The 229,436-nt window shown below is 59.9% G+C and carries 196 protein-coding genes, 2 tRNA genes and 4 pseudogenes (2 of these 202 only partly in view); 103 read left to right on the forward strand and 99 right to left on the reverse strand.

Annotated features, from left to right (window positions below; translation table 11 throughout):
- The 3 genes from AB9L16_RS12485 to glgB form a co-directional block, all read left to right on the forward strand.
- Positions 1 to 1,937, forward strand: the 3' portion of a protein-coding gene (locus AB9L16_RS12485) for an alpha-1,4-glucan--maltose-1-phosphate maltosyltransferase (RefSeq protein ID WP_252883770.1). It extends 61 nt beyond the left edge of the window; the window shows 1,937 of its 1,998 coding nt (coding positions 62–1,998); the start codon falls outside the window, past its left edge; the stop codon is at positions 1,935 to 1,937.
- A gap of 186 nt (positions 1,938 to 2,123) precedes the next feature.
- Positions 2,124 to 5,465: a maltose alpha-D-glucosyltransferase gene (gene treS / locus AB9L16_RS12490; protein ID WP_375123670.1), complete on the forward strand. Its 3,342-nt coding sequence runs from the start codon at positions 2,124 to 2,126 to the stop codon at positions 5,463 to 5,465.
- Between the two features lie 2 nt (positions 5,466 to 5,467).
- Complete coding sequence (gene glgB / locus AB9L16_RS12495) at positions 5,468 to 7,699, forward strand: 1,4-alpha-glucan branching protein GlgB (RefSeq protein ID WP_095179941.1); 2,232 nt, start codon at positions 5,468 to 5,470, stop codon at positions 7,697 to 7,699.
- 129 nt (positions 7,700 to 7,828) lie between these two features.
- On the opposite strand, the gene AB9L16_RS12500 is transcribed toward glgB, so the two are convergent.
- The 19 genes and pseudogenes from AB9L16_RS12500 to AB9L16_RS12590 form a co-directional block, all read right to left on the reverse strand.
- Positions 7,829 to 8,881, reverse strand: a complete 1,053-nt coding sequence (locus AB9L16_RS12500) for an autotransporter outer membrane beta-barrel domain-containing protein (protein WP_375123671.1) — start codon at positions 8,879 to 8,881, stop codon at positions 7,829 to 7,831.
- 379 nt (positions 8,882 to 9,260) lie between these two features.
- On the reverse strand, positions 9,261 to 10,043 hold the full coding sequence (locus tag AB9L16_RS12505) for an endonuclease/exonuclease/phosphatase family protein (protein ID WP_056786852.1): 783 nt from the start codon (positions 10,041 to 10,043) through the stop codon (positions 9,261 to 9,263).
- Positions 10,044 to 10,257: 214 nt separating this feature from the next.
- On the reverse strand, positions 10,258 to 11,016 hold the full coding sequence (locus tag AB9L16_RS12510) for a PIG-L deacetylase family protein (RefSeq protein ID WP_375123672.1): 759 nt from the start codon (positions 11,014 to 11,016) through the stop codon (positions 10,258 to 10,260).
- 178 nt (positions 11,017 to 11,194) lie between these two features.
- Positions 11,195 to 11,854 carry a glycosyltransferase family 2 protein gene (locus tag AB9L16_RS12515; protein ID WP_041480987.1) on the reverse strand — a complete coding sequence of 220 codons (660 nt, stop codon included), beginning with the start codon at positions 11,852 to 11,854 and terminating at the stop codon, positions 11,195 to 11,197.
- Entirely contained in the window at positions 11,851 to 12,450 is a 600-nt protein-coding gene (locus AB9L16_RS12520) for an SAM-dependent methyltransferase (protein WP_056785814.1), read from the reverse strand. The genes AB9L16_RS12515 and AB9L16_RS12520 overlap by 4 nt, the downstream gene beginning before the upstream one ends.
- Entirely contained in the window at positions 12,447 to 13,205 is a 759-nt protein-coding gene (locus tag AB9L16_RS12525) for a PIG-L deacetylase family protein (RefSeq protein WP_150635385.1), read from the reverse strand. The genes AB9L16_RS12520 and AB9L16_RS12525 overlap by 4 nt, the downstream gene beginning before the upstream one ends.
- Positions 13,202 to 14,200 carry an acyl-CoA dehydrogenase gene (locus AB9L16_RS12530; RefSeq protein WP_150635384.1) on the reverse strand — a complete coding sequence of 333 codons (999 nt, stop codon included), beginning with the start codon at positions 14,198 to 14,200 and terminating at the stop codon, positions 13,202 to 13,204. Before AB9L16_RS12530 ends, AB9L16_RS12525 begins: the two co-directional genes overlap by 4 nt.
- A 1-nt stretch (position 14,201) precedes the next feature.
- Complete coding sequence (gene glgX / locus AB9L16_RS12535) at positions 14,202 to 16,361, reverse strand: glycogen debranching protein GlgX (RefSeq protein WP_041480983.1); 2,160 nt, start codon at positions 16,359 to 16,361, stop codon at positions 14,202 to 14,204.
- A gap of 239 nt (positions 16,362 to 16,600) precedes the next feature.
- Positions 16,601 to 16,939, reverse strand: a complete 339-nt coding sequence (locus tag AB9L16_RS12540) for a DUF2934 domain-containing protein (RefSeq protein WP_095179950.1) — start codon at positions 16,937 to 16,939, stop codon at positions 16,601 to 16,603.
- A gap of 21 nt (positions 16,940 to 16,960) precedes the next feature.
- A complete protein-coding gene (locus AB9L16_RS12545) occupies positions 16,961 to 19,735 on the reverse strand; it encodes a malto-oligosyltrehalose synthase (protein ID WP_375123673.1) in 2,775 nt (924 codons plus the stop codon).
- Entirely contained in the window at positions 19,732 to 21,810 is a 2,079-nt protein-coding gene (gene malQ / locus AB9L16_RS12550; RefSeq protein WP_095179954.1) for a 4-alpha-glucanotransferase, read from the reverse strand. Before malQ ends, AB9L16_RS12545 begins: the two co-directional genes overlap by 4 nt.
- Positions 21,807 to 23,609, reverse strand: coding sequence for a malto-oligosyltrehalose trehalohydrolase (treZ, locus tag AB9L16_RS12555; RefSeq protein WP_375123674.1), 1,803 nt, complete (start codon positions 23,607 to 23,609; stop codon positions 21,807 to 21,809). The genes malQ and treZ overlap by 4 nt, the downstream gene beginning before the upstream one ends.
- A 17-nt stretch (positions 23,610 to 23,626) precedes the next feature.
- Positions 23,627 to 25,213 carry a glycogen synthase GlgA gene (glgA, locus tag AB9L16_RS12560; protein WP_016774645.1) on the reverse strand — a complete coding sequence of 529 codons (1,587 nt, stop codon included), beginning with the start codon at positions 25,211 to 25,213 and terminating at the stop codon, positions 23,627 to 23,629.
- A 590-nt stretch (positions 25,214 to 25,803) separates the two neighbouring features.
- Positions 25,804 to 26,757 carry a D-2-hydroxyacid dehydrogenase family protein gene (locus tag AB9L16_RS12565; RefSeq protein WP_150742082.1) on the reverse strand — a complete coding sequence of 318 codons (954 nt, stop codon included), beginning with the start codon at positions 26,755 to 26,757 and terminating at the stop codon, positions 25,804 to 25,806.
- 12 nt (positions 26,758 to 26,769) lie between these two features.
- Positions 26,770 to 27,816, reverse strand: coding sequence for an alpha/beta fold hydrolase (locus AB9L16_RS12570; protein WP_375123675.1), 1,047 nt, complete (start codon positions 27,814 to 27,816; stop codon positions 26,770 to 26,772).
- A gap of 86 nt (positions 27,817 to 27,902) precedes the next feature.
- On the reverse strand, positions 27,903 to 28,337 hold the full coding sequence (locus AB9L16_RS12575; protein ID WP_150742084.1) for a YqaA family protein: 435 nt from the start codon (positions 28,335 to 28,337) through the stop codon (positions 27,903 to 27,905).
- Positions 28,337 to 28,783 carry a DUF411 domain-containing protein gene (locus tag AB9L16_RS12580; RefSeq protein ID WP_041480975.1) on the reverse strand — a complete coding sequence of 149 codons (447 nt, stop codon included), beginning with the start codon at positions 28,781 to 28,783 and terminating at the stop codon, positions 28,337 to 28,339. The genes AB9L16_RS12575 and AB9L16_RS12580 overlap by 1 nt, the downstream gene beginning before the upstream one ends.
- A 241-nt stretch (positions 28,784 to 29,024) precedes the next feature.
- A pseudogene (locus AB9L16_RS12585) lies at positions 29,025 to 29,552 on the reverse strand (methyl-accepting chemotaxis protein); the annotation flags it as partial.
- Positions 29,553 to 29,885: 333 nt separating this feature from the next.
- Positions 29,886 to 31,016 (reverse strand): annotated as a pseudogene (locus AB9L16_RS12590) (cache and HAMP domain-containing protein); the annotation flags it as partial.
- 354 nt (positions 31,017 to 31,370) lie between these two features.
- Here AB9L16_RS12590 and AB9L16_RS12595 point away from each other — a divergent pair.
- On the forward strand, positions 31,371 to 31,898 hold the full coding sequence (locus AB9L16_RS12595) for a hypothetical protein (RefSeq protein WP_310215854.1): 528 nt from the start codon (positions 31,371 to 31,373) through the stop codon (positions 31,896 to 31,898).
- 45 nt (positions 31,899 to 31,943) lie between these two features.
- Here AB9L16_RS12595 and AB9L16_RS12600 read toward each other — a convergent pair whose 3' ends face one another.
- From AB9L16_RS12600 to AB9L16_RS12620, 5 genes are read right to left on the reverse strand one after another with little or no spacing between them, the layout of a single operon-like run.
- Positions 31,944 to 32,879: a GNAT family N-acetyltransferase gene (locus AB9L16_RS12600; RefSeq protein ID WP_375123676.1), complete on the reverse strand. Its 936-nt coding sequence runs from the start codon at positions 32,877 to 32,879 to the stop codon at positions 31,944 to 31,946.
- The gene (locus AB9L16_RS12605) at positions 32,848 to 34,158 is read right to left on the reverse strand and encodes a phenylacetate--CoA ligase family protein (protein WP_375123677.1); all 1,311 of its coding nucleotides are present in this window, start codon (positions 34,156 to 34,158) and stop codon (positions 32,848 to 32,850) included. Before AB9L16_RS12605 ends, AB9L16_RS12600 begins: the two co-directional genes overlap by 32 nt.
- A 43-nt stretch (positions 34,159 to 34,201) precedes the next feature.
- Entirely contained in the window at positions 34,202 to 36,604 is a 2,403-nt protein-coding gene (locus tag AB9L16_RS12610; protein WP_375123678.1) for an aldehyde dehydrogenase family protein, read from the reverse strand.
- A 1-nt stretch (position 36,605) separates the two neighbouring features.
- On the reverse strand, positions 36,606 to 37,736 hold the full coding sequence (locus tag AB9L16_RS12615) for an acyl-protein synthase (RefSeq protein WP_375123679.1): 1,131 nt from the start codon (positions 37,734 to 37,736) through the stop codon (positions 36,606 to 36,608).
- A 9-nt stretch (positions 37,737 to 37,745) separates the two neighbouring features.
- On the reverse strand, positions 37,746 to 38,993 hold the full coding sequence (locus AB9L16_RS12620; protein ID WP_375123680.1) for an MFS transporter: 1,248 nt from the start codon (positions 38,991 to 38,993) through the stop codon (positions 37,746 to 37,748).
- Positions 38,994 to 39,348: 355 nt separating this feature from the next.
- On the opposite strand from AB9L16_RS12620, the gene AB9L16_RS12625 reads away from it, so the two are divergent.
- Positions 39,349 to 39,537: a hypothetical protein gene (locus AB9L16_RS12625; RefSeq protein ID WP_041480969.1), complete on the forward strand. Its 189-nt coding sequence runs from the start codon at positions 39,349 to 39,351 to the stop codon at positions 39,535 to 39,537.
- A gap of 9 nt (positions 39,538 to 39,546) precedes the next feature.
- On the opposite strand, the gene AB9L16_RS12630 is transcribed toward AB9L16_RS12625, so the two are convergent.
- The gene (locus tag AB9L16_RS12630) at positions 39,547 to 39,924 is read right to left on the reverse strand and encodes a fe2+ zn2+ uptake regulation protein (RefSeq protein ID WP_024012892.1); all 378 of its coding nucleotides are present in this window, start codon (positions 39,922 to 39,924) and stop codon (positions 39,547 to 39,549) included.
- A 243-nt stretch (positions 39,925 to 40,167) separates the two neighbouring features.
- On the opposite strand from AB9L16_RS12630, the gene AB9L16_RS12635 reads away from it, so the two are divergent.
- Positions 40,168 to 42,507 (forward strand): acylase, encoded by a 2,340-nt coding sequence (locus tag AB9L16_RS12635; protein ID WP_375123681.1) that lies wholly within the window; start codon positions 40,168 to 40,170, stop codon positions 42,505 to 42,507.
- Between the two features lie 53 nt (positions 42,508 to 42,560).
- Here AB9L16_RS12635 and AB9L16_RS12640 read toward each other — a convergent pair whose 3' ends face one another.
- On the reverse strand, positions 42,561 to 43,562 hold the full coding sequence (locus AB9L16_RS12640) for a FecR family protein (RefSeq protein WP_236168862.1): 1,002 nt from the start codon (positions 43,560 to 43,562) through the stop codon (positions 42,561 to 42,563).
- Positions 43,563 to 43,715: 153 nt separating this feature from the next.
- Between AB9L16_RS12640 and AB9L16_RS12645 the strand changes: the two genes are divergently transcribed.
- The gene (locus AB9L16_RS12645; protein WP_252869499.1) at positions 43,716 to 43,985 is read left to right on the forward strand and encodes a PepSY domain-containing protein; all 270 of its coding nucleotides are present in this window, start codon (positions 43,716 to 43,718) and stop codon (positions 43,983 to 43,985) included.
- A 71-nt stretch (positions 43,986 to 44,056) separates the two neighbouring features.
- Here the strand turns inward: AB9L16_RS12645 and AB9L16_RS12650 are convergent, their stop codons facing one another.
- A complete protein-coding gene (locus AB9L16_RS12650) occupies positions 44,057 to 48,904 on the reverse strand; it encodes a dermonecrotic toxin domain-containing protein (protein ID WP_375123682.1) in 4,848 nt (1,615 codons plus the stop codon).
- A gap of 233 nt (positions 48,905 to 49,137) precedes the next feature.
- Between AB9L16_RS12650 and AB9L16_RS12655 the strand changes: the two genes are divergently transcribed.
- On the forward strand, positions 49,138 to 50,166 hold the full coding sequence (locus AB9L16_RS12655; protein WP_150635369.1) for an Ldh family oxidoreductase: 1,029 nt from the start codon (positions 49,138 to 49,140) through the stop codon (positions 50,164 to 50,166).
- Between the two features lie 203 nt (positions 50,167 to 50,369).
- On the opposite strand, the gene AB9L16_RS12660 is transcribed toward AB9L16_RS12655, so the two are convergent.
- Positions 50,370 to 50,687 carry a YqjD family protein gene (locus tag AB9L16_RS12660; protein WP_016774661.1) on the reverse strand — a complete coding sequence of 106 codons (318 nt, stop codon included), beginning with the start codon at positions 50,685 to 50,687 and terminating at the stop codon, positions 50,370 to 50,372.
- Positions 50,688 to 50,841: 154 nt separating this feature from the next.
- On the opposite strand from AB9L16_RS12660, the gene AB9L16_RS12665 reads away from it, so the two are divergent.
- Positions 50,842 to 51,096 (forward strand): hypothetical protein, encoded by a 255-nt coding sequence (locus AB9L16_RS12665; protein WP_003224595.1) that lies wholly within the window; start codon positions 50,842 to 50,844, stop codon positions 51,094 to 51,096.
- A 6-nt stretch (positions 51,097 to 51,102) separates the two neighbouring features.
- Here the strand turns inward: AB9L16_RS12665 and AB9L16_RS12670 are convergent, their stop codons facing one another.
- Positions 51,103 to 52,017 carry a LysR family transcriptional regulator gene (locus tag AB9L16_RS12670; RefSeq protein ID WP_375123683.1) on the reverse strand — a complete coding sequence of 305 codons (915 nt, stop codon included), beginning with the start codon at positions 52,015 to 52,017 and terminating at the stop codon, positions 51,103 to 51,105.
- Positions 52,018 to 52,101: 84 nt separating this feature from the next.
- Here AB9L16_RS12670 and AB9L16_RS12675 point away from each other — a divergent pair, with 84 nt between their 5' ends.
- A complete protein-coding gene (locus tag AB9L16_RS12675) occupies positions 52,102 to 53,025 on the forward strand; it encodes a carbon-nitrogen hydrolase family protein (RefSeq protein WP_375123684.1) in 924 nt (307 codons plus the stop codon).
- A 147-nt stretch (positions 53,026 to 53,172) separates the two neighbouring features.
- On the opposite strand, the gene AB9L16_RS12680 is transcribed toward AB9L16_RS12675, so the two are convergent.
- Positions 53,173 to 53,646, reverse strand: coding sequence for an LEA type 2 family protein (locus AB9L16_RS12680; protein ID WP_024012900.1), 474 nt, complete (start codon positions 53,644 to 53,646; stop codon positions 53,173 to 53,175).
- Positions 53,647 to 53,711: 65 nt separating this feature from the next.
- The gene (locus AB9L16_RS12685; RefSeq protein WP_016774665.1) at positions 53,712 to 55,178 is read right to left on the reverse strand and encodes a nucleobase:cation symporter-2 family protein; all 1,467 of its coding nucleotides are present in this window, start codon (positions 55,176 to 55,178) and stop codon (positions 53,712 to 53,714) included.
- Positions 55,179 to 55,441: 263 nt separating this feature from the next.
- On the opposite strand from AB9L16_RS12685, the gene zapE reads away from it, so the two are divergent.
- From zapE to AB9L16_RS12700, 3 genes are all read left to right on the forward strand, one after another.
- The gene (gene zapE, locus AB9L16_RS12690; protein ID WP_375123685.1) at positions 55,442 to 56,560 is read left to right on the forward strand and encodes a cell division protein ZapE; all 1,119 of its coding nucleotides are present in this window, start codon (positions 55,442 to 55,444) and stop codon (positions 56,558 to 56,560) included.
- Between the two features lie 17 nt (positions 56,561 to 56,577).
- Positions 56,578 to 57,159: a DinB family protein gene (locus tag AB9L16_RS12695; protein WP_056785884.1), complete on the forward strand. Its 582-nt coding sequence runs from the start codon at positions 56,578 to 56,580 to the stop codon at positions 57,157 to 57,159.
- A gap of 201 nt (positions 57,160 to 57,360) precedes the next feature.
- Complete coding sequence (locus AB9L16_RS12700) at positions 57,361 to 57,858, forward strand: GNAT family N-acetyltransferase (RefSeq protein WP_375123686.1); 498 nt, start codon at positions 57,361 to 57,363, stop codon at positions 57,856 to 57,858.
- A gap of 116 nt (positions 57,859 to 57,974) precedes the next feature.
- Here AB9L16_RS12700 and AB9L16_RS12705 read toward each other — a convergent pair whose 3' ends face one another.
- The 3 genes from AB9L16_RS12705 to AB9L16_RS12715 all read right to left on the reverse strand — a co-directional run bounded on the left by AB9L16_RS12705 (position 57,975) and on the right by AB9L16_RS12715 (position 60,498).
- Positions 57,975 to 58,184, reverse strand: a complete 210-nt coding sequence (locus tag AB9L16_RS12705; protein WP_130929900.1) for a hypothetical protein — start codon at positions 58,182 to 58,184, stop codon at positions 57,975 to 57,977.
- A gap of 177 nt (positions 58,185 to 58,361) precedes the next feature.
- Entirely contained in the window at positions 58,362 to 60,104 is a 1,743-nt protein-coding gene (locus AB9L16_RS12710) for a phosphoethanolamine transferase CptA (RefSeq protein WP_375123687.1), read from the reverse strand.
- A 211-nt stretch (positions 60,105 to 60,315) separates the two neighbouring features.
- Positions 60,316 to 60,498, reverse strand: coding sequence for a DUF6026 family protein (locus tag AB9L16_RS12715; RefSeq protein ID WP_375123688.1), 183 nt, complete (start codon positions 60,496 to 60,498; stop codon positions 60,316 to 60,318).
- A 275-nt stretch (positions 60,499 to 60,773) separates the two neighbouring features.
- On the opposite strand from AB9L16_RS12715, the gene gnd reads away from it, so the two are divergent.
- Genes gnd through AB9L16_RS12730 form a run of 3 tightly spaced genes read left to right on the forward strand, consistent with a single transcriptional unit; the run spans position 60,774 to position 64,092 of the window.
- Positions 60,774 to 61,754, forward strand: a complete 981-nt coding sequence (gnd, locus tag AB9L16_RS12720) for a phosphogluconate dehydrogenase (NAD(+)-dependent, decarboxylating) (RefSeq protein ID WP_095179978.1) — start codon at positions 60,774 to 60,776, stop codon at positions 61,752 to 61,754.
- On the forward strand, positions 61,751 to 63,274 hold the full coding sequence (zwf, locus tag AB9L16_RS12725; RefSeq protein ID WP_150742100.1) for a glucose-6-phosphate dehydrogenase: 1,524 nt from the start codon (positions 61,751 to 61,753) through the stop codon (positions 63,272 to 63,274). Before gnd ends, zwf begins: the two co-directional genes overlap by 4 nt.
- Positions 63,271 to 64,092 (forward strand): HAD family hydrolase, encoded by an 822-nt coding sequence (locus AB9L16_RS12730; protein ID WP_375123689.1) that lies wholly within the window; start codon positions 63,271 to 63,273, stop codon positions 64,090 to 64,092. Before zwf ends, AB9L16_RS12730 begins: the two co-directional genes overlap by 4 nt.
- A gap of 160 nt (positions 64,093 to 64,252) precedes the next feature.
- On the opposite strand, the gene nhaB is transcribed toward AB9L16_RS12730, so the two are convergent.
- From nhaB to AB9L16_RS12745, 3 genes are all read right to left on the reverse strand, one after another.
- Complete coding sequence (nhaB, locus tag AB9L16_RS12735) at positions 64,253 to 65,755, reverse strand: sodium/proton antiporter NhaB (RefSeq protein ID WP_056785902.1); 1,503 nt, start codon at positions 65,753 to 65,755, stop codon at positions 64,253 to 64,255.
- An 88-nt stretch (positions 65,756 to 65,843) separates the two neighbouring features.
- Positions 65,844 to 67,133, reverse strand: coding sequence for a hypothetical protein (locus tag AB9L16_RS12740; RefSeq protein WP_375123690.1), 1,290 nt, complete (start codon positions 67,131 to 67,133; stop codon positions 65,844 to 65,846).
- Positions 67,134 to 67,396: 263 nt separating this feature from the next.
- Positions 67,397 to 67,663, reverse strand: a complete 267-nt coding sequence (locus AB9L16_RS12745) for a hypothetical protein (protein WP_095179983.1) — start codon at positions 67,661 to 67,663, stop codon at positions 67,397 to 67,399.
- Positions 67,664 to 68,186: 523 nt separating this feature from the next.
- On the opposite strand from AB9L16_RS12745, the gene AB9L16_RS12750 reads away from it, so the two are divergent.
- Positions 68,187 to 69,512 carry a sigma-54 dependent transcriptional regulator gene (locus tag AB9L16_RS12750; protein ID WP_041479695.1) on the forward strand — a complete coding sequence of 442 codons (1,326 nt, stop codon included), beginning with the start codon at positions 68,187 to 68,189 and terminating at the stop codon, positions 69,510 to 69,512.
- Positions 69,513 to 69,568: 56 nt separating this feature from the next.
- On the opposite strand, the gene AB9L16_RS12755 is transcribed toward AB9L16_RS12750, so the two are convergent.
- The 10 genes from AB9L16_RS12755 to AB9L16_RS12800 form a co-directional block, all read right to left on the reverse strand.
- Complete coding sequence (locus AB9L16_RS12755; protein ID WP_375123691.1) at positions 69,569 to 71,818, reverse strand: hypothetical protein; 2,250 nt, start codon at positions 71,816 to 71,818, stop codon at positions 69,569 to 69,571.
- Between the two features lie 225 nt (positions 71,819 to 72,043).
- Positions 72,044 to 73,360, reverse strand: a complete 1,317-nt coding sequence (locus AB9L16_RS12760; protein WP_056785917.1) for a hypothetical protein — start codon at positions 73,358 to 73,360, stop codon at positions 72,044 to 72,046.
- A 45-nt stretch (positions 73,361 to 73,405) separates the two neighbouring features.
- Complete coding sequence (locus tag AB9L16_RS12765; protein WP_041479693.1) at positions 73,406 to 74,152, reverse strand: hypothetical protein; 747 nt, start codon at positions 74,150 to 74,152, stop codon at positions 73,406 to 73,408.
- 43 nt (positions 74,153 to 74,195) lie between these two features.
- Positions 74,196 to 74,876 (reverse strand): C39 family peptidase, encoded by a 681-nt coding sequence (locus AB9L16_RS12770; RefSeq protein WP_073474518.1) that lies wholly within the window; start codon positions 74,874 to 74,876, stop codon positions 74,196 to 74,198.
- A 64-nt stretch (positions 74,877 to 74,940) separates the two neighbouring features.
- Positions 74,941 to 75,933 (reverse strand): hypothetical protein, encoded by a 993-nt coding sequence (locus tag AB9L16_RS12775; RefSeq protein ID WP_056785920.1) that lies wholly within the window; start codon positions 75,931 to 75,933, stop codon positions 74,941 to 74,943.
- A gap of 73 nt (positions 75,934 to 76,006) precedes the next feature.
- On the reverse strand, positions 76,007 to 76,579 hold the full coding sequence (locus tag AB9L16_RS12780; RefSeq protein WP_041479691.1) for a hypothetical protein: 573 nt from the start codon (positions 76,577 to 76,579) through the stop codon (positions 76,007 to 76,009).
- 1 nt (position 76,580) lies between these two features.
- Positions 76,581 to 77,030, reverse strand: a complete 450-nt coding sequence (locus AB9L16_RS12785) for a hypothetical protein (RefSeq protein ID WP_056785923.1) — start codon at positions 77,028 to 77,030, stop codon at positions 76,581 to 76,583.
- 331 nt (positions 77,031 to 77,361) lie between these two features.
- A complete protein-coding gene (locus tag AB9L16_RS12790; protein ID WP_150635354.1) occupies positions 77,362 to 77,886 on the reverse strand; it encodes an AAA family ATPase in 525 nt (174 codons plus the stop codon).
- On the reverse strand, positions 77,883 to 78,446 hold the full coding sequence (pnuC, locus tag AB9L16_RS12795) for a nicotinamide riboside transporter PnuC (RefSeq protein WP_375123692.1): 564 nt from the start codon (positions 78,444 to 78,446) through the stop codon (positions 77,883 to 77,885). The genes AB9L16_RS12790 and pnuC overlap by 4 nt, the downstream gene beginning before the upstream one ends.
- 352 nt (positions 78,447 to 78,798) lie before the next feature.
- Positions 78,799 to 80,433, reverse strand: a complete 1,635-nt coding sequence (locus tag AB9L16_RS12800; RefSeq protein ID WP_095179989.1) for a methyl-accepting chemotaxis protein — start codon at positions 80,431 to 80,433, stop codon at positions 78,799 to 78,801.
- Positions 80,434 to 80,737: 304 nt separating this feature from the next.
- On the opposite strand from AB9L16_RS12800, the gene AB9L16_RS12805 reads away from it, so the two are divergent.
- Entirely contained in the window at positions 80,738 to 81,568 is an 831-nt protein-coding gene (locus AB9L16_RS12805; RefSeq protein WP_016774688.1) for an undecaprenyl-diphosphate phosphatase, read from the forward strand.
- On the forward strand, positions 81,565 to 81,993 hold the full coding sequence (locus AB9L16_RS12810; protein ID WP_095179990.1) for a DUF1294 domain-containing protein: 429 nt from the start codon (positions 81,565 to 81,567) through the stop codon (positions 81,991 to 81,993). The genes AB9L16_RS12805 and AB9L16_RS12810 overlap by 4 nt, the downstream gene beginning before the upstream one ends.
- A 166-nt stretch (positions 81,994 to 82,159) precedes the next feature.
- Here AB9L16_RS12810 and AB9L16_RS12815 read toward each other — a convergent pair whose 3' ends face one another.
- The gene (locus AB9L16_RS12815) at positions 82,160 to 82,519 is read right to left on the reverse strand and encodes an MmcQ/YjbR family DNA-binding protein (RefSeq protein ID WP_133337837.1); all 360 of its coding nucleotides are present in this window, start codon (positions 82,517 to 82,519) and stop codon (positions 82,160 to 82,162) included.
- Positions 82,516 to 83,424, reverse strand: a complete 909-nt coding sequence (locus tag AB9L16_RS12820; protein WP_110645260.1) for a LysR substrate-binding domain-containing protein — start codon at positions 83,422 to 83,424, stop codon at positions 82,516 to 82,518. Before AB9L16_RS12820 ends, AB9L16_RS12815 begins: the two co-directional genes overlap by 4 nt.
- A 126-nt stretch (positions 83,425 to 83,550) precedes the next feature.
- On the opposite strand from AB9L16_RS12820, the gene AB9L16_RS12825 reads away from it, so the two are divergent.
- Complete coding sequence (locus tag AB9L16_RS12825) at positions 83,551 to 84,162, forward strand: FMN-dependent NADH-azoreductase (RefSeq protein WP_016774691.1); 612 nt, start codon at positions 83,551 to 83,553, stop codon at positions 84,160 to 84,162.
- Between the two features lie 167 nt (positions 84,163 to 84,329).
- The gene (locus AB9L16_RS12830) at positions 84,330 to 85,367 is read left to right on the forward strand and encodes an alpha/beta hydrolase family protein (RefSeq protein ID WP_375123693.1); all 1,038 of its coding nucleotides are present in this window, start codon (positions 84,330 to 84,332) and stop codon (positions 85,365 to 85,367) included.
- A gap of 127 nt (positions 85,368 to 85,494) precedes the next feature.
- Here AB9L16_RS12830 and AB9L16_RS12835 read toward each other — a convergent pair whose 3' ends face one another.
- Positions 85,495 to 86,682: an MFS transporter gene (locus tag AB9L16_RS12835; protein ID WP_071172408.1), complete on the reverse strand. Its 1,188-nt coding sequence runs from the start codon at positions 86,680 to 86,682 to the stop codon at positions 85,495 to 85,497.
- A 327-nt stretch (positions 86,683 to 87,009) separates the two neighbouring features.
- Positions 87,010 to 88,596 (reverse strand): ABC-F family ATPase, encoded by a 1,587-nt coding sequence (locus tag AB9L16_RS12840; protein ID WP_016774693.1) that lies wholly within the window; start codon positions 88,594 to 88,596, stop codon positions 87,010 to 87,012.
- 375 nt (positions 88,597 to 88,971) lie between these two features.
- Between AB9L16_RS12840 and AB9L16_RS12845 the strand changes: the two genes are divergently transcribed.
- From AB9L16_RS12845 to AB9L16_RS12860, 4 genes are all read left to right on the forward strand, one after another.
- Positions 88,972 to 90,198, forward strand: coding sequence for a zinc-dependent alcohol dehydrogenase (locus AB9L16_RS12845; protein ID WP_122611305.1), 1,227 nt, complete (start codon positions 88,972 to 88,974; stop codon positions 90,196 to 90,198).
- A gap of 15 nt (positions 90,199 to 90,213) precedes the next feature.
- Positions 90,214 to 91,143, forward strand: a complete 930-nt coding sequence (locus tag AB9L16_RS12850; RefSeq protein ID WP_151552580.1) for a ZIP family metal transporter — start codon at positions 90,214 to 90,216, stop codon at positions 91,141 to 91,143.
- A 110-nt stretch (positions 91,144 to 91,253) separates the two neighbouring features.
- Entirely contained in the window at positions 91,254 to 92,621 is a 1,368-nt protein-coding gene (locus tag AB9L16_RS12855; RefSeq protein WP_375123694.1) for an iron-containing redox enzyme family protein, read from the forward strand.
- A gap of 14 nt (positions 92,622 to 92,635) precedes the next feature.
- Entirely contained in the window at positions 92,636 to 93,580 is a 945-nt protein-coding gene (locus AB9L16_RS12860) for a methyltransferase (RefSeq protein ID WP_375123695.1), read from the forward strand.
- 33 nt (positions 93,581 to 93,613) lie between these two features.
- On the opposite strand, the gene AB9L16_RS12865 is transcribed toward AB9L16_RS12860, so the two are convergent.
- Positions 93,614 to 94,048 (reverse strand): hypothetical protein, encoded by a 435-nt coding sequence (locus AB9L16_RS12865; RefSeq protein ID WP_056785950.1) that lies wholly within the window; start codon positions 94,046 to 94,048, stop codon positions 93,614 to 93,616.
- A 309-nt stretch (positions 94,049 to 94,357) separates the two neighbouring features.
- Here AB9L16_RS12865 and lpxO point away from each other — a divergent pair, with 309 nt between their 5' ends.
- Complete coding sequence (lpxO, locus tag AB9L16_RS12870; RefSeq protein ID WP_375123696.1) at positions 94,358 to 95,257, forward strand: lipid A hydroxylase LpxO; 900 nt, start codon at positions 94,358 to 94,360, stop codon at positions 95,255 to 95,257.
- Positions 95,258 to 95,388: 131 nt separating this feature from the next.
- Here the strand turns inward: lpxO and AB9L16_RS12875 are convergent, their stop codons facing one another.
- Positions 95,389 to 96,255, reverse strand: a complete 867-nt coding sequence (locus AB9L16_RS12875; protein WP_073474486.1) for a Ku protein — start codon at positions 96,253 to 96,255, stop codon at positions 95,389 to 95,391.
- A 188-nt stretch (positions 96,256 to 96,443) separates the two neighbouring features.
- On the opposite strand from AB9L16_RS12875, the gene AB9L16_RS12880 reads away from it, so the two are divergent.
- The 4 genes from AB9L16_RS12880 (at position 96,444) to nudC (ending at position 99,818) form a co-directional block, all read left to right on the forward strand.
- Entirely contained in the window at positions 96,444 to 96,764 is a 321-nt protein-coding gene (locus AB9L16_RS12880) for a hypothetical protein (RefSeq protein ID WP_095179998.1), read from the forward strand.
- Between the two features lie 52 nt (positions 96,765 to 96,816).
- On the forward strand, positions 96,817 to 97,962 hold the full coding sequence (locus tag AB9L16_RS12885; RefSeq protein WP_041480394.1) for a PQQ-dependent sugar dehydrogenase: 1,146 nt from the start codon (positions 96,817 to 96,819) through the stop codon (positions 97,960 to 97,962).
- Positions 97,963 to 98,167: 205 nt separating this feature from the next.
- A complete protein-coding gene (locus tag AB9L16_RS12890; protein WP_310215941.1) occupies positions 98,168 to 98,980 on the forward strand; it encodes a crotonase/enoyl-CoA hydratase family protein in 813 nt (270 codons plus the stop codon).
- Positions 98,981 to 98,987: 7 nt separating this feature from the next.
- Complete coding sequence (gene nudC / locus AB9L16_RS12895; RefSeq protein ID WP_375123697.1) at positions 98,988 to 99,818, forward strand: NAD(+) diphosphatase; 831 nt, start codon at positions 98,988 to 98,990, stop codon at positions 99,816 to 99,818.
- On the opposite strand, the gene AB9L16_RS12900 is transcribed toward nudC, so the two are convergent.
- From AB9L16_RS12900 to AB9L16_RS12910, 3 genes are all read right to left on the reverse strand, one after another.
- Complete coding sequence (locus AB9L16_RS12900; RefSeq protein WP_016774706.1) at positions 99,786 to 100,565, reverse strand: TSUP family transporter; 780 nt, start codon at positions 100,563 to 100,565, stop codon at positions 99,786 to 99,788. The two genes, nudC and AB9L16_RS12900, sit on opposite strands and share 33 nt — an antisense overlap.
- 252 nt (positions 100,566 to 100,817) lie before the next feature.
- The gene (locus AB9L16_RS12905) at positions 100,818 to 101,297 is read right to left on the reverse strand and encodes a nuclear transport factor 2 family protein (protein ID WP_041480390.1); all 480 of its coding nucleotides are present in this window, start codon (positions 101,295 to 101,297) and stop codon (positions 100,818 to 100,820) included.
- Positions 101,298 to 101,351: 54 nt separating this feature from the next.
- Complete coding sequence (locus tag AB9L16_RS12910; protein ID WP_252876285.1) at positions 101,352 to 101,915, reverse strand: TetR/AcrR family transcriptional regulator; 564 nt, start codon at positions 101,913 to 101,915, stop codon at positions 101,352 to 101,354.
- 215 nt (positions 101,916 to 102,130) lie between these two features.
- Here AB9L16_RS12910 and pssA point away from each other — a divergent pair, with 215 nt between their 5' ends.
- A complete protein-coding gene (gene pssA / locus AB9L16_RS12915; RefSeq protein WP_122507334.1) occupies positions 102,131 to 103,474 on the forward strand; it encodes a CDP-diacylglycerol--serine O-phosphatidyltransferase in 1,344 nt (447 codons plus the stop codon).
- A gap of 105 nt (positions 103,475 to 103,579) precedes the next feature.
- On the opposite strand, the gene efeO (AB9L16_RS12920) is transcribed toward pssA, so the two are convergent.
- The 4 genes from efeO (AB9L16_RS12920) to efeU are packed head-to-tail and all read right to left on the reverse strand — an operon-like array spanning position 103,580 to position 107,779.
- Positions 103,580 to 104,404, reverse strand: coding sequence for an iron uptake system protein EfeO (gene efeO, locus AB9L16_RS12920; RefSeq protein ID WP_375123698.1), 825 nt, complete (start codon positions 104,402 to 104,404; stop codon positions 103,580 to 103,582).
- 26 nt (positions 104,405 to 104,430) lie between these two features.
- Entirely contained in the window at positions 104,431 to 105,729 is a 1,299-nt protein-coding gene (gene efeB / locus AB9L16_RS12925; RefSeq protein WP_375123699.1) for an iron uptake transporter deferrochelatase/peroxidase subunit, read from the reverse strand.
- Positions 105,730 to 105,746: 17 nt separating this feature from the next.
- Positions 105,747 to 106,931 carry an iron uptake system protein EfeO gene (gene efeO / locus AB9L16_RS12930; protein ID WP_375123700.1) on the reverse strand — a complete coding sequence of 395 codons (1,185 nt, stop codon included), beginning with the start codon at positions 106,929 to 106,931 and terminating at the stop codon, positions 105,747 to 105,749.
- Between the two features lie 8 nt (positions 106,932 to 106,939).
- Positions 106,940 to 107,779, reverse strand: a complete 840-nt coding sequence (gene efeU / locus AB9L16_RS12935; protein ID WP_252867594.1) for an iron uptake transporter permease EfeU — start codon at positions 107,777 to 107,779, stop codon at positions 106,940 to 106,942.
- Between the two features lie 273 nt (positions 107,780 to 108,052).
- On the opposite strand from efeU, the gene AB9L16_RS12940 reads away from it, so the two are divergent.
- From AB9L16_RS12940 to AB9L16_RS12965, 6 genes are all read left to right on the forward strand, one after another.
- Positions 108,053 to 109,069, forward strand: a complete 1,017-nt coding sequence (locus AB9L16_RS12940) for an AraC family transcriptional regulator (protein WP_375123701.1) — start codon at positions 108,053 to 108,055, stop codon at positions 109,067 to 109,069.
- 291 nt (positions 109,070 to 109,360) lie between these two features.
- Entirely contained in the window at positions 109,361 to 111,025 is a 1,665-nt protein-coding gene (locus AB9L16_RS12945) for an AMP-binding protein (protein ID WP_375123702.1), read from the forward strand.
- Positions 111,026 to 111,043: 18 nt separating this feature from the next.
- On the forward strand, positions 111,044 to 111,805 hold the full coding sequence (locus AB9L16_RS12950) for an SDR family NAD(P)-dependent oxidoreductase (protein ID WP_041480381.1): 762 nt from the start codon (positions 111,044 to 111,046) through the stop codon (positions 111,803 to 111,805).
- A gap of 12 nt (positions 111,806 to 111,817) precedes the next feature.
- The gene (locus tag AB9L16_RS12955) at positions 111,818 to 113,011 is read left to right on the forward strand and encodes an acetyl-CoA C-acyltransferase (protein WP_375123703.1); all 1,194 of its coding nucleotides are present in this window, start codon (positions 111,818 to 111,820) and stop codon (positions 113,009 to 113,011) included.
- 142 nt (positions 113,012 to 113,153) lie between these two features.
- Positions 113,154 to 114,281, forward strand: coding sequence for an acyl-CoA dehydrogenase (locus AB9L16_RS12960; protein WP_375123704.1), 1,128 nt, complete (start codon positions 113,154 to 113,156; stop codon positions 114,279 to 114,281).
- 15 nt (positions 114,282 to 114,296) lie between these two features.
- On the forward strand, positions 114,297 to 115,070 hold the full coding sequence (locus AB9L16_RS12965) for an enoyl-CoA hydratase (protein ID WP_375123705.1): 774 nt from the start codon (positions 114,297 to 114,299) through the stop codon (positions 115,068 to 115,070).
- A 362-nt stretch (positions 115,071 to 115,432) separates the two neighbouring features.
- On the opposite strand, the gene AB9L16_RS12970 is transcribed toward AB9L16_RS12965, so the two are convergent.
- Together AB9L16_RS12970 and AB9L16_RS12975 are read right to left on the reverse strand one after the other, a co-directional pair.
- Positions 115,433 to 116,584 carry an acyl-CoA dehydrogenase family protein gene (locus tag AB9L16_RS12970; protein ID WP_310215973.1) on the reverse strand — a complete coding sequence of 384 codons (1,152 nt, stop codon included), beginning with the start codon at positions 116,582 to 116,584 and terminating at the stop codon, positions 115,433 to 115,435.
- Between the two features lie 3 nt (positions 116,585 to 116,587).
- Entirely contained in the window at positions 116,588 to 117,694 is a 1,107-nt protein-coding gene (locus tag AB9L16_RS12975) for an enoyl-CoA hydratase/isomerase family protein (RefSeq protein ID WP_375123706.1), read from the reverse strand.
- Between the two features lie 500 nt (positions 117,695 to 118,194).
- Between AB9L16_RS12975 and AB9L16_RS12980 the strand changes: the two genes are divergently transcribed.
- On the forward strand, positions 118,195 to 119,190 hold the full coding sequence (locus AB9L16_RS12980) for an IS110 family transposase (RefSeq protein WP_150638880.1): 996 nt from the start codon (positions 118,195 to 118,197) through the stop codon (positions 119,188 to 119,190).
- Between the two features lie 26 nt (positions 119,191 to 119,216).
- Here AB9L16_RS12980 and AB9L16_RS12985 read toward each other — a convergent pair whose 3' ends face one another.
- The 3 genes from AB9L16_RS12985 to AB9L16_RS12995 form a co-directional block, all read right to left on the reverse strand.
- Positions 119,217 to 119,903: an HPP family protein gene (locus AB9L16_RS12985; protein WP_375123707.1), complete on the reverse strand. Its 687-nt coding sequence runs from the start codon at positions 119,901 to 119,903 to the stop codon at positions 119,217 to 119,219.
- Positions 119,904 to 120,059: 156 nt separating this feature from the next.
- Positions 120,060 to 121,238, reverse strand: coding sequence for an MFS transporter (locus AB9L16_RS12990; RefSeq protein WP_375123768.1), 1,179 nt, complete (start codon positions 121,236 to 121,238; stop codon positions 120,060 to 120,062).
- Positions 121,239 to 121,482: 244 nt separating this feature from the next.
- Complete coding sequence (locus tag AB9L16_RS12995; RefSeq protein WP_375123708.1) at positions 121,483 to 122,862, reverse strand: UDP-glucose 6-dehydrogenase; 1,380 nt, start codon at positions 122,860 to 122,862, stop codon at positions 121,483 to 121,485.
- Between the two features lie 243 nt (positions 122,863 to 123,105).
- Here AB9L16_RS12995 and xerC point away from each other — a divergent pair, with 243 nt between their 5' ends.
- Positions 123,106 to 124,044 (forward strand): tyrosine recombinase XerC, encoded by a 939-nt coding sequence (gene xerC, locus AB9L16_RS13000; RefSeq protein WP_305965242.1) that lies wholly within the window; start codon positions 123,106 to 123,108, stop codon positions 124,042 to 124,044.
- A 6-nt stretch (positions 124,045 to 124,050) separates the two neighbouring features.
- Here xerC and AB9L16_RS13005 read toward each other — a convergent pair whose 3' ends face one another.
- From AB9L16_RS13005 to AB9L16_RS13025, 5 genes are all read right to left on the reverse strand, one after another.
- Positions 124,051 to 124,599 carry a membrane integrity-associated transporter subunit PqiC gene (locus AB9L16_RS13005; RefSeq protein ID WP_236168824.1) on the reverse strand — a complete coding sequence of 183 codons (549 nt, stop codon included), beginning with the start codon at positions 124,597 to 124,599 and terminating at the stop codon, positions 124,051 to 124,053.
- Positions 124,600 to 124,616: 17 nt separating this feature from the next.
- Positions 124,617 to 126,272 (reverse strand): intermembrane transport protein PqiB, encoded by a 1,656-nt coding sequence (locus tag AB9L16_RS13010; RefSeq protein WP_258706684.1) that lies wholly within the window; start codon positions 126,270 to 126,272, stop codon positions 124,617 to 124,619.
- Positions 126,273 to 126,517: 245 nt separating this feature from the next.
- Positions 126,518 to 127,819: an NAD(P)/FAD-dependent oxidoreductase gene (locus AB9L16_RS13015; protein ID WP_375123709.1), complete on the reverse strand. Its 1,302-nt coding sequence runs from the start codon at positions 127,817 to 127,819 to the stop codon at positions 126,518 to 126,520.
- Positions 127,816 to 128,904: a polyamine ABC transporter substrate-binding protein gene (locus AB9L16_RS13020; RefSeq protein ID WP_375123710.1), complete on the reverse strand. Its 1,089-nt coding sequence runs from the start codon at positions 128,902 to 128,904 to the stop codon at positions 127,816 to 127,818. Before AB9L16_RS13020 ends, AB9L16_RS13015 begins: the two co-directional genes overlap by 4 nt.
- Before the next feature lie 154 nt (positions 128,905 to 129,058).
- A complete protein-coding gene (locus AB9L16_RS13025; protein WP_041480368.1) occupies positions 129,059 to 130,417 on the reverse strand; it encodes a glutamine synthetase family protein in 1,359 nt (452 codons plus the stop codon).
- 162 nt (positions 130,418 to 130,579) lie between these two features.
- Here AB9L16_RS13025 and AB9L16_RS13030 point away from each other — a divergent pair, with 162 nt between their 5' ends.
- The 5 genes from AB9L16_RS13030 to AB9L16_RS13050 all read left to right on the forward strand — a co-directional run bounded on the left by AB9L16_RS13030 (position 130,580) and on the right by AB9L16_RS13050 (position 136,106).
- The gene (locus AB9L16_RS13030; protein WP_375123711.1) at positions 130,580 to 131,476 is read left to right on the forward strand and encodes a helix-turn-helix domain-containing protein; all 897 of its coding nucleotides are present in this window, start codon (positions 130,580 to 130,582) and stop codon (positions 131,474 to 131,476) included.
- Between the two features lie 81 nt (positions 131,477 to 131,557).
- Positions 131,558 to 132,067: a sigma-70 family RNA polymerase sigma factor gene (locus AB9L16_RS13035; RefSeq protein ID WP_375123712.1), complete on the forward strand. Its 510-nt coding sequence runs from the start codon at positions 131,558 to 131,560 to the stop codon at positions 132,065 to 132,067.
- The gene (locus AB9L16_RS13040) at positions 132,067 to 133,017 is read left to right on the forward strand and encodes a FecR domain-containing protein (protein ID WP_375123713.1); all 951 of its coding nucleotides are present in this window, start codon (positions 132,067 to 132,069) and stop codon (positions 133,015 to 133,017) included. The genes AB9L16_RS13035 and AB9L16_RS13040 overlap by 1 nt, the downstream gene beginning before the upstream one ends.
- A 67-nt stretch (positions 133,018 to 133,084) precedes the next feature.
- Positions 133,085 to 135,487, forward strand: a complete 2,403-nt coding sequence (locus AB9L16_RS13045; protein WP_375123714.1) for a TonB-dependent siderophore receptor — start codon at positions 133,085 to 133,087, stop codon at positions 135,485 to 135,487.
- Between the two features lie 103 nt (positions 135,488 to 135,590).
- Entirely contained in the window at positions 135,591 to 136,106 is a 516-nt protein-coding gene (locus tag AB9L16_RS13050; protein ID WP_056786019.1) for a cupin domain-containing protein, read from the forward strand.
- A 190-nt stretch (positions 136,107 to 136,296) separates the two neighbouring features.
- Here AB9L16_RS13050 and AB9L16_RS13055 read toward each other — a convergent pair whose 3' ends face one another.
- From AB9L16_RS13055 to AB9L16_RS13070, 4 genes are all read right to left on the reverse strand, one after another.
- Positions 136,297 to 138,618: a hypothetical protein gene (locus AB9L16_RS13055; RefSeq protein ID WP_375123715.1), complete on the reverse strand. Its 2,322-nt coding sequence runs from the start codon at positions 138,616 to 138,618 to the stop codon at positions 136,297 to 136,299.
- A gap of 25 nt (positions 138,619 to 138,643) precedes the next feature.
- Positions 138,644 to 138,718, reverse strand: a tRNA-Lys gene (locus AB9L16_RS13060).
- Positions 138,719 to 138,942: 224 nt separating this feature from the next.
- Entirely contained in the window at positions 138,943 to 139,287 is a 345-nt protein-coding gene (locus tag AB9L16_RS13065; RefSeq protein ID WP_375123716.1) for a hypothetical protein, read from the reverse strand.
- A gap of 260 nt (positions 139,288 to 139,547) precedes the next feature.
- Complete coding sequence (locus AB9L16_RS13070) at positions 139,548 to 139,805, reverse strand: DUF2357 domain-containing protein (protein WP_191636956.1); 258 nt, start codon at positions 139,803 to 139,805, stop codon at positions 139,548 to 139,550.
- Between the two features lie 221 nt (positions 139,806 to 140,026).
- Between AB9L16_RS13070 and AB9L16_RS13075 the strand changes: the two genes are divergently transcribed.
- Both AB9L16_RS13075 and AB9L16_RS13080 read left to right on the forward strand, forming a co-directional pair.
- Positions 140,027 to 140,368: a helix-turn-helix domain-containing protein gene (locus AB9L16_RS13075; RefSeq protein ID WP_159894614.1), complete on the forward strand. Its 342-nt coding sequence runs from the start codon at positions 140,027 to 140,029 to the stop codon at positions 140,366 to 140,368.
- A 126-nt stretch (positions 140,369 to 140,494) separates the two neighbouring features.
- Positions 140,495 to 141,607: a hypothetical protein gene (locus AB9L16_RS13080; protein WP_150742171.1), complete on the forward strand. Its 1,113-nt coding sequence runs from the start codon at positions 140,495 to 140,497 to the stop codon at positions 141,605 to 141,607.
- 74 nt (positions 141,608 to 141,681) lie between these two features.
- Here AB9L16_RS13080 and AB9L16_RS13085 read toward each other — a convergent pair whose 3' ends face one another.
- Both AB9L16_RS13085 and AB9L16_RS13090 read right to left on the reverse strand, forming a co-directional pair.
- A complete protein-coding gene (locus tag AB9L16_RS13085) occupies positions 141,682 to 142,047 on the reverse strand; it encodes a low affinity iron permease family protein (RefSeq protein WP_150742172.1) in 366 nt (121 codons plus the stop codon).
- A gap of 108 nt (positions 142,048 to 142,155) precedes the next feature.
- Positions 142,156 to 142,788 carry a dTMP kinase gene (locus AB9L16_RS13090; RefSeq protein ID WP_375123717.1) on the reverse strand — a complete coding sequence of 211 codons (633 nt, stop codon included), beginning with the start codon at positions 142,786 to 142,788 and terminating at the stop codon, positions 142,156 to 142,158.
- Positions 142,789 to 142,892: 104 nt separating this feature from the next.
- Here AB9L16_RS13090 and AB9L16_RS13095 point away from each other — a divergent pair, with 104 nt between their 5' ends.
- From AB9L16_RS13095 to AB9L16_RS13140, 10 genes are all read left to right on the forward strand, one after another.
- Positions 142,893 to 143,954 (forward strand): SDR family oxidoreductase, encoded by a 1,062-nt coding sequence (locus tag AB9L16_RS13095; RefSeq protein ID WP_375123718.1) that lies wholly within the window; start codon positions 142,893 to 142,895, stop codon positions 143,952 to 143,954.
- Between the two features lie 373 nt (positions 143,955 to 144,327).
- On the forward strand, positions 144,328 to 144,843 hold the full coding sequence (locus AB9L16_RS13100) for a DoxX family protein (RefSeq protein ID WP_095180030.1): 516 nt from the start codon (positions 144,328 to 144,330) through the stop codon (positions 144,841 to 144,843).
- A gap of 59 nt (positions 144,844 to 144,902) precedes the next feature.
- Positions 144,903 to 145,322 (forward strand): organic hydroperoxide resistance protein, encoded by a 420-nt coding sequence (locus tag AB9L16_RS13105; protein ID WP_252876309.1) that lies wholly within the window; start codon positions 144,903 to 144,905, stop codon positions 145,320 to 145,322.
- 113 nt (positions 145,323 to 145,435) lie between these two features.
- Positions 145,436 to 146,320: a DUF692 domain-containing protein gene (locus tag AB9L16_RS13110; RefSeq protein WP_375123719.1), complete on the forward strand. Its 885-nt coding sequence runs from the start codon at positions 145,436 to 145,438 to the stop codon at positions 146,318 to 146,320.
- A complete protein-coding gene (locus AB9L16_RS13115; protein ID WP_375123720.1) occupies positions 146,313 to 147,104 on the forward strand; it encodes a DUF2063 domain-containing protein in 792 nt (263 codons plus the stop codon). The genes AB9L16_RS13110 and AB9L16_RS13115 overlap by 8 nt, the downstream gene beginning before the upstream one ends.
- A 252-nt stretch (positions 147,105 to 147,356) precedes the next feature.
- Positions 147,357 to 147,824, forward strand: a complete 468-nt coding sequence (locus tag AB9L16_RS13120; RefSeq protein ID WP_123442474.1) for a hypothetical protein — start codon at positions 147,357 to 147,359, stop codon at positions 147,822 to 147,824.
- A gap of 210 nt (positions 147,825 to 148,034) precedes the next feature.
- Positions 148,035 to 148,250: a 4-oxalocrotonate tautomerase family protein gene (locus AB9L16_RS13125; RefSeq protein WP_024012974.1), complete on the forward strand. Its 216-nt coding sequence runs from the start codon at positions 148,035 to 148,037 to the stop codon at positions 148,248 to 148,250.
- Positions 148,247 to 148,903: a DsbA family oxidoreductase gene (locus AB9L16_RS13130; RefSeq protein ID WP_375123721.1), complete on the forward strand. Its 657-nt coding sequence runs from the start codon at positions 148,247 to 148,249 to the stop codon at positions 148,901 to 148,903. The genes AB9L16_RS13125 and AB9L16_RS13130 overlap by 4 nt, the downstream gene beginning before the upstream one ends.
- Before the next feature lie 97 nt (positions 148,904 to 149,000).
- Positions 149,001 to 150,029 (forward strand): D-cysteine desulfhydrase family protein, encoded by a 1,029-nt coding sequence (locus tag AB9L16_RS13135; protein ID WP_375123722.1) that lies wholly within the window; start codon positions 149,001 to 149,003, stop codon positions 150,027 to 150,029.
- An 84-nt stretch (positions 150,030 to 150,113) separates the two neighbouring features.
- A complete protein-coding gene (locus tag AB9L16_RS13140) occupies positions 150,114 to 150,743 on the forward strand; it encodes an isochorismatase family cysteine hydrolase (RefSeq protein ID WP_375123723.1) in 630 nt (209 codons plus the stop codon).
- Between the two features lie 78 nt (positions 150,744 to 150,821).
- On the opposite strand, the gene AB9L16_RS13145 is transcribed toward AB9L16_RS13140, so the two are convergent.
- Positions 150,822 to 151,604: an outer membrane protein OmpK gene (locus AB9L16_RS13145; RefSeq protein WP_375123769.1), complete on the reverse strand. Its 783-nt coding sequence runs from the start codon at positions 151,602 to 151,604 to the stop codon at positions 150,822 to 150,824.
- 705 nt (positions 151,605 to 152,309) lie between these two features.
- Here AB9L16_RS13145 and AB9L16_RS13150 point away from each other — a divergent pair.
- The 5 genes from AB9L16_RS13150 (at position 152,310) to AB9L16_RS13170 (ending at position 157,633) form a co-directional block, all read left to right on the forward strand.
- Positions 152,310 to 153,332 (forward strand): ABC transporter substrate-binding protein, encoded by a 1,023-nt coding sequence (locus AB9L16_RS13150; protein ID WP_375123724.1) that lies wholly within the window; start codon positions 152,310 to 152,312, stop codon positions 153,330 to 153,332.
- Between the two features lie 75 nt (positions 153,333 to 153,407).
- Positions 153,408 to 154,433: an aromatic ring-hydroxylating dioxygenase subunit alpha gene (locus tag AB9L16_RS13155; RefSeq protein ID WP_041480351.1), complete on the forward strand. Its 1,026-nt coding sequence runs from the start codon at positions 153,408 to 153,410 to the stop codon at positions 154,431 to 154,433.
- A gap of 60 nt (positions 154,434 to 154,493) precedes the next feature.
- Positions 154,494 to 155,336: an ABC transporter ATP-binding protein gene (locus AB9L16_RS13160; RefSeq protein ID WP_375123725.1), complete on the forward strand. Its 843-nt coding sequence runs from the start codon at positions 154,494 to 154,496 to the stop codon at positions 155,334 to 155,336.
- Positions 155,337 to 155,358: 22 nt separating this feature from the next.
- Entirely contained in the window at positions 155,359 to 156,162 is an 804-nt protein-coding gene (locus AB9L16_RS13165) for an ABC transporter permease (RefSeq protein WP_122610653.1), read from the forward strand.
- 40 nt (positions 156,163 to 156,202) lie between these two features.
- The gene (locus AB9L16_RS13170; protein WP_375123726.1) at positions 156,203 to 157,633 is read left to right on the forward strand and encodes an amidohydrolase family protein; all 1,431 of its coding nucleotides are present in this window, start codon (positions 156,203 to 156,205) and stop codon (positions 157,631 to 157,633) included.
- A gap of 154 nt (positions 157,634 to 157,787) precedes the next feature.
- On the opposite strand, the gene AB9L16_RS13175 is transcribed toward AB9L16_RS13170, so the two are convergent.
- Entirely contained in the window at positions 157,788 to 158,669 is an 882-nt protein-coding gene (locus AB9L16_RS13175; RefSeq protein ID WP_252867624.1) for a LysR family transcriptional regulator, read from the reverse strand.
- Positions 158,670 to 158,777: 108 nt separating this feature from the next.
- Between AB9L16_RS13175 and AB9L16_RS13180 the strand changes: the two genes are divergently transcribed.
- Both AB9L16_RS13180 and AB9L16_RS13185 read left to right on the forward strand, forming a co-directional pair.
- Complete coding sequence (locus AB9L16_RS13180) at positions 158,778 to 159,779, forward strand: zinc-dependent alcohol dehydrogenase family protein (RefSeq protein ID WP_375123727.1); 1,002 nt, start codon at positions 158,778 to 158,780, stop codon at positions 159,777 to 159,779.
- Positions 159,780 to 159,824: 45 nt separating this feature from the next.
- Positions 159,825 to 159,965: pseudogene (locus AB9L16_RS13185) on the forward strand (cysteine hydrolase); the annotation flags it as partial.
- A 46-nt stretch (positions 159,966 to 160,011) separates the two neighbouring features.
- Here AB9L16_RS13185 and AB9L16_RS13190 read toward each other — a convergent pair.
- From AB9L16_RS13190 to AB9L16_RS13210, 5 genes are all read right to left on the reverse strand, one after another.
- Positions 160,012 to 162,012, reverse strand: coding sequence for an amidohydrolase (locus tag AB9L16_RS13190; RefSeq protein WP_375123728.1), 2,001 nt, complete (start codon positions 162,010 to 162,012; stop codon positions 160,012 to 160,014).
- 195 nt (positions 162,013 to 162,207) lie between these two features.
- Positions 162,208 to 162,900 (reverse strand): hydrolase, encoded by a 693-nt coding sequence (locus AB9L16_RS13195; RefSeq protein ID WP_071172469.1) that lies wholly within the window; start codon positions 162,898 to 162,900, stop codon positions 162,208 to 162,210.
- Between the two features lie 233 nt (positions 162,901 to 163,133).
- Complete coding sequence (locus AB9L16_RS13200; protein ID WP_256809818.1) at positions 163,134 to 163,712, reverse strand: nuclear transport factor 2 family protein; 579 nt, start codon at positions 163,710 to 163,712, stop codon at positions 163,134 to 163,136.
- A 298-nt stretch (positions 163,713 to 164,010) separates the two neighbouring features.
- The gene (locus AB9L16_RS13205; RefSeq protein ID WP_256809819.1) at positions 164,011 to 165,723 is read right to left on the reverse strand and encodes a sigma-54-dependent Fis family transcriptional regulator; all 1,713 of its coding nucleotides are present in this window, start codon (positions 165,721 to 165,723) and stop codon (positions 164,011 to 164,013) included.
- Positions 165,724 to 166,105: 382 nt separating this feature from the next.
- The gene (locus AB9L16_RS13210; protein ID WP_071172471.1) at positions 166,106 to 166,756 is read right to left on the reverse strand and encodes a hydrolase; all 651 of its coding nucleotides are present in this window, start codon (positions 166,754 to 166,756) and stop codon (positions 166,106 to 166,108) included.
- Positions 166,757 to 167,259: 503 nt separating this feature from the next.
- Between AB9L16_RS13210 and AB9L16_RS13215 the strand changes: the two genes are divergently transcribed.
- From AB9L16_RS13215 to AB9L16_RS13240, 6 genes are all read left to right on the forward strand, one after another.
- The gene (locus AB9L16_RS13215; protein ID WP_256809820.1) at positions 167,260 to 168,156 is read left to right on the forward strand and encodes a LysR family transcriptional regulator; all 897 of its coding nucleotides are present in this window, start codon (positions 167,260 to 167,262) and stop codon (positions 168,154 to 168,156) included.
- Between the two features lie 323 nt (positions 168,157 to 168,479).
- A complete protein-coding gene (locus AB9L16_RS13220; protein ID WP_125927060.1) occupies positions 168,480 to 169,220 on the forward strand; it encodes an SDR family NAD(P)-dependent oxidoreductase in 741 nt (246 codons plus the stop codon).
- Between the two features lie 95 nt (positions 169,221 to 169,315).
- Positions 169,316 to 170,209: a LysR family transcriptional regulator gene (locus AB9L16_RS13225; protein ID WP_256809821.1), complete on the forward strand. Its 894-nt coding sequence runs from the start codon at positions 169,316 to 169,318 to the stop codon at positions 170,207 to 170,209.
- Between the two features lie 185 nt (positions 170,210 to 170,394).
- Positions 170,395 to 170,913, forward strand: a complete 519-nt coding sequence (locus AB9L16_RS13230; RefSeq protein ID WP_375123729.1) for a sigma-70 family RNA polymerase sigma factor — start codon at positions 170,395 to 170,397, stop codon at positions 170,911 to 170,913.
- Positions 170,900 to 171,880 (forward strand): FecR domain-containing protein, encoded by a 981-nt coding sequence (locus AB9L16_RS13235; protein WP_375123730.1) that lies wholly within the window; start codon positions 170,900 to 170,902, stop codon positions 171,878 to 171,880. The genes AB9L16_RS13230 and AB9L16_RS13235 overlap by 14 nt, the downstream gene beginning before the upstream one ends.
- 121 nt (positions 171,881 to 172,001) lie before the next feature.
- Positions 172,002 to 174,392, forward strand: a complete 2,391-nt coding sequence (locus AB9L16_RS13240) for a TonB-dependent siderophore receptor (RefSeq protein ID WP_375123731.1) — start codon at positions 172,002 to 172,004, stop codon at positions 174,390 to 174,392.
- A 71-nt stretch (positions 174,393 to 174,463) separates the two neighbouring features.
- On the opposite strand, the gene AB9L16_RS13245 is transcribed toward AB9L16_RS13240, so the two are convergent.
- On the reverse strand, positions 174,464 to 174,844 hold the full coding sequence (locus AB9L16_RS13245; RefSeq protein ID WP_122507382.1) for a hypothetical protein: 381 nt from the start codon (positions 174,842 to 174,844) through the stop codon (positions 174,464 to 174,466).
- Between the two features lie 410 nt (positions 174,845 to 175,254).
- On the opposite strand from AB9L16_RS13245, the gene AB9L16_RS13250 reads away from it, so the two are divergent.
- The gene (locus AB9L16_RS13250) at positions 175,255 to 175,740 is read left to right on the forward strand and encodes a DUF6130 family protein (protein ID WP_252867629.1); all 486 of its coding nucleotides are present in this window, start codon (positions 175,255 to 175,257) and stop codon (positions 175,738 to 175,740) included.
- 58 nt (positions 175,741 to 175,798) lie between these two features.
- Here AB9L16_RS13250 and AB9L16_RS13255 read toward each other — a convergent pair whose 3' ends face one another.
- Complete coding sequence (locus AB9L16_RS13255) at positions 175,799 to 177,253, reverse strand: TrkH family potassium uptake protein (RefSeq protein ID WP_217848768.1); 1,455 nt, start codon at positions 177,251 to 177,253, stop codon at positions 175,799 to 175,801.
- A 321-nt stretch (positions 177,254 to 177,574) separates the two neighbouring features.
- On the opposite strand from AB9L16_RS13255, the gene folE reads away from it, so the two are divergent.
- The 5 genes from folE to AB9L16_RS13280 all read left to right on the forward strand — a co-directional run bounded on the left by folE (position 177,575) and on the right by AB9L16_RS13280 (position 180,677).
- Entirely contained in the window at positions 177,575 to 178,132 is a 558-nt protein-coding gene (folE, locus tag AB9L16_RS13260) for a GTP cyclohydrolase I FolE (RefSeq protein ID WP_375123732.1), read from the forward strand.
- Between the two features lie 45 nt (positions 178,133 to 178,177).
- Positions 178,178 to 178,720, forward strand: coding sequence for a DUF3833 domain-containing protein (locus AB9L16_RS13265; RefSeq protein WP_041480338.1), 543 nt, complete (start codon positions 178,178 to 178,180; stop codon positions 178,718 to 178,720).
- Entirely contained in the window at positions 178,717 to 179,427 is a 711-nt protein-coding gene (locus AB9L16_RS13270) for an SDR family oxidoreductase (RefSeq protein WP_375123733.1), read from the forward strand. The genes AB9L16_RS13265 and AB9L16_RS13270 overlap by 4 nt, the downstream gene beginning before the upstream one ends.
- Positions 179,428 to 179,441: 14 nt before the next feature.
- Positions 179,442 to 179,747, forward strand: coding sequence for a DUF6482 family protein (locus AB9L16_RS13275; protein WP_016774774.1), 306 nt, complete (start codon positions 179,442 to 179,444; stop codon positions 179,745 to 179,747).
- Between the two features lie 126 nt (positions 179,748 to 179,873).
- Positions 179,874 to 180,677, forward strand: coding sequence for a DUF1206 domain-containing protein (locus AB9L16_RS13280; RefSeq protein WP_110645324.1), 804 nt, complete (start codon positions 179,874 to 179,876; stop codon positions 180,675 to 180,677).
- A gap of 42 nt (positions 180,678 to 180,719) precedes the next feature.
- On the opposite strand, the gene AB9L16_RS13285 is transcribed toward AB9L16_RS13280, so the two are convergent.
- Positions 180,720 to 182,012, reverse strand: coding sequence for an Nramp family divalent metal transporter (locus AB9L16_RS13285; protein ID WP_371857525.1), 1,293 nt, complete (start codon positions 182,010 to 182,012; stop codon positions 180,720 to 180,722).
- Between the two features lie 274 nt (positions 182,013 to 182,286).
- Between AB9L16_RS13285 and AB9L16_RS13290 the strand changes: the two genes are divergently transcribed.
- Both AB9L16_RS13290 and AB9L16_RS13295 read left to right on the forward strand, forming a co-directional pair.
- The gene (locus AB9L16_RS13290) at positions 182,287 to 183,420 is read left to right on the forward strand and encodes a lactonase family protein (protein ID WP_375123734.1); all 1,134 of its coding nucleotides are present in this window, start codon (positions 182,287 to 182,289) and stop codon (positions 183,418 to 183,420) included.
- 118 nt (positions 183,421 to 183,538) lie between these two features.
- Complete coding sequence (locus AB9L16_RS13295) at positions 183,539 to 184,780, forward strand: MFS transporter (RefSeq protein WP_375123735.1); 1,242 nt, start codon at positions 183,539 to 183,541, stop codon at positions 184,778 to 184,780.
- 1 nt (position 184,781) lies between these two features.
- On the opposite strand, the gene AB9L16_RS13300 is transcribed toward AB9L16_RS13295, so the two are convergent.
- Both AB9L16_RS13300 and rclC read right to left on the reverse strand, forming a co-directional pair.
- Complete coding sequence (locus AB9L16_RS13300; RefSeq protein WP_258706714.1) at positions 184,782 to 185,009, reverse strand: DUF2790 domain-containing protein; 228 nt, start codon at positions 185,007 to 185,009, stop codon at positions 184,782 to 184,784.
- A 30-nt stretch (positions 185,010 to 185,039) separates the two neighbouring features.
- The gene (gene rclC, locus AB9L16_RS13305; protein WP_252886228.1) at positions 185,040 to 185,615 is read right to left on the reverse strand and encodes a reactive chlorine resistance membrane protein RclC; all 576 of its coding nucleotides are present in this window, start codon (positions 185,613 to 185,615) and stop codon (positions 185,040 to 185,042) included.
- Positions 185,616 to 185,740: 125 nt separating this feature from the next.
- Here rclC and AB9L16_RS13310 point away from each other — a divergent pair, with 125 nt between their 5' ends.
- Together AB9L16_RS13310 and AB9L16_RS13315 are read left to right on the forward strand one after the other, a co-directional pair.
- Positions 185,741 to 186,646, forward strand: coding sequence for an AraC family transcriptional regulator (locus tag AB9L16_RS13310; protein WP_375123736.1), 906 nt, complete (start codon positions 185,741 to 185,743; stop codon positions 186,644 to 186,646).
- Between the two features lie 155 nt (positions 186,647 to 186,801).
- On the forward strand, positions 186,802 to 187,578 hold the full coding sequence (locus AB9L16_RS13315) for an alpha/beta fold hydrolase (RefSeq protein WP_071172489.1): 777 nt from the start codon (positions 186,802 to 186,804) through the stop codon (positions 187,576 to 187,578).
- A gap of 27 nt (positions 187,579 to 187,605) precedes the next feature.
- On the opposite strand, the gene AB9L16_RS13320 is transcribed toward AB9L16_RS13315, so the two are convergent.
- Both AB9L16_RS13320 and AB9L16_RS13325 read right to left on the reverse strand, forming a co-directional pair.
- Complete coding sequence (locus tag AB9L16_RS13320; protein ID WP_375123737.1) at positions 187,606 to 188,526, reverse strand: LysR family transcriptional regulator; 921 nt, start codon at positions 188,524 to 188,526, stop codon at positions 187,606 to 187,608.
- A gap of 153 nt (positions 188,527 to 188,679) precedes the next feature.
- A complete protein-coding gene (locus AB9L16_RS13325) occupies positions 188,680 to 189,309 on the reverse strand; it encodes a glutathione S-transferase family protein (protein WP_252886230.1) in 630 nt (209 codons plus the stop codon).
- Positions 189,310 to 189,593: 284 nt separating this feature from the next.
- Here AB9L16_RS13325 and AB9L16_RS13330 point away from each other — a divergent pair, with 284 nt between their 5' ends.
- Complete coding sequence (locus AB9L16_RS13330) at positions 189,594 to 191,645, forward strand: pyridoxamine 5'-phosphate oxidase family protein (RefSeq protein ID WP_375123738.1); 2,052 nt, start codon at positions 189,594 to 189,596, stop codon at positions 191,643 to 191,645.
- Between the two features lie 18 nt (positions 191,646 to 191,663).
- Positions 191,664 to 191,876, forward strand: a complete 213-nt coding sequence (locus tag AB9L16_RS13335; protein ID WP_041480326.1) for a hypothetical protein — start codon at positions 191,664 to 191,666, stop codon at positions 191,874 to 191,876.
- On the opposite strand, the gene gabP is transcribed toward AB9L16_RS13335, so the two are convergent.
- Both gabP and AB9L16_RS13345 read right to left on the reverse strand, forming a co-directional pair.
- Complete coding sequence (gabP, locus tag AB9L16_RS13340; RefSeq protein WP_236168789.1) at positions 191,873 to 193,279, reverse strand: GABA permease; 1,407 nt, start codon at positions 193,277 to 193,279, stop codon at positions 191,873 to 191,875. The genes AB9L16_RS13335 and gabP overlap by 4 nt on opposite strands.
- A gap of 235 nt (positions 193,280 to 193,514) precedes the next feature.
- Positions 193,515 to 195,641, reverse strand: a complete 2,127-nt coding sequence (locus AB9L16_RS13345; protein ID WP_056786113.1) for a TonB-dependent siderophore receptor — start codon at positions 195,639 to 195,641, stop codon at positions 193,515 to 193,517.
- Between the two features lie 266 nt (positions 195,642 to 195,907).
- On the opposite strand from AB9L16_RS13345, the gene paoC reads away from it, so the two are divergent.
- Together paoC and AB9L16_RS13355 are read left to right on the forward strand one after the other, a co-directional pair.
- On the forward strand, positions 195,908 to 198,118 hold the full coding sequence (gene paoC / locus AB9L16_RS13350; RefSeq protein ID WP_375123739.1) for an aldehyde oxidoreductase molybdenum-binding subunit PaoC: 2,211 nt from the start codon (positions 195,908 to 195,910) through the stop codon (positions 198,116 to 198,118).
- A gap of 25 nt (positions 198,119 to 198,143) precedes the next feature.
- A complete protein-coding gene (locus AB9L16_RS13355) occupies positions 198,144 to 198,476 on the forward strand; it encodes a hypothetical protein (RefSeq protein WP_258706720.1) in 333 nt (110 codons plus the stop codon).
- Between the two features lie 207 nt (positions 198,477 to 198,683).
- On the opposite strand, the gene AB9L16_RS13360 is transcribed toward AB9L16_RS13355, so the two are convergent.
- Positions 198,684 to 199,268 (reverse strand): TetR/AcrR family transcriptional regulator, encoded by a 585-nt coding sequence (locus tag AB9L16_RS13360; RefSeq protein WP_056786121.1) that lies wholly within the window; start codon positions 199,266 to 199,268, stop codon positions 198,684 to 198,686.
- Between the two features lie 212 nt (positions 199,269 to 199,480).
- On the opposite strand from AB9L16_RS13360, the gene AB9L16_RS13365 reads away from it, so the two are divergent.
- The 3 genes from AB9L16_RS13365 to AB9L16_RS13375 all read left to right on the forward strand — a co-directional run bounded on the left by AB9L16_RS13365 (position 199,481) and on the right by AB9L16_RS13375 (position 203,116).
- Positions 199,481 to 200,158, forward strand: coding sequence for a type 1 glutamine amidotransferase domain-containing protein (locus AB9L16_RS13365; RefSeq protein ID WP_150635214.1), 678 nt, complete (start codon positions 199,481 to 199,483; stop codon positions 200,156 to 200,158).
- A 102-nt stretch (positions 200,159 to 200,260) separates the two neighbouring features.
- Positions 200,261 to 201,382 (forward strand): alkene reductase, encoded by a 1,122-nt coding sequence (locus tag AB9L16_RS13370; RefSeq protein ID WP_375123740.1) that lies wholly within the window; start codon positions 200,261 to 200,263, stop codon positions 201,380 to 201,382.
- Positions 201,383 to 201,577: 195 nt separating this feature from the next.
- On the forward strand, positions 201,578 to 203,116 hold the full coding sequence (locus AB9L16_RS13375) for a cryptochrome/photolyase family protein (RefSeq protein WP_375123741.1): 1,539 nt from the start codon (positions 201,578 to 201,580) through the stop codon (positions 203,114 to 203,116).
- A gap of 6 nt (positions 203,117 to 203,122) precedes the next feature.
- Here the strand turns inward: AB9L16_RS13375 and AB9L16_RS13380 are convergent, their stop codons facing one another.
- The 3 genes from AB9L16_RS13380 to AB9L16_RS13390 form a co-directional block, all read right to left on the reverse strand.
- Complete coding sequence (locus AB9L16_RS13380; protein ID WP_256809843.1) at positions 203,123 to 204,625, reverse strand: sensor domain-containing diguanylate cyclase; 1,503 nt, start codon at positions 204,623 to 204,625, stop codon at positions 203,123 to 203,125.
- 130 nt (positions 204,626 to 204,755) lie between these two features.
- Positions 204,756 to 205,670: a LysR family transcriptional regulator gene (locus AB9L16_RS13385; RefSeq protein WP_041480316.1), complete on the reverse strand. Its 915-nt coding sequence runs from the start codon at positions 205,668 to 205,670 to the stop codon at positions 204,756 to 204,758.
- Between the two features lie 94 nt (positions 205,671 to 205,764).
- The gene (locus tag AB9L16_RS13390; protein WP_375123742.1) at positions 205,765 to 206,964 is read right to left on the reverse strand and encodes an MFS transporter; all 1,200 of its coding nucleotides are present in this window, start codon (positions 206,962 to 206,964) and stop codon (positions 205,765 to 205,767) included.
- Positions 206,965 to 207,264: 300 nt separating this feature from the next.
- Between AB9L16_RS13390 and AB9L16_RS13395 the strand changes: the two genes are divergently transcribed.
- From AB9L16_RS13395 to AB9L16_RS13410, 4 genes are all read left to right on the forward strand, one after another.
- Entirely contained in the window at positions 207,265 to 208,533 is a 1,269-nt protein-coding gene (locus AB9L16_RS13395; protein ID WP_375123743.1) for a c-type cytochrome, read from the forward strand.
- On the forward strand, positions 208,530 to 209,003 hold the full coding sequence (locus AB9L16_RS13400) for a (2Fe-2S)-binding protein (protein WP_258706726.1): 474 nt from the start codon (positions 208,530 to 208,532) through the stop codon (positions 209,001 to 209,003). Before AB9L16_RS13395 ends, AB9L16_RS13400 begins: the two co-directional genes overlap by 4 nt.
- Positions 209,000 to 211,234 (forward strand): molybdopterin cofactor-binding domain-containing protein, encoded by a 2,235-nt coding sequence (locus AB9L16_RS13405; RefSeq protein WP_375123744.1) that lies wholly within the window; start codon positions 209,000 to 209,002, stop codon positions 211,232 to 211,234. Before AB9L16_RS13400 ends, AB9L16_RS13405 begins: the two co-directional genes overlap by 4 nt.
- 171 nt (positions 211,235 to 211,405) lie before the next feature.
- Positions 211,406 to 212,518, forward strand: coding sequence for an alkene reductase (locus AB9L16_RS13410; protein WP_056786154.1), 1,113 nt, complete (start codon positions 211,406 to 211,408; stop codon positions 212,516 to 212,518).
- Positions 212,519 to 212,698: 180 nt separating this feature from the next.
- Here the strand turns inward: AB9L16_RS13410 and AB9L16_RS13415 are convergent, their stop codons facing one another.
- The gene (locus tag AB9L16_RS13415; RefSeq protein ID WP_095180066.1) at positions 212,699 to 213,286 is read right to left on the reverse strand and encodes a TetR/AcrR family transcriptional regulator; all 588 of its coding nucleotides are present in this window, start codon (positions 213,284 to 213,286) and stop codon (positions 212,699 to 212,701) included.
- A 138-nt stretch (positions 213,287 to 213,424) separates the two neighbouring features.
- Between AB9L16_RS13415 and AB9L16_RS13420 the strand changes: the two genes are divergently transcribed.
- From AB9L16_RS13420 to AB9L16_RS13480, 13 genes and pseudogenes are all read left to right on the forward strand, one after another.
- Complete coding sequence (locus AB9L16_RS13420) at positions 213,425 to 214,213, forward strand: SDR family NAD(P)-dependent oxidoreductase (protein WP_375123745.1); 789 nt, start codon at positions 213,425 to 213,427, stop codon at positions 214,211 to 214,213.
- Positions 214,214 to 214,268: 55 nt separating this feature from the next.
- Positions 214,269 to 215,285 carry an NADP-dependent oxidoreductase gene (locus AB9L16_RS13425; RefSeq protein WP_252867652.1) on the forward strand — a complete coding sequence of 339 codons (1,017 nt, stop codon included), beginning with the start codon at positions 214,269 to 214,271 and terminating at the stop codon, positions 215,283 to 215,285.
- Positions 215,286 to 215,958: 673 nt separating this feature from the next.
- Positions 215,959 to 218,364, forward strand: coding sequence for a glucose/quinate/shikimate family membrane-bound PQQ-dependent dehydrogenase (locus AB9L16_RS13430; RefSeq protein ID WP_041480307.1), 2,406 nt, complete (start codon positions 215,959 to 215,961; stop codon positions 218,362 to 218,364).
- A 97-nt stretch (positions 218,365 to 218,461) separates the two neighbouring features.
- A complete protein-coding gene (locus AB9L16_RS13435; protein ID WP_375123746.1) occupies positions 218,462 to 219,760 on the forward strand; it encodes a carbohydrate porin in 1,299 nt (432 codons plus the stop codon).
- A 300-nt stretch (positions 219,761 to 220,060) separates the two neighbouring features.
- Positions 220,061 to 221,566: a glycine betaine/L-proline transporter ProP gene (gene proP, locus AB9L16_RS13440; RefSeq protein WP_263471027.1), complete on the forward strand. Its 1,506-nt coding sequence runs from the start codon at positions 220,061 to 220,063 to the stop codon at positions 221,564 to 221,566.
- Between the two features lie 165 nt (positions 221,567 to 221,731).
- On the forward strand, positions 221,732 to 223,435 hold the full coding sequence (locus AB9L16_RS13445) for an amidase (RefSeq protein WP_375122213.1): 1,704 nt from the start codon (positions 221,732 to 221,734) through the stop codon (positions 223,433 to 223,435).
- Between the two features lie 288 nt (positions 223,436 to 223,723).
- On the forward strand, positions 223,724 to 225,019 hold the full coding sequence (locus AB9L16_RS13450) for an OprD family porin (protein WP_375122214.1): 1,296 nt from the start codon (positions 223,724 to 223,726) through the stop codon (positions 225,017 to 225,019).
- A 226-nt stretch (positions 225,020 to 225,245) separates the two neighbouring features.
- Positions 225,246 to 225,899, forward strand: a complete 654-nt coding sequence (locus tag AB9L16_RS13455) for a hypothetical protein (RefSeq protein WP_056786867.1) — start codon at positions 225,246 to 225,248, stop codon at positions 225,897 to 225,899.
- A complete protein-coding gene (locus tag AB9L16_RS13460; protein WP_375122215.1) occupies positions 225,896 to 226,411 on the forward strand; it encodes a hypothetical protein in 516 nt (171 codons plus the stop codon). The genes AB9L16_RS13455 and AB9L16_RS13460 overlap by 4 nt, the downstream gene beginning before the upstream one ends.
- An 8-nt stretch (positions 226,412 to 226,419) precedes the next feature.
- Positions 226,420 to 226,929 carry a hypothetical protein gene (locus tag AB9L16_RS13465; protein ID WP_375122216.1) on the forward strand — a complete coding sequence of 170 codons (510 nt, stop codon included), beginning with the start codon at positions 226,420 to 226,422 and terminating at the stop codon, positions 226,927 to 226,929.
- A 464-nt stretch (positions 226,930 to 227,393) separates the two neighbouring features.
- Positions 227,394 to 227,753 (forward strand): DUF6124 family protein, encoded by a 360-nt coding sequence (locus AB9L16_RS13470; RefSeq protein ID WP_150635198.1) that lies wholly within the window; start codon positions 227,394 to 227,396, stop codon positions 227,751 to 227,753.
- Positions 227,754 to 228,095: 342 nt separating this feature from the next.
- On the forward strand, positions 228,096 to 228,341 hold the full coding sequence (locus AB9L16_RS13475; RefSeq protein ID WP_016770738.1) for a type II toxin-antitoxin system ParD family antitoxin: 246 nt from the start codon (positions 228,096 to 228,098) through the stop codon (positions 228,339 to 228,341).
- Positions 228,334 to 228,623 (forward strand): annotated as a pseudogene (locus tag AB9L16_RS13480) (type II toxin-antitoxin system RelE/ParE family toxin). Before AB9L16_RS13475 ends, AB9L16_RS13480 begins: the two are co-directional and overlap by 8 nt.
- Before the next feature lie 100 nt (positions 228,624 to 228,723).
- Here the strand turns inward: AB9L16_RS13480 and AB9L16_RS13485 are convergent.
- Together AB9L16_RS13485 and selB are read right to left on the reverse strand one after the other, a co-directional pair.
- Positions 228,724 to 228,819, reverse strand: a tRNA-Sec gene (locus AB9L16_RS13485).
- A gap of 5 nt (positions 228,820 to 228,824) precedes the next feature.
- Positions 228,825 to 229,436 carry the 3' portion of a selenocysteine-specific translation elongation factor gene (gene selB, locus AB9L16_RS13490; RefSeq protein WP_375122217.1) on the reverse strand. It continues 1,305 nt past the right edge of the window, so the window shows 612 of its 1,917 coding nt (coding positions 1,306–1,917); its start codon lies beyond the right edge, outside the window — the gene reads right to left on this strand; the stop codon is at positions 228,825 to 228,827.

Below are 229,436 nucleotides of genomic sequence, written 5' to 3' on the forward strand. Positions count from 1 at the left end.
TGCTGCTGCCTCGAATCGTTATCGAAAACACCATGCCGACCCTCGACGGCGGCCAGTTTGCCGTCAAGTCGGTTGCCGGACGCGAAGTGGTGGTGACCAGCAAAGTGTTTGCCGACGGCCATGACAAGCTCGCCGTACGCATCCGCTGGCGCGAAGAAGGCCAGGAAACCTGGCAGACCGAGGTCATGTCCGATCAGGGCAACAACACCTGGCAAGGCCAGTTCCGCCCGCAAGAGCAGGGCCGCTATCTGTATTGCATCGAAGCGTGGATCGACCATTTCGCCAGCTTCCAGTACGAACTGGAAAAGAAGCACAACGCTGCTGTGCCGGTTTCCCTGGAGCTGCAGGAAGGCCGAACCATGGTGCAACAGGCCGCAGAACGCAGCGAAGGTCAGCTCAGCGAGCAGCTTGCCGCGCTGCACCATGAATTGTCCGGCCTGCTCGAAACCGAGCAGGTTGCGCTGTTTCTGCACTCGCGCAGTGCAGAGCTGATGGCCCAGGCTGATCACCGCGCCTACCTCAGCATCAGCGCCGAATTCCCCATGGACGTCGAGCGCGAACTCGCCGAGTTCGCCAGTTGGTATGAGCTGTTTCCGCGCTCGATCACCGACGATCCTCAGCGTCACGGCACTTTCAACGACGTGCACTCGCGTCTGCCGATGATTCAGGACATGGGCTTTGACGTGTTGTACTTCACGCCGATTCACCCGATCGGCCGCGCCCACCGCAAGGGCCGCAACAATTCCCTGACTGCTGGCCCGGATGATCCCGGCAGCCCGTATGCGATTGGTAGCGAAGAGGGCGGCCACGAGGCGATTCACTCGCAGCTCGGCACCCGTGAAGATTTCCGCCGGCTGGTGGCTGCCGCCGCCGATCACGGCCTGGAAATCGCTCTCGATTTCGCCATCCAGTGCTCCCAGGACCATCCGTGGCTCAAGGAGCATCCGGGCTGGTTCAACTGGCGCCCGGACGGTACGATCAAATACGCCGAAAACCCGCCGAAGAAGTACCAGGACATCGTCAACGTCGACTTCTATGCGCCGGACGCGATTCCGAGCCTGTGGGTCGAGTTGCGCGATATCGTCGTCGGCTGGGTCAAGGAAGGTGTGAAGATCTTCCGCGTCGACAACCCGCACACCAAACCGCTGCCGTTCTGGCAATGGCTGATCGCCGATGTGCGCACCCTGTATCCGGAAGTGATCTTCCTCGCCGAGGCTTTCACCACGCCGGCGATGATGGCGCGTCTGGGCAAGGTCGGTTACTCGCAGAGCTACACCTATTTCACCTGGCGCAATACCAAGGCCGAACTGGCGGAATATTTCACCGAGCTGAATCAGTCGCCGTGGCGCGAATGCTACCGGCCGAATTTCTTCGTCAATACCCCGGACATCAACCCGGCGTTTTTGCATGAGTCGGGGCGTCCCGGTTTCCTCATCCGCGCTGCCTTGGCAACGATGGGCTCGGGCCTGTGGGGCATGTATTCCGGCTTCGAGTTATGCGAATCGGCACCGGTGCCGGGCAAAGAGGAATACCTGGATTCGGAGAAATACGAAATCCGCGTCCGCGACTTCACCGCGCCGGGCAACATCATTGCCGAGATCGCTCAGCTCAACCGCATCCGCCGACAGAACCCGGCGCTGCATACGCATCTGGGCCTGAAAATCTATAACGCCTGGAACGACAATATTCTGTTCTTCGGCAAGCGCAGCGCCGATGGCAGCAATTTCATTCTGGTCGCAGTCAGCCTCGATCCGCATAACGTGCAGGAAGCGAATTTCGAACTGCCGCTGTGGGAAATGGGCCTGCCGGACGATGCCACCACCCATGGCGAAGATTTGATGAACGGCCATCGCTGGGACTGGCACGGCAAGTATCAGTTCATGCGCATCGATCCGGCGTATCAGCCGTTCGGGATTTGGCGGATCAGCGCTTCGTAACATTTGCACCGCCTCCGTGGCGAGGGGATTTATCCCCGTTGGGGCGCGCAGCGGCCCCTGTTTTCAAGCTGCACCGCGTTAACAATTTGCGACTGCTGCGCAGCCGAACGGGGATAAATCCCCTCGCCACAGGGGCTCACCAATGCTAGCTCCTCGGTGTATCAGAGAATTTTTCAGGAGTTCCACATGGCGAAGAAACCCAAGGCAGCCGCCTTCATCAAAGACCCGCTCTGGTACAAGGACGCGGTGATCTATCAGGTTCACGTCAAATCGTTTTTCGACTCCAACAATGACGGGATCGGCGACTTTCCCGGGCTTATCGCCAAACTCGATTACATTGCCGACCTCGGCGTCAATACCATCTGGCTGCTGCCGTTCTATCCCTCGCCACGTCGCGACGACGGTTACGACATCGCCGAATATCGTGGTGTGCACAGCGACTACGGGACCATGGCCGATGCCAAGCGCTTCATTGCCGAAGCGCACAAGCGCGGGCTGCGGGTGATCACCGAGCTGGTCATCAACCACACCTCCGACCAGCACCCGTGGTTCCAGCGTGCGCGTAAAGCCAAGCCGGGTTCAGCGGCGCGGGATTTCTACGTGTGGTCCGATGACGATCAGAAATACGACGGCACGCGAATCATCTTTCTCGACACCGAAAAGTCCAACTGGACCTGGGATCCGGTCGCTGGCCAATACTTCTGGCACCGCTTCTACTCGCACCAGCCGGATCTGAACTTCGACAACCCGCAAGTGATGAAAGCCGTGTTGTCGGTGATGCGTTACTGGCTCGACATGGGCATCGACGGCCTGCGCCTCGACGCGATTCCGTACCTGATCGAGCGCGACGGCACCAACAACGAAAACCTGCCCGAGACCCACGACGTCCTCAAGCAGATCCGTGCCGAGATCGACGCCAACTATCCCGACCGCATGCTGCTGGCCGAGGCCAATCAGTGGCCGGAAGACACCCAGCTGTATTTCGGTGACACCGACGCTGCTGGCGTCAATGGTGACGAATGCCACATGGCCTTCCACTTCCCGCTGATGCCGCGCATGTACATGGCGCTCGCGCAGGAAGATCGCTTCCCGATTACCGACATTCTCCGGCAGACCCCGGAAATTCCGGCGAATTGCCAGTGGGCAATTTTCCTGCGCAACCACGATGAACTGACCCTGGAAATGGTCACCGACCGTGAGCGCGATTACCTGTGGAACTACTACGCGGCTGACCGTCGCGCGCGGATCAACCTCGGTATCCGTCGTCGTCTCGCACCGTTGATGGAACGCGATCGTCGCCGCATCGAACTGCTCAACAGTCTGCTGCTGTCGATGCCCGGCACGCCGACGCTGTACTACGGCGACGAAATCGGTATGGGCGACAACATCTACCTCGGCGATCGCGATGGCGTGCGTACACCGATGCAGTGGTCGATCGACCGCAACGGCGGTTTCTCCCGCGCCGATCCGGCCAGTCTGGTACTGCCGCCGATCATGGACCCGCAGTATGGCTATCAGTCGGTCAACGTCGAAACCCAGTCCGGCGATCCGCACTCGCTGTTGAACTGGACGCGCCGTCTGCTGGCCGTGCGCAAGCAATCGAAAGCGTTCGGCCGTGGCACGTTGAAAATGCTCTCGCCGGCCAACCGTCGCGTGCTGGCTTATACCCGCGAATACACCGATGCCGACGGCAAGCACGAAATCATTCTGTGCGTGGCCAACGTCTCGCGCAGTGCGCAAGCGGTCGAGCTAGACCTGTCGGCGTATGTCGGCATGGTGCCGGTGGAAATGCTCGGTGGTAACGCGTTCCCGCCGATCGGTCAGTTGAATTTCCTCCTGACCCTGGCGCCGTACGGTTTCTATTGGTTTGCACTGGCGGCAGAAAACCAGATGCCGAGCTGGCACGTCGAACCGGCGCAGAGCCTGCCGGATTTCACCACGCTGGTGCTGAAAAAACGCATGGAAGAACTGCTCGAAGTGCCATCGCGGACGACGCTGGAGCAAAGCATCCTGCCGAGCTGGCTGCAGAACCGTCGCTGGTTTGCCGGCAAGGATGCGGCGATCGAGAAGGTCAATCTGGCTTACGGCGTGCGTTTCGGTGATGCCCAGCATCCGGTGCTGCTCAGCGAAATCGAAGTCACCAGTGGCGGCCAGACCAACCGTTATCAGCTGCCGTTCGGCTTCATTGGCGAAGACCATGTCGGCCCGCCATTGCCGCAGCAATTGGCGCTTTCGCGTGTACGCCGTGTGCGTCAGGTCGGCCTGATCACCGATGCGTTCACCTTGGAAACCTTCGTCCGCGCCGTTCTGCAAGGCATGCAGAACAACACCGTACTGGAGTCGATCGAAGGCGAAATCCGCTTCGAACAGACAGATCATCTGGAAAAACTCGGCCTCGGCGCCGAGTCGGATGTGCGCTACCTGTCGGCCGAGCAATCGAACAGTTCAGTGGTAATCGGCAACAGTCTGGTGCTTAAGCTGATACGCAAAGTCGCTTCTGGCGTACACCCGGAACTGGAGATGAGCGCTTACCTGACCGAGGCCGGGTTTGCCAATATCTCTCCACTGCTTGGTTCGGTGATTCGCCGCGACGCGCAAGGCGAAGACAACTTGCTGATGATCGCCCAAGGCTATCTGAGCAATCAGGGCGACGCATGGGAATGGACGCAGAACAACCTCGAACGGGCGCTGCGCGATGAACTGGCCGACGCCATGTCCGAGCAGGAGCAGCATTACAACGCCCTCGGCGAGCTGAGAGACTTCGCCGGCATGCTTGGTCAGCGTCTGGGCGAGATGCATCAGGTGCTCGCTGCGCCAACCGACAATGCCGACTTCGCGCCGCAAGTGTCGTCGAGCAAGGACATGTCCGCGACGGGCAAGGATGTCACCGCCCAGGTCGAACACGCCTTGAAACTGCTCAAACAGCATCAAGGCGAGTTGAATGCGGCGGATCAGAAACTGGTCAAGCGTCTGCTCGACGAGAAGAAAACCATTCTTGCCCATGTGCAGGATCTGGCGAAGAAAGCCACCGGCGGCTTGCGCATTCGGGTGCATGGCGACTTGCATTTGGGCCAGGTGCTGGTGATCAAGGGCGACGCCTACTTGATCGACTTCGAGGGCGAACCGGCGCGGCCATTGAGCGAGCGTCGCGGTAAACACAGCCCGTACAAGGACGTCAGCGGCGTACTGCGTTCGTTCGATTACGCAGCGGCGATGACCATCAATGTGCATAACGTTGATAACAGCGTCGAAGCCGAAGCGGCGCGCAAACGGGTCGCCGAGCGTTATCTGCGTGAGGCACGCGAGGCATTTGTCCAGGCATACCGCGAGGCAGCAGCTAGTCTTGAGCATGCCTGGCAGGATCCCGAGGGTGCCGACGCCGCGCTGGCGTTGTTCGGCCTGGAAAAAGCCGCTTATGAAGTGGCTTACGAGGCAGAAAACCGCCCAACGTGGCTGCCCGTGCCATTGCACGGCTTGTATGGATTATTGACAGGGCTTAAACCCTTTTCCGATCTTGGTGGAGAGTAGTCATGAGTTTCTCGAACAAGGAACAGGGTGTGGTAAAGGAAGCATTGTTACCCTCGGCGCGCGACATCGATGCTTTGGTGCGCGCTGAACATCAGGACCCGTTTTCCATTCTCGGCCCGCACGGCGATGGCGCCGGCGGGCAGTTCATCCGCGCCTATTTGCCAGGTGCGCTGAGTGTGGCAGTGCTGGACAAGGACAGCGGCGAAGAGCTTGGCCCGCTGGAGATGACCGAAACGCCGGGGCTATTTGTCGGCCATTTCGATCAGGCGCGACCGTATCTGTTGCGCACACGCTGGGCCGGTGGCGAGCAGGTTGCCGAAGACCCTTACAGCTTCGGCCAGTTGCTCGGCGAGATGGATTTGTACCTGTTCGCCGAGGGTAACCACCGCGACCTCAGCGCCTGCCTCGGTGCGCAGCTGAAGACCGTTGATGGCGTGGACGGTGTGCGCTTTGCCGTGTGGGCACCGAATGCCCGCCGTGTATCGGTGGTCGGCGATTTCAACGTCTGGGACGGGCGTCGCCATCCCATGCGGCTGCGTCATCCGTCCGGTGTATGGGAACTGTTCATCCCGCGCCTGCAAGCGGGGGAGTTGTACAAGTACGAAATTCTTGGTGCCCACGGCATTCTGCCGCTCAAGGCCGACCCGATGGCACTGGCCACCAGCCTGCCGCCGGACACCGCTTCGAAAGTTGCCTCGCCCCTGCAGATCGACTGGCAGGATCACGACTGGATGAATTCCCGTCAGGATCGCCAGCAGCGCTCCAAACCTCTGTCGATCTACGAGTTGCACGCCGGTTCCTGGCAGTGCGAGCTGGATGATCTCGGCGAGGTCGCGCGCCAGTACACCTGGCCGGAACTGGCCGAGCGCCTGATTCCTTATGTCAAAGAGCTGGGTTTCACGCACATCGAACTGATGCCGATCATGGAGCACCCGTTCGGCGGTTCCTGGGGCTATCAGTTGCTTTCGCAATTCGCCCCGAGTGCGCGTTATGGCTCGCCGGATCAGTTCGCCGAGTTCGTCAACGCCTGTCACCAGGCCGACATCGGGGTGATTCTTGATTGGGTGCCGGCGCATTTCCCCACCGATACCCACGGCCTGGCCCAGTTCGACGGCACCGCGCTGTACGAGTACGGCAACCCGCTGGAAGGCTTCCATCAGGATTGGGACACGCTGATCTACAACCTTGGTCGCACCGAAGTGCACGGTTACATGCTGGCCTCGGCGCTGCACTGGCTGAAACACTTCCATATCGACGGCCTGCGTGTCGATGCGGTGGCTTCGATGCTGTACCGCGACTATTCGCGCAAGGCGGGCGAATGGGTGCCGAATCGCCACGGCGGTCGGGAGAACCTGGAGGCCATCGACTTCCTGCGGCATTTGAACGACGTGGTTGAGCTGGAAGCGCCGGGTGCGCTGGTGATTGCCGAAGAGTCCACCGCCTGGCCCGGCGTCAGTCAGAGCACCCAGCAGGGCGGTCTCGGGTTTGCCTACAAATGGAACATGGGCTGGATGCACGATTCGCTGCATTACATCCAGCAGGATCCGGTGTACCGCGCCCATCACCACAACGAGTTGAGCTTTGGTCTGGTCTACGCTTGGTCGGAACGATTCATCCTGCCGATTTCCCACGACGAAGTGGTGCACGGCAAGCACTCGTTGATCGACAAGATGCCTGGCGATCGCTGGCAGAAGTTTGCCAATCTGCGCGCCTATCTGAGCTTCATGTGGACGCATCCGGGCAAAAAGCTTTTGTTCATGGGCTGCGAGTTCGGCCAATGGCGCGAGTGGAACCACGATCAGCAGCTGGACTGGTACCTGCTGCAGTATTCCGAGCACAAGGGCGTGCAGAAACTGGTTGGCGATCTCAACCGGCTGTATCGCGAAGAGCCGGCGCTGCACGACCAGGACGATGCGCCGCAGGGCTTCCAGTGGTTGATTGGCGACGATGCGATCAACAGCGTTTACGCGTGGTTGCGCTGGAGCAAGGATGGCTCGCCAGTGCTGGTGGTTGCCAACTTCACCCCGGTACCGCGCCAGGCGTATCGGGTCGGCGTGCCGTTTGCCGGGCGCTGGACCGAGCTGTTCAACAGTGACGCCGACATTTATGCCGGCTCCAACTATGGCAATGGCGGCGGAGCGTTGACCGAAGAAGTGCCAAGCCATGGTCAGTCGTTGTCGCTGGAACTGAACCTGCCACCATTGGCGGTGTTGATTCTCAAGCCGCAGGGCTGATCCAGGTACAGTAAAACTGTGGGAGCGGGCTTGCCCGCGATGAGGCCGTCACATTCAGCATCTTTGTTGACTGACACTCCGCCATCGCTGGCAAGCCAGCTCCCACAGGGTTTTTCACTGATCAGCAGATTACCAACGCATCCGCACTCCAAGGCTGCCGATAATGCCGTTCAGATCATTGTCATCCACATCGCTGCTGTAATCGGCGCTCATGTACAGGCTTACCGCCGGTGTGACCCGCGCCACCAGTCCCAAGCCCAATTCCACTGTTGAAGACTTGCGGCTGCTGCTGATCTTGTCGACCTGATCGAGGGTCACCGTGCTGCCGGTGTACACCGTGTGCCAAAGGTTGGTGCGCACGTAGGGTTCAACAGGCAACCCGTTCAAGTCATAACTGCCTTTCAATCGCGCACCGACACGGCCACTCCACGCGGTCAGGTCGGTCGACGAGGCGTTGCCCGAGCCTGCATAAGGCGCGTCGAGGCTGATGCGCTGGTTGATCAGTTGCGCCTGTGGTTCGACCACCCAGTTGTCACTCAAGCCGATCGGATAACCGCCTTCAACGGAAAAGGTCATCGCGTTGCCTTCGGTGGCTTGCCGATTGCCTTGTGGGCTCCGACTGAAACCGCTGACCCGACCGCCACTGGCCGACAGGTCGACGTGCCAGCCCTGCGCACCGACCAGGCTGTAATAGGCGCCAAGGCTCTGGCCTTGCAGGTTGAGGCTGTCAGTGTTGCGGTCGGCGAGGGCGCGTCGGGTCAGCGCACCACCGGCATTCATCTGAATCTGATTATCGCCGCCGATCAGACCAAGGGTCTGGGTGGCACCACTGCTGCTTTTCAACGTGACCACCGCCGGGCCTTTGAACTCGCCGCCAGGCATCGCGTAACCGGAGGACAATGCATCCGTCTGCGCGCGCCGGGCGCTTTTGCCGTAGAGCTCGTCCCAGGCAGACGGGGCAAGATCTTCGGTGATCAGGCGCGAACTCTGCTGACTCAATGGCAGCGGTCCGGGCGTTATCACGGTCACTGGCAAGGTCATCACAGGGACATCGGCGCGATACCACGCGCGTTCATCCGCCGAAAATTCCGCATGCGCCTCCATGGACGAGCACAGCAACAGCGAACCTGACACTGTGCAAAAGGTGATTTTCAATTCATGTGGGGTCAGTGAAGTTTTCATGGAGGTCTACCTTGCAAGCGCATGCGTCATCTCGAGTTTGGCGTCTCTCCTACCCCGAACGAGGGGCGACCGAATAGAGCGGGGCGAACCGCGGCTGCTCGATTTCGCGAGTGCCGGAAGGTCAGCCCCAGTAGTGATTCCGGGGGTAGTAAGGTAGAGATAAGAAGAGCGATGCTCGCGCGTCAAGAAAATGCACGATGAATGGCGCGCTTAAATCAGCAATCGCAAGCGTTTGTTTTTCTGCACATAACTAAGTGCTTGTTTGCATGGAAAAACGCTTGCGAAGGGTGCATCTGACGGTTTTTTGCCGCCGACGAAAGGTCCTTCCGAGCGGTAATTGCCGGAACGACCTGTCATTAGATGGCTGTCAAAAATGCAGCTAGAGGTGCACTTCAACCGCCAAGGGAAGATGATCCGACAAATGCGTCCACGGCTTGTTGCCGAGAATCCTTGGATCGTGGCTGCTGGCATTGCGCAGGTAAATCCGGTCCAGGCGCAACAGCGGAAAACGCGCCGGATAGGTTTTCGCCGGGCGCCCATGATGACGTTCAAAAGCTTCGTGCAAATAGTCGCGACGGGCGAGGGCGGCGTTGCCCTGCAACTGCCAGTCATTGAAATCACCGGCAATGATCACCGGCGCATCGTCGGGCAGTGATTCAAGCAACTGGCAAAGCAGCTGCAACTGCAATTGCCGATGGCTCTCCAGCAGACTCAAATGCACACAGATCGCGTGCACCTCGGCATGCCCGGGCACATCAAGAATGCAGTGCAACAGCCCGCGACGTTCAGGCCCGGTGATCGACACGTCGAGGTTGCGGTATTCGCGGATCGGGTATTTCGACAGCAGCGCGTTGCCGTGGTGGCCGTCGGGGTAAACGGCGTTGCGGCCGTAGGCAAAATCGCTCCACATACTGTCGGCGAGGAATTCGTATTGCGAGGTCTGCGGCCAGTCGTTGTAGCGACTCGAATGGCGTTCGTGTTCACCCACCACTTCCTGCAGAAACACCAGATCGGCCGAAGTACTGCGCATCGCTTCGCGCAGCTCCGGGAGAACGAACCGCCGATTCAGCGCGGTGAAGCCCTTGTGGGTGTTGACCGTGAGTACCCGCAGGCGATGAATGACTGGCGCGTCGACCACTTGACGCTTGGGATCGCTGGACACGTTCACTCCTCTGATTTGGGCCATGCCTGTTCATGCGACTGGTTTGAGGGGGTGGCAGTTCCTTACAGAAATGTTTGATCGTACACAGGACTCTGTGGGAGCTGGCTTGCCAGCGATGGGGCCAAATCAGCAGTATCTCTACTGCCTGATACACCGCTATCGCTGGCAAGCCAGCTCCCACAGGATTTCACGGTGTCAGAGGGATCTGTGGTGCTTAGACAAAGACGATTTCATACGGCAAGCGCATCCGCTCCAGCAGCACCGGGGGCAGCAGCGGGGCGATGCCGATGGCCGGTTCGCCCTTGAGCTGGCTGGCGTAAGCGTGGGTCGCGTGGCTCTTGCGCGCTACGGTCCAGGTGTCGAGACGCAGCTTGCGCGCGCGTTCCCAGGGAATCATGCGCTGCTCGCGCTCCGGCCAGTGCCAGGCCCACACCGGCACATCGTGATAGGTCGCCCCGGCCTTTTGCGCCGCGTCGAAACTGGCGCGGCCGACCACTTCATGATCCGGCGGGCCATCCTTGCGCCAGGTACTGAACACTACGTCGCCCGGTCGCAGATAACGGCCGATGAACTCGGTGAGCTGGCTTTGCTGATCACTCAGTGCGTTGTCGGTAAAGCCGCCGCGCACCCACTTCAGGCTGTGCATGGGCAGGCCGAGGCGGCGCAGGGCTTCGACGCTTTCCTGCGGGCGGAATACACTCAGGCGTTGTTCCGACCATTGCCGCGAGCCGGGGTGGCTGGCGCTGCCGTCGGTAATCGAGAGCAATTGCAGGGGATGGCCAAGGCTGGAGAGCAATTGCAGCAAACCGCCACAAGTGACCACTTCATCGCCCGGATGCGGGGCGATGACCACGGCGCGGGCGCCGGCGGGAACCAGGCTGTGGGTGTTGATGACGGGAATATTGTCGAGTTGCGGCGCGCTGTTCCAGATCTGTGCTGGCAGGCCGTGTTCGTTGATCAATGACGATTTCATGAGTGCGACGTCCTTGTGGTATCTCGCCCTCAGTCGTGAACAGCCAACGCTGATCGCGGCCCGTGAAGGCAAATGAATAGCAACGGTGCAGTGCTCCAACCCTTGGATTACTGCGAAGCAGAGTATTGCTCAAGACAGCCGATTCGTCGCGTCACAGATCAATCTGATCCGTATTTTTTTATTCCAGCTGTGCCAGATTGCGCAGAAAGTCACCGAATCCGCCCTTGGCCCGACTGTCGAGACGGGCGCTGGTGTGCACTTGCGGGCGATGACTCCAGGCGATATTCGCACCGCTGCGCTCCAGCGCACGCACCAGTTGCACGTCCTCGTCACAGGTCAGCGGTTTGAAACCGCCGGCCAGGCGATAAGCCTCGGCGCTGACACCGAGATTGGCGCCGTGAATGTGCCGATGGCCATCGCGGGCCTGATAATGGCGGTGATAGCGAATCTGCGCCGCTTCATCGATCGATTCGTGCCAGTGCTCGACGGTCACCGTGCCGCACACTGCGTCCGCCTCCAGTCCCAGTTGCGCCGCCAGCCAGTCATCGGCGACGCGGCTGTCGGCGTCGGTGCAGGCGATCCAGCGGGCACCGCGCTCGAGCAGCAGTCGCGCACCGGCGGCTCGGGCTTCGCCGACGTTGCGTGCGTCGATCTGCAGGCTCAGCACCGGATAAGCGCTGACGATCTGCGCCGAGGCGTCGCTGCAACTGTCGAGCACCACCAGGATTTCCACCGGCTCGCCGCCCAGTTGTGCATGCTGGCTGGCCCGCAGGGCGGCGCGCAGGCATTCATCGAGCAGCGCTTCTTCGTTGTGTGCAGGAATCACGATACCGATCAACGCAAGCCCTCCAGTGCCGCCACCGAGCGTGGCTCGCGGCTCCACAGTTCGAGAATGAAATCCGCTTCCTGATGCAGCACCAGACGCGGCAAAGCCAATTGATCGTGGATCTGATCGTGGACCTGACGTGCATTCAACGGGCAGCCCTCGATCGGCGGGCGCCAGTGGCAGGCCAGCAATTGTCCGTCGGCCGTCAGTGACTCACTGATCCGGCGGATCATTTCTGTCAGATCTTTTTCGTCGAGGTAGTAGCCGATTTCGCTGAATACAATCAGGTCGAATTTTTCCTCCGGCCAGTCAGCCGGGAGGCGTCCCTGACGGACTTCGGCATGCTCGAACACGCTCAAGCGCGTACGCGCCAGCTTCACTGCCGCGCTCGCCGTGTCGCAGCACAACAGGCGGTCGCAGCGCGGAGCCAGTTCTGCACTCAGTTCGCCGTTGGCGCAACCCGGTTCGAACACCGACCTGTAGCGCGGACGCGGCAGGGCGGCGAGGGTGATCGCGCGTTTGCGCTGCTCGTACCAGCGCTGGCGGAACGCCCATGGATCGTCGTTGCCAGCGAACAGGCCGTCGAAATAGCGGTCATCGACGCTCACAGGAACACCACTTCAAAAGGTTGCAGCAAACGATCAAGCACATAGGGAGCGAGCACCGGCCCGAGCCCGACGTCGCGGTCGCCTTCCAGCTGGCTGGCGAACGCGTGGGCCGCGTGGCGTTTGCGCGCGATGTGCGTGGGTGACAGAAGAATCTTGCGCGCGCGTTCCCATGGCACCGAGGCGTCTTCCGGGGTTGCCCAGTGCCAGGTCCAGACCGGAAGTTCATGGCAGGTCGCACCGACGCGTCGCGCCGCCTCGACACTGGCGCGGCCGACGGCCTCATGATCGCTGTGGCCGTCCTGGCGCCAGGTAGTGAAAACCACATCATTGGCGTGCAGATAACCGGCGATGAATTCGCTCAACCCGGTTTCCTGAGCCGCCACTTGGGTGTCGGTAAACCCGCCGCGCAGCCATTTCAGGCTGTGCATCGGCAAGCCGAGGCGGCGCAGAGCTTCGGCGGATTCCTGCGGTCGCACCACGCTCAAGCGTTCGACCGTCCAGCGTTGCGAGCCGGGGTGACTGGCGCTGCCATCGGTAACCGAGATCAATTGCAACGGCCGTCCGGCTGCCGCCAGCAACTGCATGATGCCGCCGCAACCGAGCACTTCGTCATCCGGATGCGGCGCGATGATCACCGCCCGCGAACCCAGCGGTACCAGGTCAAGAACGTCGATGGCGGGCAGTTCGGCCAGACGCCGCGAACCCTGCCATTGCTGCAGTGAAGTGCCCTGGCCGACGATCGGGTTGTCCTTCATAACGCCCAGACCTCGCAGGATTGACCGGCAATCCGCTGGCCCAGCGCAGCAAGGTCGCGCTCGGCGTGACTCTGGCGCAGAAACACCGGCAAGTCGGCACTCAGTCGCGCAAAATGCCGATCCTGACAAAACGGCCCGGCACCCAGCGCCCGCCCGACTTCACGCATGACCTGTTCGGCAGACTGTTCGACCACCGCGCGGGCGCGACGGGCCAGCAGTTCAGCGTCAGCCTCAGGCTGCGCATCGATTTGCAACGCGCTGAAGCGCAACACGTCGGCCGCTGCTTGCAGTGCTGTGTCAGTCGCACCGAGATGGGCGAGGGCGTGCGGTTCATCGCGTTGCGCGCAATGCTGACGCAGCCCTTCGGCAATCCGCCGTGAAGCGCCGTACCAGCAAGCCGCGATACCGATCCCGCCCTGCCAGAACCCCGGCCGTTGCAGGTAATCACCGGGGTTGCCAATGGCCTGCGCTTCGGCGTTTTCAAACAGCACTTCGACGCTGCCGGTGGCCGCCATGCCCACGGCTTGCCAGCCCTGATCGGTGATGGTCACGCCAGGTTGATCGAGTGCGACTGCAACCAATTGCTGCTGATCATCAGCGTCCCACGCAGTGAGCAAGGCGTGGCTGAGCACCGCAGCGCCAGAGCACCAGGCCTTGCGCCCGTTCAGCATCACCATATGCCCGGACGGCGTGACTTTCACCCGTGCCTGCGGCGGTTCGGCGGCCCACATGCCCCACGTGCTGCCTGGGGTTGGCGTACCGCCCAATTGCTCGATGATCGCCAGCGCATCCGTGTGGCCTTCATAGAGTTTGCACAGCCCAAGATCGTGTCCGCCCACCTCCGATAGACGCTGGAAGCGCTCCAGCGTGTGACCGCTGCCGGGCAACGGCAAGCGGTCAAGGCCGGCCTCTACCATTGCTCGCAGGCAACGGCCGAGGGCATTGGTGTCGGCGTAATCTGGCGGACGGCGGGCCAGATAATGTTGAAAGTCCATATCAATCTTCTTCGTCACGTTGCAGTTCGAACAACAGCAACGAACGCCCGGTCACCGAATACTCGTGGCCGAATTCGAAGCGTTCCTGGCCGCGAATCGACGGCTGATTGGTATCGATCATGCAAGTCCAGAAGCCACCATCCGGCACTTCCGGCAGGGTGAAGTTGACGATGTCGTGGTGGGCGTTGACCACCAGCAGCAGCGTCGCGTCGGCGCCTTTGCGACGGATGCCGGTTTCCTGCGCGCGACCGTCGAGCAGCATGCCGAGGCAGCGATTGTGCGCATCGTGCCAGTGCTCGGTGGTCATTTCGGTGGCGTCTGGTGCCAGCCAGGTCACGTCCTTGACGCCGATATCTTCGTTGTACTCGCCGACCAGGAAGCGTCCACGACGCAGGATCGGATAAGTCAGGCGCAGCTTGATCAGGCGTTTGACGAACTTGAGCAGGGCCTTGCCGTCCTCGCTCAGGTCCCAGTTGACCCAGCCAATCTCACTGTCCTGGCAATAGGCATTGTTATTGCCGTCCTGCGTGCGGGCGAACTCGTCACCGGCGACGATCATCGGCGTACCTTGGGCCAGCAGCAGGGTGGCGAAGAAATTGCGCATCTGCCGGTGGCGCAGAGCGTTGATTTCCGGATCGTCGGTCGGGCCTTCGACGCCGTGGTTCCACGACAGGTTGTTGTTGCTGCCGTCCTGATTGTTTTCGTCGTTGGCTTCGTTGTGCTTGTCGTTGTACGAGACCAGATCGTTGAGGGTGAAACCGTCGTGCGCGGTGATGAAGTTCACCGACGAATACGGCCGGCGCCCACGCTGGTTGAACATCTCCCCGGAAGCGGTCATGCGGCTGGCGAAATCGGCGAGCTGGGCGTCGTCACCTTTCCAGAACGCACGCACGGTGTCGCGGAACTTGTCGTTCCACTCAACCCAGCCCGGCGGAAAGTTGCCGACCTGATAACCGCCGGGGCCGCAGTCCCAGGGTTCGGCGATCATTTTCACCTGACGCAGCACCGGGTCCTGACGGCAGGCGACGAGGAAGCTGTGGCGCTCGTCGAAACCATCGTGGTAACGGCCAAGAATGGTTGCCAGGTCGAAACGGAAACCGTCGACGTGCATCTCGCTGGCCCAGTAGCGCAGGGAGTCAGTGACCATTTGCAGCACGCATGGGTGACTCAGGTCCAGGGTGTTACCGGTGCCGGAGTCGTTGATGTAGTAGCGCTTGTCGTCGGGCATCAAGCGGTAGTAGGAGGCGTTGTCGATACCGCGCATCGACAGGGTCGGACCTTGCTCGTTACCTTCGGCGGTGTGGTTGTAGACCACGTCGAGAATGACTTCGAGATTGGCATCGTGCAGGTGCGCGACCATTTCCTTGAATTCGGCAATCTTGCCGCTGGCCAGATAACGCGGGTCCGGGGCGAAGAACGCGATGCTGTTATAGCCCCAATAGTTGGTCATGCCCTTTTGCAGCAGATGCTGATCGTTGACGAAGGCGTGAATCGGCAGCAGTTCGACAGACGAAACACCGAGCTTGCGAATGTGCTCAAGCACGTCGTCGACCATCAAGCCGCCAAAGGTGCCGCGCAGGTTTTCCGGCACCGAAGGATGACGCATGCTGATGCCGCGCACGTGGGTTTCGTAAATGATGGTCTTGTCCCACGGCACGCTGACGCGATGGTCATTGCCCCAGGTGTGGGCCGGGTCGATGACCTTGCACTTGGGCACGAATGGCGCGCTGTCACGCTCGTCGAAACTGAGGTCGGCGTCGGGGTGGCCGATGGTGTAGCCGAACAGCGCCTCCGACCATTTCAGCTCGCCGACCAATTGTTTGGCGTAAGGGTCGATCAGCAGTTTGTTGTGGTTGAAACGGTGACCATTGGCCGGGTCATAAGGACCATAAACGCGGTAGCCGTAGATCAAGCCAGGATGCGCATCCGGCAGGTAGCCGTGGTAGATCTCATCGGTGTATTCCGGCAGCTCGATGCGTTCGAGTTCGACTTCGCCGGCATCGTCGAAAATGCACAGCTCGACCTTGGTGGCGTTGGCGGAAAACAGAGCAAAGTTCACCCCCAGACCATCCCAGGTCGCACCCAGCGGGAAGGGCAGGCCTTCACGGATTCTCGACGGCTCGGCGTGCGCAGCGGGTTCGGCTTTCTTTGGACGGGTCATGATTGCTCCTGCAAAAAAACGGGACAGTTCAGGCAATGAGATTTCCTTGTGGGAGCGAGCCTGCTCGCGAAAGCGTCGGTACATTCGACGTTTTCACCAACTGACCTAGCGCTTTCGCGAGCAGGCTCGCTCCCACAGGGTGGTGTGTTTTGCCCCAAGAAGGGCTTTCTTCGGGGCGCAAGAACCCCTTGTGGCGAGCACGCTCGCCACACAGTCATTCAGTTCAAAAATGGATCGGGTCAGTTCGCCGGAGGCTTCTTCGCGGCTCGCGGCTTTTTCTCGGCAGCCTTTTCGCCCGGCGGGACTACTTTGGCCGTGGCCGCAGGCTTGGCTTTCGCCGCTGGTTTGGCTTTGGCGGCTGCCGGTGTCTTGCCGTCGGTGCTTTTCGCTGTTGCCGCTGTAGTCTTGCCAGCCACTTTGCTGCCAGCCGCTTTTGGTGGCTTCTTGGGTGCCAGCGCTTCGGCCTCGGCCAGCTTGCGCGCCATTTCCCAATGACGTTCTTCGTGGCCTTCAGGTTTCCCTTCCGACTCCCAGATCTGATAGGCGAATTCGCGAATGCGTTTATCGTCGGTGCTCATCGCAATGCTCCTGAACTGAACTCATGCTTGTGTTAAGTGTTGGATAAAGAGATTGACCGGGACATCCCCCAGCGCTTCGCTGACATTCAGCTCCCTGTTTTGTGTGACTACGCTGCTTGCAAAAAGTCCCTTCAGGTTTGCATCCGAAGCGGCAGACGGTAAAACCACCCGCGTATCGCCCCAGCGCAGCGCATCGACCTGCGGGATGGCACTGTTTTCCAGCAACGTTGCGCAACGCACCGGCACTACGACAATGGCCCGCACGCCTTCGTGTTCACGCGCGAATGCCAAGACGTTGTGCGCCTGACTGCCCAGTACTTCCAATGGCTGGTAATCGCCACGGCGGAACAGCTCGCCGTGTTCCTTGCGCAGGTTCAACACCTCACTGATCAGCGCCTGTTTGATGCGCCCGTCACGCCAGTCCTTAAGCAGCTCGGTACCCGGCACGGATGCCTGCAACGCTTGCTCGCGTGCGGCGTAATCCACCGGGCGGCGGTTGTCCGGGTCTACCAGACTGAAGTCCCAGTACTCGTTGCCCTGGTACAGATCCGGCACACCCGGCACGGTCATGCGCAGCAAGGTTTGCGCCAGCCCGTTGAGCGCGCCGGCAGCGGCGATGCTGTTGACGGTCTTGCTCAGCGCCGCACGCAGCAACTCGCCTTCTTCACCGGTCAGCAGCTTCTCCGTGAAAGCCTGGGCCGCGTTTTCATAGGCTTCATTCGGCGCGCTCCAGCTGCTTTGCAGCTTGGCTTCGCGCAGGGCTTTCTGTTGCCACTGCCAGATGCGCTTGGCGTAATCGGCGAAACCGGCCTTGTCGTCGTCCTGCAGGTCCAGCGGCCAACTGCCGAGCAATGCCTGATAGAGGATCAGTTCGTCGCCAGCGGAAGGCGCGTCATCTTCGATGCGCACGGGGCGGGCGAGGGCGCGCCACAGTTCGACCTGATCGGCGTACCAATGGCTGCGCTCACTGAGTACGGCCAGCCGGGCGCGAGTGTCTTCACCGCGCTTGTGATCGTGGGTGGCAGTCGCCAGAAGGTTGTCGGGAAACTCCGTCATGCGCTGTTGATTGACTTCGTGGAACTCGCTGACCGGCGCACTGAATTGCTCGGTGTTGTAACCGACATCGTTGCGCGACAACAGCACCGCCGAGCGATACAGCGCAGTATCTTCCACGGCTTTGGCAGCTGCGGGCGAGGTCAGTTGCTGGAACCGCACGCAGGCATGCTTGAGGATCTTGCGCGAGCGCCCCCGTGGCTTGCGGCGCCATGGCGTGCCGCCAAGCCAGCTGGCGACCGAGTCGAGCACTGGCCAGTCAGCTTCGCTGAGGGTCTGCCGCGCACCGTCCATGGCGTGCAGGAAAATCGCTTCGTCCTGCTCGGAACGGCCCATCGCGCTGATGTAGGTGCGATAAACCGGGAAGTGCACGATCAACGCATGCAGCACGCGGCGAATCGCGCCCAGGGTCAGGTCGCGGGTCATCAAGTCATCACGTGCTACCTGATGCAGCGCCTGGGCAACACTTTCGAAGTCGCTGGCCAGCGAACCATTGAGGATTTGCTGACGGGCCAGTTGCGCTTCTTCCATGAACGCTGCCGGGCGCTCGGTGCGGCGCTGCCAGAGTTCGCCGAGGACATGTTCGCCGTCCGGGTCGTGTTGCAGCAGCGACAGCTGATTCATGAACTCGTAACCGGTGGTGCCGTCGACGCTCCAGTCGCGGCGCAGGGTTTCGCCCTCGCCGAGGATCTTCTCGACATAGATCGGCAGATGACGTCCCGGTGCCAAGTGATCCAGACGCCGACGCAACTTGCGGCAGTAGCCACGCGGGTCGGCGAGGCCGTCGATGTGGTCGATGCGCAGGCCGTCGACCAGACCTTCTTCAACCAATTGGAAGATCTTGCCGTGGGTTGCTTCGAACACTGCCGGGCGCTCCACGCGCAGACCGCCAAGCTCGTTGATGTCGAAGAAGCGCCGCCAGTTGATGTCGTCCGCCGCCGTGCGCCAACTGGCCAGGCGATAGCTTTGCCGCTCGAGCAACTCGTGGAGCTTGTGGAAGCCCTCGTCAGTGGTGGAATCGTATTGGGCGACATTGCTTTCGATGGTGGCCAGAACACGCGGATCGCTTGCCAGCTCTCGCAACTCCTGCTTCAGCGGGATCGCCAGCGAGTGAGCATCGGTCTGGTAACTGAGCGTACTGAAGCGATCTGCCAGCGATTTCAGCGTGTCGTCGGACTTGAGCAGCTCGCCATAGTTGTTCGGGCAGATCGGGAAGTGGTGGTCGTAATGCTCGACGTAAAAAGTCCCGGTCTGCGCGTTGAATTTGAGCTTGAGTGTGCCTTCCTGCAACGCCACCCCGTAGTCACTGCCAAGAAACGGCAGCAGCAATTGGCCTTCCATCAACGGGTCCGGCGAGTGCCACTGAATGTCGAAGAATTCGCCGTACGGACTCAGGCGTCCCCATTCCAGCAGGTCGAGCCACCACGGGTTGTCATTGCCGCCCACGGCCATGTGGTTGGACACGATGTCGAGAATCAGCCCCATGTTGTGTTCACGCAGGGTGCTGACCAGTTGGCGCAATGCCGGCTCGCCGCCCAGCTCAGGGTTGACCTGGGTCGGGTCGACCACGTCGTAGCCATGCATGGAACCGGCGCGCGCCGCCAGCAGGGGCGAGGCGTAGATATGGCTGATGCCGAGCCGGGCAAAGTACGGCACCAGTGGCACCGCTTGTTCGAGGGTAAAACCTTTATGAAATTGCAGGCGCAACGTGGCGCGCAGTGGCTGGATTTGCTGTTGATTCATTGGTCACGCTCAGAGGCTTGAAGGCGCGCGCAGGCCAGCAGTTCCAGGCGGCGGGCGGCATCGGGGCCGTCCAGCAACGCTTCGCTGGGACCGGGCAAACGTCGCGACCAGTTCGGATGTGAATCGGTGGTGCCAGGCAGATTCGGCTGTTCATCGATACCCAGGGCATCTTCCAGCGGCAGCAGCACCAGCGGCGCGCGGGTGTGGCCGAGGAAACGCACACTAGCATCGACCACTTGATCGGCTTCGTGGGACTCTTCGCGGAAGTTCTGTGGATCCTGACGCAGCGCATCGCGCAGGCCTTCGCGTTCACGCTCGCGATGCCGGCGCCAGTCGATTTCGCCGTTGGCATCGACCAGACCGAGGCGCGCGTTCCAGTCGATATCGCGGCCATGCCACCAGCCATTGAGTGTCGGCAGGTCATGGGTGCTGGTGGTGGCGAGCGCGTCATCCGGCCAGTCGAGAATCGGTTTGAAGCGGGTATTGTCCTGTTCGAACAACAGCACGCGCATGCCGAGAATCGAGCGCGCGGCGAGTTTTTCCCGCAGGCCTTCCGGCACGGTGCCGAGGTCTTCGCCGAGCACGATGGCTTGATGCCGATGCGACTCGAGGGCCAGCAGACGCAGCATGTCGTCGAACGGATAATACAGATAGGCGCCATCGGCCGGGGCGGCGCCGTTGGGAATCACCCACAGGCGTTGCAGGCCCATGACATGGTCGATGCGCAGGCCTCCGGCGTGGGCGAAGTTGGCGCGCAGCATCTCGATGAAGGCACGGAAACCGTTGCGGATCAGCCCTTCCGGCGAGAACGCGGAAATGCCCCAACCCTGGCCGCTGCGGTTCAGGATGTCCGGCGGCGCGCCGACGGTCAGCGAGGCGAGCAATTCATCCTGAAAACTCCAGGCCTGACTGCCGGCACCGTCAGCACCGACGGCGAGGTCGGCGATCAGGCCAATGCCCATGCCGGCACTGCGCGCGGCAGATTGCACGCGCTCGAGGCAGCGATGGATCAGCCATTGGCAGAAGGCGAAATAACCGATGCGCTCGGCATATTCTTCGGCAAAAGCGCCCAGCGCCGCGCCGCGCGGGTCGTGCCAGTGCTCCGGCCATTCGCGCCAGTCGAGGCTTTCGCCACGGGCGGCGCGCATTTCCTGAATGGCTTCGAAGCGGCAATGGTTCTCCAGCGCTTCGCCACCGGCATGCCGGAAGCTGGCGAAGTCGGCGTGCAGCGGATGCTCGCCAGCGACGAAACCGTCATATAAGGCTTGCAGCAGTTTCTGCTTGGCTTGTGCGGCGGCAGGCCAGTCGATCAGCTTGAGATTTTCCAACTGGTCGAACTGCGCGGCCAGGCCACTGGCATCGATTGCGTCACGCAATGCGCGCTCGCCGAGAATGCTGCCCGGCGCTGCGTACAGTGAATTGAGAAACAAGCGGCTGGACGGCGAATAGGGGCTATAGCGGCCATTATCGGAACTGAACATCGCGTGCATCGGGCTGATCGCCAGTGCATCGGCGCCACGTTCACCCGCTACACGAACCAATTCCTCCAGCGCCTGGGTGTCGCCAAAACCACCGTCACCCGGACGGCGCAGCGAATACAATTGGGCGCTCAGACCCCAGGCGCGCGGGATCGGGCTATCGACCGCATCGCCAACGCTGAAACAACGCTCAGGCGCCACAGCGAGAGTGAAATACTGATCGCCGATGTGCACTTGCTGGTAACCGACCGGAATCAAGCCGGGCAACATGGCTTCGTTGTCCAGCTTGAGGTTCATCTGCGAGCCGTCTTCAAGATGAATCTCGCAGGGCGTCTCCGGTGTGAAGTAGCGACTCAGGTCGAGGGCAACACCAACGTCGCAGGTCAGCAGGGGCGGCAGATGGCGGTCTTGCTGGACTTCTTGCAGTTGCAACAGGCTGGCATCGATTTCTTGCGCGGTGCTGGCGGGGTGGCCGAGTCCGATCAGGACATTGCGCAACACAGCGGGAGCGACTTTTTGCTGACGCCCGTTGGCGTCGATCCAGTCGACGGCAAGGCCGGCTCGACTGGCGAGTATTTCCAGTTGCGCATCGCTCATAGGCGCTCTCCATCCAGGGGGTGCAAAAGGGGTGCGGCCGTGAGGCTGACGAGCGCGGTGTACGCCGGCAGTTGGTTCGGGTCCGACAGTTCGATCGCGGCTGGCTGTTGAAACAGCCACTCGGTATCGGTCTGTGCAGGGTTGACCACTGGCGTGTCACTGAGGTTCAGGTCAATTCGCAGCTCACTGCCGTTGCCCAGCCGCCAGCGCGCGCTGACCGCTCCATAGCCGAGCATTTGCGCGCCCAGAGCCTGGGTCCCGGAGAGATGGGGAATGATGTACTGATGGCGCAACTTCAGCAGTTGCCGGTAGAGCTCTTGGGTCTGCTGTTGCAATGGCGTACCGCTGCCGGACAGTCGCGGCTGCGAAGCGTGGAAAGTGCTTTCGGCATTTGGATCAGGGATCTGTTCGCGCTTGTGCGGATCGGTAAAGGCACTGAATGCGGCGAACTCGTTGCGCCGACCTTCACGCACCAGTTCCGCCAGTTCACCGTGATGGCTAGTGAAAAACAGGAACGGTTGCTCGGCGGCAAACTCGTCGCCCATGAACATCAGCGGAATCATCGGCGACAGCAGCAACAACACCGTAGCCGCCTGCACCGCACGCGGGTCGGCAAGCTGATGCAGACGTTCGCCAAACGCGCGGTTGCCGATCTGGTCATGGTTCTGCAGGAACAACACGAAAGCGGTGGAGGGCAGATGTTCGCTCGGCTCGCCGCGAGGTTCGCCATGGCGAGTGATGTGGCCCTGGAACACGAAGCCCTGACTCAGGCAACGCACCAATTGCTCAGTGGGCTGCGCTGCATAGTCAGCGTAATAGGCGTCGGTTTCGCCTGTCAGCAGCACGTGCAACGCGTTATGACCGTCATCGTTCCATTGCGCGTCGTAATCGTTTTCCAGCAGGCTCGACTGGTTCAGCTCGTTTTCGACGGTCAGCCAGACGTGCCGGGTCGGGTCGATCTGCTGGCGAATGCGCCGGGCCAGATCGCTGAGGAAATCCGGGTCTTCAATTGCGTGCACCGCATCCAGACGCAGGCCGTCGAAACGGTATTCGAGCAGCCACATCAGTGCATTCTCAATGAAGAACTCGCGCACTTCCGGGCGGCGGAAATCGATCGCCGCGCCCCAAGGCGTGTGCTTGTCCTCGCGGAAAAAGCCCTTGGCGTAACGATGCAGATAGTTGCCGTCGGGGCCGAAGTGGTTGTAGACCACGTCGAGAATCACCGCCAGGCCATGGCCGTGGGCGCTGTCGATCAGGTGTTTGAGTTGTTCCGGTGTGCCGTAGGAGGCTTGAGGCGCGTAGGGCAGCACCCCGTCGTAGCCCCAGTTGCGATCACCGGGAAATTGCGCCAGCGGCATCAGTTCGATCGCGGTAATGCCCAGCGCCACCAAGCGCGCCAGATGCTGTTCGACTTCGGCAAATCCACCGAGCGCACCGACGTGCAACTCATAAATTACCGCTTCACTCCACGGCCGACCATTCCAGGTCGTGTGCCGCCATTGATAGGCATGGGGGTCGACCACCACGCTGTGGCGGTCAAGGTCACCATCCTGCGCTCTGGAGGCCGGGTCCGGCACCTCCAGTTCGCCATCGATGCAGTAACGGTAGCGACTGCCCGCCGGGCAATTGGCCTTGATTACAAACCAACCGTCACCCTGAGGCAGCATGGGCAACGATTTTCCATCTTCCAGTTCCACACTGACGTAGAACGCGTCAGGCGCCCACAACGCAAATTGCGTGTGCTCGGCATCCAGCATGATCGCGCCGTGGGGCCAGGTTTCTTGGGTCCTTGACGGCATTTTCTGCAACTCCCTGGTTATTTGTGGCTGGCTTTACCCAACGCCTTGGCGACCAGTTGTTCGTAAAGTTCGGCGTACGGTTCAACCGCTTTGCTCCAGTTGAACGGTGCAGCCATGGCCCGGCAACGCATGGCATTGAGCAATTCCGGGAAGGCGAAGACCTTGAACGCGCGGCTCAGGGCTTCCTTGTAGCTATCAACGGTGGACTCATCGAAGAGGAAACCGGTGACGCCGTTTTCAATGGTGTCGGCCAGACCGCCGGTGTTGCGCGCGACCGGCAGCGAGCCGAAACGCTGGGCGTACATCTGGCTCAGGCCGCAAGGCTCGTAGCGCGACGGCATCAAGAGGAAATCGCTGCCGGCGAACATGCGTCGGGCATCGGTTTCGTTGAAGCCGATCCGCACGCCGATCTGGCCTGGGAAACGCAGGGCCAGTTCACGCATGGCTTGCTCTTCCTCCGGCTCGCCGCGACCGATGATCGCGATCTGGCCACCGTTCTGCACGATGAACTCGGACACCGCTTCGGTGAGGTCGAGGCCTTTCTGATAGACCAGGCGCGATACCACGGCGAACAGCGGGCCGGTGGAGTCATTCAGGCCGAACAGCTCACGGACATGGGCGGCGTTGACCGCTTTGCCTTCCCAGTCGCCGATGGCGAACGGAGCAAACAGGTGCGGGTCGGTCGCCGAATCCCAGCTCTCGTCGATGCCGTTCGGGATACCGCTGAGCAGGCCTTGCTGGGTCTTGGCGGCAAGGAAACCGTCGAGGCCGCAGCCGAAGTCCGGGGTGGTGATTTCTTGCGCATACGTCGCGCTGACGGTGGTGATGTGGCTCGAATAGGCCATGCCGGCCTTGAGGAACGACATCTTGCCGTAGAACTCCATGCCTTCCTGTTGCAGGGCATGGGTGGGAATCCCCAGCTCCGGGCAGGAACCGAGGCTGGTCACGCCCTGGTAGGCAAGGTTGTGAATGGTGAACAGCGTTGGCGTGCGCTGCCCGCGCCAGTGCATGTAAGCGGGCGCGAGGCCAGCCGGCCAGTCATGGGCGTGCACCAGATCCGGGCGCCAGTGGATTTGCGCAAGATTGGCGGCGATGTCGGCAGCAGCCAGGCCGAGACGGGCGAAGCGGATATGGTTGTCCGGCCAGTCGCGACCGTTGTTGGCGCCGTAAGGGCCACCCTCTCGCTCGTAGAGCTCAGGGCAGATCAACACGTAGATCACCAGACCATCGGGCATGTCCATACGACCGATCTTGCAAGGTGGCAGCGCGGCGTGGCCACCCAGCTCGCCGATGATGTGAATCGGGTTTTCGCTGTGCACCACTTGCGGATACCCGGGAATCAACACCCGCACGTCATGCAGGTGGGCCATCGCCCGGGGCAGGGCGGCGGAGACATCACCGAGGCCACCGGTCTTGACCAGATCGGCGATCTCAGAGGTCACGAACAACACTTTTTTCTTGTTGGGATTCTGGCTTGCTACCGGAGCAAGCGTCTTTGTGCCGGGTACGTTGATCTGTCGGCTGCCGGGAACACTGATGGTGCTCGATTCTCCAAGCGACTGGTGAGCACGCTCTCCCTGAATATCCAATGCCGCACTGATCATATGTATCTCCCGTGTGTGATCTGATTCTTGTCTCGAACAAGCTGTTTCGTGGCCAAGTCCTGTGGCCGGGCGCAAAGGCGCCACGCATCGGTGAGCAAATGCTGACCCAACACGCGCAAGCAGAATGGGTGGTGAGGCCGTTGCAAGGATTACACCAGTCGCTTTCGCCCAGTTGTTCTGATGACCTGTGGCGTGAAGCAAAAGTTTCGACTTTTTTTCGTCGGTATGACCGAGTGGTTTGGCCACTGAAAAATGAGTCTAGGCCAGATCCTAGAGCGGGTCGGGGCAAATGGGTAAATTGTTCGACAATCGGTTGTGTCGGGATGTAAGCGAGGGTTCAGGAGGGGAAACGCTCCGACGAAGGGCATGTTTTTCGGTCGGAGTGGACCAAAACAGTGACTGGGCAGTCACGGTTTTGTGCTAAGGGATGGGCGAGTTGCACCGTTGTGGTGCGAGCGTATTGCAGAGTGGAATCTGAGATGACCTCTTCGCGAGCAGGCTCGCTCCCACATTGGACCGCGTACAACCTGTGGGAGCGAGCCTGCTCGCGAAGAGGGCGGTTGAAGCAACTCAACTTTAAAGTGATGGACTCAGTTCAACAGACGCACCGGCTCCCCAGCTGCCCAACCCTGAATATCCTCGATCATCTGCCGGAAGAACTGCTCGTAATTCTGCCGACTGACATAGCCCACATGCGGCGTGGCGAGGACATTGTCCAGCGTGCGAAACGGGTGCAGGGCCGGCAACGGCTCTTGCTCGAATACGTCCAGCGCTGCTCCGGCAATGCGCCGTTTCTGTAGCGCCTTGATCAACGCGGTTTCATCGACGATCGGCCCGCGTGCGGTGTTGACCAGCAATGCGGTCGGTTTCATCCAGTCCAGCGCCTGGGCATCGACCAGACCGCGACTGCGTTCGCTGAGCACCAGATGCACGGACAGCACGTCGGCCTGCTCGAACAGTTGCTGCTTGCTGACGTACGTCACGCCGGCCTGTTCAGCGCGTTCGGCGGTGAGGTTTTCGCTCCAGGCGATCACCCGCATGCCGAACACCTGACCGAATTGCGCGACCCGCTGGCCGATGCTGCCCAAACCGAGAATACCCAGCGTCTTGCCGTGCAGATCGCCGCCGAGGCCCTGCTGCCACTGGCCGGCCCGCAGCGCATTGGCTTCCTTCACCAGATCACGGGTGGCCGCCATGATCAGCGCCCAGGTCAGTTCCGGCGCGGCGTGTTTGTAGCTATCGGTGCCGCAGACCTTGATGCCCAGAGCTGCTGCGGCCGGCATGTCCAGCGCGGCATTGCGCATGCCGCCGGTGGCCAGCAACTTCAGATTGGGCAAGCGCCCTAGCAAATCGGCGTCGAAGCGCGTGCGTTCACGCATCACGCAGATCACCTCGTACTTGCCAAGGCGCTCGGCCAGTGTGGCGTTGTCGGCCGGGTAATCATGCACAAAGGTCACTTCACCGATGCTCTCCAGCACGGACCAGTCGACCACGTCGCGGGCCACGTCTTGCCAGTCATCGATCACTGCAATCTGCACCGTCATCGGCTTGCCTCATCAAGGAACGGAAGGAGTCTTGCCCAGCCAGCCGAGCAGCGCCTGATGGAATTTCTCCGGTTCTTCCATTTGCGGCGCATGACCCATGCCCGGGAATTCAATCAGCGTCGACTGCGGAATCAGCTTGGCGACCTGTTTGCCAAGCACCTCGTAATGACCGATTTTGGCTTTCACTTCCGGCGGCGCGAGGTCCTTGCCGATGGCGGTGGTGTCGGAGGTGCCGATCAGCAGCAGGGTCGGCATCTTCAGATCCTTGAACTCGTAGTACACCGGCTGGGTGAAGATCATGTCGTAGATCAGCGCCGAGTTCCACGCGACCTGGGTCTTGCCCGGACCGTTGCTCAGGCCGGCGAGCATGTCGACCCAACGATCGAATTCCGGCTTCCAGCGGCCGTCGTAATAGGTGGTGCGCTCATAATCGCGAATGCCCTTGGCCGTGACCTTCAATTCACGCTGATACCACTGATCGACGGTGCGATACGGAACGCCGAGGGCTTTCCAGTCTTCCAGACCGATCGGGTTGACCATTGCCAGTTGATCAACCTGCTCAGGGAACAGCAGCGCATAACGGGTGGCGAGCATGCCGCCGGTGGAGTGGCCGAGCACAGTGGCTTTCTGAATGCCCAAAGCCTTGAGCAATTGCTGGGTGTTGGTGGCCAGTTGCTGGAAGCTGTACTGATAATGCTCAGGTTTGCTGGATGTACAGAAACCGATCTGATCCGGCGCAATCACGCGGTAGCCGGCGTCGCTCAGGGCTTTGATCGAACTGTCCCAGGTCGCTGCGCAGAAATTCTTGCCGTGCATCAGCACCACGGTGCGGCCGTTGGCCTTGCCATTGGCGGCGACGTCCATGTAGCCCATTTGCAGCTTCTGGCCTTGGGATTCGAAGGCGAAATGTTTAAGCGTGTAGGGGTATTGGAAACCTTGCAGCTCCGGGCCATAGGCAGGCCCTTCGGCGGGGGCGGTTTCAGTGGCCGCGTGCGCCATTGATGGCAGGGCAGCGCTGAGGACCAGGCCGGGCAGCCAGCGGGAAAGCGTGACGGACATAAGCACAAACTCCTTGAAAATTGACCGACTCTGGAAGGTCGGGATTACGCCGACGTTAAACAAAGGCAATCACACTGAGGGTTGGTTCAACCTAGCCAGCCAAGTGTCAGCAAGGCCAGCACGCCATAGCGCGCGCCTTTGGCCAGCGTCACGATCAACAGAAAGCGCCCGAGCGGTTCGCGCATGACGCCGGCAATCAAGGTCAGCGGATCGCCGATCACCGGCAGCCAACTGAGCAGCAGCGACCAATGTCCATAACGCTCGTAGTGCTTGCGCGCCTTGGCCATATGCCCAGGGCTGACCGGAAACCAGCGTCGATCCTGAAACCGCTCGATGCCACGGCCCAGCCACCAGTTGACCAGCGAGCCGAGTACGTTGCCCAGCGTCGCCACCGCAAGCAAACCCCACAGCCAGTAACGCTCGCTGACGATCAAACCGACCAGCAGCGCCTCGGATTGCAATGGCAACAACGTCGCCGCACCAAACGCAGCAAAGAACAGGCCGAAGTAAGCCGCACCCATCAACGGGCCGGGTAGTCCGCCACCACCACGTCGGCGCCGTCCTTCTTCAGACCGATCACTTGGTACGCATCGCTCATGCCGTCCATTTCCATGCCCGGCGAGCCCATCGGCATGCCTGGCGCTGCCACACCCAGCAGATCGTCGCGCTTGCTCAACGCAAGCACCTGATCGGCCGGCACATGGCCTTCGACGAATTTGCCATTGATGATCGCCGTGTGGCAGGACGCCAGACGCGGTGGTACGCCGTGCTGCTGTTTGAAGCTGCTCATGTCGCTTTCGACGTGATCTTCGACTTTGAAGCCATTGGCTTCGAGATGGCTGATCCACTTTTTGCAGCAGCCGCAATTGGCATCGCGGTGCACTTCGATCGGGATCAGTTCGGCGGCTTGCGCCAGGGAGGAGATGAACAGGGCGCTCAGGGCGAGCAGACGCAGTTGGCTTCGCATGGGAATGGGCTCTCGACTCGGTGAAGGTCAGCAAGAGCGCATTTTGACCGGTTTTTCCATCCCGGCATCAACTGAGTGTTTCCAGTTGCTACAAGACATTCGAACAATGGTGGGAGCGAGCCTGCTCGCGAATGCGCTGGATCAGACGCAAATCCAGGTGACTGAAAAATCGCTTTCGCGAGCAGGCTCGCTCCCACAGGGGATTGGTGTAAAGGCCGAAATCCCCGTGGTCGCGGTTGGCTCAAATAACCTTGAACCGCCCCATGATCGCGCTCACGCGGCTATTGGCTTCGAGCAACTGGCGGGTATTCAGCTCGCTGGCCTGGCCGCTCTGCACCAGTTCATCGACCATGTGACGGATCTGTACCATGCTGCGGTTGATCTCTTCAGTCACTGCGCTTTGTTGTTCGGCGGCGGTGGCGATCTGCGTGCTGAGGCTGTTGATGTGGCTGACCGAACCGGCCATTTCGTCCAGCCCCGAGTTGACTCGGGCGGTGGCGTCAGCAGCGGACTGGCAACTGGCCTGAGTGTTTTCCATGGCGCTGACCGAGGAACTCACGCCTTGCGTCAGACGGGTCAACATTTCGTTGATTTCCGAGGTACTGGCCTGAGTGCGGGCGGCGAGGGCGCGGACTTCATCCGCCACCACCGCAAAGCCGCGACCCTGTTCACCGGCACGTGCCGCCTCAATCGCCGCGTTGAGGGCGAGCAGGTTGGTCTGCCCGGCAATCGCGCCGATGACGCCGAGGATTTCGGTGATGCGCTGGGCGTCCTGCTGCATGTTTTCAACTTTGTGTGTAGCGCTGGCCACTTCGTCGATCAGCGCGACCACGCTGTTGGTCGCTTCACCCACCACGACGCGCGAGCGGTCTGCGTTCTCATTGGCACGCTGGGTGAATGCAGCGGTTTCAGCGGCGTTTTGCGCGACGCTTTCAGCAGTCGAGCTCATTTCGTTGATGGCGGTGACGGTCTGATCGGTTTCCGAAGCGTGACGCAGCAGAATCTGGCCGGTATGTGCCGAGGTGCGCTGCAGGTTGTCGAGGCTGGAAGCCATGGCGCCGGTGGCCTGGGTGACTTCGCCGATCATGTTCTGCAGATAGGCGATGAAGGTGTTGACCGAGTGACCGATGGCGCCCAGTTCGTCTTCGGCGCGAATGGTGATGCGGCGGGTCAGGTCGGCGTCACCGCTGGACAGCGAATCAATGTTGGCCTTCAGCGCTTTCATGCGCAGCACCAGTTTACGAATCGCGTAAACCTGCAACAGCACCAGCAGGATCACCAGCGGAATCTGGATCAGGCTGAGGCTATGGAGCACGTCGTCGCGCTGGGCAGTGAGCATCTTGGTCGGCAGGGCGGTGGCGAGGAACCACGGTGTGCCCTCGATAGGGCGCATGAAGAATGTAGCGTCTTCACCGTTGTTATCGAACTCGACGCGTTGCGCTGTATCGCGATTCTGCAGGCCGGTCTTGATCTGATTGACGAAGGTCGAGCTGGCCGCCAGTTCGCTGATGTTCTTCAGCACGATCGGGCCGCTGATGCGCGAGCTGTTGCTGATGATCTTACCGTCAGCCTCGACGATGAGCATTTCGGCGTTGAGGTCTTTTTCCTTGCGCGCCACCAGGTCGTTGAAGAAGCCCAGGGTCACGTCGATGGTCGAAACGCCCCAGGCGCTGCCGTTCTTGTAGATCGCCATGGCGCAGTTGGTGCGCGGCTCGGCGCTGGCGTCGTCTTTATAGGCAGCGGCCCACGCGCACTGGCCGCGCGGAGTGGCCATGCCGCCCTTGTGCCAGCTCTGGTCGTAATAGTTGGGCGCCGCATCGCTGTTCCAGAACGTATTGACCTTGAGTTGGCCAGAGGCGTCACGGTGCCAGAAAGTGCTGAATTTGTTGCGCCCGGCTTCACGCTGGCCCGGTAACGGCCAGATGCCGCCGCCGAAGACTTTCAGTTCGCGATACTGATCCACCAGCCCTGGCAGCACCACGTCGATGGCGGCGCTGTCGAGCAGCGGGATGGTCTGGGTGATGCTGCGTTGCTGCGCCTGGACCTTGTTCAGTTCGCCCTGAATCTGCACGGCGACTTCGGCGATGCGGTTGAGCACGACCTTCTCTTCGGTATCGCGCAGGGTCGGTGCCACCAGTTGGCTGATGCCGACCACGGTCAGCACGGACAACAGCAGGATGAACAGAATCAGAAACAGCGTGTAGCGAGCCTGAATAGTGCGCAGTGCGGGCATGGAACTGATCCTTGAGCGGCTTTTTTGTTGGAGGGCAGGAATAAAAACAGGGCGGGTATCACAGCGTATCGTCGTTGCGGGCCGAAGCTTTAGGTGCTTGCGCGCCGAAACAACGCTGGGCGATGACCGGTTGGTATCGGGATGGGTACAAACCCCCGGATCGCCACGTTTGTTACATCAAGATGACGGCTCTGAACCAATGTTTACGGGATGCAGGCTTGTGTCGCGAATGTACGAGATTTGTAAAAAAGCGCACAAAAGACTTGGTGCGATCAGGCGCATCGGCCGATACTCGCGCCCATTCAATTGGTTGGAACAAGGACATTTCATGCTCATCGCACAAGGAATCCTCGCATGACGATCGGTTATACCGGCGCCTGGGAAAGCAAGGCAGGCGTAATGGTTCGTGATACCGGCGCGAAAAAGCAGGTTTCGCAGAGCGTCAAAGTGCAGCAGATGCTGACGCTGGTCGGCAATGATCCGAATGCGCTTAACGTCGCGGAGATGGACAAACAGGGTTTGCGCAAGCAGATCAAGGGCTTCGACCCGGCCAACGTTTCCGTCAAGCAGTTGGGCAACCTCAGCGAGTTCCTGCGCGGGCGCGGCCTGATTTCCGAGATCACCTCGATCACTTTGCTCAATGCCGGCGACAAATTCGACCGCTTCGGCGTGCAGAAAGACCCGGAGGCGAAGTTCAACGCGCTGGAATATTTCGCCACTCAGCTCGATGCCATCCAGACCAACAGCCTCAATGGCAATTATTACGGCAAAAGCCTGATTCCCGAATTCAAGAAAGCCATTTACGTCCTGCAGAATCTCAAGACCTATGGCGAAGGCAATGCGCCAGTTCCGTCTGACAAAGGCCTGAAGGCAAAGGCGTAACGTCTGCTGATGATGCCCGCTCATCCGTGTGCGGGCTCATGCTGTTTACGCCGCCGGCACGGCTTGCCGAGTGATGTGACGTTGTGCCTGGTCATGCAACTGCTGCATGTGCGGACAATGCAATGTCAGCCTGCGCGTGCGGTAGCCACGATGAAACAGCGCCAGCCATCCCCCTCGATTATCCTGTGCAGGCGCCAGGCCGGTGAAAGCAAAACCGATGGCGTTGAGGCTGTGCAGATCCACGGCAAACTGTCGCGAAAGCTGTAGACGAATCGAAACCAGCCAATGCCCGGGCAGTGATCGCAACTGGTCGAGCAGTTCCGGATTGAGTTTTTCCAGCCACATTTCATGGCGGCTGCCGTGCTGCTGGACCTGAACCGAAGCTCCGCGCCAGCGTTCTGCATCAGCCCCGACGCCGAACACAGCGCTCAGACGCTCCATCAAGGGGCGGCAACTGGCTGGCCATGCCTGTTCTGGCAATGGCCGTTGATAGCCATCGATAGCACGTACACCCAACACGATCGACTCGGGTTTTTTACAACCAAAGGGTGAGCGGACATAGTCCGGCAACAATCCAGTGTTGTGAAAACCGAGGTTGATAGCCATGCGTTGGGTGTAAGGGTGATGGGTGACCTGTTTGATCGAGACGCTGCGACAACCCAACGCCTGCGCATGAGTCAGCAGTTGTCCGCCCAGCCGCGTGGCAATGTTCTTTCCACGGGTATCGGGATGTACGACGCTCAAGGCCAGTTCGGCATCGTGCGAGCTTTCGCTTTGCCGATACAAAGTGGCATGACCAAGAATCCGCTCACCCTCCACTGCAACCAGTGAATGCCAGCGTTTGTCGGCGTGGTTCTGATTGATCAGGCAGGGCATGTAAACGTCGGTTTGCACGTAATGATCACCGTAGACCTCGCGAAACAGCTGGCTGACGGCCTTGGCGTCGGTGTCACGGTAATTGCGCAGAATCAACGACTCCATCACGCACCTCCCGCTCTTCCTGGTCATAGCAGCGCAAGTCGACGATCCGCAGGCTTTTCCCTGCGCGAGGATGGCGCGCCAAGTCCTCAAACCGGCAACTCTTGATGCGCAGCTCCAATAACCGCTCAGCCCGCAGTTGCGCGATCGGCGGGTACAGTTCGATCAAGCGGGCCTCAAGTTTCTCGTCGATGCGAGCCGATCGTTCGATGACTGCATATTTCAACGTCAACACATCTGCGCTGTTGGCTTGTTCGATCAGCAATTGCCAATCGTCGCTGCCAGTAATGCTCCGTACGCTTTCGCTGATTTCATCGGTCATCAGCGACAGAATGCCGACCCGCACCCGCTGGCTATTGCCGCTGCGTCCCCTCAGGGCGAATTTGCGTTGTGCAGTGCCCGGCGGTTCGCGCCAGCACGCAAGATCTCCGACGGGATAGCGGATCAGCGGCATCAAGCGGCGATGCAGATTGGTCAATACGAGCAGACCGGTTTGATCGCAGGCCTCGATCGTTGCGCCGCTGTGCTGATCGATAATCTCCAACAGGACGTGACCGTCGGGTGTGCGATGTTCTCCTTCGACGCAGTCAGGATGACTGGCGCCAATAAATCCGCCGTCGACGCTGGCGTAGCCGATCGAGGCAATGCGCGCGTTGGGCAGCACTTGCTCAAGGAGCTGGCGTTGTGAGGCAAACAGGCTCTCCCCGCCGTAAAGCACGCTATCAACCAGGGGCAACGTAAGGCCGCGTTGTTTGAGCCAACTGGCGAAGGTCAGTAATTGCGCGGGCACGCCAGCCAGTACATTGATCCGATGCTGGTTGATGGCATCGGCCAACTTCGGTGGATCAACCTCGCCGGTAAACGGAAACTCGCTGACAGCTGTTTGAACATGGGCGAGTGAGTCATGAATAAACAGAAAACTGGCGTAGAGGTCGCCGGCGAAAAACAGGTTGGCGACACGGTCCCCGGGGCTGAACTGCTCGCTCAGACTGCGGCCGAAATCTTCCACCGTGCGCTGCCATTCCGTGCGGGCATACACGGACAACCTGCCACCGCCGGTTGATCCACCGGTCTTGAACACCAAGGCGTGCCCAATGGGGGCCGTCAGGACCGGCCATTGCGCGAGATCCGCGCTGTCTTTCCAGAAGTCTGCCGGATCAAGCAGTGGCAGTTCGCACGGTGAACTTATCGCCTCGGGGGTGTTGGCGAGACTGTTCTTGTAGTAGGGCGAATGCTCACGGGCGAAACCCGTTAATTCGCTAATCGAGTCGGTTGTTTTCACGGTGTGTTCTTCTTGATTCGAATGAGCCAGCTCACTGCAAGCGTCAGCGGCGGGAGTCAATGACCAGCGGCGTCTTGCCGCTGTGTTTGTTTCGAGCGAAGTGTTCGGGCGAGCATTGCTCGATCTGCAGCACCAGCAATCCGCTGTCGATGATGGTCGTCAGGGTCAGGTAATCGGCGAGACGTGTTTCAACGGTGGCGGCTGTAAGTTCGCAATGCAGTTGCATGCGCTCGACGCCCTCGGCGCTGTGGTCCAGATGCAACTGAAACGGCACTTGCAGCCGTGACGCCAATTCGCTCAGGGAGATAAAGTCAGTGCCGATACGCAACAACTTGCCGTGGCGTTGCAACAGTTCAAAGCGGGGCGACTTCAGCCCGCAGGCGCAGACGCCCGGGAGCCAGCGTCCGCTGTCGCCAATCTCATAACGCTGCACGCGCTGACCACCCTCGCGGGCGAGCGAGGTCACCAGCAGCCGGCCCACCTGATCATCCGCCACCGGCACATCCTCATCGAACGCGACAATCTCCAACTGCTGGATCTCGCTCATCAGATGGAAAACCCCATCCGCCGAATCCTCGCAGGCATGCCCAAGCGGACCGGCGTCGACGCTGCCGTAAATCGCCGAGCGAATGGTCGAGACGCCACAACTGCGCAGCAATTCACGGTTCTGCTCGCTCAGGTGCTCGCCACCGAGAAAGACCTTTTCGACTCCGGCATAAGCACGCAGACGCTCCTGTTGATTGAGGAACAGACGATGCAGGGTGCCGGGCATACCGACCAGCACGTTGACCCGTTGGTCGATGATCAATTGGGCAATCTCCCGATAATCGTCATCAGCAGGGGCGGCCATGGGCAGGTGCGTCACCTCGAGCAGTTCCAGCGTTTTGCTGAAGCTGAGAAAGCCGCCGTACAGCCCGCCACAGAAGAACAGGTTCATGACTCGGTCTTGTGCTGGATCCAGACCGGCAGCGAACAGGCCATCAGCGGTCGCGCGCATCTGCCGATCAAAGTCGCGATAGCTGTAGCCGGCCAGAGCAGGGGTGCCGCTGCTGCCTCCAGAGCGGAAATACAACTGCGCCTGATCGTTGATGGGCTGGGTAACGAAGGCTTCTTTGTCCATGATCGCAGCGCACGGCGTCGCCGCTGATGGTGCTGGATCGAGAATGGCCTGATTCGGCAGTTGCGTGGCTGCAAGACTCACCGATACCCGTCGACTCAAACGTTGCAGCGCATAGACGCCATCATGGGGTTCGCCCTCGTACCCGTCGTGAATGTTGCCGATCGGTGCGATCCGCGTGACTCCGGCAGCGATCAACGCATGGGTAAGCTCGACAATTTGCGATTGTGCGCATACCAGCGCACAGCTTTGCAGGACGTTGCGCCACGGCAGCAGAGTGGCGGGCAGCAGCGCCTGCGGCACCGGGTGCAGCAATACGCTGCGAAACAGCGGCGAAGGTGCGAGTTGCCGATCATGGCTCCAGATCACCCGCCAGCCTGGGCCATTCCATACTTGCCCGGTGTGACCGGCAAAACTCTGGCCGAGGCGGGCCATCTGCGTGTGCGTGGTAATTTGCGCAGCTTCCTGGCGTGTCGGCACCAGTGCCGGCCACTGTGCGGCGCGTCGTTGCAGGGCCTGCGCCAGGCGTTCACCGATATCGCGCAAGACTTGCGTGTCGTCGCTGTCCACCAACAGCCATTGCGGGCTGGAGCACGCCTGCTGATCCAGTCGGCAAACTTCGTCGGCGACGGCATCAAGCGCCTCTGGCGTAGCCGATGCAGGAGTGAGATAGACGAAGCTGATGCGATGCCCCCAGTCGATCCAGCGACAACCCGGCGCGAGCTGTTGCCGAATGGCTTGCAAGGCCGCTTCGCCACCCCACGCCGCGACACCATTGGCCGATTTGCATAATTGGCCGATCTGCTCGGTGCTCGCTGGAACCACCGCCACGTGACCGGCCAGTTGTCCGCTCGCATCGCAGTTCACCAACGCGCGCAACAGTCGCGCCGTCAGGCCTTGATCGCTGCGGCTGGGGCGCAACCAGTTGACGTTGCCGGCGAGCAGACTTTCCACCACCGCGCAAAAGGCCAGCAGCGGCGCGTTGGCCGGGGTGATGTGCACCACCAGCCCGAGCGGGCGCCAGGCTTCGAAGCGTGGCAGGCGATAATCGATACGGCGCAGGGAGTCGGCAGCGACGCCGAGTTCGCGCTGGCGTTTGGTCGTCAAGGCTTCAGGTTGGCAGAAATCGATCAAGGCCTGCCGTTGTTCGCTGTCGAGGGGCAGATCCGTGCGCGAGTCACGCAGCAGCTGGGCAAAAACAGTGATCGCCTTGATGACCGTGCTGCTGTCTAGCGACGTCGCCAAACGCTGGGGCAACTTGTGTTGCAGGTCTTGCAGCGCTTGGTCGAGGCTGTAAATGTCGTGCAGTTGTCCATTTATCAAATACATTTCAGTGACTTCCCAGTAATTCGGCGGCGGCCATCGCGCAGCTTCTGCCGGCCGTGGTGCCGGCGCGGCCGTGCAGTTCGAACCAGTCGGTGGTCAATCCACAGCCGCAACTTGCGCCCGGGTGCAGCGTGGCAAGGTCGCTCATCACCACGGCATGCGCCGGGCTGGATGAGATGTAAGGCGAGACGAAGCCGAGCAGGCCTTGTTGGCCATAGGGCAGCAGAGAAAAATCCGCCGCATCGCGAATCAGCACCCGCGAATACACCGGCACATGAAAGCGGTGACGGGCGCATTCGATGTAAGGCACCGCATGCTCGACAGCGCCGTAACCGTCGCGGCAGCGGGCGGGTTCGATGCCCAATTGCCGATGGATATGGGCATAAAACTGTTGTTTAGGAATTTCCTGCGCAGCCAGGGTTTTCCAGCCGCCGCCAAAAAAGGCCAGCGAACCGCCGGGCAATTGCACATCCTGCACAGCGCTAGCCTGCATGCGTTGCAGGGTCTGCCAGAGAAACGCCGGGAAGCCGAAAATCCTCACCGGCAAACCTTCTTCAGCGAATGACTGCAATGCGGCGATGACACCGAATACGTCGAACTGATGGCCGCTACCGGTGTTGCGCAAGGCGTAAACCACGCGATTGACCGGGGCAAACCGACAGAGAAACTGGTCGGTAAACGAAGTGCCGAGCGTAATGTGACCCTCGGGTTCGTAGCTCAGCAGCAGGTAATTGCACGGCGTATCCGGAGTATCCCAACCGTAATGGCGAAAGATCTGCGCAACCATGAACTGCGCCCGCGCCAGGCTGCGTTCGTCGTAACGCATCCGGCTTTTCTGTCCGCTGGTGCCCGACGAGGTCAGTTCCAGGGCGTCCGCCCCCGTGCTGCTGAGCAGCAAGTGTTGCTTGAAGAAACTGGCAAAGATCGGCGGCAGACGCGACCAGTCATCAAGACTGTCGAGGTCTTGCGGCGCCAATCCATGGGCGTTGAGCCAATGGGCGTAACCCGGGGTGTGGTCGCAGTGAAAGCGGCTGATTTCCTTCATCGCCCGATCAAACAGACCGGGCGCGGCTGAATCCGCGCAATAGGGTTGCTTCAACGCGCACAGCGCGTCGGCATAGGGTAGGTGAGTCATCAGTGTTCCTTACTGAGGCGAGGCCACATCAGCTGTGGTGGTTTGCAGGAGCCGGTACACCATGGGCAGGCACATCACCCCGCCGAATGCGGCCCAGAGGGCGAAGTATTCAAGACGGTCGCCGCCACCGATGGCCGCAATCAGCGAACCGCCAAGGCCCATGACGGCGATCGAAATCATGCCGGTCAGCGCCGACACCAGACCTTTGCTGTCGTCGCTGGCAAACAGCGCCAGGCGATACACCGCGGCGTTGCTCATGCCCAGCCCGACGGCGTACAGCGACAAACTCGCCACCACCGGACCAAGCCCCGCGCCGAACAATGCGCACGCGGCCAGAAACAGAAGGCCCAGACAGAACGGCCAGAGCGCCAGTTGAATCAATTGCGTCAGCGAATGAGTCTGCAGCAAGCGGTCGAGAATCAGATTGCCGGCAATCACCGCTGAGAAAACCGGAATCTGCCACAGGCCATATTCCAGCGGCGGCAGTTCCAGCACCCGCACCAGCAGCAACGGTGCCAGGCCTATCCATGTGATCAGGGGCAGACTCATCAGGCCCAGCGCCAGACTGGCGCAGAGAAAACGCGGGTTGCCTAACAACGCGCCATAGCGCCGTGAAGTGCAACGCCAGGAGAAGGGCACACGGGGTGTTCGATGACCATCGCGGCGCTCGACGCCTACGGTTTCCGGCATCCACAGCAACAGACCGAGCCAGACCAGCGCTGCCGTGAATCCCAGCAGCAGAAAGATTTCCCGCCAGCTCAGCCATTCCAGCAACAGGATCCCCAGTAGCGGCCCGAGCAGCGGCGATAACAACGCAACATTGCCGAGCAAGGCCATCAGCCTGACGGCGTCCGCTTCACAGAACACCTCCTGTAGCGCCGGATAGCTGACTGCGACGACAAACCCCAGACCCATGCCTTGCAACAGCCGCAACAGGTTGAACGCCCCAATACTGTCGGTGAAAAAAGCCGCCGCGCACGACAATCCGAACAGCGCGCTGCCCGATAACAACAGTGGTCGTCGGCCGTATTGATCGGACAACGGGCCGAGCAACCATTGCAGGCACACGCCACCCAACAGATACAGGTTGAAGGCATGGGGAACATGCCGTACGTCCGCGTCGAGGTCGGTGGTGACATCCAGCATCGCTGGCATGATCACATCGCTGGCCATGTAAGTGAGCAGTTCGAAAGCGGTCAACGCCAGACAGAAACCCGCAACCTGTCTGGGGCCGATATTGATAAGTGTTCTCTGCATGAACATCCCTGTTTTATGAGTGGTAGGAAGTTCGCAGAGCCTAGGCGCAGGCGCACAGCCGACCTAGCCGTTTGCTGCGTCAGCAGATTTCAAAAACTTACGGCATGTTTAAAGGATTGGCGCGGCGTGAAACCTGTTTACCTGGCTGCCATTGCGGCGCAAACAACGATGCCCGCGTCAGTGCGGGCATTGATTGCGCCAGAGCAGGGAGGGCCATGCCTTAAGGTCGGGTTACCTTGCAGCCAAAAGTCTTCAGGGGCGGTAACATGAGCACCCGTTTGCCCCGGCGCATACCCGTAATCCGGGGAACGCTCGGCGTGCAACCGGCTACATTTCAATGTTTCAGGAAACCGCAATGACCCAGAAGCAACGCTTGATTTATTCGATTCTGATCGCTCTGTCGGTACTGGCGATCATGCTGGGCCTGTCCTGGCTGCAGAATGCCGGCATGATCACCGAGAAGACTTTCCAGTACGTGGCAATCGGCGTGGCGGTCGTGGTGGTCATCATCAACGGCGTGATGCGCCGCAAGGTCAAGCCCTGAAGGCGAGCCTCATTCGTGGTTGAGGACCGCTGCAGCCTGCGGGTGCAGGCTGTAACTCTTGTCGGCGTTGAAGGTGATCACGCCTTCGGCGCACAAGCGTTTAAGCACTTCTCGCACGCTGAGAAACGACAGCGGCACGTCCAGATCGAGCAACTGGCTATGTACGCCACGTACGCCCAGGCGACGATTGCTCTGCGCCGCCACGAGCAGCGCGTCGATGACTTTCAGGCGAATCAGGCTGGTGCGCAGGCCGAAACTCTTCAGTAGCACGCGAATACGCTCATTGCCCGGACGCTCGCCGCGCTGGGTGAAATTGCCGGTGTGCGAACCCATGGAAACGCCCTGTGGCGTCTGGCTACCGTCCGTTGGTAGTTGCGAGTTGTACATGCGATTACTCCTTTTCAGAGCCAGATCGGGAAAGGTTTTGTTGCGCTCTCTAAACAAGACGTTTCAGCACGACAAATCATGAAAGAAAAGATGTAGAAATTTCGTCGCTAATTCGTCTCAGCCTTGTGATGACGGCATTGCCTCAATGGGCTACCCGCTAAATTTTTTCCTTCAGCTTCGTTTCTTCGACAGGCTCATTGCGCGTGGACGCAGGGGCAATCGACCTTTCGATCAGGAGCGAGCGTGATTATTTCCAGGCAACTTACCGGGCTGGCCCTCGCCAGCACCTTGTTCGGGCTGAGCCTGTCAGCCCATGCACTGAGCCCGGCTGCACAAACCAGCGCCGATATTCGCCGCACCAGTTTCGGCGTGCCGCACATTCGCGCTGAAAACGAGCGCGGTCTGGGTTTCGGCATCGGTTACGCCTACGCCCAGGACAATTTGTGCCTCCTGGCCAACGAGATCGTCACGGTCAATGGTCAGCGCTCCCAATATTTCGGCCCGGAGCAGTTCACTGTTGAACAACGGCAAAACCGCGTCAGTGATGTGTTCTTCACCTGGCTCAATACCCCTGAAGCGGTCGGAGCCTTTTGGCAGGCACAACCGGCGCAGGTGCATGATCTGGTTGAAGGCTATGCCGCCGGTTACAACCGCTATCTGGCTGAACGCCGTCAGCAAGGGTTGCCGCAGCAATGCCAGGGCGAGTGGGTACGTGATATCAGCGCCGAGGATCTGGTCAAACTGACGCGGCGCCTGTTGGTTGAAGGTGGGGTGGGGCAGTTCGCCGAAGCCCTTGCTGGCGCGACGCCGCCGCAAGCGACCGCGCAGGTGAAGCACGACACCGTGGCGTTCCAGTTGGCCGACGCGCGCCAGCAACGTTTCGCCCTGGATCGCGGCAGCAACGCCGTGGCGGTCGGCAGCGAGCGCTCGTTCAATGGCCGTGGCATGTTGCTGGCCAACCCGCATTTCCCATGGGTCGGGGGCATGCGCTTCTATCAGATGCACCTGACCATCCCCGGCAAGCTTGATGTGATGGGCGCCGCTTTGCCGGGATTGCCGATGATCAATATCGGTTTCAACCAGCATCTGGCCTGGACCCACACCGTCGATTCGTCGAAACACTTCACCTTGTATCGCCTGCAACTTGATCCAAAGGATCCGACTCGATATTTGCTCGATGGCAAGTCGCTGCCACTGAACAAACAGACGGTTACCGTGCAGGTCAAGCAGGCTGACGGACAGGTCGTAGCGGTTGCGCGCGACATCTACAGCTCGCAGTTCGGCCCGATCGTGCAATGGCCGGGCAAGCTCGACTGGGACAGGCAATATGCCTACAGCTTGCGCGATGCCAACCTCGACAACGACCGCGTGCTCGAACAGTGGTATGCGATGAACCAGGCCAGCAATCTCAAGGATCTGCAAGACGCGGTGCACAAGATCCAGGGCATTCCGTGGGTCAACACCCTGGCAGTGGATGACAAGGGCCAGACGCTGTACATGAACCTGTCGGTGGTACCGAACGTCAGCGCGGAAAAACTGGCCAAGTGCAGCGACCCACGCCTCGGTCTGCGCATGATCGTGCTGGACGGTGCCAACAGCGGCTGTGCCTGGGATGTCGATCCGCACGCGGCGCAGAAGGGCATCTTCGCTTCCAGCCAGTTGCCGCAATTGCTGCGCAAGGATTTCGTTCAGCACTCCAACGACTCGGCATGGCTGGCCAACCCGGCGCAACCGCTCACCGGCTATTCACCGCTGATCAGTCAGGAAGGACAACCGCTGGGCCTGCGCTCACGATTTGCGCTTGATCGTTTGGGTGAACTGAGCAAGAAAGGCCCGCTGGCAGTCAAGGATCTGCAGCACATGGTCATGGACGATCAGGTCTATCTGGCCGCGCAGGTCATGCCCGATCTGCGGAAGTTCTGCGGCGCCGATCTGGGCAGCGATGCCGCGACACTCAAGTCCGCGTGCGCCAGCCTCAAAGCCTGGGACGGCCGCGCCAATCTGGATTCCGGGCTCGGTCTGGTGCATTTTCAGAACATCATGCAGGCGCTGCTTGAATCAGCGGATATCTGGCGTGTTGCATTCAATCCGGCAGATGCGCAACACACTCCTCGCGGCCTGGCAGTCGAACAACCTGCCGTCGCCAAAGCACTGCGTGAAGCGATGCTGGCGTCGGTCGAGCGGGTCGCAAAAATGGGCCTGAAACCTGACACCCGCTGGGGTGATGTCCAGGTGGTCAGCAGCGGCGGGCAGCAAACGCCGATTCATGGCGGGCCGGGGACGCTGGGCATCTACAACGCGATGCAAAGCGTGCCCCGTGAGGATGGCAAACTTGAAGTGGTCAGCGGCACCAGCTATCTGCAAGTGGTGAGCTTCGATGAAAAAGGCCCGCACGCCCAAGGGCTGCTGGCGTTCTCGTTATCCAGTGATCCGATGTCGAAATACTCGCGGGATCAGACTGCTGCATTTTCGAAGAAGCAGTGGAGTGTTCTGCCGTTCACCGAACAGCAGATCCAGGCGGATCCGCAATATCAGGTGCAGACGATCAAGCAGGATCAGGCAGGGAAGGTGGCAGCGCAGTAAAACAGTCACAGCTCGAAACAAACGAAGGCCGCCTCCCGCAAGGGACGCGGCCTTCAGCTTTTCGGCGGGCGTTGCGGCATCGAATTGATTACCGGGTTGCCTTCCTTGTTGCGGGTCAAATAGACCGGCAGCACTTTCGGCAGGCTGTTGGCGAGGTGGTTCATCTCTTTGATGTTGTAGACGCCGCCCACGCGGATCGCGCCGGTATTGGTGTCGGCCAGCATCAACGGCTTGTCGAGGTAACGGTTGATCAGCGGCAGGGCGTCGTGCAGCGCAAGGTTGTCGAGCACCAATCGGCCGCTGCGCCACGCCAGCGAAGTATCGCCAGGGTAGGTCTGACTGATTTGCGGCGCGTAATCGCCATGCCGGTAGCGCGCCTGCATCGAGGGACTGAGGCGCAGACCGTCGCCAGGCAAGTCGCGATTGCTGCTGACCAGCACCGAACCTTCGATCAGATTGACCCGCACCTGATCTTCGTACATCCACACATTGAACCGCGTACCGGTCACGCGGATCTTGCCGTCGCCGGCGCGAACCACGAATGGATGAGACGCGTCATGGCTGACATTAAAAAACGCCTCGCCCTTGTTCAGGGTGACGCGACGTTCATGTTTGTAATTGCTGAAGCTCAGGTCGGTGTGCAGGTTGAGTTCTAGCTGGCTGCCGTCACTCAGGGTGATCTGACGCACACTGTCGGTGGCGGCGTAATGCTGATAACTGTCAGGCACCCAGCCCAGACTCCAGCCGCTGTAGGCCGCGAGTGGCAAGGCGAGGGCGCAGGCGCCAGCAATGACCGCGAACTTGCGCCACGAACGCGAAGGCTTGCGCTGCGCCGCGAGTGCCTCGGGCTCGGTTCGAGGCAGATCTCCGGCGACTTCCCAGATTTCTTGCATGGCTTCGTATTCGAAGGCATGCAAAGGATGTGCAGCGTGCCAGGTCTCAAATGCGCGACGCTCCTCGTCCGTGCAGTCAGCGGCGTGCAGACGCATGCACCAGTGCGCGGCGGCATCGGTGATCGCATCGTATTCGGCTTCCGAGAGAGTGTCTTGGGTCATTGACTCGTCCTGATTTCGCTCATTCTAACCTCGCCGGCAGGCTGCCGAGAACATCCGTCATGGCATTTACCCATCAACGCGGAACTTATTTTTCCCTGTGGCGCCCAAAAAAACAGGAAGCAACTGACTACTATCCATAAATGGAGTGAAAAAATGATCAAAAAGACATTCGCAGCCCTGATCGCCACTGCTGGTTTGCTCGGTGCCGGTGCCGCTCTGGCGGACAAGCCCGGCGCAGGCTGGATCACCATCGAAAAAGCCATCGAGGTCGCCAAGACCAAGGCCGGCTATGTCGAAGTCTATGAGATCGGCGCCGACAATGACGGCTACTGGGAAGGCGAAGGGCGCAAGGCTGACGGCATTGTCTACGAGTTCCGCATCGACGGCGCCTCGGGCAATGTACTGCGCGATCAGAAGGATTAACGCACCGTCTCACTCGTTGATTCTTGGTATGAGCAATGCGCTGGCGTTACGCCGGCGCATTTTTTTTGTCGTCACGCCAGCGCTTGCGAGGATCCCGCCTGATCTGCAACCGGCGCCGATAGCGGTATGGGCGCGGGAAGCGGGTCGAGCTGACGACCCAGTTCGCTGATGAGCAGGGCGATCGAGTCGGCGTTGGCGAGCATCACGTCGACCCGCGCATCTGCTGAAACAGGACTGCGAAACGCTCGGCGCGCGTCTGCAAGGTTTGTGGTTTTGGTAAGGCTGAGGACTTTCAGGTAATCCGCGGCATGCGTCGGCATTTTGTCCAGATCGGTCCAGACGTGGTTATCGGATTTCACCGCAAAAAGGTGCGAGAGATTGCCGTAGCGCGACAATAACCTGCGATAACGTTCAAGCGAGTCCTTGGCCGCTTGCCCCTCTGCCGTCGTCGTGTCGATAAGGTCGAGATAAGGCCCCATGGCCTGGATCGTCACCAGATCTTCGCTGTCGCAAACCAGATGCGAGAGTTCATGGATAATCGTTACCGCGCGTGCGTGTGAATCAACATTGAATCGAGGAGGCAGATGGGCGGTGTATTTGTCCATTCTGGGATTGAAAAAAACCTCGGTGAGATGAATTATTTTTTGTTTGTCCTGTTTGAAAACGAAAGCAACGGTATTGGCGCTGCCAGGCCCATTCAGACCAGTAAAAAAGCGCTCGGTGTAGAGCAAATCATCTTTTGGGTTCGTCAGTTCCTGGCAGACAGGAATGATCACTTTCTCGAGTTTTGTGAGCAGCAAGGGCGTTACCTCATGAACCTCGAAGAACTCCTTCAAAACTGTCTCCAGCCGTGTGCCTGCAGGGTGGCTGCGCTGTGTAACGTAGTTATGCAGGCAGTTGACTGCGTATTCTCTTGCACGGTTTACGGCTTGCTGTATCACGAACGCCCTGGCCGGATAGCGACGGTGGATCTGGGCCATGCCTCTGGCCTGGATATACATTTCTATTGAGCGGTTCTCCTCGACTTCATGTTGAGCAGGGTCACGACGTTTTGATCGGCAGCGATGAACCGGCTGGCTGGCGCTTGCAACAACCAGACGGGCATTTTTCTCTTCGAGTGCCGGCCCCTGACTGCCGTCTTTTTTGCGCAAATACCAGTTTTTTTCGAGCTGGACTGCCGGATACACCTTGCCGGCAATGGCGGCGTATTTTTGCGTCGTTGACGAATCCCCATAGACCAGCTTATTGGCATCAAGCTTGAGGGATTCCAGCGCCGTACTGCTTTCAAAGGGCTGCAAATCAATCCGAGCGGGCGTGACGGGCGACACCTTTGCCCAGCGAGAGGAGACTTGCACCGTTGTGGCTGTACCCGCAGGTGCTTGCGCCTCTGCGGCGAATTCGGAGCCGGCCGTTTCTGCCTCGCTTTCCCATGACAGACGTCCCAGGCTGAAGAGGGTAATCGCCCCTGCGATGAAGCTTTTCAGGGCATTTGCCCAGTGGTGATCCTGAAGGCCTTCGGCGGACGCCTTGAAGTCCTGGTAGCTTCGCCACAGAAAAAAACCGGACGCGAGTTTGCCCGGTAGCAAATGTGGCACCAGGCGCACGCCGTGGCTGAAGAGAAACTTCACCGCTTCCCAATCCGCTTGGCCATTGATCTGTGGCTGGCTGCGCAACAGTTGCGGCAGAAGACGCAGAGTGTCCTGGTGAAACCGCTCGAGCACGTTGCCATTGATGGGCGCGCCATGAAGAGTGATTTCACTGTCTTTGCCGATCGTTGTTTTCAACAGACTCTTGAATATCGCCTGCTGAGCCTCAGGCAGACGCCGGATAATCAAATCCTGGAAGTGCCCGGGGGTATTCAGTGCCTCGATCAGCTGCGCTTCGTTTTCGAATTCGCGAAACACATACCTGGAGTAAGGCGCATAGAGGACCCGGGGGCCTGTTTGCCCTGCGCCCGGACCGAAGACATACAAACCGAGTGTGTCGACGCAATCAGCGCCTGGGGTCTTGATCAACGATAGCGGACAGGCGATGGCATGAACGCCCTCGACCGCAGCGCGCGCTATCGCGTCCGGCATGTCGAGGACCTGGCAAATGTAGTCATAGCCGGTATCCGAGAGCTGTTGTTGCAATTTCATCGAGTGGGCGTGTTGCATCAATTGCCAAGGTAACTGGCGCAAAAACCGTTCTTTGCTGGTGCGAGCAGACGGGCTGTCGGCTGACAGCGCTTCGGTGACTTTCGCGGTGTAGGTGGTAGCAACATCAAGAGATTGCAGTAATTGCCGTACCGCGGCCTGGGCAAACTCTTTTGGTAAGGCTGTGGCCGTTGTCGAGGCGACTTTGAAACCGCTGCCCTGCACGACGTTGTAGTGATGCAAGGCAAATTCCAGCAAGTTGCAGGCAGGGCCGGCCAATATCAGATTGGGGGTGATCCGGATGTCCTGTGGCTTGAGCCCGTTGCCTGGAAAGCGGGCATCGAGCAGGGTTTTGAGGGTCTGCTCGATATGAGTGGCCAGCGCCGGGACCTCATCGAGGAAATCCTTGCCATCGATGAACGCATGCCGCAGTTCATCCAGCAGCGCGAGTTGCGTGCGTTGCTCCGTCGCCGAGGCCATACGCAACCAGTCGGGGTAATCCAGATGACGCGAAAGGGTGCGTGCAAGATCGATCGCGCGTCGCAGGTTGGTATCGATGACAGCATTCTTCATTTCATCAAGGAAGCTCGCCAATGTCTTTGGCTCCTTGATGCAAACTCGCAGCAGTTCACATTCCGCCAGGAACTGTTCAATGGCAGATTGCATGCGGTCTCGGGAGACACTGCCATTAATCAATTGAAACTCGCCCAGGGTGTATTGCTGGTCCAGTTTGTGCTGCGCCTTTGGCAGATTTTCCAGCAGCGTGTGGCTCTGATTGTTGTCGTCCAGCCGTTGCTGCAATTGCTTTTGCGCATTGGCGATGTCGTCAAACAGCTCCAGGCCCAGGGCCGGTGTCCAGAGGATGGCGCGCCCGGAATGTTTCACGTCCATGCCGCCGCGCTCGGTCAGCAGCACGCAGTGAGCGAGCGGCAGCGCAGCGTTGGGCTCGGCCCCGTTGAGGGTCAGTGACCAGGCATCGGGGCGGAAACCATTGAGTGACTGGCGGTCCCTGCGTGTCGGGTGCCTGGAATCGAACACGGTGTCGACGATCTTTCGTTCCGCCTCCAGCCATGACCCGCTGAGGCTGCGCAGGTACGCCTCACCACGCAGGCCGTCTTCGAATGCCTGGGCCAGTTTCCACAGAATGCCTTCGAGAAAGACGCGCTGTTCTGCGGCGTGCGCGGTCGGCTGGTCTTTGAAGTGGCTGGTCAGATTATCCAGCGTCCGTCCCAGAAGTGCCGCCTGCTGCGCAGCCTTGTCTGCCTGCACGAGTGACGATGGCGGTGTACTGGTAAACAACGGTCGGGTACTCCAGCGCTGATTGACGTCGAGCTTGAGCAGCCGTTCATGAATCATTGAGCGGATATCCAGCGCCTTGTCGAAGAGCGCATGGATGTCAGTGGTGCGCTCGCTCTGACGAAAACGCTGCAGAACGAATTCAACGTTCTGACGTTGCTTGGTGATGATGGCCTCGAACAGCGTCGTCATGATCTCACCGCCAATGTTTTCCCCGGATACCTGCGCGTTAGCGAAGCCAAGGTAACGATTGCGCTCTTGCAGATTCATCAGCCCGTAGAGTTCGTCTTCGTGTCCGGCAGCCCGCATTTTCGCGGTCAGTGTCTGTTTGAGATCCGCATAGTCGGCGAGTACCTGCAGGCCCTGGCTGGGCGTATAGAGATAAGCCTTGTCGTGATTGATCATCAGCGAACCGGCCAGCTCGACACAGGCTGTTTCTTCGCTCAGGCACACGGTTTCGAACGTTGGCCGCCGTACCGCAACGGTTGGCTCACGTACCAGGCTGTGCAGGGCGTAGAACTCGCTGGCGGTGAGGATCTGCGTTTCGCGCTTGATCATCAGATCCGCGCGCGCCTGATCCTGCACCGTCTGGCTGAAGAAAGTACGTCTGGGCGAGCCTTCGAATGAGGCGCCGTTCCAAAACACCTCAAGCTGTCGAAACAACAGCATGGTCAGTTTTCCCGATGCCGACTTGATCGCATTGGTCCAGGCCGACTGATCGTCTTCGCGTACCGAACGACCAGGATGGGTGAATTCTACGGCCTGACCGTGGGGCCAGCCCTGACGGTGAAAGTGCACCAACAGCGCTTCAGTCAGCGACAGCGAGTCGACCCACTGTTTCCCCTCCGAAGAAGTCACCGAATAGAAACCGACCCGGGTAAGCGATTGTTGCACCGCGCCAAAATGCGCTTCGAGCAGTTCGTCGAGAATCTTTTCCAGCAGCGTTGCAAGGGATGGCAGGCGTTTGAGCTCGTCCAGCAGGTCACGGGCGCACCTCTCCAGAGAGTCGCCGATTGCCAATTGCTGGTCCTCGAACACATCACCTTCGATGGTTTCGCAAGTCAGAGTGATACCCCGTTTTTCCACCAGTTCCTTGCGCAATGAAACCGAGAGGAAAGCCAGCAGATCATCGTTTTCCCTGGCGTTGTCGAGGCGTTTCTGCAGGGCATCAGTCAGGGCTTGCCGGTCAGCGAATTTTTTCAGGCCATCGTAGGGCGTATAGAGAAACACGCCGTTGTCATCCGGCCCTGCGCTGAGTATGAAGCTGCCTGCCAGCGGCACGGCCAGTTGCTTGTCGGCGTTGAGCAGGATGCGTTCGGCCAGCATTGGCGGTGTTTGCTTGTTGCGCAGCGATTGCGTAGCGAGTTGCGCATGTGCAAGCCAGTCGAAGTCTTTGCTGTTGAGACCGTGTGCCGGACCGAGGTCAGCGTGCAGGCCGGGTGAATCGAATATCACTGGAAACAACAGCGGGGCAGTCGGGGTGGACATCATTGCAACTCTGAACAGGGCGCCATTGGGCTGGAACTCAACAGTAAATGCGCAGAGTGGAGCACTTGCGGTAGATAGTGACCGCACGTGCCGAGATCAAAATGTGCATCAGGGCGCGCCAACCGATGGCAATGAATCGAAGGGTTGACAGCTGGCAGCTCGGACAGGGTTAATCGGTGGGCAAAATCGACCGTACGCTGTTGTTCCCTCCAATAATCATTCTGGAGCTTCAGATGTCTGCGCCACACGATCATGGCTCGTCCACAGTGTCCCTCGAGGCACTGACGCAACTGCTTGAAACGATTTTTCTGCGCCACGGCACCTCCAGCGAAGTCGCACGGGTACTCGCCGTCAACTGCGCCAACGCCGAACGCGACGGCGCTCACAGTCATGGCGTGTTTCGCATCCCCGGTTATGTCTCGACGCTGAAAAGCGGCTGGGTCAATGGTCATGCCGTGCCACAGGTTGAAGATGTCGCGCCGGGGTTTGTCCGGGTTGACGCTGGCAACGGTTTTGCCCAGCCAGCGTTGGCAGCGGCCCGACCCTTGCTGATCGAGAAGGCGCGTCATGCCGGCATCGCAGTCCTGGCAATTCGCAACTCGCATCATTTCGCCGCTTTGTGGCCGGATGTCGAGCCCTTCGCCGACGAAGGTCTGGTGGCGCTGAGCGTGGTCAACAGCATGACCTGCGTGGTGCCCCATGGCGCTGATCGGCCATTGTTCGGTACCAATCCGATTGCCTTCGCCGCGCCAAGGGCCAACGCCGCGCCGATTGTGTTCGACCTTGCCACCAGCGCCATCGCCCATGGCGATGTGCAAATTGCAGCCCGTAAAGGTGAAAAACTCCCGGCCGGCATGGGTGTCGACAGCCTCGGCCAGCCGACCCAGGACCCCAAAGCGGTTCTCGAAGGCGGCGCCTTGTTGCCGTTCGGCGGGCACAAAGGCTCGGCGCTGTCGATGATGGTCGAGTTGCTGGCGGCGGCATTGACCGGCGGCAATTTCTCATTCGAGTTTGACTGGTCCAACCATCCCGGCGCGAAAACGCCGTGGACCGGTCAGCTGTTGATCGTCATCGACCCGAGCAAAGCGGCGGGGCAGAGCTTTGCCCAGCGCAGCGAGGAACTGGTGCGGCAGATGCACGGAGTCGGGCTCAAGCGCCTGCCGGGGGATCGCCGGCATTTGCAGCGCAGTCGATCAATGGCGCAAGGGATCGTACTGGATGAGCAGACGCTGGGGCAGTTGCGGGAGTTGGCGGGGGAGTGAGTCTTTTGTTGTTCTGACGATTGCAGTGACAAGGTCAAAAGCCCCTCACCCTAGCCCTCTCCCGGGGGGAGAGGGGACTGACCGCGTGGTTTGGGCGAGGTACGCCGACTTGGGATACCGAGGTGAATTCAGTAATGGAAAAGCAAAGCGGTGGGCATAAAAAAAGCGAACCGGAAGGCTCGCTTTTTTTGTAGCGCTGGAACTCAGCGACGGCCGAGCAGCAGGCCCACCACCAGGCCGAAACCGGCGGAGATCGCCACGGTTTGCCAAGGGTGACCACCGATGTAGTTTTCGGTGGCTTCGACGGCGGGTTTGGTGCGATCGCGCACGCTGGACACCGAATCCAGTGCCAGCTGCAGTTTCTGGGCGATTTGTGCACGCAGCGTTTCTGCTTCTTCGCCGACCAGTGAAGCGCTGCTCTTGAGCAGTTTGTCCGATTCTTCGATCAGAGCCTGAAGCTCGCTGAAAGCTTGATCCTTGATTTGCTCTTCGGCAGCTTGCGAGGCGGTTTTACGGGCCATTGGGTGACTCCTTGCAGGTGAATGGACAGTGACCAATGGAGTGTAGCGGCAGGCGAAAAGTTGCATGTCATTCGTGGAGAAGGGAAAAACCTGCACCGGAGATTTCCATCGAGCGTGTAAGATGTCGCCATTTTACGCAGCAGGATAAATCCCCATGAGTTTCAATCTGGCCGACAAATCCCTCGCAGAGCGCGCAGCGCTGGAAGATGAGAAATCCCGTCTGTTCGAACTCTGGCAGAACAATCTGGGCAAAGCCAAAGGCGAAGCCGCGCGCTTGTTTGGGGAGCGCTCCAAGCGCAAGGGCAAATGGGCCGAGTGGGTCCGCGCCGAACTGGACGGCATGTCGCCGCCGGAGTTCGCCAACATGGTGCGCAGTGAAGTCAATCGCCTGATGGCGGCGAACAAATAATCCGCTTCACGCCTGGCTGAACGTGGCGGCAATCGCCTCGCGAACCTTGAACAGCACCGGATCGATCTGCGTGCTGGTGCGCCAGCCCAGTTCCACCGGATAGCGTGGTAACGCCAGAGGGCAGGGCAGCAACGCCAGCCCGCTCAGCGCCGCGATGCTTGCGGCGGCATGGGCCGGGATGGTCGCCACCGCCTGACTACCCTTGAGCAGGAAGGGCAGCGCGGCGAAATGCGTGCTCGACGCGCAGACTCGCCGGCTCAAACCCACTGCCGCCAATCCCTCATCGGTAATGCCGATAAAGCCGCCCGACGACACCAGAATGTGCTCGCGTTCAACGAACTCTTGCAACGCGATCTGCTGTTGGCCTGGCGCGAGACTGGCCGGGTCGACCAGACACGCATAGCCGCCTTCCCCCAACACCTGACGACTGAGCAGGCGCTCGGAAAAGCCGCCGGCAGTGATCGCCAGGTCGATGCTGCGTTCCATCAGCGCGCGGGCAACGATCTGGCTGTGGGTCTGGCGAAATATCAACCGCAGCTTCGGCGCACGGCGGGCGATTTCCTCGATCAAGTGGCGCCCGTAGGCAATTTCAAAATCATCTGACAGACCGATCGCCACCGAGCGTCCTTCGTATTGATTGGCCGCCGGATCGAGCATGGCCAGACTTTGCCGGCATTTGTTGAGCGCATCGCTGATCACCGGTTTCAGCTGATTGGCTTGCAGGGTCGGCGCCAGTCCGCGCCCGGTGCGCACGAACAACTGATCGCCATACACCTCACGCAAGCGGCGCAATGCCGCGCTGACTGCCGATTGCGTTACGCCCAGGCGCAGGGCGGCGCGACTGGCACTGGATTCGTCGTGCAGCGCTTCGAAGACTTTCAGCAGGTTGAGGTCAATGTCGGCGATATTCATTTGGCTCATATCATTCAGCAGTCGGCAGGGCTTTATTCATGATCGCGTGACGCCGGAGAATCGGCAACACCTGAACCTGATGGAGTAAATACGATGGCCAGATCCATAGTGGCGGCGTTGCAGATCGGTGCCTTGCCCGGCGGCAAAGGCGAAACCCTTGAACAGATCCTTGCTTGGGAAGACGCAATCCGCGAATCCGGCGCCGCGTTGGTGGTGATGCCGGAAGCCCTGCTCGGTGGCTACCCGAAAGGCGAGGGCTTCGGCACCCTATTGGGCTATCGACTGCCCGAGGGGCGTGAGGCCTTTGCGCGTTATTTTGCCAACGCCATTGATGTACCGGGCGCGGAAACCGAAGCGCTGGCCGGATTGTCAGCGCGCACCGGGGCCAATCTGGTGATCGGCGTAATCGAGCGCGCTGGCAGCACGTTGTATTGCACGGTGCTGTATTTCGATCCGCAGGCCGGGCTGCTCGGCAAACACCGCAAGCTCATGCCCACCGGCACCGAGCGACTGATCTGGGGCAAGGGTGACGGCTCGACGCTGCCGGTGTTCGACACCCAGGTCGGCAAGCTTGGCGCCGTGGTCTGCTGGGAAAACATGATGCCGCTTCTGCGCACGGCGATGTATGCCAAGGGCGTTGAGGTCTGGTGCGCGCCGACCGTGGACGAGCGCGAGATGTGGCAGGTCAGCATGCGCCACATCGCCCACGAAGGCCGCTGCTTCGTGGTCAGCGCCTGTCAGGTGCAGGCCTCGCCGGATGATTTGGGGGTGGAGATTGCCAATTGGCCGGGTGATCGACCGTTGATTGCCGGTGGCAGCGTGATCGTCGGTCCGATGGGCGATGTGCTGGCGGGGCCGTTGCGCGGGGAAGCGGGCTTGCTCACGGCGGAAATCGACACTGATGAACTGATCCGCGCGCGGTATGACTACGATGTGGTCGGCCACTACGCGCGGCCGGATGTCTTCGAGTTGACCGTTGATGAGCGTGCGAAGCCGGGGGTGCGGTTCCACTGCTGACCTTGAAACTTGCAGAGAACCTGTGGGAGCGAGCCTGCTCGCGAAGACGTAGGCAGCATGAGCGTCGTAGTCGCCTGAAACACTGCCTTCGCGAGCAGGCTCGCTCCCACAGGGGTTGTGTGTTGTTCTGCCGATTGAGACCGCTGACTACCAGGTCGCCGCACTCGCCTTGGGCAGGCTCAACTTGCCGCTGTCGGTAAAGCGCATCGTGCCAAACAACCCGCCCGCCAGTTTGCCGCGCAGCACGTAGGGCAGATTATCGAGGCTTTGCGTCTGGCTCAGCCCCAATGTCTGGCGCAGCACCGAGAACGCCGAGACGCTGACCGGCACCGTGACAATGGCTTCAGAGAAACGCGGGATCGAGCCGCTCTGATCGCTCACACCCGAAGCCAGCGAATGACCATTGACCTCCAGATCCAGGGCGATGCCGTTGTAATCGATCGCCGTTTCATTGGGGTTCTGTACGCGCAGCTTGATCGCGAAGCGTACTTCCAGTTCCTGGCTGGGTAACGGTTCGAGGCCGACCACGTTGATGTTCACCGGATCGCGGTTGGGAAACAGCGCGCAGGCGCTGAGCGACAACAGCAGAAGCGACAGGATGACGGCGTGGACGCGGCGCATAAAAATCTCTCGACAAAAAAAGGGCTGAACCGTCGCCGGTGCAGCCCTTTTTTCGAGGCGTGACGTCAGCGGTTCAACTGTGCGACAGCCGCCGCTTGGCCGGGTTCACCTTTGGCGGCGACGTCGGGGTTTTCCATGACCTGCAGAATCGACGCTTCCGGGTCGAAATCATCTTCTTCCAGCTCGATGAATTCTTCCGGCAGGAAGATGTTCAGCACGATAGCGCACAACGCACCGACAGTGATTGGCGATTCGAAGATGTTGCGCAGCGCTTGCGGCAGTTCGCGCAGGACTTCCGGCACCGCCGCGATGCCCAGGCCCATGCCCAGCGAGATCGCCACGATCAACATGTTGCGTCGATGCAGGCCGGCCTCGGCGAGGATCTTGATCCCGGCCACGGCGACGGTGCCGAACATCACCAGCTCAGCGCCGCCCAGCACCGGTTTCGGCATCAGTTGCAGCACCGCGCCGATCATCGGGAACAAACCGAGCAACACCAGCAGCCCGGCGATGAAAAACGCCACGTAGCGGCTGGCCACGCCGGTCAACTGGATCACGCCGTTGTTCTGCGCAAAGGTCACCATCGGCATGCTGTTGAACACTGCCGCCATGGCCGAGTTGAGACCATCGGCGAGCAGGCCGGATTTGATCCGGCGGATGTACAACGGGCCTTTCACCGGTTGCCGGGAGATCATCGAGTTGGCGGTCAGGTCACCGGCCGCTTCCAGCGGCGACACGAGGAAAATCACCGCCACCGGCACGAACGCCACCCAATCGAAGTTGAAACCGTACTTGAACGGCACCGGCACGCTGACCAGCGGCACTTCGGGCATCGAAGCGAAATCCACCGTGCCCATCAGCCATGCCACCACGTAGCCGAGCGTCAGGCCGATGACGATCGCGCCCAGCCGCAGAAACGGCACGTCGACTCGGTTCAGCACAACGATGGTGCCGATCACCAGCGCCGCCAGAAACACATGGCTGGCCGCGCCGAGATCAGGCGCCCCGAAGCCGCCGGCGATGTCGGTCATCGCCACTTTGATCAGCGACAGGCCCATCAGCGTGATGATCGTGCCGGTCACCACCGGCGTGATCAGCATGCGCAGTTTGCCGATGAACTGGCTGAGCACCACTTCAATGAACGCAGCGAAGAAGCACACGCCGAAGATCGTCGAGAGGATTTCGTCAGTGCCACCGCCGCGCGCCTTGACCATGAATCCGGCGCTGAGAATCACGCTGATAAAGGAAAAACTGGTGCCTTGCAGACACAGCAGACCCGACCCCACCGGGCCGAAGCGCTTGGCCTGGACAAAGGTGCCAAGGCCGGAGACGAACAGCGCCATGCTGATCAGGTAGGGGATTTCACTGTGCAGACCGAGGGCGCCGCCCATGATCAGGGTCGGGGTAATGATGCCGACGAAACTCGCCAGCACGTGCTGCAACGCGGCGAACACCGTGGCGGTCAGGTGCGGACGGTCGTTGAGGCCGTAGATCAGGTCGTTGTTGCGCGGGGTTTTGTCAGAGGCGGTCATGGTGATGTGCGCGCCGCAAGGCGGGGCCGGGTCAGAAAATGGGTGCGCAGAATGCCGGAAGAGGGCGGCGAGGGCAACGAGCAATAACTGCCTGAAAGGTCAGGTTTTACTGCCTATGTGGGAGCGAGCCTGCTCGCGAAAGCGGTGGCTCAGTCTGCATCTCGGTGACTGACGAGCCGCCTTCGCGAGCAGGCTCGCTCCCACAATGATCGTCCACGCCCGTTAATCAGCAATGGCCAATCGCCCGTGGCATACTCCCGCGCATGACTTTCGACTCTCCCCTCAGTGCCTGGCAATACGCGGTCGACCACAAGGGTTTCATCCAGGATGAAGCCCAGGAACACGCAGTCTGGGCCTTGCAAAAATGCCATGAAGCCTTGCACGCCGGTGAGCCTTCGATCCGAGGCGTGTACCTGTGGGGGCCGGTCGGGCGCGGCAAGACCTGGCTGATGGATCAGTTCTATCAGACTCTGCGGGTGCCGGCGCGGCGTCAGCACTTTCATCACTTCATGGGCTGGGTACATCAGCGTTCGTTTCAACTCAGTGGCATCGCCGATCCGTTGCGCGCTTTGGCCAAAGAGCTGGCCGGCGAAGTGCGGGTGCTGTGTTTCGATGAACTGTTCGTCAATGACATCGGCGACGCGATCATTCTCGGCCGGCTGTTTCAGGTGATGTTCGAGGAAGGCGTAGTGGTGGTCTGCACGTCCAACCTGCCGCCTGATGATCTGTACGCGGACGGCTTCAATCGCGACCGTTTCACGCCGGCGATTGCGGCGATCAAGGCACACATGACAGTGGTGGCGGTGAATGGCGCCGAGGATCATCGCTTGCATCCCGGAGCGATCGAGCAGCGCTATTTTGTCAATGAAGCCGATTCACCGAGCGCACTGGGTGACGTGTTCAAGTCGCTGGCTGCAGATGAGACTGTCAGCGATGAGCCAGTCGCCGTGGGCCACCGCACACTCAACGTCGTGCAAGCCAGCGAATCCGTGCTGTGGTGCCGCTACAGCGATCTGTGCGAACAACCTTTCGCCGCCATGGACTTCATTGCCCTGTGTGATCGCTACCGGGCTATTCTGTTGAGCGAAGTGCCGAACCTCAGCGCACAAAAACGCGAAGGGCGCATTGCTCGGGGCACCGAAGATGGCGCTGAGCGAGTGGTCGCCGGTGACCGGGAATTGCCGCAGTTATCGGTGCATGACGATGGCGTTCGCCGCTTTATCGCGCTGGTCGACGAATGCTACGACCGCAAGGTGCCGCTGTACGTCGAGGCAAGCGTACCGATGGACGCGCTATACACCGAGGGCTACCTGGAATTCCCGTTCCGCCGCACCCTCAGCCGTTTGCAGGAGATGCAATTGCAGCGCTTCGCTGAAGCCTGAAAGAAGAGGGCGCCGACATGAGTCAACCGCTGTCCCATCATTTGCTGACCATGGCCTATCAGAATGCCTGGGCCAATCACCGCCTGGCAAAGGCCTGGAGCCAGCTCGACACCACTGAACTGGCGGCACCACGGGTTAGCTTCTTCCCCAGCATCCGCCTCACGCTCAATCACATCCTCACCTGCGACTGGTTCTACGTCGACGCGCTGGAGCGGGAATTGCGCGGTGACGAGCCACACCCTGATTGCTACGTGTTCTTCAATGCAGACGAGCCGTTTACCGAGGCTGCGGCGCTGCGTGCAGAACAGGCCCGCGTTGATCGCCGCCTGATCGCCTATTGCGAGCAACTGCGCGATGCCGACCTGTCGAGAATCGTCACCATCGCCCGTGACATGCCGCAACATGACAGCCGCCTGCGCATGCTCTCGCACCTGTTCGAGCACCAGCTCCATCATCGTGGCCAGGTGCACGCCATGCTCAGCGGCACGGCGGTCAAGCCACCGCAACTGGATGAATTTTTCTGTGTCGGCGAAAGCGCATTGCGTGCCGAAGATTTCGCCGAACTGGGCTGGACCGAAGAGCTGATCTGGGGCCACTGACCGCAAAAGATCGCAGCCTCGTTGCACTCGTCAGCTCCTACACATATCGGACCGTAGGAGCTGACGAGTGCAACGAGGCTGCGATCTTTTGATCTTCAGCTTTTCAAGTTGCCCTCTCCGACGCACCCAAGCTAAGGTCCCCCCCCAGGCCTTTCAGCTAGCACCTTGCGCGCCGGGGCTTTTTGCTTATCGGGGATGGAAATGGATTCCGCAGAAATACTCGTACTTCAGGCCAGCTACAGCAACCCGGTGCACGGCGAAGCCATCGGCATCGTGCTCAACCACTACGCCGAAGATCCCATGGGCGGCGGTCATCCGATCGCGCCCGAACTGCTGCAACGCCTGCCCGAAGAGCTCGCCCGCCGCCCGCATGCCTTCAGCGTGCTGGCCTTCGTCGGCGGCGAACCGGCCGGGCTGGTCAACTGTTTTGAAGGCTTCTCCACTTTCGCCTGTAAACCGCTGGTCAACGTTCACGACGTCGCCGTGGTCGGTAAATTTCGCGGCCTGGGGCTCAGTCAGAAGATGCTGCAGAAGGTAGAAGAGATCGCCCGTCAGCGCGGCTGCTGCAAGATCACCCTGGAAGTGCTGGAAGGCAATGCGGTGGCGCAGGGTTCATATCGCAAATTCGGCTTTGCACCGGGGATGTTCAATCCAGATCACGGGCGGATGCTGTTCTGGATAAAGGATTTACAGGCCTGAAGGCTCCTCACCGCCAATCACCAACATAAAAAAAGGCGCCCCGATCAGGGCGCCTGAACTGTCATCTTCCGGGCCAGAGCGGAGCCACGGAAGGTCCATCGGTTGCTCGGTAAAGCTCAGTCGCGATAGGACTCGGTCACCTGCGCCGTCTGGTCAGCAGGGACGCGAATTTCTTTCGCACTGGCGTCGGCTTTCTGCTCGCTTTGCGCGTGCTGGACCGGGAAATTGTCGTAGTAATAACGCATGCGTTCGGCACCGCCTTCAGCGAAGGCGCTGGTGGAGCCGAGGGCGAGCAGGGTGGTGAGGATGATAGTGGTGGTTTTCATGGTGCCTCCTACTGAACAAGTGGGAGTCGGTTCGTCCGTGAAGCAGACCGCGAAAGAGAGTCTGCGTCGCGGCCATTAACAATCGGTTAACGCTGGTTCAGCGCAAATATTGCGGCGTATTACAGAAACAGCGCGGCCGATAGGCACAAAAAAGGGCCTTCTCGGCCCTTTGTCGTTTTACTTCTGCGCGACTTCCGCCGGAGCAGGGTGTTTGGGCTTCATCAAACTGAAGTCAATCAACGCGCGCCTCGGCGCCTGGTACGGGTCGCCAATCAACAGCTTGCGCGGTACAAAGCTGTCGCTGACCAGGCTTTTGCTGCGATCCAGTTCATCGGAACTCAACCCGGCCAGATCCGCCCAAGTGTGAATGAGTTGCGAGCTGCTGTACGGGCGGCTGAGGTCGCCGGCGAAGTTCCAGTCGTGGTTTTCCTTCCACTTCGGCGAGGCCCAGGCCATGAACGGGATGGTGTACATCGGCGCGGTCGGTTTGTTTTCGTTGCGCCCCAGCGTGCCGTGGCCGGCGGAGTCGAAGACATCTTCACCGTGGTCGGACAGGTACAGCAGGAAGCCATTCGGGTCGGTCTTGGCGTAGTCCTTGATCAGGCTCGAGACCACGAAGTCGTTGTACAGCACGGCATTGTCGTAGCTGTTGTAGGTCGGCACCTGATCGTCACGCACGCCAGCCGGAACGCCCTGGCGATCCTGGAACTTGTCGAACGTCGGCGGATATCGGTACTGGTAGCTCATGTGCGTGCCGAGCAGGTGCACGACGATCAGCTTGCGCGGCGCCGCATCGGCCAGCGCCTTGTTGAACGGCTCGATGACGTCGCCATCGTACTGCGCCGAGTTCTGGTTGCGGTTGTTGTTCAGGTACACCTGCTCGTCGGCCTGTTCGGAGAAGGTCGTGAGCATGGTGTTGCGCTTGGTCATGGTCTGCTGGTTGGTGATCCAGAAAGTCTTGTAACCGGCCTGTTTCATCACGCTGACCAGCGATGGCGTCGACAGGTACAGGTCGGGGTTCTGCTCGTCAGCGAAGGTCAGCACTTGCTGCAGCGCTTCGATGGTGTACGGGCGCGGGGTGATGACGTTGTCGAAGATCGCCAATTGATCCTTGAGTTTGTCCAGTTCCGGCGTGGTGTTGCGCGGATAACCGTAGAGGCTCATGCGCTGGCGGTTGGTCGATTCACCGATGACCAGCACCAGGGTCGCCGGTTGCCCGGCCGAGGCGTCCTTGAGGTTTTTCAGCGGCGGGATCTTGCTGGCACTGTCGAGCATGCCTTGCATGTCCCCCAGCGTTTCCAGATAGCGGTGATACGCCACGGCCATCTGCCACGGCACGGCGGGCTCGATGCGGGTTTCGAATTTCTCGAAGCCTTCGGCGAAATTGCCCATGCGCATGGTTTGTTTGATCAGCGGGTAGCCGGCGACGGCGATCACGATTGCGGTGGCTGCAACCAGTGCGCGACCACGGGGCATATACACCGGGCGCAGGCGCGTCCACAGAAAGTAGGCTAACGCGGTATGGGCGAGGAACGCCGGGATCATCCACCAGGCGAAATACTGCGTCATGTACTCGCCCGCTTCCGACACGTTCGACTCGAACATGATGAAGATGACGCTCTGCGAGAATTCCTGCTGATAAATGAAGAAGTAACCCAGGCTGGCCATCGAGCAAGCCCACAGCACCACACCGATGATTGCCGCAAGCAGACGCGTCTGTTTGGGGAACAGCAGCATCGGCGCCAGCCACAGCGCGCTCATCACGAATGCCTGACGAAATCCCGTGAAACCAGACGTGCCGGTCAGCTGGATCAGCAGTTGAGTGATGCCCGAGAAGTACCAGAAGAAGACGAACAACCAGATGAATCCGGCCCAGTCGAAACCGGTCGCAGTCGTTTTGCTGCGTTTGAACAATGCCATTCAGCGCTCCAGCTCAATCATCAGACCCACGCCGGAAACGCTTCCATGACACCGACGAACAGAGGCCGTACACGCAGGCACGGCCAGAATGGGGCGAAGTATCCCCAAGGGCTTGTGAAAGATTTGTTAAGCGCCGCTGTTGGTGTGTATCAAGCGGTCAGAGGTGCAACGTGTCGGGAACGACGAGGGCCGTTCCCGAAGCAGGCGGGGATCAGGCGTGGGGTGCGCGCTGCACAACCGGACGCGGTTGCGGCTCCGAGCCCTGGGTCAATGCGCGCAATTGCGCCAATTCGTGCTTCAACTGGTCGCGCTCGTCTTTCAACTGGCGCAATTCATCGCGACGGATCGTAACGTAGAGGGTTTGTGGCGGCATTGCTGTATGTACTGTGCCCATTGCTCACCTCGCAAATGGCGTGCATCAACTGTAAGTCACTCCTCGTTTTGAGGCGCTTGACTTACTATCGGCGCCAATTTTGATTTCTTTTGCCCTGGAAGGGAACTTTTTTATTTTTCATGGTCGGTGTGTCTTCGGCAGGATTCGGGGCGTTATCACTCTGGATCGGGCACAATGCCCGGAAACTTCATCGCAACGCTCTGGACTAACCTCCATCAGTCGCGTTGGGCTATAACCAATGACACACATTTATTTGTAGTAAGGAGCATCAGCACATGCAACTCGGGATTATTGGACTGGGCCGCATGGGCGGCAATATTGCGCGACGTCTGATGCTCAACGGGCACACCACCGTTGTTTACGACCGCAATACCGCTTTCATCGATAACCTGGTCGCCGAGGGCTCCACCGGCGTCGCCGATTTGCCAGCGCTGGTTGCCGGCCTCGACAAGCCGCGTGCTGTCTGGGTCATGCTGCCGGCGGGCGCACCGACCGAAGACACCATCAACACCCTGAGCGAACTGCTCGAACCCGGCGATACCATCATCGACGGCGGCAACACCAACTATAAGGACGACATTCGCCGGGCCAAAACGCTGAACGACAAGGGCCTGCACTACATCGACGTCGGCACCTCCGGCGGCGTCTGGGGCCTGGAACGCGGTTATTGCATGATGATCGGGGGCGATGCCGAAACCGTGCAGCGTCTCGATCCGCTGTTCGCCGCACTGGCGCCGGGCATGGGCGACATTCCGCGCACCAAGGATCGCAAGTCCGATGACCACCGCGCCGAGCATGGCTATATCCACGCCGGTCCCGCCGGCGCCGGGCACTTCGTGAAGATGATTCACAACGGCATCGAGTACGGCATGATGGCCGCGTTCGCCGAGGGCTTCGATATTCTCAAGACCAAATCCAGCGAACGCTTGCCGGAAGATCAGCGATTTGATCTGAACGTGGCCGATATCGCTGAAGTCTGGCGTCGTGGCAGCGTGGTGTCGTCGTGGTTGCTTGACCTGACTGCCGACGCACTGGCCAGCGATCCGAAGCTCGACGGTTTCTCCGGTTCCGTGGCTGACAGCGGCGAAGGCCAATGGACCATCGAAGCGGCCATGGAGCAAGCAGTGCCAGTACCGGTGCTTTCCAACTCGCTGTTCTCCCGTTACCGCTCGCGCGGGCAGGGCACCTTCGGTGACAAGATCCTGTCGGCACAACGCTTCGGCTTCGGCGGCCACGTGGAGACCGCGAAAAAATGACCCATACGATCCGCAGAAAATCCAAGGCAGAACCCGCACCACCGACCACGCTATTCCTGTTCGGTGCCCACGGCGACCTGGTCAAGCGCCTGCTCATGCCGGCGCTGTACAACCTCAGTCGCGACGGTCTGCTCGACGAAAACCTGCGGATCGTCGGCGTTGATCACAACGCCATTACCGATGAAGCCTTTGCGCAGAAGCTCGAAGACTTCATCCGTACCGAAGTGGCGGCGAAGGTCGGCAAGGGCGATCAGATGCTTGATCCGGTCTTGTGGGCCAAGCTCGCCAAAGGCATCAGCTACGTCCAGGGCGATTTCCTGGACGACAGCACCTATTCAGCCCTGGCGGCGAAAATCGCCGACAGCGGCACCGGCAACGCGGTCTTCTACCTGGCCACCGCGCCACGTTTCTTCAGTGAAGTGGTGCGCCGCCTCGGCAGCGCCGGTTTGCTTGAAGAAACCCCCGAAGCGTTCAGAAGAGTGGTGATCGAGAAGCCGTTCGGCTCCGACCTGCAGACCGCCGAAGCCTTGAACGCGTGCCTGCTCAAGGTCATGAGCGAGAAGCAGATCTACCGCATCGACCATTACCTGGGCAAGGAAACCGTGCAGAACATTCTGGTCAGCCGGTTCTCCAACAGCCTGTTCGAAGCGTTCTGGAACAATCATTACATCGACCACGTGCAGATCACCGCGGCGGAAACCGTCGGTGTGGAAACCCGTGGCAGCTTTTACGAACACACCGGCGCACTGCGCGACATGGTGCCCAATCACCTGTTCCAGCTGTTGGCCATGGTGGCCATGGAACCGCCGGCTGCTTTCGGCGCTGACGCGGTGCGTGGCGAGAAGGCCAAAGTGGTCGGGGCGATTCGTCCCTGGTCGACAGAGGAGGCCCGGGCCAACTCGGTGCGCGGCCAGTACAGCGCCGGCGAGCGCGATGGCCAGCCATTGAAGGGTTATCGCGAAGAAGCCAACGTGTCGCCCGACAGCACCACGGAAACCTACGTAGCGCTCAAGGTGATGATCGACAACTGGCGCTGGGTCGGCGTGCCGTTCTATCTGCGCACCGGCAAGCGCATGAGCGTGCGCGACACAGAGATCGTCATCTGCTTCAAACCGGCGCCGTACGCGCAGTTCCGCGACACCGAAGTCGACGAGTTGCAGCCGACTTATCTGCGTATCCAGATCCAGCCAAACGAAGGCATGTGGTTCGACTTGCTGGCCAAGCGGCCGGGGCCGGCGCTGAACATGGCCAATATCGAGCTGGGTTTTGCGTATAAGGATTTCTTCGAGATGCAGCCTTCCACCGGCTACGAAACCTTGATCTACGACTGCCTGACCGGCGACCAGACGCTGTTCCAGCGTGCCGACAACATCGAGAACGGTTGGCGAGCCGTGCAGCCTTTCCTTGATGCCTGGCAGCAGGATGCGAGCGTCGAGACCTACGCGGCTGGCGAAGATGGCCCGCAAGCAGCCGAAGATCTCCTGACTCGCGATGGTCGCGTCTGGCACGGCCTGGGATGAGTGATTTGCCGAAACAACCCATACGTTTTCTGCTCAGCGACATGGACGGCACGCTGTTGCTGCCGGATCACACGCTGAACCAACGCACCATCGAAGCCGTGCGCTCGCTGCGCGATGCCGGCGTGCTGTTCAGCCTCGCCAGTGGCCGTCCGCCGAAAGCCATGTTGCAGCAGATCGAGGCGCTAGGCGTTGATCTGCCGACAGCGGCGTTCAATGGCGGCACCATCGTCAAAGCGGACGGCACGCTGCTGGCCGCGCATTATTTGCCGGCGACCACAGCGCTGATCGCACTGGCACTGTTTGCCGATCAACCGGAGGTGGAAATCTGGGTGTTCAGCGGCGGCGACTGGCTGCTCAAGGACCCGCACGGGCCGATGGTCCCACGTGAACAGAGTGGCCTCGGCTATCCGCCGGTGGTGGTCGAGAGTTTTGAACCGTATCTGGAGCGCATCGACAAGATCGTCGCTACCAGCAACAACACTGAGTTGCTGATTGAGCTGGAGGCGCAGTTGTTGCCCAAGGTCAACGGCATGGCGCAAGTGTCGCGCTCGCAGCCGGTGTATCTCGACGTTACGGCGCTTGAGGCCAACAAAGGCACGGCATTGACGACCATCGCCGAATACCTCGGCGTGCCGCTGGAGCAAACCGCTGTCATCGGCGACGGCGGCAACGACCCGGCGATGTTCAAATGCGCTGGCTTTTCGATTGCCATGGGCCAGGCGGAAGAGGCGGTGAAGCACCAGGCTGATGTCGTTACAGCGCCAAACACTGAAGACGGCGTGGTCCTGGCGATCGAGAAATACATCCTCACGCACTGACCCAACACCAAAACCAATGTGGGAGCGAGCCTGCTCGCGAAGGCGGTGTGTCATTCAACAGATTCGTTGCCTGACACGACCTCTTCGCGAGCAGGCTCGCTCCCACAGGTTTTCGCGGCGCGTGCAAACCCCGGTAACCCACAGGTTTATTCAGTGTTGCTTAGAGCCAATAGCTCACCGCATACCAGCCCAGCAGTCCCATCACCACGGTATACGGCACCGCCATCCACACCATGCGCCCGTATGACAACCGCACCAGCGGTGCAATCGCCGAGGTCAGCAGGAACAGAAACGCTGCCTGACCATTCGGTGTCGCCACGCTCGGCAGGTTGGTGCCGGTATTGATCGCAATCGCCAATGTCTCGAAGTGCTCGCGAGTCATGTGCCCTGCGAGAAAAGCCTGTTTCACTTCGGTAATGTAAATGGTCGCAACGAATACGTTGTCGCTGATCGCCGAGAGCAAGCCGTTGGCGATGAACAACATGCCCGGCTGTTGATCCATCGGCAGCGCCAAGACCCACTCGATCAGTGGGACGAACAGATGCTGATCGTGAATGACCGCCACCACGGCAAAAAACACCACCAGCAGTGCAGTAAACGGCATGGCGTCCTTGAACGCGCTGCCCAGACGATGCTCGTCGGTGATCCCGGTAAACGCGGTGATCAACACGATTACCATCAACCCGATCAGGCCAACTTCAGCCAAGTGAAACGCCAGGCATCCAATCAGGATCAGCGCCGCCGCCCCTTGCACCAGCAGCGCCGCCGTCTGACGAGGTGTGCGTTTGGCGTTGTCCTCGGCAGCGTAGTTGGCCAGCACGGCGCGGACGTTGTCCGGCAGCAGTGTGCCGTACCCAAACCAGCGCAGCTTCTCCAGCAGCACGCAAGTGACCAGACCCGCCGCCAGTACCGGCAGCGACACCGGGGCAACTTTCTGGAAGAACTCGCCGAAATGCCAGCCCATCTCATGGCCGATCAACAGGTTCTGCGGCTCACCGACCAAGGTGCAGACGCCACCGAGCGCTGTGCCGACCGCTCCGTGCATCAACAGGCTGCGCAGGAAAGCGCGGAATTGATTCAAGTCCTCATGGTGTCGCGACGGTAAATGCTGATCGTCAGCGAATTCGCTGTCCTTGCGTGGATCATTGCCCGACGCGACGCGGTGATACACCGAGTAAAAGCCGACAGCCGCACTGATGATCACCGCCGTCACGGTCAGCGCATCCAGAAACGCAGAGAGGAACGCTGACAAGAAGCAGAACATCAGCGCCAGAATCGCTTTCGAGCGCACGCCCAACAGGAGCCGCGAGAAGAGAAACAGCAGCAGATCTTTCATGAAGTAGATGCCGGCAACCATGAACATCAGCAGCAGGATCACCGGAAAGTTGTGCAGCAACTCATCGTAAAGCGCTTGCGGCGTGGTCATCTTCAACAGCAACGCTTCAATCAACAGCAGGCCGCCAGGCATCAACGGATAACACTTGAGGGCCATGGCCAGGGTGAAGATGAATTCGATCACCAGCAACCAGCCTGCGGCGACCGGCCCGACGGTGAACAGCACCACGGCGTTGAGAATGAGAAAACCGACGATGGTCGCCTTGTACCAGCGTGGCGATTGCCCGAGGAAGTTGTGCGCGAACGCCTGGGCGATTGAACCGGACATCGGCTGCTCCTTTTATTTAGAAGCGCGAAAGTTGCCGGATGTTTCAAGGAAGATCAAGTCGCCGATAACTTCGATCCTGTTGAATGCTCTAGGGATTCACATAACGCGCAACCATGGCCCGGTAGTTGCCATCCAGCGAATAGCCGCCCACCACGATGGCTCCGTCAGTTTGTGCGGCCAGCGTATTGGCTGTATCGAGACTTCGCCCCAGTCGCGTGCGCAACCAGCCATGGCCCTCACCGAACGCCGGATCGAGGCTGCCATCGAGTTGATAGCGCGCGACCATGAAGTTCGCTTGAACCCCGCCGATGGTCGCGCCCACGGCGACGATGCGGCCGTCGCTCATCAACCGGGCGGCGTTCCATTGGCATCCGCTGGGGCCGATGTCCAACACCTGTGGCTGGCCATGATGACAGTGCAGGTCCGGTCGACCGTTGGCGTGCAGGACAAACGTCAAACAGCGGATTGGATCGCGGCTGCTGCCGAAGCAATAAAGCCTGTCGTCGGACTCAATGATCTGGCTGACCTGAGCGCTATTGCCGTGGGCCTTGAAGGCCATGAAGCCATCGACGGCGAAGCGCTCATCCAGGCTGCCATCGGGCCGATACACCGCCAACAGGCCTTGCTGAGGAAAGTCGATGGAACCTGCGACGACGATGCGCCCATCTTCCTTCAACAACAGCGTGCTCAGCCAGGTATTGAGCAGCAGGTGGCGGACCACGACGAATCCGCGTCCGTTGAATGATTCGTCGAGGCTTCCATCAGGGCAGAGGCGAATCAGCATCCCGGCGTGGTCGGCAAGGCTGAAATGATGGTTGGCGATCAGCAGAATACGGCCGTCTTCCTCCACCACAAAGTCACAGGCTTCGACGCCAGGCACGCCCGGCGGCAACCAGTTGTCGCGGGTGCCCATGGACAGCTCGCCGGGCAGTCGCACCACCTGGAAACCGTCATCGCCGAAGAATCGGTCTGGCTGGCCGTTGGCATCGAACAGGGCGAGGGCGGGCAGGGTGCGTTGGGTGTCTTCATAATGCAGGCCGGCCAGCAGAATCTTGCCGTCGGCTAACACCTGAACCTTGCCGGCCTTGGCTTCGAAACCCTCGACGAAACTGCCGATCACGCTGCCCTGAAAGCCGAACGACAAATCCGCCGACCCATCGGCCAGCAGCCGCGCCAGGCCGAACCGACTTCCCTTGGCCGTACCGACCTTGGCGGCCACCAGAATCCGGCCCTGTGCATCAAGCTCGACATGTTGGGTCTGGCTGGACAAACTGCCGGCAAAGTACACCTGCGCAACACCGCCAATGGCGAATGTCGGGTCGAGCGAACCGGGGGCGGTCCATGCAGTAGGCAGCGCGTAAGGGCTCAGGGTGGACATGCACGCGTCTCCTTGTGCCTGAGCCGATACCCAGTGGTTGGGAGGCTGACTGCACGAGCGAAATATTCAATCCCTGAACCGCGAGAAGTACAACTGGACGAATAAACAGACGACGGTCGCACTGTGCCAGAACAGTGTCTTGTTGAACCAGTCGCAAGCGAGCCAAGTACTTTGGATGAAACTGCGCTGCAAGTACGTTGCTTATTCGGCTACGCATACAACAAGGGCGGATGACTTTAACGTCATCCGCCCTTGTTCGGTAATCAGTGTGGCATCGACCACGATTGCAGTGTGTGGCCGTCTTCGCTGAGCTCAGCGCGGGCCTGCTGCAGCAGTTGTTCGAGTTGCGCCGGGTCAGAGTAGGCGCTGCTCGGGATCTGTTTGCGACCGATGTGGGAGTTGGTGCGGTCGACGACGGTCAGGCTCAGTTCGCCATTGCCGTCTTGTGGCGCCCAGGCCACGCATTGAAAAGGCTTGAACGCGTGGTTGGCAATCAAAAGAGCTTCGTTGATACGCAGCGGGGCAGTCATGGGGTCTTCTCTCTATTGGCGCCCAATCAAATGATGTGCCGTCGGTTGGGCATACCGTGCGGCTGGTTACTTGTACTGATGCACGCAACCGGGGGGCGGGTCACACGTGAAACAAAGAAATTTCAGATTCTTTACATAACGTAAGTTCGTTTCGTTAATCCTGCACATGTCCGAACACCGCGCTGAATTCACCCCTCACCCCAGCCCTCTCCCCGAGGAGAGGGAGCCGAGTTGTGGGCTTTTCAAACTGGAGTTCGGCTCGGTCTTTCAGATCGGCTGACCTCGCGTAAACACCTCGGTCAGTTCCCTCTCCCTCGGGAGAGGGCTAGGGTGAGGGGCCGCTCTTTGATTCACGGCAAATAGTCGATAGCTAACTAACAACCAACTTTCTTATAACTCTTTTAATACCCAGCCTATAAGCAATCGGTACAAGCCTCCGTCAAAATCTTGCTAGTGTTACAACCGGGTCTGCCAAATGACTGTTTTTACGATCATTTATCAAATTTGGCGCCAAGGAACAGTCATGAGCGAAGCGCCTGCATCGAGACGTTTACTGGTGGTCGATCCCTGCGACGACTGTTATCGCCTGTTGCCCGGATTGCGCGCTGTGGGTTGGGATGTCGACAGTTGTAATCTGGAAAACGCCGCATCCCGGGCCTGCGATGTCGGCCTGCTGCGTTTGCAGCCCTACCACCTGGAACGACCCGAAGCCGTCAAAGAGCTGATCAGCCGCAGCGGCACCGAGTGGATCGCCGTGCTCAATCAGGAAGTCCTGCGCTTGCAGAACGTCGGTGACTTCGTCTGTGAATGGTTTTTCGATTTCCACACCTTGCCCTTCGACGTTTCCCGCGTACAGGTCACCCTCGGCCGCGCCTTCGGCATGGCACGCCTGCGCGGGCAGGGTACGATTCATGTCGATCAGCCGGAGCACGAACTGCTCGGCGACAGCAAACCGATCCGCGAACTGCGCAAACTCCTTAGCAAACTGGCCCCGACCGAATCGCCCGTGCTGATTCGCGGCGAAAGCGGCACCGGCAAGGAACTCGTCGCGCGCACCTTGCACCGCCAATCCCAGCGCCACAACAAACCGTTTGTAGCTATCAACTGCGGGGCGATTCCCGAGCATTTGATTCAGTCCGAATTGTTTGGCCACGAAAAAGGCGCGTTCACCGGCGCACACCAGCGCAAGGTCGGACGCATCGAAGCGGCCAATGGCGGCACGTTGTTCCTCGACGAAATCGGCGACCTGCCGCTGGAATTGCAGGCCAACCTCCTGCGCTTTCTGCAGGAAAAGCATATTGAACGGGTAGGGGGCAGTCAGCCGATACCGGTGGATGTGCGCGTGCTGGCCGCAACCCACGTTGACCTGGAAGCAGCAATCGAGAAGAAGCGCTTTCGTGAAGACCTTTATTACCGGCTGAACGTCCTGCAAGTGGTCACCGCGCCGTTGCGTGAACGTCATGGCGATCTGTCGATGCTGGCCAACCACTTTTCGCACTTCTACAGCCACGAAACCGGGCGCCGGCCAAGAAGCTTCAGCGAAGATGCGTTGATTGCCATGGGCAAGCACGACTGGCCGGGCAATGTGCGCGAGCTGGCTAACCGGGTCAGGCGTGGGTTGGTGTTGGCGGAGGGCCGCCAGATCGAGGCGCGGGATTTAGGGTTGATCAGTCAGCATTCCATCGCCACGCCGATGGGCACGCTGGAAGACTACAAGACCCGGGCGGAACGGCAGGCGTTGTGTGATGTGTTGAACCGGCACAGTGATAATTTGAGTGTGGCCGCGAAAGTTTTAGGGGTTTCGCGGCCTACTTTTTATCGGTTGTTGCATAAGCATCAGATTAGGTGAGTGTGAACCTGAGTTTAAATACCATTGGTTTTAGAAGAAAATTTTGAGGGGAATTTTTACATTCCCGCCGCCGACATGTCAGTCAAGTCGCGCATTGCTCTTAATCTAATATTTCTCACGTGGGTTGGCTGCGAGATAAATCCTGCACTAAATACCAACATTAGCGTGCGAGGTGTCGGAGATTCTGCAACATAAAATGCCAAGCTTTTTTTCTGCCATAATTTAGATGGAACTCCGCCCGTAATGATTTCGGTCTTATTGTTTTGTGTGAATGATGCTCTTGAAATGCCTGGGCTTCTATATTCGAAGCTAAATTCGACCAGATCGCCTGCCTCAATACCATGAAAGGACTTACAGATCCATAAAGTTGTATTGTCTGGATTAGAACTTGGTAGAGACTCCAAATAGTATTCATCTGAAGAATAAGAAATCTTGGATTGATACCCTCCGCTAACACCAATCGCCCAATGATTCCAGTCATAGCCATCAAACGTAGTCAAATCATCCAACCCAGCCTTGACCCCATAACTCCTCACCCGACACGCCACGGCCTCACCCTCAACCGCCCCCGCATGCAATCCCACCTTAAATACAACAGCCAACTTCGAATCAGCCTTACACCCGCGCAACCACTCCACCTCAGCCAAATAATCAAGCCCCCCTCCCTGATCATGCGCCGCCCCGACAAACTGCTCCTTGACGCGCTCTCCACCACTCGTGAACGTCTCCACATACCTTAACCAGATCGGTAATCCCGCCTGCTGAAATGGCCAAGCCTCACACAAAACCTTCGTGTCATCGTTGAGCATTCCAACATCCAGCACCTCACCATCAAAACCCTCAAGTTTCGGCATCGGCATGCTCGATTGCAGCAACTCGCCAATCACCAACGTCACGCTCTGCACAGGCGTCGGCTGGCCATTGACGATCAAGTTGTATTTCAATTCCACACTGCGCTGCAGATTTGCCCCGGTGATAGAAGAATCGATATCGAATTGCACTTTCGATTGTCCCGCCACCGGCTTGTGCTGGGGAGGCACTGAGCCGGCGCCGGGTCTGCCGGCGATTTCCAGTTGCACTTCGTGATTGGCGCCAAACGTCGAAGTGTCAAACACCACGGTAAATCCGCTTTGATGCAGATTCGGGTTCAGCCTGTAATCGGGCGCCTGCACAACCGTTGGCGGTTTCAACTGACTGACTTCGCCGGTGACCGCAATCACAATGTCATTGGAGGGGCGCGCAGGTGCGCCGGCGCGCAGCAGCTGAAAGCCGACCTTGGCCGAACCGTTGACGATCGCTGTGATCTTGTCGTTCGGGATCGGGAAGTCGTGATGGCCGGGCACGCTGTCGACAGTTTTTTCCAGCGGGCCGACGATCACGGGCTGTCCTCCAGACGTCGTACCGGCCCAGGTCAGGACGACCTTGTCACCAGCCTGGTAGTCGGGGCCTGTGAAGTAAACCCGGGCAGCGGCGTCGCTCGTGCCCAGTACCTTCAGGTCGATGGTGGTGACGTTCTGGCCGTTGACCCAGATCGTCGGCGCCGGCAAGCGATTGTTCAGATCCACCGAGACGTAAGTGATTTTCGCCCACCGCGCCTTCGGATCCGGCAGATTACCCACCCTGTCGACGACCTGATAGCTCACTTCGATATTGTTGCCGTTGCCTTGCGCCCTGATGACGTCCTCGGTGAAGGTAGCGAAGATCGGATGGTTGACCGGATCGTCGATCTGCTCTCTGGTGACCGGGTAGTACGTCACCACCTGATCACCCCAACGGCACCGAATGGTGTCGAAGATGGCGATGTTCTCATAGGGTACGATGTTCATGCGGATTCCCCGCCGGGCCAAATCCTCATTCACGCCATTGGACGGATCCGGGCTAAGCGTATAGATCAGGCCGGAGTTGCCTTCTTCGCTGTCGCTATCGGTGCCACCTGGTTGTGTGAGTTGGACCCACACACGCCGTACCGGCTCGGAGCTAACCGGGTCCTGACCCAAGCGCTGTACGGTGTAAACGATCAGTGCTTCGCCATTGGTGACTTGACCCTTGGGGACTTTGAATTCGAGCCGCTTATTCAAGTTGCTTTCATCGACCGGAATTGTCCCAACTTCGACGCCATCAAAATACATTTTACAGTTGTCATACATCGCCATCCCTACCCACGGATCTACGATGATCAGCAAATCATTTTCGACGGTCTCGAGCGAAATGCCACCGTCGTAGCCCCCATCCTTCAAAACGGCCTGTTTCAAAACAAAGGGTGGATTCAGAGCGAGAATGCGGTTTTCATCCGGCGTCTGGTTCATGTCGATGCTCCATTACGGCCTGTTGCAAGGTGCGAGGCGCTGGAGTCATGTAAGCGGATTCAGCGGTAGGGCGCACCTGTCAGATCTGACAGGTGCGGACATATTTCCGATAAGTGGTCGCGAGTTGCACCAGCAGCGAAAAGCCGACAGATCAAAGGATCGCAGCCTTCGGCAGCGCCTACACGGAACAATGTAGGGACTGCCGAAGGCTGCGATCTTTTGCTTTTAGAAGTAATACGGGAATTTCAGGCTGAACGAGAAGTCCGGCGCATCATCGGTCATACCGATCGACAAGTTCGGCACGATCGTAAGGTTGTCGGTGGCCGCAATGGTCATGCCGACGTTGAAGTAACCGGCGTTGGCATCACTGGACACTACCGATTCCCAATCGCCGCCGTCCTGTTTCAGCTTGCTCTTGCGCTGTACCAGGTCGGAGACCGAAAACGACATACTCATCTTCTCGTTAAGCGCGAAGGCGATACCGGCACCGATCTGGAAGCTGTCGCCGATGCGCACTTTGCCCGGGTTTTTCTGATTGACCGTAGAGCTGATGTCGTCGAACGACTCCTCGAGGTTGTGGGTGTAGGAAAGGCTGCCGAACAGCACCGCCGGGTCAAACGTCTTGACCAGCGAGATACCCGGCGTGATCGACCAGACGCCGTTGCCGGTGGGCAGGGTGTCGGGGACGAACAGGTTGGAGTTGGCGTCGGTCTGGCGCAGTTTGATGCCGAACGGGTCTTTGCCGGTCGGCGCCTTGACGCGCAAGGTGACCACGGCGTCCGGGGTGTTGACCGATTCGTCGAGGAACTTGTAGGCGATACCGAAGTTGACGTCGCCGATGGTTGGATCCTTGGTGACGGTTTCTTCTGTTGTTACGCCAGCCGCGCCCTCGTTGCCGCCGCCGGATTGATACGTCGACTCGCGATAGATCACCGGCACGTTCAGGTCGAACTGCCAGCGGTTATCGAAGTTGTAGCGGCCGGTGAGGTCCAGGGTCCAGGTGTCGGCCTTGATCCGGTCGAGGTTGATGTTGCCCAAAAAGATCGAATCCAGCGCGAGGAACCCGTTCAGGATCAACTGACGGGTGTCGTAGCGTGAATAGGTCAGGCCGGTTTCCACGCTGAACTTGCCGCCGCCAAAGAAACCGCTGGCTTCGTCATACAGGTTGGAAACGCTCTGCGCCGGTTGTGAATCATCGGCCAGCGATTGACCGTAGGAAGCGCCACTGCCCCCGGCGGCGCCTCCCGATGCAGCGGCCGCACCGGTGCCTGTGGCGGCTCCGGCGGCGACGCGATTGCCTTTCATGTCAGACGGCGATTTCGCCAGCCGTTTTGGCGGTGGGGCAGCGGGTGTTTCTTCTACCTGGCGGACCCGTTGTTCAAGTACCGCCAGCGCTTGTTGTTGTTGTTCGTATCGTTGTCTCAGTTCCAGAAGTTCCCGTTTCAGGGCTTCTACATCGGCGTCGGGTGCTGCTTGCAGCATTGCCGCCGGGAGAAGGGTACTCAAACACACTGCGGCACGCAGTGATACTGATCGATACATGAATAAGCCGTCCCTTTAAGCCCAATGATCGAGACTCAGCGTAGTTCAATATCCGATATTGCGTAGGGCCCCGAGTTGGGTCAGGTTGCAATCCAGTGCACCGGCGCTTCTGCCGTTATTGTTCAGTACGACGTTGAGTTGCGTAAGGTTGTTGACCACGTTGGCGCTGCCCAGCAATCGGGTGTTCTGCAGCAGCCCGCCCTGGGCGACTTGTTGCAGTGCCGTGCCTTGATTGCCGCTGGCCTGAATGGCCATTTGCACGCCACCACCATTGGCCGAAACCGCGACACTGCCGGCGCCGTTGCTGCCAGTAATGGTTTGTCCGGCGATAAGGGCCTGGCCTTGCGATGGCACCAGTGCCGGCGCCTGACTGGCTTCGCTGACGTTGATCGCGACGTTGTTGTTGGCGGTGTTGCCATCGCCGGCGGCGCGTACGCTTTGCGTCACACCCTGGCTGCTGTTGAGGCCGGCGCCACCGATTACGCTGCCGGTGCCTGCGGTGAGGGCGCTGCCGTTGCCCGACTCCTTGATGGTCGAGACGTAGAATTCCGGTTTGACGGTTGCGGCCTGGATCTGCATCGAGGTCGCGGCCCCGATCAAGTCGCCGCTGGCGTTGCGCCAGGTGCTGCTCATGACAATGCCGAAGCTGATGATCCGCCCCGGCATGACGTACCGACCGCGCAGCTCGGCGAGCTCCTGGTCCTTGATTTCGATGGGTTTGAATCCGGCATGGGCTAAACCTGACGCACTCGCTGCCAGGCAGGCGGCGGCCAGCCAGTATGAGCTTTTCATCTGCTGCTCCCGGGACATCCAGTCCCATTCTCTAACTCGGCGATTAAAAGAAGTCGCTCTGAATGAACCCGAAATCCATCAATTCCGCATCTTTGACCGGGTTGAAACTGTCCAGCGAGTTCTTCGCCGTCAGCGGCACGGGAGGGCTGCGCAAGGCGTTGGCCTTGTCGTAACCGGGGCCGACGATGGCAAAGACAATGCCGTTCCAACCTTTGACAAAGTCGTCGTGCTTGTAGCGCTTGTGGCCGAGAACCGGGTCACCGATGTAGACCCAATCCTTGTCCGAACGCTGCAGGACGACGAAATGCTTGTAACCACGAATGTCCATCAGAACCACCACCGGAATGGTCACCGCTTCGAGTTTCTCGGGCGGGATCCGGTAACCACGGGCACGCATGCCGATGCTTTCTACGTAGCGCTTCATGTCGAGCATGGAGAAACCCTGGGTTCGCACCAGGTCCTGGTCAGCGTTGACCAGCATGCCTTTGATGATGTGCTCCTCATCGACGTCGAGCCAATAGGCCTGGCGCAGGACCGTCGCCAGTGCAGCAGCGCCGCAGCTGAAGTCGGTTTTCTGTTCGACGATGTCGGCAAACTTGCGCTCACGAATGCTTTGCACGTCCTTGTAGACCAGCACGCCACCCGGCAGGGCAGCGATGGGCATCTGGGCCGCCTGAGTCAGGCCGCACAGACAAAGCAGAGCGAGGAGGGCAGGAGTCCGCATGATCGAATACGCCTTGTGGAACCGAGGAAAAGCCCCGTTGCCGGGGCTTTCGTTTCGATCGCGATTACATGCAGGCTTTGCAACCTGCGGCGATGGACAGCGAGTTGCTTTGTTGGTTGCCCACACCCGCCGAGACGTTGGCTCCGCCGTTGCCGGAGAAGTTGTTCATCGAGTTGGTCATGTTGGCGTTGTTGACGACAGGAGTTTTCCAGCCATCTTTGGTCAACACTTGTTGGGTGGTGACGCCAGCGAGGCCAAAAGTACCCACGGCTTCGAACTTGGCTTTCTGATCATCGTTGCCGCCATGGCCGCCGCCACGGTTACCCCAACCACCATGGTCGTTGTCGTCTTCGATGGTCGCAGTGCCTTTGGCTTTGAACACGCCAGCGGCTGCATAAGTACCGGTAAGGGTGTCGGTTTTGTAAGCCTGCACGCCTTTGTTTTCCACGACCAGGCCAGTCGAGGACTGGTTGGCAGAGGCGGCAGCCTGCGCTACACGACCACCGGAAACGGCGATGGCGAGGTTGTTTTTCTGTTGGTTGAAGTTGCCGGCGGTCACGTTGATGCCGATGTTGCCGGAACCGTTGTTGCCAGTATTGGTGAGGTTGGCGTTGTTGAAGGTGGAAGAGTTTTTCACGTAGTTGTTGTTGTTCACCTGAGTCGCGCTCGAGGCGGCAACAGCATTGCCGAAGATGAAGCTTTCGTCAGCGGTAGCCAGCGCAGCAGCGTTGTCCTGCTGGTTGCCGTCGCCGCCCGCCACGTTGGCACCCATGTTGCCGTTGGAGCCGTTGAGCGAGTCGCTGGCATTGGCGTTGTTCAGGGTGCCCTGGTTTTTCACCACGTTGCCGTCGCTGTTTTGTGCGTCAAGTACAGCGGCGCCGGCGCCTGCGGTGATCTGCAGCAGTTGTTCAAGATTCGGACCTTGTGGCTGGCCGTGACCGTTGCCGTGCCCGTTACCATGACCGTTGTTGTCACCACGGCCGCCAGCCTGTGCTGCCATTGCCATCACTGCTGCGAGTGCGAAAACCAGTGGTTTGAGAGCCATTGTAGGTTTCATGGTTGTTTCTCCGTCGTGCTTATTAGTTGGTTAAGTGTTGGGACTTTTCTAATTGCACTGCTTTTTGTTTGGGTCAGTCTGCGACCCGGATGCTCAGGGTGTTAGCCATGCGGTTCCCCACCCCGGCACTCTGGTTCACCTGGATTACCCCGCGGCTGCCGGTGAAGGCCTGATCACTTGTCGTGACCTGGCGACTGCCGATTGAGGTACCAGTTGCTCCTGAGCTCGGTAAAAACGCCACGTTCTGTTGTGAAAGGGCGCTGTCGTCAACGCTCTGCGGGCCGGCACTGATGCTGACGCGCGTGACGTTGGCCATTTGATTGTTGGCACCGGCGCCCTGGTTAACACCGAGGATGCCGTTGCCATTGCTGAAAGAGTTGCCGCCGATGTTGGCGCTCGCGTCGATGGCGCGGCTGGCGGGCGTGTCGATGGTCTGCCTGACGCTGGTGGTGGCATGGGCTTCGGTGCCGATGGCAATCGCCTTGGTGTTGGCTTGTTGCATCTGGTCACCGGCAGCCTGGTTGACATTGAAGTTGCCGCGATACTGAGCGCCGGAATCCTGAATGTTTGCCTTGTTGACTGAAGCCGAATCGGCCATGGCGCTGGTGCAGCCGAGCAGGGCGAGAAGCAGCAGGGTGCGATTCATGTCATTGGCCTCCGGCCATACGAGTCAGAGGCGCCAGCCCGGTGCTCATCGCCCGGTTGACCGTGTTGGAGATCGAGGCGCCAGAACCACCGCCGCTGCCAGTACGCATGCCGGGCAGGCCGTTCTGATTGGTCAGGGTGTTCATGCCGGGCAGGTTGGAACTGGGCGTGGTCATGTTGCCGCGAATCGATGAGCCGCTGGCGACACTGGCGAAATCACCGTCCGTGAGTTCGGTACTGCTGAGGGTCTGGTTGATCCGCGCCGAAGGGTTGGCGTTGACCGTGGTCGGATAGGGGTCTTTGCCGCCATTGCGCCCGATCGCGACGGGTTGAACGTCGCGGTTGAGGACGATCACGCCGTTGCCTTCAGCCTGGGCGCTGACGCTGATCAAAGCGCTGGCGGCTGATCCGATCAGCAGGAGGCAGGTCAGGCCTTTATTGAAATTCCCCACGGCTGCAATTCCTTCTTCAGTGGGCTGGGTTATTCAGCGTTGTGAAGAAGAGAGCGAAAGCTGTGCCGGTTTTGAATTATCTTTTTATTTCAACGGCTTAAATACTTTTGGAAGTTCCCTGTTGCGGGCACTGTTTCAGCGCTGAGACACAGGGCGGATCGCTTGCGGGGCAATGGGCGCCGGAAAGCTCTGGAACAAGGGTTTGCGCCGAGGTGTTTCATCGGCGTAACAGATCACGTGACGCAATGATGAATGACGCTTGGGCGGGGCCTTTGCGCGGTCGGGAGTGTTTCAAAAACGGACAGTTTTGCGTTAAAAGCCGCCGGGCGGCTTATCTGGACAGCAAACGCTCGACCGCCGCAAAGGCTTGCGTCTGGCGCTCGGCCCAATTGCCTTCGATCATTTGCAGCGGCTGTTGGTGCTGGATCAACCAAACGCGGGTGGCTTCGTAGAACGCCATGCGATCCGCAAGATCCGGTTGGCAGCGCTGGCCGTCTTCGGTCCAGTCGATCTGTTGTGGGGACAACAGCAGGTGCAGGTCGTAATGGCGCGCCAGTAACTCGGTTTCCAGCCAGTCCGGGCAGGCGCCAAACAAAGTCTGGCTCCAGAGGATGTTGCTGAGCAGGTGGGTGTCGAGAATCAGCAGTGGGGGCTGTTTCGCGCGCGCCTGATCTTCCCATTGCAACTGGCCCTGGGCGATATCAGGGATATCCGCAAGGCAAGTGTCGCGTGGGTTGTCTTCGATGAACCGACGAACATATTCATCCACACGCACGCCGCCGAAACGCTGCTCCAGCCCTGCCGCCAGCCAGCTCTTGCCGGTGGATTCCGGGCCGGTGAGAACAACGACTTTCATGTGCGCAACGCCGGATCGGCACGCCATTCCCGCCAGCCTTGCACGGCGAGCAGGGTAAACAGCGCGTACAGGGCGGCGGTCAGGTACAGGCCTTTGTAGATGAACAGGCCGACAAAGATCACATCGAGGACGAACCACAGCGCCCAGCATTGCAGACGTTTTTGCGCCATCCACAGTTGCGCGACCAGACTGAAACCGGTGAGCGCGGCATCGAGCCACGGCTGTGCGGCGTCGGTCCAGTGCGCCATCGCCGCGCCCAGCAACACACTGCCGATCGCCCCAACGCCGAGGCCGAGCACCATTGAGCGTGGATCGAGGCGGGTAACCTGGCGACCGTCATGCATCGTCCCGGCGCGGGTCCACTGCCACCAGCCGTAGATCTGCAGCGCGGCGTAGATCACTTGCAGCAACATGTCCGAATACAGCTTCACCTCAAAGAAGACCCAGCTGTAGAGCAACACCATGACCAGCCCGATCGGCCAGCACCACGGATTCTGCTTGACCGTCAGCCACACCGCGATGACACCGAGGGCAGCGGCAAACAGTTCAAGCCCGGACATGAGTGATCCTTGGGGGAGTTGAGAAGGGGGCGGATTGTACTGCATTAGTCAGGTCAAAAGCCCCTCACCCTAACCCTCTCCCGGAGGGAGAGGGAACTGATCGCGCTGTTTGGTCGAGGTACGCCGACCTGGAATAACGCGTCGAACGCAGATCATGAAACGCCCAGTGATCTGCGATCAAAAGCCCCTCCCTAACCCTCTCCCGGAGGGAGAGGGAACTGATCGCGTTGTTTGGTCGAGGTACGCCGACCTGGAATAACGCGTCGAACGCAGATCATGAAAAGCCCAGTGATCTGCTCCCTCTCCTCGGGGAGAGGGCTGGGGTGAGGGGTGGGCTCACCTCGGTGACCGGTCAGACCCGGAACTGGCGCAGCAACCCGTTGAGCTGTTCGCTCAGTTGCCCAAGCCGCAGGCTGGCTGCACTGGACTGCTCAGCCGCCAACGCGGTGCTATGGGAAAGCCCGGCCGCCTGAGTGACGTTCTGGTTGATGTCCTCAACCACTTGCGCCTGTTGCAGCGTAGCGCTGGCAATCGACGCATTGAGACCGTTGAGATTACGTAATGCCTGGCCAATCGCATTAAGGCTCGCCCCGGCCAGTCCCGCCTGTTCGATGGTCAATTGCGAGGCCTTGCTGCTGTCGCCGATCACCTTCACCGCAGCCTCCGAATGATTCTGCAAACGCTCGATCATCGACTGAATCTCCGCCGTCGATTTCTGCGTACGCTGGGCCAGCAAGCGCACCTCATCGGCGACTACGGCGAACCCGCGACCCTGTTCTCCCGCGCGCGCCGCTTCAATCGCCGCGTTCAAGGCCAGCAGGTTGGTCTGTTCGGCAATCGAACGAATCACCTCCAGCACGCTGCCAATCTGCGTACTCTCCGCCGCCAGGGTGCGGATCACTTCCACCGCCTGATCGATCGTGCCCGAGAGCTTGTCGATCTGTTGCAGGCTGCCGTCAATATTGATCTGCCCCTGTTGCGCCTGCGCTTCGGCATCGCGCATTTCTGCGGCGGCGTGTTCGGCGTTTTTCGCCACGTCCTGCACGCCGTAGGTGACTTCGTTGATCGCTGTGGCCACCAGTTCCATCTGCTGCGATTGCTGCTGACTGCGCTGCTGCGCCTGCGAGGCATCGTTGCCCAGCTCGCTGGAAGACTGGCCCAAAGCGCTGGCCGACACCTGCAGGTCACCAATCACTCGGCGCAGCTTGGCGGTGAAGGCATTGAAGTGATGGGCCAGTTCGGTGACCTCATCCTTGCCATGGGTATCGAGGCTGCGGGTCAGGTCGCTTTCGCCGCTGGCGATGTTGGCCATGGCATTCACGGTTTCCTGCAACGGACGGACAATGCTGCGTGCGATCAGGATCACCAGCAGCGCCATGATCAGCGCAATCGCCAGGCCGATCGCCGACGCCTTGATCATTTGTCCTTGGAATTCTGCCTGCACATCGTCGACGTAAACGCCGGAACCAATTACCCAGCCCCACGGCTCAAACAGCTTCACATACGAGGTCTTGGCAACGGGATCAGTCGCCCCCGGTTTCGGCCAGCGATAATTGACCATGCCCGCGCCTTTGGCCTTGGCGATGGCGACCATCTCGTTGAACACCGCAAAGCCATCCGGGTCGCGGATCGCCGAAAGGTTCTGGCCTTCGAGCTTGGGATTGGTCGGGTGCATGACCATCACGGGCGTGAGGTCGTTGATCCAGAAGTAGTCGCTCTGGTCATAGCGCAGGCCACGGATCGCGGTCAGCGCCTGCTTTTGCGCGGCATCTCTGGTCAGGGTGCCGGCGGTCTCCAGCCCTTGGTAATAGGTGAGCAGGCCACTGGCGGTCTGCACCACGTGCTGGGTTTTCTGCGCCTTGGCGTGGTAGAGGTCGTCATGGATCTGCTTGAGCATCAGCACGCCCAAGGTCAGCAACATGACCACCGCCACGATCAAGATGAGCCACAAGCGTCGGCTGATCGACACACTGCGCAAGCTGTTCATAACGCTGTCACTCCGGATTCTTGTTCTTGTAATAAACGATCGCCAGCATCCAGCCACCGCTGTGGGCTCGCGATTGCGCGACTTGAGCCGCCTAACGCGGGGAGCGCTATTAAGGCTTGTCTGTTAGGATTTCGGCCCCGCGCGCGAAAACCTGAATCCGGTTTTGATATTTCACGGAATTTTTACCGTTTCGTGTGGATCCTGTGCGCGCGCAATCGCTACAGCTTTTACCGGCTACGCTGGACGCAGTGAACGAAAAAATACTATCGGGGCATGCCCGCGTGCATCGCTCTTTGGGGGATTGATGGATCTTTGGACCGCCTTGCAGGCACTGATTCTAGGAGTTGTAGAAGGGCTGACGGAGTTTTTGCCCATTTCGAGCACCGGACACCAGATCATCGTCGCCGACTTGCTGAACTTCGGCGGCGAACGGGCCATGGCGTTCAACATCATCATCCAGCTCGGCGCGATCCTCGCGGTGGTCTGGGAGTTTCGGCGCAAGATCCTCGACGTGGTGATCGGCCTGCCGACCCAGCCGAGCGCACGACGTTTCACCGCCAACCTGCTGATCGCCTTCCTGCCGGCCGTAGTGCTCGGCGTGATTTTTGCCGATCTGATCCACGAATACCTGTTCAACCCGATTACCGTCGCGGCGGCGCTGGTCATCGGCGGGATCATCATGTTGTGGGCCGAACAGCGCCAGCATGAAGTGCATGCGGAAACCGTCGACGAGATTCGCTGGACCGACGCGCTGAAAATCGGCTTCGCGCAATGCCTGGCGATGATTCCCGGAACCTCGCGTTCCGGCTCGACGATCATTGGGGGCCTGCTGTTCGGCCTTTCGCGCAAGACGGCCACCGAGTTCTCGTTCTTCCTCGCCATGCCAACCATGGTCGGTGCGGCAGTGTATTCGGGTTACAAATATCGCGACCTGTTCGTGCCGGCGGATTTCCCGGTGTTCGCCATTGGTTTTGTCACGGCGTTCATCTTCGCCATGATCGCTGTGCGCGGCCTGCTCAAGTTCATCGGCAGCCACAGCTACGCAGCCTTTGCCTGGTACCGGATTGCGTTCGGCCTGTTCATTCTGGCCACTTGGCAGTTCGGCTGGGTGGACTGGTCGGCGGCCAAGGCATGAACGATTCCCGCACGCGCCGCCCTGAGGGGCGACCTTCAGGCGGGCGCGTTCAGCATCTGAAATTGAAGCTTGGGGTGTTGCTGATCGTCTGCGCGCTGCCGCTGTTCGGCTCGCTGTCGATGTGGCTCAGCGGCATCTCGCGGGTGCCGCTGGCGGCGTACGGGATTGTCAGTGTGCTGGCGTTCTTTCTGTACTGGGCCGACAAACGCAAAGCCCGCGCCGATGCCTGGCGCACCCCGGAAAATATCCTGCATGCGGTCGAACTGGCGGGCGGCTGGCCGGGAGCGTTGATTGCGCAGCAGGTGTTTCGGCACAAAACGCGCAAGGTGTCGTTTCAGATTCTGTTCTGGGCGATCGTGTTGTTGCATCAGGTGTTCTGGATTGACCAGATTTTCCTCGGTTCCAACCTGTTGTCTTTGATCTAAAGAACACACTTACCCCTGTAGGAGCTGCCGAAGGCTGCGATCTTTTGGGACGCAGAGCGTCCCCGGCTGCATTCCCACGCAGAGCGTGGGAACGATCAATCCTCGCTGATGAGTCGCCTGACAAACCGCCTTCGCGAGCAGGCTCGCTCCCACAGGATTTGCGTGCTTACAAAAGCAGGCCGATTTGGGTTTTCTTAGGCAACTTGCTCACCACCAGTTGATGCGATCGCTGCAACAGTCCCCGCAATTCCTCGGCACCCAGCGGGTAGGGCGGGTGCATGATGATCCACTGCGCCCGCGCCAGATACGGCGCCGGATGAATCCCCGGGCGGTCGCAATGGCCGAGAAACAGATCCTTGTCGACCTTGAACGCCAGCGAATCTCCTCGCAGCCCCTGCAAGGCAAACATCTTGTTGCCGGCAATCGAGAACACCCGCACGCCGCCCCATTTGTAATCTTCCCGCGCGCCGGGCAGAGCCAGACAAAACTCGGCGACCTCGGCTTCGCTCATTCTTCCTTGTTTCATAGAAATCTGTCCCCGCATGCATTGAACGATTCGACCAAGTGATCGATCCATGCGCGCACCGCTGGCATTACCCCGCGCCTGTGCGGGTACACCGCTTGCAGCCAGCCGCCAGGCAATGACCATTGCGGCAGCACTTGCACCAGTGTGCCGTTACGCAATTCGGTTTCGCAGAACATCATCGGCAGCACGGTAAAGCCCTGACCGGCGAGCACGCAGGCCTTGCGCACCACGAAGTCATCAATGCCCAGCCGCGCTTCCATGCTCAGATCGACGCTCTTGCCTTGCTGATCGAGCAGACGCACATGAACCATGCGGTCGGCTTCCAGCGCGCCGAGTACCGGCAGGTTTTTCAGGTCCTGCGGATGAGTGATCGTCTTGCCTTGCATGAACGCCGGGCTGGCGATCACCACCGCCTGGGCCTGACGCAAGCGGCGGGTGACCAGCAAAGGATCTTCATCACCGTGATCGCGCACACGCAACGCTACATCGATGCCTTCGGTGACCAGATCGACCCGGCGGTTGAGCAGGACGACCTCCAACTGCACCTGAGGAAACTTGCCGAGGAAATCGCTGATCACCGTCGGCAGCATTTCATGGGCAAGACCGGTCGGGCACGATACCCGCAAGCGCCCGCGAGGCTCGCTGGACATGCTCGCCACCGCCTCGTCAGCCATTTCCGCTTCCAGCAACATCGCCTGACAGTGGCGCAAATAGCGTTCGCCAACGGCGGTGAGATTGAGTTGGCGAGTGGTGCGTTGCAGCAGACGTGCGCCGAGGCGCTCTTCCAGCTCGGCAATTCTTCTCGAAAGCCGTGACTTGGGAATACCTAGCAAGCGCCCGGCGGCGGCAAATCCGCCGGCTTCGACCACTTTGGCGAAGTAGTAGAGATCGTTGAGGTCCTGCATACGTGTTTCCAGTCGTTCTATCAATGGGACGAACTATCGCATTGTCGGCGACTAATCAGCTATTGGTTTGTTGCGTAGGATTGTCTCCATTCCGTCGCCGCCGGCGATTCTTTCAGGAGAACCCACATGAAACTGTTGCACATCGATTCGAGCATTCTCGGCGACAACTCGGCTTCCCGTCAGTTGAGCCGTCAAGTCGTCGACGCCTGGCAAGCTGCCGAGCCGAGCGCCGTGGTCACCTACCGCGACCTGGCGGCCGATGCGATCAGCCACTTCTCGTCGACCACACTGGTTGCTGCCGGCACCACCGCCGAACTGCGCGACGCTGCGCAACAGCACGAAGCCGAGCTGAGCGCTTCGACCCTGGCCGAATTCATCGCTGCCGACGCCGTGGTGATTGCCGCGCCGATGTACAACTTCACCGTTCCAACCCAGCTCAAAGCGTGGATCGACCGCGTCGCCGTCGCCGGCCAGACGTTCCGCTACACCGAAGCCGGCCCTGAAGGCCTGTGCGGTGGCAAGAAAGTGGTGATCGTGTCGACTTCCGGTGGCATCCACGCCGGTCAGGCCAGCGGCATCGCTCACGAAGAATATCTGAAGCTGGTACTGGGCTTCCTCGGCATCACCGATATCGAAATCGTCCGCGCTGAAGGTCTGGCCTATGGCGAAGAAGTGCGCAACAACGCCATGAGCGCTGCGCAAGCGAAGATCAGCGAGCAACTGTTCGCCGCCGCGTAAGGCTTGCGTAAAGAACAGCTGATGTTCAGGTAATCCCCCAAAAACTCTGTATTCTGGTTCCGCAAGGGCCGAATACGGAGTTTTTTGTTTCTGGCTGTTACATAATCTGGCCCGGGTTATGCAGTTTCAGCACATCCGACGATGTGGTCCAACAGGGTAGGGCATTCATGAGGCATCTTTGTGCACTGTTGCTGATTTGCCTGCTGGCCAGCCTGAATTCAGTGCAGGCCGCACCGGGGCGCCACCCTGTCTGGAGCGTCGGTTATCACGAGATGACCTTTCTCGACCCGCTCGATTTGCAACCGATGCGCGCCATCGCTTTTTACCCGTCCAGTGACCGTGAGCATATGAGTTTGCTTGAGGGTTACTCGGTCGAGGCTGGAGAAGACACCAAGGTTGCCATCGGCCGCTTTCCCATGTTGATGCTCTCCCATGGCAATACCGGCACGCCGCTGGCCTTGCATGATCTGGCCACTTCGCTGGCGCGCAAGGGGTTTGTCGTGGTTGCAGTGATTCATCCCGGCGACAACTGGCGCGACCACAGCCGACTTGGCACGTTGAGCAATCTCTACGGCCGGCCAATCCAGATTTCCCAAGCGATCACCGCGACGCTCGCAGACAACATGCTGGCACCGTTCGTCAATGCTGATCAGGTTGGTGTGATCGGTTATTCGGCTGGAGGCGAGACCGCGTTGATTCTTTCCGGGGCGCAACCGGATCTGGATCGTCTGCGCCGCTATTGCCAGGAACGTCCGGACGATCACGACGCCTGTAACACCAAGGGTGAACTGATTGTTGATCGCGATGACTTGCAGCCAGTGGCCGATCCACGGGTTCACGCGTTATTGCTGATGGCACCGCTGAGCCTGAAGTTCGGCCGCCACACCCTTGCCGATGTGCACGTACCGGTGCTGCTCTACAGCGGCGACGGCGACAAACTGGTGGCCTTCGATAAAAACGCCGCCGCCCTGGCGCGCAAACTGCCCACCGCGCCGGACTTCAAATTGCTGGCCGGAGCAGGGCACTTCGTGTTCATGGCGCCGTGCACCGAAGAGCAGATCCGCGCCATGCCGGCGTTGTGTACCGATGCCGACGGGGTGGATCGCGAAGATATTCACCGCAACCTGATCTCCGAGGCCGGACGGTTTTTTGCCCAGGCACTGGGTAAATCGAGCAGGGCGGGGATGCAGACGGCGGATCAATAACTCAAACACCGCATTCCCCTGTGGGAGCGAGCCTGCTCGCGAAAGCGGTGAGTCAGCCAGCGCATCTTTCTCTGACACGACGCCTTCGCGAGCAGGCTCGCTCCCACGGAGATTGAATTGTCTGTTTTCAGGGAAGTGCACGACGCTTGAGCAACAAGGTCAGGCCCAGCCCGGTCACCGACAACAACGCCGCGCTGAAGAAAATCCACGAATAGCCCAGATTCAACGCCACAGCGCCCATCAACGGTCCCGCGATCGCCAGTGCCAGATCGAAGAACACTGCATAAGCCCCCAACCCTGAACCACGGCTGGAACTCGGCACCTGTTTGATCGCTTCAACGCCCAGCGCCGGGTACACCAGAGACAGCCCAAACCCCGCCAGCCCTGCGCCAATCAACGCATACGCAGTGGAGGGCGCCAGCCACAACATCACCAGCCCGACAGTTTCAACCGACATGCAAACGATGGCTGAGGCAAACCCGCCAAACCGGGCAATCGCCGAGATGAACAACAGCCGCGACAGGATGAAACACACGCCAAACACGGTCAGGCAGTAAGCCGCGCCGGTCCAGCCTCGATTGAGGTAATAAAGGGTGATGAAAGTCGTCAGTGTGCCGTAGCCGATAGAAGCCAGCGTCAGGCTGGTGCCGTACGGCGCAATCTTGCCGAACACCGCCCAGAACGACAGGCGCTCGCCACGAATCACCGGCACCGAAGGTTTGTTGCGGATCAACCACAGCGCGCCTGCCGCCAACGCCGACAGCGCGATGCCAAGGCTGACAAAGCCATATTCAGCGACCATCACCACGCCCAGTGGCGCACCAATGGCGATCGCGCCGTAAGAGGCGATGCCGTTCCAGCCGATGGATTTTGCCGTGTGCTCGACACCGACCTGGCCCATGCACCAACTGATGGTGCCGACACCGATCAGGCCTTGGGCAATGCCAAGCAGCAGGCGCCCGGCAATCAGAATCAACAGGCTGGTCAGCGGAAAACTTTGCAGCAAGGTCGACAGCAACGTCAGCGCGCCGCTGAGAACAATCCCCCACAAGCCATAAATGATCGCCCGCTTGGTGCCGAGGGTGTCCGACATGCGCCCGGCCATTGGCCGGCTGAGCAGGGTGGCCAGATACTGCGAGCCGATCACCAGACCGGCAATGATCGCGCTGAAACCCAGTTGCTCATGGACGTAACCGGGCAGTACCGCAATCGGCAACCCGATACAGAGAAAGGCAATGAAGGTATAGAAAACGATGGAGACGATCTGCAGGGTGATCGCCAGGGAGCTTTGCGGTGGCAGTGGCTGCGCAGACATGAGCACTCGTTCGCGGGCGGCGGTGGGAGAGTTGCCGACATCATGGCGCGGGGCTGGGATAAAAGAAAGCAGGCTAACTACTTCGCCTTAATGATCGTTCCCACGCTCTGCGTGGTGACGCCGCCATGGACGCTCTGCGTCCGCTGTTGGGACGCGGAGCGTCCCGGGCTGCATTCCCACGCGGAGCATGGGAACGATCAATGTGGGAGCGAGCCTGCTCGCGAATATCTGCGCACCAGCAATGTCCAAACGCCGAATGCAAAAAGCCCCGTCACAGAGGACAGGGCTTTTAACTTGCAGCTTGCAGCTTGAAACTAAAAGCTGCTCTTAGAAAACGACGCCTTGGCTACGCAGGTAGTCGTCATAAGTGCCGCTGAAGTCGGTCACGCCGTTCGGGCTCAGCTCGATGATGCGCGTGGCCAGGGACGATACAAACTCACGGTCGTGGCTGACGAAGATCAGCGTGCCCGGGTAGTTTTCCAGCGCCAGGTTCAGTGCTTCGATCGATTCCATGTCCAAGTGGTTGGTCGGTTCGTCCATGATCAGCACGTTGGGCTTTTGCAGGATCAGCTTGCCGAACAGCATGCGACCTTGCTCACCACCGGAGATGACCTTGACCGACTTGAGGATCTCGTCGTTGGAGAACAGCATGCGGCCCAAGGTGCCACGAATCATCTGTTCGCCCTGGGTCCACTGACCCATCCAGTCGAACAGGGTGACGTCGTCTTCGAAGTCGTGAGCGTGGTCCTGAGCGTAGTAGCCCAGTTCAGCGGCGTCAGTCCATTTCACGCTACCGGCATCCGGGGTCAGTTCGTTGACCAGGGTGCGCAGCAGGGTGGTCTTGCCGATACCGTTCGGGCCGATGATCGCAACGCGCTCGCCGGCTTCAACCTGGAAGCTGAAGTCCTTGAACAATGGCTTGCCATCGAAACCCTTGGCCATTTTCTCGACCATGACCGCCTGACGGTGCAGCTTCTTGTTCTGCTCGAAACGAATGAACGGGCTGACGCGGCTGGAAGGCTTGACCTCGGCCAGCTGGATCTTGTCGATCGCCTTGGCGCGGGAGGTGGCCTGCTTGGCTTTCGAGGCGTTGGCCGAGAAGCGGCTGACGAACGATTGCAGCTCGGAGATCTGCGCTTTCTTCTTGGCGTTGTCCGACAGTAACTGCTCGCGGGACTGGGTCGCCACGGTCATGTACTCGTCGTAGTTGCCCGGGAACAGACGCAGCTCGCCGTAATCCAGGTCAGCCATGTGCGTGCACACGCTGTTCAGGAAGTGACGGTCGTGGGAGATGATGATCATCAGGCTGTTACGCTGGGTCAGGATGTTTTCCAGCCAGCGAATGGTGTTGATGTCCAGGTGGTTGGTCGGTTCGTCGAGCAACAGCACTTCCGGATCGGAGAACAGTGCCTGCGCCAGCAACACGCGCAGTTTCCAGCCTGGCGAGACTTCGCTCATCGGGCCGAAATGCTGTTCCAGCGGAATGCCCAGACCCAGCAACAATTCGCCGGCACGGGATTCGGCGGTGTAGCCGTCCATCTCGGCGAACTCGGTTTCCAGCTCGGCAACGGCCATGCCGTCTTCTTCGGACATTTCAGCCAGCGAGTAGATGCGATCGCGCTCGGCCTTGACCTTCCACAGCTCTTCGTGACCCATGATCACGGTGTCGATCACGGTGAATTCTTCGTAGGCGAACTGATCCTGGCGCAGCTTACCCAGACGCACGTTCGGTTCGAGCATGACCTGACCGCCGGACGGATCGAGGTCGCCGCCGAGGATTTTCATGAAGGTCGACTTGCCGCAACCGTTGGCACCGATCAGGCCGTAGCGATTGCCTGCGCCGAATTTGACCGAAACGTTTTCGAACAGCGGCTTGGCGCCAAACTGCATCGTGATGTTAGCTGTGGAGATCAATTACCTTACCTATCAATGGGTTAGAGCTGGTCTGTGGTGCCTGGTACAAACCTGAGTACCAATCTGGAGCTTTTCCAGCTCCCCCCAGTCTGTGCTTGAGTTGAGCCAACGCGCATAAGCCGTCCGCAACTGGGGCCGTTGAAGGCAAGCTGCTGAGCGACGAGTACGGGGTTCTTGTTGGACATTGGCGCGCATTGTCGCATAACTCAGACGGCAGTTATATGGCAGGCAAACGGGCGTACGCATCGGCTCGTCCGAGAAGTCCCCGATATCCGCTGATCAAAATCTCGAAAACCCGAATGAACTCACTCGGCCATTTTCACTTCGGAAAGTGGAGCAGCAGCCATTTTCGTTCAAACGAGTGAGGACCAAGCCATGCGAGCAATGACCTATCACGGCGCCCATGACGTGCGCGTCGAAACCGTACCAGACCCGAAACTTGAAGCCGCCGACGACATCATCCTGCGCGTCACCGCTACCGCCATCTGCGGGTCGGACCTGCACCTGTACCGAGGCAAAATACCCACCGTCGAGCACGGCGATATATTCGGTCATGAGTTCATGGGGATCGTCGAAGAAACCGGGCCAGCCGTCACGGCCGTGCAGCGCGGCGACCGCGTGGTAATTCCGTTCGTGATCGCCTGTGGCGATTGCTTCTTCTGCCAGCAAGAGCTTTACGCCGCTTGCGAGACCACCAACGAAGGCCCCGGCGCGGCGCTGAACAAGAAAATGATTCCGCCGCCAGCAGCGCTGTTCGGCTACAGCCGTATGTATGGCGGAATTCCCGGTGGCCAGGCGGAACTGGTGCGCGTGCCGAAAGCCAATACCGGCCCGTTCAAGGTACCGGGCACGCTGTCGGACGAGAAAGTGCTGTTTCTCTCTGACATCCTGCCGACTGCCTGGCAAGCGGTGATCAACGCCGGCGTTAAACAGGGTTCGAGTCTGGCGATCTACGGCGCCGGGCCGGTCGGTTTGCTCACCGCAGCCTGCGCGAGAATGCTCGGTGCTGAGCTGATTTTCATGGTCGACCATCACCAGTACCGCCTCGATTATGCCCAGCGCACCTACGGCGTGATTCCGATCAACTTCGATAAGGACGATGACCCGGCGGATACCATTACCAGCCAGACTCCCGGCCATCGCGGCGTCGATGCGGTGGTCGATGCCGTCGGCCTTGAAGCCAAGGGCAGCACCACCGAAACGGTCATGGCTACACTCAAGCTTGAAGGCAGCAGCGGCAAGGCTTTGCGCCAGTGCATCGCCGCCGTCCGCCGTGGCGGTGTGGTCAGCGTTCCGGGGGTGTATGCAGGATTTATCCATGGCTTCATGTTCGGCGACGCTTTTGACAAGGGCCTGACCTTCAAAATGGGCCAGACTCACGTACAGCGTTTTCTGCCTGAGCTGCTTGGCTACATCGAAACCGGCAAGTTGCAGCCTGAAGCGATCATCACCCACAGGCTGTCGCTGGAGCAGGCCGCGGAGGGTTACAAGATCTTCAATAAAAAGCAGGAAGAATGCCGCAAGGTGATTCTGACCCCGGGTGGCAGCGATGTTCCGCTGGCGCAGCTGGATGAAACCACGCCGTTCGTACCGGCCACCTGAAACCGAGGACTTTTCATGGCGCTACCGTCATCTTCGTTCGCAGCTCCCGTGCGAGCATGGTTTGTGAACCTGTCGCGCACGGGCTGGGGAGGGCGCATTTTCTGGCTGACCCTGGTCGGTGTAACCGTGTTGTTGCTGATCAGCGGCTACACCGGTTTGGTCAGTACCGGCCGCGACACGCTACGCCTCGCCACTCTCGGCGGTCTGTCGGGTTTTGCCGCCACGGCAATCGGTGCGTTGCTGGCCCTGGCGTTGCGGGCGATTACTTCGCGAACTCAAGACACCATGCTCGGGTTTGCGGCAGGGATGATGTTGGCTGCCAGTTCCTTTTCACTGATCCTGCCGGGGATTGCGGCGGCGAAGGAAGCGGTGAGCAGTCCCATGCTCGCCGCTGCCGTCGTAGTTGCCGGCATGGCTTTGGGCGTAGCGTTGATGGTCGGCCTCGACCGCTTCGTCCCCCACGAACACGAAAAGAGCGGCCGGCGCGGCCCCGAAGCCAAGCGCTTCAATCGAGTCTGGCTGTTCGTGCTGGCGATCACCCTGCACAACCTGCCGGAAGGCATGGCGATCGGCGTCAGCTTCGCCACCGGCGACATGAAAATCGGCTTGCCGCTGACCACTGCGATCGCCATTCAGGACATTCCCGAAGGTCTGGCTGTGGCGTTGGCGCTACGGGTGACCGGCATTTCCGCAGGGCGTGCAGCGTTGATTGCCGCCGCTTCAGGATTGATGGAACCGTTGGGCGCGATTATCGGATTGGGCATCACCAATAGTTTTGCGTTGGGTTTTCCGGTGGCGATGGGCCTGGCGGCGGGCGCGATGATCTTTGTGGTGTCGCATGAAGTGATTCCGGAAACTCACCGCAACGGCCACGAGACGCCTGCCACGCTCGGGCTGATGCTTGGGTTCGGCGTGATGATGTTTCTCGATACCGCTTTGGGTTAAAAAACCGATGTGCACCACTGAGCGTATCGTCTCGCACAAAAAGGGAATTTTTTTCAGCGCCAATCACTCTTTCGTTTATAGGCAATGCCAATAACGCAGGGGAATGAGTCATGTCGCTGATCGAAATCCCGACCAGGAAGTCTTCGGGTAAAACATCCACGCCGGCGGATACTGAGCGCCGGCTCTATGACCGATTGCTGGCGGAAGACTCCACGGTTGATCGTGCGGCACTGGACTTCCTGCGCCGGCAGCTGAGCAAGGCGGCTGCGCTGTCTGACGATTTGCCGGGCAGCGCCGAAAAGCTGCTGCAATGGTCGGAAACCCGCTGCGCCAGCGTGGCGGCCGAGTACGCCGATTACCTCGAACAACGTCAGCAGGGCGCGCCGCGCCGCTATTTCCGCAACAAATCCCACGCGTTGTATTTCATTCTGCATGTGGCACCGACCAAAGAGGTCGATGGCGCCTGGCTGGCCGGGCTGTTGCCGCAGTGGCAGGACCCGCGTTTCGACGATTTGCTCGATACCTATCTTGAAGAGCTGGGCGAGGGCGTGCCACGGCAGAATCATGTGGTGATCTATCGCAAGCTGCTCGCCGAGCATGAATGCTCTGATCTGAGCGGTCTTGCCGACGAGTATTTTCTGCAAGGCGCGGTGCAGCTGGCACTGGGACGTTTCGGCGGGCAGTTTCTGCCAGAAGTCATCGGCTTCAACCTCGGCTACGAGCAACTGCCGCTGCACTTGTTGATCAGTGCTTATGAGCTAGCGGAGCTGGGCATCGATCCGCACTATTTCCGCCTGCACGTGACCATCGACAACGCCAGCACCGGCCATGCGCGCAAGGCAGTGCAATCAATGCTCGAGCTGTTGCCACTTGGCGATGAACGCGATGAGTTCTACCGGCGCATGGCTGTCGGTTATCGCCTCAATGATGTCGGCAAAGGCACAACCGCGGTGATCACAGAGTTCGATCTGGACCACGAAGTCATCGCCATGCTTGAGCGCAAAGCTGTTTTTGGCCGGCACATGCATTCCGATTACTGCCGCATCGAAAATCGCACTATCAATCAATGGCTGGCCACGCCGGGGCAAATGGGCGAATTCCTCGCGGCTCTGGAGCGCAAGAGCTGGATCAAGCGTGGCGAGGCGGTGGAAGAAAGTCGTTTCTGGCGTTTGATCGACGGCAGCGATGCGGCGATGTTCGGGGTGTTCAATGGCTATGAGAAACAGCTGTTGCGCGACTGGATCACTCAGGATTGCCCGGCCTCCCGGCCTCGGCCTTACGTACGCCGCGAAGCTGCCGTCGAAGAAACCTTTGACGATGACGCCGATCTGCTCAACCTGGAAGCGGCACTGGCCGACAAGCCTGCCGCAGAACAGATGTCATTGTTGATGCCATGGCTGCAACCCCAGCGGCACTGGCGTCCGGCCGGACTTTTCGCGACGCGTCGCTTCATGCAACTGCGCGCCCGCTTGCGTTGAAACAAGGAGGCTTCATGTCGGCACAAGAAACATCGGACAGAGCGCTGTTCGAGCTGGGCAAGCGCCTGCTCGACAGCGGTTATCACTTCATTACCCCAACGCCGTTGACCCACGAACATTATTTGCAGCGCTTCGCCACGCCGCTGGCGAAGGATCTGCGTGACGTGTTCGGTTGGTCCATGCCGTTCCCTTCCGAGCTGTTCAGCGCAGACGAACTGGCCAGTCTGGAACAGGCTGGTTTAGTTGCACGCGACGGCGCGGTGTGGCGCAGTCAAGTGCGCTGGTCGACGCTCAATGAGCGGTTGTTCGCTCATTCCGCCTTCCCGACAACCGCGAGCGATGCGGTGTTCTTCGGTCCGGATACCTACCGTTTCGCTCAGGCCATCGAAGCGCAGTTGCAGCAGCGCTTTTCGCCGATCAGGCGCGCAGTAGACATCGGCTGCGGCAGCGGCGCCGGGGCGGTGCTCATCGCCAAAGCAAGGCCGGATGCCCAAGTGCTGGCGGTGGATATCAATCCGCAGGCGTTGCGCATGAGTGCCGTCAACGCTGAGCTGGCCGGGGCCAACAACGTGTCGGTGTACCACAGCGATCTGCTCGCCAGTGTCGAAGGTCAGTTCGACTTGATCATCGCCAACCCGCCGTATATGAACGACCAGCAACAGCGCGCTTATCGCCACGGCGGCGGGGCGCTGGGCGAGGGCTTGTCGGTGCGTATCGTGCGTGAGGCGTTACCACGTCTGGAAGTCGGCGGCACGTTGCTGGTGTACACCGGCGTGGCGATCGTCGCCGGGCAGGACCCGTTCCGCGAGGCCGTGGCGCCTTTGCTCGAGGGCGAGCGTTTTGGCTGGACTTATCGTGAACTCGATCCGGATGTGTTCAGTGAGGAACTGCTCAAGCCTGAATATGAGCGCGCCGAGCGCATCGCCGTGGTCGCACTGACGGTAACCCGCGAGCAGTGACCGATAGTTGGGCCACCGCTCGCGCGGTGGCCTTCAGCGATTTCTGATGCGCGAGATCGTCAGCAGGCAAACACCTACCAACATCGCGGCCCCGGCTACCAACAGCGGCGAAGGGCGAATCGGCTGCCGCGAGATACGCTCGATGCGCCCGGTGAGGGAGGCGCGCACCGGCGCAAGAGGTTCCGCCAGATAAGGCGCTTCTTCGATCTCCAGGCGTAAGCCGTCCGGCATCACCAGCGTCAGCCCTTCGATCGTGCCGGCAATCCTGCCCGGATAAACCGGCTCACCGGTAGGGTCGAGCTGGTCGTAGAAAAACATTTGCCCTTCAAGCCAGCCGACGGCGGTCTGCAACTCAGGTCCCAGGTAATACTTTCCATCGAGAAAAAATCCAGAGAATTGCGGCGCGCGCTCGACGCTTTCAATGCGATAGCGCTGACCTGGTTTCATACCGGTTTGTGGGGCGATCATGGGGGTTCCTCCGTTATTGGTAAGCGATAGAGGAGCGCGTGCCAAGCGTGGTTCCATCGAAATGAGCAACGGGCGTTTGTATGGATTCAAGTGTGCTGGAGCTTTACACGCAAACGCGCAAGACAGTTTTTCACAGTTGAGGGTTCACTATCGGTTACGAACTGTGGCTAAAATGCCACCCTTTCACCGAGCGCCCGGAAACGGCGCGGGCCATGGACGCGCCCTGTGCATCAAGACCGCTGCATAAGACGCTGGGCCTCAGGTCGCCACGCGCGCAGTTTGTTCACTTTTGACGTGTGACCCTTTTCCGTGAAACTCATCATTGCCGCTGTTTATGTCATCTCCATTGCTTACGTTCACTTGCGTGGACGCGTGCGCCACAAGCTGGGGCGGCAATTGAGTGACCACTCGACGTTTCTCGCGCCGGTCAACTGCTTCCTCTATCTGTTTTCGAAGATTCCCAACAAGCCGTACCTGAATCCGGCGGATTTCCCGGATCTGAGCCCGTTGCAGGCGCACTGGCAAGAGATTCGCGAGGAAGGCCAGAATCTGCTGCGTGCCGGCGAGATCAAGCGCTCGAATCAATACGACGATGTCGGTTTCAATTCCTTCTTCAAGACTGGCTGGAAGCGCTTCTACCTCAAGTGGTACGGCGACAGTCACCCATCGGCGATGAAGCTGTGCCCGCGCACCACTGAATTGGTGCAGAGCATCGGCTCGATCAAGGCGGCGATGTTTGCCGAGCTGCCACCGGGCTCGAAGCTGGTGCGCCACCGCGATCCGTACGCCGGTTCCTATCGTTATCACCTGGGTCTGGATACGCCGAACGATCCTGGCTGCTATATCAATGTCGACGGCGAGAACTATCACTGGCGCGATGGCGAAGCGGTGATGTTCGACGAGACGTTTATTCATTACGCCGAAAACACCACGGACCAGAACCGGATCATTCTGTTCTGTGATATTGAACGGCCGTTGAAGTACCGCTGGGCGGCGGCGTTCAACCGCTGGTTCAGCCGCACCGTGATGTCAGCGGCAGGCGCGCCGAATGATGCGGGGGACAAGACCGGTGGTATCAACCGCTTGTTTACCAAGATCTACAAGATCCGTTTGCGCGGCAAAGAGCTGAAGAAACGCAACCGTACGCGGTATTACATGGAGAAGTGGGCGATTTTTGCGGCGTTGTTGGCGATCTTTATTCTGATCTGAGACTTGCGGTGTCAGTACCGGCCTCTTCGCGAGCAGGCTCGCTCCCACATTTTGAAATGCGTTTCCCTGTGGGAGCGAGCCTGCTCGCGAAGGCGGCCTCACTTCAAACATACCTCTAGCTGGCCCAACGCTTACTCCCCGGACGCCTTCCGAGTCTTCTTCGCCGGCGCCGCCTTACTGGTTGATTTGGCCTTGGGCTTGGCCGGTGCCTTGCCGCCGAGGCTGCGTTTGAGCAGCTCGGTCAAGTCGATAACATCGGCAGTCTTGCGTTCTTCCTCGCCAGTGGTGGTCTCGACGTCCTCGATCTTGCCTTCGTGGGCTTTTTTCTCGACCAGCGCCATGATCTTGTCTTCGAACTCGTCCTTGTAGTCCTCAGGCGACCACTCCGAGGTCATGTCTTCAACCAGACGTTTGGCCATGTCCAGCTCACCCTTGGCCAATTGCGGCTTGGTCACTTCACTGCCCAGCGCCAGTTCATCAAGACTGCGCACTTCCTGCGGCCAGCGCAGTTTCACCAGAACCAGCGCCGACTCCAGCGGCATCAACGCGGCCAGATATTGGCGCGTGTGCAAGACGACGCGGGCGAGGGCGACCTTGTTGGTTTTGCTCAGGGTTTCGCGCAGCAACGCGTAGACCTTGCCGCCGCGCTTGTCTGGCGCCAAATAGTAGGGCGTATCGATGTTCTGCAGCGGAATCTGCTCGGCGTCGACGAAAGAGAAAATGTCGATGGTCTGTGTCGAGACGGGGTGCGCCGAGCGGATTTCTTCCTCGCTGAGCACCACGTAGCGGCCCTTTTCGTAGGCCACGCCTTTGACGATGTTCTCTTTGGTGACTTCCTTGCCGGTGACCTTGTTGATGCGTTTGTAGCCCACCGGGTCCATGCTGCGGCTGTCGAGCCAGTCGAAGTCCACGCCTTGGGACGACGTCGCTGAAACCAGCGCCACGGGGATGTGTACCAGTCCAAAACTGATTGCGCCTTTCCAGATTGCCCGAGCCATGACCTGTCCTCCGAGTGATGATCAGGTGACCCGTGGCGCGGTGAGAAAGTTTCCAGTGATTGCGCGGCTTCCAACGGTATGGTCAAGCCGTGTTACATGTTGTTTAAGGCGCGAGGGTTAACAAATCCGAACCCACGGCGTAGCGTGGGCTCCAAGGCTCTAGTCCACGCACATCGAGAGGTATTCCCATGAACCGGTTTCTGATTGGCATCGCCGTCCTCGCCTTAAGTGGTGGCCTGGTTCATGCCGATGTCGTGCTCGCACAAAGCCCCACCGGCAACAGCAACAATCCCTACAACAGCCCGATCCGCCGGGCCAATCCCAACAGCATGCAGGGCACCCAGCCCAGCGCTCCGCCGCTTCGCGGGCCGAACACCGTTCCCGTGCCACGTCAGCCGACCGTTGAAAATCGCGGCATCGGCAATGGTCAACCGATTCGTTCGGTGCCGAGCAATCCGCCAACCTTCATTCCCAACCCGCCCTCACGGGGCACCGGCAACAACCGTTGAACGGCAGGACTGATGTTCTGTCAGCCTTTCACACGAACAAAAGGAATCGTGCATGTTGCGTAAAACCCTACTAGCCACCTGCTGCGCCGCCGCGCTGATCAGTGCCCCGGCGTTCGCCGCCGCGCCCAAAGAGCTGAAAAGCGAACAGGGCATTCTTGAAGTCACCACCATTGCCCAAGGCCTGGAACATCCCTGGGCACTGGCGTTTCTGCCTGATCAGAAGGGCATGCTGGTGACCGAACGTCCGGGTCATCTGCGCGTTGTGAGCAAGGACGGCAAACTGTCGGAGCCGATCAGTGGCGTGCCGCAAGTCTGGGCCAAAGGGCAGGGCGGTTTGCTTGATGTGGCGCTGTCGCCAGACTTCAAGCAGGACCGCATGGTTTACCTGTCCTATGCCGAAGGCGGTGGTGAGGGCGGCAAGGCTGGTACGGCGGTAGGGCGCGGACGGCTTTCCGATGACCTGAAGACGCTGAAGGACTTCAATGTGATCTTCCGTCAGGAACCGAAGCTGTCGGTGAGCAACCACTTCGGTTCACGGCTGGTGTTCGATCGCGACGGGTATCTGTTCATCACCCTGGGCGAAAACAACGATCGGCCGACTGCGCAGGACCTCGACAAGTTGCAAGGCAAAGTCGTACGCATCTTCCCGGATGGCAAGGTGCCGGACGATAACCCTTTTGTTGGCCAATCCGGTGTCAGGCCTGAAATCTGGTCCTACGGCCTGCGTAACCCGCAAGGCGCGGCGCTCAATCCGTGGACCGGCACGCTGTGGGAGAACGAGCACGGGCCACGTGGCGGCGACGAAGTGAACATCATCGAACGTGGCAAGAACTACGGCTGGCCGTTGGCGACCCATGGCATCAACTACTCGATGCAACCGATTCCTGAGGCGAAGGGCAAAACTGCTGAAGGCACCGTGGCGCCGCACCATGTCTGGGAAAAATCCCCCGGGGTTACCGGCATGGCCTTCTATGACGCCGATCGCTTCACGCCGTGGCAGCACAACGCGTTTATCGGCGCACTGGTGTCCCAGGAACTGATTCGCCTGCAATTCGATGGTGACAAGGTGGTCCATGAGGAGCGTTTGCTGGGTGAGTTGAATCAGCGTATCCGTGACGTGCGCCAAGGACCGGATGGCTATCTGTATGTGCTGACAGATGAAGAGAATGGCTCGCTTTACAGGCTGGGGCTGAAATAATTGCGTGCGGTGAATGATCCGACGCCTTCGCGAGCAGGCTCGCTCCCACATTGAAATGCAGTCTCCCTGTGGGAGCGAGTCTGCTCGCGAAGAGGCCCGCGCATCTTGCGCAGACTTCGGGCAGTCCCGCATTTGGCCGAACCGCCGCCCCCTTGCCTTGTTATAGTTCGAGGCTTATTTCCCAGCCCGGTAAAGGATCACTGCCATGACTCAATACTCCGCCTTCAGCGTCGAACTGGCCGACAACATCGCCCATGTGCAGATCAATCGCCCGGAAAAGATCAACGCAATGAACGCGGCGTTCTGGAGCGAAATCGTCGAAATCTTTCACTGGGTTGACGATACCGACGAAGTCCGCGTGGTGGTGCTCAGCGGTAACGGCAAGCATTTTTCATCGGGCATCGACCTGATGATGCTCGCCGGTGTCGCCAATGAACTGGGCAAGGACGTGGGCCGTAATGCGCGCCTGTTGCGGCGCAAGATTCTCAATCTGCAAGCCTCGTTCAACGCCGTCGACAATTGCCGCAAACCGGTGCTTGCTGCAATTCAGGGCTATTGCCTGGGCGGGGCAATCGATCTGATCGCCGCCTGTGACATGCGTTATGCCGCCGAGGACGCGCAATTTTCCATCAAGGAAATTGACATCGGCATGGCCGCTGATGTCGGCACGTTGCAACGGTTGCCGCGAATCATCGGAGACGGCATGCTGCGTGAACTGGCTTACACCGGTCGCACCTTTGGCGCCGAGGAAGCACGCAGCATGGGCCTGGTCAATCGCGTCTACGGCGATAAGGACACGCTGCTCGAAGGCGTGTTCGGCATTGCCCGTGACATCGCTGCGAAGTCGCCGATCGCCGTGACCGGTACCAAGGAAATGATCAGCTACATGCGCGACCATCGCATCGACGATGGTCTTGAATACGTTGCCACCTGGAACGCCGCCATGCTGCAATCCACCGATCTGCGCGTGGCCATGGCCGCCCACATGAGCAAACAGAAACCCGAATTTCTGGATTGAGTTAATCATGATCTCTCGCTGGACCACTGCAGTACTCGACACCGATCAACCCGGCGGCTGGGCCGTAGCGCGCAGCCCCGAAGGCTTCCTGTTCGATGACAACGGCGCACTGTTCCCGCGCGAGTGGCTCAAGCGCCAGGACCTTTCAGTCCTCGCTGAGCACGGGATTGGTCATCTCGACGGCGAACCGGTCTATCTGCTTGAGTTGCACAGCGTCAGCGATGTGCCCGGTTGCGGCTGGAAGGGGCTGCGAGCGTTCATGCTCGAAGGCGATCACACGCTGTACAAAGTGCTCGGTTATGCCGCTCAGATCGGCACTTGGGCACGAGAGCAACGCTTCTGCGGCAACTGCGGCCAGCCAATGACGCAAGTCCCGCGCGAACGAGCGATGTATTGCCAGCCGTGCGATCTGCGCAGTTATCCGCGCATTTCACCAAGCATGATCGTGCTGATCACCCGTGGCGACGAAATCCTTCTGGCGCGCTCGCCGCGTTTCGTCACCGGGGTTTACAGCACGCTGGCCGGCTTCGCCGAGCCGGGGGAATCGGCCGAGGATTGCCTGATTCGCGAAGTGCGTGAAGAAGTGCAGATCGAAGTGAAGAACATCCAGTACATCGGCAGCCAGTGCTGGCCGTTCCCGCATTCGATGATGCTCGGCTTCCATGCCGAATATGCCGGTGGCGAAATTGTCTGTCAGGAAGACGAGATCGAGGACGCCCAGTGGTTCAACGTGCATGACTTGCCGCCGTTGCCGGCGTCGCGTTCGATTGCCCGTTACCTGATCGACGTCTACGTCGCGCGGCGCTTAGGCCACGCTGAACCAGTGTTGCCAGGCTAGACGCACGGTCAAGCCGAGCACGACGGTGATGAACACTGGACGAATGAATTTGGCCCCGCCGCTGATTGCGGTGCGCGCGCCGAAGAAGGCCCCGACCATCACCGACAGGCCCATGCACAGGCCAATGATCCAGTCGACCTGACCGGAGAAGATGAACACCGACAGCGCTGCGATGTTGCTGACAAAGTTCATGCTGCGCGCTACGCCGCTGGCCTTGACCAGGTCGATCGGGTACAGCAGCAGACTGCTCACGGTCCAGAACGCGCCCGTGCCGGGGCCGGCCACGCCATCGTAGAAGCCGAGGCTGAAGCCTTGGGTCGATTGCCATTTCTTTTTGATCGGCGCGTCGCTGTCCAGCGGCGCTTTCGGCGTGCCGCCAAACAGCAAATACAGGCCACAGGCGAAAACGATCACCGGCAGCATCTTGTTCAGCCACTCGGCCGGCAGGTAATGCGCAACCACCGCGCCAGTAAGCGCGCCGACCAGGGTGCCGACAATCGCGTGGGTCCACTGGCGTGGATGAAACAGTTTGCGTTTGTAGAAGGTGAAGCTGGCGGTCGCCGAACCGAAGGTCGAGCTCAGCTTGTTGGTGCCCAGCACCAGATGCGGCGGCAGGCCCGCCGTCAGCAGCGCCGGCGTGGTCAACAGACCGCCACCGCCAGCGATGGCATCGATGAAACCGGCAAGGAAAGCAACAGCAGCCAGAATGGCCAGGGTGGTGAGGTCAACGCTGAGTTCGAAAGGCATGGAGTCGGCTTATTCGGCAAGGCGCAGAACGTGGGCTGCGGGGAGGGCGGTTATGTTACCTGTATCGAACTGTTGCGGCGAGCCAGAGCATGCCGTCGTCAATTACAGTCTGGAATACATTCCTGTGTAGGAGCTGCCGAAGGCTGCGATCTTCTGGGGCGCGGAGCGCCCCGGATGCTGCGCGTGGGAACGATCAAATCAAGATCAAAAGATCGCAGCCTTCGGCAGCTCCTACACAGGGGTGGGTTGGCTTTAGAGACCGAGTTCGCTCAGCCCCGGATGATCATCCGGTCGGCGGCCCAGCGGCCAATGGAATTTGCGCTCGCTTTCCTTGATCGGCATGTCATTGATGCAGGCATAGCGCTGGAACATCAGGCCGTTGTCATCGAACTCCCAGTTCTCGTTGCCGTACGAGCGGAACCAGTTGCCCGAATCGTCGTGCCATTCATAGGCATAACGCACCGCGATACGCGTATCGGAGTAGGCCCAGAGTTCTTTGATCAAGCGATAATCCAGTTCCTTCGCCCATTTGCGCGTCAGAAACGCCTTGGCCTCTTCGCGGTTGTTGGCAAACTCGGCGCGATTGCGCCATTTGGTGTCGAGGGTATAGGCGAGCGAAACCTTTTCCGGATCGCGGGTGTTCCAGCCATCTTCGGCCAGACGCACCTTCTCGATCGCTGACGCATGGTTGAATGGCGGCAATGGCGGACGTACCTGGGCTGCAGTCGACATGTTCAATCTCCTGTTTCATTTAATGTATGAACAACAAGTCCGGCTTATTAAGAGTTACAGGCCCAATAACTTTCGCGCCATGCATTGCGCATTATCGGCGGCACTGTGATCACCCATCACAAGCGCTATGGTAATGGCGCCTTCAATCAGGATCAGCAACTGTCTGGCCAATAGTTGCGGATCCTCGGCACCATATTCGGTACATAGCTCGCACACGTAGTCGAGCAGCTTCTGTTTGTGTTCTTTGGCCACCAGCCGCACTGGATCCTGTGGATCACCGGTTTCGCCGCTGGTGTTGATGAAGGCGCAGCCGCGAAAGCCTTCCGAGTCGAACCAGCCCTTGAGCACGGTAAACAGGTTGAGCAGACGATCGGCCGGAGTCTTGGCCTGGTCGACAGCACTTGTGAACCAGTGCATCCAGCGAACATCGCGTCGCTGAAGGGCCGCGACAACGAGTGCGTCCTTGTCGGCAAAGTAACGGTAGATGCTTTTTCTGGAGACGCCGGCGGTCTTCACCAGCAGATCCATGCTGGTGGCAGCGATGCCACTTTTGTAGATCAACTTTTCGGTGACATCCAGAATGATGTCGCGTGTGTCATTGCTGATTGATTCGTTCATGTGGCGAACAGTAGAACGACTGTTCTCCTTGGTCAAGCGAATTTCTTCAGCGTGTGTGAAAACGCTTTCGCGAGCAGGCTCGCTCCCACAGGGGAATGCATTTCAACGGTGGGAGCGAGCCTGCTCGCGAAGGGGCCATTACGGACACTGACAAGACCCGGCGCAGACGATGGTGTAAGCTCTCAAACTCTTCGGAATCGAACCTTGCGAGCCTTATGCCGTTGCTTTTCAAACGTTCTCTGCTGCCCAAACTGCGCAGCTTCGCGCTGACCGCCGAGGCGGTGAGCATTCTGTCCAGTGCTGCCGAATTCCGACGCTGCCTGCTTGAGCAAATCGCCGCAGCGACCCAGCGCATCTACATCGTTGCGCTGTATCTGCAGCAGGACGAAGCCGGTCAGGAAATCCTCGATGCCCTGCACGCAGCCAAGCTCAAGCGTCCCGAGCTGGAAATCGCCGTGGTGGTCGACTGGTTGCGTGCCCAGCGCGGCCTGATCGGCGCTGGCAAGCAGCCGGGCAACGCCGCCTGGTATCAGGACATGACCCGCACGCATCAGAGCGAAGTGCCGATCTACGGCGTGCCGGTGCAGACCCGCGAGTTGTTCGGCGTGCTGCACCTCAAAGGCTTCGTGATTGACGACAAGGTGGTCTACAGCGGCGCGAGCCTGAACAACGTCTACCTGCACAAACTCGACAAGTACCGCTTCGACCGCTACCACGTGCTGCACAGTCGCGAGCTCGCGGATTCGATGCATCATCTGGTCAAGCACGGCCTGATCGAATCGAAAGCCGTGCACCGCCTCGACCTGCCCAACCTGCCGACTACCCGCAGCCTGCGCAACGACATCGGCGACCTGCGCAGCCGTCTCAAATACGCGACTTATGACACCGGCGCCGGCAGCACCAGCCGAGAAGGGCTGTCGGTCACGCCACTGCTCGGCGTCGGCAAGAACAACCCGCTGAACCGGGCGATTCTGGAACTGATCGCCAGCGCGCAAAAGCAGCTGACCATCTGCACTCCGTACTTCAACCTGCCCCTGGGCGTGATCCGTGAGATCAACCGCGCGCTGGCCCGTGGCGTGAAGATAGACATTGTGGTCGGCGACAAGACCGCCAACGATTTTTACATTCCGCCGAGCGAGCCGTTCAAAGTGATCGCCGCGCTGCCGTATCTGTACGAGATCAGCCTGCGCCGCTTCGCCAAACGCCATCAGCACAGCATCGACAGTGGCCAGTTGAACCTGCACTTGTGGCGCGACGGTGACAACACCTATCACCTTAAAGGCATGTGGATCGATCAGCGTTACACCTTGCTGACCGGCAACAACCTCAACCCGCGCGCATTCCGTCTCGATCTGGAAAACGCGCTGCTGATTGAAGACCCGAAAGGCGAGTGGCTGGAGCCACGGGCGAAAGAGCTGGAAAACATCTTCCGCCATACCACGCGGATCGATAACTTCCAGACGCTTGAAACGCTGCCGGATTACCCGGCAGGGGTGGCGAAGTTTCTCAAGCGGGTGAGTCGGGTGAGGATTGAGCGGTTGCTCTACAGGATTCTCTAGCGCGTCCGGAATTGCTTTCGCGAGCAGGCTCGCTCCCACAGGGAAATGCATTCCAACTGTGGGAGCGAGCCTGCTCGCGAAGGGGCCAGACCAGAGGCTAAAAAATCAGTTCAGACCCAACTTCCCGCGCATCATCGAAAGATCCTCCGCCAGCGTATTCACCGGCCCGACCAGCGCTTTGCGGTCGTTGTCCTTCACTTTGTCATAGGTCTCAAACCCGCCATCTGCCGTTTTGTACTTGGCGAGGATCTTGTCGACCGTGGCGAAGTTCTTGTCGACCTTGGCAACAAACGCCTTGTCCTGCTGTTCGATCTGCGGACGGAACAGATCAACGATCTTCTTCGCCCCGTCGATGTTGCCCTGGAAGTCGTACAGGTCGGTGTGGCTGTAGCGGTCTTCCTCGCCGGAAATCTTCGTCGCCGCGACTTCTTCCAACAGCGCAGCAGCGCCGCCGACGACCTTCTCTGGCGGGAAGGTCAGACCGGCCACACGGGTTTGCAGGTCCTGCACGTCTTTGTTCAAACCGTCGGCCAATGCATCCAGGCCCTTAGTGGACTTCTCCGCGAACAACGAATATTCGATCCGGTGAAAGCCAGTGAAGTCCTCGGACTTAACGCCTTTTTCGTGATCGTCAACGCGCGAGTCGATGGACGCATCGAGATCGCTGAACAGCTCGGCAATCGGCTCGATCGACTCGTAATACACCCGCGTCGGCGCGTAGAGCTTCTGCGCGGTGGCCAGATCGCCTTTCTTCACCGCGTCGGTGAACTGCTGGGTTTGGCTGGCCAGCTCATCGAGTTTCTCGGTGACGTAAATCTTGTAGTCCGACACCGGCCCCACCAGATCCAGCGGCGCGGTCGCGGCGAACGCCGCCAGCGGGGTGTTGAGCAAACCAAGGGTCAGCAATAACGCGAGTGGCGTCTTTTTCATGGGGCGGCTCCAGTGTCGGTTGGGTGTCATGCGGTTTTGTTTTGGGAGGTGGCAGCGAGTAACGAGCGACCGATGAAGTCGTCATCGCCGGTAGCGCCGGGCAGGGTGAAGAAGTAACCGCCGCCGACCGGTTTGAGGTATTCCTCGAGCGGTTCACCGTTGAGGCGGGTCTGCACGGTGATGAAGCCTTGTTCCAGGTCAGCCTGGTAACAGATGAACAGCAGGCCCATGTCGAGCTGGCCGTTCTTGTTGACGCCGTTGGAGTAGTTGAACGGCCGGCGCAGGATCAGATTGGCCTGGGTCGCGGCGGTGCGTGGGTTGGCCAGACGAATGTGCGCATCGAGCCTGGTCAGCTTGCCGGCCGGATCCTTGCTGTAATCCGGCACTTCGCTTTCAGTGTGGCCACCGATGGGCGCGCCGCTGCTCTTGACCCGGCCGAGAATGCTTTCCTGCTCCTGCAACGGCGTGCGATCCCAGCGCTCGACGAAGTTGCGGATGATGCGCACCGCTTGATAACTGCCGTGGGCAGCCCAGGCCGGTTCGTCACTGTCCGGTTGCACCCAAACAATCCGCTCCATGGCCTTGGCGTCGTTGGAATCGGGGTTGGCCGAACCGTCGCGAAAACCGAGAAAGTTGCGCGCCGACTGCGCCGGCACACCGGGTTTGGCCGGCGCTTGCGGCGGTACGCTGCCTTCCTGTTTCCAGCGCACCAGCAGCAGGTCGGGCAGGTTCTTGACGATGTCGCGCAGGGCGTGAATGTTGGTGTCGGCGGTGTTGGCGCAGAACTGCAGGCTCAGGTCGCCATGGCAGCAATCGGCGTCCAGCGCATCATTGGGAAAGCCGACCATGCGTTGCAGACGCTTGGGCTTTGCCGCCGCCAGACCGAAGCGCTCGTCGAACAGCGAATCGCCGACGGAAACGGTGATGGTCAGGTTGTCCGGGGTGACCACCGGGCCGAGGATGCCAGAGTCCAGCGGCGGCAGTTTCGGATCGACCTGCGCGACCGGGCCGCCCTTCATCAAAAACGCGATGCGTTCGTTGAGAGTGCGGAACAGCCGCTCAAGGTCTTCGCGATCGCTGGCCAGCACATCGAACGCCACCAGCATCCCGGAGGCCGGGCGCGGGGTGACGATGCCGGCCTGGTGCACACCGTGAAAATCGTGGCGGTCTTCGGTCTTGTCGCTGCTCGGCGCTTCGGTAACTTGCGCAGGCAGCGCGGCCATGGCCGGGCAGCTCAGCGCCGATCCGGCAAGGGCGACACCGGCGGCGCCCATGCCCATCAGCACGCGGCGCCGTTGCAGGTTGAGAGGTTCTGAATCGTTCATCTGTCGTGGTCTTCTGCTTACAGGCCGGAAAGGCCGAGGGCGGGGTCGATGCCATCCAGTGCCGTGGCCAGAGCCTCGGCTTTGGCGGCGATCTGCTGGCGTTGCGCGGCGGTCACGGCGTCGTAACTGACGTAGCCATCGGCGGATTTGAAGGCGTTGAGCTGGTTGTCGAAATCGTCCAGCGCCTGGTCGATCTTCGGTAACAGCTCAGCAGCGGATTTGCTCAGCATCGGGCGCAACAGGTCGACGACCTTGCGCGCGGTTTGCGCGTTGGCGGCGAAACCGTTGAGGTCGCTGTGGCTGTAGCGCTCCTCTTCGCCGCTGGCAGCGCGCACCTCGGCGAGGCTGTTGAGGTTGCGCACGACGATACTCACCAGTTGCTCCGGCGGCAGCGACTGCGCGAGCAACTGTTGCTTGAGGGTGGTGACGTCAGCGAGCAAGCGCTGGGCAATCGGCGCAACGTTGTCGAGATTGCGCTGCTGGAACAGCGCGTATTCGAGGCGATGGAAACCGACAAAGGCGGGATCCTGCTCGCGCTTTTCAAAATAATCGGCGCGGGCATTGATCTGATTGTCCAGCTCGGCCAGGCGCTGCGCCGCCGGCGCCAGACGCTGATAGGCAGCACGCGCCGGCAGGTACAACGCTTGCGCCTGCGCCAGATCACCACTGGCGATCGCCTGATTCAGCGCCGTCGCCGCTTTGATCAACGCGCTGCCCTGAACGGCCAGATACACGCGAAATTCCGACAGCGGCCCGACGAACGCGACTATCGACGGCTTGGCCTTGGCCGCGGCATCCGAGGCTGCCGTCGGCGTCACGTGCAAAGTGCCGCGCGGGTTGCTGAGCAAGCCGCAGGTGATCGCATAGTCGCCCGGTTGCAGGTTGGCATTGATCACCTGGCTCAGGCCCGGCGCGATGTTTTCCCGCTCTTCGACCACCAGCACGCCGTCGAGAATTTCCCACTCGACCGCACGCTCGGAGCGGTTGACGATGCGAAAACTGGCGCGGCCGGCGGGCACCGTCAGGGCATTTGGCTCGCAACTGTGCGGATGGATGTTTACGACGATTTCATCGTGGTTGTGCTGACGCTTGGCGGCGGCCATGTTCGAGGCGTACCAGAACAGCCCGGCGGCGGCGACCATCAGCAGCACCGAGCCGGCCAGCGCCCAACGCAGGGCCGGAGGGGTTTGGGTAGTAGACATGAAGGGCCTTATTGGCTGGAAACGGAAGTGGTTGACGGCGCCTGGCGCGGCGCGGGCATGAAGAACATCACCAGCGCCAGCAGCAGATAAATCAGGTACGCGCCAAGAGTGCTGACGGTCGGCGCATCCTGGTAACCGAACATGCCGGCCAGCACCGAGCCCAGCGGGCCGTCCATCGGCAGCGTCGCGCTGAAGTCGAACAGCACCGTTTGCAGGTGATTCCACAGCCCGGCTTCATGCAGCGCCTGCACCGAGTTGGCGAGTATTCCGGCGGCGACCACGAGGATGAACAATCCGGTCCACTTGAAGAACGCCGAGAGATTGAGGCGCATGCTGCCGCTGTAGATCAGGAAACCGACGATCACCGCCAGGATCAGGCCGATCAGGGCACCGATCGGCGCGCCCGGGCCTTCGCTTTGCTGGAACACGGCGAGCAGGAAGAATACGGTTTCCAGGCCTTCGCGAGCGACGGCGAAGAAAACCATGGCGATCAATGCAATCACTTGATGCCTGGATTGCGTCAGCGCTTGATCCAGCGAGGCTTGCAGCGAGTGCTTGATCGACCGCGCGACCTTGCGCATCCAGAACACCATCGAACTGAGAATGCCCACGGCGACCAGACCGACCACGCCTTCGAACAACTCCTGCTGCTTTTGCGGGAATTCAGCGCTGACCAGCTCCAGGCCACCGCCGACCAGCAGGGCAAGGGCGGCGGCGAGGAAGACGCCGATCCATACCGCTGGCATCCATTGGCCGCGGCCGGTCTGTTGCAGGTAACTGGCAATGATGCCGACGATGAGCGCGGCCTCGATGCCTTCGCGCAACATGATCAAAAAGGGAACGAGCATTGGCGAGCCACAGCGATTTAGATAGGAGGCTAAGTTGTAACATAATGACACTCATTCCCAAATGGCATTCATTGACATTTAGCTGAACCTTAGCTGAACAACTGTGATTCCTGTGGGAGCGAGCCTGCTCGCGAATGCGGTATGCCTGTGACATTTCTTTATCTGACACACCGCGTTCGCGAGCAGGCTCGCTCCCACATTGGCCCTGCGGTGAAATCAGCAGCTGGGTTAAGATGCCCACCACCCAAAAAACAATAAGGCTCATCTCGCTCCATGGCGGAAAAAGACACCATTGCCATTCAACTGGTGCGCGAAGCGCTGCTGCAGAGTTGTGCCCCGGACGCGGCGACGAATGAGGCGTTGAGCAAGGTCGGCATTGATCCGGCTTTGTTAGCGGCCGATGAGGGCAGGGTGCCGGCCTCGCAATACGCCAGACTCTGGCGCCTGCTGGCACGACGCGGTGATGACGAGTTCTTCGGCATGGACCCGCGCCCGCTCAAATCCGGCAGCCTGGCGTTTTTGTGTCGCAGCGCCATGGCGCAACCGACGCTGGCGGCGGCGCTGGATACTGGTCTGACGTTCCTGTCGCTGATGCTGGAAAAACTGCCGGCGCAACTGGTGCATCAGCAGAGCCTTGCGGAAATCGTCCTGCTCGAAGACGACGCCGAACCGCGCCGCGCCTTCACCTACTTTACTTACTGGATGATCGTGCACGGCGTCGCGTGCTGGCTGGCCGGGCGGCGGATTCCGATTCTGGCGATTGAACTGCGCTGCGCCGAACCGGATTTTACTGATGACTATCGGGTGATGTTCTCGGAGAACCTGCGGTTTGAGCGCCCACGTACGCGGATGATTTTTTCCGCCGATTGCCTCGATCTGCCGATCAAGCGCAGCGCCGAAGAACTCAAGCGCTTTCTGGCCCAGGCGCCGGCCAACATTCTGGTCAAGTACCGCGACCCCGACAGCCTGGCCAGCCGGATCAAACAGGATCTGCGACAGCTGCCCGCCGAGCAATGGCCGGAAACCGAGGCGCTGGCCCAGCAACTTTGTATGTCCGCGTCGACATTACGCCGGCGTCTGGCCGAGGAAGGGCAGACTTATCAGGGGCTGAAAGACAGCGTGCGCAAAGAGCTGGCAATCACTTGGCTGGCAGAGCCCTCGATCAGTTTCGTCGAGATTGCTGCACGGCTGGGCTTTGCTGATGCCAGTTCGTTCTACAAAGCGTTTCGCAAGTGGTCCGGGTCGAATCCGGGGCATTACCGCACACTGATCCTCAATGAGGTTGTCTGACCCGACGCCTTCGCGAGCAGGCTCGCTCCCACATTTTTGAAATGCGTTCCCCTGTAGGCGCTGCCGAAGGCTGCGATCTTTTGATCTTGTACTTGATGGTAAAAATCAAGATCAAAAGATCGCAGCCTCGTTGCACTCGTCAGCTCCTACAGGGCATGCGGCCGCAACCTCTTGGCCAAACCAGTCAACCACGTTGATAGCTTTGACCATTGCCCCAAGGCCCGCGCGGCGCGACTATCCCTGTGTTGTTTACGGTTCCCAGCCTAATAAAAACACCGAGGGATTCTGGCAATGCGCGATTACTTGTCTGCCACCGAACAGTTCAACTATCAGCACACCGTCGATGCGTCGCTCAGCGGCACGCTGGCGGCACTCAACGCCTGCGTTGAATGTTGCGACCGCCATGCCTTGCCCGGGCGCATTGCGTTGTTCTGGGAAGGTCGCGACGGCTCAAGTGCGACTTACACCTTCACTGATCTGCAAGACAAAGCCGCGCGTTTCGCCAATTTCCTCCTCGCCCAGGGCGTGCAGAAGGGCGATAAAGTCGCTGGCCTGCTGCCACGCAACGTCGAATTGCTCATCACCGTGCTCGCCACCTGGCGCATCGGCGCGGTGTATCAGCCGCTATTCACCGCATTCGGCCCCAAAGCCCTCGAACATCGCCTGAACAGCTCGGGGGCTAAAATCGTGGTCACCGATGCGTTCAATCGGCCCAAGCTCAGTGAAGTCAGCGCATGCCCGACCATCGTCACCGTGGCCGGCGCCAGAGGGCAGGGCATCGTTCGCGGTGATTTCAGTTTCTGGGCTGAGCTGGCCAACTATTCCGATGTCTGCGAGCCGGTATTGCTGACCGGTGAAGACCCGTTCCTGCTGATGTTCACCTCGGGCACCACAGGGCCGGCGAAAGCGCTGTCAGTGCCGCTCAAAGCCATCGTCGCCTTCCAGAGTTACACCCGCGATGCGGTGGACCTGCGCCCCGAAGACGCGTTCTGGAACGTCGCCGATCCGGGCTGGGCCTATGGCATCTATTTCGGCGTCACCGGGCCGTTGGCGCTGGGGCACCCGATTACCTTCTATGATGGCCCGTTCACCCTCGAAAGCACCTGCCGGGTGATCAACAAATACGGCATTACCAATCTCACCGGCTCGCCCACTGCCTATCGTTTGCTGATTGCCGGTGGCGATGAGTTCGCCAGATCGATCAAGGGCAAACTGCGCATCGTCAGCAGCGCCGGTGAGCCGCTGAACCCGGAAGTGATCCGCTGGTTCGCCGACAACCTCGACGTGGTCATCCACGACCATTACGGCCAGACCGAACTGGGCATGGTGCTGTGCAACCACCACGGCCTCGAGCACCCGGTGCATGTCGGCGCCGCTGGTTTCGCTTCGCCGGGCCATCGCATTGTCGTGCTCGATGAGCAGTACAACGAACTCGACGTCGGTCAGCCGGGCATCCTCGCCATCGACCGCCCGCAGTCGCCGATGTGCTGGTTCGGCGGCTACGAAGGTGCGCCGACCAAGGCCTTCGTCGGCAACTACTATCTAAGCGGCGACACCGTGGAGTGGAACCCGGACGGCAGCATCAGCTTCGTCGGCCGCAGTGATGATGTGATCACCACTTCGGGCTACCGCGTCGGCCCGTTCGACGTGGAAAGTGCGCTGATCGAACACCCGGCCGTGGTCGAGGCGGCGGTCGTCGGCAAACCCGACCCGGAACGCACCGAACTGGTCAAAGCCTTTGTCGTGCTGAGCGCGCAGTACCGCGCCGCGCCGGAGTTGGCGGAAGAACTGCGCCAACACGTACGCAAGCGTCTGGCCGCGCATTCGTACCCGCGTGAAATCGAATTTGTCAGCGAGCTGCCCAAAACCCCGAGTGGCAAATTGCAGCGCTTTATCTTGCGCAACCAGGAAATCGCCAAGGCTCAAGAGGCCGCGGCGCACAGAGTTTCAGCTTGAATCCAAGGAAACACCGTCATGCAGATCGAGAACAAGGTTTTTATCGTCACCGGTGGCGCGTCAGGCCTCGGTGCCGCCAGCGCTGAATTGCTGGTCAGTGCCGGCGCCAAAGTCATGCTGGTCGACATGAACGCTGAAGCCGTCGCCGCTCAGGCTCAGCGCCTGGGTGCGCAAAGCGTGGTTGCCGACATCAGCAATGAAGCCGCCGCCGAAGCCGCTGTGCAGGCGACCGTTGCCGCATTTGGCAGCCTCAACGGCCTGATCAACTGCGCCGGCATCGTTCGCGGCGAGAAAATTCTCGGCAAGAACGGCCCGCACGCCCTGAGCAGTTTTGCTCAAGTGATCAACGTCAACCTGATCGGCAGTTTCAACATGCTGCGCCTGGCTGCGGCGGCGATCGCCGAGAGCGAAGCCAATGCTGACGGCGAGCGTGGAGTGATCATCAACACCGCCTCGGTCGCAGCGTTCGACGGCCAGATTGGCCAGGCTGCGTACTCGGCTTCGAAAGGCGCGATCGCCAGCCTGACCCTGCCGGCCGCCCGCGAGCTGGCGCGCTTCGGCATCCGCGTGATGACCATCGCACCGGGCATTTTCGAAACGCCGATGATGGCCGGCATGACCCCGGAAGTGCGCGACTCGCTGGCCGCCGGCGTGCCATTCCCGCCGCGTCTGGGCAAGCCTGCCGAATACGCCGCGCTCGTGCGCCACATCATCGAAAACAGCATGCTCAACGGCGAGGTGATCCGTCTCGACGGCGCCTTGCGCATGGCCGCCAAGTAAGGAGGATTAGTCATGACTATGTCCAATGATCCGATTGTTATCGTCAGCGCTGTCCGCACACCGATGGGCGGTTTTCAGGGCGAGTTGAAAAGCCTCACCGCACCGCAACTCGGCGCGGCGGCGATCAAGGCTGCGGTCGAACGCGCCGGTGTCGCCAGCGACGCGGTTGATGAACTGCTGTTTGGGTGCGTACTGCCCGCCGGCCTCGGTCAGGCGCCGGCACGTCAGGCTGCGCTGGGCGCCGGGCTGGATAAATCGACGCGCTGCACCACGGTGAACAAGATGTGCGGCTCGGGCATGCAGTCCACCATCATGGCTCACGACATGCTGCTTGCCGGCAGTGCCGACGTGGTGATCGCCGGCGGTATGGAAAGCATGTCCAACTCGCCGTACCTGCTCGATCGTGCCCGCGCCGGCTATCGCATGGGCCATGGCCGCGTGCTCGATTCGATGTTCCTCGACGGCCTCGAAGACGCCTACGACAAGGGCCGCCTGATGGGCACCTTCGCTGAGGATTGCGCCGAGGCCAACGGCTTCAGCCGCGAGGCGCAGGACGCTTTCGCCATTACCTCGACCACCCGCGCACAACAGGCGATCCAGGACGGCAGCTTCAAGGACGAAATCGTCCCGCTGACTGTGACTGTCGGCAAAGAGCAGGTGGTGATCAGCAATGATGAACAGCCGCCAAAAGCCAAACTCGACAAAGTCGCCTCGCTGAAACCGGCGTTCCGCGAGGGCGGCACGGTCACCGCAGCCAACTCCAGCTCGATTTCCGACGGCGCGGCAGCGCTGGTGCTGATGCGCCAGTCCCACGCGCAGCAACTGGGCCTCAAGCCGCTGGCGGTGATCCATGGGCATGCTGCGTTCGCTGATACACCGGGCCTGTTTCCCACCGCGCCGATTGGCGCGATCAAGAAACTGGTGAACAAGACCGGTTGGGCGCTGGATCAGGTGGATCTGTTTGAAGTTAACGAGGCGTTTGCCGTGGTCGGCATGGCGGCGATGACGCACCTGGAGATTCCCCACGACAAGCTCAATGTGCACGGCGGCGCCTGCGCGCTGGGCCATCCGATCGGTGCGTCGGGAGCGAGGATTCTGGTGACGTTGCTCGCGGCGCTGCGGCAGAAACAACTCAAGCGCGGCATTGCAGCGATCTGCATTGGCGGCGGCGAAGCCACGGCCATGGCCGTGGAATGCGTTTACTGAAGGCATCGCCGATCAACTGTGGGAGCGAGCCTGCTCGCGAAGACGTCGTTTCAGCCGGCACATGCGTGACTGATACACCGCTTTCGCGAGCAGGCTCGCTCCCACAGGGTTCAATGTCGTACTCAGATTTCAAGGAATCACCATGATCCCCAACGAAGACCAGACCCAGATCCGCGACATGGCCCGGCAGTTTGCCGAGGAGCGGCTCAAGCCGTTCGCCGGCGAGTGGGATCGCGAGCACCGTTTCCCCAAGGAAGCCATCGCCGAGATGGCTGAGCTGGGCTTTTTCGGCATGCTCGTGCCGGAGCAGTGGGGCGGCTGTGACACAGGCTACCTCGCGTACGCCATGGCTTTGGAAGAAATCGCCGCAGGCGACGGTGCCTGCTCGACGATCATGAGCGTGCACAACTCGGTCGGCTGCGTGCCGATTCTCAAGTTCGGCAATGACGATCAGCGCGAGCGCTTCCTCAAACCGCTGGCCAGCGGCGCGATGCTCGGCGCCTTCGCGCTGACCGAACCGCAGGCCGGTTCCGATGCCAGCAGCCTGAAAACCCGCGCCCGCCTGGAAGGCGATCACTACGTGCTCAACGGTTGCAAACAGTTCATCACCTCCGGGCAGAACGCCGGCATCGTTATCGTGTTTGCCGTGACTGACCCGAGCGCCGGCAAGCGCGGGATCAGCGCCTTTATCGTGCCGACCGACTCCCCGGGCTACAAGGTCGCGCGGGTTGAAGACAAACTCGGCCAGCACGCGTCCGACACCTGCCAGATTCTTTTTGAAGATGTGAAAGTGCCGGTGGCCAATCGGCTGGGCGAGGAGGGCGAGGGCTACAAGATTGCCTTGGCCAACCTTGAAGGCGGCCGCGTCGGTATCGCCTCGCAAGCCGTCGGCATGGCCCGCGCCGCGTTCGAAGCCGCTCGTGATTACGCCCGCGAGCGTGACACCTTCGGCAAGCCGATCATCGAGCATCAGGCCGTGGCGTTCCGCCTGGCGGACATGGCCACGCAAATTGCCGTCGCCCGGCAAATGGTGCATTACGCCGCGGCCTTGCGTGACAGCGGCCAACCGGCGCTGGTCGAAGCGTCGATGGCCAAGCTGTTCGCCTCGGAAATGTCCGAGAAGGTCTGTTCCATGGCCTTGCAAACCCTCGGCGGTTACGGTTACCTCAACGACTTCCCGCTGGAACGCATCTACCGCGACGTGCGCGTCTGCCAGATCTACGAAGGCACCAGCGACATTCAGCGCATGGTCATTTCGCGCAATCTCTGACAAGGAATTTTATTCATGACTTACGAAACGATTCTGCTGGAAACCCGCGACCGCGTCGGCCTGATCACCCTCAACCGGCCGCAGGCGCTGAACGCGCTGAACGCGCAGCTGGTCAGCGAAGTGAACCACGCCCTCGATACGCTGGAAGCCGATGCGCACATTGGCTGCATCGTCCTCACCGGTTCGAAAAAAGCTTTCGCCGCCGGCGCCGACATCAAGGAAATGGCTGAGCTGACCTATCCGCAGATCTACATGGACGATCTGTTCAGCGACAGCGATCGCGTGGCCAACCGCCGCAAGCCGATTATCGCCGCGGTCAATGGTTTTGCCCTCGGCGGCGGTTGTGAACTGGCGCTGATGTGCGACTTCATCCTGGCGGGCGACAACGCCAGATTCGGCCAGCCGGAAATCAACCTCGGCGTGCTGCCGGGCATGGGCGGCACCCAGCGTCTGACCCGCGCCGTGGGCAAAGCCAAAGCCATGGAAATGTGCCTGAGCGGCCGCATGATCGACGCGGTCGAAGCCGAGCGCTGCGGCATCGTCGCGCGGATCGTGCCGAGCGATGAGCTGCTTGATGAGGCGCTGAAAGTCGCGGCGGTGATCGCCGGCAAGTCACTGCCGATTGCGATGATGATCAAGGAGAGCGTGAATCGGGCGTTCGAGGTCAACCTGAGCGAAGGCGTGCGTTTCGAGCGGCGGGTGTTTCATGCCGCGTTTGCGACGCAGGATCAGAAGGAAGGGATGGCGGCGTTTATTGCCAAGCGTGAGGCTGAATTCCAAGGCAAATAGTGTGTGAGCTTCAAAAGCCCCTCACCCTAGCCCTCTCCCCAGGGAGAGGGGACTGACCGCGTGATATGGGCGAATTACGCCGACCTGAAAGGTTGCCGCTGAATCCGTAACCGACCCGGTCGGCTCCCTCTCCCTGGGGAGAGGGGACTGACCGCGTGATATGGGCGAATTACGCCGACCTGAAAAGTTGCCGCTGAATCCGTAACCGACTCGGTCGGCTCCCTCTCCCTGGGGAGAGGGGACTGACCGCGTGATATGGGCGAATTACGCCGACCTGAAAGGTTGCCGCTGAATCCGTAACCGACTCGGTCGGCTCCCTCTCCCTGGGGAGAGGGCTGGGGTGAGGGGAAGGGCCAACGCCATTACAGCTGATAGTTCTTCAAATCCCGCGCAATCACCATCCGCTGTATCTCGCTCGACCCTTCATAGATCTGGGTAATCCGCGCGTCGCGGTAGTACTTCTCGACCGGGTAATCTTCCAGATAGCCATAGCCGCCATGAATCTGGATCGCCGACGAACAGACCTTCTCGGCCATTTCCGAAGCGAACAGCTTGGCCTGCGAAGCCTCGGACAAGCATGGTTTACCCGCCGTCCTCAGCCGCGCTGCATGCAGGATCAGCAACCGCGCGGCGTTGATCTGCATGTGCATGTCCGCGAGCAGATTGGCGATGCTCTGGTGCTCGATGATCGGCTTGTCGAATTGCACCCGGTCTTTCGAGTAGGCCAGCGCCGCTTCAAACGCTGCCCGGGCAATGCCCAATGCCTGCGCGGCGATGCCGATGCGTCCGCCCTCAAGGTTGGACAGGGCAATCGCCAGGCCCTTGCCACGCTCGCCGAGCAGATTGGCCTCGGGGATGCTGCAGTTGTTCAGCGTCACCGCGCAAGTGTCGGAAGCACGGATGCCCATCTTGTGTTCGGTGCGATCGACGATGAAACCCGGCGTGTCGGTCGGCACCAGAAACGCTGACAGGCCTTTCTTGCCCAAGTCCGGATCGGTTACCGCGAAGACGATCGCCAGTTTCGCCCGCTTGCCATTGCTGACAAATTGCTTGGCACCGTTGATCACCCATTGGCCGTCGCGCAGTTCGGCGCGGGTGCGCAGGTTGTGTGCTTCGGAGCCGGCCTGGGGTTCGGTCAGACAGAAGCAACCGATGGTCTGCCCACTGGCCAGATCGGCCAGCCAGGTCTGTTTCTGTTCGTCGCTGCCGTAGTTGAGCACCGGGCCGCAGCCCACCGAGTTGTGAATGCTCATGAACGCGCCGGTCGCGCCATCGCCGGCAGAGATTTCCTCAACCGCCAGCGCATAGGCAACGTAATCGACGTAGGTGCCGCCCCATTCCTCCGGCACAACCATGCCGAGCAAGCCCAGCTCACCCATCTTCGTCACCAGGGCGTCGTCGATCCAGCCAGCCTTTTCCCAGGCCTGGGCGTGGGGTGCGATTTCGCCACGGGCAAAATCCCGGGCCATGTCGCGGATCATCACTTGTTCTTCAGTCAGTTCGAGATCGTGCATGACTCAGCTCCCGCTCTCATCAAAACCATGGAAGAAGCTCGCAACCTGCGCAGCGTCCAGCTCAGCGACGGTTGGCGGGTTCCAGCGCGGTGACTTGTCCTTGTCGATCAGCAGGGCGCGCACGCCTTCGATCAGGTCGCCTCGGGCAAACCACTGGCGGTCCAGATGCAGCTCCAGCGCAAAGCAATTCTCCAGACTCAAATGTCTGCCGCGACGGAGCATTTCCAGGGTCACGGCCATGGCCAGCGGTGAGCGGGTTTCCAGCAGATCCGCCGTGCTGACCGCCCATTCATGGCTGTCGGCGACAGTGACGGCGCGCAATTGCTCGATCATGCTCGGCACGTCGGGCAGGGCAAAGAAATGGTCGATGGCCGGGCGCAACACTTGGAGGGGTGCATTGGGCAGAGTTTGCACGGCGTGCTTGGCCAGCAGGTTCTGCAGCGACTTGAGCGGCGTGTCCTGCCACTCCATCTGGTCGAGCTTGTCGTCGAGCAGCGCCAGTTTGCTGCTGTCCAGGTACCAGTCGGCGAGGCCGCAGTACAGCGCATCGGCGGCGCGAATCTGCACGCCGCTGACGCCCAGATAAATCCCCAGCTCACCGGGGATGCGCGGCAGGAAGTAACTGCCGCCGACATCAGGGAAATAACCGATGGCCACTTCCGGCATCGCCAGACGGCTCTTTTCGGTGACCACACGCAGATCGGCGCCTTGCACCAGGCCCATGCCACCGCCGAGGACGAAACCGTCCATCAGGGCCAGCACCGGTTTGCGGTAGTGATGAATGGTCAGGTCGAGGGCGTATTCCTCGACGAAGAAATCTTCGTGCAGCGTGTCGCCGCTCTTGTAGCTGTCGTACAGCGAACGAATATCGCCACCGGCGCAGAAGGCCTTTTCACCAGCGCCGCGCAATACCACGGCGTGCACATCGGCGTCAGACGCCCAGGCATCGAGCTGCTGTTGCAGCAGACGCACCATGTCCAGGGTGATTGCATTAAGGCCCGCTGGGCGGTTGAGGGTCAGGTGGCCGATATGATTGCGCACCTCGGCCAGCACGTCGTTTTGCATGGCATCCATGGACGGGGTCCGCCGGGATGAAGCCTGAGCTGTCATCAGTAACTCCCTGCTTTTATTGTCTTTATTCGAAAAGCCCGCGCGCGGGCGTTAGCGGATCGTAACAGTGCAAATTTGTCGTGTACAACGGGGATATGTGCAGGGGGAATCTGCGTTTTTCTCTTAGCGCCGCTGTCCGTGTAGGAGCTGACGAGTGCAACGAGGCTGCGATCTTTTGATCTTGTTTTTTGAAATCAACAGATCGCAGCCTCGTTGCACTCGTCAGCTCCTTGTATGTTCCCCACACACCAGCATGAATGAGATCTAAGCTCGCTGGTGCGACATACGAAGATGTGTTTCTGGGGGAGACCGATCGCTCCTTAAGGCAGGACTTGCTCCTGACCTTGTATGTAGAGAGGTCCCCCCGCCTCATTGCCCACCACGAAGAGTATCGAGAAGCCGACGAGTCGGACTTCGCATTACAAGGTTGCAGTGGCATGAAGTTCGAGGTCAGGGGAACCAGGAAGCATTTTTAACTCAGTTCTCTTGGAGTTGAAAGCATGAACATGCACGTCGGTTTGGATGTGGGATCTCGCACTACAGCGATGGGCTGGCGCAATGGCGGCCGTTTTGCAGGTCAGTGCAATATCGACCAGACACCGGCGGGGCGCAAAGCTGCTGTCGGCAAGTTACTTGAGCTCAAGCCTATATCTGTGGTGATGGAAGCCACCGGAATCTACTACCTGGACTTGGCCATGGAGCTCGCTGCGGCGGGTTTGCCAGTCTCGGTTATCAATCCGAAGAGTTTTCACAACTTTGCAAAGCTGATGCTGAAAAACAGCAAAACGGACGCAATCGATGCCCAGTTATTAGCTGAGTACGGCGAACGCATGAGCCCAAGGTTGTGGACGCCGCCCACTTCAATACAGCTTGAGCTACGCGCTATCGGTCGCCACATCAATCGTTTGACGGGTCATCGCACCCGCGCCAAAAACGAGCTGCATGCACTAAAAGCCACTCAAACAACTCTTCTGATGCTGATTGAAGACGAAGAAGAAGCCATCAACGCCTTTGACAAACGAATCGAGCGTTTCCGACTAGCGGGTCGTGCATTGATCGACAACTGCCCAACGTTGAGCGCCCAGTTCGCCCACATGATCGCCGCCCCTGGCATGGGTGAGATCTCAGTATTTGCGGCGCTGGCTGAACTGACGACCTTACCGGTAACGCTCAAGTCAGCGCAGGTCAGCCGCCATGCCGGACTCGATGTCCGACTCACGCAATCAGGCACCAGCATTGATAAACCCGGCCGGATAAGTAAGGGCGGCAATGCCTATTTGCGATCAGCGATGTACATGCCTGCGCTGACCGCCATACGTTGCGACCCGAACGTTAAAGCGTTTTACGAAGCCTTGGTGGCTCGAGGAAAGAGGAAGATGCAGGCTATCGTCGCAGTCATGCGCAAATACCTGACCGGACTATGGGCCTGCATGCGGGCAGGCGAAGACTTCAGTACAGCCAAGCTTTTTAGCGATAAACACACCCAAAAAGCTTGACCGTGAACAGAGTATCTACAAAGGGATCATCTGAACGTTTCGGTAATGCTGCGGCGCTTGGCGTGCAGTTCGCTGGCGTGAATCAGGCGTTCGAGGTCTTCGGGGGTGACGTCGATGAAGGCTTCCATGTCGGCCAGCGCCAGTTTCAGGTCTGCGGCGGTGATCGCCTGGCTATCGATCGGGACCACTGGCGGAGCCGGGTCAGCAGCGCGTTTCGGATAGCGGATGCGGGTCAGGTTGTTATAGGCCAGCGCGCTGGCGAGCATGCACAGGGCGCCGAGCATCACCGGCTCCATGGCTTTCCAGTCCATGGCGATGGTCGCAGGGTCGGCTAGCACCAGCGTCAACGCCAAGGCGCCGGCCGGTGGGTGCAGGCAACGCAGCCAGCACATCAGAATCACCGCCATGCCGGCAGCAAGGCAGGCGCTGCCCAGCGTACGGCCAAGAACATGGGCGACCAGCAAGGCGACCACGCCAGCACACAGGTAGCCGCCAAGAATCGACCATGGCTGGGCGAGGGCGCCCGAGGACACCGCGAACAGCAGCACCGCCGAAGCGCCGAGCGGGCCGACCAGGTGAAACGCAACGTCATGGCCGAACACCTGCGCGCACATCCACACGCTGAACAGCGTGCCCAGGGCCATGCCGATCGCGGCACGGCTCCATTCAGTAGGGCGGGTGTTGATGGCAGCGGGCAACCAGCGAGCGAGCATGTAGAACTGATCCTTTACAAAATCCGGGGCAAAAAAAAGGACTTGTCCGGCATATCCGGAAAGCCCTAGAAGCGTTCCAACATTGGGGGAGGAACGCGCGTAGTTTGCCGATCAAAATCGATGCTGACAAATTCATATAAATGCAGTTTTAGTGCACTATTTTTGCATTGAAGCGGTGCACCGAGCGCTGACGAAGCACAGATAACCGCCCAGCGCCGCCAAGCCGCTCAAGGCGTAGAACATGCTTGGCGCAGGCGTGTGCATCAATAGAAAACCGCACATTACCGGGCTGGCAGCCCCGCCAAGCGCTGACAGGTTCTGCGCGCCGTAGTAGCTGCCGCGCAGTGCCTCCGGTGCGAGGGTGTCAACGAAGAGGAAGTCGGCGGGGTAGATGATCATCTCGCCCAGGGTGAAGATGAACATCGCCACGCACCAGCCGAGCAGGCTGTCCGCCACACTGAAGCCAATCAACCCGACGATGAACAGCGCAGTGCCGCCAGCAATCCAGTGACGCAGGTGTTCGCGACTGAGCCAGCGACCGACCTGGTATTGCAGCAGGATCACTGTGATTGCGTTGCAGGCGAGCAGGGCGGCCATGGTGTCGAGCGTTTGTTGCTGGGTGTGGGTGACCAGCAGGTATTGCGACAGGTACAGCGTAAAGCGCCCGTGCACCAATGTGCTGAGCAGGCAACCGAGGGTGAACAGCACCATGGTACGGTCGTTTTTCAGGATCATCAGCGTGTCGAGGAAACTTTGCGGCGCACTGCCGGAACTTATCGGACTGGCATCCCTGGTCGCGCCGAGCAGCAGAAAAATACTGCCAATGGCGATCGCACCGGCAACGATGAACGGCGCGGACGGCTGCACCCCGGCAATCACCACGCCAATCATCGGGCCGACGGCGTAGCCGATATTGGTCAGCGTGTAATTGAGGGAAAACGCCTTGACCCGCTGGCCCACCGGCAGGTTTTCACTGAGGATCGCCTTGGAGCCGATGAGGAACAGCGCCGACGCGGTTTCGCTGATGATCAGCACCAGGGTGACCACATACAGATTCTGCGCGAAGGTCAGCAGGATCAGGCCGATACCGCTGGAGAGCATGGCCAGGACCAGCAACTGGCGCTTGTCCAGCTTGTCGATGATGTAGCCACCGTACAGCGACAGCAATGTTGCGCTGAACACGGCGATGCCGAGCAGCAAGCCGACATCCTGCGGATCGAGGCCAAGCTTGTTGCTGAGGAACAGCGTCAGCAGCGGACTGACCAGGGCGCGGCTGATGACCACGGTCAGCGAGCTGATCATCAACCGGCGAATGAACGGCGAATAGATGGCCAAGGGAGGGGGAATGTCCATATTCGGATTGCCTAGGGCGAACGCCATCCTCTCTGGGCAGCCGCCACCGGTCAAGCTGATACACCAGCGTCTCTCGGAGCACATGATTTCCCTGTGGGAGCGAGCCTGCTCGCGAAGGCGGCGGATCAGTCACCTGCTATGTCGCTGACATACCGTATTCGCGAGCAGGCTCGCTCCCACAGGGTCTGTGTAGCTCACAATTTGCAATGACTCCCACAGGGCCAGTTCAAGCCACATCCGAAGCCGCGGGCCACTGCCGCAAGGTGATCGGCAACTTGCACGATTCACCGCGCCCCATCGGGAAATACTGAAAGCCATTGCGCGTCAGGCGCTCGGCGTCGTACAGGTTACGGCCGTCGAAGATCACCGGGCTATTGAGGCGCTGTTTGATCAGCTCGAAATCCGGGGCCTTGAACTGTTGCCATTCGGTGCAGATGATCAGCGCATCGGCGCCGGCCAGTACCGATTCCGGCGTGCCCATCAACGTCAGCTTCGACTCATCCGGATAGAGCTTCTGCGTTTCGACCATGGCCTCCGGATCAAACGCACGCACACTGGCACCGGCAGCCCATAAGTCTTCGAGCAGAACCCGGCTCGGCGCGTCGCGCATGTCGTCGGTGTTGGGCTTGAACGCCAGGCCCCACAGGGCAAAGGTCTTGCCGCGCAAATCGCCCCGGTAGAACGCGTTGATGCGCTCGAACAGCTTGTGCTTCTGGCGCTGGTTGATCGCCTCCACCGCTTGCAGCAAGTCGCTGGAACAGTGCGCTTGTTCGGCACTGTGAATCAACGCGCGCATGTCTTTGGGAAAACACGAACCGCCGTAGCCGCAACCCGGGTAGATAAAGTGATAGCCAATCCGCGTATCGGCACCGATGCCCTGGCGCACTGCTTCGATATCTGCGCCCAGGTGCTCGGCGAGTTCGGCGATCTGGTTGATGAAACTGATCTTGGTCGCCAGCATGCAGTTGGCGGCGTATTTGGTGAGCTCGGCACTGCGCAAGTCCATGAACAGGATGCGGTCATGGTTGCGGTTGAACGGCGCGTACAGATCGCGCATCACATCGCGCACTTCAGCGCCTTCGCAACCAATGACGATGCGATCCGGTCGCCGGCAATCAGCAACCGCTGAACCTTCCTTGAGAAATTCCGGGTTGGAGACAATATCGAATTGCAGCAGGCGGCCAATCTTGATCAGGGCCTTTTCGATGTGGCTGCGCAAAGCGTCGCCCGTGCCCACCGGCACCGTGGACTTTTCCACCACGATCAATGGCTGCTCGCGATGCCGGGCAATCGCGTCGCCAACCGACAGGACGTAGCGCAGATCCGCCGAACCATCCTCGCGTGACGGCGTGCCCACCGCGATGAACGCAACCCGCCCATGCAACACCGCAAGCCGCTCATCAGTGGTGAATTGCAGGCGTTTCGAATCCAGGCCCTCGCGCACCAGACTGGCCAGCCCCGGCTCGTAAATACTGACGTGCCCCTGGCCCAATTGCTCGATCTTCTGCGCGTCGACATCCATGCACACGACCTCGTGACCGACCTCGGCCAGCACCGCCGCCTGCACCAGACCGACATAACCACTGCCAAACACCGTGATCTTCATGCCGCACTCCTGCTCGCAGTTCCCTGGACTGAACATAAGAGCGCGATGTTTCAGTTCGCCTACCGTGCTGATAAAGCAGCAAACAGACCGTTCGGGGAATGCCCGATTGACTTTTATGGCCTCGAACGGCAGGTTGTCGGCCTTTCGCGGTAACCCTTGTCATCGAGTCATGCCGTTTTTTGCGTTTCATTTCATGCATTTATTGTTTTTGTTGAATCGTTTTTTATTTCAAGGCCGTTTCGTTTGAGTGATTTGTCGAGTACCCAACCTGCACCGTCCAACAACAATCCGCTGACCGTTTACCTGGCGCGACTGGCACCTTCCAGCCAGTTGACCATGCGTTATGTGCTGCAAGACGCCGCTGACCGCCTCGGTTTCGAGGACGTCGATATCGAAGAAATCCCCTGGCACGGCCTGCAACCGGAAGACGTGGTGGCGCTGGTCGCTGCTTTGCGTGCCGATGGTTATGCACCGAACACCTCGTCGCTGTACGTGAACGCCGTACGCGGGGTGATGAACGAAGCATGGCGCATGAGCCTGATCAGTCAGGATCACCTGCTGAAGATGCGGTCGGTCAAGGGCATAGCCGGCACGCGGCTGTCCCAGGGGCGCAACCTCAAGCGCACGCTGATTCATGAACTGATGGAAGTCTGCGCTGCCGACCCGCGCCCGCAGGGCCTGCGTGATGCGGCGGTGATTGCGCTGCTGTACGGCACCGGCATGCGCAAGTCGGAATCGGTGGATCTGGATCTGAGCCAGGTCGACTTTCACGAACGCAGCCTGACGGTGACCGGCAAGGGCAACAAACAGTTGATCAAGTACGCGCCGGCCTGGGCCTTTGCCAAGCTCGACGCCTGGCTGGAACTGCGTCGTTCACAGCTCAAGGAAGGCGAGAGCGACGATGCGTTTCTGTTCAACCGTATTCGCCGGGGCAGCCACATCACCCGCGAGCGCATCACCAAACACGCGATTTACTACATTGCCCGCCAGCGCGGTACGCAGGTCGGGGTGAAAATCATGCCCCATGACTTCCGTCGTTCATTCATCACCCGGGTGATCGAAGAGCACGACCTGTCGATCGCACAGAAACTGGCGCATCACAGCAATATCCAGACGACTGCCAACTACGATGTGCGCGATGACAACGAGCGGCGGCGGGCGGTGGATCGCTTCGATTTGTAAACGGTGTCAGGTCTGCGGCGGGCAGCGCGAGCCGCTGGCACCCTGCGCGATGTGCGCAGCGAGGCGTTTGACGTTGTTCTGTTGCGCGGTCACCAGTTCGTCGATGCTCGGCCCTGAAGGCGTCTGCAACACCGAGCGACAGCTCAGCAGCGCCGCGTCCGCCGCACCTAATGGGCGCACTCGCCATTTCACGTCGATCAAGGCGTACTGACCGGGAATCGAATCGAAGCGCTGCACGTCGATTCGCACGGAAGCGCGCTGCTGGCCGACGCCGCCGCTCAATTGATCGACCAGCGCACCGCGCAATTCATCGGCAAGGGTGGCGCTCCACCAATCGGTATCCAGGATGGCCACGCCGCTGTTGCCTTGGCGAATCACGATCTGCGCGCGATCGACCTGCGGCGGCACGCTGATGCTTTCGATGGCGATGTCGGCGCCGTTGCGGCTGGCACCCGGTTGCGCCGGGGTCAGCGTATGGAAGCTGATCGGGTCGCTACGGCACGCGGCCAGCAGCACGAGCGCAGCGAGCAAGGAGATCTTCAACGGTAAAACCATGGATGCAGCTCCTGTGCTCAATTGCGTGGCGGTCCTTTGAGGTCCAGCGGCGCGGCGTTGTCGGGGCGTCCGCGAATCAGCGACTCAGGGTGGCGACCGAGGTAATCCGACAGCTCTCGCAACGAGCGCGACATGCGCCCGAGCTCGTCGAGGGTCTCGGTGAGTTGCTCGCGCTGCGGTGAATCCTCGGCCAGGGTCGAATTGGCGGACTGCAAGGTCTTGCTGACGTCGGCGAGGGTGCTCTGTACACCCGGCAGAGTCCTGGCGTTGAACTGCTTCAGGCCCTTGCGCAGCTCGACCAGATTGCCGTCGAGGTTGCTGGCGATGCGTTCAACCGGCAATGCGTTGATCTTGTTGACCATCGCCTCGAGTTTTTCCTGCAATTGCTCGAGGCTGCCAGGGACGGTCGGAATGGTGACCGGCCGTGCCGTAGGGTCAAAAGCGACTTTCGGCGCTTTGGGGTAGAAATCCAGGGAGATATACAACTGACCGGTGAGCAGGTTGCCGTTGCGGGCCTGGGCGCGAAGGCCATTTTCGATGAACGTGCCGATCAGGCGCGCGCCGGTGGCCTCATCGTTTTCGTCGCCATGGTAAGCCTTGAGCATCTTCGCGTGGGCGCGACCCAGGCGCTGCGGATAGATGACGATGCCGACATTCACCGGGAAGGTGCGCTTGACCTCGTCGAAGTCGAGATTGACTGCCACCACCCGGCCGATTTCAACTCCGAGGAACTCCACCGGCGCGTCAACCTTGAGCCCGCGCAAGGCTTGATCGAAGCGCAGCGCCAGATATTGAGCCTTGCCGTTGGGCGGCGCGAGGGCGGTGGTCTGGTCGGCGAACAGTTCGAAACCCTTGTCTTCACTGGCTGGCGAATCGTTGGGACTGTAATCCGGAGCGCGGAAAGCGATGCCGCCCACCAGCAGGGTCGACAGCGACTCGGTTTTCACCGCAAAGCCGTTGGCCCCGACATTGATGTCGATGCCGCTGGCGTTCCAGAAACGGGTGTTTTCGGTGACGTAGGCGTCGTTCGGCGAATGCACGAAGACTTCGATGTTGACCCCTTTGCCGTCCTGGTCCAAGGCATAGGACACCACTTGGCCAACCGGGATCTTGCGGTAATAGACGGGGGAGCCGATGTCCAGCGAGCCGAGGTCGGCGGTGTGCAGGGTGAAACGCTTGCCCGGTTCGCCATAGGTGATCGGCGGCGGGTTCTCCAGACCCTTGAAGTTTTTTGAGCGGGTATTGGCCTGGCCAATGTCGGCACCGATGTAGTCGCCCGACAGCAATGTGTCGATGCCCGATACCCCGCCGGCGCCGATGCGCGGACGTACCACCCAGAATTGCGAGTCCTCGCGGGTGAAGGCTTCGGCCTGCTTGGCGAGTTTGATCGTGGCGTTGACGTGTTTATGGTCGTTGGCCAGTTCAACATCGGAGACATGGCCGATGACTACGTTGCGGTACCTGACTTCGGTCTTGTTGGCGGTCAGGCCATCGCCGGTCTTGAAGGTGACGGTGATCGTCGGGCCTTCCTGGAGGATGTTGTGAATCACCAGCGAAATGCCCACCAGCACCGCCACGATCGGCACGATCCATACCAGCGAGATACCGAATCGGCGGGTTTTGACCGGCGCCTGACCGGGTGCTCGCGGCTCGTCGCTGGCTGACGACTTCATCCATGTCCTCCTCAATTAATCGGGCACTGAGCGTCAGGAACGCAAAAGCACTTCATCAATATAGAAGTGCTTGGCGATAGAGCAAATGTGTATAGCTGGCGTGGGACGCGATTGCGGTGCAAGGAGCTGCCGAAGGTTGCGACCTGATCGTTCCCATGCTCTGCGTGGGAATGCAGCCCGGGACGCTCTGCGTCCCAAGATCGCAGCCTTCGGCAGCTCCTACAGGGGCCAGAGTCGTGGCGGGCTCAGCCGAGCATTTCGCGCAGGCGATACCAGAACATGCCCAGCGCCAGCAGCGGCGAACGCAACGCCGGGCCACCGGGGAAGGTCATGTGCGGCACGCTGCTGAACACGTCCATGCCTTGGCTATGGCCGGCGTGAATGGCTTCGCCCAGCAATTTCGCGCACCAGTGGGTGACGTTGAGGCCATGGCCGGAATAGCCCTGCGCGTAAAACACGTTCGGGTGCTGTTTGAGCCGGCCAACCTGGGGGAAACGATTGGCGGTAATACCGATCTTCCCGCCCCATTGGTAGTCGATGCGCACGTCGGCCAGTTGCGGGAACACCTTGAGCATTTTCGGTCGCATGTAGGCGGCGATATCCGCCGGATCGCGCCCGGAGTAATGACAAGCACCGCCGAACAGCAGACGTCGATCCGCCGAGAGACGGTAATAATCGAGCCCGACTTTCTGATCGCACAGCGCCAGGTTCTGCGGGATCAACTGCGCGGCACGGCTTTCGTCCAGCGGCTCGGTGGCGATGATGTAACTGCCGGCGGGCAGCACTTTGCCGCTGAGTTTCGGCTCGAGGTCATCCAGATGCGCGTTGCAGCCAAGCACCAGGCTGCCGGCGCGTACTGAACCGGTGGCGCAGCGCACCTCGACGGTCGGGCCATGGAGGATTTCCAGGACCGGACTCTGCTCGAAGATCCGCACGCCCAGCGACGCGGCGAGACGCGCTTCGCCCTGAACCAGATCAAGCGGATGCAAATGGCCCGAACCCATGTCGATCAATCCGCCGGCGTACACACCGGCGTCGACCACTTGCTGCCGGATCTGCTCCGGCCCGACCAGCCTCGTTGCGTGGGCATAGTCGAGTTCGGCAAGGCTGTCCTGCTCTTGCTGGAGCGCGGCAAATTGCGCGGCGGTGTTGGCCAGTTCGCAAAAGCCCCAGCGCAGATCACAGTCGATGGCGTTTTCAGTGATGCGCTGGCGCACCAGCTCCACCGAATCGATGCCGGCGCGCTGCAGATAGCGCACGCCGTCCTGGCCGACGTAACGGGCGAAACCCTCGACTTCATGGCCGATGCCGCGAATCAGCTGCCCGCCATTGCGCCCGCTGGCGCCCCAGCCGATCTGTCGCGCTTCGAGCAGCACCACCGACAGACCACGCTGCGCCAGTTCAATCGCGGTACTGACGCCCGTGAAGCCGCCGCCGATCACGCAGACATCGGCAATCAAATCCCCGTTTAGCGCAGGGTAGGGCGTGGTCGCCCGCGCAGAAGCGGCGTACCAGGAGCGGGCGTGCTGTGAATTGTGCTGATTCATTTGTTCGACTTCACTTTGCTCCACGACCGGGTCATCAGCCGCATGATCGCCTGGGGCGGGGTCGAGGAAATGTAGAGTTTGTCGAGCACCGACTGCGGCGGATAAACCTCAGGATTGTTGACCAGTTCCTGATCCATGAACGGTTTGGCCGCCGGATTCGGGTTGGCGTAGCCGACGGTGGCGCTGACCTTGGCGATCACCTGCGGATCAAGCAGGTAATTGATGAAGGCATGGGCCTCTTTGGCGTTGCTCGCATCGGCTGGGATCGCCAGCAGATCAAACCACAGGTTGGCGCCTTCCTTGGGGATGGCGTAAGCGATATTGACGCCGTTCTTCGCTTCCTTGGCGCGGTTGACCGCCTGGAACACATCGCCGGAGTAACCGAACGCGACGCAGATGTCGCCATTGGCCAGGTCCGACACGTACTTGGAAGAATGGAAATAGGTGATGTACGGGCGGATGCTCAGGAGCTTGGCTTCAGCCTTTTTGTAGTCTTCAGGGTTTTCACTGAGCGGGTCCATGCCCATGTAGTTGAGGATGGCGGGGAAGACTTCGTCGGCGGAATCCATCATCGACACACCGCACTGGCTCAGCTTCTTCAGATTCTCCGGTTCAAACAACACGGCCCAGGAATCGATGTGGTCGATGCCGAGCACTTGCTTGACCTTGTCGACGTTGTAACCGATGCCGTTGGTGCCCCACAGGTAAGGCACCGAGTGCGCATTGCCGGGATCATTTTTCTCTAGCAATTCAAGCAGTTTCGGGTCCAAGTTCTTCCAGTTTGGTAACTGTGAACGGTCGAGCTTCATAAACGCGCCGGCCTTTACCTGACGGGCGAGGAAGTGGTTGGACGGCACCACCACGTCGTATCCGGTGCGGCCGGCGAGGAGTTTGCCCTCAAGGGTTTCGTTGGAGTCGAAGACGTCGTAGATCACCTTGATCCCGGTCTTGCTCTGGAAGTCGGCGAGGGTGGTTTCGCCGATGTAGTCGGTCCAGTTGTAGACGCTGACCTGGGGCTCGGCGTGGGCTACGGCACTGAACAGCGCGCTCAGCGCGACGGGAAGTATGGATTTCAATGGACGCATATCGACACCTCTTGGATTTATTGGAATTCTCAGGCGCTGCACAATCCCATGTGGGAGCGAGCCTGCTCGCGAAAGCGGTGTTCCAGTCGACGTCAATATTGAATGTACTGACGTCTTCGCGAGCAGGCTCGCTCCCACAGGGACGGGCGCGCCGTCAGACGCTGAGCAGTAGAAATTCACGCTCCCACGAGCTGATCACGCGCTTGAAGTTTTCATGCTCGGCGCGTTTGACCGCGACGTAACCGCGGACGAATTTGCTGCCCAGGTACTCGGCAACTTTCGGGCAGTCTTCCATCTGCGTCAGGGCTTCTTCGATGGTGATGGGCAGGCGCAGATTGCGCCGTTCGTAGGCCCGGCCTTCGACCGCCGCGCTCGGCTCGATCTTCTCGACCATGCCGATGTAGCCGCACAGCAGGCTCGCGGCAATCGCCAGATAGGGGTTGGCATCGGCGCCGGGCAAGCGGTTTTCCACGCGCATCGATTCCGGCCCCGATGTCGGCACCCGCAGGCCCACCGTGCGGTTCTCTTCACCCCATTCGACGTTGACCGGCGCCGAGGTGTCCGGCAGGAAGCGGCGGAACGAATTGACGTTCGGCGCGAACATCGGCAGGACTTTCGGGATGTACTTCTGCAGGCCACCGATGTGATGACGGAACAGTTCGCTCATGTTGCCCTCGGCATCGGCAAAGATCGGCTGACCCGTCGCGATCTCGACCACACTCTGGTGCAAGTGCATGGCGCTGCCGGGCTCGTCGCCGATCGGCTTGGCCATGAACGTCGCGGTGACGTTGTGCTTGAGCGCTGCTTCGCGCAGGGTGCGTTTGAACACGGTGATCTGGTCAGCCAGATCCAGCGCATCGCCGTGGCGGAAGTTGATTTCCATCTGCGCCGGGCCGTCTTCGTGGATCAGCGTGTCGAGATCCAGACCTTGCAGTTCGCACCAGTCGTAGACGTCTTCGAACAGCGGATCGAACTCGTTGGCGGCATCGATCGAGAATGACTGGCGACCGCTTTCCGCACGACCCGAACGACCCAGTGGTGCCTTGAGCGGCAGGTCCGGGTCTTCACAGCGTTGGGTCAGATAGAACTCCATTTCCGGCGCGACAATCGGCTTCCAGCCCTTGTCGGTGTAGAGCTGCAGAACTTTCTTCAGAACGTTGCGCGGCGACAGTTCGATCGGATTGCCAAACTTGTCGAAGGTGTCGTGGATGACGATGGCAGTCGGCTCGATTGCCCAAGGAATGACATACACGGCATCGGAAACCGGCTTGCAAACCATGTCGATGTCAGCCGGGTCGAGCAGGTCGTAGTAGATGTCGTCGTCGACAAAATCCCCGGTTACCGTTTGCAGCAGCACGCTTTCCGGCAGGCGCATGCCGCGCTCATGCAGGAACTTGTTGGTCGGTGCAATCTTGCCGCGGGCGATGCCGGTCAGGTCGCTGACCACGCATTCGACTTCGGTAATCTTGTGATCTTTCAGCCAGGTGAACAGCTGATCGAAAGGGGCGTTCATAAAGACCTCGTTATTGGTTTTGTAGACGCCGGGGAGGGCGGGTTTCATCTTCCGCCCCTTCCCCTGTGGCGCGTTGGCGACTATCTTGGGCGCGGCTTGCGATTCCATCTATCCACTTTCAGCAGCACCAAAGCGCACCAAAAGAGTGCGCAGGGTCACCCCATGACAACGTGCAATCCGCTTCAGGTTCAAGCGTTCAATACCGCCGATGTGGCCGAGCAAATCCGCGCTACACCGGGCTGGGTCCAGCATTACCAGCAGATGTCGCCGGGGCATTTCGCTGGGCAGATTCGCTATCTGGATCTGCAGGGCGTCGAGGTTTACGAAGAACAGATGAACACCCGGGTCGAACAGAATTTCAGCGCGCCATCCGGGGCTCTGGCGTTCTGTTTTGATCGCAGTGACAACGCGCTGTATCTGCTCAACGAAGAGAGCCGCAACATCTGGATCACCCCGGAGAACTACCGGGAAATCGCTGTGGTATTCGGTCCGGATTTCGTCCGCGAGCACGGTTTGCAAGTGGCAAAGCTCGAAGGTTTGTTCATGGCGCCGCTGAACTGCGGACAGAACGCTTTGTTCAGCGGCTGGTTAAGCTCGATTCTCACGAAGTTGTCGCAAGCCTCTGATCCACTTGATAAAGATCGCCTGACTCGGCAACTGCTCGAGGACTGCCTGTTCATCCTCGACAACGCTCACACCAGCCTTGATCGGGGCGGATTGCAGCGGCGCAACGACGAGCGCCAAATCATGAAGCGAGTAGGGGAGTGGGCAGCTGATTCGCCGGAAGACACGGTCAATCTGCTCGAGCTTTCCAACGTTGCCGGCGTACCCCTGCGCCAGTTGCAGCAGGCTTTCAAGGCCTACACCGGGATGACCCCGAGCCATTGGTTACGCCTGAGGCGGCTGAACAGTGCACACCGTGAATTGCTCAAGCGCAGGCCTTGCGAAACCACCGTTGCCGAAGTGGCGATGCGCTGGTCGTTCTGGCATCTGGGGCGGTTTTCCAGCAGTTACCGCGCGCTTTTCAAGGAGCTGCCGAGCGAAACGCTCAAGCGCTGAGCAGAAAAAGGCTTTGTGTCCTCGCAGAAGTTAAATAGAATCAGTCTCATTTGAATCTACCTTCGCGCAGGGTCTCTTGAGATGATTGAAGCTACGTCACCGTCGGAGCAGAGCCTGCAGCAGTTGTATCGCGAGCACCGCGGCTGGCTGGAAACCTGGCTGCGCCGGCGCATGGGCAATGCGTGGGATGCGGCGGACCTCAGTCAGGACACCTTTCTACGCGTCCTGTGCAACGCGCCGCCACTGGCCGAGTTGCGCGAGCCGCGTGCGTATTTGCTCACCGTTGGCAAACGGCTGCTGAGCAATTTCTACACGCGGCGCCATCTGGAAAAAGCCTACCTCGATGCCTTGGCGCAATTGCCGGAAGCGTGCGCACCGTCGCCGGAGCAGCGCTGGTTGCTGCTGGAAACCTTGCAGGCGCTGGATGAATTGCTCGATGGCTTGCCGCGCCCGGTGCGCCGGGCATTTCTTTGGAGTCAACTCGAGGGCCTTGGCTACCGCGAGATTGCCGAGCGCTTGCAGGTTTCCGAGCGCACGGTGAAACGTTACATGGCCCAAGCGTACGAGCATTGCTTGCTGGCGGATCTGTGATGCGCGTTGCCCCCAGCGAGGAAACGCGGGAAGTGGCGCGGGCAGCGGCGCAATGGCTGGCACTGCTCGAGTCCGGTGGTGCCAGTGATGAAGATCACGCCCGATTGCAGCATTGGCGTACCAGTGACAGTCGCCACGAGAACGCGTGGCAGAAAATTCAACAACTGCGTCAACGCTTTGCAGGCTTGCCCCCGGCGCTTGCCCTGGCCACGCTGGACCGGCCGGATCCGGCGCGGCGCGCTGCTCTCAAGCGTGCTTTGGGCGTGGCAGCGCTAGTGCCGGCAGTGTGGTTGATCAGTCGGGAGCTGCCGCTGGAGGTGTGGCGCGCCGACCTGCACACCAGCACTGGCGAGCGGCGCAAAGTGCAGTTGGCCCAGGATTATTCATTGCAACTCAACACCGACAGCGCGGTTAATGTCGATCTGGCGGCACGTCAGTTGACGCTGATTCGTGGCGAGATGGCGCTCAACGCGGCAGGCGATTCAGCCTTTATCGTCAACGCGCCTTATGGACGGATGATCGTCAAACACAGCGACATCTCGGTGCGCCTCAATGCGCGCGATTGCCAGGTCTGCGTGCTGCGTGGTTCGGTGCAATTGCAGCCACTGCACGGCCCGGCGCTGGTATTGCAGCAGGGCCAGCAAGTCCGCCTGCAAGCTTCGGGCGCGGGAGCGGTGACGGCATTCGAAGCGTTGATGCCCGGTTGGCGCGACGGTGTGGTGATGGCGCAAAACCAGCCGCTGGGTGATTTCCTCCGCGAGCTGAGTCGCTACCGCTCGGGCGTGCTGCGCTGGGATCCGGCGCTGGAATCGCTGCGCGTCACTGGCAGCTTTCGCCTCGACGATACCGATCAAGTGCTGGCACTGCTGGCTGCCAGTTTGCCCGTCGATGTGCATACGCGAACGCGATTTTGGGTGTCACTGGTACCGCGTGCAGAAAAAACTGGCTGAAGCCTGTCCCTTTTTTTCGCCTCGCTGGTCATTCCAGGCAAGTGAACAAAATCGAGAGCTTCTTCCAATGCCCGCAGTATTTCCAGGTCGTTTGCGTCCGTTGTTGCAGTTGAGCCTTTTGCTGAGCCTGAGTGCCAGCCCCGTGTTGATCCAATCGAGCTGGGCCGACGATGGCAGTCGCCGCAGTTATCAGGTGCCGGCCGGTAGTCTGAGTACAGCGCTGACGCGCTTCGCCGGTCTCGCTGGAGTCAATCTGTCGGTGGATCCGGCGCTGGTCAGCGGCCGCAACAGCAATGGTTTGTCCGGTGAATATGGCGTGGAGGAGGGGTTCAGCCGGTTGTTGCTGGGTTCGGGTTTGCAGCTGCAACCGGTCGGCGATCAGGCTTATACGCTGGTGCCCGCAGCGCAAGGCAGCACCTTGCAACTGGCACCGACATCGATTCTCGGCGCGAGCGGTTCAGCGGATGCCGACGTGTTTGCTGGCGGTCAGGTCGCGCGGCGTGGCTCGCAAGGGTTGTTGGGTTCCAGGGATTTCATGGAAACCCCGTTCAGCATGACCACCTACACCAGCGAAACGGTGAAAAACCAACAGGCGCGCACGCTCGGCGATCTGATCAGTACCGACCCTTCGGTACGCGCCACCAACCCTGCCGGTGGCCGCTATGAGCAATTCACCATCCGTGGTTTCAGCCTGTTCAACAGTGATGTTGCCTACAACGGCCTCTACGGTGTGTTGCCGACTTACACGATTGATATGGAAATGGCCGATCGCGTCGACATCCTCAAAGGCCCGAGCCAATTGATCAACGGGATTTCGCCACGGGGCAGTGTAGGAGGGGGGATCAACGTCGTGCCGAAACGCGCGACCGACAAGCCGATCACCTCGCTGACAGCCAATTACGCCTCGAACAATCAAGTCGGCGGCGCGGTGGATGTCGGACGGCGTTTTGGCGAAGACAATCAATTCGGGGTGCGCTTCAACGGGGTTAAACAGTCCGGTGATACAGAATGGGATCATCAGAGTGTCGATCGCGACATGGCAGTACTCGGTCTGGATTTCCGTGGTGAACGCTTGCGACTTTCCACCGATATCGGCCACACCGAACGCGACACCGACGCACCGCAGGAACGCGTGCAAGTCGCCGCCAATGCCAAGGTGCCGAACGCCAATGATGTGCGCGACAACTATGCGCAACCCTGGAGCCGGGCGCGAACCAAAGACACTTTCGGCACGCTCAACGGCGAGTTCGATGTCAGCGATTCAGTCATGCTGTATGGCGGCGTCGGCGCACGCAAAAGCAATCACGACTTCTTGCGCCACGCGGTGTCGGTGACCAATGACGCCGGCGACTTCAGCGTCCAGCCGCGCGACTTCACTCGCGACGAAAACGTTCGCACGGCTACCGCTGGGGTGCGTAACTGGTTCCAGACCGGACCTGTCAGCCATGAAGTGAACCTGGCGGCCAACTACTTTTATATGGACTTCGAAAACGGCGGCGCCCGTTACGCGGCCGGGCGCAGCAATCTCTACGACCCGGTGGAAATAGCCAGACCCGGCACGCCGACCCGCAATGACGCCAAGGTCTACACCGAAAATCGCTTCAGCGGCGTGGCCTTGTCCGACACGCTCGGGTTCTTCGATGATCGACTGCTGCTGACTCTGGGTGCGCGCTGGCAGCGGGTCAAAGTCGATGACTGGAGCGACGGCATCAAGGGCGACACGGCCTACGATGAGGAAAAAGTCTCGCCGTCGGGCGGCATTCTGTTCAAGGCGACAGACAAACTTTCGCTGTACGCCAACTACATGGAAGGTCTGAGCCAAGGCAAGATCGCGCCATCGACGTCGATCAACGAAGACGAAATCTTCCCGCCATTCATCAGCCGCCAGGTCGAAGTCGGCGCCAAGTACGACGCCGGCTCATACGCCCTGACGGCAGCGGTGTTCCGCATCAAACAACCTGCCTACGAAACCAATGCGACCACACGAGTCTTCGGCCCGAACGGCAAACGCGAAAACAACGGCGTAGAACTGAGCGTGTTTGGCGAACCGCTGAACGGCTTCCGATTGCTGGGCGGTGTGATGTACATCGATAGCGAACTGACCCACACCACCAACGGCACATTCGACGGCAACCGCGCACCGGCGACACCGAAATACAACGTCAACCTCGGCGCGGAGTGGGATGTGCCGACTGTGCAGGGTTTGACATTGACCAGTCGTGCGATCTATTCGAGTTCGCAGTATCTGGATCAGGCGAACGACAAGGAAATCGACTCTTGGGAACGATTCGATGTAGGCACGCGCTATGCTTTCAAGCTGGACGAGAAAACGATCACCTTGCGCGCCAATGTCGAAAACGTGCTGGATAAACGCTATTGGAGCTCGGCGGGTGCATCGGATGATAGTGAGCCGGGGTTGACGCTTTCTACGCCGAGGACGTATCTGCTGTCGGCGGCGGTAGACTTCTAACGGAGCAGGGTAAGTGCGTCGATCGTCGTCGAAAATACGTTAACTACACTAAATGACCGTTTAGTTGAGCTAACAAAAAACCGTACCTGCAACGGAGAAGGCCATGATTCAGCGCAAGCCGAATGCTACAGATGTGATTGCTGCGCTGAATCTACAGCCCCATGTCGAGGGCGGTTATTACCGCAGAACCTATCAAGCCGATCACCGTGCCTGCCTCGAAACGCAGCAAGGCACGCGATATCTGCTGACCTCGATCTACTATCTGCTCACTGAGCAATCGCCGGCGGGCCAGTTTCATTTCAACCAATCCGACATCCTGCATTATTTTCAGTTGGGCGACGCCATCGAATACAACCTGATCCACGCCGACGGCTCACTGCAAACGCTGGTGATGGGCAGCGATGTTTTGGCTGGTCAGCAACTGCAATTGCACGTACCGGGTGGAATCTGGAAAGCCTCTCGATTGCTGGAAGGCTCGAATGGCTTTGGCTTGATCAGCGAAGCGGTTTCGCCTGGGTTTGATTTCGCGGACATGGAAGTCGGTAATCGCGCAAAACTCACGGCACAGTATCCGCAGCATGGAGCGCTGATTGAAATGCTTACGCGCGGTGAAGATTGAGAGTTGTAGATTGGGACAAATGCAGTTTGCAGGGAAAGCTGGTTTTGAAGCGACCGCGCAGATTCAAATCTCTCGGGCAACCACGCTAACCCTGTAACATCTTGTTACGTGTAATGTATATTATGTTAAATCATGTATGCGAATGGCCTCAGGCTTTAGATATCAGATCCACCACTCCCAACCTCTCAGTCTAAGCAACGCCATTCGTTTGCTGCTTCAACAACCAATGTCTCTCGGTAGTCCATCCGATAAAAACCTGAGCACTTTCGCTTGCTTGGCGAGCCTCGGTCAACGGTGCGCCAGAAGCCGCTACTCGCAATCCTCTAATCGCCGGCAGAAACCTTTCACGAAATGCACTAGGCTGAATCGCGAAATGAGCTTCGATACGTTCAATCGCGAAACGCATTTCTGCCTCATCAAGCATCGCTAGATAAAAGACCATTTGCCGCCAGGCATAAGCCGTATTTTTGATCACCACCAGGCTGGAGTGATAAAACCGCAACTTCATCTGCTGGCGTACGCATATCCATCTGAAGCATTCCTTGGCCATCGAAGCCAGGCGATACTGCAACAGCGCCTTCAACCCGAGCTCACCAAACAACAGCGCAAGGTTTTGCGTCGTCAGGATCTGTTGTTGCTCGATGATTTTCCCGTTAGTCGCCGGTCGCCATGTCCCCAGGTCCGCATCAGCCCGCTGGGAGCACAATCTGGCCAATGCGTCCCTGGAACTCGCGTCAGGTCTGGAGAACCTTTTCCGCCTGGATTTCGGTTGATCAGGAAGCATCGCCAATTGGCTTGCATCAATGTCGTAGTAATTGGCGTATAGCGTGCCACCTGTCAAAGATGCCGCCTGCCTGGCAGCTCTTATGTACTTGTTCGAGAAAGCACCCATGAAAATGTCCGAGGCGACTTCTTCGACAAAAGGCAGATCCAGCTTGGCCATCGCACCAAGCGCAGCAAATTCCTGAATGAGTTTGTTGGGCAGGATCGCTTGAGGAAAAGCGCAAAGAGTCATCGCTGCGCATTCGATCAGGACCTGTCTGGCTGCGTCAGCGACCACCGCGTCCGTTTCTCGCTGGTCCTCAACAGCCGCCACCCACGGCAATTCATTCATCCTGACCTGACTTTGCAGATCCAACAGCAACAATGAGCGGCGTTGTCGAAAGGCGCGATAGGTTGCTACAGAGAGCATCCGCAGCGACATATCGCGAAATCCTGCACTGCAGATCTCAGCCGTTATCGCTGGCAGCAGCCGCGCCACGGTATCCCCGGATGTAATCAATCCCTTATCGATCAGCTCGGCAATTGTGCCCGTTCGACACCGCTCGACGCGTCGACGAATATCAGTAGGAATGCCGATACCTGTTAACAGCGAATATGCGGTCGCTTCTTCGCAGGTAACGGGTTGCAGCAGAGATGAAAAGTCGGAAACTCCGTCCGAACCGGGATACCTGCTCAGACGTGCGGCAACCGCTTTAGCAAATAGATGGTGCCCGGGTGAGGACACGTGACTGCGTTGAGACTCTCTGTGCTTTTGATGAGATTCGGATTCGGGATGACCATGCTTGCGTACGAAATCGTCGACGATCCTGCGAATTCGTCCGACTTGCCGTCCCGTAAGCGACGCCGCATCGCTAGCGCAACTCCCCAGCAATGCAAACAACTCCCCTGCCCGATCCCTTGAGCTTTCAGCTTCACCTGAAGCGCTGGGGCAAGAAGCATCGAACTGCCGCTTCAGAATATTCGCCTGCTCAAACCAGCCCTCGGGGTACCGGCGACAAGGCCAATCATCCTGATACGTCAAAAGGAAAAGCGACACCGCCGCATCGTAGAGCGGCAAGCGAGTCTCGACGACATGTTTTTGCGCTGCCAGACGCGTCTGTGCTGGGCGGTTTGAAAGCACGGTTCTGACATCACCGACAGTAAAAACCTGCACTTGCCCTGCTGAAAGCGGCGAACCGTCAGAAGCCATCGGAAAGAATCGCAGCTCTTCAAAGAAAGGCGCTATCGCTTCAACCAGGTCCCATGCGTTCTCTGTACGTTGTTGGCCCAGCAACCAGGCCACCGTCAGCAGTGCAGCTTCTTCTGGCACCTCGATTCGATAATCCCCGCTCGCCAGCTTCGTTTGCAGTACCTCAATCCCCTCCTCCGTAAGGTGCCAAGTGTTGAGATCGAGTCGCTCGAAGCCAGGACGGATACCAGGAATCGAAGCAGCCAAATGTCGCTCGTACTCGGTCAGTGCGCCACCGGCCATGTACTGCCCAGTGGCAAAACCACCCGTGGCGACTTCCAGCGTGACCCACTCAGGCACATCCGCGAATGGAGTTCGTGAGCCATACGACGCAGATCCCTGCAATATGTGCTCGATTACATTGCGCCAGCGCTCGATGCGCTTGCTCGTCTGTCCGTTATCGTCGAGGCCCGATGCAGCGAGTGCCCGAGACAGTTGAAAGGCTGCATAGCCGGCACCTATGCCGGCATTCGCATTCGATTCCCTATCGTCCCTGAGCATGAGTCCTTCCGAGCCTGCGATGTTGTGGGTCCGGGGGCTGGATTCGAACCAGCGCCCACCCGGTTAAGAGCCGAGTGTTCTACCGCTGAACTACCCCGGAACAGAGCGCGGATTGTCCACCAGCGCTGAACGATTGTGAAGATCGAAAACATTGCCGCTTGTGAACCTGAACGTAATCAGGTGATCTCGGGAAGAGTCGTCAAGACCAGCGCAGTCCGATCGAGTCCTTTGCACCGGCGTCGCGAACCAATACGCCTGGAGCCCGACGCCTTTATTTCGGGTTGCGGGATTGTCAGCGAGTTTAGCGCTACTGTGCGTAATCGATTACTTCGCCGTTCCAATAGCAATTGTACGGGCTGGAGCGGCCGCGATTGGTATTGCACTCAGAATTCGTTTGAGTTCGATCCCCAGTGCCTCCCCTTCTGATTCTGCACTGATTTGCCAGGCTCCGACCCCATAGTCCGCATGATAAGTCGGACTGATAAGCGCCGTTACTTTGTCTGCCCTAGGTATCAGCAGCAATGAAACGTCAGGCTTGATGCCCTTCCACTGGAGACTGTCGTGATAAATGTGCGCTGACTCCATTGCATCCAGGACGCTGGCGCGGGCGCTGCGATACTTCGCGTCGAAAACCAAGAAGCGCTTCGTCGAAGGCGAGTCCAACGTCACGACGATGTCCAGATATCGCTCTCGCGATAAGCTTTGAAAACCGCGATGCGCAGGTTGATCACTCGCTGGGCATCGGACTTGGTAACATGCCTCAACGGTCACAAGCCGCTATTCCCCGCCACACGATTTCTTTTAAACCCACCGATCGATATTCACGACTCCAGACGAGTTCAGGAAACTGACGTTGCAGCTGTGAGACTACAGTTACAAAGCACCACCGCTCATAAACCTCCCATGTTGGGCTGACCCACAGCGTCTCATCAGGATCCTTTCCCAACCAACCTGAACGCAACGCGTACCAACCAAACCGATAAGCTCGCGCGTATGCAGACGGATGCGGAGTCCAACCGCTTGACCGTGTGCGCACTCACCGACGTGCGATCACTCTTCAAGGTTGTTAACGGCCGCTGAGATATCTGTTTGAGCGCGCGGTGAAACCGATCCCCATAGCGCCTCAGCCTCGCAAACCAAGTCGTTGGCTGGCGCTCAGGCCATAATCGCTCGAACCAGACAATCACCTTGGCCGGACACCTACCTGAGCTCTCAGTCGGCAAAGTTCATATCACTGCACATGAGTTCGTCTTTAGCATGGACGAGAGCAATCGTTGGCGCGCTGCCATGTGCCTCTCACCACACTCGATTCGCTCTTGGGGGCTTCACCCGCCTTAAACCCGGAGAGGCTGCGGACTTCTGAAGCTTTCGATGCCTCTCCGAGTAAAGGACGAAGAAAGATATGGAAATGCATGGCATCAAAAGCTACGGCGAGAGACTTCAGTTCGCATATACCCTTCGTGGGTTTCCAAAACTCTACGCGCTGTCACACCGAATCGGTGTGACGGACAGCGCCCTCAGTCGGTGGTTTCGTTCAGAGCCAATCAGTATGGAGAACTTCGCCAAGCTGTGCGTCGAGCTGAACGTCAATGCCGATTGGCTTCTGCTCGGCCGTGGACAGCACACGCTCGGCGCCATGCATGACGCGCCGCATCGCAAAGCGCTCGCGGACGTAATTGAAAGAATGGCCGACAACGATGTTCGTAACCTCGCCAAGTTTCTTGATGAAGTGACTACTCCAGCACCTTGAGCGCCACGCAATATTTTCAGGGCAATTCGTGAGCCCTGCTCAACCGACTGAGCTTCACGAAGGGTCCGATATTGATAACTTCTAGATGCCCAAGCAATGACGCCTGGGTATGAGCTGGAGATCATCATGTGCACTAAGGAATCTGCAAAAGCTGATGTAGAAGTGAAGTTCGAGTCCCAGAAAACGTTCAGCCTTTTCGGTCGGAACATCTCAACTTGCCAAGCGGCCCTGGGGGCTGGTGCTCACGTGCAAGTCACCAACACAGAAGGCCTGAACTACCATCTGAATGTTTTCGCGAAATGCGAGTGCGACGGGCTTCTGAAGAGACTCAACGTGGCAATCGACAAGTCCATAGGTAACCCTCCCGAAGGCTTGCGTGACGTCCCTTTCACTATCGACCGCACTTCCCATCCCGACTGGCGCTCTCGTCAAGCCTATCTTCGCGATGGTGTGGGATTTACGAGCAGGATCATCACCTGCGCATGGCCTGCCCTTGCGCCGCCTAAGCTGGGCAGCGTGGTAACCGGTGGAGCTACAACGACAATCGACGCCACAGCCATCGACTCGCAGTTGGTTTATGCCATGACCGATGCTACCCCGGAGCAGGTCAGCGCATACTCTCACCTGAACCTCTACGCACAGGGGGCTGCGCGCGCCGTCCTGAAAAACAAGGGCGTGGACATCACCAATACGGACTATCTGCAGACGAAGCAATGGTTCGATGCTGTGGTTTACCAACTGACCGATCTGGGCTTTACCGTAAAGGCAGCGAGTGGCGGCCAGGTCAGGCAGGATGTCTCTTCAGGTGACGTGGACATCGGTAGTTTGCTGACCACCATCGTTGGCACGTATCTGGGAGCGACGGAACTCGAGAGTTTCAAGCAGCTCGCGACGCTCTTGGCCAAGGATCCCAACGATTCGGGCACCCACGACTTCATGACCTTCTGGTGGAACAAGGCCAGCACTAAGGACGGCCGCACGACTGTCGCCTTTGGCCCCATCAAGAACGACCAGGGCATGGCTTCGGTGACAGTGGTTTACCTCGTGTTGGATGTGGAATTCACAGACTGGCACTCACTGTTTGTCAGCTACCACCATGAAGGTGTAATGATCCGCAGCGCTGCCATTACCCTGGATCTGGACATGGAGGTCTACAGCAACAATGAAAAAGCAATCTTCGACGCGATCTCCGGCGCAGTGGCCAATCACATCAAGACTCAGGAACTGAGTTTCGACTGATAGTCGATCGATGCGGGGCTCCAGCAATGTTCGCAATGCCGGGGCCCCGTAGCTTTGTGGGTGCTTCGCCAGTTTCAGTCAAACTTGATCTGCCCTGACTCACCCAGCATGCGGTATTGTTCACGAAGTTTTCGCAGCTCACTCGAGCCCATTTGCTCCAGCCCCAGCGTAGCATTCTGTGCCTCGTGGGTAGCTCGTATCAGCTCATCGATCTTCAGATGCAGAATGTCATTGTCGCGGTTCTGGGTGTTTTGAATGAGGAACACCATCAGGAACGTAATGATCGTTGTCGAGGTGTTGATGATCAGCTGCCAAGTGTCGTTGTAATGAAAGTACGGCCCTGTCCCAGCCCAGGCGACGATCAGAACAATCGCTGTCAAAAAGGTCTTGGGGCTACCCGCCCAGTTGGACAGTGTCTGGCAAAAGCGTGCAAATCTCATCTTGAAACCTCTGAATAAACCTAATCACTTGACCTCGTTTGGTGGCGAAATACTTTGTCATATTTGCGCCGCTCGTCGGTGGCGCAGATTCGCACGATTGCTCAGGCGTCAGATCGAGCGGCTGTGCCGGTGGCTCATCACCCGGTTAATCTCCGCTACCACTCGGCTCGTCGCTTCCTCGATCGTCCCCTCATTCCGGCACAAAAACCAACCCTGATCGGTAGCGGCCAGCTCAAACGCCTCAGTACAAGCGACATGCTCCTCCAGACCGCGAAGCACAGTGCTGCTCAAGCCACGCCGGCGTGCCCCTGCCCTCGCCCACGAAATCTCCGCCGCTGTAACCACCCCGACATGCAGGTCTGGCACCTGTACGTTGCGGTCAATGTTCAACTGCAGGATTTCAGCGAAAGGGACTATCCGGCGAAACGCCGCATCGGACGGGTACCAGCGATCGATCAGGATGATGCTGTTGGCGGGTTGTTTGGTCAGCACGTTTCGGGAAATCCAGCGGCGGCTATCAGCTAGGCGTTGGCAAACGTCCAGTTCCAGATCCCGGTCAGGATGTCGGACGAGTCGATTCACCAGATGCATTGTCTCGCCCCTGAACGGGTCGCTTTTTTTCTCGCACAGTCGGATGACTTTCTGGTTGTCTGCCCTCAGGACTTCAGTGATGGCCTCCAACAGCGAGGTTTTGCCGACGCCTTTGGGGCCATCCAGAGCGACAAACAGCGGACGAGTCATTTTTCTCACAGGCTTTAACGGGGAGTAGCGCGCACTCTAACGGATTTTCAGGTTGAACCTCTGTTGCTCAGCAGGACTCCCAAACTCAAATCCAGGAGAAACCTATGACCCAGACAGCTCTAGTCGTGGGCGCCAGCGGCATTGTCGGCAGCGCCATCACCCAGTTACTCATCGACAACCAGTGGCAAGTCGCTGCGCTATCGAGACATCCATCGCAAGCGCACGGCGTGATCCCTGTCGCGGCAGACCTTCAGGATCCTGCTTCTCTGGAACAGGCGCTGAGGGATGTGAGACCCACGCATGTGTTCATTACTACATGGTCGCGGCAAGCCACGGAGGCCGAGAACATTCGCGTCAATGCGGCCATGGTACGCAACGTCCTCGCCGCCATTCGCCCAGCCAAAAGCGTCAAACACGTAGCACTGGTTACCGGCCTGAAACACTACCTCGGCCCGTTCGAAGCCTATGGTAAAGGCAGCCTGCCGCAGACACCGTTTCGCGAAGAACAGGGTCGTCTGGAGGTCGAGAATTTCTATTACGCCCAAGAAGACGAACTCTTCGCCGCTGCGGAAAAGGACGGTTTCACCTGGAGCGTGCATCGCCCGCATACCGTCACCGGGGTGGCCGTGGGCAACGCGATGAACATGGCAACCACGCTCGCCGTCTATGCCTCGATTTGCAAACACACCAATCGCCCTTTTGTGTTTCCCGGATCCAGGGTGCAGTGGGACAGCCTCACCGACATGACCGATGCGCGGCAGTTGGCGAAACAGCAACTGTGGGCGGCCACCACGCCGGCTGCGGCAAATCAGGCATTCAATATCACCAATGGCGATGTATTCCGGTGGAAATGGATGTGGAGCCGAATTGCCGAATACTTCGACCTGCCTGCTGCTGACTATCCTGCGTCACCCTCGCCTCTAGAGAAGCAGATGGCGGACGATGAAGCCGTTTGGACGCAAATAGTCGCCGAACACGATTTGAAAGAATCCGATATCGGTCGCCTGATTTCCCCATGGCATACCGATGCCGACCTTGGCCGCCCCATCGAAGTGGTCACGGATATGTCGAAAAGCCGCCTGATGGGCTTCACTGCCTACCAGGCGAGCGATCAGGCATTTTTCGACGTGTTCGACAAACTGCGGGAGATGCGCTTGATCCCTTAGGCGGTTCCAGACAGATAAGGTGGGCACCTGGCGTGCCCCCTCATTCAACAGTCATTTCCACGCCCTCGCCCCCCACATCTGCGACTTTCATTCGCCCTGTGAAATCCTCCTGCCAGTCACCGGCAGAACGCAGCCGATCGTATATCCCAACTCCAAAATAGCGCCTTCCACAGGTATCGCTCTGTATCCAAGTGTGTACGGACGCAAACACGTTACACAACATTGATCTTCCCGCCCCCTCAGACACAAGCGAGATACACCAGCACGATGAACTGCGCTCACGGCCAGCGCAGTGCTCCTGTGCCTGACACCTGTCATTGGGAGCACCTGAACGGCTTCCACTTTCTTGACGACAAGTTGGAGGATTAAACCAATGCAAACAAATCCGTCATCGGTCTTGAATCGGCTGCACCTTAATCTCGATCGTGCTGGAGACTGGATCGCGCCGTTAAGCCTGCGCGTTTTTCTGGCCTGGGAGTTTTTTGAAGCGGGATGGGAAAAGTGGAACGGTGAGAACTGGTTCCCCAGCATTCAAGGGGCCTTTCCTTTTCCCTTCAATCAGCTGCCGGCTACGTTCAATTGGCAGTTATCCATGTGGGCAGAGCTGCTCTGTTCCATTGCTTTGCTTGTAGGCCTGGGAACACGCCTTTCGGCACTGATCCTCATAGTGGTCACCGTCGTGGCAACTGCCGCAGTTCACTGGCCAGCAGAGTGGTCGACGTTGAGCGAACTGGCTATGGGGTACTCCATCAGCAACAAAGGCTACGGCAATTTCAAGCTGCCGTTGATCTATCTCGTCGCACTTCTGCCACTCGTGTTCACAGGCGCCGGCAAGCTGAGCCTGGATGCATTCATCGGTCGGTATCTCAAGCGCTTGAATGCGCGCTGAGTGCTATCGCGTCACCAAGGTTATTGCTCTCAACCCCACTAGTAATCAGGAGTTTCACCATGACCCATATTGATAAAGTGCTGTACACCGGCAAAGTCCATACCTCTTCGGGTGGACGCAATGGCACCGCCCTCAGTGACGATGGCCGACTGGATATAAAGCTGTCATCGCCTGGCACCTCTGGCGCCGGTACCAACCCAGAGCAGTTGTTCGCCGCAGGTTGGTCGGCCTGTTTTATCGGCGCGATGGGGCTTGCGGCGAGCAAGCTGAAAGTCACCCTCCCGGGTGACCTTGCCGTCGACGCCGAAGTGGATCTAGGCACAACAGATGGTGCGTATTTCCTCCAGGCTCGCCTCAACGTCTTCCTTCCGGGGCTGGATCGCAACGTCGCCCAAGACCTGATCGATACCGCACACCAGACATGCCCGTACTCCAAAGCGACGCGGAACAACATCAACGTGGTGATCAACCTCGTTTGAGCAGAACCGTGGCGGGTTTCAACCGCCCGATCCATGCCCGCCCGGCTGCCATAGGTGACCGTGGAGGTGGCGTGGATCGGGCGTTTCAGACGTCGAATCGGAGTATTTAGCTCATGCAAACGAACACTTCATCATCAACGCATTTAGATCCACAGCTTCCCCCTGCGGCGACCGTCGGGCTCGGGTTGCGCCGTGCACTGCTCAACACGCTTCGTGACGCTCCAGTCGGTGATTTCGATTTTCTAGAGGTTGCTCCAGAGAACTGGATCGGCATCGGTGGCGCTCATGGTGAGGCCTTGCAGTTGCTGGCTGAACGCTACCCGCTGTCATGCCATGGCCTGTCACTGTCGCTGGGTGGCAGTGCACCGCTGGACGAACCTTTTCTTGAGCAAGTCCGCGGGTTCCTCGATCGCTTCAACGTGCCGTTCTATAGCGAACATCTGAGTTACTGCAGTGACGATGGCCATTTATACGACCTGCTACCGTTGCCATTCACTGAGGAGGCCGTTCATCACGTTGCTGCGCGCATCCGCCGTGCACAGGACATTCTCGGTCGTCGTCTTGCTGTAGAGAACGTCTCTTACTACGCCGCTGCTCATCAGGACATGGACGAACTCACTTTTACCAATGCAGTGCTTCGCGAGGCCGATTGCGACCTGTTGCTCGACGTTAACAATGTGTACGTCAACTCGGTGAACCACCGCTTTGATCCAGCGGTTTTCCTCGCCGGCCTGGAACCAGAACGCGTAGTCGCCATGCATGTGGCTGGGCATTACGACGAAGCCGAGGACCTGATCATCGACACCCATGGTGCTTCGGTCAAACCGGTAGTCTGGTCATTGCTGGGGCAGGCTTATGGCCTTTTCGGCGTGAAGCCAACCCTGCTGGAGCGCGATTTCAACTTTCCGTCCTACGACGAACTGGTGGCTGAGCTGAACACCATCAGGCGCTTGCAGCGCGACGCCAATGCTTTGGTGCGGGTGACCCTCGATGGCTGACTCCCCTTCAAGTTTGCACAGTCAGCAGCTCGCGCTGACCCGGTACCTGCGTGACCCGGGCAGTTATGCGCCGCCTGCGCAGATGAATCCCGAGAGAGCGCAGGTCTATCTCAACCTGGTGTTGAACAATCTGTTGGGGTTGCTGGGTGGGACGTTTCCGGTGCTGGTTGCCGTGCTGGGTGATGCCGGTTGGCGTGCACTGGTACGACGTTTTTTGCGTGATTACCGCGCGCAAACGCCACGCTTCGGAGAAATTGCTCGTGAGTTTGTAGACTTCGTAGCGAGCCTGGAGGACTCGCCTGATCACGAACACCCCTGGTACCCGTTCTTGCCCGAATTGGCTCATTACGAGTGGGTGGAAATGGCGCTGCAACAGTTGGACGCTGCGCCGTTAAAGGCCAGTGATGCGGCGCATTTACTCGACCGTCCCCTCAGGCTCTCCCCGCTCGTCTGGCCGCTGGCTTACATTTGGGCCGTACATCGTCTCGCGCCAGGTCACTTGCCTTCTGAACCGCCAGAACAACCGACGTTGCTGCTGATCAGCCGTGTGCCGAGTGGCCAAGTGCAATTCTCCCAGGTCAGCCCTCTCGCGTTCCGTTTGTTGCAGCGGATCGAGCAGTTCCCTGACATGTATGGTCGAGCGCAGTTGCACGCTTTGGCTGCGGAGGCTGGTGCAACAGACGTGACCGGCTTCGTCGCTGACGCACTGGTGCTGCTGCGCCAGTTGCATGCGCAAGCTGCCGTCGGCGTAGCCGCGACACCCGTTTTGAAGCTGTTGTCCTGACTGACGAGCAAAGGCTGAGGTCGGTTTTTGTATCTCTATGTACCCAAACGCTAAGTCTTGGGATTGGCTTACAAATGCTCCGCTCGCCGATACATCGCCGATACATGACTCCCGCTAAATAGGCCTACCCGAACAAGGACGCTGTATCGAAGTGGAAGACGCTTGCGCCTTTCGCCTCGAACTTCCTTGAGGGTCTATCCGCCCTGTGGCATGAACCGCGGCCTCGCCGCGCAAAGCATCTGGAGAAGCACTATGTACCGTAAACCAATATCGAACAAAACCAGTCTTGGCCTGGCCGCAATTGCTTTAGCCGGTGGCATGAGCCTAGCATCGTCCGCCGCTTTTGCTGTTGAGCCATTGCCCCAAGGCTACCAACTGGCATCGGCCGATAAAACCGGCGAAGGCAAGTGTGGCGAAGGCAAATGCGGGGCCAGCGAAGCCAGCGACAAGTCCGCTACTGCCGAAGGCAAGTGCGGTGAAGGCAAATGTGGCGACGACTCTTTCGCTCGCACAGACACCGACCATGATGGCCTCGTCTCTCTTAAAGAACTGCTGGCTGTAGCACCTCAGGGCGGTGAAGAATTCAAAGCGATGGACACCAACCACGATGGTTTTCTTTCGGAAGGTGAGGTCTACAAGTTCAGAACCAACCAGTACATCTCCAATGGCAAAAAAGTCCCAACCGAGCTATTTACCCGCATGAGCAAAGCGCAGAACTGATTCCTCCCGCCGTAGCATTCGCCCTCCCCGCGCCTGCAGCCAGGGAGGGCGATCTACTTTCTGCAAAGCGCTCAATGTTAAATGCGGATTGATTACACAGCGTTATAAGTGATGTTCTCCGCCCCTGATTTATCCCCTGAACGCAACACTCTAAAGTCGATCCCACTGCTCCCCTTCATATCGATGGGGTGCCTACAGGAGACTTATCCCATGCCTTTCATCAGCGTTCGTATCACTCGCGACGGCGTTACCAAAGAACAGAAATCCCAAGTCATCGCCGAAATCACCAAAACCATGCAAACCGTCCTCAACAAGGACCCGCACCTCACCCATATCGTCATTGAAGAGGTCGACACCGATAACTGGGGCTATGCCGGAATTACCACCACCGAGTACCGCCAACAGCTGGCGGAGTCGAAGAAATGACTTTCCCCGTCCGTATCGACTTTGTGTCGGATGTGGTGTGCCCCTGGTGCGCACTCGGCGCCACAGCGCTGGAACAAGCCATCGCGAACGTTGCCGGCGAGGTTGCCGTAGAACTGACCTTCAAGCCGTTCGAACTGAACCCGGACATGCCGGCCGAGGGCGAGCACGCCATCAAGCACATGATGCGCAAATACGGGCGCAGCGCCGAAGAAGTCGCCTCGCGCAATGAAATGATCGTCGCGCGTGGCAATGCCATCGGTTTTCAGTTCGACCTGGACAAGCGCAGCCATTTCTACAACACCTTCGATGCCCATCGCCTTCTGCTCTGGGCCGTGCAGGAAGGCCGCCAGGTCGCGCTGAAGAAAATCCTGATCGAGGCTTATTTCACCAATGGCGAGAACCCCAGCGACCACGAAACACTGGTGCGCCTGGCCGGTGAAGCGGGACTTTCAACCACCCGCACCCGCGAGATTTTGACTAGCGAGGCGTTCGCTCTCGAGGTCCGTGAACTTGAAGGTTTTTACCTTGAGCGCGGGATTAATTCGGTCCCGGCCATGGTGGTGAACGGTCGTCAGTTGGTGTCCGGATCGCTATCCGCCAAGGAATACGAACAAATCCTCAGGCAAGTCGCACGAGAGTCCGCCACTGCCTGACAAAGCGACTTAACTGCAATCTCAGTTATTAAGCATTTCGCCGGGGCTTGTTGAAGTGACCGCCCCACTTCCTTCCATCAACGTCAAGTGAACCGTCATGCCTCACGACTTGAATCAACTGGAAACTGCGCTGGCTGCTTACCCCCGAGTGGCGCTGCTGGAAGGCCCGACACCGATTCAGAAGCTGTCCCGTCTGAGCCGGGCCGCCGAGCTGCATGGCTGCGATCTCTACGTCAAACGCGATGACCTGATGGGCCTCGGCGGCGGTGGCAACAAACTGCGCAAACTCGAATTTTTGCTTGGCGAAGCATTGGCCGAAGGCGCGGACACACTGGTTACCTGGGGCGGTTTTCAATCCAATCACGCCCGGTTGACCGCCGCCGTCGCGGCCCGCCAAGGTTTGGCCTGCGAGCTTATCCTGACCCCGTCGGCGGTGCGCAGCGATGATGATTTTTGCCATAACGGCAACGTATTGCTCGATGGCCTGTTTGGCGCAAAGGTTCATCGACTGCCGCGCGGTTTGACGCCCGATAGCTACGCTGGCGAACTGCTCAGCGCGCTCAAAAGCCAAGGCAAAAAACCCGTCCTCATACCATTGGGCGGCTCCAGCCCCAGGGGCAGTCTGGGCTACGCCGCTTGTGCGGGAGAGATTCTCCGTCAGGCGGACGCGCTCGGCGTTCACTTCGAGCGGATCATCATCCCCAACGGCAGCGCAGGGACCCATTCAGGACTGCAGGCCGGTCTGGCACTGGCTCGATCATCAACCGAAGTGATCGGCTACTCGGTGTTGGCAACTGAGGAGCAGGCCACGGCCGCGACCCTGGAAAAAACTCGGGAAACCTTGCAGCTCCTGGACCCGTCCGCAACCCTTGTGGAAAGCGCAATCACTGTGGATGGCAGTCAACGTGGCGACGCCTATGGCGCCCCCACCGAATCGATGCTCGAAGCGGTCCGGCTGCTGGCCTCCGTTGAGGGCTTGCTGACGGATCCGGTCTACGGTGGCAAGGCCTTCGCCGGGTTGCTCGCTGCCGTGCGCCGGGGTGACTACCCGCCAGGAAGCAATCTACTGTTTGTGATGACCGGCGGCTTGCCTGGCCTCTTTGCCTACCGCAGCGCCTTCAACTGACTTGAGCTTTTTCGTCGTCATAAAAAACTGATGCCCGGGCGAGCCCACGGCATCGGTCACTCAACTTGCGTGGAGTACATCGTCATGTCGAACGCCCCTTATCCGCTGAACCGCACCGCTTATCTGCTGGTCGATCCATACAACGATTTTCTCTCGGAAAACGGCAAGGTCTTCCCCTTGATCAAGCCGATTGCCGAGCAGGTCGGGCTGCTCGACAACCTGCGAGCCCTCGATCGCGCCGTACGGGCGCAGAACATTCCGGTGGTCATCGTGCCGCACCACCGCTGGGAACATGGCGACTACGACGGCTGGGATCATCCAACACCGACCCAATGCAAAATCATGCACATGCACCACTTCGCACGCGGTGAATGGGGCGGCGAATGGCATCCCGATTTCGCGCCGAAGGACGGCGACATTGTCGTGCAGGAACATTGGGGCTCCAGCGGCTTTGCCAATACCGACCTTGATTTTCGCCTGAAGCAGAAAGGCATCACCCACGTCATCATCGTCGGCCTGCTCGCCAACACCTGCATCGAAGCGACCGCCCGCTACGCCTCGGAACTGGGCTACCACGTCACGCTGGTGCGCGATGCGACCGCCGCTTTCCGTGCGGAAATGATGCACGCCGCCCATGAGTTGAACGGGCCGACTTTCGCTCATTCAATCGTCACCACCCAGCAATTGATTGAGGCGCTGGCAGCGCGGGGGTAGCGGCGATGAACACCGATTTCGCCAGTTTGCCGAGGTGGTGCGTCAAGGCCGCTTTCTGCAATGGGCGATCGGCCCCCGTCAAAAATGCACCTTGAGCAAGAGACTCAACGCGTTCTGGTCGGTAGGGAATCCGCTCGTGTCTTCAATCCCGTATTTATTCGACCAGTAATCCCACTCAAGTCCCGCATAAAAACGTTTTTGCTGTTGCCCCAGCGCCTTGCCCACGTCGTATTTGACTTGTGGGTTGAAGTGAAAGCTCCTGGCCACATAGTTGGAGGTGCCTTTGTTGCCGACGTCGTTGACGTACCACTCCAGATAGCCGTCGAAAAGAATGTCGGAGCGACCCACCGGGAGGGTCATGGACCAGGTCGGGTTGATCTGCCATTGACCTGAGGCCTTACCGGTAATGCCGTCGGGTTTGCGGTAGTAGGTATTCAGGGAAAAGCGATCGAAGCCTGGAAGCACGAGGTCCACAGCGGGACCCAGCAGGTATTTGCGATTGCGGTTTTCACCGCGCTCGTAGGTGGCGGCGATGAGGACGTCCTTGACGATGCCATAGCTCAGGGAGCGGTCACTGATTTTGCCCAGCGACAGCCGTGGGGAGAATTCACCGTAGTAGGAATGGCCGTCGGCACCCGAGAGTCCGCTGGACCATTTGTTGTCGACGAACATGAAGATATCGCCCCACGTCCAGCCGCTGGCGTGCTCGAAGCTCAGCGTTTGCTGAGTATCGTCGCCAGTGCCGTCGACTTTGAAATGCTGGCCGTAGAGGTAGCTCAAGCTGTTGTCGTTCCACAACAGAGGGCCAGCTTCGGCGCCGGCGCTGGCCAGAGCTAACAGCGGCGCCAGGCTGCGACGCAGCTGTGAAGGTGCAAGTAATGGAATACGCGATGCTTTCATGGGCTGCCCTTGTCAGGTGATTAGCGGATATCACCGGCAAGGCATCCCCGAGCTGCGATCAGACAACTGCTCTGGCCCTCAAATTAACGAGGGGCGACCCTTGCCGGGTGCGCGGCGTAATGCCGCCAGAGCAATGCCCTGCACCTCGGGTCCTGTTGAGAGCCCTCTGTGCTGACCGCTTCTACTCGATTCCGGACTAAGCAGGGGTTGTGCCAACTGAGCGAATACAATCCTCAACCCTCATCCAGCACAATCGATGGGTAAAACTGAATACTTTACAGCTATCGGTTGCGCACCAGATTGAGGCGCACCCACTTGAATTCGCACCGTTGCGAATCGCCTGCCCACCTCCTGCTGATTGCCTCGCCCGCCGGATCCCGTGAGGGCGGGCCTGCGACGGCTTGGCACACTTTTGGCTATTACTACCTTCGAGTAGAAGCGGTCAGTGCCAGCAATGGCACCGGGCATTGCTCTTGCGCCCTCCCATGTGGGCGTACGTCCGATTGGATGCTTGAACGCGGCGCCAGCGCCCCGGGCAAGAGAGAAGTGTCAGCCGTGTAACTACGCATATACGCCCTCTCTCCTCCCCTTGTTCTCTCCAATCGGTCCCTCGCTGGCGTGCCGATTGGCGCGCGGCGGTTTTCGAATCGTTGTGGAGAACACATCATGAAAATTCGCTTTGCCTTGGGTCAACCGCTTCGCTCGCTACTGGCCATGGCGCTTGTGCCCGCCGCCTTGATCGCGTCTCCACTGGCTTTGGCCAATGACAAGGTGGTGCTGCTTACTTCCTGGTATGCCCAAGCCGAACAGGGCGGTTTCTACCAGGCCCTGGCGGATGGACTGTATGAAAAAGAAGGCCTGGACGTGACCATCCGCATGGGTGGGCCGCAGGTCAATGGCATGCAGCTGCTGCTCAACAAGCAGGCCGATTTCATCGTCAACTACGACTTGCAGATTCTCAAAAGTGTGGAGCAAGGCCTGCCGGTGGTGGCCGTGGCCGCACCCTTTCAAGGTGATCCTCAGGGTCTGCTGACCCATGCCGATGTGAGCGGCCTGGATGCGTTGCAGAACAAACAGGTGCTGGTGTCCACCTCGGGCCAGCAAACGTGGTGGCCGTGGCTCAAGGAAAAATATCAGCTCAAGGACAGCCAGGCCCGCCCCTACACCTTCAACCTGCAACCCTTCCTCGCGGACGCCAACACCACGCAGCAGGCCTATGCCAGCTCCGAGTTGTTCCAGGCGTTGAAGGCCGGGGAGAAAGCCAACTTCTTCCTGTTTGCCGACGCCGGTTACCCGCCCTACGGCTCGACCCTGGCGACTCGCCAGGACGTGATCGATCAGCATCCTGAGCGAGTCCAGCGCTTTGTTCGCGCCTTGATGGAGGGCTGGAAGCGCTACCTCGACAACCCGAGCGCCAACCACCTGATCAAGGCTGACAACCCGAACATGAGCGATGAATTGCTCGCCTGGGGCTTGTCGACGCTCAAGCAATACCGCCTGGTCACCGGCGGTGATGCCGCCACCCAAGGCATCGGCGTGATGAGCGATGCGCGCTGGCAGGCCACGCGCAATTTCATGGTCGACGCCGGCCTGCTCGGTGCCGATGCGCCTTGGCAGAAGGCCTACACCACGCGGTTCGTCGAGGACTTGAAGGTACTGCCTGGCGCCGAACAGTCCGCCAGCCGCTGAGTCTGATTGCAAGACTGCTGAACCCAGAGCCCGAGCCCAAGAGCCGGCTGAACGATTACCGTGAGGACACTTGTTATGTTGGTCACCAAACAACCTGTATTGCGCCGTTTCTGGTATGCCCTGCTGCCCATGACCTCGCTGGATGCCGGTCCGCAGCCTTTCACTTTACTCGGCGAGGCGCTGGTGCTGTGGAAGCGCCCCGACGGCACCCCGGTGGCCATGCGCGACCGTTGCTGCCACCGCACCGCCAAGCTCTCGAAAGGTTTTGTCAGCGAGGACGGCAACATCGCCTGCGGCTATCACGGCTGGGAATACGACTGCACCGGCACCTGCGTGAAGATCCCGCAAAACCCCGCTGGCATGATTCCGCCGGGCGCCTCGGTCCAGGCCTTTCACTGCCAGGAAAAATACGGCTACGCCTGGGTTGCCCTCGACGATCCTCTGCAACCAATCCCTGAGTTTCCCGAGGATGGCGCCCCGGGCTACCGGCGCATCTTCCAGTTTTATGAAGAGTGGAAAACCAGCCCGCTGCGGGTCATGGAAAACTCCTTTGACAACTCGCATTTTTCCTTCGTCCACAAAGCCAACTTCGGCCTTTTCGACCAGCCCGCGCCGGCCGGCTACGAGTTTCGCGAAACCGACTACGGCTTCGAGGCGGAGACTCGGGTGCCGATCCGCAATCCTGAGGAAAGCTATCGCATCACCGGCACCCGCGAGCCGATCACCCAGCGCCACCTGATCAACCGCTATTACCTGCCGTTCTCCCGGCGCTTTGGCTGCATGTACCCGGACAGCGGCATCCACCACATCATCTACAACTGCGCGACGCCCATGGAAGACGGGCGCCTGATGCTGGTGCAGTGGTTGTATCGCAATGACAGCGAAGAGCAATGCTCGACCCAGGAACTGATCGACTGGGACGCAGCGATCACCGCCGAAGACCGCGACATCCTCGAAGCCACCGATTACGACGCCTGTGTCGATACTCGCCGGCGAGTGGAACTGCACATGCCGTCGGACAAGCCTGGCCTGGTGATTCGCCGGCAACTGCTGGGCCTGCTCGAAGCCCACGGTGAAAGTGAAGTGTTCCTCAGCCATTGAAGTCAGCGCCCCGGTGTGCCGGGGCTTTACCGGACGCTCATGACCCAAGGGGAGAGCGCTATGTTGATGCAAACCATAACTGGGGCCAACGCCCTGCCACAGGCGTTGCCACGGGGCGACAGCGTCGGCGTGCAAACACCGCTGTTCGCCAATCAGGTGGAAAAAACCTACAGCAACGGCACCCAGGCCTTGAGCCGGGTGAAGCTGGCCATTCAGCGCGGCGAGTTCGTTTCATTGCTCGGCCCTTCGGGCTGCGGCAAGAGTACCCTGCTGAAAATGTTCGCCGGCCTCGAAAAGCCCTCCGCCGGCCACGTGCGCTGGTGGGGCAAGGACAGCCCGGCCAGCCCGACCCAAGGGCAAAGCCTGGCGATGGTGTTCCAGGAGGCGACCCTGATGCCTTGGGCCAAGGTCAGCGACAACGTGCGCCTGCCGCTGGATCTGGCCAGTGTGCCGAAAGCCCAGAGCCAACCAAAGGTCGACGCCGCCCTTGCCCTTGTCGGCTTGGACCGCTTCAGCCAGGTGTACCCGCGGGAACTGTCCGGCGGCATGCAAATGCGCGCGTCCATCGCCCGGGCCTTGGCCACCGAGCCCAATCTGCTGCTGATGGACGAGCCCTTCGGCGCCCTGGATGAGTTCACCCGCAACAAGCTCGACAGCGACCTGCGTCAGCTGTGGGCTAGCCGCGACCTGACCGTGGTGTTCGTCACCCACAGCATTTTCGAGGCCGTCTACCTGTCATCGCGGGTGGTGGTGATGGGTGCGCGCCCGGGCCGAGTAATCGCCGACATCGAAATCGACGGCCCGTTGGAACGAGACGAGGCCTACCGCACCTCCCCGGCCTTTATCGCGCACTGCGCACGCCTGTCCCGGCTGCTGGCCGAGGCCAATGGCGATTCTTGCTGACTTCACTGAGAGCCCGATCATCATGAACTCGTCCTTTACTCCCTGGTTACGTCACCCCACGGTGTTGCGCATCGTCTCGCCGCTGCTGCTCGGCGCGGTATTGCTGGGTCTGTGGCAATTGGCGTGTGTGGCCTGGAAGGTGCCGGTGTATTTGGTGCCCTCCCCGGTCGATATCGGCCGTACGCTGATCAGCGATGGCCCGATGCTGTTCGGTGCGTTGTGGATGACCTTGAAGATCACTTTTTTCTCGTTTGCCCTGGCGGTGCTTATCGGCACCCTGGCGGCGTTTGTGTTTGTGCAGAGCCGCGTGCTGGAAGCCAGCCTGTTTCCCTACGCCATCCTGTTGCAGGTGACGCCGGTGGTGGCCGTGGCACCGCTGATCATCATCTGGTGCAGCAACACCACGCTGGCGTTGATTATTTGCGCGACCCTGGTGGCGATTTTCCCGATCATCGCCAACACCGTACTCGGCTTGCGCAGCGTCAACCCCGGCCTGCTCAATCTGTTCCGCCTGAACCGCGCCAGCCGCTGGCAGGTGCTGTTGCGCCTGCGCATTCCCAGCGCCCTGCCGTGTTTTTTTGCCGGGCTGCGCATTGCCAGCGGGCTGGCGTTGATCGGCGCGGTGGTGGCGGAGTTCGTCGCCGGCACCGGGGGCACCGGTGCAGGGCTGGCGTATCAGATCCTCCAGGCCGGCTTTCAACTGAATATTCCAAGGCTGTTCGCTGCCCTGCTGCTGATCGCCTTGACCGGTGTCGCGTTATTCAGCCTGATGGCCGTGCTGGCCCGGTTGAGCCTGCGCAACTGGCACGAAAGCGAACTCGGCTGAACCTTTTAATCCGCCGCAGGCGCGGCGCATGGAGCCTCACATGAAGCTTGAAAATAGCTGGCTGGTACGTAACGCCAGCGCCATCCTCACCGGTTTGTCCGGTGCGGCGGCGCGCCATGCCGGGCCTGATATCCGTATCGTCGACGGCCGCATCAGCGCCATCGGCGCCCTGCAACCCCAGCCCGGCGAGCGAGTGCTGGATGCCACCGATTGCGTGGTCTACCCGGCGTGGGTCAATACCCACCATCACCTGTTTCAATCGCTGCTCAAAGGCATTCCCGCAGGTATCGACCAGAGTCTGGGAGCCTGGCTGGGTGCCGTGCCCTATCGCTATCGCGGCGCGTTTGACGAGCAAAGCTTTCGCCTCGCCGCGCGCATTGGCCTGGTCGAATTGGCACGATCCGGCTGCGCCACCGTCGCAGACCATCATTACCTGTACTTGCCGGGCATGGACTTTGACAGTGCCGAGGTGCTGTTCGAGGAAGCCGAACGGCTGGGGCTGCGGTTTGTTCTCTGCCGTGGCGGAGCCACGCAAGCACGACAAGCCGAAGGCAAGTCAGTGGCTGGGCCAGAGACCCTGGAGCAATACCTGGACGACGTCGAGCGTCTGGTGCGGCGCTACCACGACCCGGCCGCCGATGCCTGGCGGCGGGTGGTGATGGCGCCCACCAGCCCGCCCTACTCCATGCCTGCCGAACACCTGCGCGAAACCGCCCGGGTCGCACGGCGACTGGGCATTCGCCTGCACAGCCATCTGAGCGAAACCGTCGAATATCAAAATGAGGTGCAGCAACGCCACGGCATGTCGCCAGTGGCGTTCTGTGCCGAGCACGAGTGGCTTGGGCCGGACGTGTGGTTCGCGCATTTGGTGAAACTCGACGCCGAGGAAATCCGCATGCTCGGGGCCAGCGGTACGGGCATTGCGCATTGCCCGCAAAGCAATGGCCGCCTGGGCAGTGGCATTGCCAATGTGGTGGCCATGGAGGCTGCGGGAATGCCGGTGTCGATTGGCGTGGATGGCGCCGCCTCCAACGAGGCCTGCGACATGATCAGCGAAACCCACGCCGCCTGGCTGATGCAACGGGCCAGACTTGGCGAACGGGCCCGCCCGCGTTATGCCGGCGGTGACGAGGAAGGCGGTGCCAGCGCGGCCACGGTGGAAGACGTGGTGCGCTGGGGTACGTCTGGCGGGGCTCGGGTGCTGGGGCTGGACGCCGTGGGCAGCGTGCAAGTGGGCATGGCGGCCGACCTGGCGATCTACCGCCTGGACCAGCCGCGATACTTCGGCCTGCATGACCCGGCGATCGGGCCGGTGGTGGGCGGAGGACGCCCGACGTTGCGCGCCTTGCTGGTCGGTGGCCGGTTGACCGTACACGACGACCAGTTGCCTGACTTCGACCTGGCCGAACTCGGCGCCCAGGCCCGGGACGCGGTGCGGCGGTTGCAGCAGGCCGCAGGCGTACGCTCATGAGCTGATCTCCCCGGCACGTGCTGCCGTGCCAATACTCGGCCGCATCAAATGTCTGGTAGATGGAAAAATACGCCAGTAATCGACTTGGGACTGTCATCAGACAGTTTCAGGGTCCCGGAGAAGAAAGCAGCGGACGGCGTATCACAAGGCGCTGCTACAACAATTGCTCGCGTAGAAAATCGATGAACGCCATTGTCCGCGCTGAACGTCGTCGCTCGCGGCTGAGTACGGCGCTGACCGGCAGCGCGCTGGTCTGATAGTTGTCGAGTACGGTACTCACCCTGCCCTGCTCAACGTCAGCTGTGAACAGCCATTGCGGTGAGAGGGAAATGCCCAGGCCGGAGAGCACCATTTCGCGGATGGCCTCGCTGCTGTTGCTGGTGACGTTGCCCTGGATACCTACATCGAACGCTTGGCCGAGGTGCGTAAAGGTCCAACGGTCGTAATGCTCCAGCAACGTGAAGGCGATGCAGTTGTGACCTGACAGTTCGCTGGGCTCACGTGGCACGCCGTGCAGAGCCAGGTAACCGGGCGCGGCATAGACACGCCGTGGGCTATCGCCCAGTGGCAGTGCCACCAATCCCTCGCTCTTCACCGCGCCAATGCGGATAGCCAGATCGATGTTTTCCTTGAGCAGGTCTTCATTATGGTCACTCAGCCGCAGGTCAATCCGCACACCTGGATGGCGTTGCAGGAAAATCCCTATGAGCGGTGCGATGCATAACCTTCCATAACTGACCGGGGCGGCGACTCGTAAAGGGCCGGCGATCTGCTCCTGGCCACTGGTGAAGCTTCGCGTGGCAGTTTCGACGTGGCCGAGAATTTCCTGGCAGTGGTCGTAGAAGCGTTGACCTTGGTCGGTCAGGGCCAGGTGCCGAGTGCTGCGTGCGAACAATGGCCCACCCAGGTACTGCTCCAGCGCGCGCACTTGCTTACTCACTGCTGGCTGCCCCATATTCAGTTCACGGGCGACCGCCGAGAAAGACCCGCGCTCCACGACGCGAACAAAGACATGCATGCTGTCGAACAGATCCATCGACGATTGGTTCTCTTTGGGGAATAAGTCATATGCAAATTGGGTTTCTTATCGGAATGATTAAAGCGCGGCAATCTGTAAGCGTCCATCCCAACACAGGTTCCCGTCATGAAACATTCCATGCTTGCCGCCATCGCCGAGTCCGCTCAATCCCCTCTGGCCATCCGTCACATCGACCGCCCTGTTCCCGGTAAGGGGCAAGTACTGGTCAAGGTTCACGCCGCAGGGGTCAATCCGCTCGATACCAAAATTGCCGCCGGCGCAGGGGCCCACGCCCGCCAAACGCTGCCGGCGGTGCTCGGCCTTGATCTTGCCGGTACGGTGGTCGAAGTGGGCGAAGCGGTCGAGGGGTTCACCCCGGGCCAGGAAGTCTTCGGCATGCCCGGCGGGATCGGCGGTGCCCAAGGCACCATGGCCGAGTATATTGCCGTGGATGCCCGCCTGATCGCGGTCAAGCCACACACCCTCAGCATGCGTGAGGCGGCTGCATTGCCTTTGGTATTCATCACCGCGTGGGAAGGTCTGGTCGATCACGCCAATGTCCGCTCTGGTCAGCGTGTCCTGATTCATGGGGGCGCGGGTGGGGTCGGCCAAGTGGCTGTGCAACTGGCCAAGGCACGCGGTGCCGATGTCTACGCCACCGGCTCGGCGGGCAGTCTCGACTTCATACGCTCGCTGGGGGCCACGGCGATCGACTATCAGGCTCAGAGCGTTGAGGATTATGTCGAGCACTACACCGCCGGCGAAGGGTTCGACATTGTCTACGACACCGTCGGCGGCAGCACGCTGGATGCATCATTCAAAGCCGTGAAAGCCTATACCGGGCACGTGCTGAGCTGCCTGGGTTGGGGCCAGCACAGCCTGGCACCGTTATCGTTCAAAAGTGCCTCCTACTCGGGCGTCTTCACCCTGGCACCACTGCTCACCGGCAAAGGACGCGAACACCACGGCGCTATCCTGCGCGAGGCTGCTGCGCTGGCCAATGCGAGTCAACTGACGATCCGCGTGGATCAACAGCACTTTGCGCCGCAGGACGTCAACGAGGCATTTCGCCAAGTCGCCGAAGGCCGCGGCAAGGGCAAGACGGCGATCGAGTTTGTGGCTGCCTAGTTCCTTGTAATCTCTTTAGAGCGCACTCGGCCAAACGCGTGCGCAATGGTCCGCAACGTCCTCGCCGCCATTCTCCCAGCCAAAAGCGTCAAACACGTAGCACCCCACGAGTTGAACGGGCCGACCTTCGCTCATTCAATCGTGACCACCCAAGAATTGATTGACGCGCTGGCAGTGCAGGAGTAATGGCCGATGACCCTCATAGGATAGCTGATCGATCACCGGCCCATTTCTACACGGCCCAACAGGAGCAGCCCAAGGCACCAAAAAAACTTCGGGGGTCCGATACTGGAGCATTGGATCCCCATGCACCGGCATGATCGTGACCGTGCAGGCCGCAAAAGCTTGCGCAGCCGCACGAGGCCGCGACTTGGGCGCGCAGCGGAGCCAGCGAGTTTCTGCCTGCTCCGTCTGGGTCTCCCCAGGCGCCATAACCTTTAAAGGTACGCGTCGGCGACCAGTCAGGCATGGCGGGCGGTAGCGGGTTGTCGTCAAACCTGGCGAATTGGCCGGCCCCGTAAACCACGCGCCCGCCAACCACGGTCATATCGGCGGTAAGAAATGAAATCTCCTCTTCAGGCACAGAGAAGTAGTCCTTACTTGGCACAATCAGGTCAGCAAAGTGACCGGTCTGGATGCGACCACGTTTGCCCTCTTCGTTAGAAAACCAGGCGACATTCTCTGTCCACATCCGCAACGCCGCTTCGCGATCAAGCAGGTTTCGTTGAGGGTACAGATTCAGACCGCCCACCGTTTTACCGGTTACCATCCAGGATAGCGAAACCCAGGGGTTGTAGGAGGCAACCCGGGTGGCATCGGTGCCTGCAGACACTTTCACCCCTTTTTCCAGTATGCGCGCTACGGGCGGGGTCGCTTGCGCCGCACGGGCGCCGTAGCGCTCGACGAAGTACTCCCCCTGATAAGCCATACGATGTTGTACAGCGATGCCACCGCCGAGCGCGGCGATACGGTCGATCGATTTGTCCGAGATGGTTTCGGCATGATCAAAGAACCAATTGATGCCAGCGAGGGGGATGTCCTCGTTGACCTTCTCAAATACATCCAGCGCTCGGGTAATGGTTTCGTCGTAGGTGGCATGCAACCGCCACGGCCATCGGTTCTCTGCGAGGATGCGCACAACTTCCTCCAGTTCTCCCTCCATCTCGGGCTGCAGGTCCGGTCGCGGCTGGCGAAAATCTTCGAAGTCGGCAGCGGAAAACACCAACATTTCGCCCGCGCCGTTGTGACGGAAGTAGTCGTTTCCTTGCTTGTACTTAACGCTGGAGGTCCACTTGAGGAAATCCTCCTTCTCTTCCTTGGGTTTCTGAGTGAACAGGTTGTAAGCCAACCTGACCGTCATTTGCCCATCGTTGTCCAACTTCTGGATCACTGCGTAATCGTCGGGATAGTTTTGGAAACCGCCGCCCGCATCAATAACCCCTGTCACACCCAAGCGATTGAGCTCGCGCATGAAATGGCGAGTGGAGTTGACCTGATAGTCGAAGGGCAACTTCGGTCCCTTGGCCAACGTGGCGTAAAGGATCGTCGCGTTGGGCGTGGCCAACAGCAGGCCCGTAGGCGCACCATTGGCATCGCGGTAAATTTTCCCGCCTGGTGGCTCGGGGGTATCTCGGGTGTAGCCGACCGCGCGCAAGGCCGCACCATTGAGCAAGGCCCGGTCATAGAGATGCAGAAGAAATACAGGTGTATCGGGCGCGATCGCATTGATCTCGGCTATGGTTGGCAAGCGCTTTTCAACGAACTGGTGTTCAGTGAAGCCACCTACCACGCGAACCCACTGCGGTGCTGGTGTGTTAGCCACTTGGCGCTTGAGCATGTCCATGGCGTCAGCCAGTGAACGCACACCGTCCCAGCGCAATTCCAGATTGTAGTTAAGGCCGCCGCGGACCATGTGGGTATGGTTATCGACTAAGCCAGGGAGCACACAACGGCGCTTGAGATCGACAACTTTTGTGGCTGAGCCAGCCAGCGCCATGACTTCCTGGTCTGACCCTACAGCCAGAAACTTGCCGTCTTTGATTGCAACGGCGTGGGCGACTGGGTTGGCGCGATCCAGTGTAGTGATCTCGCCATTGTGGAAAATGATGTCCGGAATGGAATCGGTCATATTCGGCCCTTCCCTACTTAGAGTTTCGGAAAAAGCGCTGCGTCCAAAGACACCCCCTAACGCTAAGGTGGAGGCGGCCTGGAGAAGTTTTCGGCGCGATGTCATAGGTAGAGGCCTCACAGATATAAAGCCCGTTTCCAGGGCCTTCAGGGAATAGCGAACCTTGAGAACCGGTTACTCACGTCTGACTGGACTTTTTAAACTGCATACATCCTCATGCTCCACCTCGTGTTTTGGACAATAACGCCGATGGGTGGAGCTATCGCGTCAGCGCTGCGCGACAGCTCTTGCATAACGGATTTATTTAGCAGGGTTTGGACCGATGTGCTCGCCGTGTTGCACCCGCTCAGGCGCCTTATGCACCATGGTGTAGGCATAATCCACACCCATCCCGTAGGCGCCGGAATGTTCCTGCACGATCCCCATCACGGCTTCATAGGTCTCCTTGCGCGCCCAATCCCGCTGCCATTCGAGCAGCACCTGTTGCCAGGTAACCGGTACGATACCGGCCTGAATCATGCGGTCCATGGCGTAGTTGTGCGCGTCGATCGAGGTGCCACCCGAGGCGTCGGCAACCATATAGATTTCATAGTCTGTATCGCGCAGGCAGGACAGTGCGAAGGTCGTGTTGCAGACCTCGGTCCACAGGCCGGATACGACGATCTTCTTACGGCCGGCAATGGCGGACTCTGCCAGGGCATCACGAACGTTTTGGTCATCCCAGGAGTTCATTGAAGTACGTTCGAGGATTTTGTTCTGCGGATATACCGCTAGCAACTCGGGGTATGTATTACCAGAGAAACCCTCGGTTTCCACAGTCGTGATGGTGGTAGGTATGCCGAACGCTTTGGCAGCCTTGGCCAACCCCACGACATTATTTTTCAGCACCTGCCGATCTATCGACTGCACACCAAAGGCCATTTGGGGCTGGTGGTCGATGAAAATCACTTGGCTGTTTTGCGGGGTCAGTATTTCTAAGTACTTGTTGGACATGGCGGATTTCCTTTGGTAAGTAGAGCAATACGAAAGCGGCGTTATGCGTGGCTGCGCAAGCAGAACGCTACCCGTCCTGGTAGGGCTAAAAGCCACTTTCCGGACGAGTTCAGGGGTGCCGAAAAGCCCCTTGAATTTACGAATGCAGCATTGTTCAGCTGCGTTCGCGGGGTTCAGTTAAATGCCCGAAAAACGCTTGGCAAGCTGCTTTTGCAAGTGCACATCATCTGCGGCTAATTCGCTCCCACCTTGAAGGGAAGTGCATCTTTGGATGTCTTCACGGTCCATGAACCGGACTGCCGGAACGAACTGGCAGACGCGTAGGTATCTTCCATGAACTGGAAATAGGTCATCTTTCCATCCTGAACTTTCGCATGGATGGAAAACGGTGATGTGAACAGATGTCCGACCGCCACGGAGCGGTAGGTGAACTTACCGAAAATCGCGACATCTTCGCCGGAAGCGATTTTGGTAGTAATCGTAAAGTCTTCGATTTTCCAGTAGTTTGAGACCTGCAAAAACAAAGAGCTAAAGGCTTTGGGACCTTTGTTTGTGCCGGTCCACGGCATGATTTTTCTGAGTTCTGGATTCTCAAAGTTTAGAGAAACATAGGTGGCGTCTGGAGCTGCCAACCTCATTGCCGCGGCTTCGACTTTATCGGGTGCGGTATTGGCCAGGAATTCCACGACAACCGCTAGTGAAGCAGCAGATTGCGCTTCAGTAGCTGACTGCGCCGACGCTGGAGTGATTGTTACTAACCATGAGGCGAGCGCCATTGCTGCAGTGATCAATTTGATGCTTCGAGTATTCATGAACTCTCCATTTATGAGTACGATTTTGCAATTCGCGGTCATCCAACCCATGTTGCAAATAGCTACGCGTCGAAAAGCGACAATTGGTACTGGAGCAAGGGCTATGCCAATTTTATAAAACTTATATAAATAGATATTTATCAATGACATACAACTTAATGTGATGTCGCGAGTATCGGGCTCGGAGTTTATCGAAGGGCTTGTTTGATCATTTGATGAAGTCTCGGCGAGGTTTTGTTGATTTGATCAATCCAGCTCAAGCGTGGTCCACGGTGAACCGCCAGGCGGCCACGCAAAGTCACTCAAGACTCTCGTCATGCAACAAGCCGCTTTTCTTCAGGCGATAGGCCAGTGCCGGCCGGGTCAAGCCGAGCATGCGAGCGGCTTGCGAGACGTTTTGGTGTGAAAGCTCCATGGCGCGGCGCATCAGCCGTTCTTCCACAGCATCCAGGCTGATGTTTTTATCAAAGATCTGCGTAACCCAATCGGGACAAAGTTCTTCACCGCCAGCCTGAACCAACGCGCCATCAGAGTTGAGACGATCACCGTGCGAATCGTCTGTTTTTGGGAAGACTGCAAAGAGTGCATCCTGGCCTATGGTCTCGTTGCTGTCGGTCAGGATGACGCCACGCTCAATCGTATTTTCCAATTCGCGAATATTCCCCGGCCAGGCGTAGCGGCGACACAATTCAAGAGCTTTGTCTGATAAACCCAGCGTTCGCTTGTGATATTGCAAGTGAAATTTGCTTATAAAGTGCTCGGCCAGCAGTGGCAGATCTTCAAGTCGCTCGCGCAGTGGGGGAATCTGCACCGGAAACACATTCAAGCGGTAATAAAGATCGGCGCGAAACCGGCCCGCTTCGACGGCGTCGGCGAGGCTTTCATTGGTAGCAGCGATGACTCGCACATTGATCTTGCGGGTTCGGGAATCGCCTACCCGTTCCAGTTCACCCTCTTGCAGTACCCGAAGTAATGTCGCCTGCGCTCTGGGCGTCAGCTCCACCACCTCGTCTAGAAAAATCGTCCCTCCGTTGGCCCGTTCAAAGCGTCCTGGGCGGGTTTGATTGGCGCCGGTAAAAGCGCCTTTCTCAACACCAAACAATTCGGCTTCAATCAGGTCCTGAGGAATGGCAGCGCAGTTCACTGCGACAAACGCTTGCTCGGCGCGATCACTGCGCAGATGCACGCTCCGTGCGATGACCTCCTTGCCGACGCCAGTTTCTCCGAGCAGTAGGACGGAAATTTTTCCTTTGGCAGCCTTGTCGATCATCTTGCATACCTTCAAATAGGCAGGCGAGCGCCCTACTCCATAGAATTGAGCTTCCTGCTTCTCCAGGCTTCTACGCAGAGAGCTGATCTGTGATTGCAGTTCATACAGCTCCTCGATGATTGGGTCGGCTTGAAAGTACTGTCTGAATTCTGCGGCGTTCTCCCATTCCTCGGCAGGTTTACCAATAATGATGCAGCGCTCATCCCCGCATCCGCGACAGGTGGTTTCTTGGATGATGATTTCGCGTTTCATGAATGAAGAACTGTACGCACAGGCGTAGCCCAACAAAGACCAACAGACTGGTTCCTCCATCAGGCCGACTTCAGTCAGGCAAGTCTCGACCTCAAAGGAGTCAATCCATTCGAGCTCGCAATAAAAATGGCCGCTCTCCTGATCCAGCTCTAACTGAATGGGTTTCGCATTGACCATACCTTTGAGGGAATGCAGTTGCGGGCCGACCAGAAACATCTGCAACTGCGGACTGTCTGGTCTGAGCTTGCGGGCCATTTCCGCATCCTTGAGTCCAGACTGGTAGCCAAGGCGCAAGAAGAACCCCTTGGCGCGGTCGACGCCGAGGCTATTGATGAGTTCACGGCGAAAATTAGCCATCGCCGATACCTGCATCAACAACATGCGCTGCTCACCAAACCAGATCTTGCCTTCCGTGCTTTGAAAACGAACCTGGTCGCTCAGGTCGTGAAAGCCGGAATAGTGGAGCTCAGGGTTGTAACTGACAGCCATTGAGAGAGACCTCGATTATTGTTTTGAGCGGTCTTGATCAAGCTGTGGCGCCGAGTGAAAGCACCGAAACAATCGATCGCGATATGAAGGGATTTTAGTGCATTGCTACGCAGAGCCAGCGGGCCTCCCGATGCAAAGACATGACGGTGCACGGGCTTCGCGGGCAGATGAAGGCAGTTACCAAGCGCCAAAGTCACAGCCAGGCTTAATGTTGGTGATCTGGCCCGAGCCAGCCATGTGCTGTGTTGGACTAGGTATTGGTCATTCGCAATATCCCAGCAGATTGCGAATGCACGCCTTCAGTATCGGCCGTCGATGAACGCGGGAATGGGGCGCCTCCCTGGCAAAGCGGTACTTCACTGGCCCCTCACTCCCGTGCTGATCAACCTTCAGCGGGTACCGGCGTGTCGAGCAATTGCTGCTCCCACAGATAAGCAATGCCGCTACCTGCAGCATGCTGCAGAAGCACATCGGTTACAGCGCCTGCCGTATCGAGGCGTGCCCAGTCGCGTTGCCATTCAGCCATGACTGCCAACCAGGTCATGACATTTGCCCCAGCGCCGACCATGCGTTGGATGGCGACTTGATGGGCTTCGACCGAAACGCCACCGCACGCGTCGGTGACCACGGTAACGTCCCAGCCCTCGCCTAGTGCTTGAATCGCTGGCATGGCGACGCAGACCTCAGTCCACAGGCCAGCCAGGACCAATTGCTTGCGGCCTGTTGCCTTGACCGCGTCCACTACTTTCTTGTCTTCCCAAGTATTGATGAGCGTTCGGTCAATCACCTCCTGACCGGGGAAAACGTCGGTGATTTGCGGAAAGATCCAACCGCCACGCTCGGCAATTACACTGGTCAGAATGGTCGGGACGTTAAACGCCTTCGCAGCCTTCGCCAATGCTGTCGCACAGTTGACCGCTGCGTGCGGATCGTGGCTATTGAGATTGGTGAGTTGAAAAGGCTGGTGATCGATCAACACAAGTACGGAGTCTTCTGGACGAAGAAGCGAAGCAAGACCGTTACGAAAAGCCATTAATCCATCCTCTTGTTGCCGTGGGTTGGCACGTTTATTTGCGGGATCAGTTTCCGTGCAGCGCGCCTTATGAGCGGCGATGCCTCATGCACTGTGCAGCGCCCTCAAACCTTCGGGTAGTAGCAGCGAATGACTTACTGTGTCGCGGAATGAGGAACGCCACGGTTTTTGCTGCCATTCTCTGGCGATGGCTTCACGGCTTCATGACGACGCGCCCCAGCGGTTTGCTTCGCTCCGCGAAGTCATGCGTAGCAGCCTGCGATAGGGTAAAGGCCCGTTCAATGACAACCCGTATACGCCCCCGCAATACATCTTGTAGCAGCTTGTCGACACTCGCACGCACTGCTGGCCGCTCGAAAAGCGGCCCCATGTACGCACAGATCAGGACGTCCCCGGGAACCGCTATTGGCGCCAACGCGCGAACTCCGTAATGTGCAGTTCAGATGTACGTTCTGGTAGTCGCATTCCGTGCGTAGCTGCGTGACAAAAAAAGGAACGTGGAAATGGATATAGAAGAGCTTGAAACCTTTGTAGAAGTGGCCGATGCCGGCGGCATTTCCCGTGCGGCAACGCGCCTGGGCACGTCGAAATCTATCGTCAGTCGCCGGCTTGCCCGCCTGGAAGCAGAGCTGGGCGTGCAACTGATGGCGCGTACCACCCGCGGTGCGGCCCTTACCGAAGCTGGGGCGACCTTCCGCGACTACGCCGCCAGAATATGCGCTGAGGCCGAGTCGGCACGCGATGCGATCTTGCCTTCCGGCGAGCTTTGTGGCCGCCTGCGGATCGCCGCGCCCCTGACTTTGGGGCCAATACATTTCGCGCCGATCCTCGCGGAAATGGCCAGGCGTCACCCACAGCTTCATGTGCAAACGAACTACACCGATCGTTTCGTTGACCTCATCGCCGAGGGGTATGACTGCGCGATACGGGTGGGCTACCTGCCCGATTCCAACATGATCGCCCGGTGTATCGGACCGATCTTTGGCAAATTGGTGGCAAGCCCCGTCTATATCAAGGCGCATGGAGCGCCCGAAACACCCGACGAAGTCGTCAGCCACCAAGCACTGATGCAAGGCAATGAATCGTGGTCATTCATGGATGGTGACACGATGGTTACGGTGCGCCCGCAGGGAACGTTCAAAGCCGACAATGGCACCGCATTGCTGGCCGCAGCTTTGGCCGGCATCGGCATTGCCTGGTTACCTGACTGGGTCACGCATGAGCATTTGGCGAGCGGCGCACTTGTAGCGATCATGACGGATTATCCGCCGCCTCCAGCAGGCGCTTATGTAGTTCGACCGCCAGGCCAGCACCCTGCGCGAAAGATAAGAGTGCTCACCGAATTGCTGCTTGAATACTGCGACCAGGCGGCACATATTCCTGAGTCGCCACAGAGCTGAAAGACCCGATTGCAAGCTCCCTTCGAGTGAGTCCTGAAAGCAAAGTATGGATACCAGGCTTACTTATTGATCCATCAGAGCTATCGCGGCTAATACGTCCAGTCCTGATCAGCGCACCCGAATATTTCTCCAAAGTTTCATTCCTCACTCGCGAATAACGCCAACACCCGGTTGGATGTTCCGATTTGTGCGACACAGTAATACAACCCACGAGACTACAAACCAAGGAACTGGATCCCTAATATCCGCCCCCGTATCGGCACGCTTGCACCATCCCTGGTGAATGCGCGCGGCCAAATAACTGCATGCCAGACAGGTGAGTAATGATCGATTTGGAAGGAAAACGTGCGTTGGTGACGGGAGGAGCTCGCGGGATCGGCGCCGCTATCGCAGTGGCACTGGCAGAGAATGGCGCCGATGTTGCGTTCACCTACCAGCAGTCGACGGAAAAAGCTGAGGCAGTGGCCAAATTCATCGCTGATAAAGGGCGTCGTGCTATCGCGATTCAAGCCGACAGTGCCAACCCGCAAGCCATTGAATGCGCAGTCGCGCAGGCCATCTCGACGCTGGGCGGCCTCGATATTCTCGTCAATAGCGCGGCTATCGGCTTGAACGGAATGATCGCCGACATTGATGTAGACGACTATCAAGCACTGATGGATATCAACGTGCGAGGCCCCGTCCTGTTCGCAAAGGCGGTCATCCCGCATCTGCCCGCTGGCGGAAGAATCATCACAATTGGCTCGGGACTGGCAGAGCGGGTGCCCTTTGCGGGTGTAACAGCCTATGCAATGTCCAAGTCGGCGTTGCTCGCATTCACCCGGGGTTTGTCACGTGAACTCGGCCCCACCGGCATAACCGTTAATCTTGTTCAGCCGGGATCGGTCGACACCGACGCAAATCCAGCCGACGGCCCCGCCGGCGACTTTCAGCGGAGCCTGTCGTCCTTGGGACGTTTTGGCGAGCCTCGCGAAGTTGCGAGTGCGGTGGTCTATCTGGCCAGTCCTGCCGCGAGCCTGATCACTGGCGCCATCCTGACCGTGGACGGCGGTGCGATCGCTTGACTAACGCTCAGGCAGCTGTCCGCAGTGGACGGCTGCCATGGACTGTTGGTCAGGGGTTGAAACGCACTAATGGCCATTTGCAGAGGCAGGAAGCATTGGATATTGATGATCTTCGAACCTTCGTCGAGGTAGCCGACGCGGGCGGTGTTTCGTCGGCGGCCCGGCGACTGGGTGTTGCGAAATCGATAATAAGCCGCAGGCTTCTGAAGCTGGAATCCCAACTGGGTGTGCAGCTATTGGCCAGGACAACCCGTGGTGCTGCTGTCACCGAAGCGGGAGCCGCCTTGCGAGAGTATGCGGCGCGGATCGTCGCTGAGTTTGACGCGGCCAGGGACGCCATTGTTCCAGATGGAGACCTTCGAGGCCGCTTCCGGATCGCAGCACCGATCTCGTACGGCCCGACACATATTGCCCCCGTGCTTGCTGAAATGGGGCGACGCCACCCTCTCCTGCACATTCATGCAAGTTACAGCGATCGTATCGTCGATCTGATTGGCGAGGGCTTCGATTGTGCTATTCGGGTCGGCCATTTACAGAGCTCCAACTTCATCGCAAAGCGTGTGGGCAGCATTCACGGCAAACTCGTGGCAAGCCCAGGCTATGTGAGTACACATGGAGCGCCAGAGGCTCCCCACGAGATTCTTACGCATGAATCTCTTATGCAAGGTGCGGAAACCTGGCGGTTTATGGATGGCCAAAAGTCCATCATGGTTAATCCCCAAGGGCGCTTCAAGGCTGACAATCCTGTCGCGCTCGCCGCGGCAGCCGTTGCAGGTCTGGGTCTAGGGTACCTTTCTGACAGCGTCATCGACGAGCACATCAAATCTGGCGCATTGGTGTCCGTCATGCACAGATATCCCCCTGTTCCGGCGGGTATTTACATTGTTCGCCCCCAAAGCCAGCACCCTGCGCGAAAGATACGGGTGCTGACGGACATGCTGGTCGATTGGTTCGCAGATGTGAGCCCGGGCAACGTTCTCTCCCTTTAGAAGGCAAGCCACTCGGGACGGCGAGCGTTCAATCTATCCAATTGCCGGACGCATCTTCCACTCGTAGTTCCTGCGCAACCATGCCATTCGCCTGCATGCAGGCGCTGAGCTGCGCATGTTTGCCTAAGATCAATCGCCTGAGTAGAATGCGATTCATTATCAATCATGTATGTCCCGGGATGCCGATGCGTAGCGACGAAACACTAGGTACTGCAGATCCAGGGCTGCTCTATCGCACCCACTTCTCGTGGTTACAGGGCTGGCTGATTCGGCGCATCGGCTGTCGCGACAACGCCGCAGATCTGGCCCAGGACACCTTTGTGCGAGTGCTCAAGCACCGCCATCAGTCCGGCGCCCTGCGCGAACCCCGCGCCTATTTGAGCAGCATCGCCCGCGGTCTGATGATTGATCAGTATCGTCGTCGCGAACTGGAACGTGCCTACCTGGAAAGCATCACCTTGCTGCCGCAACACGAGGTTCCATCGGAAGAAAGCCGGCTGATGATTCTCGATGCGCTCGAGCGCATAGACCGTCTGCTCGACTCGCTTAAACCAAGAGTACGCCAGGCGTTTTTATTTGCCCGACTCGACGGTCTGACCTGCGCGCAAATCGCCGAAGAGCTCGGAGTTTCCCGCGCGACGGTGGAACGCGACCTGGCCACAGCCCTGCAACATTGCTATCGCTTGCGTTATGTCGAGGCCTGAGCCCGAGGCGCTGGATCCGGCCATTGTCGAGCAGGCGATCCAATGGCTGGTGCGCCTTCGCTTCAATCAAGCCGATGAACAGACACAGCGCACGTTCGAGCACTGGCTGCAGCAGCGCCCCGAGCATGGATTGGCGTGGCAGCGTGTGGAAACGCTTGGCGATGAATTTGAAGGCGTGCCAGCTCAGCTGGCTCGACAAACCCTTAAGGGCGCCCAGCAGGGAATGCGCCGGCGGGAAAGCCTGAAGCTACTGGGCGTATTGGCGACCGTCGGCACGGCAGCCTGGCTCGGCCGCGACTACACCCCCCTGCCCTCCATGCTTGCACAGCAGCGCAGCAGCACCGGCGAGCAACGACGTTTCCAACTCGACGATGGCAGCCTTATCCAGCTCAATAGCGATAGCGCCGTCGACAGCGATTTCGACGCCCAGCGGCGCCTGATCATCCTGCGCCGTGGTGAAATCATCGTGAATGTCGGTGCGGATCAATACTCGCCGCAAGTGCGACCGCTGTGGGTGCAATCACGCGACGGAATGATGCGAGCCCATAGCTCGCGCTTTCTGGTCCGCGAGCGTGACGACGGCACTCTGGTCGCGGCCCAGGAAGGATCAGTCACGGTGTTCCCCGGCTCCAGTCAAACGCCTGCGAGCCGCAACGTCCTGGCAGGAAACCAACTGCTGTTCACCCCAAGCGGCACCCGAACGTTCAGGGACAACGGCCTTGATCCATGGGGTTGGGGTGACGGAGTGATCAGTGCGAACCATATGCGCCTTGGGGACTTTATCGCGGAGTTGTCGCGTTATCGCCCCGGAATCTTGCGCTGCGCCGAAGAGGTCGCTGATCGACGCGTTTCCGGCACCTTCCAGCTCGCCGACAACGATCGGGTCCTGGCATTGATCGCGCAGTCACTGCGCCTGCACATTGATTACCGAACCCGTTACTGGGTCACCGTAACCGCTGCCACCTGAGTCCACCTGAATATTTTTCTGCTATCTGAAAAATAATGAGGTGGTTTCTCATTCTCGTTCGACCTCTAAGGAAGGCCGGAATACAGGCCAGTCTGCCGATGTCCTTTCTTGGAGCGAGAAAATGAGTTCGTCCCCGGTTTCACAGCGCCATCCATTAAGTCGTGCCATGCACGGTGCGATCTTGGGTTTGATCGTGAGCAGCTACGCATTGCCATCGCTGGCGCAAACCTCGGGCGCTGATCACAGCAATCAAGTCAAACAGTGGAATATCGCCCCCGGGCCACTGGCGCCAGCGCTTGACCGCTTTGCGCGCGAAGCTGGCATCAGCCTCTCTTTCGACGCGTCGAGTGTGGCGAACCGCACCACTGCTGGCGTGAATGGCACGCTCGATACATCGGCAGCGCTGTCATCCTTGCTCCAGGGCAGCGAGTTGCAGATCGAACAGCAAGGCGCGAATGCTTACCTGCTGACCCCTCAAGCAAAAACCGCCGGCCCGCTGGAGCTCGACGCAACGGCCGTCGAGGACTACCGCCTCGCCCCGCTCATCATCAATGCCAAGGTTCGGGTCAGTGCCGACGACGACGCCAACTCGGTGGTGGCCAAGGAGCTCTGGGTTGGCGGCAAGGTCGCCACCAGCATTCTCAATACACCGGCATCGGTGTCGGTGGTGACCAACAAGGAAATGCAGCAACGCAGCGTCAGCACTACGGAAGAGGCGCTGCAATATACGCCGGGCGTGGTCAGTGACTTTTATGGTACGGATGATCGTAACGACTATTTCCAGATCCGCGGCTTCCAGGCCACCACCTACCGTGACGGCTTGACCCTCAGCTCGATGCGCGGCGTACGCGAAGACCCATTCGCCTATGAGCGCATCGAGATTCTGCGTGGCGCCAACTCCACGCTGTTTGGCCCTGCGGACCCGGGCGGTTCGGTAAATTTCGTGACCAAACAGCCGCGCTTCGAGAAGTTTGGCCAAGGCTATGTGACCTACGGTTCGTTTGACCATGTCGAGACCGGCATCGATGTCGGCGATGCGCTGAACGACGAGAAAACCCTGGCCGGCCGTTTTACTGCCAAAGGCCAGAACAGCGACCGCGAGTACGATCACTCGCAAGACGATAACCAGTTGTTTATGGGTGGCCTCACCTGGGCACCGACGGATTACACATCGGCTACGATGATTCTGGATTACCTGAAAACCGAGAGTTCGCCCAACAGCGGCGGCTATCCACTGGATCGGGAATACGACCGCAGCAAGTTTTATGGCGAGCCCAGCTACAACTTCCACGATGTCGAGCGCACCAGCCTCAGCGGTAACGTCACCCATGATTTCGACAACGGCTTCGTGCTGCGCAGCAATCTGCGTTACAGCAAGTTGACCGATGATTTTGGCTACGTGTACCTCAGCGACAGCGCCGCACGTATCGGTACCACCGTCGATCGCTACCTGTTCGGAACCGACACTGAAGCCGACCAGTTCAACGGCAATCTGATGCTGCAATACGATGCCCGCTTCGAGAACATCGACAGCAGCAGTCTGGTGGGCGTGGAGTACCTCGATTCGACCACCAAGGAAAGCTCGGTCTACGCCCTGACAACCCCGATCGACATTGCCAACCCGGTGTTTACTGGCGTTCCACGCTCAATCGCGCCGTATGCCGTCAACAAGCGAGACGCGACCACCAAGGCCGTCTTCCTTCAGCAGAACCTGTCGTTCTACGAGCGTTTCATCGTCACCGGAGGTGTGCGCAACGACTCGATGGACCTGACCAGCAAAGGCTTGCAATCCACCGAGAAAGACAACTTCTCCGAAACCTCCTACCGAGGTGCGTTGACCTATATCGTCAACGATGAAGTCTCCACCTATGTGAGCATGGTCGAATCCGTCTCGCCGCCGCAGGTCGGCGTGACACCGCAGACAGGCAGGCAGTACGAAGTCGGCGTGAAGTATGCGCCGATGGGGATGGATGCACTGTTCTCCGCCGCCGTGTACGACCTGACCCAGGAAAATGTCACCATCGCTGTGGTGCTGCCGAGCGGCATCATCGAGCAGCAGACGGTGGGCGAATCGAGGGCGCGTGGCCTCGACCTGGAGGCCAAAGCGCAGGTGACGCAGAACCTGAGCCTGATCGGTGGCTATTCCTACATGGAGTCCGAGGTACTGCGCGGTTCGTTGTATGACGGCAGTTCCCTGAAGGGCAACGAGTTCGCCACGGCACCCAAGCATTCCGCTTCGCTCTGGAGTTACTACGACGTACCCGCCACTGATGTCAGCGTGGGCCTGGGTGCGCGCTACGTCGGCGCTTATTACTTCGATGCAGCCAACTCCGGCAAAAGCGATGGCACTACCCTGTTCGACGCCGCCTTCAACTACAAGATCGCCAAGGGCACCGACCTGGCGGTGAACGTCAGCAACCTGCTGGATGAGCAGCACGTGGTCGGCTCCGGCACCGCGAACTTCTACAACCCGGGCCGCGAGATTACCGCCAAGCTGAGCTACAACTGGTAAGCAGACGGGTCAGCGTTTTCCCCACACAGAAAACGGTGCCCGCGTTACCGCGGGCACCTTCGACTTGGTTGTTAGCCGCCGACCTCACGCAAAATTCTCTCAAGCTCAGGACGGGTCCACCTCTCCCAAGGGAATACCTCCCGGTCATCGCCGCTGTGCCAATACTCGCCCGCATCAAATGCCTGATAGATCGAAAATGCCGGCTCGGGCATCTCTGCGTACAAGGACAGATCGACGATATCGCTGATGACAATATTCATCACCTCATCACAGTAGTGAAAATCGCGGCCGCCGGTGATAAACAGTCTTGCCACTGAGATCGCCAACTGATTGAGAAGATCGCGGCTGTCGATCTGCAGGTGCTCACACATAACATTTAATTCGGTGTTTGGGGCTTTCTCAATCATCCCCAGTACGTAATCAAGCTCGGCATCACTAAGACCTGTGGCCATATGATCAAAGTACTCGTGAGTTCGGTTTTGCGATGGATTCAGGACAAGCCTGTTAGAAAACATGTTGGCAGATTTGCTGTTAAGCGACAGCTATGGTTCGAAAGCAGCTTCTGATTGGGTGGTCCCGTTTTCCCCCGGGGCTTATTCGGCAGAGGTCGACTTGGACTGTCATCAGATAAACGTGACAAAGCGGGTATCGAGACCCGCGCTCACTGGCGCTAGCGAATTGAGATAGTACACAAACACAAGGGTGGCCGCTTTTGGGTATTTGGCGATCCGTGACACGGAGATCGGCCAGAAGCGGCCAGTCAGTATCGATGAGATACGTTGGATGATTCCATTTTCAAATGAGCCGCGGGCAATACCCAGGTTGATCTACGCTTGAATGAAATCACGCGGAGAAACCGATCATGTCCCTCGCTCCCGGAAGTCTATTGGCCCTGGCTTTGGGTGTCTGCTTTTGCCCATCCGTGCTCGGACAAGGGGCAGCAGACAGCGATTCTCCGCTGGCGATACTGCCCTTGGCATCCGAGAGTGCGCCGAGACTCATTGCCTACCCGCCGCTTGCCGAGCCGCTCGCCCGTGGAGTGGTCATCATCCAGTTTCGAACAGAGCACGCCAGGATCATGCCGGTATTTGGCAAGGTGGCTGCGCAGGTATCACCACGCTTAGGTCACCTTCACGTGACCGTCGATGACTGGAAAGGTACGTGGGCGCACACCAGTGAAGACCCGATTATCCTGGTCGGGCTAACGCCCGGTCCTCACAAGGTTCTCTTGGAAGTGGCCGACCCGACGCACCAGATCATCACCAGTACGACAGTGAGTTTTACAGTACCGGAGAATAAACCGACGGACGCTCCCCGTACTGACGATCATCACGCGGTAAAACCATGACCGCCGTGCTATCACCGTAACAGGCAACAATCGGCGTCTCTGCCAGCGATTGACTGGCTCAATATCTCCAGAAGACCGGGGTCACGAGCACCAACACCGTCAGGATTTCCAACCTGCCTAGCAGCATGCCAACGGTGAGTAGCCATTTGGCCGCATCCGGCAGTGACGAGAAATTACCTGCCGGCCCGATGATTGTGCCCAGGCCGGGGCCGACGTTACACACCGCCGTAGCGGCACCGCTCAGAGCGGTAATCCAATCAAGCCCGATCAGTGCCAGGCCCAAAGCGATGGCGGCAATCGTGATGGTGAAAAAAAACGAGAAGGTCAGCAGCGAGCGGACGATTTCCTCGTCGATAGGATGACCGTTGTACTTTTTCTGAATCACGGCTCGGGGATGGATCAACTGCTTCAAGCTGCTGACCAGAAGCGCGGCAGCCACCTGAAAACGGAAGATTTTCAGCCCGCCTGCCGTTGAGCCGGAACAGCCACCGACGAAGGTCAGATAGAAAAACAGCAAAACAGCAAAGCTGCCCCACAAGGTGTAGTCGCCAACCGCAATTCCAGTGGTCGTGACAACCGAGGTCACATTGACCGCCACGATACGAAACGCGTCCCACCATCCGTAGTCGCTGTGCAAATACAGCCAGGTACCTACAGCCAGTGACGTGACGAGCAAGAATCCAATAAACCCGCGTACCTGGTGGTCCCTGATCAGCGCACGCCGATTGCCTCGACATGTAGCGACGTACAAGGTGAATGGCAGGCTGCCCAGGATCATGATGACTACCGCCACCCAGTGGATTGCTGGCTGCTCCCAGTGCCCGAGGGAGGAGTCCGACGTCGAGAACCCGCCGGTGGAGATCAACGACATTGCGTGGTTGATCGCTTCGAATGGGGTCATTCCTGCGAGCCAGAGCGCCAAAGTGCCGATACCCGTCAGGCCCAGATAGAGCAAAAGGATGTACTTGGCTGCGACATGAGAACGTGGTGTCACTTTCTCCGACCAGTCCGAGGACTCTGTCTGGAAAAGACGCATGCCGCCGACTCGCAAGAGCGGAAGAATCGCGACAGCCATGCCGATAAAACCGATCCCGCCTAGCCAGTGCAGCATGGAACGCCAGATCAACAAGCCGGGAGAGGCGCTATCCAGACCGGTGAGTACCGTCGAGCCAGTGGTTGTGATGCCCGACATCGTTTCAAAGAACGCATCGGTGTAGCTGATATCGCTGATGAAAACCATTGGTAACGCTGCGAAGGCGCACACAACAACCCAGCTCGCGGTAGTCAGCAGGTACATGTCCCTGGGCCGAAGATTGCCGGTCTCCGGACGCCCTCGCACGATCAACAGCAGACCACAGATGAAGGTAATCAGACTCGACCAGAGAAAGGCCGACAGATCGTCGCTACGCTCATGGACCACCAGCGTGAACATGGGTATAGCCATGCTTACCGCCAGGGTGATCAGAAAAATACCCAAGATGAAGCCGATAAGCCGAATTGCTGCGAGGGACATCACGATAGCGTTCCAAATTAGCGCCGCGCAGTATCGAATGCCTCCCATCAAGACTGCGTAAATTCTCCGTAAAATTTTTACCTGCAATCAGTCAGGCTGCGGGAGTCGAAGGCCAAATGCCCGCGCCAATCAAGCCCTTCACTGCACCGGGCATTCGGTTTGTCCCGAGCGAACTCCCAAACCCGCACAAAAAAACCACCGATGCGTTGTCAGTTGATCCTTTTCAGCCTATCTTCAATAAAACCTATACAGACAACCTGTATGCGTACAACCTTTTCGCCAGACATTGGCCCTCACGCAGCACCGCCACGAGTGACCCGAATGAGCCCACTATTAGCCAGCCATTACCGTGAAATCCTCGTTGGCGTCGGCGAAAACCCCGAGCGTGAGGGGCTTTTAAATACACCCCAGCGCGCCGCCAAGGCGATGCAATACCTGTGCAACGGTTACGGGATGAGCCTGGAAGACGTCACCAACGGTGCGCTGTTCAAATCGCAGAGCGATGAGATGGTGATCGTCAGTGATATCGAGCTTTATTCGCTGTGTGAGCATCACATGCTGCCGTTTATTGGCAAGGCGCATGTGGCGTATATCCCCACTGGCCGGGTGTTGGGGCTGTCGAAGGTGGCGCGGGTGGTCGACATGTTCGCGCGGCGCCTGCAGATCCAGGAAAACCTCACTCGGCAGATTGCTCAGGCGATCCAGCAGATCACCGATGCCGCCGGTGTCGCGGTGGTCATTGAAGCCCGGCACATGTGCATGATGATGCGCGGCGTTGAGAAGCAGAATTCGATCATGACCTCCTCGGTCATGCTCGGTGCCTTTCGCGACAGCTCGACGACGCGGCAGGAATTTCTCCAGCTCATCGGACGGCGCTAGGCCTATACATAATCTGTTACCTGTACAAGCTCAAGGAGTAGGCGGATGACCCGATTTCTGCTGCTGTTAGGACTGGCGCTCAGCATCGCAAGCTGCGGCAGTGTCGATGTTGCTCGTTACGCTGACCAGCAACCGGCATTGAATCTGGAGCAGTTTTTCAGCCAGCCCGTCAAAGCCTGGGGGATGTTTCAGAAGCGCAACGGCGAAGTGGTCAAGCGTTTCGAGGTCGATATCGCCAGCCGTCGTGAAGGTGAAAACCTGATCCTCGACGAGCGCTTCCGTTACAGCGACGGCACCCGTGAACGCCGAGTCTGGACCCTCACTCCCGGGGGCAATGGTCAGTGGAGCGGTCGCGCGCACGATGTGGTCGGGGTTGCTCAGGGCCAGATCGCTGGAAACACCTTCCACTGGCGTTATCGCCTGAACCTGCCAGTCGACGACTCGACCTACGAAATGAGCATGGACGACTGGATGTACCTGGTCGACGAGGACACGCTGATCAACCGCACCCGTATGTCCAAGTGGGGTTTCGAAGTCGGTCAGGTGACGGTGTTCTTCCGGCGCCAGAACGCTGGGACGAACCCATGAGCAGTGGGTTGACCCTGACCTCGTTCGGCGACGGTTATCGCGCTCTGGTGATCGGCGCCAGTGGCGCCCTCGGCACGGCGTTTTGCCAACATTTGAAACAGGATCCACGCTGCGCCAGCGTCCATGCGCTGGGACGCCAGACTGTGCCGAAGCTCGACCTCGAGCAACCCGAAACGATCGCCAGCGCCGCCGCTGAACTGGCAGGCGAAGCGCCGTATCACCTGATCATTCACGCGGCCGGCCTCCTCCATCGTGACCGGATCAAGCCGGAAAAAAGCTACAGCGCGATCGACGCCGAGTCGCTGCAGGCCGTGTTCCAGGTCAACACCTTGGGGCCTGCATTGCTGCTGCGCGATTTTCTGCCGTTGCTTGCGCCTCAAGGCGCGATGGCGATGCTGTCGGCAAAAGTCGGCAGCATCGGCGACAACCGTTTGGGCGGCTGGTACGCCTATCGCGCCTCCAAGGCTGCGCTGAACATGCTGATCAAGACCGCCGCCATCGAGCTTTCGCGCACGCGACCGCAGAGTCGCTTGCTCAGCCTGCACCCGGGCACGGTGGTCTCGCCGTTGTCGCAACCTTTTCGCGGAGCCGCAAGCGCCCGCCCGGCAGACATTGCCGCCGGGCAATTACTGAGTCTGATTGACACGCTAACGCCGGCCGACAGCGGCCATTTCTTCGCCTACGATGGAGAACGCCTGCCCTGGTAGGCAAGGAGTGAAGCATGAATCTGCAAACCCTCACCGAACGTGCGGCCAACAGTGAAGTTCGCGAACTGGAGCTGCTGTCACTTGAAGGCGGTTTTTATTTGGCGAGAATTCGCGTGGATCAGGGCCAATTCACCTTGCTCGATGACGCGGCCAAGCCAATGCACCTGCGCTCGATCACTCACCTGCGCGACTTGCTGCAGACCGTGCCGGCGTTTCCCTGCGTACTGGTGCAACAATGCGTGCACGACGAAATGTGCGGTCGGGATTCAGGGCCGGTTGAAGAGCTGCGCATTCCGTTTTCGCTGACCACGCCGTTATGACGCCGAAGCAAGGCGAGCGCTGAATGGCAGGCTGATAAAGCGCGCGTCGCCCACCGGCGACGCATTTATCGAACCCCTGCTCCGTCCACGGGTCTGCTTCACATCGATTCCCTGGAAGTAAATCCCATGTCCACTCAACACACACTTGTCCTGCTTGCCCGAGGCGGATACGCCGCGCGCGGTGTTCTGTATCTGATCATCGGTATCTTCGCGCTGTTGGCAGCGCACGACTCCACCAAACCGAAAGACAGCCACAAGAGCCTCGAAGCATTGCTCAGCCAGCCGTTCGGCTACGTGCTGATCGGTGTTGTGGTCGCCGGCCTGCTGGCCTTCGCCGCCTGGCGTGCACTGCAAGCGATCCGCGATGTCGACCACCACGGCAGCGAGTTCAAAGGTCTGGTCATCCGTGCAGGTTTGCTTGCTGGCGGTCTGGTCAATGCGGCGCTGGCCTTCTTCGCCTTGGGTCTGTTGGTGAGTGGTCTCAGGAGTTCGGGCGGTTCCGGGGATGGCAAGACCAAGGATCTGCTTGCGCAGCTGCTGTCGTTCGAGCATTCGAACCTGTTGATCTACCTGATCGCGCTGATCCCGCTCGGCGTCGGTATTGCCCACATCATCAAAGGCTGGAAGGCCACGTTCGAGAAATACTTCGAGGCAGATGACGAAGTGATGCGTTACGTGCGCCCGGTGTCGCGCTTTGGCTTGATCGCCCGAGGCGTGGTGTTTATCGAGATTGCGCTGTTGATGGCGGTCAGTGGCTCGGTTTACCAGGCAACCAATCCACCCGGCATGAAGGAAGCACTGGATGCTTTGCAGAATCTGCCGGCAGGCGGCGTGCTGTTGATGCTGATGGCGTTGGGGCTGATCGCGTTTTCGGTGTACAGCTTTTCCGAAGCAGCATGGCGCAGAATCGAAATGGATGTGCCGTTGTAAGCGGAGATTCGAGGGGGGGTGTGCCCCCTCGACTGCGCCTCATCAAGTAAACAGATCAACGCCCAGCTGAAAGGCCACCCAAAGCGCCAGACCGGTGGCAAATAACAGCGCGATGTTTTCAAACAGGTTGTTGCGGTATTGCTTGTCCAGCAGCGATTTCTGGTTGGACATGATCAGCAAGCCCAGGGAAATCACCGGCAAACCAATGATGTTCAATGCGCTGACACCAATGGTCAGGGTGACGAAATCCGGCATGCCCGGCATCGACCAGATCAGCGGCGTGACCAGGATGAACAGCATGAACCACTTGTGCATCGGGTCGTGATGGAACTCTTTGCCGTACTTCTCGCGGCGCTCAGGACGAACATGCTGGAAGGCATCGGTGATCAGCATCGGAAACGCTGTGGTCTTGCCTGAAATACTGGCAAACAAGGTCGCGAACACGCCGATGAAGAACACATACCAGCCGATCGGGCCGAAGAAGATTTCCAGCGCCTTGCCCAGATCGCCCAAGGTTTTCACCTCGATACCGTTGGGCCGCAGGATTTCCGCGCCAACAATCCAGATCGCCAGGTTGATGATGATCCCGACGAACACCGCAAACAGCAGATCGTTACGCTGAATGCGCTTGTGCTGCGGCCCGGTCCAGCCTTTCTGGCGCATGACATACGGGTGCACGAAGTTGGCGATCGAGCCGGCGACCGCGCCAATTACCGAGACCGCCACCAGCAACGCGCCATGCACGCCTTCGTCCGGCGGAATGCTGAAGCCGATGGTGCCTTTGATGATGCCTGTGACATCCGGGCCGGACATCACCGCCAGGGCGATAAACGCCAGGGTCATGATCGCCAGCAGCAGCTTCATCACGCCTTCGATCATCGTGTAGATGTTGCGCCCGACCAGCATCCAGACCGCCAGCACCACCGCCACCGAGCACAGCAATGGCTGATCGATCTTGAACAGCATCGCCAGCGACTCCCCTGCCCCCTTGATCATGTAGGCGTTCATCAAGTGCCCCATCAACAAGGCATAAACCAGCATGAACCAGGCAAACACTGGGTTGAGCTGGGCGTAGCCTTGCAGAATGGTCATGCCCTGGTTATTGCACAGCTGGAACCGGGCAATGATGTTGACGATCAGGTACCTGAGCAACAGCGAGACCGCCAGCACCCACATCATGGCGTAGCCGTAGTTCGCACCGGCCACGGAGGATGTGATCAGGTCACCCGCACCGAGCCACGACAGCACGGCGATAATGCCGGGGCCGAGCAGTTTCAGCGTTCGCAGGAACAGGTTTTGCGGTTTCGCAGCGGCCTGATGATCGAGTGGAGCCATACTCGTCATAGGGGTATCTCCGTTATTGTTTTTGTGAGAATTGATGCAGTGCGCACATTAGGTAGGATGTCGTACAACAACGCTAACAGGAGAGTATGTAGAAATGTGTCAAACCTCAATGGCGACTACCCTCTCCGATCATTTTTGCTGATAAAAATCTTCTAATACGCGCCTATGAATAAGCGTAGCGACCTTATAAGGCTCACGAAATAGCCATTGATGCCCCTGCCAATCACTCATAGGATGACTGATCACAACAACAATAAGGCTGAAAATGATGAACAGAACGCTCTTGATTGCTGCGCTCGCCTCCACGTTGAGCGTGACGGCTAACGCCGCTACCTACGCTTACATCTCAAGCCCCGGCGACGGTCTGATCTCGCAATATCGCCTTGATCAGAGCAACGGCGCGCTTACCCTGGTCGAACAGATTCAGGCCGGTGATCAGGTCAATCCCATGGCGCTCACCCCGGATGGCAAGGTGCTGTTTGCAGCCTTGCGCGTCAAACCCTTTCAGGTGCTGGGTTACCGGATCGATCGCCAAAGCGGTCGCCTGACAAAATTCACCCAAGCGCCCCTGGCAGAGAGCATGGCCTACCTGTCGACCGATCGAAAAGGTCGCTACCTGCTCGCCGCGTCCTACGGCGCCGACACCCTCAGCGTTCAAAAGATCGGCGAAGATCAGCAACCTTCCGCCAACATCCTGCGTTATCCGACCGGCCTGCACGCGCATTCGATTCGCACCGAGCCGAGCAATCGCTTTGCCTACGCTGGCAACCTGGGCACCGACAAGGTGCTGCAATATCGCCTGGATGCCAAGACTGGCGAGCTCAGCCCGATCGGCAGCGGCTCGGTCAGCGTCCCGGACAACACCGGCCCTCGGCACCTGGCGTTCTCGCCGAACGGCAAATTCCTTTACGTTGTCGGTGAAATGAGCGGCACCGTGACCGCGTTTTCAATCGACGACGCCAGCGGCGCGTTAACGCAAATCGCTGTGGCCAACGGCATTCCCGAACGTTTGCAACTGGCCCACGGCGAAGTCCGTGATGCGCGCAACAACGACCTCAAAGACGACCCGACCCCGCGCATCTGGGCTGCCGACCTGCGCATGTCGCCGGATGGAAAACTGCTGCTGATGAGTGAGCGCACCAGCAGCAGCGTTTCGGCATTTGCCGTGGATCCGGCAACCGGAGGACTGAAGTTCCTCGATAACTACTCAGTGCAGGAACAACAACCACGCAACATCGCCTTCTCCCCCGATGGCCACTGGCTGCTGGTGACGGGCGAGAAAAGCGCCAAGGTCGGTACGTACGCGGTGAGCAAGGATGGCGCGCTGAAGCGTGTCGGTGAAGCGGCATCCGGCAAAGGCGCATTGTGGATCGAGATACTGCAAACGCCTGACGCATGAATATCTGCGGAGCAGCAACTGCTCCGCCGTCCTGCAACTAATCCCCCGCCGCTTCGGTCATTAGGTTTGCCGAGGTTGATACATTTACGCAGACCTCACTTTCAAGAGACTGCCCCCCGTGATCAGCCATCTCGATCGCCGCAACAACCGCTCGCTGGACAGTCTGAATTTCTTTCTCGCCGATGTCCGCGACGGCCTCGGGCCGTACCTCGCCATCTACTTGCTCGCCGTGCACCACTGGGACCCGGCCAGCATCGGTGTAGTCATGACCCTCGCCGGTATCGCCGCGCTGGTCACGCAGACACCGGCCGGTGCGCTGGTTGACAACAGTCGGGCGAAACGGGCGCTGGTCATCATCGCCGCGCTGTTGGTCACGGTGAGTTGTCTGGTGCTGCCGTTCATTTCGTCATTCAGTCTGGTGGCGTTGACCCAAGCCTTGAGCGCGGCGGCAGCATCTATTTTCGCCCCGGCCATCTCCGCGATCACCCTGGGCATCACCGGCCCGCGAGCATTCACCCGGCGCACCGGTCGCAACGAGACGTTCAACCACGCCGGCAACGCGTGCGCAGCGTTGTTGGCCGGTTTGTTTGCCTATCTGTTCGGTCCGGTGGCGGTGTTTTATCTGATGGCGGTCATGGCGCTGGCCAGCGTGATTGCCGTGCTGTTCGTCTCGGCCGAGGCGATTGATCATGACGTCGCACGCGGGTTGCAGCCTGGCGATCAAAGCCATCAGCCGTCCGGGTTCAAGGTACTGCTGAGCAATCGCCCGTTGCTGATGTTTGCCCTGTGCTGCGCGCTGTTCCACTTGGCCAACGCGGCGATGCTGCCGCTGGTGAGCCAGAAACTCGCCCAAGCGAATTTGCACATGGCCACACCGCTGACGTCGGCGTGCATCGTAGCCGCGCAACTGGTCATGGTGCCAATGGCGCTGCTGGCCGGCGCGAAAGCCGATGTCTGGGGGCGCAAACCGTTATTGCTGGCGGGTTTTCTGAGCCTGCCGCTGCGTGGCTTGCTCTACACCTTCTCGGATGATCCGTACTGGCTGGTCGCCGTGCAGTTGCTCGACGGTGTCGGCGCTGGTTTGTTCGGCGCGCTGTTCCCGGTAATGGTCAAGGATCTCACCCTCGGCTCCGGGCATTTCAATGTCAGCCTTGGCGCGCTGACCACAGCGTTTGGCCTGGGCGCGGCGCTGAGCAACGGGCTGGCGGGTTTTGTCGTTGAGGCCGCCGGTTACAGCGCGGCATTCCTGACCCTTGCCGGGGTTGCAGCGGCAGCGTTCCTGCTGCTGTTGATCGGTGTCCCGGAAACGCTGCAGCGGACTGAGAAAATCGAGTCCGCTGCGGTTATGGGCCAAACCTGAGCTAATCGCCACCGCAGCCATTGCCTAAAACGCTGTAAGTGGCGACATGCCGCTGACCGTGGCTGTCTTCATAGACGACCTCCACCGGAACAATTCCGCAGGCGGCGCTGGTGTCGGTGATGCTGATGGTTTTGGCGATGTCCAGTGGCACGCCGGTCTGTGCAGGTTCGGTGGCGGCGAACACGTTGCCGGCGAGGATGGCCAGGGCCAAAGCAAAAAACGGTTTCATGGTGTGATCTCTCTATAAAGGATGGGGAATTCAGGCCTGACGTTCAGTCAGCAATTGGCGCGCGGAATCGGCCATCATTGGCAGCGCTCCGGCGAGCATCAGGACGTCCTTGAGCACCAGGCGTCCGGCACCGGACAGATAGGGAAAACCGTGCTGACCATCACCCAGCGCAGCGACCCAGGCTTCAGGCGTGGTAACCAGAAAGCTCAGGGTCACCAGCGGCGTAGCGAACGCCAGCGCGCCACCGAGCAGGCCGGTACGGCGAGAAAGCGGATTGGACAGGACCAGCAGACCGATGAGAATTTCCACCACGCCAAGCCCGGTGGAAAAGCCGTAGGTGTTGTTCGCGGTCTGCCAGGCGCGCTTGTCGGCGTTCAGCTCGCCCTCATGGGTCAGGTGCGCCTTGTAGTCCTGCGGGTGTTCGTAGAAGAACGACATCACCGGGCTGTTGGCGACGAAGGGCGTGATGCTGTCGGCTTCGTACGGGACGAATTTCAGCGCGCCGATCCACAGGAACACGATGGCGATGGCCACGCGCATCAGCGGGATGCCGAGGCGATCGAGTTTGCCGAGCTGTTGTAGTCCGGCGTTGATTGAGGTGAACATGCGACGTCTCCAGATCAATGAAAGTGGAGTCAGTCTGCGGTGCTATCGAATCGCGCTTTTGTCGGTCATGCTCAACGTCTTGCTCAATCGTCTCAACTTTGCGGATTCCTTCGTAATGGGTGCCAATGAACTCGCTCGATAAGCTCATCAGCCTGGCCAGCGTGCGCGGCAGCCTCGATCTGCGTTGCCAGTTCCAAGGCGACTGGGCACGTGATCACCCACAGGAAGCCTTTGGCAAGGCGCCCTATCACATCGTGCTTAAAGGTGAATGCCGGGTGGAACTGGCCAGCGGGCAACGCCTGGCGATGCGCGCCGGCGATATTCTGCTGTTGCCACGGGGCACGCCGCATGTGCTGCACAGCGGCGGTAAAGATGTAGCGCCAATGCTGCCAACGCTGATTCCCGGCGGGGTGTTGCCGATCTATCGGCTGGGCGGCGCGAGCGCCGATCTGGACATGCTCTGCGGTGGCTTTCATTACAACCGCGCATCGATGCTGTTCGCCGCCCTCCCCGATTACCTGTTGATTGCCAACGATGGCCTGCCGGTCGATCAGCCGCTGACCGCCCTGATTGCGCTGTTGCGCAGCGAAGCCGACAGCGAACAGCCGGGTGCACGGTTCCTCCTCGACTCACTGTCCCAAGCGTTGTTCACCTTGATCCTGCGTGCGTACCTGGCCCGTGCCGATCACGACAAAAGCACCCTGGCGCTGCTCGGCGACCAGCGCCTCGGCCGCACCTGTCAGGCGATATTGGCCGACCCGGCGCACGAATGGACTATCGAAGCCATGGCCGACACCGCGAACATGTCCCGCGCGACGTTCATGCGCACCTTCGCCCGGGTCGCTGGCGTGTCGCCGTGGGTGCTGCTGACTCAATTGCGCATGGAGCTGGCGTTCAGTCTGCTCAGCCATTCGCATCTGGGCCTGAATGACATTGCCGTGCAGGTCGGCTATCAGTCGCAGGCTGCCTTCAGCAAGAAATTCAAGGAAATCTACGGCGAGGCCCCGGGCAAAGTCCGCCGCGCGATCTGATTGAATGGATCGCTTTGTATCAGCGTGTAGCTTTCGCCGACACAGATACACACGCATGCGAAGTTCGGCCGTGCGCACACACAACTGACACATTTAGCGCGCTAAATACCACTGTCGCTTCCATTCCTACCTTAACCAATCGACAGGACATCACCATGAACAAAGTCTTCGCAACCCTCGCCCTTACCGCCGCCATGTTCGGCGCCACCGCTGCGTTCGCCGCGCCGGTCAAACCTACCGTGGTGCTGGTGCACGGTGCCTTTGCCGATTCGAGCAGCTGGAACGGCGTGGTCAAGATTCTCGAGAAGGATGGCTATCCGGTGATCGCCGCCGCGAACCCGCTGCGCTCGGTCAAGGGTGATGCGCAATCAGTGGCGGATGTACTGGCCAGTGTGAAAACCCCGGTGGTACTGGTCGGCCACTCGTACGGTGGCCCGGTGATCAGTGAAGCCGCTTACGGCAATGCCAATGTCAAAGCGCTGGTTTATGTCGCAGCTTTTGCACCGGAAAAGGGTGAAACCGCAGCCGAATTGTCCGGGCGTTTCCCCGGCAGCACCCTTGGCCCGACCCTGTCGGCCCCGGTTGAGCTGGCCGATGGTGGCAAGGATTTGTACATCCAGCAGGACAAATTCCACGATCAGTTCGCTGCCGATGTGTCTCAGGCAGATGCGAAGTTGATGGCCGCCACGCAACGCCCGGTGACCGTCGCCGCGCTCAACGAAGCCGCCACCGAGCCTGCATGGAAAACCGTGCCGTCGTACTTCGTCTACGGTGACCAGGACAAGAACATCCCGGCGCAAGCCTTGGCGTTCATGGCCGAGCGCGCGCACTCCAAGCAGACCGTCGTGGTCAAAGGCGCTTCGCACGTGGTGATGGTGTCCAACCCGAAAGCCGTTGCCAGCCTGATCGAAACCGCTGCGGCCGCGAAGTGATCCAGCGCTGAGTTGAGCCTTCAAGCGTTAGCCGTGAACTCTGTTCACGGCTTTCAGCGCTGGGTGGTGTTGCAGCCGCTCGCTGAGAAAATCCACAAACGTGCGCACCTTCGCCGGTACGCGCGGATGTTTCAGATAGACCAGTTGCACAGGTAACGCCGGCGGCTCAAAGGCCTCCAGCACCAATTCCAGTTCACCGGCCGCAACCTGGCTGGCGACTTGATAGGACAGCACCCGGGTAATGCCCCAACCGGAGCTGGCGATGTTGATCGCCGCCTGATTCGCGGTGACCACCAGACGCGGTTCGAAGCGAAAGCTCAACGGGCCATCGGCATGGGCGAATTGCCAATCGCTGAGCAAATGACTGGCGGACGACATGACGATATTGGCGCGGCTCAGCTCGTTCGGATGTTGCGGTCGGCCATACCGGGCGAAGTAATCGGGCGTACCGCAGATGACCTGCCGGACCTCGCCGACCTTGATTGCATGCTGATTGTTCTCGTGCAGATGACCAATGCGCACGGCAACATCGATACCCTCTTCTGCCATGTTCACCACGCGGTCAACCAGCAAGGCCTTCAGATGCACCGAAGGAAACGCATCGACGTATTGCGCCAGCAACGGCGCGATGAACAGCTCGCCAAACAACACCGACGCGGTCACGCTCAAGTGCCCGCAGGGCAGCCGATAACTGCCGGCGGCCGCCTCTTCGGCTTCGTCGACGTCGCACAGAATTCTTCGGCAATCGTCCAGATAACGATGCCCGGCTTCGGTCAGGTGCAGGCTGCGTGTGGTGCGCGACAACAGGCGCGTGCCGATGCGTTGTTCCAGCGCGGCAATGGCGCGGGTGACGCTGGGGGGCGAGGTGTTCAAACGCCGGGCCGCCGCCGCAAAGCCGCCCTCCTCGGCCACGGCCAGGAACATGCGCATTTCCTGAAAACGATCCATAGCTGGGGACCTGTCGAAGACTTTGAAAACCCACCGACCCTGTGGGAGCGGGCTTGCCCGCGATGGCGTCCTGTCAGTCAACAACGATGCTGAATGACCCACCGCTATCGCGGGCAAGCCCGCTCCCACAAGTTTTTTTGGCGTGTGCTGATATCAAGCGCTTTGCAGGCCCACCGCTGTGCGCTGCATGCCAACGAATTTCGGCAGCGCCTCGACCCGCCCGAGCCACGCCCGCACATTCGGGTAATCCTCAAGCGAGACATTGCCTTCCGGTGCGTGGGCTACGTAAGTGTAGGCGGCCACATCGGCAACGGTTGCCTTGTCGCCGGCAAGGAATGCGCTGTTGGCCAACTCGTCTTCCATCACTTGCAATAAAGCGTGGGAACGCTTGATCGCATCAGCCGCGTCGTAACCGGCGCCGAACACCGTGATCAAGCGCGCCGTGGCCGGGCCGGAGCTGATCTGCCCGGCAGCTACCGATAACCAGCGTTGCACCTTGGCTTGTTCGACCGGATCGCTCGGCAGCCACTGGCCGTTGCCGTATTTGCTCGCCAGATAAACAAGAATACCGTTGGAATCAGCGAGCACCGTACCGTTGTCGTCAATCACCGGCACTTGGCCGAAACGGTTTAGGGCGAGGAATTCAGGGGTTTTGTGTGCGCCCTTCATCAGGTCGACGAATACCAGTTCGGTCGGAACATCAAGCAGGGACAGCATCAACTCGACGCGATGCGAGTGGCCGGACAACGGATGGCGGTACAGTTTGACGGCTGACTGGGACATGACGTGCTCCTGGATTATTTGAGGTCGACCCGCTGATCGTGTCGATGGGCTCATCCTGCTCCCCTGCCGCAAATCGCGGAATCCTCAGCAAATACAATCGAGCATTTCAGCCAGTGAAATAATCATCCTCGTCCTTAGGCGCGCGTAGGGATCATTTCACCGCGTGAAACAGTGGATTGCAGTTTCTGGCCATTCCCTCGCAACCGGCCGAGGGCGAACATGAGCCCACTTGAGCTTCAGCCCCTGGCGGCTCACCGGCCCGTTTGCACCCGAGGAGAATCGAAATGGACACAGCGTCGAAACCGCAGCCCTCGCCCTGGCATGAAGGTGAGCTGACCCTGCAACGTGCCGTCGGCGCGGTGGAAATGATGGTCGGTGTCGGCCAGCGGCAACTGGCCCGCGACTGGATGCCGGATCAGCACCGCGAGTTCTATGCGCAACTGCCCTTCGTCGTGCTCGGCGCCGTTGATGGCCAGGGCGACCCGTGGGCGACGCTGCGCACCGGTCAACCGGGGTTCATGGATTCGCCGTCACCACAGGTTCTGAAGATCAAACTTGACGCCCAGCCCAATGACCCGGCCAATCAAGGCCTGCAGCCCGGCGACGCGATCGGCATGCTCGGCATCGAGCTGCACACCCGTCGGCGCAATCGCATGAACGGCAACATCAGCCGCCGCGATGACAACATTCTTGAGATCGGCGTGACCCAGGCTTACGGCAACTGCCCGCGCTACATCAATCTGCGCCATTACGCGTTCGTCGACGAAACCACCGACACCGCGCTCGACCTGCCTGTCAGCGAACCCTTGGTGCGCGACATGATCACCGCCGCCGATTCGTTCTACGTGGCCACTTATGTGGTGCGCGACGGTGAGCGCCAGGTCGATGTGTCCCATCGCGGCGGCAAATCCGGTTTCGTCCATATGGACGAGGACGGCACCCTGACCATCCCGGATTTCTCCGGCAATCTGTTCTTCAACACCCTGGGCAACATCCTGCTCAACCCGCGCGCCGGGCTGACCTTCATCGATTTTGAAAGCGGCGATCTGTTGCAGATGACCGGCAGCGCAGAAGTGCTGCTCGACGATCCGCAAATCGCCGCGTTCCAGGGCGCCGAGCGCCTGTGGCGCTTCAAGCCGCAGCGCATCGTTTACCGTCAGGCCGCATTGCCACTACGCTGGGCCGAGCAGCCGCAAGGCGATTCGCCCAATTCGCAAATGACCGGCAGCTGGGAGCAGACCCGCGAGCGTTTGCAGGCCGAGGCGCTGCGCAATCAATGGCGCGCGCTGCACGTCACGCGGGTGGTCGATGAGAGTCCGCAGATCCGTTCGTTTTACCTGCAAGCCAACGACGGCTTCGGCCTGCCGCGCTTCGAACCGGGCCAGCACTTGCCGATCAAGGTCTTGCTCGACGGCCAGGATGCCGCGTCGATCCGCACCTACAGCGTGTCCAGCGCGCCGTCGGACGAGTTTCTGCGTATCAGCGTCAAACGCGATGGCTCGGTATCCTCGCATCTGCATGATCGGGTCCAGGCACTGGATTTGATCGAAGCCCGCGCGCCGCAAGGCGATTTCACCGTTGACGCCACCGAACGCCGGCCACTGGTGCTATTGGCCGCCGGGGTTGGGGTGACGCCGTTGCTGTCGATGCTGCGCGAGGTGGTCTATCAGGGCAAACGCATCAGCCGCATGCGCCCGACCTGGGTCGTGCAAAGCAGTCGCACCGTCGAGGATCTGGCCTTTCGCGAAGAAATCGACGCCTTGGCTGCACGCGCCGGTGACAAGGTCAAGGTGCTGCGCGTGGTCAGCCAGCCGCCGCTGGAAGCAACAGCGCAGGGTTACGATCATGCCGGGCGCATCGACATCGCCTTGCTGAAGAGCCTGCTGCCGCTGGATGACTACGATTTCTACCTGTGCGGCCCGGGCAGTTTTACCCAGGCGCTGTACGACGGCCTGCGCAAAATGCGCATCCCGGACGATCGCATCCACGCCGAAACCTTCGGCCCGTCGACGCTGATCCGCGATGTCGAAATCAGCACCCCGGCGCCGCCGCAAGTGCCGGTCGCGGAAGAGCCGGTCAAGGTGCTGTTTGCCACGTCCGGCAAGGAAGCACGCTGGGAACCGGGCAGCGGCACCTTGCTGGAACTGGCCGAGGCGCGTGGCTTGAATCCTGAGTTCAGCTGTCGCGGCGGCTCGTGCGGCACCTGCAAAACCCGCCTTACCAGCGGCCAGGTGCATTACCTCACCCCGCCGGCCATGCGTCTGGCGGATGACGAAGTGCTGATCTGCTGCGCCGCCCCGGCGCAGGGCAGCGACACCCTGGTGCTGGATGTTTGAATGTTGAGGAGGTGTGCCATGAAGCCGTTTGCCGAAACCAGCGTCGTTTGGCCGCAAGAGAAAACCGGACTGTCCGCCAGCGAATGCGAACGCAGCTTTTTGCTGCCGCAATTGATGGGTTCACTCGCCGGTGAAACCTGCGCGTTGACGGGCTCATTCAATCAACGTGAGCATCTGCCTTCGAGCCCGAACGGCTGGTTTTCCCGTGGGCTGAAGGCGTTGTTTGCTTAGGCTTTGCTCACCGCCGCCACTCTGCCCGCCGGCCCATGCTGGCGGCTGCTGATCAATCCGACGAAGGAAATCAGCAGCGCCAAGCCAATGGTCGAAGTCACTTCCAGGCGATGCTCAGGGGTGATCATCATCACTGCCAAAGCCGCACAGATGAAGGCGATGACCAGCCAGGTAAGCCAGGGAAACAGCCACATGCGCAGGGTCATTTCGACCTTTTCCCGTTCCAGTCGGCGGCGCATGCGCAACTGCGAAATGGCGATCACCAGATACACCAGCAAGGCGATTGCGCCGGAGCTGGCGAGCAGGAACTGGAACAGCCCGGCCGGCATGAAATAGCTGAGTAACGTCACGCCTGCGCCGATCACCGTGCTGGCGATCACCGCCGCGCGTGGCACGCCGGCCGCCGAAGTCACCTTCAATGCCGGCGGCGCATCGCCGCGTCGGCCCAGCGAATAGAGCATGCGCGAGGAAATGTAGATCGACGAGTTCATGCAACTGGCCACCGCGATCAACACCACCACGTCGACGAGGAATTTGGCGTTGGGGATGTTCATCAGTTCCAGTGCGCGCTGGTAGGAGCCGACCGAGGCTAGTTGCGGGTCATTCCACGGCACCACGGAAATCACCACGAAGATCGACAGCAGATAGAAGATGCCGATGCGCCAGATCACCGAGCGCGTGGCCTTGGCGATGTTCTGCGCCGGATTGTTCGACTCCGCAGCGGCAATGGTCACCGCTTCGGTGCCGATGAAACTGAACATGATGGTGATGAACGCGCCGACCACCGCCGACATGCCGTTCGGCGCAAAGCCGCCGTGCTCGGCCATCAGCGTGCTCAAGCCACTGGCTTCGCGTTCGGGAATCCAGCCCATCAGCACCGCAAAACCCAGACCGATGAAACCGATGATCGCGATGACCTTGGCCATGGCGAACCAGAATTCGAACTCGCCGTATTTCGACACGCTGAACAAATTGGTGATCACCAGCAGCACGATCGACAGCAAAGCGAACAACCAGGCATCGACCTGGGGAAACCACTGATTGAGCACATGCCCGGCGGCCAACGCTTCGATCGGAATCACCAGCACCCAGAACCACCAGTAGAGCCAGCCAATGGTGAACCCGGCCCAGCGGCCGATGGCTTGATCGGCGTAAGTGGAAAACGAGCCGGTGTCGGGATGGGCCACGGCCATTTCGCCAAGCATGCGCATCACCAGCACGACCAAAAGACCGGAGAACAGGTAAGCGAGCAGCACCGCAGGTCCTGCGGCGGCGATGGCGTGGCCTGAGCCAACGAAAAGTCCTGCGCCGATGATGCCGGCAATGGAAAGCATGGTGACGTGACGCGGTTTGAAACCTTGCGCCAACTGACCGTTGGAGTCCTTGGGGTTCAGGCTAGTCATGGGTTCTTATTGTTCTCATGATCGACGTTTGGGTCACTGACTGTGCGTCAGGCGATCATCATTTCCGGTGCCGACATCAGGCGAAAGCTGCGACGCAGACGCTTTGCCGACGAAATGATGCTTCACCTTACGTGGCCCGACCGCCGCCCAACTAGCCTGAGTGCGGCATGCCGATGTCTGATTTCGACATGCCACTCTCAGGCCACCATGAGTCGGCGGCAACCGCTGCGGCGATTTACAGCGTGTAGGAAATCCCCACCTGCACGGTTCGCGGCGCGCCCGGGTAGGCGTAAACGTTGCCGAAGGCGCCTTCTTCGTAGTCGCGGTCGAAGATGTTTTTCACATCGAGGTTGAGCCGTACTTTATCGTTGACCTTGTAGAAGCTCAGCAGGTCGACCACGGTGTAACTGCCCATGGAAAACGCGGTGTTGGCCGTCTGCCCCGCGCGCTCGTCGACGTATTTCAGGCCGGTGCCAAGGCCAAGGCCTTTGAGCGTGCCGTCCTGGAACTCGTACATATTGAGCAGGCTGAAGCTGTTCTTCGGAATGTTCAGCAGACGGGTGCCGGAGCGCAGCGTGTTGTCCTTGGTCACCTCGGCGTCGACGTAAGCGTAACCGCCGACTACTCGCCACTCCGGAGTGAGATTGCCGGTGACGTTGACATCGAAACCACGGCTGCGCACTTCACCGGCAGCGACGCTGAAGGTCGAATCTACCGGGTCGGTGGTCAGCACGTTGCGTTTTTCGATCTGGTAGATCGCCGCGTCGACGCTCAACTGCTGATCCAGTGCCTCCCACTTCACGCCCATCTCGTAGGACTTGCCTTTCTCTGGAGCGAAGCCGCCGCCTTCGCGACTGGCGCCGGTGTTGGGCTTGAACGAGCGCGCGGTGTTGGCGTAGACAGCCAGGGTTTCGGTCAGGTCGTAGGTGACGCCGATACGCGGGGTGACGGCGTTGTCGCTGGCCTGCCAGCTCTTGCCGCCGGGTACGTAGGTTTCGTAGTCATGCTCGAAGCGCTCGAAACGCGCACCGGCCAGCACCTTCAGCTTGTCGGTCAGGGCGACCTGATCCTGCACGAACGCTGCGTAGGTCTTGAGATTTTCTTTGTCATGAGTCGGCGTGCGGGTCAGCGCCGGGCGTGGCTGGCCGTAAACCGGATTGAAGATGTCGATCGGGTAGGCACTGACCGCGCCGCTGGAGCGCTGGATGATCGACTTGTAATCGTAATCTTCGTACTCGATGCCGGTGAGCAAGGTGTGCTGCAGACCGCCAGTATCAAAATGCCCGGTGAGGTTGAGCTGGGTGTCCTTGTCGGTCCATTCCAGCTTGCGGTAGTTGAAGTTGCGCCCCAGCGTGCGGCCGTCAGCGGCGATGCCGTTGGCCTCGATCGCGTTGCCCTTGAGCGAGCCGTCGAGCCACTGGAAACCACCGCCGAGGGTCCAGTCATCGTTGAGCATGTGCTCGAAACGCAACTGCGCCATGTTGTTGTCGTTGTGCAGCTTGCCGACGTCCTTCTCGCCAAAGAAGGTATCGCGCGAGGCAGTGCCGATCTGCGCCGGGTAGCGCGTCACGCCACGATCGAGCGGCGCGTTGTTGCGCATGAAGTCGCCTTCGAAAATCAGCTTGGTCGCATCGGTGGCCTGCCAGGTCAGCACCGGCGTGATGCCGTAGCGCTCGGTCTCGACATGATCGCGGAAGGTGTCGCCGCCCTCGCCCACCACATTCAAGCGATAGGCCAGGCGCCCTTCTTCATCGAGCGGACCGGAAGCGTCGAGGGTGCCGCGCTTCATGCCTTGGTCGTTCAACTGGCTGCCTAACGTAACGGTGCGCTCGGGCAACGGCTGTTTCGACACCACGTTGAAGGTACCGCCTGGGTCGCCACGGCCATAGAGCATGGTCGCCGGACCGCGCAGTACTTCCAGACGCTCGATGGTGTTGGCGTCGGGCATGTTCGGGTAGCCACGGTTGATCGGGAAACCGTTGCGGTAGAACTCACCCGTAGTGAAGCCACGCACGGTGAACGTGGTCAGGCCCTGCCCACCGAAATTGTTCGCCCGCCCGACGCCGCCGGCGTAATCCAGCGCATCCTGCAAACGCGTCGCGCCGAGGTCTTCAACGGCATCCTTGGTCACCACGCTGATCGATTGCGCGGTTTCATGAATCGAGGTGTCGGTGCGCGTGGCGCTGGCCGAACGGGTCGCGCGGTAGCCTTGCACCGGGCCGTCTGCCCGTTCGTAATCCGCTGTGCCGACCACATCGGTGGCTTCCAGCTCAAGCGTTGAAGAAGTCGGTTCGGCTGACTCAGCCCACGAGGAAGAAGACAACGCCTGCAGCACACAAATGGAAAGCAGAGTTCGACGCATGAGGTGAAAACCTTTACGAATAGGCCAGAACGAAGGGCAAAACCGCCAGTGAAAACGTCGCGCATGGTATACGGTCGCATTAGTAATTGAAACGTATTCCTATTTGTCATGTTGATCAGGATTGGTGAGCGGGATTCATCATTCCATCCTGAAACCGCGCATTATCAGCAGCGCGTCGATGGCCTAGGCTCGTAGAGATCCGACGTCAATCGATGGCTGCGCCGCGCTACGTGTGCGCCGCCAGCCTGTCTGAAAGGAGTTCGCAGATGAAATTCGACACCCCGGCCGGCTCCAATCCGATCGACCAGCTGAACGTCATCGGCCAACCTGCCGACCGCATCGACGGCAAGCTGAAAACCACCGGCACCGCCCCCTATGCCTACGAGCAAAACGCAGCGGTGCCGGACGCCGCCTATGGCTATATCGTCGGCGCCGGGATCGGCAAGGGGCGCATTGCCTCGATCAATTCGACGCAAGCGCGGGAAGCGTCCGGGGTGATTGCCATCGTCACTTACGAAAACGCCGGGGCATTGGCCAAAGGGGAGTTTTACGTAGCCAGGGCCTTGGCCGGGCCGCAGGTCGATCACTATCACCAGGCCGTGGCGATTGTCGTCGCAGACACTTTTGAACAGGCGCGCGCGGCCGCCGGCTTGCTCGACATCCGCTACGTGGCCGAGCCAGGTTCATTCGATCTGGCGGCTGCGAAAGACTCCGCAACCCCACCGCCACCGGCCGGTTTCGGCCCGCCGCCGCAGACCAGCGTCGGTGACTTCGAAGGCGCCTTCTACGCTGCGCCAGTGCAAATCGATCAGCACTACAGCACGCCTGACCAGGCCCACGCGATGATGGAACCGCACGCAACCATTGCCCGTTGGAGTGGCACGCAGTTGACCTTGTGGACATCGATCCAACAGATCAACTGGGGCGTGCGCGATCTGGCGAAAACCCTCGGCATCGCCAAGGAAGATGTGCGCCTGATCTCGCCATATATCGGCGGTGGTTTCGGCGGTAAGGGCACGATTCTTTGCGACGCAGTGTTGGCATCCCTGGCGGCTCGACATGCCGGGCGACCGGTGAAAGTCGCGCTGCCGCGGCCGCTGATGTTCAACAACCTGACCCATCGTCCGGCGACGCTTCAGCGCCTGCGCATCGGTGCCAACCGTGACGGCGTGATCACGGCGATCGGCCACGAGAGCTGGTCGGGCAATCTGCGCGGCGGACGCGCCGAAGCGGCCACCGCGTCAACCCGCTTGCTTTACGCCGGGGCCAATCGCATGACTCGTTTGAATCTCGCCGTGCTCGATCTCGCCGAGGGTTCGGCGATGCGCGCGCCGGGCGAGGCACCGGGGATGATGGCGCTGGAAATCGCCATGGATGAACTGGCGGAAAAGCTGCAGATGGATCCGCTGCAACTGCGCATCCTCAACGACTCGCAGGTCGATCCGGAGCAACCGGCGCGGCCGTTCTCCAAACGGCAGTTGGTGGAATGCCTGAACACTGGCGCCGAACGCTTTGGCTGGCGTCAGCGCAACCCTCAACCCGCTCAGCGCCGTGAGGATGGCTGGCTGATCGGCATCGGGCTGGCCTCGGCGATTCGCGGCGCACCGACCACCGCTTCGGCGGCACGCGTGCGTCTCGATCGTCAAGGCGTCATCACCGTGGAAACCGACATGACCGACATCGGCACCGGCAGTTACACCATCATCGCCCAGACCGCCGCCGAAATGATGGGCGTGCCGCTGGACCGTGTCGTGGTGCACTTGGGCGATTCGCGGTTTCCGGAATCGTCGGGCTCCGGCGGCCAGTGGGGAGCCGCCTCCTCCACTGCCGGCGTGTATGCCGCGTGCATGAAACTGCGTGAAGCCGCTGCTCGCGCCGTCGGTTTTGACCCGCAGCAAACCGAGTTTGTCGATGCACAGATTCGCGCAGGCTCGCAGCAGGTTGCCTTGGCTCAGGCCGCAGCCAGTGGCGAGCTGACGGGCGAGGACCGCATGGAATACGGCGATCTGGCCGAGCGTTTTGCCCAGCAGACCTTCGGCGCGCATTTCGCCGAGGTCGCGGTCAATGCGGCGACCGGCGAAATTCGCCTGCGCCGGCAACTGGCCGTGTGCGCCGCCGGGCGCATCCTCAACCCGAAAACCGCGCGCAGCCAGATCATCGGCGGCATGACCATGGGCGCTGGTGCGGCATTGATGGAAGAGATGGCGGTGGACCATCGAATCGGCTTTTTCGTCAATCACGATCTGGCCGGATACGAGGTGCCGGTGCACGCCGACATTCCCCATCAGGAAGTAATCTTTCTCGATGAAGTCGATCCGTATGCAACCCCGTTGAAAGCCAAAGGCGTCGGCGAGCTGGGTATCAGCGGCGCCGCGGCGGCCATCGCCAACGCGATCTATAACGCGTGTGGCGTACGGGTGCGCGATTATCCGATTACGCTGGATAAACTCATCGGCGAGTTGTCCTACCCGGTCTAAGACTCGATCGCGCAGGATATCGCCCATGTACCCCACCACCCCCGATGGCCACTATTTTGTGGTCAAGCAACAGCTGTGGCGTTGCAGCAACCCATCGCTGCCAGCCGCCAAGCGTGAGGCGTTTGTAACCGAACTCATGTCAGCGCGGCGTGCGGTCAAAGAGGCGAAGCGTGCGGAGGATGCACAGGCGTTGAAGTCGGCGAGAGCTCGCGTCAACGACGCCAAAGTCGCGCTGGGTGAACGCGGGCCGGTGTGGTGGGATGACGGCAGCCCGGACTACAACCGTTTCAAGGTGAGCAATACACCGTATGCGCAGTGGTTTGCCCAACTGCCTGAAGAGGAAAAGTCCCCTGACTGAATGTTGAGTGGCCTGATCCGGTACTCCCTGGACATAACTGCGACAACCACCGCAAATCCCTGTGGGAGCTGGCTTGCCAGCGATGAGGTCAGCACATCCAGCATTGATGTAGCAGATATACCGCCATCGCTGGCAAGCCAGCTCCCACAGGGATTGGGGATTGAATCAAGATCGGTGGTTCACTCATACAGGGACCTGCGGCGAAGCTCAGACTCGCAAAAGCTGCCGGGTCATCGCCATTGAGGTTTCCAGCGACTGTCCGGTGCGCTGCAGTTTGTTCAGCAGACTCGCGCCGAGCCAGAGCTGATACAGCGTCTCTGCCAACTTCCGCGCATCGCCCTCGGGCAAGCTTTTGTCATTTTGGCCTTGTTCGATGCATTCGGTGATGCGCGCGACGATGCGTTCGGCGCCGTCGCGCAAGGTCAAGCGCATTGATTCGGACAGGTCGGCGACTTCGGCGCTGAGTTTCACCACCAGGCATTCATCGCCGTGGCCTTCGAGGGTGCAGCGGTTCTGCCAGCCCTGCCAGTAATCCATCAAACGCTCGAACGCAGTCAGCCCAGGCAATGTCAGGCGGCGCTCCATGTCGGCGAGGTAGTCGACGAAGTAATCCTCGAGCAGCGCCTGGCCATACAACTCCTTGGATTTGAAGTAGTGATAGAACGAGCCCTTGGGCACGCCAGCGGTCTGCAGGATCTCGTTGAGGCCGACGCTGGTGAAGCCCTTCTCGGCCATCATCCGGTGGCCGGTGTCGAGTAAGTGTTGGCGGGTGTCGTCAAAGGTCGGCTTCATGGTGCGCAAAATTCCAGACAATAGACCAGTCGTATACTTCTCAAGGCCGGGAGTTTGCCATAACCGACGAGCAAAAACATTTTCTGAAAAAATTACTAGACGACTGGTCTAATTGGAACCTATGCTGCGCCCCGAGACACAAATTCATGCGGTGCCGACGCTGAGCGAATTCCTCGCCCTGTGCCGATGCCTGACCAAACCAAGGGTGCTCTATGAAAATCTTGATGGTTCTGACTTCCCACGATCAACTCGGCAACACCGGCAAGAAAACCGGCTTCTGGCTGGAAGAGTTCGCCGCGCCCTACTACGCCTTCAAGGACGCCGGCGCCGACGTCACGCTGGTATCGCCTGCCGGCGGCCAGCCGCCGCTCGATCCGAAAAGCGATGAGCCAAGCGCGCAGACTGCCGAAACCGATCGCTTCCGCGCTGATCCGGCTGCACAACAGGCACTCGCCACCACTGGCCGTTTGGCTGACGTGAAGGCCGAAGATTTCGACGCCGTGTTCTACCCAGGCGGCCACGGCCCGCTGTGGGATCTGGCCGAAGACAAGGCCTCGATTGCACTGATCGAAGCCTTCGACCGCGCCAACAAACCTCACGGTTTTGTCTGCCACGCACCCGGCGTGTTGCGTCATGTGGTGCGCGCTGACGGCCAGCCGATCGTCAAAGATCGCGACGTCACCGGTTTCACCAACGCCGAAGAAGCTGCTGTTGGTCTGACTGACGTGGTGCCGTTCCTCATCGAAGACGAATTCCAGCGTCTGGGCGGGCGCTATTCGAAAGTCGCCGATTGGCAGGTGCATGTGGTGGCTGACGGTCAACTGGTCACCGGCCAGAACCCGGCCAGCTCCGCCGCCGTTGCCGAAAAGCTGTTGAAGATGCTCGGCTGAATCCCTCGCTCTACCCCGATCAACGCCGCGTGCGTACCGCCCGGCGTTGTTTTTTTGCCCAGTCACTAGTCGACTGGTCTAATCAGATTCCAGGCTTACTCCATGAAAAACGCTTTCTTCACGCCTGCCAAATTGGGCGCACACACCCTGAAAAACCGCATCGTCCTGCCACCTCTCACCCGCCAGCGCAGCACGCAACCGGGCAATGTCGCCAACGAATTGATGGCCGAGTATTACCAGCAGCGCGCCGGTGCCGGTTTGCTGGTCACCGAAGGCACGCAGATCGAACCGCGTGGCCAGGGTTATGCGTGGACGCCGGGCATTCACACGCCGGAGCAGATCGCCGGTTGGCGCAAAGTCACCGAGGCGGTGCACGCGGTGGATGGCGTGATCTTCGCCCAGCTTTGGCACGTCGGTCGGGTCTCGCACACGGCGTTGCAGCCTAATGGTGATGCGCCGGTGTCGGCCTCTGCGGTGGCGACGGACCGCGTCAGCGTGTTCATCGAAACCGCGCTTGGTGTCGGTGAACTGGTGCCACCGTCTGCTCCGCGCGCGCTGAGCACCGATGAAGTGCAGGAACTGATTCAGCTGTACATCCAGGCCGCGCGCAACGCGATGGATGCAGGTTTCGACGGCATCGAACTGCATTGCGCCAACGGTTATCTGGTCAACCAGTTCATCTCCGCTCACAGCAACCTGCGCACCGATCAGTACGGCGGCTCGCTGGATAATCGCTTGCGCTTTTTGCGCGAAGTGGTGGCCGGTGTTGCCGAATGCATCGGCAAGGACAAGGTCGGTGTGCGTTTCGCACCGTTGTTCACTACCACCGATGAAGCGCGGACGTATCTGGGCCTGGTCGAGGAAGATCCGCACAGCACTTACATTGCCGCGATCAAGATTCTCCAAGACGTCGGCATCGCCTACCTGTCGATCGCCGAAGCCGACTGGGACAACGCGCCAGCGATGCCGCAGACCTTTCGCCAGGCCGTGCGCGACACCTTCAGCGGCGCGATCATTTATGCCGGTCGCTACACCGCCAAAACCGGCGCGCAATTGCTTGAGTCGGGGCTGGCCGATCTCGTTGCGTTTGGCCGACCGTTCATGGCCAACCCGGATCTGCCGGCGCGTATTGCCAATGACTGGCCGTTGAATCAGTTGAATCCGGCAACGGTGTATGGCGGTGGTGCCGAGGGTTATATCGATTACCCGACCTACCCCGCCTAAGAACCCAAAACAAGTTCCTGTGGGAGCGAGCCTGCTCGCGAAGGCGGTGGGTCAGTCAGCACTTGTATTGACTGACAGGACGCTTTCGCGAGCAGGCTCGCTCCCACAATAGGATGTCAGTGGCCGCTAAAACCTATACATAACAAACAATCTGTATAACTATTGGAGTTCGAATCGTTCACCGGACTTAGCTCCATGCCCCCTGCCCACCGCTTGCTCCTGATCCTCGGTGACCAGCTGTCTTTCGACCTGGCCTCCCTGCAGCCACTCGATCCCCAGCAAGACCTGCTGCTGATGGTCGAGGTCATGGAGGAAGCGACCCACGTCGCTCATCATCCGCAAAAGATCGCTCTGATCTTCAGCGCCATGCGCCACTTTGCCGAGGCGTTGCGCGATAAAGGCTACCGCGTCCAGTACGTCCGCCTCGACGACCCGGATAACAGCGGCTCCATCCCCGGCGAACTGCAGCGCTGGCAAACCCTCACCGGCGCCGAACAGATTCATATCACCGAATGCGGCGACTGGCGCCTTGAGCAGTCAATCAAAGATTCGGGCTTGCCCGTGCACTGGCATTCAGACCGCCGTTTCCTCTGCTCCCGCGAAGAGTTCTCCCATTGGGCCAGCGGCAAGAAGCAGCTGCGCATGGAGTTTTTCTACCGCGAGATGCGGCGCAAGAGTCGGCTGCTGCTGAACGGGGACGGTACGCCGGTCGGCGGTGCGTGGAATTTCGATGCGGAGAATCGCAAGGCGCTGCCCAAACACGCCAAACCGCCCTACCCGGCACGTTTCGCCAATGACGCAATCACCCAAGAGGTGCTGGCGTTGGTCGGCGAGCGCTTCGCCAGCCATTACGGCACGCTGGACGACTTCAACTACCCGGTGACCCACGCCGACGCAAAGGCCTTGTGGCAATACTTTCTCGACTATGCGCTGGCCGGTTTCGGTGATTACCAGGACGCCATGGCCAGTGATGAACCGTTTCTGTTTCACGCGCGGATCAGTGCCGCGCTGAACATCGGCCTGCTCGATTTGCGTCAGCTGTGCAGCGATGTCGAGGCGGCTTACTGGTCGGGGAGCATCGGCCTCAATGCTGCCGAAGGCTTCATTCGGCAGTTGATCGGCTGGCGCGAATACGTGCGCGGTGTGTACTGGCTGAAGATGCCGGATTACGCCGAGGGCAATGTGTTTGGCAACACGCGCCCGCTGCCGGAGTTCTACTGGACGGGTGAAACGCAGATGAACTGCATGCGCCAGGCCATCGGCCAAAGCCTGCAACATGCCTACGCTCACCACATCCAGCGGCTGATGGTCACTGGTAACTTCGCCTTGCTCGCCGGGATTGCGCCGAAGGAAATCTGTGAATGGTATCTGGCGATCTACATGGACGCCTTCGACTGGGTCGAACTGCCCAACACCCTGGGCATGGTCATGCATGCCGACGGCGGTTATCTCGGCTCCAAGCCTTACTGCGCCAGCGGCCAGTACATCAATCGAATGTCGGATTACTGCGGCGACTGCGCCTACAAGGTCAAGGAAAGCAGCGCGGACGATGCCTGCCCGTTCAATGCGCTGTACTGGCATTTCCTCATGCGCCACGGCGACATCCTGCGCGGCAATCAGCGCATGGCCATGATGTACAAGAACCTTGATCGCATGCCGCTGGCCAAGCAGGACGCGCTGTGGCAACGCGGGCAGATGCTGTTGGCGAAACTGGATAGCGGCGAAGCTTTCTAGTGCGCCTCAGGCCTGCCCGGCCATCCCGTTGCGCCCCGCCGCTTTCGCGCGGTACAGCGCCTGATCGGCGGTCTGGATCAACGCCGGCAGCGAATCCAGCTGAGCGCCCGTCCCTACCGCCATGCCGATACTCACCGTGATCCGAGCAAACGGACTACCCGGGTGGGCAATGTTCGCCTGCTGCAAACGCTCGAGCATCAGTTGCGCCACCACCGTAGCACCGGCGCTGTCGGTGGCCGGCATGATCACCGCCATTTCCTCGCCACCGTAGCGCGCGACCAGATCCGAGGGGCGTCGCACGCAGCCTTCAAGAATCTTGCTGACCGCTTGCAGGCAGGCATCGCCGGCGACGTGGCCCAAGGCATCGTTGAACAATTTGAAGTGGTCGATATCGATCATCAGCAAGGCCAGCGAAGTCCCGTCACGCTGCGCGCGCCGCGCTTCCACCGTCAGGGTCTCATCGAAACAGCGGCGGTTGGCCAGGCCGGTCAGCGCGTCCTTCAGCGCCAGTAATTCCAGCTGCCGATTGGACGCGAGCAATTGCTGCTGGGCATCGCGCAAGGCTTCTTCGGCCTCGGTGCGGCGGCGGATATCAAGGATCAGGAACCAGCCGATCAACCCGGTCAGCCCCAGCAGCCCGATCACCACCACCGCCGAAAGCGCCGCTTCGATGCGCCACGCCGCCAGCGCTTCGTCCTTGCCCAGAGCCACGGTGGTGATCAGCGGCAGCGTTTCGCTTTTGCGGAACGCGTACAGCCGCTCGACACCGTCGAGGCTGGAGGTGTAGGAGGCAGTGCCGACCGAGCGGTCAACGAGGTATTTGGCGTAGATCGGCGATTTGGAGAAGTTGCGGCCCATGTCCTGCTCGCGGAACGGATAGCGGACCAGCAGCGTGCCATCGGTGTACGACAGGCCTATCGCGCCGTCCTGGCCAACGTCGAGTTTGCCGAACACCCGCAGAAAGTTTTCCACCCCCAGCGTCACTGCTACAACGCCAGCGAACTGGCCACCGGCGTCATTGAAGCGCCGACTGATGGTCACCACCCATTCGTGATTGGCACGGCTCTGGATCGGCGGGCCAATGAACGGCTCGCGGCTGCGGTTTTCACGGTGGTGAATGAAATAGGCGCGGTCGCTGCTGTTGGCGCCCTCCGGAATCGGTCGGTTGGAGGACATCAGCCAATGCCCGTTCCGGTCATAGATGATGATGCCGCTGAGCTGTGGCATCAGCGGCTGCTGGCGGTCGATCAGGCTCTGGATGCGCTGAATCTGCGCCGGGCCGTTGCCCTCGGTTTCCAGACGTTCGACCAGTCCGAGCAAGAGCAGCGAGCTTTGCCGGACAATGCCTTCGGTGTAGGTGTTGAGCGCCTGGGTCAGGTTCAGGCCATGCACATCGACCTCGGCCAGCGCACGCTCACGCGAAGACCAGACTTTCCAGATCGTCAGCGAAGTCAGGGAACAGCCGATCACCAGCAGCAGGAGCATTACAAGGCGAGTATCACGCTTCACGTCAGTACCTTAAGGAAGTCCGGGATCCATTCCAGCCATCATTCGAACGTCGGCACTCACGGCGGCCACGTGTTCCGGGGCGCAAGCATACAAGCAGTGTGCAGCGGCTGCAGCAACAGAGTGTGCAGCGCTAAGCGGCAGGTGCGGCGGGTTTGAGGATTTCCACGAGAAAATCGATGAACACGTTGATCCGGCTCGATCCACGGTGGTTGGGCAGGTACAGCGCGTTGATGCAACTGCTGGCACTGCCGGGATTGACCTCGTAGTGCTCAAGCAAGCGCGTCAGGCGCCCGGCGGCGACGTCGTCGCGCACCAGCCAGTCGGCCAGCAGCGCCACCCCGCCACCGCCAATTGCCGCTTCGCGCAGGATGTCGGCGTTGTTGCTTTGCAGGCGGCCCGCAACGTTGAGCTGAATCGGCTCTTCGTCGCCCTGAAAGGTCCAGTGATGATGGCTGCCGCCGTAATCGAAACGCAGGCATTGGTGCTCAAGCAGATCCCGCGGATGTTCGAGCACGCCGCTGCGCGCCAGATAATCCGGGCTGGCGACAATCCAACGCTGAAACTGCCCGACGCGTTTGCTGACGATATCTTCGCTGACCACCGTCGAGCCGAGCCGCACTGAAACGTCGATCTGCTCGCTGAGCAAATCGCTGACCTGATCGCTCAGCGACAGGCTGATCTCCAGCCCGGGATGGCGTTCAAGCAGGCGACTCAGGTGCGGCGCGATCAGCCGGCGGCCAAACTCCACCGGCACGCTGATGCGCAAGCGGCCTTGGGCATCACTGCCACGATCGGCGACCACCGCGTCGGCTTCGTCGATGGCATCGAGAATCGCCACGGCCTTCTCGAAATAGGTTTGACCGGCGACGGTCACGCTGGTGTTGCGCGTGGTGCGATTGAGCAGGCTGGCGCCCAACTCGTTTTCCAGCCCCGCCACTTGCCGTGTCACCGAAGACGTCGAAATCCCAAGCTTGCGCGCCGCCGAGGAATAGCCCCCGCAGCGCACGGTTTCAACAAACATCTTCAAGGCCAGCAACTTGTCCATAAGCGGGATCCGGTGGTGAGGGAACGCCGCTGATTGTGCATCAGTGCTCGCCACACGTCTTGTATCGTCGTGCTTGCCGGGCCTCATCGCGACCTCAGCCATCAGCCTTGCGGCTCAGGAACAACGCCAGCGCCAACGCCGGCAACACCGCTACGGCGACGGCCGAGAGGTTCCAGCCGAAGTGTTCGTACAGCGGGCTGGCGACCAGTGAACCAAGCGCGCCGCCGACGAAGATGCTGGTCATGTACACCGCATTCAGGCGGGCGCGGCTGTGCGGGTCGAGGGCGTAGACCTCGCGCTGGCCGAGGACCATGTTCAACTGCACGGCAAAATCCAGCAGCACCGCACACACCACCAGCCACACGTAACCACTGCCCGGCAGCGCGGCGATCAACAGTGACAGCGGCGCCAGCAGCAACGCCACCAAGGTACCGCGACGACCGTGCCCGGCATCGGCCAGACGCCCGGCAATCGGCGCGGCAATCGCACCCACCGCGCCGACCAGAGCAAAGATCGCCACCTGCGCCTGGCTGAAACCGTGGTGACGCATCAGCTCAATTGGCGCGAGAGTCCAGAACAGGCTGAAACTGGCGAACAGCAAACCCTGATACAGCGAACGCTGGCGCAACACAGGAAAGCGCCGGGCCAGAGCAAACACCGAACCGATCAACGCGACATAGGTGGCTTTGTGCGTCGGCACCCGGCGCGGCAATGCCACAGCGGTAATCAACGCGATCACCGCCATCAGTGCCGCCGCGCTGTAAAACACCCCGCGCCAGCCGAACACTTCAACCAACAGGCTCGACAGCGGCCGCGACAGCAGAATCCCCAACAACAGGCCGCTCATGATGTTGCCGACCACGCGGCCCCGGCTGGCCTCCGGCGCCAGGTGCGCGGCCAGCGGCACGAGAATCTGCACTGCCACCGAAGTCAGGCCGATCAGCAAAGAGAGCAGCAGGAACAGCGACGGCGACTGAGTCAGGCCAGCACACAGCAGCGTCACACTCGCAGCGAGGGTGAAGCCGACCACCAGACGGCGGTTTTCCATGAGGTCGGCCAGCGGCACCAGCAGCAACAAGCCCAGCGCGTAACCGAACTGCGTCAGCGACACGATCAGGCTGGCATTGGCGCTGGACAGGCCGATCTGCGGCGCGATCAGTTCGACGATGGGTTGTGCGTAATACAGGTTGGCGACGACCGCGCCGCAGCAAAATGCCAGAAACGCGACCATCAGGCCGGAGAGTGAAGCAGGCTGTTCGGCCGGGGCCGCAACGGCAGGGTTGCCCGTAAGCATGGTGACACCTCGTTGAGTTCGGGAAAGAAAGTTGTGCCAAGGCTACGGTCAGCCGGCGGGGGCGAGAATCCGTGCCACTGACAACGCACTGATGCGTGGCGCGCAACGTTGCTTGTGGCGCAACGCGCTGTTGCGCGGGCCGGTGATTCTCCGCTGCAAGGGTCTTCTCTACGCTTTGGCCCTGGCGCTGACGTCCGCATCGGCGCCCTTCCCGGCTGCTACAAGGAGCGTTTCTATGACCCGCACTGCACTCGTCCTGCCACTGTCCGCCGCGTTTTTCTGCCGACCATGAACAGCCATTTGCTCAAATCCAGAACCCTGTGGATCAGCGTCGGCGTGCTCGCGGTGCTCGGCCTGATCGTCGCCGTCGCGCTGATGTGGCGCCCGGCGATCGCACCAATCAAACGGCCGACGTCATTCGATACTGCGCAGTTGCAACGCGGCGCACGGGTGGTCGAGGCCGGTGACTGCGCGGTCTGCCACACCCGCCCCGGCGGCGAATACCTGGCCGGCGGGCTGCCGCTGGTGACGCCGTTCGGCACGCTGTACAGCACCAACATCACTCCAGATGCGCAGACCGGGATCGGCGAGTGGTCATTGCCGACCTTCGAGCGGGCGATGCGCGAAGGCATTGCCCGCGACGGCCACTTTCTCTACCCGGCCTTTCCTTACGTGCACTACCGGCGCATGAGCTCCGAAGACATCGCCGACGCCTATGCCTACTTGATGAGCGGCCCCGCCGTACACGCCCCGGCGCGGCAGAACCAAATGAATTTCCCGATGAACATCCGCCCGCTGGTGTCGTTCTGGAACCTGCTGTTTCTGCATGGCGAGCCGCTCACGCCGCTGGCCGAACACAGCGCGGCATGGAATCGCGGACGCTATCTGGTCGACGGCCCGGGCCACTGCGCCGGCTGCCATTCACCGCTGAACCTGATCGGCGCGGAGAAATCCTCGGAGTATCTGCAGGGCGGCAGCGTTGATGGCTGGGAAGCGCCGGCACTGGTCGGCCTCCAGCAACGCGCCAATCCATGGAATCGCGAGCAATTGGTCGGCTACCTGCGCGCTGACGTGGTCGATGGTCACGGCACACCCGCCGGCCCGATGCGTCCGGTCAGCCTGAGTCTGGCGCGCTTGCCGGCCAGTGAAGCCGAAGCGATTGCCGACTACCTGCTGAGCCTGCAAAGCCCGCACGCGGTGACCGAAATCACCCCGAAAAAGCCGCCGAGCAGTCCAGCGGATCACAGCACCGGCGCCCTGCTCTTCAGCAGCGCCTGCGCCGGATGTCACGCACCCGCCGCGCCGATGCGTGAAATCGACGGCCGCCCAGGCCTGGAAAGCACCTCGGCGCTACAAGCGGCCAGCCCGCGCAACTTTCTCAAGACCGTGCTCGAAGGCGTGCCCGCCATTCCCGGCGCGCCCGGCCCGGTGATGCCGCCGTTCGCCGCCAGCCTCGATAACGCCCAGCTCGGCGCACTGGCGGCGTATTTGCGCGAGCAAGCCAGACCCGAGCAGCCATGGACCGACCTTTCTTCCACTATTGAAGCGTTACGTCAGGAGACGAAATGAGCCAGATCACTCTCACCGTCAATGGAGCCGCCCAAGCGCTGGAGCTGGAGCCGGACATGCCGCTGCTGTATGCGCTGCGCAATCACTTGAACCTCAACGGCGCCAAGTACGGCTGCGGCCTGGGCCAGTGCGGCGCGTGCACGGTGATCGTCGACGACCAGCCGGTGTTCGCCTGCCTCACACCCTGCGCAGGCCTTGAGGGGAAAAAGATCCGCACCGTGGAGAGCCTCGGCAGCGCAGAAAAACCCGGCCCGTTGCAAACGGCATTCATCGACAAGCAAGCGGCGCAATGCGGTTACTGCATCGCCGGCATGCTGATGCGCGCGCAGGCGTTGCTCGAACGTGATCCGCACCCGGACGAACAAACCATTCGTGAGCACATGGCCGGCAATCTGTGCCGTTGCGGCACGCACTTGCGCATCATCGAGGCGATCAAACAGGTGGCCGGGCACAACGGGAGCCGGACATGAGCGACGCTAACGGCTTGAACCCCAGCCGCCGGGCCTTCCTGCGCGGCGGCGCGTTGCTCATGGCTTTTACCCTGATGCCAATGGCGCGGCGGGCCTTGGCCGACACCGAAGTCGACACCCTCGGCACCGTAGTGCTGGCCCCCGATCTGCCCGGCAGCCTGCGCACCAACCCTTACCTGGACGCGTGGATTCGCATCGGTGCCGACGGCATCACCGTGTACACCGGCAAAGTCGAACTGGGCACTGGAGTGAAAACCGCGTTACTGCAAATCGCCGCCGAGCGTTTGCAGGTGCCGGCCAGCGCAATCAACTTGCTCACCGCCGACACCGCGCTGACGCCCAACGAAGGCTACACCGCCGGCAGCCACAGCATTTTCGACAGCGGCACCGCGCTGTACAACGCTGCCGCGCAGGTGCGGGAAATGCTCGTCGATGCCGCTGCGCGCAGTTGGCAAGTCGATGCTGCACAACTGAGCACTCGCGACGGCATAATCCAAGGCCCCAGCGGGCAACGCATGGCTTATGCCGAAGCAGTCAAGCATGTCGATGTGCACCAATACGCCAAGACACAATCACCGGCGATGGCAGCGGCCGACTTCAAACTGATCGGGCACAACCTGCCGCGTCTGGACATCCCGGCCAAGGTCAGCGGCGGCGCGGCATTCGTCCAGGACATGCGGCTGCCGGGCATGCTGCATGCGCGGGTGATTCGCCCGCCGCGTCCCGGCTGCACGCTTCAGGCGTTCGATGCCGCGTCCATAGAGGCGTTGAACGGCGTGGTCAAAGTGATTCGCGACGGCAACTATCTGGCCGTGGTCGCCGGTGATGAGTGGCAAGCGATCAAGGCCATGCGCGCCGGCATGGAAAGTGCCAAGTGGAGTGGTGGCGAGGCGATTCCCGAATCCGCCGGGATTCACGATTTGCTCAAGCAGCTGCCCTCCAAGCGCTATCCGATCAGCAATAACGGCAATCACGGCGGCGTGACCGAAACGCGCTTCAAAGCGCGGGTCACCAAGCAGTATTTGATGCACGGCTCGATCGGCCCGTCCTGTGCGGTGGCCTGGTTTAACGATGGCGTGCTCACGGTGTGGACCCACACCCAGGGCGTCTATCCACTGCGCGCCGGTATCGCCGAAATGCTGCGTCTGCCGCCGGAGCGTGTGCGCTGCATTCATACCGAAGGCTCGGGCTGTTATGGCCACAACGGCGCCGATGATGCCGCCGCCGATGCCGCGCTGATCGCGATGCGCCTGCCGGGCACGCCGGTGCGCGTGCAATGGATGCGCGAGCAGGAAAACCTTTGGGAGCCGTACAGTTCGGCGATGGTCACCGAAGTCGATGCCAGCCTCAGCCACGGCCGTTTGCAGGACTGGAACTACGAGCTGTGGACCACGCCGCACAACGAACGCATCGTCAATGCCGGTCGCCTGCTGCCGGCACGCCTGTTGGCGAAACCCTTCGCCTCGGCGCCGTCGGTACCGATTGCCCAGCCCGAAGGTGACGGTGATCGCAACGCGGTGCCGCTGTATGAACTGGGCGCGACGCGGATCAACATGAATTTCGTCACCACCATGCCGTTCCGCACTTCGGCCATGCGCTCGCTGGGTGCGCACATCAACATCTTCGCCATCGAGGCGGGTATTGATGAGTTGGCGGTCAAGGCCGGGCTCGATCCGGTGGCATTGCGTCTGGCGCATCTGCGCGACCCGCGTGCCCGGGCTGTGATTGAGCGCGTGCGTGACGAAATCGGCTGGCCCCACAAGAGCAACGAGCCCGGCGCGGGGATCGGTTTCGCCTTCGCCCGCTACAAGAACATCATGGGTTACTGCGCCCTCGCGGTGAAACTGCGGGTGCATCCGCAGACCGGCGAAATTCGCGTCGATCATGTGGTGACGGCGGTCGACGTCGGCCAGATCGTCAGCCCCGATGGCCTGCGCAATCAGGTCGAGGGCGGCATTGTCCAGTCGACAAGCTGGACGCTCTACGAAAAAGTCGCCTACGACGCCGGCGGCATTCGCAGCTACGACTGGAGCGGTTATCCGATTCTGCGTTTCACCCAATTGCCGAAAAAAGTCGATGTGCATTTGCTTGATCAACCGGGCGAACCCTTCCTCGGTGCTGCCGAAATCGTCCAAGGGCCAATGGCTGCTGCCCTCGGCAACGCGGTCAGCAATGCCACCGGCCGGCGCTGGCTGAACCTGCCGCTGACCCGCTCGACCCAACCCTCCTGAACCACGCCCGCGCTCGTCATGGATGAGCGCGGGTGCCGTTGCGTTGCGCGCAAAACTGCGTAGCGCCGGCCACGGATTATCAGCCCCGCCGCCCCCGGTTAAGTTACCTGCACAGCGCGCGGCACTTGGCTGCCGCGCTTGAACCCTAGTCATCGACATCCGGAGCTACCCATGACCCGTCGCCTGTTCCAACCGATCGCCCTTGGCCCTTACACCCTTGCCCACCGCGTAGCGATGGCGCCCCTGACGCGCTCGCGCGCTGGCCAGCCGGGCGACGTGCCGACTGCAATGAACGCCGAGTACTACCGCCAACGCGCCAGTGCTGCGCTGATCATCACCGAGGCCACGCAGATCTCCCAACAGGGCCAGGGCTATGCGTGGACGCCGGGGATCTACACCGATGCGCAAGTCCAGGCGTGGCGCGAAGTCAGCACGGCGGTGCACGCAGCGAACGGTCTGATCTTCATGCAGTTGTGGCACGTCGGCCGGGTTTCCCACCCGAGTTTCCAGCCTGACGCCGGTTTGCCGGTGGCGCCAAGTGCCCTGCCAGTGCCGGGCAAGACCTTTATCGTCGATGAACAAGGCAACGGCGTGTGGGGTGATGTGCCGGTACCGCGCGCCCTCGAAACTGCGGAAATCGCCGACATCGTCGAAGACTACCGCCGCGCTGCGCGTAACGCGTTGAACGCCGGCATGGACGGCGTGGAGATCCATGCCGGCAACGGTTATCTGCTCGACCAGTTCCTCAACAGCAACAGCAACCAGCGCGACGACGCCTACGGCGGTAGCGTGGAAAACCGTGCGCGGTTTCTGCTCGAAGTGGTCGCCGCCGTCGCTGATGAAGTCGGTGCCGAGCGCGTCGGCGTGCGTCTGACGCCAATGGGCCGCTTCATGGGCATGGGCGATGACACGCCCGAAGCGACCTTCGGTTATCTGGTCGAAGCGCTCAACCAGTGGAATCTGGCCTACCTGCACCTGGTCGAGCCGGCCATGGTCGGCACGGTCAAGGACGAAAACTTTGATCCGCGCTGGGACGCGATCATTGCCCAGTTGCGCCAGACCTGGAACGGCGTGCTGATCCTCGCTGGCGGTTACGACGCCGAGTCCGCCGAACAGGCGTTGAACGCCGATCGCGCCGACATCATCGCCTTTGGCCGGCCATTCCTGGCCAACCCGGATCTGCCGCGTCGGCTGCACGATGGGCTTGAGCTGAACACACCGGATCCGAGCAGTTTTTTCGGCGGTGATCAGCGTGGTTACGTCGATTATCCGTTTCACGCTTGAGTTTCTGAGGCGAAGTGCTGGCGTTCGGCTTTGGTATCGCGCCGGATTCACCCCTCACCCCAGCCCTCTCCCCAGGGAGAGGGAGCTGATCTATGGAGCATTCAGAACCGGAGTTCGACCCGATATCAGCGCCTGGCGTAAATCGCCCAAACAACTCGGTCAGTCCCCTCTGGGAGAGGGTTAGGGTGAGGGCGCCTCGATGACTGGCAACGATGCCGTCATCGAAGCGTGACACACCGCCAGAATCTCATCGGCCAGCGCCGAGTCATCCGGACAGGCCCGCGACAGCATGATCGCCCCGACCGCGCGGGCCAGCAGATCGATCATCCGGGTTCGGCCCTCACCTTGCGGTGCATCCGCTGCCGTCGGGTATTTCTCGCCGAGCGTCCGTAACGTGCGCTCGATGCCTTCAGCGAACGCCGCTTTTACGTCCCCGGACTGTCGCGCCGCATCGCCGCACAGCGCCGCCATAGTGCAACCGGTGGAACGGCCGTCGCGATGGTCGCGGGACACGTACACGTCGATGAAATCCTGCACGCTCATGCTTTCGGCGGCGGCCGTGGACTGCGCCAGGCTATTGGCCGAGGCTTCGGCCATCAGGTCGGCCTTGGAGCCGAAGTGTTTGTAGAAACCGCCGTGAGTAAAACCGGCGGCCGCCATCAGGTCAGCCACGCCGACCCCGTCATAACCGCGTTCGCGGAACATCACTGATGCCGTTTCGACAATGTGCTCGCGATTGGCCTGAGCCTGAGCTTTGGATACGCGCATGTTGAATCCTCCAGCGCTGAAAAATCATGGCTCGATGATACATAGATGTTAGCCATAATCAAAACCGTTGACAGTTTAGATTTGGATCATCATCCTAAAAGCCCGCAATCAGTCTTCACCTGAAAAAGAGCCAACACCATGACTACTCGCCCTACTGTTCTGATCACTGGCGCCTCCACCGGCATAGGCGCCGTCTACGCCGCACGTTTCGCCCAGCGCGGGCACGATCTGCTGCTGGTCGCCCGTGACCAGTCGCGCCTGGACACCCTTGCTGCCGGTTTGCGCGCTGAACACAACGTCCATGTCGAAGTGCTACAGGCCGACCTGACGCAACTGAGCGATCTGCAAACCGTCGAGGCGCGTCTGCGTGACGACGCGCGCATCGGCATTCTCGTCAACAATGCCGGCGCAGCGCAGTCCGGCACCTTCATCGAGCAGAGCACCGACAGCGTGGCGCAACTGGTCGCGCTTAACACCACCGCGTTGGTGCGGCTGGCTAGCGCCATCGCCCCGCGCTTGGCCAAGGCCGGCGACGGCGCGATCATCAACATCGGCTCGGTGGTGGGCCTGGCGCCGGAGTTCGGCATGTCGGTGTATGGCGCGACCAAGGCGTTCGTGCTGTTCCTCTCTCAAGGCCTGAGCCTGGAACTGTCGCCACAAGGCGTGTATGTGCAAGCGGTCCTGCCCGCCGCCACCCGCACGGAAATCTGGGACCGCGCCGGTATCGACATCAACACCCTCACCGACATCATGGAAGTCGGCGACATGGTCGATGCAGCGCTGGTCGGCTTCGACCGTCGCGAAGTCGTGACCATCCCGCCGCTGCACGAGGGCGAGCGCTGGGATGCCCTGCAAACCGCGCGGCAGGGCCTGTTGGGGCAGATCCGCCAAGCGGCCGTGGCGCCACGTTATCTGCCTCAAGCCTGACTTCAACCGGACCCGCCGCCAGTGCGGCGGGTTTCTACCGACAAGAGCATCCGCAATGAAGGCATTTTTCATCGAGCGCTACGGCAAGCAGAACGGCCGGATTGGCGACCTGCCCGAACCGCTGGTTGGCGCTCACGACGTGCTGATCGAAGTGCGCGCCAGCAGCGTCAACCCGCTGGATCTGAAGATTCGCAGCGGCGAATTCAAGATGATCCTGCCCTATCAAATGCCTTTGATATTGGGCAACGATGTCGCCGGTGTGGTGCTCAGCACCGGTGCGGCGGTCAAGCGTTTCAAGCCGGGCGATGAGGTTTATGCGCGTGCGCCTGATAACAGGATTGGCACGTTTGCCGAACGCATCGCTGTCGATGAAACAGCGGTCGCGTTGAAACCCGCCAATCTCGCCATGACCGAGGCGGCTTGCATGCCGCTGGTGGCGTTGACGGCGTGGCAGGCATTGGTCGAAGTCGCCAACGTGCAAAAAGGCCAGAAGGTGCTGATTCACGCCGGCTCCGGTGGCGTTGGCACGGTCGCCATTCAACTGGCTAAACACCTCGGCGCTTTTGTTGCGACTACGACCAGCACGGCGAATGTCGCGTGGGTCAAAGCGCTGGGCGCCGATGTGGTGATTGATTACAAACAGCAGGATTTCGCTATTGAGCTGCGCGACTACGACGTGGTGCTCAACAGCCTCGGCGGCGATGTGCTGGAAAAATCGTTGAGGGTGTTGAAACCGGGCGGGCAACTGATTTCCCTGTCAGGGCCGCCGACTGCGCAGTTCGCTCAGGAGCAGGGTTTGTCGTGGCTGCTCGGGGTGGTGATGCGCCTGCTCAGCAGTGGTATTCGCCGTAAAGCACGCAAACACGGGGTGGGTTATTCGTTTCTGTTCATGCGTGCCGACGGCATCCAGTTGCAGAAAATCACTGCGTTGATTGAGGCCGGGGTGATCAAACCGGTGATCGATCGCACTTTTCCGTTCGATCAGATAGCTGACGCCTTGCACTACGTAGAAAAAGGCCGGGCCAAGGGCAAGGTTGCCATCGCGGCCAACCTCAAAAGCCCCTCACCCTAGCCCTCTCCCAGAGGGAGAGGGAACTGACCGAGCTGAATGCGCGAGTAACGCCGACCTGAAATACCGAGGCGAACACAGGTCTCAAAAAGCCCACAAATCGGCTCCCTCTCCCAGAGGGAGAGAGGACTGACCGAGCTGAATGCGCGAGTAACGCCGACCTGAAATACCGAGGCGAACACAGGTCTCAAAAAGCCCACAAATCGGCTCCCTCTCCCAGAGGGAGAGAGGACTGACCGAGTTGAATGCGCGAGTTACACCGACCTGAGATACCGAGGCGATCACAGGTCTCAAAAAGCCCACAAATCAGCTCCCTCTCCCAGAGGGAGAGAGGACTGACCGAGTTGAATGCGCGAGTTACACCGACCTGAGATACCGAGGCGAACACAGGTCTCAAAAAGCCCACAAATCAGCTCCCTCTCCTCGGGGAGAGGGCTGGGCGGGCGGCGTTCCGATGAGGGGTGAATCCAGCGCGGTGTCCAAGCATGTGCATTGCAATACCACGCTCAATCCGCCTTTCCTGCTGAAACCTCGAGAAACCCCTCTCAACTTGCGTTTTGCTCAACCTGCACCACGCTTGATTCACAGAAGTGCACGTTTTCATGGCAAAACTGCGGTTAACTGAATGGTTAGTTACCGCTATAATCCCGCGCTTCATTCAAACGGGACTTTCAATGTGAACCACAGTCAACGCGTCTCAGGCGTTTCAACGTTCATTCTGGTCGGCCTTGGCGTGATCATCGCCCTGCTCGGTCTGGCGCTCGCGGCCGGCGGTGTGAAGCTGGTCAGCCTGGGCGGTTCCTGGTACTTCCTGGTCGGCGGTCTGGCGATGACCGTTTCCGGCGTGCTGATCGCACTGAAGAAAACCGCAGGCGCCTGGTTGTTCGCCGCGTTTCTCGTGGCCACCGCGATCTGGGCCGTGGCTGACGCCGGGCTGGTGTTCTGGCCGGTGTTCTCGCGGCTGTTCATGTTCAGCGCCATCGGCATGGTCGTCGCGCTGGTCTACCCGCTGCTGGCGCGCGCCAATGGCCGGGCTGCCGGTCGTGGTGCGTATGCCGTGGCCGCTGTGCTGGCGGTCGGTGTGGCCGTTGCGGCGGGCAACATGTTTGTCGCTCACCCTACGGTTGCCGCCACTGGCACTGGCCCGGGCCTGACTCCGGTCGAGCCGGCCAAGGCGCAGAAAGACTGGGCGCACTACGGCAACACCGAAGGTGGCAGCCGCTTCGCCGCGCTCGACCAGATCAACCGCAACAACGTCGACAAGTTGAAAGTCGCGTGGACCTACCACACCGGGGACGTCGCCGAGAGCGATGGCAACGGCGCCGAAGACCAGCTCACCCCGCTGCAGGTCGGCAACAAAGTATTCATCTGCACCCCGCACAACAACCTGATCGCCCTCGATGCCGACACCGGTAAAGAGCTTTGGAAGAACGCGATCAACGCGCAATCGAAAGTCTGGCAGCGCTGCCGTGGCATGGCCTATTTCGACGCCACCGCGACCATCGCTCAGCCGAGCAACTCTTCGATCATCGAAGCCAAACCGGCGCCGGCTGCCAACTGCCAGCGTCGTCTGCTGACCAATACCATCGATGCTCGCCTGATCGCGGTCGACGCTGACACTGGCGAGTTCTGCCAGGGTTTCGGCAACAACGGCCAGGTCGATCTGAAGGCCGGTCTGGGTGATGTTCCGGACAGCTACTATCAGTTGTCGTCCGCGCCATTGATGGCTGGCACCACCGTAGTGGTTGGCGGTCGTGTTGCCGACAACGTGCAGAGCGACATGCCCGGCGGTGTGATTCGCGGTTTTGACGTGATCACCGGCGCCATGCGCTGGGCGTTCGACCCGGGCAACCCGCAGGATCGCAACGCGCCGGCCGACGGCAAAACCTACGTGCGCAGCACACCGAACAGCTGGGCACCGATGTCCTACGACGCGGCGACCAACACGGTGTTCCTGCCGATGGGCAGCTCGTCCACCGACATCTATGGTGTCGAGCGCAGCGAACTGGACCACAAGTACGGCGCCTCGATCCTCGCGCTGGACGCCAGCACCGGTGAAGAACGCTGGGTGTTCCAGACCGTGCACAACGATCTGTGGGACTTCGACCTGCCGATGCAGCCGAGCCTGATCGACTTCGACAAGGACGGCCAAAGCGTTCCGGCGCTGGTCATCGGTACCAAGGCCGGGCAAATCTATGTGCTCGACCGCGCCACCGGCAAGCCGCTGACCGAAGTCAAGGAAGTACCGGTGAAAGCCGCGAACATCCCCAACGAGCCGTACTCGCCAACTCAGCCGAAATCCGTGGGCATGCCGCAGATCGGCGCGCAGCACCTGACCGAATCGGACATGTGGGGCGCCACGCCGTACGACCAGTTGCTCTGCCGTATCGACTTCAAGAGCATGCGCTACGACGGCCTGTACACAGCGCCGGGTACCGACAAATCGCTGAGCTTCCCGGGTTCGCTGGGTGGCATGAACTGGGGCAGCATCTCCACTGACCCGGTGCACGGTTTCATCTTCGTCAACGACATGCGCCTGGGTCTGTGGATCCAGATGATCCCGTCGCAGAACAAAGGCCAGGCCGCTGGCGGTGGTGAAGCGCTGAACACCGGCATGGGCGCTGTTCCGCTCAAAGGCACGCCGTACGCGGTGAACAAGAACCGCTTCCTGTCGGTGGCCGGCATTCCGTGCCAGGCGCCGCCGTTCGGCACTTTGACCGCGATCGACATGAAGACCCAGAAAGTCGCGTGGCAAGTTCCGGTCGGCACCGTTGAAGACACTGGCCCTCTGGGCATTCGCATGCACTTGCCGATCAAGATCGGTCTCCCCACCCTCGGCGGCACCCTGTCGACCCAGGGCGGCCTGATCTTCATTGCCGGCACCCAGGACTTCTACCTGCGCGCCTTCAACAGCGGCAACGGCGAAGAAGTCTGGAAAGCCCGTCTGCCGGTCGGCAGTCAGGGCGGCCCGATGACGTACGTTTCGCCGAAGACCGGCAAGCAGTACATCGTCGTCACCGCTGGCGGCGCACGCCAGTCGACCGATCGTGGCGATTACGTGATGGCTTACGCCCTGCCGTAACTCATTGCCGCACAACCAACCTCCTCCAAGCGCGCGGTGCCCCAAAGCACCGCGTCGCCGTTTTATTGCGTTAAAGATTTCAGCAGGAAGGATTCACATGTCATCGGCTGTTCGCTTTTCTCGTACCAAGCTTTCCACTGGCCTGTTGCTGGGCCTGAGCTGCGCTACTGCCCTACCCGCGCTGGCCGCCAGCGATTCCGGTCTGCTGACCCGCAGCACCCTGACCGGTGACTGGGGCGGCTTGCGTCATCAACTCGATGAAGACGGCATCAAGTTCACTGGCGATTACAGCGGCGAAACCGCTTACAACGCCGACGGCGGCCTGCACCGTTCGGCGCGCTACTCGCAGAACATCAAGCTCGGCGTGCAGTTTGATCTGAGCAAACTCTACGGCGTCGACAACGCCGGCAAAGTGCAACTGACCATCAACGACCGGCGCGGCAACAGCGCGTCGGAAGATCTGGTCGGCAACCGCTTGCCGATTCAGGAAAACTACGGCGGCCTGTACACGCGCCTGACTGAACTGAGTTACGAGCGCAGCCTGTTCACCCCGGCGCTGAATGTGAAGCTCGGTTACATGGCCATGGGTAACGACCTCGGCGGCCTCGACAGCGGCATTCTGTGCAACTTCATGAACGCCGGTTTCTGCGGTCACCCGCTGAACATGTCCGGCGGCAGCGGCTGGACCAACTACCCCAACGCGCGTCTGGGCGTGCGGGTCAAATACGACCTGTCGCCGTCCTGGCAACTGCGTGTGGCGGCGTTCAACGTCGACCCCGAGAGCAACGGCAATTCCAGCCGCGCCTGGCATCTGGGGCCGAAGCACACCACCGGCACCGTCGTGCCGATCGAGTTGGTGTACAAGCACGCCGGCGAGCTACCGGGTGAATACAAGCTCGGCTATTACTACGACAGCTCTGACGTCAAACGCATTGGCAGCGACGATGAAGTCTCCGGTCGCGGTGGGCATTATCTGCTGATCGATCAGGCGGTTTGGCGCTCGTCGACTTCCGAGGGCCGCAGCCTGCATGCCTTCGGTCAATACTCGGCGGCCAGCGAAGCGGCCTCGCCGTTCAGCAAGTGGTACGGCACCGGCGTGGTTTTGTACAAACCGTTCGAAGGCCGCCCGCGAGACACCGTGGCCCTGGGCTATGGCCGCGCCGTGCCGAACCCGCGCAGCCGCGATTTGCAACAGGATGCCGCGCTGGCCAATGGTGCTGCGTTTCCGAACCTCGATAGCGCCGAGCAGTTGATCGAGTTGGGCTACGGCTACCAGGCCACCCCATGGCTGACGCTGCGCCCGAACCTGCAATACATCATCGAACCGGGCGCGTTTTCCGGGCAGGACATCGACAATGCGTTGGTGGTGGGTTTGCAGGTGAAGGCTGCGCTATAAGCCTTGTAATGGATGTCCTGGCGTCATCGCTGGCAAGCCAGCTCCCACAGGGTTTGACGGCGGACACAAGATCCCGGCAACACCCAAAACTCTTGTGGGAGCTGGCTTGCCAGCGATAGCGGTGGGTCAGGCAATACAGCTCCAACAAGGCTCGGAGTTGCACCTCCCCCACCTGTCGAAATTAATTCCAGCCCATCGGTGAATTATTTCGTGTCCGCATGTATCTGAGCCAGAAGAGCCGGCGCCATCATGGAGATGGCATCGCAGCGGTAATCTGGATCAGCGAGCGGGAACAGCGCAATGAAATCACGCAAGAACACCGTCAAACCGATCGGTTTGAAAGACATCACCATTGTCGACGACGCCAAGATGCGCAAGGCGATCACCGCCGCCGCACTGGGCAACGCCATGGAATGGTTCGACTTTGGCGTCTACGGCTTTGTCGCCTATGTGCTCGGCAAGGTCTTCTTCCCCGGCGCCGATCCCGGCGTGCAAATGATCGCCGCGCTGGCGACCTTCTCCGTGCCCTTCCTCATCCGTCCGCTTGGCGGTTTGTTCTTCGGTGCGCTCGGAGATAAATACGGACGGCAGAAAGTCCTCGCCGCGACCATCGTCATCATGTCCCTGAGCACTTTTGCCATCGGCCTGATTCCGTCCTATGCCTCGATCGGCATCTGGGCGCCGATCCTGCTGTTGCTGGCGAAAATGGCCCAAGGCTTCTCGGTCGGTGGCGAATACACCGGCGCCTCGATCTTCGTCGCTGAATACGCGCCGGACCGCAAACGCGGCTTCCTCGGCAGCTGGCTGGATTTCGGCTCGATCGCCGGTTTCGTCTTCGGTGCCGGCGTGGTGGTGCTGATTTCAACCATCCTCGGTGAACAGCGCTTCGAAGAATGGGGCTGGCGGATTCCGTTCTTCCTCGCCCTGCCGCTGGGCATGATCGGCCTGTATCTGCGTCACGCCTTGGAAGAGACCCCGGCATTCCAGCAGCACGTGGAAAAACTCGAACAAGGCGACCGCGAAGGCCTCGCCGGTGGCCCGAAAGTGTCGTTCAAGGAAGTCGCAACCAAACACTGGCGCAGCCTGATGACCTGCATCGGCGTAGTGGCGGCTACTAACGTCACCTATTACATGCTGCTCACCTACATGCCGAGTTACCTGACGCACAACCTGCACTACAGCGAAAACCACGGCGTGCTGATCATCATCGCGATCATGGTCGGCATGCTCTTCGTGCAGCCGCTGATCGGTTTCATCAGCGACAAGATCGGCCGCAAGCCCTTCATCGTCGTCGGCAGCATTGGCCTGTTCATCTTCGCCATTCCGGCATTCATGCTGATCAACAGCGGCAGCATCGGCCTGATCTTCTCCGGCCTGCTGATCCTTGCGGTGCTGCTCAATTTCTTTATCGGTGTGATGGCCTCGACCCTGCCGGCGATGTTCCCCACGCACATCCGCTACAGCGCGCTGGCCAGTGCCTTCAACGTTTCGGTGCTGATCGCCGGTTTGACCCCGACTGCCGTGGCCTGGCTGGTGGAAAGCACCAACGATCTGTACATGCCTGCGTATTACCTGATGGTCATCGCCGTGGTCGGTCTGGTCACTGGCGTGACCATGAAGGAAACCGCCAACAAGCCCCTGCGCGGCGCGGCCCCGGCGGCTTCCGACCTGGAAGAGGCCAAGGAGTTGTTGCAAGAACACCACGACAACATCGAGCAGAAAATCGAAGACATTGATGCCGAGATCGCCGAGTTGGAGGCCAAGCGCAAAGTGCTGGTCCAGCAGCATCCGCGCATCAATGAATGATCCGCTAGACGCAGAAAAAATCGGCGGGGCCGTCACCCCGCCGATTACTCGAAGCGCGGCTTGGTGTTAAATAGGCGCCAGTCTTGACCTTGTCGCTTAAAGCCGTGCCACGAGAACCGCTATGAATACCCCTGCCCCAAACAACCACGCTCAACAGGTGACCCCATGATCGAAGTCACCGAAGTCTCCATTGCCCAGCTGCGCGCCGCCCTTGAATCCGGCCAGACCACTGCCGTGGAGCTGGTGCAGGCCTATCTGGCACGCATCGATGCCTACGACGGCGCCGACACCCCGACGGCACTCAACGCCGTCGTCGTGCGCAACCCTGAAGCGCTGAACGAAGCCCGCGCCTCCGATGCCCGCCGCGCCAAAGGTGAAACCCTCGGCCCGCTCGATGGCATCCCCTACACCGCCAAAGACAGTTATCTGGTCAAGGGCCTGACCGCCGCTTCCGGCAGTCCGGCATTTGCCGATCTGGTCGCCCATCGCGACGCCTTCACCATCGAACGCCTGCGCGCTGCCGGGGCGATCTGCCTGGGCAAGACCAACATGCCGCCGATGGCCAATGGCGGCATGCAACGCGGCGTCTATGGCCGCGCCGAAAGCCCGTACAACGCCGCTTACCTCACCGCCCCGTTCGCCTCCGGCTCGTCCAACGGTGCCGGCACCGCCACCGCTGCGAGTTTCGCTGCGTTCGGCCTGGCCGAGGAAACCTGGTCGAGCGGCCGTGGCCCTGCGTCGAACAACGGCCTGTGCGCCTACACCCCGTCGCGCGGGGTGATTTCGGTGCGCGGCAACTGGCCGTTGACCCCGACCATGGACGTCGTCGTGCCGTTCGCGCGGACCATGGCCGACCTGCTCGAAGTGCTCGACGTGGTCGTCGCCGAAGACCCGGACACCCGTGGCGACCTCTGGCGCTTGCAACCGTGGGTGCCGATCCCGCGCGTCAGCGAAGTGCGCCCGGCTGCGTACAGTGAACTGGCCGCCGATGCCAAAGCCCTGGCCGGCAAACGCTTCGCCATCCCGCGCATGTACATCAACGCCGACCCCGACGCCGGCACCAGCGAAGCCCCCGGCATCGGCGGCCCGACCGGCCAGCGCATCAACACCCGCGCGTCCGTGATTGATTTGTGGAAGCAGGCGCGCCAAGCCCTTGAGGCCGCTGGCGCCGAAGTCGTCGAAACCGACTTTCCGCTAGTCTCCAACTGCGAAGGCGACCGCCCTGGCGCGCCAACCGTGTTCACCCGCGGGCTGGTGTCGAAAGAGTTTCTCCATCATGAATTGTGGGATCTGACTGCGTGGGCGTTCGACGACTTCCTGCAGGCCAACGGTGACCCGAAGCTTAATCGTCTGGTAGATGTCGACGGGCCGAAGATCTTCCCGCACGACCCCGGCACCCTGCCCAACCGCGAGGGCGATCTGGCCGCCGGCATGGACGAATACGTGCGCATGGCCGAGCGCGGCATCACGCCGTGGAATGAAATCCCTACCGTGCCCGATGGCTTGCGCGCTCTGGAGCGAACCCGACGCATCGACCTCGAAGACTGGATGGACCGCCTCGGTCTCGACGCCGTGCTGTTCCCCACCGTCGCCGACGTCGGCCCGGCGGACGCCGATGTCAATCCTGAGTCGGCCGACATCGCCTGGAGCAACGGCGTCTGGGTGGCCAACGGCAACCTCGCGATCCGCCACCTCGGCGTCCCGACCGTCACCGTGCCCATGGGTGTGATGGCCGACATCGGCATGCCCGTCGGCCTGACCTTCGCCGGTCGCGCGTACGACGACTCGAACCTGCTGCGCTTCGCCGCCGCTTTCGAATCCACCGGCAGCAAACGCCAGATCCCACCGCGCACACCGCCGCTGGCTTAATGCACTGTGTCAGCTCCCACAAACCCTGTGGGAGCTGGCTTGCCAGCGATGGCGGCCCGACAGACGCCACATTTCCACCTGACTACCCCGACTCAAACTGTGGGAGCGAGCCTGCTCGCGAATGCGGAGTGTCAGTTAACGAAAATGCTGACTGACACTCCGCATTCGCGAGCAGGCTCGCTCCCACAGGGTTTGGTGTGAAGGCTACGAACTCAGCACACCGGCCCAATCCTTTCCAAGCCAATCCGCCGATCATCAGCGCCATCCTGATTACCACCGGCCCTGACCATGATCAACCGCGCGCCCTCCCGCCTCACCCTGCTTGCCATGCTCTGCGGTCTGACCGGCACCGCCCATGCCAGCGGCTTTTTCGACGACGCCAAAAGCGATGTTCTGCTGCGCAACTTCTACCTCAGCAACGACTACCGCTCGCCCACGCCCTCCGGAAAAAACTACAAACAGGAATGGGCACAGGGCTTTATCGGCAACTTCTCATCCGGTTTCACCGAGGGCACAGTCGGTTTCGGCATCGACGCCCACGCTTTCGCCGGCCTGAAACTCGACGGCGGCAAGGGCCACTCCGGTACTGGTCTGCTGCCCGTCGACAGCGATGGTCGCAGTGAAAACAACTATTCCAGCGCTGGCGGTGCGTTCAAGCTCAAGGTCTCGCGCACCACTTTGGCCTTCGGCGAAATGACCGTGGAAACCCCGGTCTTCGACACCTCCGACAAACGCCTGCAACCGGAATACGCCACAGGCTTTTTGCTCAACAGCGCCGAGCTCGACAACGTCAATCTGGTCGCCGGGCACTTCACCGCGTTCAAGAATCAGGACAGCTCTTCCGGCCAAGGCGACTTCTACGGTTACGGCGCCAACACCGAAGCGGGTGGCATCAGCTTCGTCGGTGCCGATCTGTTCAGCTCAAGCCCGGTCGGCGGCGCACTCTACGCCTCAGAACTGAGCGACACCTGGCATCAGTATTACGGCAACCTGCATTTTAAACAGTCCGGCGTGCTGCTCGACGCCAACCTCTACCACACCCGCGACACCGGCCGCGCAGTGGCCGGCGAGATCGATAACACCGCCCTTAGCCTCTCCGGCAAATACAGCTTCGGCCCGCATGCGGTGATGCTCGGCTGGCAGCGGATCAATGGCGACACGCCGTTCGATTTCGTCGGCGGCGACTCGATCTACCTCGCCAACTCGATCAAATACGCCGACTTCAACGGCGCCAACGAACGCTCCTGGCAAGCCCGCTACGACCTCGACCTCGGCGCTTTCGGCATCCCCGGCCTGAACTTCATGACCCGCTACGTCAGCGGCAGCCACATCGACGGTACGCACGCGCCCAAGGGCGGCGCCTACAACCCGTTCGACGCCGACAGCGGCGACTATCAACCGCAACAAGGCAGCGGCGGCAAACACTGGGAACGCGATATCGACCTGAAGTATGTCGTGCAATCCGGCGCCGCGAAGGATCTGTCGGTGCAGCTATCGCACGTCACCCACCGCGCCAACGAGGCGCAGGCTGGCGATGATATTGACCGGATTTACGTGGTCGTTCAGTACCCGCTGGGTTTTTGAGGTAACACGATCAACCCGCCCACAGGTTCCTGCGTCGGCCACAAACCATGAGTTTGCTCCTTGAGATCAAAATCAAATGATTTCAGCGTACCGCAGCGCCTACAGTAGCTAGCCAAGTGCCATCACCTCGTTTATTCTGCGCCCCCGCATAAAAAGCCAAGCCAGGAAGGCATTGATTGACCTTCCTGTTTGTAGTCAATCAACGCAAGCAGATTCAGGGATGTACATGTTTCAGCTATTCAAACTCGGAGCGGCCGTCGTGCTCGCCGCGACGCTCAGCGGCTGCATTACCGAAAGCGCTTCCTGGGTCAGCGAACCCTTGCAACCCAAGGCAAGCGAGCCAGTCAGTTATCTCGTTGGCTCAATCGGGCCGCAATCACTCAAGCAATCAGCCGCTGACAACCAGCGAATCTTTTTCCGCAAACGCGGTTCCGAATACGGTGCGGCCGGCGTCTGGAAAATGGCCGGCGCTTACTCCACGCCGCAGGATGTTCAGGACGGTGTCGGCGCAGCGAGCGTATTCGTGCTTCCCCTGAAGCCGGGCGATTACGAGTTCTATGATTTCCAGTTCTTTTCCGCACGTTATCAACCTGGGCTAGGCACTGTTTTCACCTCGAGAGAGGCGCGGGAGAAATTCAACCTGCCGATGCGCCTGGAACCCGGCAAGGCCTATTACATCGGCGAGTTCCGTTCGTTCTGCCTGACCGCCGGTTTCTGCGCGTTCCGCTGGAGTGATCAGAACGCCCGCGATGCGCTGATTGCGCAACGTCTGGCGCCAGGATTGCCAACGCTGCAACCGCTGAAACTCGACCTGAACAGTGCTCAGCCCTACATCTTCACCGGCCCCATTCCGGGTATTGCCGTGGACGCCAAACCATGAAAAAAATCATCGCCCTCACTGCCGCCGCTCTGTTGACCGGTTGCGCGGCGACCAACACCTTGCCCGAGCGCACGCTTACGGACGGTCAGGATTATCTGCAGCCGATTCACGTTATGGTCGATGACCCGGAAAACGGCTCCAGCCTGCGCAACCACCTGCGTCAAACCGGTGTGTTCCGCACCATCGAAACCGGCAGCGGTAAAGCTGACGAGTACAACGTGCAGGTCAAACTTAATGTGGAACGTCACCTGCCGCCGTTTCCGGTGATTCTGCTGAGCACCGCGACGTTGTTCTTGCTGCCGCTGTCGAACGAATTCGACACGCAAACCGAATTCACCGTGTTCCAGGGTGACAAGCGACTGAAGCAATACACCTATCGCAACATCACTCAAAAATATACGTGGCTACTGGATCAGGGCGGCGAGATGCGCGAACAGAACCTCGGCCGCATCGCCCGCGCCTTCGCGCAGGATGTGCAGCAGGACCGGCTGATCCCGGCAGTCACGCAATGAACCGCGCGATGATAAAAGTCGCCGGCCTGCTCTGTGCCTCACTGATGCTGGGCGGCTGCGCCAACACCTTGCAACCGCTCGATTACCATGCCGATCAGGCCTACGTGCCGGTCACGCTCGGAATGGGGCCGGCGTATACGCGCATCGACGAGCAGCATCAGCGCGAAACCGTCAGCGTCCTGAAAAAGACCGGCGCGTTCTCGATGCTCGACGGCGGTTACACCCGCAACGGCTACAGCCTGTTGATCACCGAACCCAGCGACGGCAAGGTCAATTGGCTGGCGCTGGTCAACGTTTTCACCCTGTTCACCTTCCCGATGCCCTACCACTACCAGGACAACCTGCGCGGCTCGGTCTTAAAGGATGGCCAACTGCTCAAAACCTACAACTACTCCCGCGAAGGCTGGAGCGTGATGACGTGGTATGTGCCGATTCCCGGGGTCGAGAACAAACGGCAGATGCTCGACCAGTTGTTGGTGGAAATGGACCGGGACAAGGTGATTCCGTATCAGCCGTGAGGTTGGGTGATGGGGGCTGGTGCGGTGAACTGCGGCGCAATGAATTGCAATGTGTGAGCGAGCCTGCTCGCGAAGAGGCCATCAGGTTCGGCGCAATTCTTTGATTTAAACGAAGCTGTTTAAAAGACACCTGCGGATACGGTCTCAAGGCTACAAATCCTTGCGCCGTTGCCTACAGCTACGCCAGAATCCGCCGGCTTGTGCGCCTTGGGGGCGGGTTCTATTGTGGTGCGGTCGCTGACGAATCAGCGATCGGGTTTAGCGATCCGACTCATTACAGACGCACCAATGCCCAGTCTCAATTGCATTTTTCGATCTGCACTTGATGTCATGGTGGCTGTGCGTGGGAGACCTTCGGGTCTACCCGGGGTTTCTGTGACCCGGATCGCTAACCTGCGTACAGCCGCCACCTTTACTTGTTTAGCGATGAGCCGTGGCGGCTAAATCAACCACGGAGTCTCACCATGATCAAACCAACACCCAACCCACCCGAAACCGATCCCACCTCCCCCTACGAATCCCTCGACTCCAAAAAACTCCACGAAGCCGCCGATCGCGCCCTCGACCACTACCTCTGCCCACCCGGCTCCACCCCGCCACCCTTCAGCCCCCGCGCCATGTACGCCGTCACCGCCGACACCAAAAACGAAGACCTGCTGGCCAATGCCTGCGAAACCCTCGCCTCCGCCAAAACCATCGCCCAGGAATTCGCCGGACTGGTCAAGCCATCGCAGCGCCGGACGCTGATGGGGATTGCGCAACTGATCATGCTCGGGGAACTGGCGGTGAATCGGGTGCTGGATAATCTGGAATTGCCGGGGTAATGCGGGCCGGCTGAGTTATGCGATGCCCGTGCCGGCCTCTTCGCGAGCAGGCTCGCTCCCACATTGATCCTGGTCGGACGCAAACTTTGCGACCACTGAAGGAACCTGTGGTAGCGAGCCTGCAAGCGATCACAAAGGGGAAGGATTATTTTAACCCGATGGATGTGCTCGGGCAGCAGATTCGGTTGCGGGTCTGAAAATGCAGCCTGCGGCAGTTCGAGTGATATACGCATGAGCTGCCGAAGGCTGTGATTCGTTCTTGTAACGGCTAGGCTCATACTCGTTAGCGCACCATTAGTATGATAATTTGCGCAAAGTTCGCCATCCGCAAAGGGCCCGATCATGGCTACCGTACGCAAAACCATAACCGTGACTGACCAGCAAGACCATTGGATCAAAGCTCAAATAGAAGCGGGACATTACACCAACGACAGCGAATATATCCGCGATTTGATCCGTCGAGAGCAAGAGCGAAACGCTGAACTGGAAACCGTCCGCGCAGCCCTTCGAGAAGGAGAATCCAGTGGTGCCCCCCGGCCATTCGATGCTGATGCTTTCAAAAAGAGAATGTTGAGAGCACATGGCTGAATACCGACTTCCCCCGCCGCCGAAGTGGATCTTGAGGCTATCTGGGCCTATACAGCTCAACAATGGGGTTTGGATCAGGCCAATCGCTACATCGACATCCTGACTGCGTCTTTCGAGCAGTTGGCTGATCGTCCCAAAACAGCACCCGCATGCGACGCGATCCGCCCCGGTTACCGACGCTGCAGCGTGGAGAGTCACGTGATTTATTTTCGAATCACCGCCTATGGGATCGCGATAATCAGAATTTTGCATGACCGGATGGAAGCGCAGCGTAATCTCTAACCTTCTCGTATCACCGAAAATCAAAAGATCGCAGCCTTCGGCAGCTCCTACAAATCGATGTAAGAGCTGCCGAAGGCTGCGATCTTTGCTTTTGAGAAACTGGCGGAAGACAGCCGGAGTCGAACCTGCCCGGGAACGGATGCCGTCCCCAACCGGGTTTGAAGCCCGGCCGCGCCACCGGGCGCGATTGTCTTCCTGAACTCAGGGTGCGCAGGCGTCAGCCAGCGCGTTGTCTGGGCGGATCTGGCGGGATTCGCCGAGCCGGCGGGTCAGGCCGAGCCGGTCGAAATATTCCAGATACTGAATACAGCGTTTGCGTCCCAAGCCTAGCGCATCGCGGAAGGTTGTCACTTGAATCGACGGATTTTCTTCGGCGAGTTTCAGCAGCAGCGCCGCCATTTGCCGCAGGACGATGTCGCTGATAAACAGGTCGCGCACCACCTGGTGCATGAGGCCCAAGCGTGCGAGTTTGCGCAGCAGCAGGCGGACGCTGGCATCGTCTTCGCCGAGCATTTTCGCCGCGTCGCGTACCCACGGCGGGTCGAAGCCGGCCTGTTCGAACAACGGCTGTAATTGCCGCCAGAGGATTTCGTCGTCGGCATTCAGGCGCACCTGATGGTCGGGCAGGTGCAGCCAGGGGCCGCTGGCGAGGATCGAGCCGGCGTTGAGCAGTTCGTCGAGCAGGCTGATGAACGTCGAGCGTTCCAGTGCCAGCGCGCTGAAGCGGCGCAGGCGATCACGGTCCGGCCCCATCTGGTCGGGTTCCTGTTCGTGGAATCGCGCCAGTTGTTCGAGCAAAGTGAATTTCAACTG

It is taken from the genome of Pseudomonas sp. LW8, from assembly GCF_041956865.1.
Lineage (GTDB): Bacteria > Pseudomonadota > Gammaproteobacteria > Pseudomonadales > Pseudomonadaceae > Aquipseudomonas > Aquipseudomonas siliginis.

What these genes read in the sequence shown, in the direction of transcription:
- AB9L16_RS13015 (WP_375123709.1), bottom strand. Translation starts at nt 127,819, where the DNA reads ATGAATCAGCACAATTCACAGCACGCCCGCTCCTGGTACGCCGCTTCT.
- AB9L16_RS12875 (WP_073474486.1), bottom strand. Translation starts at nt 96,255, where the DNA reads ATGGCTCGGGCAATCTGGAAAGGCGCAATCAGTTTTGGACTGGTACAC.
- AB9L16_RS12695 (WP_056785884.1), top strand. Translation starts at nt 56,578, where the DNA reads ATGAGTCAACCGCTGTCCCATCATTTGCTGACCATGGCCTATCAGAAT.
- AB9L16_RS13300 (WP_258706714.1), bottom strand. Translation starts at nt 185,009, where the DNA reads ATGAAACCGTTTTTTGCTTTGGCCCTGGCCATCCTCGCCGGCAACGTG.
- paoC (WP_375123739.1), top strand. Translation starts at nt 195,908, where the DNA reads ATGAAATTCGACACCCCGGCCGGCTCCAATCCGATCGACCAGCTGAAC.
- AB9L16_RS13465 (WP_375122216.1), top strand. Translation starts at nt 226,420, where the DNA reads ATGATAAAAGTCGCCGGCCTGCTCTGTGCCTCACTGATGCTGGGCGGC.
- AB9L16_RS13195 (WP_071172469.1), bottom strand. Translation starts at nt 162,900, where the DNA reads ATGTCCAACAAGTACTTAGAAATACTGACCCCGCAAAACAGCCAAGTG.
- AB9L16_RS13290 (WP_375123734.1), top strand. Translation starts at nt 182,287, where the DNA reads ATGATGAACAGAACGCTCTTGATTGCTGCGCTCGCCTCCACGTTGAGC.
- AB9L16_RS13270 (WP_375123733.1), top strand. Translation starts at nt 178,717, where the DNA reads ATGAGCAGTGGGTTGACCCTGACCTCGTTCGGCGACGGTTATCGCGCT.
- zapE (WP_375123685.1), top strand. Translation starts at nt 55,442, where the DNA reads ATGACTTTCGACTCTCCCCTCAGTGCCTGGCAATACGCGGTCGACCAC.
- AB9L16_RS13385 (WP_041480316.1), bottom strand. Translation starts at nt 205,670, where the DNA reads ATGGACAAGTTGCTGGCCTTGAAGATGTTTGTTGAAACCGTGCGCTGC.
- AB9L16_RS12995 (WP_375123708.1), bottom strand. Translation starts at nt 122,862, where the DNA reads ATGAAGATCACGGTGTTTGGCAGTGGTTATGTCGGTCTGGTGCAGGCG.
- treZ (WP_375123674.1), bottom strand. Translation starts at nt 23,609, where the DNA reads ATGCCGTCAAGGACCCAAGAAACCTGGCCCCACGGCGCGATCATGCTG.
- AB9L16_RS13230 (WP_375123729.1), top strand. Translation starts at nt 170,395, where the DNA reads ATGCGTAGCGACGAAACACTAGGTACTGCAGATCCAGGGCTGCTCTAT.
- AB9L16_RS12940 (WP_375123701.1), top strand. Translation starts at nt 108,053, where the DNA reads ATGGCGGAAAAAGACACCATTGCCATTCAACTGGTGCGCGAAGCGCTG.
- AB9L16_RS13445 (WP_375122213.1), top strand. Translation starts at nt 221,732, where the DNA reads ATGATCGAAGTCACCGAAGTCTCCATTGCCCAGCTGCGCGCCGCCCTT.
- gabP (WP_236168789.1), bottom strand. Translation starts at nt 193,279, where the DNA reads ATGACTAGCCTGAACCCCAAGGACTCCAACGGTCAGTTGGCGCAAGGT.
- AB9L16_RS13310 (WP_375123736.1), top strand. Translation starts at nt 185,741, where the DNA reads ATGAACTCGCTCGATAAGCTCATCAGCCTGGCCAGCGTGCGCGGCAGC.
- AB9L16_RS12510 (WP_375123672.1), bottom strand. Translation starts at nt 11,016, where the DNA reads ATGAAATCGTCATTGATCAACGAACACGGCCTGCCAGCACAGATCTGG.
- AB9L16_RS12670 (WP_375123683.1), bottom strand. Translation starts at nt 52,017, where the DNA reads ATGAGCCAAATGAATATCGCCGACATTGACCTCAACCTGCTGAAAGTC.
- AB9L16_RS12660 (WP_016774661.1), bottom strand. Translation starts at nt 50,687, where the DNA reads ATGGCCCGTAAAACCGCCTCGCAAGCTGCCGAAGAGCAAATCAAGGAT.
- AB9L16_RS12625 (WP_041480969.1), top strand. Translation starts at nt 39,349, where the DNA reads ATGACCCAGAAGCAACGCTTGATTTATTCGATTCTGATCGCTCTGTCG.
- AB9L16_RS13180 (WP_375123727.1), top strand. Translation starts at nt 158,778, where the DNA reads ATGAAACATTCCATGCTTGCCGCCATCGCCGAGTCCGCTCAATCCCCT.
- AB9L16_RS13405 (WP_375123744.1), top strand. Translation starts at nt 209,000, where the DNA reads ATGAGCGACGCTAACGGCTTGAACCCCAGCCGCCGGGCCTTCCTGCGC.
- AB9L16_RS12600 (WP_375123676.1), bottom strand. Translation starts at nt 32,879, where the DNA reads ATGGAGTCGTTGATTCTGCGCAATTACCGTGACACCGACGCCAAGGCC.
- glgA (WP_016774645.1), bottom strand. Translation starts at nt 25,213, where the DNA reads ATGATCAGTGCGGCATTGGATATTCAGGGAGAGCGTGCTCACCAGTCG.
- AB9L16_RS12845 (WP_122611305.1), top strand. Translation starts at nt 88,972, where the DNA reads ATGCGAGCAATGACCTATCACGGCGCCCATGACGTGCGCGTCGAAACC.
- AB9L16_RS12545 (WP_375123673.1), bottom strand. Translation starts at nt 19,735, where the DNA reads ATGAATCAACAGCAAATCCAGCCACTGCGCGCCACGTTGCGCCTGCAA.
- AB9L16_RS13010 (WP_258706684.1), bottom strand. Translation starts at nt 126,272, where the DNA reads ATGAAGTCGTCAGCCAGCGACGAGCCGCGAGCACCCGGTCAGGCGCCG.
- AB9L16_RS13285 (WP_371857525.1), bottom strand. Translation starts at nt 182,012, where the DNA reads ATGGCTCCACTCGATCATCAGGCCGCTGCGAAACCGCAAAACCTGTTC.
- AB9L16_RS13100 (WP_095180030.1), top strand. Translation starts at nt 144,328, where the DNA reads ATGCAAACAAATCCGTCATCGGTCTTGAATCGGCTGCACCTTAATCTC.
- AB9L16_RS12965 (WP_375123705.1), top strand. Translation starts at nt 114,297, where the DNA reads ATGACTTACGAAACGATTCTGCTGGAAACCCGCGACCGCGTCGGCCTG.
- efeO (WP_375123700.1), bottom strand. Translation starts at nt 106,931, where the DNA reads ATGTCTACTACCCAAACCCCTCCGGCCCTGCGTTGGGCGCTGGCCGGC.
- AB9L16_RS12745 (WP_095179983.1), bottom strand. Translation starts at nt 67,663, where the DNA reads ATGACTGCCCCGCTGCGTATCAACGAAGCTCTTTTGATTGCCAACCAC.
- AB9L16_RS13255 (WP_217848768.1), bottom strand. Translation starts at nt 177,253, where the DNA reads ATGTCCCTCGCAGCAATTCGGCTTATCGGCTTCATCTTGGGTATTTTT.
- AB9L16_RS12815 (WP_133337837.1), bottom strand. Translation starts at nt 82,519, where the DNA reads ATGAAACAAGGAAGAATGAGCGAAGCCGAGGTCGCCGAGTTTTGTCTG.
- AB9L16_RS13235 (WP_375123730.1), top strand. Translation starts at nt 170,900, where the DNA reads ATGTCGAGGCCTGAGCCCGAGGCGCTGGATCCGGCCATTGTCGAGCAG.
- AB9L16_RS12950 (WP_041480381.1), top strand. Translation starts at nt 111,044, where the DNA reads ATGCAGATCGAGAACAAGGTTTTTATCGTCACCGGTGGCGCGTCAGGC.
- AB9L16_RS12715 (WP_375123688.1), bottom strand. Translation starts at nt 60,498, where the DNA reads ATGGGCACAGTACATACAGCAATGCCGCCACAAACCCTCTACGTTACG.
- AB9L16_RS12865 (WP_056785950.1), bottom strand. Translation starts at nt 94,048, where the DNA reads ATGATCGCCCCACAAACCGGTATGAAACCAGGTCAGCGCTATCGCATT.
- AB9L16_RS13470 (WP_150635198.1), top strand. Translation starts at nt 227,394, where the DNA reads ATGATCAAACCAACACCCAACCCACCCGAAACCGATCCCACCTCCCCC.
- AB9L16_RS13435 (WP_375123746.1), top strand. Translation starts at nt 218,462, where the DNA reads ATGTCATCGGCTGTTCGCTTTTCTCGTACCAAGCTTTCCACTGGCCTG.
- gnd (WP_095179978.1), top strand. Translation starts at nt 60,774, where the DNA reads ATGCAACTCGGGATTATTGGACTGGGCCGCATGGGCGGCAATATTGCG.
- AB9L16_RS13120 (WP_123442474.1), top strand. Translation starts at nt 147,357, where the DNA reads ATGTACCGTAAACCAATATCGAACAAAACCAGTCTTGGCCTGGCCGCA.
- AB9L16_RS12685 (WP_016774665.1), bottom strand. Translation starts at nt 55,178, where the DNA reads ATGACCGCCTCTGACAAAACCCCGCGCAACAACGACCTGATCTACGGC.
- AB9L16_RS12960 (WP_375123704.1), top strand. Translation starts at nt 113,154, where the DNA reads ATGATCCCCAACGAAGACCAGACCCAGATCCGCGACATGGCCCGGCAG.
- folE (WP_375123732.1), top strand. Translation starts at nt 177,575, where the DNA reads ATGAGCCCACTATTAGCCAGCCATTACCGTGAAATCCTCGTTGGCGTC.
- efeO (WP_375123698.1), bottom strand. Translation starts at nt 104,404, where the DNA reads ATGAAAAAGACGCCACTCGCGTTATTGCTGACCCTTGGTTTGCTCAAC.
- AB9L16_RS13035 (WP_375123712.1), top strand. Translation starts at nt 131,558, where the DNA reads ATGATTGAAGCTACGTCACCGTCGGAGCAGAGCCTGCAGCAGTTGTAT.
- pssA (WP_122507334.1), top strand. Translation starts at nt 102,131, where the DNA reads ATGCCGTTGCTTTTCAAACGTTCTCTGCTGCCCAAACTGCGCAGCTTC.
- malQ (WP_095179954.1), bottom strand. Translation starts at nt 21,810, where the DNA reads ATGAGCGATGCGCAACTGGAAATACTCGCCAGTCGAGCCGGCCTTGCC.
- AB9L16_RS13085 (WP_150742172.1), bottom strand. Translation starts at nt 142,047, where the DNA reads ATGAGATTTGCACGCTTTTGCCAGACACTGTCCAACTGGGCGGGTAGC.
- AB9L16_RS12675 (WP_375123684.1), top strand. Translation starts at nt 52,102, where the DNA reads ATGGCCAGATCCATAGTGGCGGCGTTGCAGATCGGTGCCTTGCCCGGC.
- AB9L16_RS13040 (WP_375123713.1), top strand. Translation starts at nt 132,067, where the DNA reads ATGCGCGTTGCCCCCAGCGAGGAAACGCGGGAAGTGGCGCGGGCAGCG.
- AB9L16_RS13275 (WP_016774774.1), top strand. Translation starts at nt 179,442, where the DNA reads ATGAATCTGCAAACCCTCACCGAACGTGCGGCCAACAGTGAAGTTCGC.
- AB9L16_RS13155 (WP_041480351.1), top strand. Translation starts at nt 153,408, where the DNA reads ATGTTGGTCACCAAACAACCTGTATTGCGCCGTTTCTGGTATGCCCTG.
- AB9L16_RS12630 (WP_024012892.1), bottom strand. Translation starts at nt 39,924, where the DNA reads ATGTACAACTCGCAACTACCAACGGACGGTAGCCAGACGCCACAGGGC.
- AB9L16_RS13345 (WP_056786113.1), bottom strand. Translation starts at nt 195,641, where the DNA reads ATGCGTCGAACTCTGCTTTCCATTTGTGTGCTGCAGGCGTTGTCTTCT.
- AB9L16_RS12760 (WP_056785917.1), bottom strand. Translation starts at nt 73,360, where the DNA reads ATGTATCGATCAGTATCACTGCGTGCCGCAGTGTGTTTGAGTACCCTT.
- AB9L16_RS13005 (WP_236168824.1), bottom strand. Translation starts at nt 124,599, where the DNA reads ATGGTTTTACCGTTGAAGATCTCCTTGCTCGCTGCGCTCGTGCTGCTG.
- AB9L16_RS13365 (WP_150635214.1), top strand. Translation starts at nt 199,481, where the DNA reads ATGAAAATCTTGATGGTTCTGACTTCCCACGATCAACTCGGCAACACC.
- AB9L16_RS13025 (WP_041480368.1), bottom strand. Translation starts at nt 130,417, where the DNA reads ATGAACGCCCCTTTCGATCAGCTGTTCACCTGGCTGAAAGATCACAAG.
- AB9L16_RS12575 (WP_150742084.1), bottom strand. Translation starts at nt 28,337, where the DNA reads ATGGGTGCGGCTTACTTCGGCCTGTTCTTTGCTGCGTTTGGTGCGGCG.
- AB9L16_RS13090 (WP_375123717.1), bottom strand. Translation starts at nt 142,788, where the DNA reads ATGACTCGTCCGCTGTTTGTCGCTCTGGATGGCCCCAAAGGCGTCGGC.
- AB9L16_RS13105 (WP_252876309.1), top strand. Translation starts at nt 144,903, where the DNA reads ATGACCCATATTGATAAAGTGCTGTACACCGGCAAAGTCCATACCTCT.
- AB9L16_RS13335 (WP_041480326.1), top strand. Translation starts at nt 191,664, where the DNA reads ATGAAGCCGTTTGCCGAAACCAGCGTCGTTTGGCCGCAAGAGAAAACC.
- AB9L16_RS12570 (WP_375123675.1), bottom strand. Translation starts at nt 27,816, where the DNA reads ATGTCCGTCACGCTTTCCCGCTGGCTGCCCGGCCTGGTCCTCAGCGCT.
- AB9L16_RS13390 (WP_375123742.1), bottom strand. Translation starts at nt 206,964, where the DNA reads ATGCTTACGGGCAACCCTGCCGTTGCGGCCCCGGCCGAACAGCCTGCT.
- AB9L16_RS12975 (WP_375123706.1), bottom strand. Translation starts at nt 117,694, where the DNA reads ATGACAGCTCAGGCTTCATCCCGGCGGACCCCGTCCATGGATGCCATG.
- AB9L16_RS13095 (WP_375123718.1), top strand. Translation starts at nt 142,893, where the DNA reads ATGACCCAGACAGCTCTAGTCGTGGGCGCCAGCGGCATTGTCGGCAGC.
- AB9L16_RS12880 (WP_095179998.1), top strand. Translation starts at nt 96,444, where the DNA reads ATGAACCGGTTTCTGATTGGCATCGCCGTCCTCGCCTTAAGTGGTGGC.
- AB9L16_RS13475 (WP_016770738.1), top strand. Translation starts at nt 228,096, where the DNA reads ATGGCTACCGTACGCAAAACCATAACCGTGACTGACCAGCAAGACCAT.
- AB9L16_RS12805 (WP_016774688.1), top strand. Translation starts at nt 80,738, where the DNA reads ATGGATCTTTGGACCGCCTTGCAGGCACTGATTCTAGGAGTTGTAGAA.
- AB9L16_RS12700 (WP_375123686.1), top strand. Translation starts at nt 57,361, where the DNA reads ATGGATTCCGCAGAAATACTCGTACTTCAGGCCAGCTACAGCAACCCG.
- treS (WP_375123670.1), top strand. Translation starts at nt 2,124, where the DNA reads ATGGCGAAGAAACCCAAGGCAGCCGCCTTCATCAAAGACCCGCTCTGG.
- nhaB (WP_056785902.1), bottom strand. Translation starts at nt 65,755, where the DNA reads ATGTCCGGTTCAATCGCCCAGGCGTTCGCGCACAACTTCCTCGGGCAA.
- AB9L16_RS12705 (WP_130929900.1), bottom strand. Translation starts at nt 58,184, where the DNA reads ATGAAAACCACCACTATCATCCTCACCACCCTGCTCGCCCTCGGCTCC.
- AB9L16_RS12650 (WP_375123682.1), bottom strand. Translation starts at nt 48,904, where the DNA reads ATGTCCACCCCGACTGCCCCGCTGTTGTTTCCAGTGATATTCGATTCA.
- AB9L16_RS13420 (WP_375123745.1), top strand. Translation starts at nt 213,425, where the DNA reads ATGACTACTCGCCCTACTGTTCTGATCACTGGCGCCTCCACCGGCATA.
- AB9L16_RS13330 (WP_375123738.1), top strand. Translation starts at nt 189,594, where the DNA reads ATGGACACAGCGTCGAAACCGCAGCCCTCGCCCTGGCATGAAGGTGAG.
- AB9L16_RS13280 (WP_110645324.1), top strand. Translation starts at nt 179,874, where the DNA reads ATGTCCACTCAACACACACTTGTCCTGCTTGCCCGAGGCGGATACGCC.
- AB9L16_RS12780 (WP_041479691.1), bottom strand. Translation starts at nt 76,579, where the DNA reads ATGAATCGCACCCTGCTGCTTCTCGCCCTGCTCGGCTGCACCAGCGCC.
- AB9L16_RS12595 (WP_310215854.1), top strand. Translation starts at nt 31,371, where the DNA reads ATGACGATCGGTTATACCGGCGCCTGGGAAAGCAAGGCAGGCGTAATG.
- AB9L16_RS12730 (WP_375123689.1), top strand. Translation starts at nt 63,271, where the DNA reads ATGAGTGATTTGCCGAAACAACCCATACGTTTTCTGCTCAGCGACATG.
- AB9L16_RS12775 (WP_056785920.1), bottom strand. Translation starts at nt 75,933, where the DNA reads ATGAAACCTACAATGGCTCTCAAACCACTGGTTTTCGCACTCGCAGCA.
- AB9L16_RS12610 (WP_375123678.1), bottom strand. Translation starts at nt 36,604, where the DNA reads ATGTATTTGATAAATGGACAACTGCACGACATTTACAGCCTCGACCAA.
- AB9L16_RS13080 (WP_150742171.1), top strand. Translation starts at nt 140,495, where the DNA reads ATGTGCACTAAGGAATCTGCAAAAGCTGATGTAGAAGTGAAGTTCGAG.
- AB9L16_RS12970 (WP_310215973.1), bottom strand. Translation starts at nt 116,584, where the DNA reads ATGCACGATCTCGAACTGACTGAAGAACAAGTGATGATCCGCGACATG.
- AB9L16_RS12750 (WP_041479695.1), top strand. Translation starts at nt 68,187, where the DNA reads ATGAGCGAAGCGCCTGCATCGAGACGTTTACTGGTGGTCGATCCCTGC.
- AB9L16_RS13115 (WP_375123720.1), top strand. Translation starts at nt 146,313, where the DNA reads ATGGCTGACTCCCCTTCAAGTTTGCACAGTCAGCAGCTCGCGCTGACC.
- AB9L16_RS12985 (WP_375123707.1), bottom strand. Translation starts at nt 119,903, where the DNA reads ATGCTCGCTCGCTGGTTGCCCGCTGCCATCAACACCCGCCCTACTGAA.
- AB9L16_RS13130 (WP_375123721.1), top strand. Translation starts at nt 148,247, where the DNA reads ATGACTTTCCCCGTCCGTATCGACTTTGTGTCGGATGTGGTGTGCCCC.
- AB9L16_RS12830 (WP_375123693.1), top strand. Translation starts at nt 84,330, where the DNA reads ATGAGGCATCTTTGTGCACTGTTGCTGATTTGCCTGCTGGCCAGCCTG.
- AB9L16_RS13455 (WP_056786867.1), top strand. Translation starts at nt 225,246, where the DNA reads ATGTTTCAGCTATTCAAACTCGGAGCGGCCGTCGTGCTCGCCGCGACG.
- AB9L16_RS13220 (WP_125927060.1), top strand. Translation starts at nt 168,480, where the DNA reads ATGATCGATTTGGAAGGAAAACGTGCGTTGGTGACGGGAGGAGCTCGC.
- AB9L16_RS13460 (WP_375122215.1), top strand. Translation starts at nt 225,896, where the DNA reads ATGAAAAAAATCATCGCCCTCACTGCCGCCGCTCTGTTGACCGGTTGC.
- AB9L16_RS12710 (WP_375123687.1), bottom strand. Translation starts at nt 60,104, where the DNA reads ATGGCATTGTTCAAACGCAGCAAAACGACTGCGACCGGTTTCGACTGG.
- AB9L16_RS12945 (WP_375123702.1), top strand. Translation starts at nt 109,361, where the DNA reads ATGCGCGATTACTTGTCTGCCACCGAACAGTTCAACTATCAGCACACC.
- AB9L16_RS13320 (WP_375123737.1), bottom strand. Translation starts at nt 188,526, where the DNA reads ATGGATCGTTTTCAGGAAATGCGCATGTTCCTGGCCGTGGCCGAGGAG.
- AB9L16_RS12620 (WP_375123680.1), bottom strand. Translation starts at nt 38,993, where the DNA reads ATGCAGAGAACACTTATCAATATCGGCCCCAGACAGGTTGCGGGTTTC.
- AB9L16_RS12850 (WP_151552580.1), top strand. Translation starts at nt 90,214, where the DNA reads ATGGCGCTACCGTCATCTTCGTTCGCAGCTCCCGTGCGAGCATGGTTT.
- AB9L16_RS12640 (WP_236168862.1), bottom strand. Translation starts at nt 43,562, where the DNA reads ATGACCCAAGACACTCTCTCGGAAGCCGAATACGATGCGATCACCGAT.
- AB9L16_RS12525 (WP_150635385.1), bottom strand. Translation starts at nt 13,205, where the DNA reads ATGAAGGACAACCCGATCGTCGGCCAGGGCACTTCACTGCAGCAATGG.
- AB9L16_RS12955 (WP_375123703.1), top strand. Translation starts at nt 111,818, where the DNA reads ATGACTATGTCCAATGATCCGATTGTTATCGTCAGCGCTGTCCGCACA.
- AB9L16_RS13250 (WP_252867629.1), top strand. Translation starts at nt 175,255, where the DNA reads ATGTCCCTCGCTCCCGGAAGTCTATTGGCCCTGGCTTTGGGTGTCTGC.
- AB9L16_RS13075 (WP_159894614.1), top strand. Translation starts at nt 140,027, where the DNA reads ATGCATGGCATCAAAAGCTACGGCGAGAGACTTCAGTTCGCATATACC.
- AB9L16_RS12665 (WP_003224595.1), top strand. Translation starts at nt 50,842, where the DNA reads ATGAGTTTCAATCTGGCCGACAAATCCCTCGCAGAGCGCGCAGCGCTG.
- AB9L16_RS13125 (WP_024012974.1), top strand. Translation starts at nt 148,035, where the DNA reads ATGCCTTTCATCAGCGTTCGTATCACTCGCGACGGCGTTACCAAAGAA.
- AB9L16_RS13055 (WP_375123715.1), bottom strand. Translation starts at nt 138,618, where the DNA reads ATGCTCAGGGACGATAGGGAATCGAATGCGAATGCCGGCATAGGTGCC.
- AB9L16_RS12980 (WP_150638880.1), top strand. Translation starts at nt 118,195, where the DNA reads ATGAACATGCACGTCGGTTTGGATGTGGGATCTCGCACTACAGCGATG.
- AB9L16_RS13325 (WP_252886230.1), bottom strand. Translation starts at nt 189,309, where the DNA reads ATGTCCCAGTCAGCCGTCAAACTGTACCGCCATCCGTTGTCCGGCCAC.
- AB9L16_RS13020 (WP_375123710.1), bottom strand. Translation starts at nt 128,904, where the DNA reads ATGCGTCCATTGAAATCCATACTTCCCGTCGCGCTGAGCGCGCTGTTC.
- AB9L16_RS12855 (WP_375123694.1), top strand. Translation starts at nt 91,254, where the DNA reads ATGTCGCTGATCGAAATCCCGACCAGGAAGTCTTCGGGTAAAACATCC.
- AB9L16_RS13415 (WP_095180066.1), bottom strand. Translation starts at nt 213,286, where the DNA reads ATGCGCGTATCCAAAGCTCAGGCTCAGGCCAATCGCGAGCACATTGTC.
- AB9L16_RS12910 (WP_252876285.1), bottom strand. Translation starts at nt 101,915, where the DNA reads ATGAACGAATCAATCAGCAATGACACACGCGACATCATTCTGGATGTC.
- AB9L16_RS13140 (WP_375123723.1), top strand. Translation starts at nt 150,114, where the DNA reads ATGTCGAACGCCCCTTATCCGCTGAACCGCACCGCTTATCTGCTGGTC.
- AB9L16_RS12755 (WP_375123691.1), bottom strand. Translation starts at nt 71,818, where the DNA reads ATGAACCAGACGCCGGATGAAAACCGCATTCTCGCTCTGAATCCACCC.
- AB9L16_RS12810 (WP_095179990.1), top strand. Translation starts at nt 81,565, where the DNA reads ATGAACGATTCCCGCACGCGCCGCCCTGAGGGGCGACCTTCAGGCGGG.
- AB9L16_RS13215 (WP_256809820.1), top strand. Translation starts at nt 167,260, where the DNA reads ATGGATATAGAAGAGCTTGAAACCTTTGTAGAAGTGGCCGATGCCGGC.
- AB9L16_RS13265 (WP_041480338.1), top strand. Translation starts at nt 178,178, where the DNA reads ATGACCCGATTTCTGCTGCTGTTAGGACTGGCGCTCAGCATCGCAAGC.
- glgB (WP_095179941.1), top strand. Translation starts at nt 5,468, where the DNA reads ATGAGTTTCTCGAACAAGGAACAGGGTGTGGTAAAGGAAGCATTGTTA.
- AB9L16_RS12905 (WP_041480390.1), bottom strand. Translation starts at nt 101,297, where the DNA reads ATGTCGACTGCAGCCCAGGTACGTCCGCCATTGCCGCCATTCAACCAT.
- AB9L16_RS13360 (WP_056786121.1), bottom strand. Translation starts at nt 199,268, where the DNA reads ATGAAGCCGACCTTTGACGACACCCGCCAACACTTACTCGACACCGGC.
- AB9L16_RS13205 (WP_256809819.1), bottom strand. Translation starts at nt 165,723, where the DNA reads ATGGCTGTCAGTTACAACCCTGAGCTCCACTATTCCGGCTTTCACGAC.
- AB9L16_RS13370 (WP_375123740.1), top strand. Translation starts at nt 200,261, where the DNA reads ATGAAAAACGCTTTCTTCACGCCTGCCAAATTGGGCGCACACACCCTG.
- AB9L16_RS12530 (WP_150635384.1), bottom strand. Translation starts at nt 14,200, where the DNA reads ATGGACTTTCAACATTATCTGGCCCGCCGTCCGCCAGATTACGCCGAC.
- AB9L16_RS13175 (WP_252867624.1), bottom strand. Translation starts at nt 158,669, where the DNA reads ATGGATCTGTTCGACAGCATGCATGTCTTTGTTCGCGTCGTGGAGCGC.
- AB9L16_RS13110 (WP_375123719.1), top strand. Translation starts at nt 145,436, where the DNA reads ATGCAAACGAACACTTCATCATCAACGCATTTAGATCCACAGCTTCCC.
- AB9L16_RS13050 (WP_056786019.1), top strand. Translation starts at nt 135,591, where the DNA reads ATGATTCAGCGCAAGCCGAATGCTACAGATGTGATTGCTGCGCTGAAT.
- AB9L16_RS13450 (WP_375122214.1), top strand. Translation starts at nt 223,724, where the DNA reads ATGATCAACCGCGCGCCCTCCCGCCTCACCCTGCTTGCCATGCTCTGC.
- AB9L16_RS12645 (WP_252869499.1), top strand. Translation starts at nt 43,716, where the DNA reads ATGATCAAAAAGACATTCGCAGCCCTGATCGCCACTGCTGGTTTGCTC.
- proP (WP_263471027.1), top strand. Translation starts at nt 220,061, where the DNA reads ATGAAATCACGCAAGAACACCGTCAAACCGATCGGTTTGAAAGACATC.
- AB9L16_RS12770 (WP_073474518.1), bottom strand. Translation starts at nt 74,876, where the DNA reads ATGCGGACTCCTGCCCTCCTCGCTCTGCTTTGTCTGTGCGGCCTGACT.
- AB9L16_RS13425 (WP_252867652.1), top strand. Translation starts at nt 214,269, where the DNA reads ATGAAGGCATTTTTCATCGAGCGCTACGGCAAGCAGAACGGCCGGATT.
- AB9L16_RS12580 (WP_041480975.1), bottom strand. Translation starts at nt 28,783, where the DNA reads ATGCGAAGCCAACTGCGTCTGCTCGCCCTGAGCGCCCTGTTCATCTCC.
- efeB (WP_375123699.1), bottom strand. Translation starts at nt 105,729, where the DNA reads ATGAACGATTCAGAACCTCTCAACCTGCAACGGCGCCGCGTGCTGATG.
- AB9L16_RS12680 (WP_024012900.1), bottom strand. Translation starts at nt 53,646, where the DNA reads ATGCGCCGCGTCCACGCCGTCATCCTGTCGCTTCTGCTGTTGTCGCTC.
- AB9L16_RS12900 (WP_016774706.1), bottom strand. Translation starts at nt 100,565, where the DNA reads ATGCCTTTCGAACTCAGCGTTGACCTCACCACCCTGGCCATTCTGGCT.
- AB9L16_RS12790 (WP_150635354.1), bottom strand. Translation starts at nt 77,886, where the DNA reads ATGAAAGTCGTTGTTCTCACCGGCCCGGAATCCACCGGCAAGAGCTGG.
- AB9L16_RS12820 (WP_110645260.1), bottom strand. Translation starts at nt 83,424, where the DNA reads ATGCAGGACCTCAACGATCTCTACTACTTCGCCAAAGTGGTCGAAGCC.
- AB9L16_RS12765 (WP_041479693.1), bottom strand. Translation starts at nt 74,152, where the DNA reads ATGAAAAGCTCATACTGGCTGGCCGCCGCCTGCCTGGCAGCGAGTGCG.
- AB9L16_RS13165 (WP_122610653.1), top strand. Translation starts at nt 155,359, where the DNA reads ATGAACTCGTCCTTTACTCCCTGGTTACGTCACCCCACGGTGTTGCGC.
- AB9L16_RS12500 (WP_375123671.1), bottom strand. Translation starts at nt 8,881, where the DNA reads ATGAAAACTTCACTGACCCCACATGAATTGAAAATCACCTTTTGCACA.
- AB9L16_RS13410 (WP_056786154.1), top strand. Translation starts at nt 211,406, where the DNA reads ATGACCCGTCGCCTGTTCCAACCGATCGCCCTTGGCCCTTACACCCTT.
- AB9L16_RS12615 (WP_375123679.1), bottom strand. Translation starts at nt 37,736, where the DNA reads ATGACTCACCTACCCTATGCCGACGCGCTGTGCGCGTTGAAGCAACCC.
- nudC (WP_375123697.1), top strand. Translation starts at nt 98,988, where the DNA reads ATGATCTCTCGCTGGACCACTGCAGTACTCGACACCGATCAACCCGGC.
- efeU (WP_252867594.1), bottom strand. Translation starts at nt 107,779, where the DNA reads ATGCTCGTTCCCTTTTTGATCATGTTGCGCGAAGGCATCGAGGCCGCG.
- AB9L16_RS12825 (WP_016774691.1), top strand. Translation starts at nt 83,551, where the DNA reads ATGAAACTGTTGCACATCGATTCGAGCATTCTCGGCGACAACTCGGCT.
- AB9L16_RS12885 (WP_041480394.1), top strand. Translation starts at nt 96,817, where the DNA reads ATGTTGCGTAAAACCCTACTAGCCACCTGCTGCGCCGCCGCGCTGATC.
- AB9L16_RS12800 (WP_095179989.1), bottom strand. Translation starts at nt 80,433, where the DNA reads ATGAACAGCTTGCGCAGTGTGTCGATCAGCCGACGCTTGTGGCTCATC.
- AB9L16_RS13030 (WP_375123711.1), top strand. Translation starts at nt 130,580, where the DNA reads ATGACAACGTGCAATCCGCTTCAGGTTCAAGCGTTCAATACCGCCGAT.
- AB9L16_RS13045 (WP_375123714.1), top strand. Translation starts at nt 133,085, where the DNA reads ATGCCCGCAGTATTTCCAGGTCGTTTGCGTCCGTTGTTGCAGTTGAGC.
- AB9L16_RS12835 (WP_071172408.1), bottom strand. Translation starts at nt 86,682, where the DNA reads ATGTCTGCGCAGCCACTGCCACCGCAAAGCTCCCTGGCGATCACCCTG.
- AB9L16_RS13190 (WP_375123728.1), bottom strand. Translation starts at nt 162,012, where the DNA reads ATGACATCGCGCCGAAAACTTCTCCAGGCCGCCTCCACCTTAGCGTTA.
- AB9L16_RS12540 (WP_095179950.1), bottom strand. Translation starts at nt 16,939, where the DNA reads ATGAGCACCGACGATAAACGCATTCGCGAATTCGCCTATCAGATCTGG.
- AB9L16_RS13135 (WP_375123722.1), top strand. Translation starts at nt 149,001, where the DNA reads ATGCCTCACGACTTGAATCAACTGGAAACTGCGCTGGCTGCTTACCCC.
- AB9L16_RS13400 (WP_258706726.1), top strand. Translation starts at nt 208,530, where the DNA reads ATGAGCCAGATCACTCTCACCGTCAATGGAGCCGCCCAAGCGCTGGAG.
- AB9L16_RS12890 (WP_310215941.1), top strand. Translation starts at nt 98,168, where the DNA reads ATGACTCAATACTCCGCCTTCAGCGTCGAACTGGCCGACAACATCGCC.
- AB9L16_RS12655 (WP_150635369.1), top strand. Translation starts at nt 49,138, where the DNA reads ATGTCTGCGCCACACGATCATGGCTCGTCCACAGTGTCCCTCGAGGCA.
- AB9L16_RS13150 (WP_375123724.1), top strand. Translation starts at nt 152,310, where the DNA reads ATGAAAATTCGCTTTGCCTTGGGTCAACCGCTTCGCTCGCTACTGGCC.
- AB9L16_RS13375 (WP_375123741.1), top strand. Translation starts at nt 201,578, where the DNA reads ATGCCCCCTGCCCACCGCTTGCTCCTGATCCTCGGTGACCAGCTGTCT.
- pnuC (WP_375123692.1), bottom strand. Translation starts at nt 78,446, where the DNA reads ATGTCCGGGCTTGAACTGTTTGCCGCTGCCCTCGGTGTCATCGCGGTG.
- AB9L16_RS13160 (WP_375123725.1), top strand. Translation starts at nt 154,494, where the DNA reads ATGTTGATGCAAACCATAACTGGGGCCAACGCCCTGCCACAGGCGTTG.
- AB9L16_RS13315 (WP_071172489.1), top strand. Translation starts at nt 186,802, where the DNA reads ATGAACAAAGTCTTCGCAACCCTCGCCCTTACCGCCGCCATGTTCGGC.
- AB9L16_RS13240 (WP_375123731.1), top strand. Translation starts at nt 172,002, where the DNA reads ATGAGTTCGTCCCCGGTTTCACAGCGCCATCCATTAAGTCGTGCCATG.
- AB9L16_RS12860 (WP_375123695.1), top strand. Translation starts at nt 92,636, where the DNA reads ATGTCGGCACAAGAAACATCGGACAGAGCGCTGTTCGAGCTGGGCAAG.
- glgX (WP_041480983.1), bottom strand. Translation starts at nt 16,361, where the DNA reads ATGACCCGTCCAAAGAAAGCCGAACCCGCTGCGCACGCCGAGCCGTCG.
- rclC (WP_252886228.1), bottom strand. Translation starts at nt 185,615, where the DNA reads ATGTTCACCTCAATCAACGCCGGACTACAACAGCTCGGCAAACTCGAT.
- AB9L16_RS13170 (WP_375123726.1), top strand. Translation starts at nt 156,203, where the DNA reads ATGAAGCTTGAAAATAGCTGGCTGGTACGTAACGCCAGCGCCATCCTC.
- AB9L16_RS13355 (WP_258706720.1), top strand. Translation starts at nt 198,144, where the DNA reads ATGTACCCCACCACCCCCGATGGCCACTATTTTGTGGTCAAGCAACAG.
- AB9L16_RS13245 (WP_122507382.1), bottom strand. Translation starts at nt 174,844, where the DNA reads ATGGCCACAGGTCTTAGTGATGCCGAGCTTGATTACGTACTGGGGATG.
- zwf (WP_150742100.1), top strand. Translation starts at nt 61,751, where the DNA reads ATGACCCATACGATCCGCAGAAAATCCAAGGCAGAACCCGCACCACCG.
- AB9L16_RS12740 (WP_375123690.1), bottom strand. Translation starts at nt 67,133, where the DNA reads ATGTCCACCCTGAGCCCTTACGCGCTGCCTACTGCATGGACCGCCCCC.
- AB9L16_RS13210 (WP_071172471.1), bottom strand. Translation starts at nt 166,756, where the DNA reads ATGGCTTTTCGTAACGGTCTTGCTTCGCTTCTTCGTCCAGAAGACTCC.
- AB9L16_RS12565 (WP_150742082.1), bottom strand. Translation starts at nt 26,757, where the DNA reads ATGACGGTGCAGATTGCAGTGATCGATGACTGGCAAGACGTGGCCCGC.
- AB9L16_RS13200 (WP_256809818.1), bottom strand. Translation starts at nt 163,712, where the DNA reads ATGAATACTCGAAGCATCAAATTGATCACTGCAGCAATGGCGCTCGCC.